The sequence below is a fragment of the Basilea psittacipulmonis DSM 24701 genome (assembly GCF_000743945.1).
Taxonomy (GTDB): Bacteria; Pseudomonadota; Gammaproteobacteria; order Burkholderiales; family Burkholderiaceae_B; genus Basilea; species Basilea psittacipulmonis.
Genome location: NZ_CP009238.1, coordinates 403,368 through 634,053 on the forward strand (window position 1 = coordinate 403,368; position 230,686 = coordinate 634,053).

Genomic DNA, 230,686 nt, shown 5'->3' on the forward strand with positions numbered 1-230,686 from the left:
CGACATTAATCGAGTGTGGGCAAATTGGACGATAAAACAGGCGAGTTGTTTTACCACCAAAAGATATGGGCCTCAAGAATGCGTGCAGGAACCCGCCACAGAAAATGATTTTGCAGGGTTTAATATGGGCTGGCATTCAGGTGACCAGATAGAAAGAATTAGCAGCCATTACCAAAAACTCGAAGCAGAATTAGGTGTGCCAATATGTTTGGTCAAACAGGTGCATGGGCATCATGTCTTTGATGTGGATAAGGAAAAAGGTCAGTTTACGTATGATTGGGCAACAAGGCCAGAAGCCGATGCCATGGTGACAACACGAAAAGACGTGGCATTGGGTATTTTGACAGCGGACTGTTTACCCATTGCATTGGCCAGCCAAGATTGTATCGGTATGGTGCATGCGGGCTGGCGTGGACTAGCGGCGGGAGTGCTGGAAAATACATTGGATTTGATGAAGCAAAAAAGTGCTGATACCTTAATTGATGCTTGGGTGGGGCCCGCTATTTCTCAATCTTGTTTTGAAGTGGGTGAGGATGTTTACGATGCGTTTGTAAAAGAAAACCGCGAATATCACTTATATTTTAAAAAACATCCAGATGTGAAAGACAAGTTTTATGCTGATTTGGTAGGAATAGCGAAACATAAAATATTGACACATGTATCAAGTCGCGTTTTTTTAAGTGATCTGTGTACCTATCAAGATCCTCAATTTTACTCATGGAGACGAGGTCATCCGTGCGGACGTGAATTAACCGTCATTCGATTGGTGTCGTAGATACGTTCGCATCGTGTGGTGGGTGTTTATCGGTGCTTTGCATGATCTGGCATTGAAGATACCTATCAAGATCCTCAATTTTACTCATGGAGACGAGGTCATCCGTGCGGGCTTGAATTAACCGTCATTCGATTGGTGTCGTAGATACGTTCGCATCGTGTGGGGGTGTGTTTATCGGTGCTTTGCATGATCTGGCATTGAAGATACCTATCAAGATCCTCAATTTTACTCATGGAGACGAGGCCATCCGTGCGGACGTGAATTAACCGTCATTCGATTGGTGTCGTAGATACGTTCGCATCGTGTGGTGGGTGTTTATCGGTGCTTTGCATGATTTGGCATTGAAGCATTGGTACGTTCAAAATAAGAAAAGATGGGAACAAGTTTTATTTTTTTATTTAAAAAGTGTTGTTTTATGTATAAAAAACAACAGGCGTTTATTTTTTACGTAACTGATTGAAGTATAAATGTATTTTATTGTTTTGATCGGGGGCGTTTTAAAATTCAAAGTAATAAATGGTATTTTTCTTGTTATTTAAAATAAATGCTTTTACACTTACCCATAGAAGAAATTAAATTTTGAATATAGGTTGAATTCCCGATAAAAATTCTCGGTTTTTTGTGTGAATTCAATGGATTGTAAGTGTCTATATTTTTATGTATGCACCCCAAAACTTGTATCATTTGACAATTCTTCATTAAGTAGATGTCAGGATAGGCATCCAAGAGGAGGGAGCACAGCAATATTACACATATTGGTTGTTCCTGTATAAGTGTATTAATTTGCTGTGATGTAAAAATCACGGACTCTGGAGTAGTAGTTATGAGTATGCGTGTTAGACACATTAAAAAATATCCTAATCGTCGTTTGTACGATCCTACGGTAAAGGGGTATGTAACTTTAGAAGATATTGGTAATACGATCGTAGGCGGGGAAGAAGTCAAGGTAGTTGACGCAAAAACTGGGGAAGATATTACTAAACACATTTTGTTGCAGATCGTCTTGGAGAAAGAGGCGAAAGCAGAAAATCCTGTGTTTAATTTGGGGGTGTTGAAGGATATTATCAATACATACCATACAAGTTATCATGGCACGTTAAGTATTTATTTGGAAAAATGTTTTGCTGCATTTGCAGAATATCAGCGATACATTGCGGAACAAGGACAGTATTTAAATGGTGAGAAAGAGAATTTTGAGCAGTTTCAAATTGCTTCGATGAATTCCGTGATGATTACTTTTTTAGATCACGCTAAAAATCTTTATATGCAGATGCTTAGAGAAGTGAAGCAACAAGCTGAAACAGAAATTGGGGACGGCACTTATTCTCATCAACAATTAAACGGTAAGCAACGTAATGATACCGCTTTACCGCTAGAATAAATGCTTAGGTAAGTAAGGGATATAGGAGAAAGTAGAGGAAATCTACTTGAGGAGAGTAAAAAGTCCGTATCACTATTCATTTATTGCAGATGTGTAGAGAAATGAACGGACACGATCAGAAAGTTGATTCTGGCTTAGGGTCGTAAGACAACTAATCGCTTCATGTTAGTGAGTAATTACCGTAGAGTAACAAAAAGAACACTAACATGAGGCGTTTCTTTTGGTGTTGTTTAAAAGAGATAATTGCTCAAAGGCGAAAAACGTTACTGAAGCGTTAAACAACATCGATCATCACGGTGTGGACGGTGTTATCAAACAAATAAGATTGCCAGTGATGATGATCGAATCGTTTTACTGAAGCGTTAAACAACGTCGATCATCACGGTATGGACGGTGTTATCAAAGAGATAAGATTGTCAGTGATGATGATCGAATCGTTTTACTGATGGGTTAAACAGCTCAATACAATCAAGCAAACAGGTAAAGACGCAAATAATGACAATACAGCCAAAAAGTCGCTAAGGTCAAAGTTCTTAAACATTTCACGGATCTCAGACATCATATACCTCATTTATAAACAGTAAAAAATGTGTTTTTGTATATTTAATACTGTACATTAAAACAGCTGTATAAATCAATAGTATTTTGTACTGTACAAAAAAATAGTGTCTTTTTTGATACAGTTAAAAATAAACAAAGCGACAGGGGTCATAAAATTTTCTTGATTTTTAAGGGTTTTTTGTTTAAAATTTAGCGTTTTATCCTCTGGCAGCTTTCTAGGAAGTTCCTAGGTGCTTTTATATCGGGTTATAAAAGTGACTATTGTTATCGGCTGCGAATGATAAAGGAGTATATAAAATGAATTTAATTGCTCAACTTGAAAAAGAAGAGATCGAACGTTTAACAGGTGGTAAGCCTGTAGTGGACTTTGCTCCAGGTGATACAGTTGTTGTAAACGTAAACGTAGTAGAGGGTAACCGCAAACGTGCTCAGGCTTATGAGGGTGTGGTTATTGCGAAGCGTAATCGTGGTTTAAACTCTTCTTTCATCGTTCGTAAAATTTCATCAGGCGAAGCGGTAGAACGTACATTCCAATTGTACTCACCTACTATTGCTTCTATTGAAGTAAAACGTCGTGGTGATGTACGTCGTGCTAAGTTGTACTACTTACGCAATCGTTCTGGTAAGTCTGCACGTATTAAAGAAAAATTGGTACGTAAAACGACAGCAGAATAAAGAAAATGGCATGGTATTTACCATGCCATATTTATATATCCTTTCTTATTTCTTCATCGAACCCCAGAATCTCTCTTTTTTTCTCTCCTTAAACCTCACATCTCCGCATTTATCTTAAATTCCCGCTTTTTTATACCTCACAACAATCCCACCAACTAAAGTTGGTGGGATTGCTTTTTATAAAGTAATATTTAACGCTGTTAAAATATTTTTCTGCATTTTGGTTAGTGGAGCGGTGGTCGATCTCAGTTTTCCTTTATAGGTGTTAATCTTTTTCAGCTCCTTAATACTTCTTTTCAATCCTATATTTTTAGTTAATTCATGACTCGATAAGCAATGAATCATGTGCATTCTAAGGATTAATGCAATAAACCCTATAAATAACTTACCTTCCACTCTATCGCCTGAGTGAACACGTAATCGACTAAAGTCTAGACCATTTTTTAAATTATCAAACGCTTTTTCGATAAGCCCCTTTTTTCGATACACGTGTAATGCCGTTTCCGCATCCAATGATGGATGATTGGTAATGAGAACAATAAATCCTAATCGACTTATCGCTAGATCAATGGCTTCATTATTGGGCTCATACGCCAGATCGAGGTCTTTAGACTGTGTGACGTTAAATAATGCCGTCAACCCTGGTCTAACGAGTTTCTTGGTTTTTTGTAGTAGCTTTAATTCCTGTTCCTTTCTATCTAGGTCGTTATAAAAACTAACCAGTTGCTGATTGAATAAATCCTGATCCTTAATCACATGAGCTTTTAACTTTAACCCTTGAAGCGTGATATCAAGCGTTTTCGCTCTTTTTTGTGGGTTACTGAGTCTATCGACGTGCTTAAAACCTATGGCGTTACACTTATCGATTAAATCATCATACGTTTTTAAATTCGACGGTAAAAGTGTCAGAAACTCAATGCCTCTACGTTCAAGATCTTTAAATGTCTCGCTTCGATGAAACCCTTGATCCATCACCAAACTGATTTTTTTATCAATAGTATCCTGCATCATTTCAATCGCATAAGGCAGGTAGGTTTTATCATTCAGACTGCCTGAATACCAATCATACAGTAATGGTAAATGAACATTACGATCTAATAAAACAGAGAGATTAATCTGCCTTAACAGCTCCTTATCTCGGTTATACCCCAGTTCTAGCTCATCAATATTCTCACTGTAAGATGAAATGCTGGTCACATCATAAGCGTAAAACGCTGAATTAAAGCATTTAGAGTTTGACCACTTGTTTTTAAACTCCTCAATGTCGACAGGCATAATACCTTCAAAAAATTCACTTAACCTTTGTGAATTTTTTTGAAATCTCTCAGGTATTCTATGGTCTTGTGCCCAGTCCTTAAACCCCTCCATAACATTGCCTTCAGGCACCATATAACCAGCCAGATGACTAATTAATTCGCCCTCGTCTCCAAATATATTTAAAAGAATATCGCTAATCCCAAGTTGACGAAAAATGTTCATATAACAACTCACATATCCCGTCGAATACTCGTTAGATAGTTTGTGTGTCTTAGGCATTGGCTTATCAAAAATAACAAAATAATTTTTATTGGGAATGAGAAACCCTGTTTCCTCATCTAACTTCCCAATCAACGTGTCATTCGTTCTTTTAACTTTTTTATTCTCATCTCGATAACACTTTCCTCGTTTATAGAGGTATATGCCACTTTTCGTTTTTTGCTTTCTTAAACCAACATCAGGTAATGGGTACAGTTGCTTAATCATCTTTATTCTGTATGGTAGATATTGAAGTTACAATTTATTATATATTGTACCATACTAAATAAAATAAATAAAAGATTTTTTGTTAATATTCATAACAAAAAATCTTTTTGATACTGAAGTATGGTATAGAATTACGGGAATTTAAGATTTATCTTAATGATGTTTGAATACACAGTCTGTATGCGTTTCCCAATCGATTGCAACGCTGGTGTGAACGATATGAACTCTTATTTCTCCACCTCAACCTCACATCTCCGCCTTTATCTTAATGATATTTGAATACACAGTCTGTATGCGTTTCCCAATCGATCGCAACGCTGGTGTGAACGATATGAACTCTTATTTTTCCCCCTCAACCTCACATCTGCGCATTTATCTTAATGATGTTTGAATACACAGTCTGTATGCGTTTCCCAATCGATTGCAACGCTGGTGTGAACGATATGGAATTCATGTTCGAGATAGGCTTCTATTTGATGGCATAATTCAGGTAAATGTTCGTACGCTTTGGGTTTTACATGGATAACGGCGATGTTTTTTCCTGATGTAATACTCCAGATATGAATATGGGAGATGTGCTGAAGATTATCAATTTTTTCTAAAAGTTGGGCTTTGACTTCGTCGATATTAAGGTCTTGAGGACTAGCTTCTAACAAGATATGTAAGGTGCTTTTTAATAAGCTATAAGCACTTTTTAGAATCAAAAGTGCCACAAAAATGGACAAAATTGGATCGATGTAGGTCCATCCCGTAAATTGAATAACGATGGCCGCGATCACCGCCGCCACTGAACCTAAAAGATCGCCAATAACGTGTAAAATCGCCCCTTTGATATTGATCTGATCGGTATCTCGTTTGTGCAAGAACCATAATACAAAGATGTTAACCATCATACCCGTGACAGCAATAATCATCATGGTGTGAGTCATGATGTCTTTGGGTGCATAAAAACGCAAAATGGCCTCATAAATAATCCAAATCACGATACCAATTAATGTCAAGGCATTGAGTAAGGCACTAATTACTTCGATTCGCATATACCCAAAGCTATGAGAGGAATTGGCGGGTTGGTTGGCTATTTTGATAGCAAAATAAGCGATTCCCAAGGCAAGTGCATCGGTTAACATATGACCTGCATCGGCTAATAAGGCCAATGAACCAGCGATCATACCGCCTAAAAACTCTACCACCATAAATCCTAAAATAATAAAAAAGGCGATTAAAAGATGCTTGGCATCGCTGTTATGGTGGTGTGAATGATGGTGATGTTCGTGATGATTGTGTTGCATAGGAATGATTAAAAAATAAGCACTATTAAGATTTTAATATAAAGTATAAAGTGCTGCCAAACTGAGCATGAAAAAAAGATAAAAAACTGTTCAATGGATGAATTTATCATTGCAATTTTTGCTTCATGGTGCTATGTTAGGTAAATGTTTCTTGAATCTTAGGAGATATGATGAAAAAGTTTGGATTGATGGCACTGGGAGCGATGTTCACGGTGGTATCTGGATTGGGAGCAACCGCTCAGGCAGGTACATTAGATAATGTTAAGAAACGTGGCGAAGTGGTGTGTGGCACAACGACTGGATTTGCTGGGTTTTCTGGACCTAATTCCAAAGGTGAATGGACAGGTTTAGATATTGATTTATGTAAAGCTATTGCCGCGGCAACATTAGGTGATGCGAATAAATTTAAAGTGGTACCATTGAATTCGCAACAACGTTTCACAGCCTTACAATCAGGTGAAGTTGACGTGTTGACACGTAACACCACGGTGACCCAACAACGTGACACAGGCTTAGGTATTATGTCTGCGGGCATTAATTTCTATGATGGTCAAGGCTTTTTGATTGAAAAGAAATTCAAAGAAGAAAACGATATTCATAGTGCTAAAGACCTAAGTGGTGCAAAAGTTTGTATGCAAAACGGAACGTCTGATGAAAGCAATATGTCGGACTGGGCTAGGGCGAATAACGTGAAATATACGCCTGTTGTATTTGATCAGTTTAGCGATGTTGTTGCAGCATTTGCAAACGGACGATGTGACGTGTTTACAACGGATGCCTCAGGATTAGCGTCTATTCGAGTTTCTCGTATGGCCGATCCATCGATGTATGAGTTGTTGCCTGAAGTGATTTCAAAAGGCCCTTTAGGCCCCTTCGTTCGTCAAGGTGATGATGAGTGGTATAACGTAGTGAAATGGACGTTACAAGCGATGATTAACGCTGAAGAATTGGGATTGACCAGTGAAAATGTGGACACTCAGTTAAATAGTGCTAATCCTGCTATTAAACGTTTTCTTGGCGTAACACCTGGATTGGGTAAGAACCTTAACCTAGACGAAAAATGGGCTTATCACATCATTAAACAAGTAGGAAATTATGGTGAAAGTTTTGACCGTAATGTCGGCAAGAATAGTCCGCTAGGGTTAGAACGTGGACAGAATGCCTTGTATAACAAAGGTGGTTTGATGTACGGATTGCCATTCTAAGCATTCTTTTTTCGACTTCATCACGCTCCCGTTATCTGTATAAACAGAGCGGGAGTTTTTTTCTAACGCAAACCCATAAAAGAAGCGATGATGGGGATGTGGTATGAAAAAAGGCTGTTTTAAAAAAACAAATATTCTGAATAAAATCATGATAGGGTGAAGTTGAAAAAACCGTTATACAGTGGTGAAAGCAGGGGTGTTTTGATCTTAAAAGTGAACGTGTGACAGAACTGCGTTAAAATAAGCCCTTAAATTTTTGAACAAATCTTTATCAATATTGGTTGAAAGTATATGTCTGAACGAAAAGCTGGAGAAGATCAGGTTATTCATACGGTCGTTAGAACACAAGCAAATCCTGACGCAAAGCCTGATGTGACGATGATTAATCGTGAAAAATTAGTATTACCTGAGGGACATAAAAAATTATTATTGCATTCTTGTTGTGCCCCTTGTTCGGGTGAGGTGATGGAAGCGTTATTGGCTTCTGGCATCGACTATACGATTTATTTTTACAATCCCAATATTCATCCAGTGAAAGAATATGAAATTCGTAAAGAAGAGAATGTTCGTTTTGCCCAAAAGCATGGTATCGAGTTTATCGATGCGGATTATGATGTAGATAATTGGATGGAACGCGTTAAAGGTTTGGAAAATGAACCTGAAAGAGGGGAACGTTGTACGGTATGCTTTGATATGCGTTTTGAACGGGCGGCTTTGTATGCACATGAACACGGCTTTGATACTTTGACGAGTTCTTTGGGCATTAGTCGTTGGAAAGATATGAATCAAATCAATGGTTGCGGTCATCGAGCCGCTGCACGTTATCCAGGCTTGGTTTACTGGGATTATAACTGGCGCAAAAAAGGTGGATCGGCCAGAATGATTGAGATTAGTAAACGAGAACATTTTTATCAACAAGAATATTGTGGCTGTGTTTACTCATTAAGAGACACCAATCGTCATCGCCGTTCGCAAGGTCGTGAACGTATTCAAATTGGCGTGAAATTTTATGAATAACGCCGTGAATTGATGTGATTAACCACTCACGCTTATCGACCAAATCCATTACATTACATCGATGGCGTGAGTTTAGCCTCCTTATTCTGGGAGGTTTTTAAACGGTCAAATCCATTACATAACATCGATGGCGTGAGTGTGTTCAAAAAATAAATAGTAACGTTAAGCTATCGAATTAATTTAATCTCTTGTTTTATCGTCTTTTATTGAAAACTAGTTGAATAAGCAATAAATGTCTATGCTATAATAAAAAGCATACTTTCCCCTATATACCCTGCCTCGTTCGAGAGAAACAGGGTTATTTTTTTTGGATAATCTCATTATGACTTCAAGACATCGTTTTGGTATTTTGTTGATTTGTTGTACGGCCTTATTTATGTCAGGTATTGATACATTGGCCGTTAATTTAGCCTTACCTAGTATTCAAACTGAATTAAACGCAAATGTATCCCATCTGCAGTGGGTAGTGGATGCCTACACGTTGACATTGGCTAGTTTGCTGATTTTTTCTGGTTCAATGGCCGACCGTTTGGGTAGAAAATCTGTTTTTTTGGTAGGTTTGATTTTGTTTGGTGTGGGATCATTGTGGTGTTCTTTGGCTCAAAGCATTGAGGGATTGATTATGGCAAGGATTCTTCAAGCGGTAGGCGGTAGTGCCTTAAATCCAGTAGCCATGGCCATTATTTCTAATATTTACACAGATGCTAAAGAACGTGCAAAAGCAATTGGTGTATGGGGAGCGACGATTGGTCTATCTTTTGTGGTGGGGCCAATAGTAGGTGGTTTTCTCGTGCGTTTTTGGGGATGGGAGAGTATCTTCTGGATCAATATTCCTATTGTGCTGTTGGCTATTTTATTAACGATTATTTTTGTGCCTGATTCTAAATCGGATAAAGTGGGGCGTTTTGATTTCTGGGGACAAATGCTCGTCATGATATTTATGGTGAGCTTAATTGCTAGCATTATTGAAGTGACTTCATTAGGATTTGATAGTGTTTGGATTGTAGTAGGGTTTGCTGTCGCGACATTAAGTTTCTTAACCTTATTAGTCGTGGAATTAAAAGTGAGTGATCCTTTGCTCGATCTACGTTTTTTCAAAAGCATACCTTTTTCTAATGCCATGTTGACGGCCGTGGTCGCTTTTGCTTGTATGTCAGGTTTTGGATTTTTAATTACTTTGTATTTGCAAAAAGTTAGAGATTTAAGTCCTCTTCATGCGGCCATGTTGATGATCCCTCAAGCTGTTATGATGTTTGTGGTACCTATCTTTTCGGGCAGAATGGTGGCCAATACAGGACCTAGAAAACCTTTGTTAATATCAGGATTGTTTATGGCGATGGGGTATGCCATGCTTGCTCATATCAGTATGAGTACCCCATTATGGTGGATTGTATTGGCCTTTACATGCTTGGGCGTGGGCAGTGGAGCGGTCAATGCACCGATTACAAATAGTGCTGTCTCTGGTATGCCTCGTTCAAAATCAGGAACAGCAGGGGCTATGGCAGGTGTATCAAGGATGTTTGGTAGTGCTTTAGGCGTTGCTTTGTTTGGTACCTTAACGGAACATGCTGTCGATCCTGCTCATTTTCAAACAGAGTTTCCTCAGGCGATGCACATCAGTTTATATATCATGTTCTTTATCGCCGTGTTTATTGGTGTTTTTGGTTGGATAAGTACCAGTAAGTGGGCTAGCAAAACTGGAGTGGAATATAAATAAAACACTCTCCTTTTGGGTGATCAAAAAGAGAGTGTGTGATGTATTAATGGCTGGAACCCATTGCTCCCAATGTATCCTGATCCACAGTGATGGTCGTATGTAGAATGACATTCATGGCATCTAGAAGTGTGGCTAAAGATAGGCTGGACACAGGTTGTGCTTGGTGAGAAACTTGCTCATGTAGGCAAGGAATATGGATAAATCCTGCTTTTTGAATCTGATAACGATCCACCATATTCATGAGTCCATAAAAGATATGGTTGCATACAAAAGTGCCAGCTGTATAAGATAAAGAGGCGGGAATATTCGCTTGTCGAAGTGCCTGCACGATGGATCGCACAGGCAAACGACTAAAGTAAGCATTGGGGGCATTAGGAATGACAGGCGTACCTATCGCCTGAACGCCCTCATTATCAGGAATACGTGCATCGTTTATATTAATAGCCACCATTTCTGGCGTAATCCCGACTCTTCCAGCCGCTTGCCCAAGACAAATTACGATCTCGGGTTTTAGCGTCTGGATATGGGCTTCTAAGGCTTGGATGCTTTTGTCAAACACACAAGGCAGAATCCGCGTTTGGATGTCATACGCTTGTATTTGCTTTTGTTCGAGATGACGAATGATTTCCTCAGAGGCATTAATGGGGTCGCCTCCAAATTTTTCAAATGCTGTAATCAAAATTGTTTTGGACATAGCATTCTCCATTTTTAGAACGTAAAGGCAAGGAAATACATAAGGAAGATATTAACAATCAGCAAGGGTATGGCCGTTCCGATTTGCATACGAATGACTGAAAATTCACTCGGTAAGTTTAATAATGTAACGGGAACAATATTAAAGTTCGCACCCATTGGCGTGCAAAGCGTGCCACAATAACCACTAAACATGCCGATTGCACAAATGATAGCGGGGTTTGCATTTAAATCACCAATCAAAATAGGAATCCCCACACCTGCCATCATCACTGGAAAAGCGGCAAATGCATTACCCATAATAATGGTAAATAATGCCATTCCTAAACAAAAGATAGCCGAAGCGATGAACGGATGTCCCATATCAATAAAGTTCGTGATAAGGTGAGAGACGGCGTGTCCAACACCTGCATCGCTGAATACACCACCTAATACCGCTAAAAGCTGAGGCAAAATAATCACCCAACCAATAGAATCTAGAATGCGTCTGGATTCATGGATGTATTGGGTGGGTTTTTCTTTTGTAAGAAAATAGGCCACTATCGCTGCGATAATACATGCCAAAGCCAATGATATTAAGGTCGGTGCACTACTAGGTTTACTTTGCATCAGAGGAATACCTGACAAAGTTAAGTGCGAAAAACCGAGTGCCAAAATCAGTGTCACAAAAGGAATGAGTAAAGCAGGAATAAAAATTTTATTAGCAATCGTTTGTGATTTAGCTTCACGTTCTTGTTCGCTTAATTCGTGGTATTTGCCAACGCCCATCAGTTTGCAACCTGCCAAAACGATCATGAAGATCACGATCAATCCAGCATATAAAGAAGGAATGACATCGCCAAAAACATACAACACGGCTAATAATAACCAGAACAAGCCATTCCCCCATTTTTTTGGGTGATGTTTATCTAAAAAGCTAAATAGTGCAATCAGGGCAAGAATGATGCCAGTTAGAATATAAAAATGATCTAATGTTAAAAGTGCATTCATGATGAAGTTCCTTTTTGATTATTTTTGGAGGTTAGCGGATTGAGTGGTTTTCTGACACTCTTTTGCAATCCATTTGTCCATCATGAGACAACGTGTGCCATGGATCAAAAAGGCGGCAATCGCAGTAGGAATACCCCAAAAAGCAATATGCAACGGTAATACGTGAATATTGGCATTTTCAAGAATTGTTTGCATCAGAATAATGGCACCAAAGGCCACAAAAATATCTTCACCAAAAAATAAGCCCACATTATCGGTGGCTGCACTCATAGCACGAATGCGATCACTAACATATTTGGGTGGGGTGCCGTGATGGTTGGTGGTGGCTCCCTCAGCCATGGGGGCAATGATAGGACGCACCATTTGGGGATGTCCGCCTAGCCCCGTTAAACCTAGTGCGGCTGACAGTTCACGTACAGCTAGGTACAATAATAATAGTCGGCCAGTGGTAAAAGACTTTAGCTTGGAAATAAGGTGTTTGGCTCGTTCTTTGAGTCCATTTCTTTCTAAAATTCCAATCACCACAATTGGTAAGACGACAATCATGGTTAAGTTTCTGTTTTTGACAAAATCACTTCCAATTTTGCTGATAGTCGTGCTGAGAATATCCAAAATATGAGCATCTGGAAGATTAATTTTTGCTAATAAGGAGGTTAATAATGCGGCACTGACAACGACCACTGCTGCATTAAATCTTAGGATAAAACCGACGATAATAATGAGGATGCCGATTAATGGAAGATAGTTAATATCAGGCATAAAAATTCCTTGTATATAAAGAGATGATAATTACTATACGCCCCTTACCTAATGAACGCAATAAAACTAGGGTAAGTACTAATGAACTCATTTAATATTTTGTATCTTTCTGCCACCAAGTCAGAATATTTGATACAATAGAAAAGTGGGCCCCTTTGCATGGGTCGGCGGTAAACCTGGTCAGGTCGGGAACGAAGCAGCCATAGCCGTGCAGACTTAGTGACGAAGTAAGGCTCACTTTTTCATATATGCGGTAGGTGATATGACATATTTAGCATTAGCTCGAAAGTGGAGACCAAAAGATTTCTCTAGTTTGGTGGGACAAGAACATGTGGTGCGTGCGTTAACGAACTCTTTAGAGACAGGAAGATTGCACCATGCATGGCTATTTACTGGAACTCGAGGAGTAGGTAAAACAACATTATCCCGCATTTTGGCTAAATCGTTAAATTGCATAAAAGGGGTGACCGCTTCGCCATGTGGGGTGTGTGAAATATGTAAAGAGATCGATGAGGGACGTTTTATCGATTATTTGGAGTTCGATGCAGCGTCTAATCGAGGTGTTTCAGAAGTTGAAGAGATTCTGGAACAAGCACTTTACGCCCCGACCCAAGGCCGATACAAGGTATTGATGATCGACGAGGTTCATATGTTAACGAACCACGCATTTAATGCCATGTTAAAGACATTGGAAGAGCCACCTGAACATGTCAAGTTTATCTTAGCGACTACCGATCCTCAAAAAATCCCTGTTACGGTGTTATCACGTTGTCTCCAATTTAACTTGAAACAAATGCCTGTTGAGGCAATCGTACCGTATTTGCAAAATGTGTTAACCCAAGAGGGGATAACATTTGAATTACCTGCCTTGAGATTACTCGGCAAAGCAGCCGCTGGATCTATGCGTGATGCCTTGTCTTTAACTGATCAAGCGATTGCTTATAGCTCGGGAAATATTACCCAACAATCGATCCAAGAGATGTTTGGATCAATTGATCAAACTTACTTAGCCCAATTTATCAAAGGATTATTAGAACAAGATGCACATCTTTTGATTCAAACAGCCAAAGACCTGTTATTAAGAGGCTTTTCATATGCGAATACGCTAGAAGATTTGGCTGAGTTGTTTTCGCTGATTGCTGTGGAACAACGACTACCAGGTTCCACGTCGGAATCTGAACCTTTGCGTGAGGCGATTATTGAGTTTGCAAAAGTATTCCCTGCAGATGCTTTGCAGTTATGTTATAGCGTGGCACTTCATGGACGTTCAGAGTTAACGATTTCTCCCGATGAGTACGCTGGTTTTGTCATGACCATTTTAAGAATGTTGTCATTGATGGAAAGTGCGAATATCGAAAAAAAAAACATTGATATCCCCAGCCACTCTCTAACGACAAAGGAAAAAGTAGTTTCTGAGCAAGTCGTCACTGCTTCTCCAGCCACTGAACCATCTATGACTTCGCCTGTAACACAGGATGTGCCAGTGACACAGAATGCAGTGTCTAAAGCGACACCATCTGCCTCTCCAGCCACTAAACCATCTGTGACTTCGCCTGTAACACAGGATGTGCCAGTAACACAGAATGCAGCGTCTAAACCGACACCATCTGCCTCTCCCGTCACTGAACCATCTGCGACTTCGGTTGTGACACAGGATGTGCCAGTGACACAGAATGCAGCGTCTAAACCGACACCATCTGCTTCTCCAGCCACTGAACCATCTGCGACTTCGGTTGTGACACAGGATGTGCCAGTGACACAGAATGCAGCGTCTAAACCGACACCATCTGCTTCTCCAGCCACTGAACCATCTGCGACTTCGCCGGTAACACAGGATGTGCCAGTGACTCAAGTGTTGTCGTCAACAGAAGATAATGCGGTATCCTCAGATTCAGAGGGTTTGAATGATGTTTTCATGTCGGCTCCAACTGAAATGCTGGATCAATGGGCTGATTCAGGAGATGCGTTTCAAGATTATCCCGCACAATGGGATAATGAAAGTGCTTATGATGTGGAACAGTCAAATGCTCATGTTCAAGAACAGCTTATTCATATGACCCCTGATTCTTGGGTAAGTATCACACAGTCCTTGCCTAGAAATAGTTTTATATCTGAATTGTTAAGACATTCCGAGTGGGAAAAGTATCAAGACAAAACGATATATATCAAAGCAAATTGGGAAAGCAATCAAGTAAAAGATACACAACAAAAATTATCTACGTTACTGACAGAATATTTTCAAACGCCTTTGAATGTGGTGTTGATACATGCTGAGGTTGAACATACCGCTCATACAAAAAACGTCGCGGCTAGAAAAGCCAAGCAGGAAAAAGCGGTAGAGTGGGCAAAACGTTCACCGATTGTTCGAGAATTAATCGAACAGTTTAATGGAGAGTTAATTGAATCCAGTATTCAAGTAGTAGGTGAATGATGTTTTTTAACGCAGCGATGACCCAAGTCTCATGGTTTGCAAGTCTAAAACGTTCATCAATCTATTCGCTGTGTTTTATGAGACTAATGTTGATAAAATAAACCATATTTTTTTAAGGATAAAAATTATGTTGAAAAATCAAATTGCTGGCTTAATGAAAAAAGCTCAACAAATGCAAGAAGATATGAAAAAAGCACAAGAATCTTTAGCCGAGATTTTGGTGGAAGGACAATCTGGCGGTGGTTTAGTTAAAGTGACGATGACATGTCGCCATGATGTCAAACGTGTAGAGATCGATCCTAGTTTACTTGCAGATGATAAAGATATGTTAGAAGACTTGGTGGCAGCGGCGGTTAATGATGCTGTTAAAAAGGCAGAAAAAACATCGGAAGAAAAGATGGCATCTGTAACCTCTGGCTTTCCTATGCCTCCTGGAATGAAATTTCCTTTCTAATTTTTAAGATAATTGGCATAAAAATGTTAGAAAAAAACACCCCTTTGGAAAAGTTAATTCAAGCATTACAAACCATACCTGGGGTTGGTGAGCGAACGGCACAGCGAATGGCGTATCATTTGTTGTGCCATCGAGATAAAGCAAATAATATTGCACAAGCCCTCCATGTTGCCTCAGAACAGCTGAATCACTGTAAGATGTGTAATAACTTTACACTAGGGGATATTTGTCATACCTGTGCTGACACAAAAAGAGATGCGTCGATATTGTGTATTGTAGAAAATCCATCAGATTTGAATATGATAGAAAATAGTCATGGTTATCATGGGCTGTATTATGTGTTGATGGGGGCAATCCGACCTATTGATGGCATTGGACCAGATGATTTAAATTTTTCAAAACTGATGAAAAGAATCGATCATCCAGAATTAAAAGAAGTAATTGTGGCGACTAATTTCACGCCTGAGGGCCAAACGACAGCACAGCATTTATTTGATATATTAAAAACAAAAGTCGCTAAAGTCTCTCGCATTGCACGCGGGATTCCAATGGGAAGTGAATTAGAGTATCTTGATGCACATACAGTGGCATGGGCATTTTTGGACAGAAAAGACGTTTAATTACTTATCCAATCCCCCGTCCATCCTCCCACAACAGCCGTTATAGGCCAAACGTTAACCGCATTATTTCAAAAACGCTTATAAATCGCTAATGTCTGCCTGTTCAATTATTCAAAACCTGATGATATCGGTCTTTTTTGGGCTAGGGGGTAAAAAAATATTAAATACTTTCTAGACTTGATAATGCGTTTCTTAGTATAATGAATAAGTTTACGTTCAAAATTTGGGAACTAATCATGAGTGTCATGAAATTATCAGAAACACTAGGAATATCGAGCTATCCGAATGCAATATTAGCACTAGCGGATGGCTCTTTGTTTTTTGGGAAGGCGATTGGAGCAAAGGGTAAAGTTGTTGCAGAAATTGTGTTTAATACATCGATGACGGGGTATCAAGAGATTTTGACGGATTCAAGTTATACCGGTCAAATCGTTACCTTGACTTATCCACACATCGGTAATACGGGCATTAACGACGAGGACGTTGAATCTAAACATTTAGCAGCCTCTGGTTTGGTGGTAAGAAACTTGCCGACGATTACCTCGAATTTCCGTTGTACAAAAACCTTATCTCAATACCTTATTGAAAATCGCGTGGTAGCTATCGCTGATATTGACACTCGACGTTTGACACGCATTATTCGAGAAAAAGGCTCCATGGGGGCTTGTATTTTAGTTAGTGATGAACCTGATGCAGCAGAACAGGCATTGACATTGGCCAAGTCGTATCAAGGTATGGTGGGTCAAGATCTGGCCCAAAAAGTCAGCACAGAAACAACGATTGATTGGCGAGAAAGCACTTGGGAACTGAACAAGGGTTATGGTACGTTGACAAACCCTAGCTACCATGTAGTTGCTTATGATTTTGGCGTAAAAAGCAATATTCTAAGACTATTAGTTGAACGTGGCTGTCAAGTGACTTTGGTGCCTGCCAAAACACCTGTAGAAACCGTGTTGGCTATGAATCCCGATGGCGTATTTTTATCAAATGGTCCGGGCGATCCTGAGCCATGTGATTATGCGATTGAAGCAGCCAAAACGCTTATTGCTAAGAAAATTCCTTTGTTTGGGATCTGTTTAGGTCACCAAATTATGGGGCTAGCGGTAGGTGCTAAAACAGTGAAAATGAAAACAGGTCATCATGGTGGTAATCACCCTGTGCAAGAGTTAGCAACAGGTAAGGTATTTATTACCAGCCAAAATCACGGGTTTGCTGTTGATGCAGCAACACTACCGTCAAATGCTAGACAAACACATATTTCTTTATTTGACGGCACACTGCAAGGTTTTGAGTTAACTGACGCTCCAGCTTTTTGTTTTCAAGGGCATCCAGAAGCCAGTCCTGGCCCTCATGAAATAGTGGTGTTATTTGACAAATTCATTGAGTTGATGAAATCGTAGAGAGAAGAATTATGCCTAAACGTACCGACATAAAAAGTATTTTAATTATTGGAGCAGGGCCCATCATTATTGGCCAAGCATGTGAGTTTGATTATTCAGGTGCTCAGGCGTGCAAAGCGTTGAAAGCAGAGGGGTATCGCACGATTCTAGTAAACAGTAATCCTGCGACCATTATGACCGATCCTGACACAGCAGATGTTACTTATGTAGAACCGATTACATGGGAAGCGGTCGCACGTATTATTGAAATTGAAAAGCCTGATGCGATTTTGCCAACTATGGGTGGACAAACAGCATTGAATTGTGCTTTGGAATTGGCTGAACACGGTGTTTTACAAGAATATGGTGTGGAGTTAATCGGTGCGAATGAAGATGCGATCAAAAAAGCAGAAGACCGTCTTGCCTTTAAACAGGCCATGGAAAAGATTGGTCTAGAATCAGCAAAATCAGGTATGGCTCACAGCATGGAAGAAGCATGGGCTGTACAACGTCGAATCGCCCAAGAGATTGGTACATCAGGTTTCCCAGTGGTTATCCGTCCTAGTTTTACATTAGGTGGAACAGGCGGTGGCATTGCTTATAACCCAGAAGAATTTGAGACGATTTGTCGTCGTGGTTTAGAAGCATCGCCTACGAATGAATTATTAATTGAAGAATCTTTGCTAGGTTGGAAAGAGTATGAGATGGAAGTGGTACGTGATAAGGCAGATAACTGCATTATCGTGTGTTCTATCGAAAACTTAGATCCGATGGGCGTGCATACAGGGGATTCTATTACCGTTGCACCTGCTCAGACTTTGACTGATAAAGAATATCAGATTATGCGTGATGCGTCGATTGCCGTACTTCGCGAGATCGGCGTTGATACAGGGGGGTCAAATGTTCAGTTTGCAGTGAATCCTGACAATGGTCGCATGATTGTTATTGAGATGAACCCTCGCGTATCGCGTTCATCAGCATTGGCATCTAAAGCAACAGGATTCCCGATTGCTAAAGTAGCAGCTCGTCTCGCTGTTGGATATACTTTAGATGAGCTACGTAACGAGATTACGGGCGGTGCAACGCCTGCATCTTTTGAGCCAAGTATTGATTATGTGGTCACTAAGATTCCACGTTTTGCGTTTGAAAAATTCCCATCAGCGAATAATCGTTTAACCACGCAAATGAAGTCAGTGGGCGAAGTGATGGCGATTGGTCGCAGTTTCCAAGAGTCATTCCAAAAAGCATTACGTGGTTTGGAAGTAGGTGTGGATGGTTTAAACCAGTTCACGGTTGATCCCGAGACCCTCCAAGAAGAGCTTGCTGAGCCGGGTCCTGAGCGTATTTGGTATGTAGCCGATGCGTTTGCCAAAGGTTATACCGTTGAACAAGTTCACCAACTCACGAAGATTGATGTGTGGTTCTTATCACAAATTAAAGATTTGATCGATATTGAGCTGGCATTAGAACAATGCACTTTGGCTGATTTAGATGAAAAGAATTTAAGACAGCTTAAACGCAAAGGCTTCTCAGATCGTCGTCTGGCGTATTTGTTGGATACCTCAGAAGATCAAATTCGTCGCTTGCGTCACCAGTATGCTGTACGTCCAGTGTATAAGCGTGTAGATACATGTGCGGCCGAGTTTGCGACCTCCACCGCTTATATGTATTCAACATATGGTGAGGAATGTGAGGCAAGACCGAGTACGAAGAAAAAAGTGATGGTCTTAGGTGGTGGCCCGAATCGCATTGGTCAAGGGATTGAGTTTGACTATTGTTGTGTTCATGCGGCGTTGGCATTGCGTGAAGATGGTTATGAAACCATTATGGTGAACTGTAACCCTGAAACCGTTTCAACGGATTTTGATACCTCTGATCGCTTGTACTTTGAGCCATTAACCTTAGAAGATGTATTAGAGATTGTGGCGACAGAAAAACCAGATGGTGTGATTGTTCAATATGGCGGTCAAACACCTTTAAAACTCGCCAAAGCCTTGGAAGCAAATGGTGTGCCGATTATTGGTACCAGCCCAGAATCTATTGATATGGCTGAAGACCGCGAACGCTTCCAAAAATTGCTGAATAAATTAGGTTTGCGTCAGCCTGAAAACCGCACCGCTCGCACTGAAACAGAGGCGATGGCACAAGCAGCTGAAATTGGGTATCCATTAGTGGTTCGTCCAAGCTATGTTTTGGGCGGTCGTGCGATGGAAATTGTCCATGAACAAAAAGATCTTGAACGTTATATGAAAGAAGCGGTGAGAGTATCAAATGACTCTCCTGTATTGCTCGATCATTTCTTAAACAATGCGACCGAGATTGACGTGGATTGTATTTGCGATGGCGACAGAGTGTTTGTTGCTGGTGTGATGGAGCATATTGAACAAGCTGGTATCCATAGTGGAGATTCTGCATGTAGCTTACCGCCTTATTCTTTGAAAAAAGAAGCGATTGATGAAATTAAACGTCAAACCAAAGCCATGGCCAAAGCCTTGAATGTGAAAGGTTTGATGAACGTTCAGTTTGCCCTTCAAGACGATCAGGTTTATGTCTTAGAAGTAAACCCAAGAGCTTCTCGTACGGTGCCTTATGTCTCTAAAGCAACAGGCTTGCAACTCGCAAAAATCGCGGCTCGTGTGATGGCAGGTCAAAAACTAGATGATCTGAATGTGCCAGAAGAAGTGGAAATGCCTTACTACTGTGTAAAAGAGGCAGTTTTCCCATTTGTGAAATTCCCAGGTGTGGATACGATCTTAGGTCCTGAAATGAAATCTACAGGCGAAGTAATGGGCGTGGGTAAATCGTTTTCAGAAGCCTTTGTCAAAGCCCAGATCGCAGCAGGTGAGTATTTACCTAAATCAGGAACAGCCTTTTTAAGTATTCGTGATCAGGATAAAGATCGTGGTGTGGAAATCGCCAGAATACTAAATTCTTTGGGTTATAAACTTGTGGCAACACGAGGTACGGCCGCTCGAATTAGTCAAGCAGGTATTCCTGTTACCATTATCAACAAAGTCACGGAAGGTCGCCCACATGTAGTGGATGCCTTGAAAAATGGCGAAATTGACTTGGTTATTAATACCGTTGAAGAACGTCGCAATGCGATTAGTGACTCACGTTCTATTCGTACACAATCCTTAGCGTCACGTGTCACTTTATATACAACGATTACAGGCGGTCTAGCGGCTGCAAAAGGAATGGTGTACTTGCATGAGGGTCATGGCATTCAAGTGTATCCATTGCAATCGTTGCATGCACAAGTTAGTAAGAAATAAATATTACTGATTCACTTTTTTGTCCTGTTCATGTAATAGGGCATTTTTTATTTCTTTTTGAACAAACAAAGTATGGCTAAGAATCACTGTATAGGCGACTTTCCAATATTTAACTTATCATGGTTAAGATTTTTTAAGATTCAAAATGGTGAGGGTTGACTTATTGTTTAAAATTCAATGTGGAGAAGTAGAACTGAATAGAGGATCAAATCATCTAATGGCTTGCGATAAGAAAATTGTTTTTAAGCGAGATGGTAGTTAGTTTAAAAAAATAGTGTTGAGTGTCATTTATTTTTTGAGATAAAAAGAGCAACCGCCTATAATAAGGTGTGTCGTGTGACAGGAATTTGGATAGGGAAGTAGCATGGATTTTGCAAAAAGAATGCAGGAAATAACATCATTTAGAGCGGTAGATTTGAGTAATTTGGCTCAAGAAAAACGTGCTAAAGGATTCGATGTGATTAGTATGGGAATTGGTGAACCAGATTTTACTGCTCCTCTATCTGTGGTAGAAGCCTTGGATAAGGCTGCACGCGAGGGAAAAAGTGCTTATAGTGAAGCAGCTGGAATTCCAGAACTAAGAGAAGCGATTGCTCAGTACTATAATGAACACTTTCATACTCATATTACATCTAAACAGGTGATCGTTACTAGCGGTGCTTCAGCTGCGTTAGCCATGACCTCTTTATGTTTTATTAATCCAGGTGATGAAATATTAATGCCCGATCCATCCTATCCGCCTAATATGAGTTTTATTCGTTGTGCAGGAGGCATTCCTAAACAGATTCCGACTACGATTGAAGGGCGTTTCCAACTCACAGCTCAAGATATTGAAGCGAATTGGTCTGAACGCACAAGAGGTGTATTACTGGCTTCTCCAGGTAACCCTACTGGAACATCCATTGAATATGAAGAATTAAAACGAATTGTTCAGGTGGTCAAAAAACGAGGTGGATTGCTGATTATGGATGAAATTTACCTCGGTTTGTATTATGCCCAAAAACCAAAATCGGTGTTAAGCATTGATGACGATGTGGTGGTGATTAACAGTTTCTCAAAGTATTTTAATATGACAGGTTGGCGATTAGGTTGGATTGTGTTGCCTGAACAGCATGTTAAAGAGTTTGAGAAATTAAGTAGTAATTTTGCTATCTGTGCATCCAGTTTGGCTCAACGAGCGGCGTTGGCTTGCTTTGAACCTGACACGATCAAAATTTATGAAGACAGAAGATTAAAATTCAAAGAACGTCTGGACTATTTGGTTCCTGCCTTAGAAGCATTAGATATTCATGTACCTGTTGTACCTGATGGGGCTTTTTATATCTATGCGGATGTTAGTCGTTATACAGAAGATAGCTTTAAATTTGCTTACGAATTATTAGATAAAGCGAATATTGTATGGGTGCCAGGATTGGATTTTGGTCCGACATGGGCGAAAAAAATGGTCCGCATTTCCTATGCAACAGCATTAGATCGTTTACAAGAAGCCATGTATCGATTAGAAAAAATTCTATAAACCACGTCTTATTTCGTCCTCAATTTTTATATCATCGTATTCCTGTCCGCTATCACGTGGGCTTTACGCTGTGCTTATCTTACTCTGAATTTTTATATCATCGTATTCCCTAATCTAGGGTTTTCCATAATTACAATTGAAATTACATTGTATAAAAATGAGAATAACGTTTGTTTATCAATGTAAAAAAGGAGATTGGGAAATGAATGTAAATGATGTACAAAATATTATGACAAATCCCAAGTTTCAGGACATGGTTCGAAAAAAAGGTCGCTTATCATGGGGGTTTTCGTTATTTGTGTTTTTAATGTATGTGATTTATATCACTTGTTTAGGGGCCGTTCCTCATTGGTTTGCTGTCCCAATAGCGGAGGGACTTTACACAACATGGGGCATCATAGTGGGTATATTGGTGATCGTTTTATCATTCGTGGTCACCGGTCTTTATGTTTATAAGGCTAACGGCGAGTTTGACAAACTTACAAAAAATGCAATAGATGATGTATTGAAAGGAGAAGGGAAATGAGTAGAATCACGAAATTTTTAGCGATGATTTCTCCTGTCTGTTTGGCATCGGTAGCGTTTGCTGATGCTTTAACGGGTGATGTGGAGAAACAAGCACTCAATATCTCTGCGATCGTGATGTTTTTTATTTTCGTGGCGGCGACATTGGGCGTGACTTACTGGGCCGCTAAACGCGTAAAATCCACGAAAGATTTCTATACGGCAGGGGGCGGTATTTCAGGGTTCCAAAACGGGTTGGCATTAGCTGGAGACTATATGTCTGCCGCATCGTTTTTGGGTATTTCAGCACTAGTCTTTACAAAAGGATACGATGGTCTTATTTATTCAACAGGTTTCTTAGTTGGGTGGCCCATCGTATTGTTTTTAATTGCAGAGCGGTTGAGAAACTTAGGTAAATTCACCTTTGCAGATGTAGTGGCTTATCGTTTGAACCAGAAACCTGTTCGTATCTTCGCTGCAACGGGCACGCTATTGGTTGTCGCCTTGTATTTGATCGCACAGGTAGTCGGTGCTGGAAAATTGATTGAGTTACTGTTTGGATTGAACTATATTTGGGCCGTGATGATTGTAGGTGTCCTAATGGTGCTATACGTACTGTTCGGTGGTATGTTGGCAACGACATGGGTACAGATTATTAAAGCGATTTTGCTACTTTCTGGCGCGACATTTATCGCGGTAGTGGTGCTTAACTCGGTTGGCTTTAGTCCAGAAATGATGTTCAAAAAAGCAGTGGAAATTCATGAATCAGGTAAATCTATCATGGCACCTGGAGGATTAGTGAATAACCCTGTTGACGCGATTTCATTAGGCTTGGCTTTGATGTTTGGTACAGCAGGTTTGCCACATATTTTGATGCGTTTCTTTACAGTACCTGATGCAAAAGAAGCGAGAAAATCGGTATTTTATGCCACAGGGTTTATCGGTTATTTCTACCTATTAACGTTCATCATTGGATTTGGTGCGATTATGTTCCTCACAAAAGACAATCCGCTATTCTTCCATGAAGTCATAAAAGGTGAGAAAACCGTGATTGAAATGATCGGTGGTACGAACATGGCTGCTGTACACTTATCTAAAGCGGTCGGTGGGGATTATTTCTTAGGCTTTATTTCTGCGGTCTCGTTTGCCACCATTTTAGCGGTAGTAGCGGGATTAACGTTATCAGGTGCTTCGGCCATCAGTCATGACTTGTACAATCAGGTTGTTCGTAAAGGTCAAGCAACTTCGCATGAAGAGATGAGAGTATCTAAGATTGCTACGGTTTTACTTGGCGTAGTGGCGATTGTCTTAGGGGTTGCATTTGAAAGCCAAAACGTAGCATTTATGGTGGGTTTAGCCTTTGCATTAGCGGCTTCTGGTAACTTCCCGATACTAATGTTATCGATGTTCTGGAAAGGTTTAACCACGCGTGGTGCGGTATGCGGCGGATTTGCTGGATTGTTAAGTGCAACAGTATTGATTATCTTTGGTCCATCTGTTTGGGTGCAGGTATTAGGTCATGACAGTCCTATATTCCCTTATGGAAACCCAGCACTGTTCACGATTCCATTGGCCTTTATCGTCGCTTATGTGGTGTCTAAACTAGATAACTCTGAGCAAGCTGCAAAAGATAAAGCAGGGTATCTGCCTCAGTACGTTCGTTCAGTGACAGGTATTGGTGCTGCTCAAGCCAGCGATCATTAAACGCTGATATTCTCAACAATCTCCAGTACGATAGCCGTATTGGAGATTTTTTTTAATTATGTTCATGGTTAGAGGTTTTTCACTATATCTAAGGTTTTGCAAGGCAAAAATCTAAGATATTCAGTATCCATCTAAGTATTCGTTATAAGATGCGTGAGTGAAACGGTTCAGTCCTTTTTTATTCATTCTGTTGAAAAAATCTTGTTTGACTGACCATGACAAATAGTGATTTGTTAAGGAATTTAAACTTTTGTAATCTAGGTGTATGAAGTGGGTTGCAGTTTTTTTGGTGTACAATAGACAGCTGTCTGAAAAGGCAATTTCGTGCCTTCTGCAACGACGCTATCCGCTAACCGGTCTAGCCGTAAACGGAAGGTTTCCTGCACTAACATGGGTGAAGCACCCAATTATGGTGAGGCGTATATATGAGTAATTTTGACGAAGGAAAAACAACTTCTTATCTATTTGGCAGTAATGCTCCTTATATCGAGGAACTTTACGAAGCCTATCTTGAAAACCCCAATTCAGTTCCTGAAGTATGGCATAGCTATTTTGAGCGATTGCAACAACAACCTGCAACAGACGGTAAAACAACGACTCGTGACCAAAATCACAGTTCTGTCGTCGCGTCTTTTGCGGAACGTGCAAAACACAACGCATTTGTTCGCCAGTCAGCTGCGCCAAATTTAGAACATGCAAATAAACAGTTACAGGTTCAGTCTATTATTGCTGCATACCGTATTTTAGGCGTTCATCACGCTGTATTAGATCCCCTAAAACGTCGCGAAAGACCTGAAATTCCTGAGCTTAATCCTGCCTTCTATGGATTAACTGAGTCTGATCTTGATCAGGAATATGCTGCTACAAATACTTATTTCACGAAGAAACCAACGATGACACTTCGTGAAATTTTGAATAATTTGCGTAGTACCTATACCCAAAGTATCGGTGCTGAGTTTATGTATGTTTCAAACCAAGAAGCAAAACGCTGGATCCAAGAACGTTTGGAAAGTGCTCATGGTGACTTTGGTTTAACAACTGAACAGAAAAAGAAAATTCTTCAGGATTTAACAGAAGCTGAAGGACTTGAACGTTATTTACATACACGTTATGTGGGTCAAAAACGTTTCTCTTTAGAGGGTGGCGAAAGCTATATCGCTTCATTGAACGAAGTGTTGCAACATGCCTCTGAATTTGGCGTAAAAGAGTCGATTATTGGTATGGCTCACCGTGGTCGTTTGAATACCTTAGTGAATGTGATGGGTAAAATGCCACGTGATTTGTTCGACGAATTTGAAGGTAAACATGCAGCCGATTTGACAGATGGTGATGTGAAGTATCACAACGGTTTCTCAAGTGATCGTTCAATGCGTGGCGGCCCAATGCACTTATCATTGGCCTTTAACCCATCTCACTTAGAAATTGTGAACCCTGTTGTAGAAGGTCGTGCAAGAGCATCTCAAGACCGTTATGGTAGCCAAGCAGAAGTATTGCCTATCTTGGTTCACGGTGATGCGGCCTTTATCGGTCAAGGGGTTGTTCAAGAAACATTGAACTTGGCTCAAACTCGCGGTTATGGTACAGGTGGTACCGTGCATATCGTGATCAATAACCAGATTGGTTTCACAACATCTGATCCACGCGATGCACGTTCTACATTGTATTGTACAGATATCGTGAAAATGATTGAAGCACCTGTGTTCCACGTGAATGCAGATGATCCAGAAGCGGTTATCTTTGTGTCTAAATTGGCCTTAGAATACCGTATGAAGTTTAAACATGATGTGGTGATCGATATTGTTTGCTTCCGTAAATTAGGTCACAACGAACAGGATACACCTGCTTTGACACAGCCTTTGATGTACAAAGCTATTGGAAAACATCCAGGTACACGTCAAGTGTATGCTGATAAATTAGTCGCACAAGGCGTGTTGGCTAAGGATGAACCTGAGAAAATGGTTCAAGCATACCGTGATTTGATGGAAAATGGCCAGCAAACGGTAGAACCTGTGTTGACAGGTCAAAGTAGTGCTCATGCGATTAACTGGGATCAGTATCGCAAAGGTAAATTGACAGATAAAGTTGATACCGCTATTCCTAAAGCGGAATTACAACGTTTATCTGAACGTATTACAACGATTCCAGATACCTTTACACCACATAAATTGGTTGAAAAATTGTTGGCTGATCGTGCAGCGATGGGTCGCGGTGAAATGAACCTTGACTGGGGTATGGGCGAACACTTAGCTTATGCTAGTTTGGTGGCATCTGGTTATGATGTACGTATCACAGGTGAAGATTGCGGTCGCGGTACCTTTACACACCGTCATGCTGTGTTACACGACCAAAATCGTGAACGTTGGGATGATGGCACTTACGTACCTTTACAACACGTTAGCGAAAAACAAGGTAAATTCTTGGTGATCGACTCTGTTCTTTCTGAAGAAGCGGTATTAGGTTTTGAATACGGTTATGCAAGTAATCAGCCTAACACACTAACTATTTGGGAAGCACAGTTTGGTGACTTTGCTAACGGTGCTCAGGTGGTGATCGACCAGTTTATCGCTTCAGGCGAAGCAAAATGGGGTCGTATGTGTGGTTTGACTATGATGCTTCCTCATGGTTATGAAGGTCAAGGTCCAGAACACTCATCAGCACGTATTGAGCGTTATTTACAGTTGTGTGCAGATAATAATATGCAGGTAACTCAACCTACAACTGCGGCTCAGATTTTCCATTTGTTACGTTTACAAATGATTCGTAAATCTCGCAAGCCTTTGATTATCTTTACACCTAAGTCTTTATTACGTAATAAAGATGCGACATCACCTATGTCAGAATTTACATCTGGTGGATTCCAACCGGTCATTCCAGAAGTAGATGCGAACATTAAGGCCAATAAAGTCAAACGTATCCTAGTTTGCTCAGGTAAGGTTTACTATGATTTGGTTAATGGTCGTAAAGAGCGTGAAGCAGATGATGTAGCAATTGTTCGTGTTGAACAGTTATATCCATTTGCTCACAAAGAGTTTAAAGCAGTGATCGATACTTATCCTAATGCAAAAGATATTGTTTGGGTACAAGATGAACCTCAAAACCAAGGTCCATGGTTCTACATCCAACATCATTTGTATGAAAACATGCGTGCAGGCATGAAGTTAGCTTACGCTGGCCGTCCAGCTTCTTCTTCACCTGCAGTAGGCTATCCTGCTAAACACAAAGAGCAACAAGTGGCTTTGGTTGAACAAGCGTTCTCTTCAAAGTTCAAAGGCACTTTTTCTAAGTAATGTAACCTATTTTATGGAATGAAAAATTATGGCTATTATTGATGTATTAGTTCCTCAGTTTTCAGAATCAGTCTCTGAGGGTACGCTATTAGAGTGGAAGAAAAAAGCGGGTGAAGCAGTTTCTGCAGACGAAACACTGATTGAAATTGAAACAGATAAAGTGGTGTTAGAAGTGCCATGTCCATCTGCTGGTGTGTTAAAAGAAATTTTAATCGCTGATGGGGCTACCGTGACATCTGGTCAAGTATTGGCCAAAATCGATACTGATGCTACGGCTGCTGCTACGACCGCTGCACCTGCAAAAGCTCCTGAGGCCGCTCCAGCTCCTGCAGCGACGCCAGCACCAGCTGCTCCAGCTTCTAATAGTGCGGCAGGTATCGCTTCTCCAGCAGCGTCTAAAATCCTTGCAGAAAAAGGTATTGCTGCAAGTGATGTGGCGGGTACAGGTCGTGATGGTCGTGTAACAAAAGCTGATGCGATGGGTGCGAAAGCAACACCTAAAGCAGCTGCACCTGTTGCTGACACATTATCTTTGGACGGTCGCCCAGAACAACGCGTTCCAATGACACGTTTACGTGCTCGTGTGGCTGAACGTCTATTGCAATCTCAACAAGAGAACGCAATTTTGACAACGTTCAACGAAGTAAACATGCAAGCTGTGATGGACTTGCGTGCTAAATACAAAGACAAGTTTGAAAAAGAGCATGGTGTGAAACTAGGCTTTATGTCTTTCTTTGTGAAAGCAGCGGTTCAAGCATTGAAGAAATACCCAGTATTGAATGCTTCTATCGATGGTAAAGATATTATTTATCACGGTTACTTTGATATTGGTATCGCTGTAGGTAGCCCACGTGGTTTGGTCGTACCTATTCTTCGTAATGCTGACCAACTTTCAATGGCTGAAATCGAGTTGAAAATCGCTGAATTCGGTGCAAAAGCTCGTGACGGTAAATTAAGTATCGAAGAATTAACAGGTGGTACTTTCTCTATCTCTAATGGTGGTGTATTTGGTTCAATGCTATCTACACCAATCATTAACCCACCACAATCTGCTATCTTGGGTATCCATGCAACAAAAGAGCGTCCAGTTGTTGAAAACGGTCAAATCGTGATCCGTCCAATTAACTATCTAGCGATGTCTTACGATCACCGTCTAATCGATGGTCGTGAAGCAGTTCTTGGTCTAGTGACAATGAAAGAAGCACTAGAAGATCCTGCTCGTTTATTGTTAGACGCTTAATTTTAATCTAGGGTGCGGGCAAGTCTCGCACCTTTTTTATGGAGATATTTATGTCAGCTTTTGACGTTGTAGTCATCGGTGCGGGTCCTGGCGGTTATATTGCTGCGATTCGTGCTGCTCAATTAGGTAAAAAAGTAGCTTGCGTGGACGCATGGGTGGATGCTAAAGGTAATGCAAAACCTGGTGGTACTTGCACAAACGTAGGTTGTATTCCTTCTAAGGCTTTATTGCAATCATCTGAACATTACGAACAAGCAAAAGAACACTTCGAGGAACATGGTATCGAAGTTGGTAGTGTCAAACTACATTTAGATAAATTAATTGGTCGCAAAAACACGGTAGTTAGCCAGAATAATGAAGGGATTAAATTCTTATTCAAGAAAAATAAAATCACTTTCATTTCTGGAAAAGCTTCTTTTGCAGCTAAAAATGCAGATGGTACTTATGCTATCAATGTTGAAGGCAAAGATGCTCAAAGCCTAACAGCAACTCATGTTATCGTTGCAACAGGTTCTGCACCACGTGCTTTGCCAAACTTACCTTTTGATGAAAAACAAATTCTTTCTAACACAGGTGCATTAGACATCGACAAAGTACCTAAAACATTGGGTGTTATCGGTGCAGGTGTGATTGGTCTAGAGTTAGGTAGTGTATGGCGTCGTTTGGGGGCTCAGGTAACCATTTTAGAAGCGGCTCCTACTTTTTTATTTGCTGCAGATGAAGCAGTGGCTAAAGAAGCTCAGAAATTGCTCACTAAACAAGGTTTAGAAATTGAAGTGGGCGTGAAAATTGGCGAAATTTCTCAAACAGCCAAAGCCGTAACCGTTCCTTATACCACTGCAAAAGGTGAAGAGAAAACGCTAAAAGTAGAAAAATTAATTGTTTCGATTGGTCGTGTTCCTTACACAGATGGCTTAAATGCTGATTCAGTTGGCTTGAAACTAGATGAGCGTGGCTTTATTGTGGTGGACGATGAGTGTCGCACTAATCTTCCAAACGTTTGGGCGGTGGGTGACGTTGTTCGTGGCCCGATGTTGGCTCATAAAGCGGAAGAAGAAGGCGTTGCAGTTGCTGAACGTATCGCTGGTCAACATGGTCATGTGAATTTTGCAACGATTCCTGCGGTTATCTACACGACACCTGAAATGGCATGGGTAGGTCAAACAGAGAAACAATTGAAAGAAGCAGGACGTGCGATTAAAGTCGGTAGCTTCCCATTTATGGCTAATGGACGTGCACGTGCATTAGGTGATACAAGCGGTTTTGTGAAAATCATCGCTGATGCGAATACTGATGAAGTGTTAGGTGTTCATATTATTGGACCTATGGCTTCTGAATTGATTGCTGAGGCGGTTACGATCATGGAGTTCAAAGGTGCTGCTGAAGATATCGCTCGTATCTGCCATGCTCACCCAACACTTTCTGAAGCGGTGAAAGAAGCTGCTTTAGCCGTTGATAAACGTACATTGAATATGTAATCCATATTCCAAATTATCAAATATTTGCCATCTGTTTCAGATGGCAATTTTTTTGATGTTAAAAAGCAACAACCTAATGGATGGGGAATCTAGTTTTATATAAAATATGGGCTTTTTTAAAATTAATATTAATAGTAACTATCCTTTGCGAAAGAAATAAGCCATGAAAAATAAAATTTTGTTTGGGACTATCTTGACTGGTTTGTTGGGGCTGTCCACAACAAAAGCTAATGCTACCTTTCCCCAGAATTATTCTTTGCAACAGCAAATAGATGCTCAGCAACAGCAACGACAACAAGACCAAGAAAAGCGACGACAAGAAGCATTCAGTACGGATCTAGATGTTCGTGTCGAAACATCAGTTCCAACAATTCAAAGCTTTCCGAAAGAATCCTTATGTTTTTCCATAAAAGAAATTTATTTAACGCAGTTTTCACCTGATCGCAAAGAGGTAGATCATTTAAGTAAGACGGATTTAAAAACAGATTTTGATTGGGCTTTAAAGGCTATTTATCGTCCCAAGGATATTCAATTACCGTATTGTTTAGGAGCTCAAGGTATCGGTGAGATGATTAAAAGAGTTCAGAATGCGTTGATTGAAAAAGGGTATGCTACCACTCGAGTATTAGCGATGCCACAGGATTTGCGACAAGGAAGATTAGTATTAACGGTGGTGCCTGGAAAAGTAAGACATATTCTGATGCGAGACCACAGCCATCCATTAAGGACGCATAAAGGAACCGTTTGGTTTGCATTGCCATTAGGATCGGGTGATTTATTAAACATTAGAGAGATAGAACAAGGGCTAGAAAACTTGAAACGTCCTGCTCATGTTCAAGCCAATATTCAAATTGTGCCAGCTCAAGATGAAGATGCGATGCCAGGAGAAAGTGATTTACATATAGACTTTAAGCAAGACTTTCCAATTCGTCTGGGCTTATCGATAGATGATAGTGGTAGTCGTGCGACTGGGCGGTTACAAGCAGGGGCTAATGTTTCTGTAGAAAATCTTTTTTCATTGAATGATGTACTTTACGGTTCATGGACACAAAGTATATCGAGAGATAGTGATGACAAGGGAAAACGAGGTAGCCATAGTGGTGGTGTGTATTATACGATTCCTTGGAAAAACTGGTTATTGCGTTATTCATTTACCGAAAATCATTATTATCAAACGGTTTTCGGTGCCTTTCAAAATTACGAATATTCAGGCAAAAGTCAATATATTAATTTCACACTATCACGATTGTTATATCGAGATAGTACCCGAAAACTGACTGCTGACATGGGTATTTGGTATCGTCAAAGTGCGAATTATATTGATGATAGTGAAATTGAAATTCAACGTCGCCGGATGGCAGGGTGGTCCGCTGGAATGACTTACTACCAGTATTTTGGAAAAAGTACCTTGGAATGGAATGTGAACTATAAACAGGGAACAGGTGCCTTTCATGCTTTGCCAGCTCCTGAAGAGAAGTTTGGCGAAGGAACATCACGTCCTCGAATTATCAGTACGGCTATTAGTTTTAAACAACCTTTTAAGATAGGTGAACAAGGTTGGCAATTTTCTACGAGTTGGCAAGCACAATGGAATAAGACACCTTTGATTTTGCAAGATATGTTTAGTATTGGTGGACGATACAGCGTTAGAGGATTTGATGGCGAGCTTACCTTGATGGGAGAAAGAGGTTGGTTGTGGCGTAATGAATTGAGTTGGAATGTGATGAATAAGGGTCATGAAGTCTATCTAGCTATCGACACGGGTTATGTAAGTGGTGCCTATGCGAAAGAATCTTTTGGTCAACGTTTAACGGGAACTGCTTTGGGCGTTAGAGGTAATCTGTGGGGACTGCAATATGAATATTTTGTGGGAATGCCCTTATATAAACCAAAAGGATTTAGAACGTCGTCTATCACAACAGGGTTTAATTTAAATTATCAGTTTTAAGATTAGGTGAGATCAAATGAATAAACATTTTTACCGCGTTATTTTTAGTAAAACATTACAGCGTTTGGTAGTGGTTTCAGAGATTGTATCCTCAGAAGGTAAGTCTAAAAATGAAATTAATGTCTCGACTGTCCCTACATTAAAATCTTCTGAAAAATCGTTATTTCAAAAATTACCTATTAGCTGGTCGTTGAAACCTTTAAGTGTCGTGGTTTATGCACTGATGGGGGTGATCCAAATCTCACCTGCTCAAAGTATGCAGATTATTGCTGATAAACAAGCTCCCAAACAACAGCAGGCGGTTATTTTAGAAACGGCTAATGGCATTCCACAAGTTAATATTCAAACGCCGAATAGTAAAGGATTATCGCATAATAAATATCAACAATTTGATGTGGATAAGAAAGGAGCGATTCTAAATAATAGTCGTAAGAATGTTCAAACTCAACAAGCAGGCTGGATACAAGCCAATCCTTATTTAGCAGGTGGTGAAGCTAAGGTTATTTTAAATGAAGTGAATTCAAGTCAAGCCAGCCAATTAAAAGGATATATCGAAGTGGCAGGGGCAAAAGCAGATGTGATTATTGCTAACCCCAGCGGTATTCATTGTGAAAGTTGTGGTGTGATTAATGCTGGACGAAGTACCTTAACGACAGGCGAAGTGCAACTTGAAAATGGACAGGTTAAAGGCTATCAAGTACAGAAAGGAACGATTACCGTAGCGGGAAGAGGCTTGGATACAAGCAGTTCAGATTACACCGATATTATCGCCAAAGAAGTTCAAGTAAACGGGAAGATTTGGGCAAACGATCTCAAGGTGACAACGGGGAAAAATAAGGTTTCTGCTCATCATGATTCGATTGAAGTGATCGCAGCAGGTAATGCTCCTGCGATTGAAGGTTATGCTTTGGATGTATCAGAACTAGGTGGTATGTATGCAGGAAGTATCCAATTAGTAGGTACGGAATCAGGCTTGGGCGTGAGAAATGCAGGTCATATCGGTGCATCATCAGGTGATGTGGTCATTGATGTGAATGGTCGTATTGTGAATCAAAACACCATTCAAGCTCAACAAAACATTAAAGGTGTGGCTAAGGGTGAATCAGGTGTTATTGATAATCAAGCCAGTGCCAAAATATTGGCCAATCAAGGAAAGATTCGTTTAGATGCTGAAAAATCATTTAAACAGTCAGGGGTGATAGGGGCCAAAGAAAGTATCAATATTCATGCACAAAGTCTTGATCAAACTCAAGCAGGGGAAATAGAAGGCGGTGAGGTTCGATTAAGCGTCAAAGATAAGCTGACTAACAGAGGGTTAATTAATAGTCAACTTGACGATTCAAACAAAACTGCTAAAACGGTTATTAAAGCATCAGAGATTCAGAATATTGGCACAGGTCGAATTTACGGTGATCATGTAGCGTTGCAAGCCAATACAATTGAGAATATCGATGAACTAACAGAAACATCCACAAGACAAGATCCGATTATCGCGGCGTATCAGCGTTTGGATGTAGCGGCCCCAACGATTGTGAACCAAACTGCTCATTATCTGCCACAACAAAAGAGTGCTTCAACATTATTTAGTGAAAAAGATATTGTCTTTGGACGACAGTTAAATGCAGATGATCAGGCTATTGGACAAGCGGATACCTTATTGAATGATAGCTCAACGATTGAAGCGGCCAATGGCGACATAGTGTTGAATGTTCGCGAAGTTAAAAATTTAAATACGCATTTTAAATCGGAGATAGAAACCATCTCTGATGAAAAGATTAATGAAACCTACATTATTCCACAAGGGTATTTAACTAAAGATAGAATCAATTTTAATTTACTCAAGTGGATCCCATTTAGTCGAGCAGGTAAATTAGCTTATCGTCAGGATGCTACTGAGTCTTTACAGGCGGGTGAAGACATTACGTCAAACACATTATTGCCGATGGCTAATGAATATGTTTGCCAAGATTATGCGGATCCCGCAAGTTGCCAAATTAAACCAGAATCTATTTATGATGCTAATCATCCAGCTTGGGCTTATTTCAATTTAACACCGCCTAGCCAGATGCCTAGCGATCTGCCTAAAATTGAATATCCTGATGAACCTCAACCACCAGTAGCAGTTGTAGAACCAGATGGCAAACGTATTGCTGAAACTCAAGAACAGTATGAAAAACGTTTAGCAGATTACGAACAGGCTAAAAAAGATTATGAAACAGCATTGCTTCGTTATGAGGAGGAAAAACGTACATATCCAGAACGATTAAAAGCCTATCAGCAAGCGATGGTACCTTTTCAAAACTGGCTACAAGAAAACGAACAATCGTTTGAAGCATTAAATCAAAAAATTAATGCACATAACTCACGATTATTGGGCAAAACGTTCAGTCATTTCTGGATTACCAAGTTAAATCAACGAGTCAAACAAGCCAGTGTCGTGAAAACGACTTTACCAGGTCAAATTTTAGCTGGAAAGAATATTGAATTTCATAGTGATCAAGTGCTTAATGATCGTAGTCAAATTATTGCTGGCAATCAGTTGAGCATGACGGGAACCGTGCTGAATCAAGATGAAACGGGATATGATATCGTTACTGAATATGGCACCAAACAATGGACCAACGATCGTTGGAGAGGTGGATTTAAACGTTATTTTCAACGCAGTTGGAGTAGTGTGTATGACTATAATAATTATGTGAATACACCCTATCAGATGGGCGTAGCCGTTAAACAAGAACATACCGCTTATCAAGAAAATGAAGGTACACAGCCAGCGGTTGTTGCCGATCCTAAAGCGATTTCATTACTGCCTAATACGCGTTTTTATCGCCTCAATCCTGATGCAGACAGTCATGTGTTAATTGAGACAGATCCTGCATTTGCTTCACGTGGCCAGTGGCTAAGTAGTGACTATATGTTCACGATGTTACGTAACGAACCTCAACATGTTCATAAACGTTTAGGTGATGGTTTTTATGAGCAACGTTTGGTGCGTGAACAAATTCATCAATTAACAGGGAAAGCATGGCTGGATAACTATGAAAATATGGAAAGCCAATATAAGGCTTTGATGAATAGTGGTATCAGTTTTGCACAGAAATTTCATTTAACCTTAGGGGTTGCATTAAGTCCTGAACAAATTCAACAACTGACGACAGATATTGTTTGGTTAGAAGAGCAAGACATTACTTTGCCAGAAGGTAAGACCGTTACCGTGTTAGTGCCTCGAGTATATGTAGTGCCTAAAGAGGGTGATCTGTCGCCTCAAGGATCATTGCTTTCAGGTAAAGTTGTTGATTTGAATACTCAGTATTTCAATAATAGTGGTGTCGTTTTAGGTGATGAAATGACATCGATTCAATCTGATCATCTTTTGAATGAAGGATTGATAGTAGGGAAAAAGGTCGATATTCGTACACGTGGTGATTTCGATAATATAGGTGGTCGTGTAGAAGCAAACGATGATTTAAGCATTCATGCAGAAGGAAATATCAATCATCGCAGTACCACGGTTGATAGTGATGTTGTCCTGTCTCATTTCAAACGTCAAGAAATGCGTTTAGGTCGAGAAGCTTCTTTTTATGCGAAAGGCAAAGAGGCACGCTTATATATTTCGGCTAATGATTTAAATGTTCAAGCTGCCCAGATTATTAATGCAGGCAGTGGAGAATTACGTCTTGAAGCACAGAATAATTTAAATTTAACGACATTATCAACTCGTTCAAATGAACAAGTTGGAGAGGCTAATCATTATCGTTATGAAAACACAGAAACTGCCATTCGTAGCCAAATTAAAGGGGAAGGAAATACAACATTAATGGCGAAAAATATATTGTCAGAAGGGGCTGACATTAGCAGTCAGTCACGTTTGGCAATGGTGGCAGAAAACGATATTCAGTTAAAAGGTGCCAAAGAACGTAGCTCGTTTGAAGAATTTCATCGTACGAAAAGTGGCAGTATCGCCAAGGTTACTAAAACCCGTTTAGATAAACAACACACAGAAACGACAGTAGGCACTAAATTAAATGCTCAAGAAATTTTGATCAGTTCAGGAAAAGATGTCACGGCTCAAGGCGTGCAAGCGGTTGCTGATCAGGATTTAACCATCCAAGCTGCTCACAATATTGATGTGACGGCAGACACGCAATATTATAAAAACAGTCAGATAGAAACGAAGAAAAAATCAGGGGTGTTTACAGGCGGTGGTGCGGGTATCACTTTTGGTAGCCAAACGGAAAAACATGAGTTAGAAGAAACAGGATGGACGCAGTCGGATGCGAGAAGTTCTGTAGGGTCATTAAATGCAAACGTGGTGATGCAAGCAGGTGGTCATGTCAATGTAAAAGGGGCAGATGTCATTGCTACACAAGCAAATAGCATTGATATAAAAGGTGGTAGCGTTACAGTAGATGCAGGTAAAGACTTAATTGAACGCGACCAAAAGCATGAGTTTAAAAGCTCAGGGTTGACCATAGCCTTTAGCAGTGCGGTGACTGATGCAGCCATGAAAACCGATGCTAGCCTTACCAGAAGTAAGCAAGTGAAAGATAGTCGTTTGCAAGCATTATATGGAATTAAAGCAGCTCAAGAAAGCATTATGCTGGCACAAGAAGTGGCTCAAGTTGCAGAAGCTGTGCAGTCTGGACAGAATGCTGATTTTAAAATTTCGATAAGCATTGGTTCGAGTCAATCCAAGTCTAGTAGCCATTCTACAAAAGTTACCCATCAAGGCAGTTCTTTGAATGCTGGGAAAGTGATGATTGATAGTACGGCAGGTAATATCGATATGATAGGCTCAAAAATTCAAGCCACGCAAGCCCAACTATCATCTGCTGAACATTTAACGATGACGGCGACACAAGATACAGTTAGTCAACGCAGTAAGAATAAAAATAGTGGTTGGAGTTTAGGCGTATTCCTAGGTTCCAGTGGCGGTAGTTATGGATTTGGTATTGAAGGATCGGCTCAAATAGGTAAAGGGCATGAGAATAGTGATTCGATTCATCAAAATAATAACCAAATTCATGCATCCAGTGTGGTGTTAAAAAGTGCTCAAGATACGACGTTAAAAGGTGCTGAAGTAAATGGCGATGCACTTGAAGTCGTTGTTGGTCGCAACCTGTCGATCGAAAGCTTACAAGACGAACAGCATTATGATAGCAAACAAGTACAAGCAGGGGTGAGTGCATCAGTAGCGATTTATGGTAGTGGTTCTAATGCTTCTATCAACGCTAGCATGAATAAAGCAAAAGTTAACTATGCACAGGTAGAAAAACAAAGCGGTTTGTATGCAGGAAAAGAGGGGTTAAACGTTGATGTAAACGGTCATACTCACTTGAAAGGATCGGTGATTGATAGCCAAGCAGAGGCAGACAAAAATAGATTGAAGACGGGCAGTTTAAGTAGTGAGAATATTCACAATTATAGTGAAGCTCGTGTACAGTCTATTAGTGCAGGCTTTTCAACGAGTATGGAACAAAATGCCATGAGTAGCCTGATGCCGATGATGAGTGCTTTAGGTAATATTAATCGTTCCGATAGTGGCACTACTTATAGTGCGATTAGTGATCGTATTCAGATAGTAGCGGACCAAGGCCAAGTGCCGAGTCAATTATTGAGAGACACAACTCATGCGAATCAAAAAGTTCAGCAACAAGATATGCAGGAACTGAAAGAACGTCAGGAAATGGCACAGGTGATTGGTGAGATAGCTAATAATGCTATCACCCTAACCTTAAAATCAAAGATAGATAAAGCGGAAAAAGATAAAAAAGAAGCCGATGCGATATTAGAAAAAGATCCAGATAATTTGCAAGCTTTATTGCAACGTGGACAGGCGGTTGATGTACTTGAGAAATATGGACAAGATAGTACCATACAAACATCGATCCGAGCGGCCACGGTTATTTTACAAGGGTTGGCAACAGGTAGTACCTCACAAGCAGTGGTAGGAGGTTTATCGCCCTTTGCCAATCATATGATTCGAGATGCAACAGAAGATAAAAATAAACAGGTTAATCTGACCCCAAACTTGATTGCTCATGCGGTATTAGGTGCTGTGGAGTCTTATGCCACAGGTAATAACGCCCTAGCAGGTGCAACAGCTGCAGTGACGGCTGAAGTTGTTGCAAAAGTGGTAGTGGAACAAATTTATGAAAAACCTGTTTATCAACTAACTGAGTCGGAAAAAGAAAAAGTCGCGACATTTAGTCAAATGGCTAGTGGCTTAGTAGGCGGTATAGTTGGTGATAGCACAAGTAATGCCATCGTGTCTTCAGAAATCGGTAAACGAGCAGTGGAGAATAATTATCTTTCTGATGCTCAACAAGCACAATATGAAGCCGAACTAAAAAAATGTGAGAATTTCTGGTGTAAATTTAAAACTGAACTATACTGGACTGGTGTGTCAGCGGGACAAAATGCTGCATTTGGTGCAGGAGTGCTTGCGGCTGTTCCAAAGGAACTTGCTGATACGATTAAAGATGTCTTTGAGTTGGTGACCAATCCTAGTCAAGTTTATGATGCATTTCAATTTTTATTCTCTCAAGAAAATATAGCTGCGACATTGATAAATAGTCTTAAACAAGACTTTATTAATCGTATTGAAATCCTGAAAAGTGAATATGAGAAAGCAGGAGCGAAAGGTGCATATAATGCTGGAAAAGAACTAGGTGGAATAATTATAGAGATAGGTTCAGCTATATCTGGTGTGGGAGGTATAACTAAAACTTCAGTAAAAATAATTAGCACAGGTATAAAACAGTCCGTACATCTGGCAGAAAATACAATTAAGGAAGCAAAAAAAATTATTAAGAAGACTAATAATTTAAAAAATGCCACAGAAGAAGTAAAAGATGTTTCTCAAGTAGCAAAAAATGAAGTCAGTATTAAAGCGAAACCAACTGAAAATAAAACAAGTGATCAGAGATTGGAATATGTTTGTAATACAGGTAAAGCGTGTTTTGTCGCAGGTACGTTAGTTGAAACCGTCAATGGGTTAAAACCGATAGAACAGATTGGATATGGGGAATTAGTTTGGTCTAGAGAGGAGTTCGGAGACCAATATGATTACCAACCTGTACTTGCAAATAGTGAAACTGAGAAACAAGAAACGATTGAAGTGATTGTTCAGAATGAACATAAAGTTGTCGAACGTTTTATCACTACTAAAGAACATCCGTTTTTTGTGAATGAAGAGGGTTGGATAAAGGCTTCCTTGTTGGAAAGTGGCATGAAACTGCTTGACCGTCAAGGCAACCCAAGTTTAACAGTAGTTTCACAGAAAGAAACAGGAAAATTAGAAACAGTTTATAACATAAAAGTTGAGCATTTTAGTACCTACCATATTGGCCATTTTGGTGTATGGGTTCATAATGCAGAATGTTGTGATTTCACAAAACGATATGGCGATCCAGAAAAAATATTTAGAGAAGGGGACTGGGTAGATCCAAAAACAAATAGAGTAAGATATCTGAACCCATTTGATGGAGAATACCATGATTTCCCTGATGAAGCTAAATATTCTATTGATCATATTTTACCGAAAAGCGAATTTCTGAAAATTAAAGGGTTTCGTCATCTTCCTGAGGAGGTTCAAGAACGTTTAATGAATAATCCCAATAATTTACAACCTCTACCTAAACATCTTAATTCTTCAAAAGGGAATAAGATTGAAACTGAAACAAGTGGTTGGGAGATGTATGAGAAAGGTAATCTAAAGATTCATCCGAAATATCGAAAATTTTTGAAAGATAGACAGGATGCAGTGAGAAAATTTGTGGAAGATGAAATTGAAAGAATAATAGGTGAATAATGTTTTATACAGAAAAAGACTTATATCAAGAATTTGATCAGGTTTATACAGATTTAAATGACGTGCCATTTGATGCTTTGGCTATCAAGGAAAAAATGAGAGAATTTAATCCTTATTGGTTTTTAAGAAATAGTCAAGGAGATCTATTTGGATATTTAATAGAACCTTTTAAAGAATGGCAACCCAGAACATATGAGTATTTAAGTCAAGGGAAGTTCTTTTACGCGATGAGTAAAAGCGACTATCCAGGAATGGCGGATGATAGTACTAAATTTGGCATTATCGTTAATGATATAGTTTGTTATATTGGATATACCAAATATCCTTACGAAAAACATCAAAAAAGATGTTCTGCCATTCCTTTATCTATTTTGAATTCTTGGTTATATCGTTCAGATGGGTGGCATGTGGCAGAGATGGGGGCATACGATATTTTTAGAAGTGTCTTGCCATCTATTGCAAGTTATCAGATGTCGCCGATATGTTCCGTGATTAAAAAAATAGTAGATAGAAAAGATCGTGTATTACCTGAGTACACGGAGTTTTTAGAAGCGAAATTTAATCATCCGTTTAGACAGAGTTATCATTTAGAAGAGTTTGACGATGATAATAAATATTTTGAATTAAGAAGTTTATTGGATACACGTTCAATAGATGATGGTAGCCAGACAGGGTTTCAGTTATTCGTTTCATCGCATAATCAAGAAAGGAATGTGTATGTTGTTCCACGACTAGATATCATGCAGATGAAGAAATTATCTGATCCTGCTGAAGCAATCGATCGTTATGCCGCTCATCTGTTTTCTAAAGCAGAGGGTGAATTTAATTTCTTAGATTATGCAGAAGATTTTTAATTTATTATCGCCTCAGGTTTTAGAAGCGATAATCGTATAGACGATTAACTTCGATATAGACGTTGTAGCATTGATGAAATTAAAAAAATGATAGGTGAATAATGTTTTACACAGAAAAAGACTTATATCAAGAATTTGATCAGGTTTATACGGATTTAAATGACGTGCCGTTTGATGCTTTAGCGATCAGGGAAGAAAGGAGAGAATTTAATCCTTATTGGTTTTTAAGAGATAGTCAAGGAGATCTATTTGGATACTTAATCGAGCCTTTTAAAGAATGGCAACCCAGAACATATGAGTATTTAAGTCAAGGGAAGTTTTTTTATGCGATGAGTAAAAGTAACTATCCAGGAATAGCGGATGATAGTACTAAATTTGGCATTATCGTTAATGATATAGTTTGTTATATTGGATATACAAAATACCCATATGAAAAATATCAAAAAGACTACTCTACTATTCCTTTATCTATTTTGAATTCTTGGTTATATCGTTCAGATGGGTGGCATGTGGCAGAGATGGGGGCATACGATATTTTTAGAAGTGTCTTGCCATCTATTGCAAGTTATCAGATGTCGCCGATATCTTCTGTCATTAAAAAAATAGTTAAAAAGCGTCGTGTATTACCTGAGTACACGGAGTTTTTAGAAGCGAAATTTAATCATCCGTTTAGACAGAGTTATCATTTAGAAGAGTTTCGAGGTGGCAAGTACTTTGAACTGAGAAGTTTGTTGGATACGCGTTCAACAGATGATGGTGGTCAGACAGGTTTTCAGTTATTCGTTTCATCGCATAATCAAGAAAGGAATGTGTATGTTGTTCCACGACTAGATATCATGCAGATGAAGAAATTAACGGATCCTGCCGAAGCAATCGATCGTTACGCAGCTCATCTGTTTTCTAAAGCAGAGAGTGAATTTAATTTCTTAGATTATGCAGAAGATTTTTAATTTTTTGTGTGCTTAAATGCTAAGTTCATTCCGAATAGATTAAGAAGATTCGATAACAGGCGATGATATATGTCAACAAAACAAAGAACTCAGTATGAAAAATATAAAGTATTTTTGGGCAGTGATGCAGGAAGAAATTATGAGGAAAGTGTAAGGCATTGTCTTGGTCGTTCAAATATGTTGAATATAGATAGTCCTTATCACGAAGAAGTGATATATATGCTGAACATTATTAAAACAGGAGTAAAAAATCCTTTTTTTTACATGGAACAGTTGGGAATTTTATATGAAGCCAGATCATCAATTGATTTGCTATTACATCATGATATTCAATCTTTTAAACAAGATATTTATGTAGGAGGAAAATTAAAAATATTAGGACGCGAAGTTCCATATTGGGGGAATGTTGGGTATAGTACGATGTATGCCCCGATGTTATTATCTGATAACCCAGAATTAAAAAATTTTCTCATTAAGCAAAGAGTAGAGATAACAGGAGATTTTGATTTAGCGGATTATCGTGAATGTGATCCGTATATATATGCCAATCATTTAACGTTATTAGCTTTGTCGGGTGAATGGGAAAAGTTAGAAAAAAGAAGTTTACAATTTTTAGAAGATGACACACGTTCACAAAAAACAAAAAAAATAGAACCGGATTATCGTTTTTTTCTTGCATTGGCACGTCAAGACGTTCAAGGGATGAAGGAAATATTAATGTTAATGATTACAAATAGTTTAAAGCGTGGAAAATGGAGAAATGGGACTAATTTATGGTTTGATTTTTACTTAGCATTTCCTGCATTAACCTACGCAAAAATAGCCATGATCCATGGATATGATTTAGGCATTGATAGTCTGGTGGCACCAAGAGAATTAATAGAGATTAAACCATTAGATCATTATGAAGATCCTTATGATTTTATGAAAGAGTTTGATTATGAACAACCTCAAGAGGTGTGGATAGAAAAGTGGATGGCGAAAAAGGCAGAGGCTTTAGCGAGAAAAGAGGAAGAAGAAAATAGGAAGTTTAAGAATCGTGTAAAACGATTTTTTAAGAATCTACTGTAATTCAGTTAACACGCTATCTGGATTAATGAGTTAAGTAGGGTAATCAATCATGTTTTATACAGAAAAAGACTTATATCAAGAATTTGATCAGGTTTATACAGATTTAAATGACGTGCCATTTGATGCCTTGGCTATCAGCGAAGAAATGAGAGAATTTAATCCTTATTGGTTTTTAAGAGATAGTCAAGGAGATCTATTTGGATACTTAATCGAGCCTTTTAAAGAATGGCAACCCAGAACATATGAGTATTTAAGTCAAGGGAAGTTCTTTTACGCGATGAGTAAAAGCGACTATCCAGGAACAGCGGATGATAGTACTAAATTTGGCATTATCGTTAATGATATAGTTTGTTATATTGGATATACAAAATACCCATATGAAAAATATCAAAAAGACTACTCTACTATTCCTTTATCTATTTTGAATTCTTGGTTATATCGTTCAGATGGGTGGCATGTGGCAGAGATGGGGGCATACGATATTTTTAGAAGTGTCTTGCCATCTATTGCAAGTTATCAGATGTCGCCGATATCTTCTGTCATTAAAAAAATAGTTAAAAAGCGTCGTGTATTACCTGAGTACACGGAGTTTTTAGAAGCGAAATTTAATCATCCGTTTAGACAGAGTTATCATTTAGAAGAGTTTCGAGGTGGCAAGTACTTTGAACTGAGAAGTTTGTTGGATACGCGTTCAACAGATGATGGTGGTCAGACAGGGTTTCAGTTATTCGTTTCATCGCATAATCAAGAAAGGAATGTATATGTTGTTCCACGACTAGATATCATGCAGATGAAGAAATTATCTGATCCTGCCGAAGCAATCGATCGTTACGCAGCTCATCTGTTTTCTAAAGCAGAGAGTGAATTTAATTTCTTAGATTATGCAGAAGATTTTTAATTTACTATCGCCTCAGGTTTTTAGAGGCGATAATCGTATAGATGATTAACTTCGATATAGACGTTACAGCTTTGATGAAATTAAAAAATGATAGGTAAATAATGTTTTACACAGAAAAAGACTTATATCAAGAATTTGATCAGGTTTATACGGATTTAAATGACGTGCCGTTTGATGCTTTGATAATAAAGGGAGAATCAAAAAATTCAGATCCTTATTGGTTTTTGAGAGATAGTCAAGGAGACCTATTTGGATACTTAATCGAGCCTTTTAAAGAATGGCAACCCAAAACATATGAGTATTTAAGTCAAGGGAAGTTTTTTTATGCAGTGAGTAAAACACCATATCCAGCAATAATGGATGATATTACTGAGTTTGGTGTGATAGTAAATGATAGGGTTTGTTACATAGACTACACAAAATATCTGTATGAAAAACATAAAGAGAACTATCGCGTCATCCCTCCATCTATTTTAAACTCTTGGTTATTTCGAGCCAAAGGATGGTACCTAGCGGAACGGGAAACCTTTAGTATTTTTAGAAGTGTCTTGCCATCTGGGGTAAGCTATGATGTGTCACCGATATGTTCCGTGATTAAAAAAATAGTAGATAGAAAAGATCGTGTATTACCTGAGTACACGGAGTTTTTAGAAGCGAAATTTAATCATCCATTTAAACAGAGTTATGAATTAGAAGAGTTTCAGGATGATGATAAATATTTTGAACTGAGAAGTTTGTTGGATACGCGTTCAATAGATGATGATAGCCAGACAGGGTTTCAGTTATTCGTTTCATCGCATAATCAAGAAAGGAATGTATATGTTGTTCCACGATTAGATATCATGCAGATGAAGAAATTATCTGATCCTGCCGAAGCAATCGATCGTTACGCAGCTCATCTGTTTTCTAAAGCAGAGGGTGAATTTAATTTCTTAGATTATGCAGAAGACTTTTAATTTTTTATCGCCTCAGGTTTTTAGAGGCGATAATCGTATAGACGATTAACTTCGATATAAACACATTACAGCTTAGTGAGAGTTTTATTTGAACAAAGAAAAGTCAGAGAATATGCTAAGATAAAAACTTAATAATAAGATGAGGACGCTAATGAACGTTGTTCAGTATTATCAAAAGGCATTAGAGGAAAAGGGGTATATTGCCGATCAAGCACAGGCAGCGGCGATTCAAGAGTTGCAGAGATTTTACGATGAATTATTAATGAGTAAAAAAGCATCATCAGGTGGTTTATTTGGTTTATTTAAATCAAAAGCACCTGATTATGCACCTAAGGGTGTTTATCTTTGGGGTGGGGTAGGTCGCGGTAAAAGTTTTTTGATGGACGCGTTCTATCATACGATTCCATTTGATGCAAAGGTACGGTTGCATTTTCATGAGTTTATGCGAAGTGTCCATGAGCAAATGAAAGCTGCAAAAAATGAGAAAGATCCTTTGATATATGTCGCCAAACAAGTGGCTAAGAAATATCGTTTGATTTGCTTTGATGAGTTTCATGTTTCGGATATTGCCGATGCGATGATTCTTTACCGCCTATTGACGTATTTATATGAAAACGGTGTAGGCTTTGTGATGACCTCTAACTATAAGCCAGATGACTTATATCCAAATGGTCTTCAAAGAGATCGATTTTTAGCGGCGATTGATCTGATTAATGCACGCATGAATGTGTTAAACGTTGATGTGGGTACAGATTACCGTATGGTGACACAAGATCAAGTTAAGCGTTATTTGACACCATTAGGACCTGAAACTGATCGTGAGCTGGAACATATTTTTAAATTACTTTCTCAAGGTAAACATGAAGATCCTCATTTGTTAATTGAAAATCGTGAGTTACCTGCTAAAGCAGTAGGCGGTGGCGTGGCATGGTTTAGTTTTGATGTACTTTGTCAAACAGCCCGTTCACAGAATGATTATTTAAGTTTATCTCAACGCTTTGATACGATTATTTTGTCGAATGTACCGCAATTACATGACGTAGATTTTTCGGCAGCACGTCGGTTTACCTGGTTATTAGACGTGATGTATGATCATTGCATGCAACTGATTATTTCAGCTGCTGTGCCTGCGGAAGAACTTTATACAAGCGGTGCGATGGCAGGGGAATTTGTAAGAACGGTATCCCGTTTAACAGAAATGCAGTCCGTGGAATATACACAACGCACTAAAAGAAATATCGTATCTTTATAAAAAAATCATGCCTTGCTGTTTTATCATCAAGGCATGATATGAACGATAAAATAGCTTCTTATGCTACGCCCGTGGCACGATCTTTTCTGAATTGTGCTTTCCATTCTTCAAAACGATCGTTTTCTAAGGCTTCACGCATTTCTTTCATGATTTGTAAATAAAAAGCCAGATTATGTAAGGTGTTTAAACGAGCACCAGTGATTTCATTCGCTTTTTGTAGATGATGTAAATAAGCACGCGAAAAGTGCTGGCAAGTATGACAATGACAAGTTGGATCAAGCGGTCGAGTGTCATCTTTGTAGCGAGCATTGCGAAGCTTGACATCACCAAAACGTGTAAACAATGTTCCATTTCTAGCATTACGTGAAGGCATCACACAGTCGAACATATCAATCCCTCTGGATACACCATCGACCAAATCTTCAGGTGTACCTACGCCCATTAAGTAACGGGGGGCATTTTCAGGTAGTCGATACGCGATCTGATCAAGAATTCGAATCATGTCTTCTTTGGGTTCGCCTACTGATAATCCACCAATAGCATAGCCATCAAAGCCGATGTTCTTTAATCCTTCAAGAGACTCCATACGTAAGTCTTCATACATACCGCCTTGAACAATACCAAATAGAGCATTGGGATTGTCTAGTGCATCAAACGTATCACGAGAACGCTTTGCCCAACGTAAAGACATTCTCATGGATTGAGCTGCTTGTTCATGGGTAGCTGGCTGTCCATTGATTTCATAAGGTGTACATTCGTCAAACACCATGACGATGTCTGAATTTAGATCCGTTTGAATCCGCATGGATTCTTCGGGTGTTAAAAATAATTTTGCACCATCAATCGGAGAGCTGAACCTCACGCCTTCTTCTTTGATTTTTGAACGAATGGCACTGAGACTAAAAACCTGAAAACCGCCTGAATCCGTTAATATAGGACCATCGTACTGCATAAATCCATGCAATCCACCATGTTTTTTAATCACTTCTGTACCCGGTCTTAACCAAAGATGAAAGGTGTTACCTAAGATAACTTGTGAGCCAATTTCTTTAAGCTCGTGTGGTAGCATCGCTTTTACACTACCATAAGTTCCTACTGGCATAAACATGGGAGTTTGAACGGTGCCATGATTGAGTGTGAGTGAGGCACGTCTAGCTTTTCCCGATGTTTTTAATACCTCAAATTTAAATTTTTTATCCATATCATTCACTTGGGTTCTATAAACATGGCATCGCCATAACTAAAAAAACGATATTGTTTTTCGATCGCATGGGCATAAGCTTGCTTCATGGTATCGATACCCATCAATGCTGAAACGAGCATCAGTAGGGTAGATTGGGGAAGATGGAAATTCGTAATTAAACCATCTATTACTTTAAATTCATATCCAGGTGTAATAAATAAACGAGTGTCATCGCAATGAGCGATAGGACAACGTTTTCCCTCTATCACACCACCTTGTGTGGCAGCACTTTCTAAAGCTCGCACGCTCGTTGTGCCGACTGCAATCACACGCCCACCATTTTGACGGCAGGTCAAAACAGCGTCTTGAGCTTCTTTGCTGACTTCATACCATTCTGAGTGCATAACATGGTCTTTGATGTCATTTACTCTAACAGGTTGGAATGTGCCTGCACCAACATGCAGTGTCACGAAAGTATGTTGAATACCACGCGATGATAAGGCTTGGATCATTTCTGTATCGAAATGCAATCCAGCAGTAGGTGCTGCCACTGCTCCTAGTTTTTGGGCATAGACAGTTTGATAGCGTTGATCATCATGAGCATCAGCTTGATGGGTGATATAAGGAGGTAAAGGCAGATGTCCATATCGATCCAATAGTCCTAAAACTTGGTCGGGAAATTGCAATTCAAATAAACTATCTTGACGACCTAGTACTAAGGCTTTAATTTCTGATTCAAAAATAAGTTGCGTGCCTGTTTTAGGAGCTTTGCTTGCTTTTAAATGGGCTAATACTCTATTTTCTGTAAGAATTCGTTCGACCAAACACTCTACTTTGCCCCCACTTTCTTTTTGACCAAAAAGACGTGCTTTGATGACTTTTGTATTGTTAAATACCAAAAGATCGTGTGGTTTCAACAGTTTTAATAAATCAGAAAACTGCTGATCATGACATTCACGCTTTGAGTCAATCCACAATAGCCGACTGCCTTTACGCTCGCTAGCGGGGTGCTGGGCGATAAGTGCTTCGGGTAGCGGATAGTCAAAGTCACTGAGTTTTAGTTGAGGATTAATTGACATAAATAAAAGTTAAGTATTTGTGTATATAGAATTGTATAATAAATAAGTTTTATAAATGGTCTAAATACAGCAAAGGAGCAAGTTATGGCTGTTTTTGAAATTCGTCATCCCCTTGTACGTCATAAATTAGGTCTGATGCGTAATGTCGCCTTATCTACTAAAGATTTTAGAGAATTAGCACAAGAAGTCGCAACCTTGTTGACTTATGAAGCGACAAAAGATTTACCTTTGGAAACGACCACGATTACAGGCTGGTGTGGTGAAGTAGAAGTAGAAAAAATTGCTGGTAAGAAATTTACAGTTGTCCCTATTTTGCGTGCGGGAATAGGTATGTTAGATGGTGTACTAACTTTAGTACCAGGTGCGAAAGTCTCTGCAGTAGGCATCGCTCGTAATGAAGAGACGCATGAAGCAGATCCTTATTTGAACAAATTGGTAGGAAATCTAGATCAACGTGTTGCGTTGGTCATTGACCCCATGCTAGCAACAGGCGGTAGTATGGTAGCGACTATTGATATGTTGAAAAAAGCAGGTTGTAAAGAGATTAAAGCATTAGTATTGGTCGCAGCTCCAGAGGGGATTAAACGAGTGACTGAGGCTCATCCAGATGTGGCGATTTATACTGCGTCAATTGACCGAGGATTAAATGAAAATGCTTATATCATGCCAGGTCTGGGTGATGCAGGCGATCGAATTTTTGGTACACGTCAAAAAGATGATTAATATTAGATTTTCTTGAGAAAAGATGATGTCCTCGTTTATGCGGGGACATTTTTTTGTTTCAAAAAGACAAGTTTGAAATTTTTAATAGTATGACGGTATATGAGGATTGAGATAGGGTTGAGCGGTCTTACATCAGAATGGTTGAACGTTAATCGTATGATGGGTATATAGGGATTTAGATAAAGATACAGCAAAGAGATAGGCTGTGCTTTTATTCCCAAAGAAAGGGCTTAAATCAAGTATAATATTAGGGTTTTTAATTTTGATATTTTCAGGAGACCTTAGATGGCACTCGTTTCAATGCGTCAGCTACTTGATCATGCAGCTGAATTCGGATATGGTATTCCAGCATTTAATGTTAATAACCTTGAACAAGTTCAAGCAATCATGGAAGCGGCTAAAGAGACAAATAGTCCTGTGATTATGCAGGCTTCTGCGGGTGCAAGAAAGTATGCGGGTGAAACATTTCTTAAATATCTGATTCAAGCAGCTGTTGAAACTTATCCAGAGATTCCGGTTGTGATGCACCAAGACCACGGTCAATCACCTGCAGTTTGCCAAGGTGCAATTAATCTAGGTTTCTCTAGTGTGATGATGGATGGCTCTTTGATGGCAGACGGTAAAACGATTGCTAGTTTTGACTATAATGTCCAAGTCACTAAAGAAGTCGTTGAAATGGCTCACAAACTAGGAATTACGGTTGAGGGCGAACTTGGCTGTTTAGGTTCTTTAGAAACCATGCAAGGTGATAAAGAAGACGGTCATGGTGCTGAGGGTAAATTATCGATTGAACAGCTATTAACCGACCCTGAACAGGCGGCACAGTTTGTTCGTGAAACACAGCTAGATGCGTTGGCGATTGCGGTAGGAACAAGTCACGGTGCTTATAAATTTACTCGTAAACCGACAGGCGATATTTTATCGATTCAACGTGTTAAAGAGATCCATGCCCGTTTGCCTAATACGCATTTAGTGATGCATGGTAGCTCAAGTGTGCCACAAGAATTATTGGCAGAGATTCGCGAGTTTGGTGGTGATATGAAAGAAACTTATGGCGTGCCTGTTGAAGAGCTTCAGGAAGCGATTAAGCATGGTGTGCGTAAGATTAATATTGATACCGATATTCGCTTAGCCATGACAGGTGCCGTACGTCGTTTCTTAGCAGAAAATCCATCAAAGTTTGACCCACGTGAGTTTAATAAACCAGCACGAGAAGCAGCGAAAAAACTATGTATTGCACGTTATGAACAGTTCGGTGCAGCAGGTAATGCTTCTAAGATTAAACCGATAGCTTTACCTGAAATGGCACGTTTATATGCTGAAGGTAAATTAGCACAACAGGTGAAATAATATGGCACTGTTAAAAACATCGATTACTTCTTTACCTTTAGTGGCACGTGGCAAAGTGCGTGATATGTATGCAGTTGGTGATGATAAGTTACTGATTGTTGCTACGGATCGTATTTCAGCGTTTGATGTTATTTTGGACGATCCTATCCCTGGTAAGGGTCAAGTGCTGACTGAATTGACAGAGTTTTGGCTAAAAAAACTTGCTCATATTATTCCGAATCACAGCACGGGCATTAAGCCTGAAGACGTGGTCGCACCTGACGAAGTAGAACAAGTTAAAGGTCGTGCCATGGTGGTTAAACGTCTTAAACCCGTTTTGGTTGAAGCGGTTGCACGAGGTTATATCATCGGTTCAGGTTGGAAAGATTATCAATCAACAGGTCAGGTATGCGGTATTGATTTACCTGCTGGTTTGAAACAAGCTAGTCGTTTGCCTTCGCCTATTTTTACGCCTGCTGCCAAAGCAGAAGTCGGTATGCACGATGAGAATGTTAGCTTTGATCATGTGATTAAAGAAGTCGGCTTAGAGATGGCAAACCGTATTCGAGAAACGACATTAAGACTGTATCAAGAAGCAGCTGATTATGCGGCTTCTAAGGGCATTATTATTGCAGATACGAAGTTTGAATTTGGTTTATGTGAAGAAGGACATCTTCATTTGATGGACGAGGTGTTGACACCCGATTCATCGCGTTTTTGGCCTGCTTCAGATTATCGTGAAGGCATCAGTCCTCCGTCTTTTGATAAACAGTTTGTGAGAGATTGGTTGGAGACTCAGGTTTGGGACAAAACACCACCAGCCCCTCATTTGCCAGCTGATGTGATCGAAAAAACAGCCGCTAAATACCGTGAAGCAGCGGATAAGTTGATAAAGGGTTAAGTATGTCAAAACCAGTTATTGGTGTGATCATGGGATCTTCCAGCGATTGGGAAGTGATGAAAAATGCCACAGCGATTCTTGATGAATTTGGTGTGGCTTATGAAAAACAGGTAATTTCAGCACATCGTATGCCTCATGATATGGCTGAATACGGTAGAACAGCTTATGCACGTGGCATTCGTGCCATTATTGCTGGTGCAGGGGGTGCGGCACATTTACCGGGTATGATGGCTGCTTTGACAGAAGTTCCTGTATTTGGTGTACCAGTACCTTCTCGTTATTTGCGTGGTGAAGATTCATTATTATCGATCGTACAGATGCCTAAAGGCGTTCCTGTCGCGACGTTTGCAATTGGTGAGGCAGGAGCGGCGAATGCTGCTTTACACGCCATCGCTAACTTAGCCACGACGGACACGGTATTACACGAAAAGCTGTTGCAATTCAGAGCAACTCAGACTGAAAAAGCACGTCAAATGACTTTGGATTAAGACATGTCAAAAACGATTTATGAAACCATATTCCCTGGTGAAACGCTTGCGGTTCTGGGAGGCGGTCAGTTAGGGCGTATGTTTACTCAAAGTGCACAAGCGATGGGTTATCGCGTGTTGGTGCTAGATCCTGAAAAAAACTGTCCAACTGCACAGATTACGCCTTTGGTAACCACTGCAGATTATGATGATCCGCTAGCACTTGCTACGATTGGATCTAAGGCAAAAGCGGTAACCACAGAGTTTGAAAATGTGCCTGCCACTAGTTTACAGATATTAAGTAAAACCTGTCAGGTCAGTCCGATGGCAAGTGCTGTTGCTGTTTCTCAAGATCGTATTGCAGAGAAAGCTTTTATTGAAGCGATGGGGGTGCCTGTTGCTCCTTATGCAGCGATTCATGATGAGGGCGAGTTAAAAGAAGCGATTAAAACGAATCCGCAGCTATTACCAGGTATTTTGAAATTGGCTCGAAATGGTTATGATGGCAAAGGTCAAGCTCGTGTTAAAACACTAGAAGAAGCGTTAGAAGCCTTTAAAAACTTCGATTTAGAACCCTGTGTGTTAGAGGCTATGTTGCCACTGGCAAAAGAAATTTCGATGTTGGTGGTACGCGGTTTTGATGGTCAAACGGTCACTTATCCTATTGCAGAAAATGTACATGTTAATGGTATTTTAGCCACCACCTATGTGAATCCCCAAGACAATCAAGAACTATTGGAACCTGCACAAAAAGCCGTTCTTAGTATTGCAGAAGGCTTGAATTATGTCGGTGTATTGTGTGTGGAATTTTTTGTATTAGAAGATGGTCGCCTGATTGCCAATGAAATGGCCCCCAGACCTCACAATAGTGGTCATTATACGCAAAATGCTTGTGTGACTAGTCAATTTGAACAACAGGTTCGTGCGATGACATATATGCCTTTGGGATCGGCAGAATTATTAGCTCCTGCTGTGATGTTGAATATTTTAGGTGATACTTGGTTAGCTTCTGATCATCACCCTAAATGGCAGGAAATTCTAGCGTTACCAGGTGTTAGCCTACATCTTTATGGCAAAGAAGAAGCACGAAAAGGTCGTAAGATGGGACATGTAAATATTGTTGGACAGGATTTTTCACAGGTCAGATTAATTGCCCAGAAAGTGGCTAAAATACTTCATTTGAGTCATATACCTTGATGGAATCACTATGATTATTCACGATATTGATACCGCTGCACAGTTATTAAATCAGGGTCAATTACTGGCATTCCCGACCGAGACGGTATATGGGCTAGGGGCCGATGCTGAAAATGTTGAAGCGGTATCCCAGATATATCGTGCAAAAAATCGTCCAGTGAATCATCCTTTGATTGTACATTTGGCATCAGATACCGATGTGGCTTATTGGGCGGCTACCATACCCTATGAAGCAAGGTGTTTAATCGATGCTTTTTGGCCAGGTCCTTTAACCTTGATTTTGCCTCGTGCTGCTCACATTCCCTCGGCTGTTGCGGGTGGTCAAGATTCAATAGGGTTGCGTTGCCCATCGCACCCCACTGCTCAAAAATTACTAAAAGCTTTTTCTGATTTGCGAATGAATGCAGGTGTGGCCGCTCCTTCTGCTAATAAATTTGGTAAGCTTTCTCCGACAGCTGCTCGTCATGTTATTGAAGAATTTACAGATGATCCTTCTGTCAATATTTTAGTCGGTGAAGAAAGTGAGATTGGTATTGAATCTACGATTCTTGATGTATCTCGTATTACACAAGGTATTGGTGCAACGTTATTACGCCCAGGTCATATTAGTCGTGAGGATATTGCTCAAGTATTAGGTTATTTACCTTTGAGTCCCGATCAGCAAGCACCTCGAGCATCAGGCACCTTAAAAGCACATTATGCACCACGTACACCATTACGTTTATATCAAGCGGGTAAAAGCGATTTAACACAAGCGATTGTTTTAACCCATGTACCACTTGATGGTGTCAATTGTAGTTTGATGCCTAATAATGCGAAAGATTATGCCCATGAGCTGTACGCTCGTTTACACCAGTTAGATAAAGAAGGTTACCATTGTATTTATGTGAATCCTTTGCCACAAGATATGGCATGGGAAGGTGTCAGAGATCGCGTCAATCGTGCATTGGCAGCATTTTAATATCATTTAAAAGAGAGTTATGAGACGTCCTGATTCATCATTGAATTTCTTATCACTATTTGTGAGTACTTTTTTTCTATTTGCTGGCTATGGTTTGTTCCTGAACTCAGCTGGTATTCATTTAAGTGAAATAGGAGCCAGTAGTGTTGTTATTGGTGCTTTAAACGCAAGTTTCTTTGTGGGAGCAACTTTAAGCTCCATTGCGGCTCATCGCATTATCTCCCGTGTTGGACATATTCGCAGCTTCACTGTTTTTGGTGCGGTTTTTGCGGTGGCTGCCTTGGGCCATACCATGGATGACAACTTATGGGTATGGTTTGTATTACGTATTATTTTAGGCTTTTGTTACTTTAGCTTGTTAATGGTGGTGGAAAGCTGGTTTACCGAACGTAGCAGTGCTAAGAAACGTGCCAAAGTATTAGGTATTTATAACTTTGTTTACTATATGTCGGTGACGTTTGGGGTCTTGTTGTTAAGTTTGAATATGTCGAGTGATAATGTCTTGAGTTTATCATCGATATTAGTCATTATGGCCATGGTACCCGTTGCTTTGACACGTACGCCTAGTCCTGAAATTCCCGCTCCTCAAAGAATTAGCATTCCGAAAGTATTTGCGATTACCCCTTTGGCAATATTAGGAAGTTTTATTGCAGGATTCCTTGTCAATGGCTTTTTTACGATGGCTTCTGTTTTCTATCTTATCCAAAAGATGGATATTGCTCAGGTATCAATGGGGCTTAGTTTGGCGATGATTGGCGGATCTTTGGCTCAAGCTCCTGTGGCTTATTACTCAAATGTAGTGGGTCGGCGATATGCTATTTTGACCTGTTCGGCGGTTGCCTTTGTAGTGATTTTGGTGGCTTTATTGTGGATGTTGTCTGGGCATGCGGCGGTTTGGTTGCATTATATTGTTGCCTTTGTGATTGGATTTTCTTTGTTTACGTTGTATGCCTTGTCGCTGGCTAGGGCGAATGACGTTTTGCCGAATAATATGAGTACGGTAGAAGTCAGTCGCAGTATTTTATTTGCCTATGGTATCGGTTCATTAGTGGCACCTTTGGTGATGGGTGCATTGATAGATACCTTACCGACGTATGGTTTTTACATTACTTATGTCGTGTTGACGGCGATATTGGCTAGTGTGGCAGTTGTCCAACGTCACGTTCCTCAAGAATTACGCAGCGTTTATGTGAATGTTGTTGGTAATACCAGTCCTGTGATGGCGGATTTGGATCCACGAAATGAAGATGAAGAAAACATTGTGCCTTTTAATGATCAAGTGGCCCAAGAATATGTTCAAATTTTAGATAAAGATCCTCAAAAAATCGTGGATACCACACAAGAACAAGTGGTCGTTGAAATTATGGATGCACAATCATCTGATGCAGTGGATGCAAGAAAAGAAGCGACTCCTGAACAGACACCATCAGAAAATGGAACAAATGAACAGGGTGAGGTAAACGTGTCTGATGTACCGAAAAAGGCGAATGAACCACAAAAAATGGCTCAAGAAGCGGTAACTGAAACATTATCGAAAAAATAAGTTTTACGTCATCACGCACGATGCTCGCTTAGTGCAGGGGATCCAAAAAAGCAACGGGAATAAAAAGGTTGTTGACCTTGAATAGATAAATGAATATTTTTTCTTATCGTGATTTTGAAATGGTTCTGTCTTGGCTACCATACCTGATGGGGTGGTATGCCGTGACGATCGTGTGTTTTTTGATAGTATTTTTTTGCATAAAAGAAAGGAATCAAGCCTATTACCGCTGGCATCAAACCTTTTTATTTTTGAGCATTTTATTTTTAGGTATTGCCGTTTGCTTGTTTTTAAACGCTTCACAATGGTTTACTGAACCTCAATATGCCTTGGGGGCCAAAACAGAAGAATTTATTTATATACAAAATGGCTTGTTGAAAATCTATGCTGTGTTTGGATTATCGGTTTGGGGAGCGATTTACTTGCCTGTTGGTATATTGGGAGGCCTATTAAAACGGTACAAAATGGCTTTTTTCTGGCAAATCCTTTTTACCCTGTCTTACGTTCTAGTGGCGACGTTGATGCTGTCAATATAAGGATTGTGTAAATATCAAAAAATCATACGCAGGAAATCTAAAAAACTGTCGTGCCAAAACACTCAACATAAATGGTTGTTCTGATTTTTTCTTATCCGCATGATATTAAGTAACGGATCAAAAAGAGTGGATATATCATTCGTTTAAGCTAGCTAAAAAGTATAAAAAAACAGATGATGAGGATGATGAAAGATTGAAAATAAACAACGCTTATCTTTGTAGAATTTTTAAAAACAACAAGAATGATGGATGAGGGGATAAGAGTTATATAAAAGCTGAGCTGAGGCAAACTATAAATCAAAATATGGCTTAAAATATGCCTTAATTTTTTTAAGTAAGCGATAAGGCAAGGAGTCCTTTTATGAAAATTGCGGTTGTTGGTGGTGGTGTTATTGGTGCCTGCACAGCTTGGGCACTTCAAAAAAGAGGTCATGAAGTGACGCTATTTGAAAAAGACGAACCTATCAGCCATACGAGTCGTTCTTCTTCTAAGTTATTGCATGGTGGTTTGCGATATTTAGAAACAGGACAATTTTCATTGGTGAAAAAGGCCTTGCAAGCTCGTCGTTATTGGATTGAAAAGGCTCCTGAAATTTGTCATCCTTTGAAACTTTGGTTCCCTATTTATAAAGGTCAAGGTCGCCCAAAATGGCAAGTTGGCTTGGGATTGAGAATTTATGACTTTTTGGCAAGAGGGTCAGGATTCCCTAAAGCTCAATGGGTTTCAGTCGATGAGATGAAAAAGATTTATCCAAGTTTGAGTACTCAAGGTTTACAAGGTGCTTATGCTTTTTATGATGCTCAAATGGATGATGCTCAGTTAGGTAAGTGGGTGATTGAACAGACTCAATCATTGGGGACGATTATCAAATCTCATCATGAAGTAAAAACGTTGGAAGAATTAAAAGAATTTGATGGTATCGTCAATGCGGCAGGTCCTTGGGTGATGACTTTGCGTTCACAACAACCTGGGGCAGCAGGCCATCAGATTGATTGGGTGCGTGGTAGTCATTTATTAATTAACCAAACATGTCCTCAATCGCTAATGCTTCAAGTACCCAATGAAAAGCGGATTTTCTTTGTTTTGCCTTATCATGATCAAACATTGATCGGTACCACTGAAGTACGTCAAGATCACCCAGAATCCGATCCTCCCTCTGATCAAGAGATCGATTATTTATTGAAAGCCTATAATGCTTATCACAGTAAACCGTTAACGCGTCAGGATATTGCATCGACTTTTTCTGGCGTGCGTCCTTTGTTAAAGACCGCCGATAACCCTAGTAATGCAAAACGTGAATGGGCTTTTGAATCCATTGGTAATGTATTGCATGTTTATGGTGGAAAGTGGACAACGGCCCAAATTCAAGGTGAGATCGCGGCTGATAAAATATTGGCTCAGCTTACTAAATAGCCGTCTTTCAACGATGATGTTTTCAAGGTGAGATCGCGGCTGATAAAATATTGGCCCAGCTTACTAAATAACAGTCTTTCAACGATGATGTTTTCAAGGTACAAAAGAAAATGCATCATCGTTGAAGTAATTATGCCCAGTCCCTTTATTACAAGCTGAAAGCCTGATTATAAATGTGTGACGCTAAGAAGCGATGGTCTAGCAAACAAAGTCATTAAATCGAATGCCTGCTATACCATATGCACCGTGCGATAAGGCTGTTTCAAGTAATTTAAACGACATTCCCCCAATCGCGTAAATAGGCAGGCTGACTTCTTGGCTGAATGTATGTAAAGCTTCCCAACCTAAGGCGGGTTCATGAGCATGACTGGGCGTATCGAGTATATGCCCTAAAACAGCAAAATCAGCTTCTATTTTTTGTGCATAAAGTAAGTCTGCTAAATGATGAGCCGATACACCTACCCAGTAATCCTTATTCAAAGGTCGTTCTTCTAGAAAAATCGCATCACAAGCACGAAGTTGCACACCATCTGCCTGTTGCCACCATGATTTGGGATGACAGCTATTAACCAATAATAATTTTTGGTGTTGATGACAAAACGCTTGAACCTTTGAAAACGCTTGTTCTAACTGTTGTTTGCTATCTTTCCATTTCGGTTCTCTAAACTGGACCATTCCGATTCCTTGTTGGAATAGGCTCTCTAGTTTTTTGAGTTGATTATCTAATTGATCAAAAGATTGGATATCTGTAATCGCGTATTGTCTGGGAAGTTGTAAACATCTTAATATAGGCTCAGAAGCAGGTAATATCTGAGTGAGATTATGTTGATGAGGATCTATCCATTGGAATAACTGGTTTTCTAGACCTTTGATTTCGCCTTGCCATGCCAATACTTGTTCAAAATGTAGTTCAACGGTGTGGGTAGGATATTCAAAGTTCATCACTAACCAAGGATAGGATTGGGTTACATCGATATTAAGTTCTTCCTTTAACTCCCTTGCCAGTGCTTTTGAAACCGTTTCTCCAGCTTCAATTTTGCCCCCTGGGAATTCCCACCAGTCTTCCCAAGATTTTCCTTTGGGACGTTGAGCCATTAAGACCTTAGATTGATCTTTTGAATAAATAATTCCTACTGCTACGTTAAGATGAGGTTTTTGCATAAAAAAACTTCCTTATTTTTGTAGATATTTTGCTGTCCAGTATTTGGCAAAATGACGGGCGATTCGACCTGAACGCGATCCTCTTTGGGTGGCCCATTGTAAGGCTTCTGTATGAGAGGCTGAGATGTGCTGTTCTGGACAGTTGAGCTGACGCAACCAATAATCGACAATATTTAAATATTCATCTTGGGTGAAACTATAAAAAGTCAACCATAAACCAAAGCGTTCAGATAAAGAGACTTTTTCTTCGATCGATTCGCTAGGATGTAAATCGCCATTCACGTAGTGTGAATCCAAGTTATCTTGCATTTTTTCGGGCATGAGATGGCGACGATTGGAGGTGGCGTAAATCAAAATATTTTCTGTGCTGGCCGATACAGAACCGTCCAAAATAGACTTTAATTCTTTGTATCCAGCCTCGCCTTCTTCAAAAGATAAATCATCACAGAAGATAATAAATTTTTCAGGGCGACCAGAGACGAGGGTGATAATTTGATTTAAATCTTTGAGATCGGATTTATCGATTTCAATGAGTCTGAGACCTTTATTGGCATATTTATCCAACATAGCTTTAACCAAAGAACTCTTTCCTGTTCCTCGAGAACCTGTCATTAACACATTATTAGCAGGCAGACCTTGAAGAAATTGATAGGTGTTTTGATCGATAGCTTCTTTTTGTTTGTCAACAAAATGTAAGTCTTCTGGATGAATTAAAGCAAGATGATGGATAGGGGCTAGGTAAGCGGTGTGTCCTTTCTTTTCCCATCGAAATGCTTTGGCATTCCAATCCGTTGGGGTGGGCAAAGGAGGAAGAAAGTGTTCAAGCTGAGAAAGGACGGTAAGTGCTTTATTAATCAATAATTCGATGTTGGATTTTTGCATTTTTTTGCCTTATTGGTTAGCCAAAATAAAATATTTAAGCTATTATAAGCGTTTCCAATACTTAAAATTTGACTTTTTTTATGAGTATTACAACGATTGTTGCACCGATTGAAAATGACATGAAAGCTGTGGATGCAGTGATTCGTGAACGTTTAAATTCTGATGTGGTGATGATTCGCACGATTGGCGAGTACATCATTAGTGCAGGAGGCAAGCGTATGCGACCTGCTCTGGTTTTGATGGTAGCTAATGCTTTGGGATATAGTGGACATTTGCATCATTTGCTGGCGGCGACAGTAGAGTTTATTCATACTTCTACGTTGCTACATGATGATGTGGTGGATGAGTCAGAATTAAGACGAGGCAGAAGTACCGCTAATTCAGTGTTTGGTAATGCGGCCAGTGTATTGGTGGGTGATTATTTATATTCACGATCTTTTGAAATGATGGTGGATGTAAATGAGATGAAAATCATGCAGATCATGTCAAACGCAACGACAGTCATTGCTGAGGGTGAAGTGCTACAGTTGTTGAATGTGCATGATCCCGATATTACCGTAGAACGCTATATGCAGGTAATTCATTATAAAACAGCAAAATTATTTGAAGCATCAGCCCAAGTCGCTGCGGTGATAAGCGGGGCCAATCACGAGGTTGAGCAAGCAGCCGCTGCTTATGGAAGACATATTGGTGCTGCATTCCAATTGATCGATGATGTGTTGGATTATGCAGGAGATGTGGCTGCATTAGGAAAGAATGTCGGTGACGATTTGAGAGAGGGTAAACCTACATTGCCTTTGATTCGGGCGATGCAGGTGGGTTCACCTGAACAAGCAGCGTTGATTCGTTCGGCGATTGAAACAGGTGAGGGTGATTTTGAGGCAGTGGCGAATATCATTCATGATACAGATGCCTTGTCCTATACCCGTGAAATGGCTGTAAAAGAAGCGATGTTAGCCAAAGAAGCTTTGTCGGTGTTCCCCGCATCGAAGTTTAAAGAGAGTATGTTAGCGTTGGCTGACTTTAGTGTGTCTAGAGATCGCTAATATTGTTGATTTTTTTTAATTCTCTGTTTTAATTAACAAATATCCGCCGTGAATGAAGATTCATGGCGGTTTTTTTATACAACTTGGTATTTACCCCAATAGCATGACTGCACAAAATTCACTAAATTTAGAATTGTTTCTTTAATGAAGAGGGTAAAGAAAAATGCGTATTTTAAAAAAATGTTTGGCAAGTTTTCTGTTGTTATGGGCATGTGTGTTGCCATCTCAAGCGAAAACATTACAAATTGGCTTAGATGTTAGTTGTGTACCTTTTATGATCCAAAAAGGCAATACCTTAACGGGTTTTGATGTCGAGATTTGGCGAGCGATTGCTAAAAAATTAGACTTGGAATATAACTTTCAGCCGATGGAATTTAGTGGCGTGATACCAGGATTACAAACACGTAACCTAGATGTGGCCGTGGCATCACTTACCATTAATGAAAAACGCAAAAAAATTGTTGAGTTTTCAGATCCTTATTACGATGCGGGCTTATCAGCTTTAACGAGAATTGAAGATAAGGATAAATATAATTCCCTAGAGGCTCTAAAAGGGGCTAAAATAGCGGTTAAAATTGGTACGTCAGCTGTTGACTTTCTGAAAAAGAATGGGATTACAGAGAATATAACGTACTACCCAAATGATGACAATATGTATTTAGCTTTGAAAACACACAGAGTAAATGCAGTAGTTTATGATACGCCTAATTTGCGTTATTTTGCAAAAGTAGGTGGTGAGGGTAAGGTTGCCGTGGCGACAGATTTAGTTAGCGATGAACAGTATGGCATTGCTTTTCCAAAAGGATCTAAATTAGTCCATGATGTCAATCGTGCCTTAAAAGAAATTCGTGAAGATGGCACTTATGATGCGATTTACGAAGAATGGTTTGGAAGTCCTTCCAAATAGTTGTCAATAATTTTTGGAGAATGAGATGTTGAAAAACAAGATAAAGAAACTTTGCTTGATTGGCGGACTAATGATGTCTTTATTGCCTTTCACACATACTGCTCAAGCAGCTGATAAAGAGTTAATTGTCGCGACTAACTTGGGTTTTGTTCCTTTTGAATTCACGGAAAAAGGCAAATACGTTGGTTTTGACGTGGATTTGATTGATGCGATTGCTCAGAAATTAGGGTTAAAGTACAAATGGCGTACCATGGAGTTTGGTGGTCTAGTATCCGCTTTACAAACAAATAACGTGGATATGGTGATTGCGGGTATGACGATTACGCCAGAACGCCAAGCGGTGGTCGATTTCTCTGATCCATACTATCAAGCAGGTTTGGCGGTGTTGACACGTTTGAAAGATGAACACATTAAAACGACGGCAGATTTGGCTGGCAAACCCGTAGCTGTCCAAACGGGTACAGTTGCCGTGGAATATATGAAAAAAGAAGTGCCAACCGCAAAATTAAACTATTTCCCAGAAGTCAATAATCTTTATTTAGACCTATTGACTGGTCGTTCTGATGCGGTCGTTCATGACAGTCCAAATGTCCAATATTACGCGGCTACCGCAGGTAAAGGAAAAACGCGTGTCACTGGTTTTATTGATACGAATGAATCTTATGGCATCGCTTTTCCAAAAGGGTCTCCTTTAGTGGCTGAAGTAAATAAGGCATTGAAAGAACTAAAAGAAGACGGTACCTACGATAAAATCTACTCAAAATGGTTCGGTAAGATTGAATAATAAGAGGACTTGATGGAATTTGATTTTTTGGCATTAAATGATTATTACCCCTCTTTTTGGGAGGGGGCAAAAGTCACGATACTGATTACAGTATTAGGTCTTGCAGGTGGAATGCTAATTGGTTTTCTATTTGGGACTATTCGAGCAGCGGTTCCTGTTACTTTTTTTCGTATACCTCTTGCAAAAGAGAAAGATGTTCTGACAGGTGCTGTAATGCCAATAATCAGTTGGCTCATCGGAGTATATCTTTGGATTATTCGTGGCACCCCAATCCTTGTGCAGGTATTGTATATTTATTTTGCCGTGCCTATGCTGACGGGTTGGAGTGTCGATCCTTTTACAGCAAGTACCTTAGCATTGATTATCAATGCAAGTTGCTACATTACAGAAACTGTGCGTGGCGGTATTTTATCGGTTTCTCGTGGGCTTTACGAGGCTGGTATGGCCATGGGTTTACCTACTTGGAAAATCTATTGGAAAATCGTCATGCCAGTGGCTTTTCGTCGCATGATACCTTCTTTAGGCAATCAGATTATTATTAGTTTAAAAGATACATCAGTATTCGTGGTAATCGGTTGTGCAGAGTTGGTTCGTCAGGCACAGCTTGCTATGGCTGAAACGTTTAAAGCCGTTGAAATCTGGACAGCCGTTGCACTGATTTATTTAGTCATGGTCACAATTATTGATTTTGGTTTAAAAATTCTAGAAAAAAGGATGCGAATACTATGAACGTGACAAAAATTCTTGATGGTCAGGTCATGGTGCGTTTTGATAATGTTACCAAACAATTTGGTGATCACATCATTTTAGATAAAGTAAGTCTTGATATTAAAAAAGGCGAAGTAGTGGTTATCGTTGGACCGTCAGGTTGTGGTAAATCCACTTTTTTAAGATGTATTAATGCCCTAGAAACGATTCAAGATGGTGATATTAAAGTTGGTGAATTATCAGTAAGAGGACGAGCATCAGAAGTGCGAGAACTGCGTCGTGAAGCAGGTATGGTGTTTCAACAATTTAATTTATTCCCTCAACTGACCGCTTTGGAAAACGTGATGTTTGGTCCGATACAAACACGTGGTAAATCACGAAGTGAAGCTCGTGAAATCGCAGAAGTATTATTAAAGAAAGTGGGCTTGGGTGAAAGAATGAATTATTACCCTAACGAGCTTTCAGGTGGACAGCAACAACGCGTAGCGATTGCACGTTCATTGGCGATTCAGCCTTTACTGATGTTATTTGATGAACCGACTTCTGCTTTAGATCCTGAACTTCGTCATGAAGTATTGGGGGTGATGCAAAATCTCGCACGTGAGGGAATGACCATGGTCGTGGTGACTCACGAGATGGATTTTGCTAAGAAAGTAGGCAGTCGATTATTATTTATTGATAAGGGTAAAATCGTTCATGATGGCCCTCCTCAAGAGTTGTTAAACAATCCCCCAAGTCAGCGTTTACGCGACTTTTTACAACATGTAGGATAAAAAATGCCTGAATATCGTTCTAAGACGTCCACTTCAGGACGCAATATGGCTGGTGCACGTGCATTATGGCGTGCTACTGGCATGAAAGACAGTGATTTTGGAAAACCTATTATCGCTGTCGTCAATTCCTTTACCCAATTTGTCCCAGGTCATGTTCACTTAAAAGACATGGGGCAGTTAGTGGTCAAAGCCATTGAAGCGGCAGGCGGTGTCGCTAAAGAATTTAATACCATTGCGATTGATGATGGTATTGCTATGGGTCACGGTGGTATGTTGTACTCACTGCCTTCACGTGATTTGATTGCCGATTCCGTGGAATACATGGTAAATGCTCATTGTGCCGATGCGATGGTCTGTATTTCTAACTGTGACAAAATTACCCCCGGAATGTTAATGGCCGCTATGCGTCTGAATATTCCTGTGATTTTTGTGTCAGGTGGCCCGATGGAAGCAGGTAAGATTCTGGCATCTGATGGTAAGAAGATTATTGCAAAATTGGATTTGGTCGATGCCATGATTGAAGCGGCTGATCCAAATGTCAGCGATGCACAGATTGCTCAAGTTGAACGTAGTGCCTGTCCGACCTGTGGTTCTTGTTCAGGCATGTTTACGGCCAACTCAATGAACTGTTTGGCGGAAGCCTTAGGTTTGGCTTTGCCTGGAAACGGTACGATTGTAGCCACTCATGCTTCGCGTAGAACCTTATTTGAAGAAGCAGCGAAAAAGATTGTTGAATTGTGTCGCCGTTATTATGAACAAAATGACGAGTCTGTCTTACCTCGTTCATTAGCCCCCAAAGCGGCTTTTGAAAATGCGATGACTTTAGATGTTGCGATGGGTGGTTCGACTAACACGGTATTACACCTGTTGGCGATTGCCCAAGAGGCAGGTGTGGACTTTACGATGAATGATATTGATCGTATTTCTCGCAAAACGCCTTGTTTATCTAAGGTTGCACCAGCAACAAATCAATATCATATTGAAGACGTTCACCGTGCAGGCGGTATCTACGGTATCTTAGCAGAGTTAGATCGTGCAGGTTTATTAAATACCGATGTGCCAAATATTCATGCAGGTACGCTGAAAGCCGCTTTGTCCCAATGGGATATTTGTAGTGCCAATGTCACGCCAGAACTTGAAAAATTCTATCGTGCTGCACCTGGCGGTATCCCTACCCAAACAGCATTTAGCCAAGATAATTATTATCCTACTTTGGATATTGACCGTGAGAATGGCTGTATTCGTGATAAAGCCCATGCTTACTCGCAAGATGGTGGCTTAGCCGTGCTATATGGTAATTTGGCAGAAAATGGTTGTATTGTTAAAACGGCTGGCGTCGATGAAAGTATTTTGCAGTTTACAGGTACAGCTATTGTTTATGAAAGCCAAGAAGACGCTGTAGCAGGTATTTTGGGCGGCGAAGTTAAAGAAGGTCACGTTGTGATTATTCGTTATGAGGGTCCAAAAGGTGGTCCAGGCATGCAAGAAATGTTGTATCCCACTTCTTATCTCAAGTCTATGGGATTGGGGGCCAAAGCAGCTTTGTTGACAGATGGTCGATTCTCGGGTGGATCTTCAGGTTTGGTGTTAGGTCATGCCTCGCCAGAAGCGGCTGAGGGAGGTACCATCGCTTTGGTTGAAAACGGTGATCGTATTGAGATTGATATTCCTAATCGTAAGATTCATTTAGACGTATCCGATGAGGTGATCGCTGAACGCAGACGTTTACAAGATAAACGTGGTGATAAAGCATGGACACCACTGAATCGTGAGCGTTATGTGTCAACTGCTTTAAAAGCTTATGCAGCCATGGCAACTTCTGCGGATAAGGGTGCCGTACGCGACATTTCTTTGTTAAAAAAGTAATATCAATTTAAACATCACGATAATAGGGACTGCATGAACGGCAGTCCTTATTTTCATCTGTATTAACTTGCTTTATTCCACGATGACGTGAGTGGTTGTCTTACGATGATGTTATTGGTGGGACTGGATGAGGTAGTGGTTCGTTATGATGAACGCGATTTGACAGACTGATGCAACGATAGGTGAGGTGAGTGGTTGCCTTATGATGATGTTATGATGAGGTGGATGAGGTAGTGGTTCGTTATGATGAACGCGATTTGACAGACTGATGCAACGATAGGTGAGGTGAGTGGTTGCCTTACGATGATGTTATGGTGGGGTTGGATGAGGTGGTGGTTCGTTATGATGAACGCGGTTTGATAGACTGATGCAACGATAGGTGAGGTGAGTGGTTGCCTTACGATGATGTTATGGTGGGGTTGGATGAGGTAGTGGTTCGTTATGATGAACGCGATTTGACAGACTGATGCAACGATAGGTGAGGTGAGTGGTTGCCTTACGATGATGTTATGGTGGGGTTGGATGAGGTGGTGGTTCGTTATGATGGTGTTGGATTGAATCATATTGGGTGGGTTGGGAATGAATAGTGCATTTTTAAAATCAATTAATTGGCAAACTCAAAAGAAAGGACAAGAGATTTTGAGTCAAAAAGTGCAATCAATGCTTTTTTGTTCAGGTTCCTTGACGGCGATTTTAAAAGAACAGGGGGTGTTGACCGTACAAGTGTTGCATGAATCGATGCAAGATGCTCGCGATATTTTTGATAGAGAAAAAGCATTATTGCCTGAAGACGAGTGTTTTTGGGTAAGAGAAGTATTATTGTCGGTTAATCAAAAAAATGCCGTATTTGCACGTAGTGTCATTCCCCAAAAAATATGCAACACTTTAGAAGTATTGACGAAAATGGGCCAACAACCATTAGGAGAGTTCTTGTTTTCACACCATATCAAACGAGGTGATTTTGAATGGTCGGCCACATCGAATGGGTTAGCGAGACATTCTTTGTTTTATATTGCAGAGTCCGCTTTATTAGTTGGGGAGTGCTTTTTAAACGAATATTGGGATTCTTATTATAAAGCGTGATGCTTGAGGGCGTAGAAGTAGGTGTTTTGGGTGCTGGAATGCATAAAGCGTGTTGTCTGAGATGGATTAATTATTTAGAAAGATAATAATGATGTGTTGGGTGTGAGAAGACTGACGTTCAATGTAGAGGGCGTTGGGAGCCTCTGGTAGTCGTTGCATACGAGTGAAGAAAATAAAAGTTTTGTAGGGGTTAAATAATTAGTGGTAAGAAAGTGACGTTTGGGTTAAGACTAAGTAAAAATTGATATAAAGTCTTGACAGTTCAGATAAAACGATGTTATATTTTACGATTCTTATTAATTTTATGTGAGGTTACCCATATGTATGCGGTCATAAAAACCGGCGGCAAACAGTATCGTGTTGCCCAAGGCGAAAAGATTAAGGTAGAACAGATATCTGCAGACATCGGGCAAGAAATCTCCCTAGACCAGGTTTTATCAGTAGGTGAAGGCGAATCTTTGAAGATTGGTACGCCTTTAGTAGCTGGTGCGGTGGTTAAGGCTAAAGTTCTTGCACACGGTCGTCATGATAAAGTGAAAATTTTTAAGATGCGTCGCCGTAAGCATTATCAGAAACGTCAAGGCCATCGTCAGAATTTCACGCTAATTGAAATCGTTAGTATCGCTGGTTAATTTTTATAGGAGTAAAACATGGCTCAGAAAAAAGGTGGCGGCTCAACGCGAAACGGTCGTGATTCAGAAGCGAAACGCCTAGGTGTAAAAGTTTATGGTGGTCAGACGATTCCTGCTGGTTCTATTATTGTTCGTCAGCGTGGAACTCGTTTTCATCCAGGTCGTAATGTAGGCATGGGTAAAGACCATACTTTGTATGCATTAGTAGATGGTAGCGTCAAGTTCTCAGTTGGCGGTGCACTTAATAAACAGATCGTATCTGTTATCGCTACAGAGTAATATTTAAACCTATCGTAAAAGAAGTCGCCTGGCCAATGCTTGGCGGCTTTTTATTTTGTCTGGTACAAAGCACTGCTTACCTTAATAACATATCCCATCGCCATAATAGCGGTGGTCTAAAAAAAATGAAAAGTCTTAATTGATAATGTTGATAATGTGATGGTCGGTATTAAATTGTCAATGAATGGGTTGTGAATATCAGGTTTAAGATAAAGCGATGAGGTCGATTAAATAAGGCTTTATATCTGTGTGACGAAGACTTGTTTTTTTAAAACTCCAGAAGTATGCATGTTGTAAAAAAAGTAAAAAGTCTTAATTGATAATGTGATGATCGGTATTAAATCGTAAAATAAGTAAGATAGTGTTTTGGGTGTGGTGAGATTTTATTTTTTGATCAAAGGTATCATCACAAAATATAAATGTTTTGCATCATAAGAATAGTTGATTATGAAATTTGTAGATGAAGTCGTCATTGAAGTGAGAGCTGGTAAGGGTGGAAATGGTTCTGCTAGCTTTAGACGTGAAAAATTTATTCCAAAAGGTGGGCCTGATGGCGGTGACGGTGGTCGCGGTGGCAGTATTTATGCGGTAGCTGACCGAAATATCAATACATTGGTTGATTTTCGTTATGCACGCTTGCATCAAGCAAAGAACGGTGAAAACGGACGAGGATCGGATCAATATGGTGCGGCTGCTCCTGATATTACACTAAGAGTGCCAGTCGGGACGATCATTTATGATGATGAGACAGGTGAACAGTTGTACGATCTTGATCGACATGATCAAAAAGTAGTCTTGGCAAAAGGCGGACAAGGTGGTCTAGGTAATATTCATTTTAAGTCTAGTACTAACCGTGCACCTCGTCAGTTTACGTATGGCGAAGAGGGCGAACAGAAAAAGCTAAGACTCGAGCTGAAAGTATTGGCAGATGTAGGTTTGCTAGGCATGCCTAATGCAGGTAAATCAACTTTGATCTCGCATATCTCAAATGCTCGTCCTAAGATTGCAGACTATCCTTTTACGACACTTTATCCGAATTTAGGGGTGGTTAGAACGTCAGCTTCCAAGAGTTTTGTCGTGGCAGATATTCCTGGTCTAGTAGAGGGAGCTTCTGAGGGAGTAGGGTTGGGACACCAGTTTTTACGCCATTTACAGCGTACTCGTGTTCTGTTGCATTTATTAGATGTTTCCTCGGTTGACCCGAGTGTGGATGTTGTGGAGACAGCTACTAATGATGCAAAAGCGATTGTTGAAGAACTGAAACGTTATGATGAAACACTTTATGAAAAACCTAGATGGTTGGTTTTAAATAAAGTGGACATGGTAGAAGATTTTGAAGATCTTAAAAAACGTTTGTGTGAACGGTTAAATTGGAAAGGTCCTGTTTATGCGGTTTCTGCATTGACTGGACAAGGATTAGATAAATTGACGTGGGATCTACAAGAATATTTGGATCAAATGAAAGCCAAGGATATTCAAGAAGCAGAACAAGCAGCCCCTGACTACGAACCCTCTGATCCACGATTTAATCCCAATCGTCATAATATCTAAATCTTTTATATATCCCATGTAAGCTGACCCATCACATCAAACCGATAGGTCAGCATTTTTTTATGAAAAGACTAAGAACGATAGTCTGCGTTGATAGTGACGTATTCGTGTGAAAAGTGGCTTGGAAGCTGACCCATCACATCAAACCGATAGATCAGCATTTTTTTATGAAAAGATTAAGAACGATAGTCTGCGTTGATAGTGACGTACTCGTGTGAAAAGTAGCTTGGAAGCTGACCCATCGCATCAAACCGATAGGTCAGCATTTTTTTATGAAAAGACTAAGAACGATAATCTGCATTGATAGTGACGTACTCGTGTGAAAAGTCACAGGTATAGACTGTTTCAGAACAGGACCCGCGGTTTAATTCCACATGAATGAGAATTTCAGATTCGTTCATCACCGCCTGTCCTTGTGCTTCTGTGTAACTGGCTGCAATGCCACCATGTTCAGAAACCAATACATCGCCTAAAAACAACTTAACTTTTCGTGTATCTAAATCAGGGATACCCGCATAACCAATGGCACAAAGGATTCGACCTAGGTTCGGATCGCTAGCAAATAAGGCGGTTTTAATCAGTGGCGAATGAGCAATGCTATACGCTACTTTTAGTGCCTCTTCGTTGGATTGTGCCTTATCGATTTTAACCGTTACGAATTTAGTAGCACCCTCAGCATCACGCACAATCTTTTGAGACAGTTCCAAAGCCACTTCTGTCAAGGCTTTTAACACATCTTGGTAATAAGGATGATCTTTGGAATCGATGAATAACGGATGTTTGCCAGTGGCTGCGATCACAAAAGAATCGTTAGTAGAGGTGTCACCATCTACGGTAATACGATTAAATGATCGGTTTGCAATCTCTTGAATCATCGAAGTTAGTAACCGCTGATTAATGCCAATATCTGTGGCCATGAAACATAGCATAGTCGCCATATTGGGACGGATCATCCCTGCTCCTTTGCTAATGCCCGTAATGGTAATAGTGTCACAGTCTATCTGAACTTTTCGGGAAGCGACTTTGGGCAAAGTATCCGTAGTCATGATACTGTAGGCGGCAGGGAACCAGTTATTTTCTGATAAATCAGCGATCGCACGTGGAATCGCCTGGATGATTCTATCAGCAGGTAAGGTTTCCATAATAACACCTGTTGAAAAAGGCAATACCGCTTGTTCACTAATATTTAACTGTTCTGACAAGGCATGACAAACTTGCAGACATCGATTGATGCCATCTTCTCCCGTTCCTGCATTGGCATTGCCAGTATTGATGATCAATGCGCGAATGGTGCTTGCTTGCAAATGTTGTTCGCTAATTTGTACAGGTGCTGCACGAAAACGATTGCTAGTGAATACACCTGCCACACTAGTGCCATCACTAAATTTAAAGATGGTTAAATCTTTGTGATTGGTTTTTTTAACCCCTGCTTCGGCGATACCAATTTCTACCCCTTTGACGGGATAGATCTCATGCTCGGCAGGGATGGTAAAATTCACAGCCATTTAAATTCCTTTTAAGTCAATTGAGAAAAAGCGACTTTGGCAATTTCTAATGTTTGATTGATGATATTGTCGTGATGAGCGGCCGAAACAAAACCTGCTTCATAACTAGACGGTGCGAGGTGTACGCCTGCATCTAACATCAAATGGAAGAATTGTTTAAATTGGTCAGCATTGACATCACCTGCTTCTTCAAGTGTCGTAGGCGGTGTCTCTCTAAAATAGATGCCAAACATACCACCGACATAGTCTGCCGAGAAAGCAATTCCCGCTTCTTTTGCCAGTTGCGTTAATCCTTGAGTGAGCATCTCAGCAGTACGACTTAATTGTTCATAAAAACCAGGGCGAGCGATAATTTCTAATGTTTTTAACCCTGCTGCCACCGCTACAGGATTACCTGATAAAGTACCTGCTTGATAAACGGGACCGACGGGTGCAACATACTGCATAATGTCACGGCGACCACCAAATGCACCGACAGGCATACCGCCACCGATAACTTTGGCAAACGTGCTTAAATCAGGCGTGATACCAGTTAAGCCTTGTACCCCTTGTGGACCCGCACGAAAACCAGTCATCACTTCATCAAAAATCAATAAAGCCCCATGTGCTTGGCATTGCTCTTTTAAGGTCTCTAAAAAACCTGGAATAGGCTTAACAAGGTTCATGTTACCTGCGATGGGTTCCACGATCACACAAGCAATCTCTGAACCATACTTAGCAAAAGCGGCCTTGACATCATCGATTTGGTTATAGCTTAATACTAAAGTATGTTGTGCGAACTCAGCGGGTACGCCTGCAGAAGTAGGGTTTCCAAAAGTTAATAAACCCGAACCAGCTTTGACTAACAAACCATCTGAGTGTCCATGATAACAACCCTCAAATTTAATAATCTTGTTACGTCCTGTAAAGCCTCTAGCCAAACGAATTGCACTCATAGTGGCTTCCGTTCCAGAACTGGTTAGACGGACTTCTTCAAGGCTAGGAATGCGTGCGATTAAACACTCGGCTAGTTCAATTTCAGCTTTTGTGGGAGCTCCATATGACAGTCCATTTTCAGCTGCTTTTTGTACCGCTTCCACCACCTCAGGATGAGCGTGGCCCACGATAGCAGGCCCCCAAGAACCTAAATAATCAATGTACTGTTTACCTTCCTCATCCCATAAGTAGGCATCTTTAGCTTTAGCAATAAATCTGGGTGTGCCACCGACTGAACGAAATGCTCTAACAGGTGAATTGACCCCACCTGGAATCGATTGGCAGGCTCGTTCAAAGAGTGCTTGATTAGTTGTCATGTGTTAATTCCTTAAATATTTGTTGAAATTCTTTAGTACGTGCAGAAATCTGTTTGGTGTGGAATAAAGCGGATATGACGGCGATATTGTCAGCCCCCGCTTTAACGACTGAAGCCGCATTGTTGACATCGATGCCTCCAATTCCTACCAAAGATGGGCAAGGTACGTTGTGTGTTTCATAAAAACGTCTTGCTTGGGAAAATAAATCTAGATTGGCATGGACGGCTTGAGGTTTCGTTCTGGAGGGGAATAAAGCACCAAAAGCAATATAGTCCACTTTTGCTTCTAAAGCGATGTTTAATAGTGATAAATCGTTGTAACAAGACATTCCAATCATAAAATCTTTTGGCGCTTTTTGACGAAGAATGTTCGATATTTCAACCACATCACCGTCATCTTTTCCTAGATGTACACCATCAGCCCCGACTTCAATAGCCAGTTGCCAATCATCATTGATAATCAGCTGGGTGCCATATTTATCGCAAATATCTTGGATTTTGGGAATTTGATTTAAAGCATCTTCAAATCGTGTATCTTTGCGTCGCCATTGTAAGACAGGTAAACCAGCTTGGCAGGCGAGGTTCACCATGCGATAGACTTCCTTGATGCTAACATTATCAGGTGTTATGGCATAGAGTCCGGGTTTTAATTTCTGGTTTTTATCATAAGACATATCGATAAATTCACTGTTTTTTGCTTTCATTATTAAAATACCATTAAAATTATAGCCTAATGAATCTGATTAGGAGAACGAAATTGCGTACATGGATGTGTATTATCTGTGGTTGGGTTTATGATGAAGCTTTAGGAGCTCCTGAAGATGGCATCGCACCAGGAACTCGTTGGGAAGATGTGCCCGAGGACTGGACCTGTCCTGAGTGTGGGGCAAGAAAACAAGATTTTGAAATGATGGCGATTTAAACTATTTTGATAAAGGCAAGTATGGTTTTTTCATTAAAAAATTTATCCAGAAATTTTTTAATTGCAACGCATGAAATTAGTGATAGTGTGTTTGCCGATACGATTATTTGGTTATCAGAACATAGCAAAGACGGGGCAAGAGGCTTTATTATGAATATCAATGCACCGTCTCACGTTCGTCATTTGTTGACAGAAAAACTAAAGTTTGAAATGGACCTTCCTGATTCTATGCCTTTGAGTATTGGTGGTCCTGTCGATCCCCAAAACGTGTTTTTGGTGCATTCTCAACCCGAACTGTATAAACAGGCTATTGAAATCGGTGGACATTTGTATATGTCGTTTATGCGTTCGGATATCTATCAGGCGACGTTTATCGAAGATGAAAGCCACTACAAAGGTATTTTCGCAGGTTGCTGTGTATGGTCTCCTGGCCAATTAGAATCAGAGGTGATTAATAATGATTGGCTGTTGAGTGATGTGGACCCGCTGAATGTCTTGAGTGTCCCAGCCAATGAGCGTCATGCTTTTTTGTTGTCTGAACTAAATATTACCATGAAAGATATTATTCCATCAAAAAAACGTACGCGTTTAGATGCTTAATGGATTGCCATGAGTGAAAAAATATATTTATGTTTTGATTATGGATTAAAAAAAGTAGGGGTTGCACTGGGTAATGATATTTCAAAAAGTGCAAGACCGCTGGGCATTATTTATGAGGAAGAAAAAGCCAAACGATTTCAAAAAATTGAATGTTTGATTAAAGAGTGGCAACCCGACGAACTCGTTGTTGGTTTGCCGTTAACCACAGAAGGTGATGAACAAGCATCTTCTAAGCTAAGTAGGCGATTTGCCAATCAGTTACAGGCTCGTTTTCATTTACCAGTGAGTTTGCAAGACGAAAGAGGCACGTCCATGCAAGCTCAAGAGATAGTCAAAAACGAAGATGATGATGCGGTAGCGGCGAGTTTGATTCTTACACGATTTTTAGAAAAAAAATGAAATTAGCAACGCGTTATTTAATGAAAGAAATTTACAAATATGCTTTGGCAGCATTATTAGTGTTGTTGGGTTTATTTACTTTTTTTGCCATGATGGATGATTTAGACCGTATTGGCAAAAACTATACCATTATTAATTTTTTGACGATTCAACTGATCCAATTACCTGTTAGAGCTTATGATTTACTGCCTGTGGCTTTGTTAATTGGTTCGATTATCGCCTTAGCAGGATTAGCTCAGAAAAATGAACTGATTGTTTTTCGTTTATCTGGTATGAGTGTGTGGCGATTTATCTTGATGCTTTGGTTGATTGCGATTCCAGCCATGGTATTTGCTACTTTTTTATCTGAACAAGTCACTCCTTGGGCTGAAGGAAAAACCAGTAGTCTGAATCTAAAGTATTTTGGACAAGCCGAAGGTGGTAAGATGAGAAGTGGGTATTGGTTTAGAGAACCTGCCCAAGATGGTTTGGTTAGAATGATCAATATCGGTGCCATCCAAGAAAATAATGAGATGAGTCATATTCATGTCATTACCTATGATGAAAAAGCAGGCGTTTTTGTGAGTTTGGATAGAGCATCAAAAGGCGTGTTTAAAGATGGGAATATTGAATTAGAAGATGTGACCGAAATCCAAGGTATCCCAGAGTCAGTGTTTCAAAAAAACGAACCGCTTGATCAGCTCACAGGTTCTAAAATCAGTCATCTCGATCGCCTGTCTATTAAAACAAGTTTAAGTACAGAAAGGGTATTGGCCACTGAGATGAAGCCTGAAAGAATGTCCACCATTGATTTAATGGATTATATTGATTATCTGCAAGTCAATCATTTGCAATCCTCACGATATGTGATTGCATTATGGCGCAAAGTGAGTTATCCATTTTCTTTGATTGTCATGATTACCATTGCCGCTCCCGTTGCCTTTGTGCATATTAGAAAAGGAGGGGTAGCCGCTAAAATCTTTATTGGTATCTTATTAGGTGTGGCATTCTTTATGGTGAACCAATTGGCCTTGAATGTGGGTATGTTAAGTAAAATGAGTCCGTGGATACCTGCTGTATTGCCGAATTTATTAGCGTTAGTCGTGGCACTCATGGCGGTGCTTTATACAGAAATAAAACGAACGAATGCTTCTTTGTGGTCTTTGTTTAAAGGGGCATCATAGATGCAGAATGTGATTCCTGATATTTGGGCCATTGGCGATGTTCAAGGTTGTGGCGATACGTTGGTTAAGTTATTGTCACAGCCATTGATCTCGGATGAAAACACGCAGTATTGGTTTGCAGGTGATTTAATTAATCGAGGACCAAAATCTCTTCAAACGCTACGATATATTATGTCGCTCGGTGATAAAGCGGTGTGTGTATTGGGTAATCATGATTTACATCTTTTGGCTGTTTATGCGGGTATTCGTACCATGAACAAAAGCGATACCTTACAAGAGATTTTAGATGCACCAGATGTGGAAGATATTATCGATTGGTTAAGATCAAAACCATTAGCCTACTATAGTTGCGGGCATTTAATGGTTCATGCAGGGGTGATGTCGCGTTGGGATTTAGAGACCACACTTCGTTTGTCAAATGAAGTATCTCAAGCATTACAATCCAAAAAATGGCAAAAATATCTTAAAAAAATGTATGGCAATGAACCGAACCAATGGAAAGAAAGTTTAACAGGTTCTAAGCGATTAAGAGTCATTGTGAATGGATTTACACGCATGCGTATGTGTAATCGCAAAGGTGGTATGGAATTTACATATAAAGATTCCCCTGAAAAAGTAAAAGATGCGTTAATGCCTTGGTTTGATGTGCCAGGTCGTTTAACAGAAAACGAAAGAATTGTATTTGGACATTGGTCAACACTAGGGCTAAAAATAACGAAACATTTATTGGCACTGGATACAGGATGTGTTTGGGGTGGGCAGTTAAGTGCAGTGAGACTCAAAGACAACCGTTTGATTCAAGTGGATTATTGCGGTTAAAACGTTAAATATTAAAAAAGAGGTAGTTGATTTTGGGAATTATTCTGTTTATTTTCAGAGCGATATTGTTGATAGTTCATATTATCTTAGGCTTGATTTTGGCAGGTCTTTTTTATCCTATTCTCAAACAACAATATCGAGACAGCATTACTAATGGTTGGTCCAAAATATTGTTGAAAATCTGTGGCGTGACATTAAGAATCAAAGGCAACCCCGTCAAAGACAATGCCATTATGTGGGTGGGAAACCATGTTTCTTGGATTGATATCTTTGCGTATAACAGCGTTAGAACAACTTATTTTATTGCCAAAAAAGAAATTCAATCATGGCCCATCGTAGGTAAATTAGTCGCGTGGGTGGGAACGGTCTTTATTGATAGAGGCCATCGACAGGCCATCAAACAAGTCAGTTCAGAAATTAATCGTTTGTATGAACAACGTGCGTGTGTGGGTTTATTTCCTGAGGGAACAACAAGTAATGGGTATGGGGTCAAACCATTTTTTTCTAGCCTTTTGGAAGTAAATTTAGTGCATCGTATTCCCTTACAACCCGTCGCGATCATGTTTTACCATCGAGAAAAACGTAGTGATAAATTTGCATTTGTAGGGGAACAAAATCTTGTCCAAAATCTTTATATTTTGTTGAAAACTTGGAATGTGGTGATTGAGTTAGTATTTTTAGAACCGATTGCCGATTTTCCAGAACAGATGACGCGATTAGAACTTGCAGAGATAGTGCGTTATCGTTTAGAAAAAGAAGTCTATGTAGAGGGAGTAAGTCCAGAGACCCATCCACCAAGCGTTGATACACCGCCATCTGCTTAGTGTTGATGTAAAGGAAGATGGGAGAGTAAGCCCAGAGATTTATCCGCCAAGCGTTGATACACCGCCATCTGCTTAGTGTTGATGTAGAGGAAGATGGGAGATTAAGTCCAGAGACCCATCCGCCAAGTGTTGATACACCGCCATCTCTTAGTGTTGATGAGGGGAGATGGGGGGATGTGAATAAGGTGATGTAATAAATAGGAAATAAAAAAGGGTTCGTGAAGAACCCTTTTTTGATAAGTGATTAAGATTTTTTAACTTTTGCGATCTCGTCTTTTGCTTTAGACGTTGTTCTCGCTTTCACTTCTTTAGCTTTGGTAGCAGCTTTCGCTTCTTTTTCACTTACTTTAGATTTTGCTTTGCTCACGCGTTCTTTTGCTTCTTTAGTAGCTTTAGAACGAGCAGTTGATTTAGTTTCTTTAACTTCATCAGCCTTAGCTTTGGCAGAACTTCCAGCTTTGCTCACACGATCTTTTGCATCTGATTCTACGTCTTTAGCTTTAGAACGAGCAGTTGTTTTAACTTCTTTAGCTTCATCAGCTTTAGCTTTGGCAGAACTTCTAGCCTTGCTGACGCGTTCTTCTGCATCTGATTCAATATCTTTAGCTTTAGAACGAGCGGTTGTTTTAGTTTCTTTAACTTCATCAATCTTAGCTTTGGCAGAACTTCTAGCCTTGCTGACGCGTTCTTCTGCATCTGACTCAATATCTTTAGCTTTAGAACGAGCGGTTGTTTTAGTTTCTTTAACTTCATCAATCTTAGCTTTGGCAGAACTTCTAGCTTTGCTGACGCGTTCTTCTGCATCTGACTCAATATCTTTAGCTTTAGAACGAGTAGTAGAAATAGTTTCACGTGCTTTTTCACTGACGGCAGCAGCACCAGCTAAATGTTCACAAGCAACGCCATCGCCATCACGATCTAGGCTTTTGTCATTGTGTTGTTCCATGTATTGTTGAGCTTGGGCTTGAGTAGCAAAGTCAGCACAACGAGCTGCAAAAGCTGTGGTTGATAAGCTCATTAAAAGAATACTAAGTGTTAGTTTTAATTTCATTTAAATAACCTCGTAAGTTCATGACTATTTATAAAGACCAATTCAGCACATAACACTTTTTATTCATTGGCAAAAAAGTTGTGTGCGATTGGTTCAATGCAAACTGCATAGTAAAAATACGGGCCTTATCATACTACTTATCTGGCATGGAAAGTGCATATGTTTCAAAAGCGTAAAACATAATTTATATTGTGTTGCAAAATCGCAAAAATACCCTATTCAGAATGGTGTTTTTTTATGAATATGCAAACCTTTTTTCCAGTACCATGGCGTTGTCGCCGTCGTTACGAATAGCTGAAGGTGTGTGTGAGACTAAGATAATGGTACGGTCTTGGCGTGTTAAAAATTATAGATGAGTGGGTTTTTGAGCGACATGTTCCCATTTTAAAAGATTCAGGATACTGGTTTTGATAGGTCTTTTATCATCCCAGAAAATCAAAGAATTTAATATTTTTTTTACGGCATCGGAAGTAAGGTAAGCGTAGGCTTTTTCTGCTTCTTCTTGTGAATCAAAAGATAAAAAATACACGGTATCATCAAATTGCACTGGTTTTTCTTCAATAGGATGAACCAATCTAAAGGACAAATCTTTATATAAGCTACATATGGCGATTTTCCAGTTTTTAAAAGAATAATCTCCTACGCCGAAAATTGAAAATCGTGAATTATTTTTGTAAATACGGCTAGCTCGTGCATCAAGTTTTTCTGAATGCGATAAAAGGTATTTCCATGCTTTGGGATATTTGTCTTTAATGTACGAGGTGTCCATACCAGTGTTTTTTTGCGTTACGATCACAAATTTATTTCGCCATGCTTTATTAGAACCCACGTCCGATCCTTTCATTAAAGGGTATAACAGTTCAGCTTCTATATCGACAGGTTCATTTAATCCATTAATATAACCGTTTACATCCCGTGTTAATTCCATCACAGCTGACAGATCGTGCTTTATACCAGAACGCCATTTTATGTGGCTGACCCCAAGAAGATTTTTGAATTGTTGGTAGTCGTCTAAATTCGATATATTCAAACCATCACGATATCCAGTTTTTGTGTAATCAAAATCATCGATACCATCATAAATGAAATAGTCATAAGAAGCTGTCCTTGTTGGATCGACAGCTATTACCATTAAGCAAGCATCGACATGAGCATTAAAAATTTTTTTTGCATTGATTTTAAAAAGAGAAGCTTGGACGATAGGGATTTTATTTTCTTTGCTGAATGCAATGATTTTTCTTGCAACAGCTGTTTTTACGAGCATGGCGATGGTTGCTTTCTTATGATCAAGTGCTGATAAGATCTGAGTCAGCATGGATTCTGAAATATCAAAATTAGCCTTTCCAGTTAACGCATCAAGTCCCTTAAATTTTAAAAAATTATTTTTTTGAGGAAGATTTTGACTGCCTAATTTTCCTAATGCGGTATTTGTTACCCATGGTAAATTTCCGAGAATCAGTAGTCTGCCATTCGTACCCGCCATCTTATCATTCCAGTTCATTGAGAAAAAATCAGCAGATTGAGTAGAAATATAGTGGGTATCCGTATTAGATAGTGAGTTGATGAGCTGTTTAAGATAGCTTGGGTTAATATCGGAAGCGAATATTTTTGCAGTAGGAAAAGTTTTTCTGGAAGCCAAGACAAAAGCTCCAATGCCACAAGTAGGTTCAATAATTGAATCCGCTTCAATTCCCATTGTTTTTAGTTTTTCACATACCTGTAAAGCAAAATAATAAGGAGTTTGAAAATCGCCAAACTCTTTTTTATTTAGAATACCTGTCTTCATGAGAATACCTATACTGACTTTAATATGGAATGAATTCCTTTAACTTGTCCCGCCGTTTCTAAGACTCTTGTATACTGCAGTCTCCATTGTAGTGCATTTGAAATGGTAAGGAAACCGAGTATTCACTTATAAAACTGATAAGCTTCATCGATGGAGTTAAAGGTATGAAGAATGCCTTTTTCCAGTACCATGGCGTTGTCGCAGTAGTTACGAATAGCTGAAGGTGTGTGTGAGACTAAGATAATGGCACGGTCTTGGCGTTTTTCAAATAGTTCATATTTACATTTTTCAGAAAAACGTGAGTCACCGACAGCAATAACTTCATCGATTAGATAACAATCGAATTCAATAGAAAGTGATAAAGCAAAGGCAAGTCTGGCTTTCATGCCTGAAGAATAGGTTTTAACGGGTTCGTATAAATAATCGCCTAATTCAGAAAATTCTTCGGTAAATTGTTTTACATAATGCATATCAGCGTTATAGATGCGAGAAACAAATCGTAAATTATCCATTCCTGTTAAGCTACCCTGAAATGCACCACTAAATGCTAAAGGCCATGAGACGCTCATGTTTTGTGTAATCGTGCCACTGGTTGGCGGTTCAACACCACTTAATAAACGAATGAGTGTTGATTTCCCAGCGCCATTGCGACCCAAGATACCGATTTTTTCGCCTTTTTTTAATTCAAAATTAATATCAAGCAAGACATCTTTCCAGCCTTTGCGAGTTAAATATCGTTTGCTAACATGGGACATTTTAATCATTGAGGTTCAACTCCTTTACTAAAATGTTTAACCAATATTAAACCGATAAAAACGAGTATTAAATCCGCTGAAACGAGATACCAAGGATTCTCAAGAGTGATGACGGAATCACCGAAATATCCTTTGCGAAACATTTCAGTGCCATGTATCATGGGAACCCAAAGTAAGTATTCTTGGGCTTGAGAGGGAAGTGAGTTGAGAAAAAAGAATGCACCTGAAAGAGGCATCATTAAAAATGATAACGTTCCCCAAATTTTTCCAAAAGCCTCAAAATACTGTGCGATCGCTGTAATAATCAGTCCTAGTCCAATGGCAAATCCTGACATCAGTCCCCATGCCATGAGCATATAGAACATATCTTGAGGGTATTCAATTAAACCAATCACAATAAAAAAACTCATAATGGCTAATTGAGCGATGGTCGCACCAGCGATTTCTAATATCATTCTTGCTATTATCGTATCTAAGACACGCACATTACGATGGTACAGCAAACTGATATTAGCAGAAATAGAACCGATCGCACGGCTGGACGCATTACGCCACATCATCATAAGTGGGTAACCTGTAATCATAAAAGCAATGATGTTAAGCGAAGAAATTTGATGGGCTCTCAGTGAACCCCATAGCACTGCAATTAATGATGTCATGATAAGTGGTTCAACAAATAACCACATAAATCCAATATTCTTGCGACCGTACCGAGTAATGATTTCACGAATAAGTAGTGCTTTCAATACTCGCCATTGGATAGCGAGAGAATCTTTGAAATGAGTTTGTTGACCGTATTCCATCAGTTTCTATGCTCACGAATACTGGCGATTAACAAACGTATGATGCCATAGATCAATAAACTAAAAAATAAAGTCGCCAAAATATTATAAATACGATAAGGTTCTAACGCTAAATCGGGTTTGCTGGGTTGAGCAATGACTTCTAAATACAGTTGTTTACGATCCGCTTCAATTTTTGCTTGTTGTAGAGAGGCAATTGCGGTTGTTAATTCTTGCTGTGCCAGCGTATTGTTTAATACTAAACGTTGATACTCAGCGGTTTGCGTCGCTAATGAACTTTCATTACCAACAATGAGTTGGAGTTGCTTATCAATTTCTTTCTGAATGCTTTGTTCGCGTATGGTGAGTGTTCGTACTTGTGGGTTATTAGGAGAAATAGACTTGATTTGTGCTAATTGAGATTGTGTGTTAATTAATTCACTTTGCAAGCCAGAGATTAAATTTAAAAGCAATTCGGATTGTGCTTTTACATCTACCACCGCATGTTTGATACGGTATTGTGTGAGCTCTTGGGCGGTTTCATTAACATGTTGTTCAGCATCTTTAACCGTTTTTTCTGCAGATTTAATTGTATCTTGTCTGGCTCTTTCATTCAGACGATTGATTAATTGTTCAGCTTCATCTAGCAATGCCCGATTAATCTTTTGAGCTTCTTCCGCTTTAAAGGCTCTAATTTTTAAGGTAGCAATGCCTGATAATGGGTCTAAATAAATGGATTGGAAATTTAAGAAATATTGATAAAAGGATTCGTCTTCGTGATTCAAACCGAATGAATTAAAACGTTTGAGTAAATCGCCTTGATCTTCATAATAAGATTTAATGGGCAAGAGTTGGACGAGTCTATCCACCGCAGTTCTTGAACGTATAAACTCTTGTACAGTATAGGCATCATCTTGAGATCGTGAGATACCGACATTTTGTAATAAAGCACCAATGCCTGTTAAGGAAGTCTGGTTGCGTGCAGAACGAACTACAAAACTCGATTCAGAAATATAAATGTCTGATGCCCAAAAACTAAAATAAATGAGTGAGAAAAAAGTGGGCACTATCACGATCCAACAGAATAATGGTTTTATTTTTTTTCTTAAAGAAGCGATATCTAACATATTCATCATTTATAAATTATTAACTCCATTTGCCGTACTGATGACAGGTGAAGTTAATGAAAAAATAATTCTCAAGAACTTTTGGAAATCAGCCAATGGTGCGTTTGACACATAAACAATATCTTTATTATGAATAGGGAAACGTTGTAACCAAAATAAAGATTCGGGTGTTAAAAGGTTGATACGATAAACACGTGGAATATCCATGCCAGAAGCGTAGCCACGTTGTTTCCACTCAATCTTTTCTGCTGCACGTAATTCATCAAAAGGAACGTAACGGAAAACAAAAACCCCTCTGGGATCCGATCGAGTATCGATTAATCCGCCCATGCGTCCTATCGCTTCAGCAAGACTTAAACCTTTAGCAGAAAACTTAATTTCACGATTACTGTTTACGGCACCCAATGCCGTAAAACTAAGAGGATTGTTTAAAAGTGATAAGACATCGCCTGAACGCAAAGGAATATTTTCGATGGGATTGGCGGCCAAGGTTTCTAATGAAATGGTTTTGACTTCTTGACCACGCATGAGTTGGACGGAAATGTCCTCTGCATTTTCGCTCACGCCACCAACCGCTGCAACTGCATCTAATACACGCTCTCCATGTGCTGTTAAAGGCATGCGAACACTATTACCTTGACGTAATACCGTGACATTTGCAGAATTATTTTTAAGCAAACGAACCATAACCTGCGGTTGATTAGCGATAGGTTTTAAACGGCGTAAGATTTCTGTTTGGATTTGTTCAGGTGTTTTGCCACTTACTTTAACACTGCCGATAAAAGGAACGGTGATTTTTCCATCGTAAGATACCATTTGCTCGGGTAAAGAGATAAACTGTGCAGTACCTGATCCATTATTTGTTAAGCTCGCACCAAACAAAATAGCAGGCGGTGCTTCCCATACAGAAATGTTTAAAATATCTCCCGCCGCTATCGTTCCTATATAAGGGTGTTTTGCTTCACGAAACTGACTAAAAGATTGACTGCGTTGTTGGTTAAATAGATTCATCACGACCGACGTATTGACTTCAATAATGTCAACCTTATTAGGATAACTCTCGCTTTCTTTGATACTCATGATTTTGCTTTGACTTGGACCTGAACTCGGTAAGGTATGACAAGCCGTAAGCATCACGACGCTGAGTAGTAATAAATATTTTTTCATCGTTTTAAAAAGGTATAACGGTCATCGATTTCAGTATTCTAAAGGATTCATCATGAAATGATAAGGGACTGTTGTATAAACAAAAATAATTCAAAAAAATGAAACAAAAAGCTTGATTTTTTCTTGCGGGGGGGGGTAGAATACTTGGTTGTCTTTTTGTTTTGTGTTTGATATTTACGGTGTCCAATGGGATAAAGACACTATAAATTTTTGTTGTTTAATTAATAAAAATGAAAATCCTTACTATTTTTGGAACTAGGCCAGAAGCTATAAAAATGGCTCCTTTAGTAACTCGATTAAAATCTATCCCAAATGTTGTATCAAAAGTTTGTGTAACTGGTCAGCACAAAGAGATGTTGGAACAAGTTTTATCTTTTTTTGATATACAACCTGAATATAATTTGGGTGTGATGAAAGAATCTCAAACGTTAAATGATGTTACAGCTTTAATTATAGAAAAGTTAAAACCCATTCTGGAAGAATTTCAACCTGATTATATTTTAGTTCATGGCGATACGACGACTACTTTTGCAGCATCATTAGCGGCTTTTTACCAAAAGATTCCAGTTGCTCATGTGGAAGCAGGGTTAAGAACAAATAATATGTATTCCCCTTGGCCTGAAGAAGTTAATAGGTGTCTTACTTCGGTTATTGCGGATCTACATTTTGCCCCAACGGAAACAGCAAAAAATAATTTATTAAAAGAAAATAAAAGAAGTAATAAAGTTTTTGTTACTGGAAATACAGTAGTTGATGCACTCTGGATGGTTTTAGAAAAACTAGAACAACTCGAGATGAAAAATAAAATGGAAGCTATATTTCCTTTTGTAAAGAAAAAGGGTAAAGTCATATTAATTACTGTGCACAGACGAGAAAATCAAGGCTTAAAAATTAAAAATATTGCCTTAGCAATTTTAAAGTTAGCTAAAAAATATCCTTATTTTGAGTTTGTTCTTCCATTGCATTTAAACCCGAATGTTCGACAACCGCTTATAAGTGTGCTTTCATCTCAAGCTAATATTCATTTAATAGAACCTCAAGAGTACATCTCTTTTGTTTACTTGATGTCTTGTTCATATATTATTTTAAGTGATTCTGGTGGCATACAAGAAGAAGCTCCATCATTAGGTAAACCTGTTCTTGTTATGAGAGAAACAACGGAACGCCCAGAGGCTGTGGAAGCCGGTGCAGTTAAACTCGTAGGTTCAGATACTGACTCCATAGTTAATGAATTTTCGAATTTGATTGATTCTCCAGATGTATATAAAAAAATGTCTGAATCTAAAAATCCATATGGAGATGGAACTGCATCATCAAAAATTATTAATTTGTTATTAAGTCAAAAGAAACATTTTTAGGTTTTTGTTTATATGAATAAAACGATTTCTGTTATTGGTCTTGGATATATTGGATTACCAGCCGCATCTATGTTTGCAAGTAAAGGCGTAAAAGTAATAGGTGTAGATATTAACGAACATATTGTAAATACAATAAATCAAGGAAAAATACATATAGTTGAGCCAGGATTGGAAGATTTGGTGAGACAAACGGTATCAAATAAATATTTAAAAGCCACTAATGCACCAGAACCTGCAGATGTTTTTTTAATCGCAGTTCCTACACCCTTTAAAGAAAATCATAAACCTGATCTTAGTTATATTGAGACTGTTACTAAGATGATTGCTCCTGTTCTAAAAAAAGGTAATCTTATTATTTTAGAATCGACATCGCCTGTAGGGACAACAGAAAAAATGATAGATTGGTTATCCGTTCTTCGTCCTGATTTAAAATTTCCTTCTAAAGATAGTGAGAATCATGATATTTTTGTTGCTTATTGTCCAGAACGTGTCTTACCTGGACAGGTTATAAATGAATTAATAAACAATGACCGCATCATTGGAGGAGTTACTGATGAATGTTCAAATAGAGCTATTGAGGTTTATGGTATTTTTGTGAAAGGCGATCTAATAAAAACAAATGTTAGAACAGCTGAGATGAGCAAACTTACTGAAAATGCGTTCCGCGATGTGAACATAGCTTTCGCTAACGAATTGTCTTTAATATCAGATCGCCTTAATATTGATGTGTGGGAATTAATTACTCTTGCAAATCGTCATCCGAGAGTCAATATTCTTGAACCAGGTTGTGGCGTTGGTGGTCATTGTATTGCAGTTGACCCTTGGTTTATGGTTGATAAAACTCCAGACTTGACAAAGATTATACGTACTGCACGTGAAGTAAATGATAGCAAACCAGATTGGGTAATAGAGAAAGTTAAAAAAGCAGTTAATCACGCTGCATTTATAAAAAATAAAAATGTACAACAAGTTAGAATTGTTTGTTATGGATTAACATTCAAGCCAGATATAGATGATTTGCGGGAAAGTCCAGCCTTAGCAATTGTAAATAAATTAATGAATCTGTATCCTAATCAAGTAAAAGCTGTTGAACCAAACTGTCAAAAAGATAACTGCAATGTAATTGTTCCATTGGTAGAGTATCAAGAAAGTATAGATGAAAATATTGATGTTGCAGTATTGTTAGTCAATCACAAAGAATTCATTGAGAATAAACCAAATTTTGCAAATAATGTCATTGTCATTGATACAAAAGGAATTTGGCAAAAATGATAAATATATTGCTTCTGGGGAGTCATGTTACAGAACGTGCATTTGCTATAGATAAAACAAACTTATTTAATTTAACCGGATGTTTTGTTGATACTTCTATTGCAACAATTTTTCACTCGAGTTCAATTGATAATACACATAAAGAACAATTAGAATCTTTTTTTCAAGAAAAAAATACAGATCTTGTATTATTAGAAAAATTTAAAGAATGTTTATCAAATAAGGACTTTGATTATGTCGTTATTGATTTTATTGATAATAGATTTAATATCTTTGAATTTAATGATAAAAGTAAAGTACTTCTTTCCGATGAACGAGATATAGTAAGTTTTATAAAAAGAAATGAAAAAAATGGAAAAATTATTGAAAAATTATCTGATGAATGGTTTGAAGAATGGAAATTAGGATGTATTGAATTTATCAAATTAGTGGCAAAATTTAATGCTTTAGATAAAATTATTCTTAATAAAATATATTGGCCTAGTATTTCTTCTGATAAAAATACTTATGATCATAATTTTGTAGTTAAAGTCAATTCTTTTTTAGATAGACAATATAACTTTTTTGAAGATTTTTTAAAAAAAGAAAACATTATACGGTATCATGATGAGCAGTTTTTAATTGATTCCAAATATACTTCTAATGTAGAACCGTTTTGTTATACTGATGAACTTTATTTATTCTTTTTAACTCAATTAAAAGACAAAAAAAAAGATATTGATTACATTAACATTGATTCTAAGTTAGATAATATTGCAGATCTTATAAAACAACAAAAATATATTTTTGAAAAAGTACAAAAGGATTTTATAAGTTTACAGGTAAATGATTATCAAGAAACCATAAATAAATTAACAAATGAATTAGAAAATAATAAAAAAATTATTGAAAAAAATAAGATAGAATTAAACAAAGTAAATCAACAAATTAATCAAATAAAAAAACAAGTTGAAAATACTATTTCTTTTCAACTTGGATATACTTTGATTCATTCCACTAAATCATTTCAAAATTTTATTTCTTTGCCTAAGAACTTATTTGATATATTTCTATTGGCGAAAAAAAGAAAAAATAAAAACAATAATTCCACTTTAGAAAAAGTTAGTTCGAATAGTTATAATTTTTATCCAAAAATCGATAGCAACTTCAAAAAGAACAATGGATTTAAATTCATCTCTATATTGGACGAAATTTCTTATACTTCGTTTGAAAGTGAATTTAAATTATACCCGCTTAATAAAAAAAATTTCGAGGATCAAATAGAGGGTTCAACCTCATTAGGTTTTTTTATTGAAAGTTGCTGGAAAGGTAATTTCGGTTTATGGGAGTATGCTTTTACTTCTCCAAACTTACAACACCAAAATGCACAGAATTTATTAAAAGCAATAGATAAATGCAAAAAAAGAGATTTTCCAATCGTATTTTGGAATAAAGAAGATCCGATGCATTATGAAAAATTTCTTCCAATAGCATCAAAATGCAATGTGATTTTTACAACAGATGTGAATAAAGTACAGGATTATCAACGTGACGTACCCAATGCAAAAGTAGAAACCCTTTTGTTTGCAGCAAATATTCATATTTGTAACCCAGCTAATCGTTTTAAAATAGAACAAAAAAATATCTGTTTTGCTGGATCTTATTATGGAGAAGGTCATAAAGATCGCAAAAAACAAATGGATGCACTATTGCCGTCCATTATTAAGTTTAAAGGTACAATATATGATAGGATGTCCCAATTAAATAATAAAAGATATGCCTACCCTAAAAAATATCATAAGTTTATTCATTCATCTGTCCCTTTTAAAGAAATTGTAAATATATATAAAAAATTTAAGATTTTTTTAAATGTAAATACTATTACAGATTCTCCAACTATGATGTCAAGACGAGTCTATGAACTTCTTGCTTGTGGTACTCCTGTAATTTCAACGCCTAGCTTAGCCATTGACAAACAATTCAAAGGCATCGTTCAAGTTGCCAAAAATGCAAAAGAGGCTAATAAAATAATTAAACATTTGTTAGAAAATGAATGGGAATGGAGAAAAATTTCTCATCTTGGTTATAGAGAAGTAATGTTAAAACATACTTATGAGCATAGAGCAATGCAAATAGTTAATGCTTTAGGAAAAAATATTCAACAAGAAAAACCGCTTGTGAGTATCGTTATGGCATCTAATCGACCCCATTTTATTTCTAGAATAGTAGAAAATATTACAAGACAAGTTTATTCTAATATTGAAGTTATCATTATTACTCAGAATTATGATGAAGAACACCTTAACGAATTAGACATAAAACTTAATAATGGTCCTAGAAAATTTAGTTCTGTTCACATAATACGTAATGATAGTGATGATACCTTAGGTGCAAGATTAAATCAGGGTATTGTTTTATCTAAAGGTGAATATGTTGCTAAATTTGATGATGATGATTTTTATTTTCCGAATTATTTGGAAGATGCTTTAATTCCATTTAAATTTGGGGACTATGGGATTGTTGGAAAAAGAGAAACTTTTGTTTATTTGGAATCTACGAATTCAACCATTTTACGTTATAAAAATCAATGTCATATGGATAGCGATTTTGTATCTGGTGCAACATTGATATTATCAAAGATTGCATTAGCAAAATTAAAATTTGCTGATCTAAATAAGGGAGAGGACTCTAATATTTTAGAACAGGCCAAAAAGCTTAATATTAAAATTTACGCCTCTGATCCATACAACTATGTTCAATTTAGATCTAAGGATGTAAATAATCACACTTGGCGAGTAGAAGATGAGTTCTTTACCAAAAAAGGCGAATTTGTAGGAAATGGCTTAGCAGAAAATATTACTGTTTTATAAAGGATTATTAATAAATGAGAATAAGTCGCTCATTCACTAATTTTTTGTATATAGAAAAACCAATAATTAATGGAAGTGTCGTAACTTTTAATTGGAAAATTGATTACGATATTAATCCTTCTATTGACAGTATGTATGTAGACTATGATGGGCTGGTTGACCTTGATAATGTTCCAATTGAAGTTCACTATAGCACCATAATTGGATTATTGCTAAATAAATTAAAAGTGGTGGAATACGATACAATAATTGTTACTGCTGATCCTATTCCTGAAAAACTAGTGCGATTTTGGTTGTCTTATCATAATTTGGAAAATGTTTATTTTTCTAATACTAAGGATGTTGACATTTTAAAATGTAATTCAAGTAAAGCAATTGGAAATATGGGGATATTGTATGGTGGTGGTAAAGATTCTTATTATGCATTAGATTTTTTTAGTAAACATCCCAATATCGATAACATAAGTTTAATATCTTTTGTGATTCCCAGTTCTCATGTTAATGAAAAAGAGTTGGAAAAAAGAAGAGACAGCCTTATTTTAGAACAAATCTTGAACCAGTATAATGTGGATGTCATTAAAATAAGGACAAATGCCAGAGAAATTATTAATAATTATCATTTGGAACTTTATTTTGCCCCTTTAGGAGTTTTGGTATGGTTAAATTTGTTTCAATTTATTACTTTTAGTTATGAATACTGCCATTATTTTGTATCTAAAGAAGGAGAAAAACAATTTGGTTTCAAAAGATCTCAACATTCTTACATAGAATATATTAGTAATTTTTATTCTTTATTTTTTGCTCAAAATGAATTAAATATTTTTAATGCCAATCAACACATGACTGAACTATCTAGTTTTGGATACTTAGTAAAAACAAAACCAGATTTTTATAAAACATTAGTAATGTGTGAATCTACAGTCAACCCTAACGAAAAGTGGTGTTGTTCTTGTAGCAAATGTGGAGAATTTGTTCTGTATTCTATGTACTATAATTTGAAACAAAATGATATAGATATGGACTGGTTTTTTAGCGAATCTAAATGGATAAAAAAAATAATAGAAAAAATATCTTTGCAACCGAAAGGTAGCTTTATTCAAGGATCTACATTTTTTCTGCATTTTGATTCTTTTAAATTTATATTGAATTCATTATATGAAAGAAAAGTGTCATTTAAAAGTGAACAGGCACAGATTAATTTTAATTTATTGGTAGATTTTTATCGTGAAGATGCTAATTTATTCCATGAAGATTGTTTTTATTATGATATTTTAAAAAAAATCTATCCATCTTCTCTCTACCAATATTCAATTAAACAATTAAGTCGGATATTGCCATCAAAAATAGCGCCAAAAGAGAAAAAGGCAGGTAACGAGGTAGTATATTTTAATAAGAATGTATTACCAATAATTAAAGAAATAAAAGGTATTATAGACCCAATGTTTTTTTCTCAACGTTTGATTTCTAATAGAATGGGGGTAAATAATCTGCAAAGTTCTCCTCGTAGAATATATGTTGAAAATGTTGATTTTCAGTTAATTAATAGTCTTACTGAAAAAGACATTGCATATACATTAAATAACAAAATGTTAGATTTTTATTTTATAAAGAACCCTCTATTAAAAGGGGACGGTTGCAAGATTATATTAAATATTCCTTCTTATTTGAATTATTCTGTTCTTTGTTTTAAGTTAAATATTCCTTATTGTAGTGAAAAACTAGAAGAAAGATTTGACGTTTATTTGTCAGTAAATGACAAGACTGAGAAAATTAACATGGGAGATAATAAAAATATTCTTTTTAAATATATAAATGTCTCTAATGATAATATTAATATCTCATTAGAAATTAAATCAAATAGAAATTTAGAGCCATGGCAATGGGGAAAAGCCTGTAGGTTAATTTTAAAAGATTTTTTATGGTTTAAAAATTTATCTGTCGCAGAACAATTTGTTAATAGCAAGGTTGTTACTTTGTCATGAATATTTATTTAATTAGTGATGAATTGACTAGCTGTTCACTTTGTTTAGAAAATAATCTTACGGTTAAAGAGTTTTGGTTCATATTACAGAAAAAAAGACCATCAATGCTATTTGTTGAATCTGCTTGGAAAGGTTATAAAAATCGTTGGAAATATAAAATAGCTTCTTACCCTAATCATACAAATGAAAAATTAATACGACTAGTAGAAAAATCAAAAGATAAAGGAATTCCTACTGTTTTTTGGAACAAAGAAGATGGTGTACATTTTGACAGATTCATTGATTCCGCAAAGCATTTTGATCATGTGTTTACGGTTGATGAAAATAGTATTTCAAAATATAAAGCAGTTATGGGAGAAAATGCTTCGATAAACACCTTGATGTTTGCGGTTCAACCTAAAATTCATTCATTTTCAGGATTCAATTTTAAATATAATAGTGCGAATTTTGTTGGTAGTTATAGTCGTCATATTCATGATATTAGAAGAAAATGGCAAAATAGTTTATTTAAGAATGCATTAGAAAGTGGTTTGGGATTAGTTGTATTTGATAGAAATTCAAATAGAAAATCACAAAATTATCGTTATCCGAATATTGATGATATAAAAATTTATCCTGCTATTAGTTATTATGAGACATCATCAATTTATAAAGATTATTTAGTATCTTTAAATGTTAATACTGTAATTGATTCACCTACGATGTTTTCTCGTCGATTGATAGAAATTATGGCCTGTGGTGGTATTGCAGTAACAACTCCATCATTGTCAGTTAATACCTTATTTAATGAATACTGCCATATCGTTCACTCCGAAGAAGAAATGTACGATTTGTTTAACAGATTGAAATATGGTCCGACAAATAGTGATTTAGAACGTGCTCGAAGTGCCGCTGAATATGTTGCTAATAATCATACTTGGAGACATAGATTAAAACAAATAATTGATGTTGTTAAATTGCGGTAGCTCTATGATAAACCAATATGTTATTACGCCCTTGGATGTTGGGTTATGCAAAAATCGGGATTATTTTTCTCTTTTTTTAGATTCTAATATCAATATTGGATTAAATATAAAAAATAAAATTTTACTTGGCTGGGGAAATAAAAAAAGTGGAAAGCGTGCTAGATATTTTGCAAGCTATTATCAACAGTCTTATGCTTTATTAGAAGATGGTTTTTTGCGTTCGTTGGATTTGGGGGTAAACGGTGATCCGCCTTTGTCACTCGTTTATGATGAGGTAGGGATTTATTATGATACGTCTCGTCCATCAAAATTAGAGCAGTTGATTTTAGAGTGTGATGGCCAAGAAGATTTATCAGAGGCACAACGGGCTTTGTCTTTAATACGACGTTATCGTTTATCAAAATACAATCATGCCTTGGATTTTCCTGATGATGCAAAACCCAAGAATCGTCCTGTGGTACTCGTTGTGGATCAAACATTCGGTGATATGGCCGTTCGTTATGGGGGTGCGAGTGCCGAGACATTTGATCAAATGCTTACGGCTGCGATACTTGAAAATCCTCATGCGGATATTTGGTTAAAAGTGCATCCTGATGTATTAAGCGGTAAGAAACGTGGTTATTTTTCTTCTTTACCTCAGCATCCCAATATTACGATCATCAGTGAATCGTATCATCCGATTTCTTTATTAGAAGCGGTAGATAAGGTTTACTGTGTGACATCACAGATGGGTTTTGAAGCTTTGATGTTAGATAAAGAAGTGGTGACATTTGGTGTGCCATGGTATGCGGGATGGGGATTGACAGATGATCGTCATCCTCTTGCCGTTGAGTTGGCTCAATCTCATCGTCGTGCGAAACGTTCGTGCTTACAGTTATTCCATGCGGCGTATATGCAGTATGCTCGTTATTTAAATCCCATTACGCATGAACGAGGCAGTGTTTTTGATGTGATTGATTATTTGCATCAAAAGAAAAGATATAACCAGCGATTAGCAGGTGATGTGTATGCAGTTGGGTTGTCGTTATGGAAAAAAGCCGTTATCCGTCCGTTTTTAAATTTTCCAGCTTGTCGATTGCACTTTGTTTCTTCGTTAAAAAAATTAAGTAAAAAGGTGCTTCCATCGGATGCTAAGCTATTAGTCTGGGGACAAGGTCAGTCTTCATTATTAGACTTTGCTCATGAAAAACATCTGTCTGTTATTCGAATGGAAGATGGCTTTATTCGTTCGGTTGGATTGGGTTCTAATTTGGTGGCGCCTTTATCTTTAGTGATAGATGATAAAGGTATCTACTTTAATGCTCAGTCAACGTCACGGTTGGAGCATATTCTTGAACATACTGTTTTTACGTCAGATGAATTAATCGAGGCAGAAAAAATTCAACAGGCACTGATTGATGCACAGATTGGTAAATATAATGTGGGACAAACAGGTTTCCAGCGTCCAGATACGGATCAAAAAGTGATTTTAGTCACTGGTCAGGTAGAAGATGATGCATCGATTACTTATGGTTCACCAAAAATTAAAACGAATTTAGCTTTGCTTGAAACGGTGAGATCGCTGAATCCACATGATTACGTGATTTATAAACCGCACCCTGATGTACTGAGTGGTAATCGTGTTGGACATATCGAGACTAACGAAGTTTTAAAGTATGCTGATCTTATCGTGTCAGACGTTAATATTTTGGATTGTATTGAACAAGTCGATGAAATCCATACACTGACTTCTTTAGCGGGTTTTGAAGCTTTAATTCGAGGAAAGAAAGTGTGCTGTTATGGCTTGCCGTTTTATGCAGCTTGGGGGTTAACGCATGATTATGTGCTTACTGATGAGATAAAAACTCGACGAAGTAAACGATTGCAATTAAACGAACTCATTGCAGGAACCTTATTACATTATCCTTTGTATTTGGATCCTGTTACACATCAATTTAGTCATGCATCAAAAGTAATCTCGTATTTACGGGCATCTAAAACATCGACAGTCGTCAAAATTCAACGTTTATGGATAACGAAACAAATCAGCAAACTCAAACAAATAACAAAAATGTGGTGGGTAAATAAGAGATATTAAGATGATGCATAATTTAGAAAAATTGCTCGCACAAACGCAGAATGTATTGTTATTGCAAGGTCCCATCGGTCCGTTTTTTAAAGACCTAGCGACTTATTTATCGGCTCAAGGTAAGTCTGTGTTCAAAATTAATTTGAATGCAGGAGATGCCTATTTTTATCACGGTGAACAGGTGTTTGATTATGTGGGTGGTCTTGATGGGTTTGAAGCATTTTTAAACATGTTTATGGAGCAACACCATATTGATAGCGTGATTTGTTTTGGTGATCATCGCCCTTATCATCGTATTGCTAAAACATGGTGTCAACAGTATCAACGCTCTTTTTGGGTGTTTGAAGAGGGTTATTTTAGACCGCATTATGTGACTTTAGAAGAAAATGGTGTGAATGATGATGCCACCACACCTCGTGATTCGGAATTTTTCTTATCACAAGAATTTTCTGAGATGAAAAATCCAGAACCGTTGGCTTCAGGCTTCTTTCCTATGGCAAGATTAGCGATGCAATACTACTGGCACATGAACAAAGGTAAAGAACATTATCCTTATTATCAACATCATCGTGATACGAATTTGTTTGATTATGCGAAACATTGGATGATCTCGGGTGTGAAGCGAATGTGTCACTATATCTCTGAATATCCTATGACTCAGTGGATTAAGCGTGGACGTTTGGGGGATTTTTATATTCTTCCGTTACAAGTGCGTGGTGATAGTCAAGTAAAAATTCACTCGAATTATGATAGTGTGAATGATTTTTTATGCGAAGTGTTAGATTCTTTTGTACACCATGCCCCCCAACACTTAAAACTGATCGTGAAACACCATCCCATGGATAGGGGATTTTGTAGTTATCGCACTATTATTCAAACATATCAGGATCGCTATCCAGAACTCAAAGGTCGCTTATATTATGTTTATGATATTCCCATGCCTGTTTTATTACGACAAGGCAAAGGCATGGTGACCATAAATAGCACGAGTGGTTTATCAGCTTTATTGCATGATATGCCTGTTAAAGTGATGGGACATGCGAATTATGATTTTCAAGGAATCACTGATCAAGGAAGTTTGAATGATTTTTGGAACAATCCAACACCGCCTAATTCAGTGGTTTTTAAAGCATATCGTGACTATCATTTACACACCACTCAATTAAACGGTAGTTTTTATAAGAAAGTGAGCTTGGCCGCTAATAAAAGTGATGAGAATAAATAAGTGACAGCGTCCAAATAAGCTGGGTGTTGACAGAATCCATGATGCGTGGCTGATAAAATCGCTGTGTCACGATCATCTATGAGTTCCCAAATAAGCCCCTAGCAACACGATCATTCATGAGTTCCCAAATAAGACTCTAGCAACACGATCATTCATGAATACCTAAAGATTTATCCTTTTACGACAAAAATTATCAAGAGACCGCCAACGTTCTTTTTACTTGGCCTCATCCATCCATTCTCAATAACTGTTCTAATTCAGCGTAATGGATGCTGGGATGTAGGCCTGTCCAAATAGAAAACGCTTCTAAACCTTGGTAAATCAACATACCTAATCCATCGCTTTTAGGGCAGGAGCATTGATCTAAAAAGGCAGTGCGACCTTCGCGGGTATATAACATATCGTAAGCAAAGCTCGCTTTTTGTAATACTTCTGGATTCAAAGGTAAGGCTTCTTGGCTTAGACTGCTAGAACTGGCGTTGATGATAATATCGCAGGGCGGTGCATCGTTAATAGCACTGAAACTTAATGTGGGCTTTGATGCCCATTTTTCTAAGTGTTGAGAAAAATAGTCAATTAAGCTGGCCGCTTTTGAAACAGTACGATTGGCGATATGAAGATGAGTAATGCCCTCATCTAATAAGCTAGGAATTACGCCTCTTGTGGCGCCACCTGCTCCAATAATAAGAATGCGTTGACCAGATAAGCCCGTTTTTCCGAGTTGACGTTTGATATCATTGACCAACCCCACACCGTCTGTATTGTCGCCGTATAAGGCGTTATCTTGGATAAAAACAGTATTGACGCTTCCTGATAATAAGGCACGATCGGTTAGTTTAGGATTTAAAAATGTATAGACATCTTGTTTAAAGGGCAGGGTAATATTACAGCCTTTGCCACCGTTTTGAAAAAATGCAGTGATGCTCGATTCAATTTCCCCGAGTGCAACAAGTTGTTTTTCATAATGAACATCGATACCAGCAGACTTGGCAAAATACTGATGTAGCAAAGGTGAACGACTGTGTGCGATGGGGTTACCCATAACGGCAAGATGTATCATATTCAATCCTCTTTTAAGTAAAACGCTATGGTTTTTTATAGGTTGTCTTCTTCGTCATCGTTAAACGTTTGTTCATCACTCAAGGTGTTGAGATAACTGGCTTGAATGGACAAGTCAAGAAAATTAATCTCACCTAATGCCACTTGAATGTGTGTTCGTCGTTCTAAATCAGGTAAATCATGCAAGGTCATCTTCAAAGGAATCTCATCTAATCGAACGATATTATCTTTTAAAACCGTGGCCGTCGCTTGGGTGACTTGGTTTTGTTGAATATACTTTAATGCCCTGAAACGTTCAAATTGTCCCTGTGCGACGGCATATAAAGCATAACGTTCATCAAACTCACGAATGATGCCATACAGTTGTTTAGACTGCTGAAACGGTGCGATAAGTCTTGCTGACACCCCATGTTTAATCACACTGATGAGTTGCATTTGGTTAATGAGATCAAGATAACGACGTAATGGGGAGGTACACCAAGCATAATAAGGAACACCAACACCTTCGTGTGGGTTAGCGTAAGTGCTGGTGCGTGTTCGTCCCGCTTCTTGTGAACGATAAATCGCAGGTACATTGGCTTCATGCAATAACTTAGCCCATGTACTGTTTGCCAAAATCATCATTTCCGCCACCATTAAATCAATCGGATCATCGCGCCATCTAGGCGTTAAGATGACGGTACTATCAGGGTTTTCAGGAGATCCGTCTAAACTGAATGTAAATTCTTTTCGATGGTTAAATTCAGGTCGTCCTCTGTAGTCTTCACGTTTCTTTTGAAGATGTTGGGTAAGTTGCCAAATGGGTCTGAACACGTGATCGCAAGGTAAGGATACGTTTGGATCGGCCAATGTCTCACGTGTGTAGGATTGAGCGATAACGTTGGTATGGAAATTCGTTTCAACAAAAACAGTGTCTATCTTAGAAGTAGTCTTTAATATTTCTCCCGTTTCGATATTGGCGGTGACATAAAGCGATACCGCGGGGTTGTGTCTGCCTGCTAATAAGGAAAACGTATCGATCAAATGCTCAGGTTGCATATATACTTTTTCGCCAGGTAGATAAAGTGTGGATTGTCGATCGCGGGCGATTTTATCTAATGGGCTATCAGGTGTGACCGCTAAAGCAGGTGCGGCAATGTGAATGCCAAATTCATAAATATTATTTCCAATGGCTTTAACTGAAAATGCATCATCGATTTCGGTAGTAGCGGGATCGTCAACTGAATAAGCAATTCTGTCAGATGCAGGAAGATCTTCGTATTTGGGAATCTCGATGTCAGGTAATTCTTTGCCTTGAGGAAATAAAGGCAATAGGTATTGGGCCTTGAGTAAGGCAAGTTCATGAGGATAGATATTTAGTCGCATGAGAAAACGGTTTAGTTTTCTGCCTGTTTTCTCAAGTGCTAAATCAAAGGCTTTCCACTCTAAACTATTTTTATCGGGACGATCTAAAAACGTTTCGGCGACTTGACGAATTTCATCAGGCACACGATCATGAATCAGTTCATTCGCCCATGTCTCGATGAGTGCCTGTTGTTGCTGTTTCTTAGCAATCGCCTGTAAAGCCAAATCAATCGTTTCTTTAGTAGCAGGTTTAAAAGAGGTTTTACTGCTCTTATAAAAATAAATAGGATGATTACGTAAGGCCAAAAATATCGCTACTTGATAAAGAATGTTTTGTCCATCTTGTCCGTAATATTCTTGAGCGATGTCTTGGACGGAGAAATCTTCTTTAGGGGCACATTCCCATAAAAACGGAATGTCAATAGCATCGGCAAGTTGTTGGGCCTGTTCAAAAATCTGTTCAGGCATTTGTGGGTGCATGAAAATAATATTGGCACGCTTAATTTTAGCGTCTTTGCCAGAGTCTGTCTTAATCTGTACTTTACTTTCTGTTTCGCTGATTACCGTGCCTAATTTGATTTGGCCACTATCTTCGTATATTACTTGCATGTAAAAAATCCGTTTTGGTATGCTTTTATAATGTCTGCTAAATAATTTGAGTAAGATTCAAAGCGGTGGGTATCATTAGCTTTGATAATGGTGTTTACGCCTTGATTCATCCATAACATTTCTCGCCAATTCAATACCTCATCGCTTTGTCCCACGAATAAAAGATGTTGTTCTGGATGGTGTAAAGTCTTCACAAAAAGCTGTTGTAATTGTATAAGAAAATGAGGTTTGAAAATAAAGTCATCTACGCCATTAAAGGCTTTTTTGTGATGTAATTGGGTGCTTAAATCACGAGTGGCAAAAACACAAGGATTGACAAATACGGCACGACAACCGTGTTCATTCGCTAAATAGCGTGCGTAAAAGCCTCCTAATGAAGAGCCGATTAATAATATATCCGACCAATGCCACTGCTTCTGAGTCACGATTTCTTGGATTTGTGCGATGGCTTGTTGAGGTTCAGCATCTAAGTCAGGGCAGGCAAAAGGAATATGGTGTTCTAAGCAGGCCGTCTGTGTAAGAACCGCTTTTTCAGAAAGATGATTCGAACGAAATCCGTGTAAATAAATAATCGGCATTATGACTGATTCTCAAGTGTCTGTAATAGTTTTTCGTGAAATCCACCAAAGCCTCCATTACTCATGACCAAGATAATGTCTTGTTCTTTTGCGGTACTGGCGACCATCTGAACGAGTTCATCAATATGTTGTGAACAATAAAATGGATGATTAAAATGCTTAAAGACTTCTTGAGGTTCCCATTTTAAGCGGTGTTTGCCTTGTGTTTCATGAAAGCAAAAGACCATATCCGCAGCCTCTAAAGATGAGGGAAGTTTTTCAGCCATTGCCCCGAGTTTCATGGTGTTAGAATGCGGATCAACGACAGCAATAATGCGACGTTCGGGAAACTTTGCTCTGAGGCCATTTAAGGTTGTTTCAATAGCAGTAGGATGGTGGGCAAAATCATCGTAAATATCTATATGACGAATACTGCCTTTTAGTTCCATGCGTCGTTTTATCCCTTGGAACGTGCTTAATGCCTCGATGGCTTGTGCAATATCAATTCCAATGCGATGAGCGGCAATTAGAGCGGCTAAGGCATTGTGCTGGTTATGTTGTCCTTGCAATGACCAGCTAACACGACCTAGTTTTTTATCATGGTGGTAAATATTAAATTCACTACCATCTGGGCTACTGTCACGGATTTGCCAATCACCTGATTCACCAAAAGTTGTTTTATCAGAGTAACAACCTCGCTCAATAACGCGATGTAAGCTAGCACTTTGGCTTGGATAGATAATATATCCCTCTCGTGCGATGGTTCTTACCATATGATGAAACTGAGTTTCGATCGCTTCTAAATTTGGGAAAATATCGGCATGATCATATTCTAGGTTATTCAAAATAACGGTTCGTCCATGATAGTGAATAAATTTAGAACGTTTGTCAAAGAATGCCGTATCGTATTCATCTGCCTCAATCACAAAATAAAGGCTGTCCGTTGATAAACGAGCCGAAATTTTAAAATTTTCAGGAACGCCCCCAATTAAAAAACTAGGCGATCGACCCGCATACTCTAGAATCCAAGCCAGTAATGAACTCGTGGTGGTTTTGCCGTGAGTTCCTGCAACGGTCAGTACATGACGATGACTGAGAATATGCTCACCTAACCACTGAGGGCCAGAGGTGTAAGGTAATTGGCGATCCAGAATTTCTTCCATTAAAGGGTTACCACGTGTGACCGCATTACCGATGATATATAAATCGGGGTTCAAAGATAATTGTTCGATTCCGTAGCCTTGAATAAGCTGAATGCCTTGTTCCTCTAACTGTGTGCTCATGGGAGGATAGACATTTAAATCACATCCGGTCACTTTATGTCCAGCCGCTCGAGCGATAAGAGCAAGTCCGCCCATAAATGTACCGCAAATACCTAAAATATGAATATGCATAAATTTTCTCCTTGAGGTATTTTAAGCATTTCAGCCGTTTAATACCAATTTCTTTTTGAAAAAATTAAAAAAAGCAGGGAAACTCAACATCATCAGAATGAAAAAGAATAAATAATGAGGATGAAAAAATCGGGATTATTTCTGTAACTTGTATCTTTTTTTCTTTAAGTTGCTATTAATTTATCTTAAAATCACTTACAATAAACTTTGATTTTTAATTTGCAAATAGCTTATGAAACGAATTTTGGTACTAAATGGACCGAACCTAAATATGTTAGGCATACGTGAACCTGGTGTTTACGGCTCTAAAACATTAGCCGATATTGAAACTGAGTTGCACGAACAGGCTAAACATTTAGGGGTGGTTTGTGAATGTTACCAAAGTAACCACGAAGGCGATTTGGTCGAACGCATTCATCAAGCGATGGGCAAGATTGACTTTATTATTATCAATGCAGGGGCTTACACTCACACGAGCATTGCTATTCGCGATGCGTTAAGTGCGGTAAATATTCCTTTTATTGAAGTACATCTATCAAATGTACACGCAAGAGAACCTTTTCGTCATCATTCTTATTTGTCCGATAAGGCGGTGGGAGTGATTTGCGGTTTGGGTTCGATGGGATATGTGTCTGCATTGAATTACATAGCGACTGACGCTTAATTTATCGAGAGAGTTCTATTATGGATTTACGAAAACTTAAAACATTAATTGATTTGGTGGCCGATTCTAATATCAGTGAATTAGAAATTAACGAAGGCGAAGATCACAGAGTTCGTATTGTGAAAAACGCACCGGTAACCGTGGCACCTAGCACCACTCAATTCTACCAAGCGCCTGCGACACAAGTGGTATCAGCACCCGCTGCGGCACCTGCTCCAGCAGCAGCACCTGCAGCACCTGAATTAAGTGGACATGTCGTAACGGCTCCTATGGTAGGTACTTTCTATCGTGCTCCTAACCCAACGGCTCCTGCTTTTGTTGAAGTGGGTACCAGTGTTAAAGAGGGGCAGACGCTATGTATCGTTGAAGCCATGAAGTTGATGAATGAGATTGAAGCAGATAAATCAGGCGTGATTAAACAAATTCTTGTTGAAAACGGTGAACCTGTCGAATACGGCCAACCTCTTTTTGTGATTGCATAATATGTTTGAGAAGATTTTAATTGCTAACCGCGGTGAAATTGCGTTGCGTGTCCAACGTGCTTGCCGTGAGTTAGGTATCAAAACAGTCGTCGTGTATTCGGAAGCGGATCGTGATGCGAAGTATGTTCGTTTAGCGGATGAATCGGTATGTATTGGGCCTGCTTCACCACTAAAAAGCTATTTACAGATGCCTGCTATTATCGCTGCGGCAGAAGTTACTGATGCCGAAGCGATCCATCCCGGTTATGGTTTCTTGTCTGAAAACGCAAGTTTTGCAGAACAGGTGGAAAGAAGTGGTTTTACTTTTATTGGCCCACGTGCTGACACAATTCGTATGATGGGTGATAAGGTAAGTGCTAAAAAAGCCATGATTGAAGCGGGTGTTCCTGTAGTACCAGGTTCGGATGGTGCCTTACCGAATGATGACAAAGTCATTCTTGAAACGGCTCGTAAGATTGGTTATCCCGTCATTATTAAAGCTGCCGGCGGTGGCGGTGGACGTGGTATGCGAGTGGTTCATGATGAGGCAAGCTTATTGAAATCAGTGAGTTTGACAAAGTCTGAAGCGGCGGCAGCGTTCAATAATCCTGAAGTTTACATGGAAAAATTCCTCCAAAAACCACGTCACATCGAGATTCAGGTTTTGGGTGATGGTCATGGTCATGCGGTATGGATTGGTGAACGTGATTGCTCAATGCAAAGACGTCACCAGAAAGTGATTGAAGAAGCACCCGCACCAGGTGTTGACAGAGCGTTAATCGCCGAAGTGGGTGAAAGTTGTGTAGAAGCTTGCCGTCGTATGAAATATCGCGGTGCAGGTACCTTTGAATTTTTGTATGAAGATGGTCGTTTCTATTTCATCGAAATGAATACGCGAATTCAGGTAGAACACACAGTTTCAGAGATGATTTCGGGATTGGACTTGGTTCGTCAACAGATTTTGATCGCTGCAGGAGAACCATGGACATTGAAACAAGAAGATATTCAGTTAAATGGTCACGCGATCGAATGTCGTATCAATGCTGAAGATCCTTATACGTTTATTCCATGCCCCGGTTTGATCCAAACATGGCATACCCCAGGTGGTCCAGGTGTACGCATGGATTCTCATGTCTATAATGGATATAAAGTACCTCCTAACTATGATTCGATGATTGGTAAACTCATCACATGGGGTGCCGATCGTGAACAAGCGATTGCTCGTATGCGTACGGCTTTAAGTGAAATGGTGGTGGAGGGAATCAGTACAAATATTCCTTTACATCGAGATATTATGGTAGATGGTCCGTTTAACAAAGGTGATTTTTCGATTCATTATCTCGAGAAAAAACTATCTGAACGTGAGAAGTGATTGATGCGTGAGCTAGTCATTGAATGCCCCTTGAGTGAAGCAGAAGCCTTATCTGATCGTTTGCTTGACTCAGGGGCATTATCTGTTTCTATTGAAGATGCACAGCGAGATTCTGAGTTTGAACAAGCGATGTTTGGTGAACCAGGTATGGAAATTGAAACTCATGCTTGGGAAAAGAATATCGTTGTGTCTTTATGGCCCGATGAGGTCGATGAAAACCAAGTGTTAGAAGCCCTTGAGCTATCTGCATCAGATGTCCAATGGCGTGAAGTACCTGATGAAGACTGGGTGAGGCTAACACAATCCCAATTTGATCCCATTAAGATAGGTGAAAAAATTTGGATTGTACCGAGTTGGCATAGTCTGGATGATGTGCCGTCTGGCAGTCTAACTTTACAACTTGATCCTGGGTTGGCTTTTGGCACAGGTAGTCATCCCACTACGCGTTTATGTGCTAAATGGCTAGAGGCACATTTACAGTCTGGTATGTCGGTATTAGACTATGGTTGTGGTTCTGGGATTTTAGGAATCATCGCTTCTAAGCTGGGTGCCAAAGAAGTTTACGGCACCGATATTGATGAACAAGCCATTACTGCTGCGACCTATAATGCTCAGGTGAATCAAACGCCGATGACACTTTGTTTACCTGATGCGATGCCTGCTGATAAAACATTTGATGTCGTGGTGGCAAATATTCTCTCTAATCCCTTAAAGATGTTGGCTCCTTTGCTGTGCCATCGCGTTGCCAAAGGTGGTTTTTTGATTCTATCTGGGATTTTAGATAGTCAAGAAGCTGAAATTAAGGCATTCTACGCTCCTTGGATAGTCTTGCAATCTTTTGAGGTTCAAGAGGGCTGGGTTTGTTTATATGGTCAAATGATATAAAAAAGTGCTAGGGGTTTTCCCTAGATTTTTTCTTGTTGTTCCCTTTATATCACGAGATGGGTATATGATTTCTCTTGTTATCCTTTTTGCTTTGTAAAGATAACACCTACGAGTTGAAATAATCATCCCCTTATTTTAACGTTGAATAATTTTCAAAAGGAAGATACATGTTTAAGTTTTCACACGCTCAGGAAGCCTTGCGTAATCGTATTACTGAAGCCTATCGTGCAGATGAAGCAAAGGCTGTTCAGTGGTTATTAGCTCAACAACCTTTAAATGAAGACGAAAAAGTAACGATTGCTAAACAAGCAAAAGAATTAATTTTAAAGGTAAGAGAAAATCGCAAAAAAGCGTCAGGTGTTGATGCGTTGATGCACGAATTTACGCTTTCTACTGAAGAGGGAATTGCCTTGATGTGTTTGGCTGAAGCATTGTTGCGTATTCCCGATGTAGAAACGCGTAACAAACTCATTCAAGACAAGATTTCAGGCGGTGATTGGAAAAAACATTTAGGACATAGCCCCTCTTTGTTTGTGAATTCAACGGCTTGGGGATTATTTATTACCGGTAAGTTAACCAGTTCGTTAAGTGAGAACAGTTTAAGCAGTGCTTTAACGCGTGTGGTGGCAAAAGGTGGGCAGCCTTTGATTCGTTTAGCGGTGAATCATGCCATGCGTTTATTAGGTAAACAATTTGTCACAGGTGAGACGATTGAAGAAGCCCTTAAAAACGGGGCGGCCAGAGAGAAAATGGGGTATCGTTTTTCCTTTGATATGTTGGGCGAAGCGGCGATGACTTCAGAAGATGCTCAGCGTTACTATCAAGATTATGTCAAAGCGATTCATGCGATAGGAAAACAATCAGCGGGTAAAGGCGTTTATGATGGCAACGGTATTTCGGTGAAATTATCAGCGATTCATCCTCGTTATAGTCGTGCAAAACATGAACGTGTGATGACTGAGTTGTTGCCACGTTTGAAAGAACTTTTCTTATTGGCAAAACAATACGATATTGGTTTGAATATCGATGCAGAAGAAGCGAATCGTTTGGAATTATCACTTGATTTAATCGAATCATTGATTAAAGATCCAGATTTAAAAGGCTTCAAGGGTATTGGTATCGTGGTGCAGGCCTATCAGAAACGTTGTCCATACGTTATCGATTATTTGGTGGACGTTGCTCGTCGCCATGGTCAAAAACTTATGATCCGTTTAGTTAAAGGTGCTTATTGGGATAGTGAAATTAAATGGTCCCAATTAGAAGGTTTAGAGGGATACCCTGTGTACACTCGAAAAGCACATACAGATGTATCATATTTGGTGTGTGCTAGAAAATTATTAGCCGCTCAAGACGCGGTATTTCCTCAGTTTGCCACACATAACGCTTACACGGCTTGTGCGATTTATCATATGGGCAAAGGATTGGATTTTGAATTCCAATGTTTACACGGAATGGGTGAGACTTTATATGATCAAGTCGTCGGTGAGAAGAATTTAGGTCGCCGTGTACGGGTGTATGCACCAGTAGGAACGCATGAAACCTTGTTGGCTTATTTGGTGAGACGTTTATTGGAAAACGGGGCGAACTCGTCCTTTGTGAACCAATTAGTCGATGAAAAAGTCAGTATTGATGATTTGGTGAAATGTCCTTTGGATGTGGCAGAGACTTACCAAGGAAAAATGCACCAAGCTCTACCTTTGCCAAGAAAATTATACGGATCGGCACGCGATAACTCACTAGGAATTGATTTGAGTAATGAGTTAGCGTTGGCACAGTTAGAACAAGCGATGAATGCCTTTGAACCTCATTATGTAGCCAGTTCATTATTAGCGGTTGCAGATGAACAAGCAAAAACTGTTGAGGTGTTAAATCCAGCTAATCATGATGATAAGGTTGGTCAAGCGACTTTCTCGGATGTAAAAGTGGTTTCTAAAGTGATTGAAGCTGCTATTGCGGGTCAGACGGCATGGGCATCGAAACCCGTAAAAGAACGTGCAGATTGCTTGCGTCGTTTTGCTGATTTAATGGAAGAACACATGCCTTCTTTAATGGCCTTGGCGATTCGTGAGGCTGGAAAAACCTTAACGAACGCGATTGCTGAGATTCGTGAAGCAGTGGATTTTTGCCGTTATTATGCAGATGAAGCAGAACATCATTTACCTGCTGATGCACAAGCTGTCGGGGCGGTGGTGACGATTAGCCCATGGAATTTCCCATTGGCGATTTTTATTGGACAAACCGTTGCTGCGTTAGTGGTTGGTAATAGCGTGGTGGCCAAACCAGCTGAACAAACGAGTTTAATTGCTCATCGTGCGGTCACCTTGTTGCATCAGGCAGGTGTGCCGACGACTGCGTTGCAGTTGATATTAGGGGCAGGTGATGTCGGTGCCGCATTGACATCCGATGCACGTATTGCAGGGGTGATTTTTACAGGATCAACTGAAGTTGCTAAATTAATCAATAAAAACTTAAAAGCTCGCGATGATCAGCCTCTTTTAATTGCTGAAACGGGCGGACAAAATGCCATGATTGTGGACAGTACCGCTTTGCCAGAACAAGTCTGCGTAGATGTATTGAATTCTGCTTTTGATTCGGCAGGTCAACGTTGTTCTGCATTACGTATTTTATGCGTACAAGAAGAAGTAGCAGATCGTACTTTGAAGATGATTAAAGATGCGATGAACGAGCTTAAAGTAGGTAATCCTGTTGATATGGATACGGATATTGGCCCAGTTATTGATGCAGAGGCACAGAAAAACCTTAACGATCATATCCAACATATTTCTAAAGTGGCCAAAAACGTTCATCAAATTAAGATGCAGGATACGCTTGAAAGCAAAGGCACTTACGTGTTGCCAACTTTAATTGAATTAAATAATTTAAATGAGTTGAAAAAAGAAGTGTTTGGTCCCGTCTTGCATGTGATACGTTATCGTAGTGAGGATCTGTTGAATTTAATTGATCAAATTAATGCTAAAGGTTATGCCTTAACACATGGTGTACATAGCCGTATTGATGCAACAGTGGCACAAATTATCGATCGCGTTAACGCGGGTAATATCTATGTGAACCGCAATATCGTAGGGGCTGTGGTAGGCGTGCAACCTTTCGGTGGACATGGTTTATCGGGTACAGGACCTAAAGCAGGCGGTCCATTCTATTTACAACGTTTGATCAATACAAAACAATGGCGTAAACCACTTGTCACGACAGAAGCTGTGTTTGATCAAAAAGCGGCAGATGCTTTGATTCACTCATTAAACCAAAATGCGAATATTCAGAATAAAGCGTATTTGCAAGAGGCGGTTAATCAAGCCAAGGCATACCATCTTCACGGTGCTGTCGCGACATTAAAAGGGCCAACAGGTGAAGAGAATACCTTGCATTGGGAATTACCAAAAGGTATTTGGTTATATGGTGGTGATTTAGAACAGGCTTTAAAAGTCGCTGTACAACTACAGGTGTTAGGGTTTAAGTTCTTTGTGTTACCTGATCATCCTGTTGCCCAGTACTCATCAGTGTTTTCTGGTTTAACGGTTACAGAACATTCGTTGATTTTAAGCAACGTCAGCCACGTTTTATCGCTAGGTAGTTTCCCTAGTGCAGAGCGTTTGCGTCTTGCAGACTCTCAAGGGGCTATCGTACACTTAATTGAAACGCAGCAGGAAGTTGATTATTTGCGTTTGTACCAAGAGGTCAGTGTCAGTATCAATACAACCGCTGCGGGTGGCAATGCAAGCCTCATGGCAATGAGTGAAGCATGATGAAAATTTAATTTAAAAGGAAGAAGGAATCCCCATGTTTAATCCTTTATATATTACATTTGCTGTGTACATTATCCTCGTGTTGGGAATTGGCTTTATCGCTTATTTTTCGACACGTAATTTCGATGATTATATTTTGGGTGGTCGCAGTCTAGGTAGTTTTGTAACCGCGATGTCTGCTGGTGCTTCAGATATGTCTGGCTGGCTTTTAATGGGTTTGCCAGGTGCTATCTATTTATCGGGTCTTAATGAGTCTTGGATTGCGATTGGTTTGTTAGTGGGTGCTTATTTTAACTGGCGACTAGTGTCTGGTCGTTTGCGTATTCATACCGAGTTAAATCATAACGCGTTAACATTACCAGAATATTTTTACCAGCGTTTTGGTGCACGCACACCGATGATCAAAGTCGTCTCAGCTTTGGTGATTTTGGTCTTTTTCACTTTGTATTGTGCATCAGGTATTATCGCGGGTGCTAAGCTATTCCAGTTGTTGTTTGATGTTAGCTATACCCAAGCGATGTGGTTAGGTGCAGGAGCAACGATTATTTATACCTTTATCGGTGGGTTCTTGGCAGTAAGCTGGACAGATACGGTTCAAGCCACCTTGATGTTATTTGCATTGATTCTGACACCGATTATGGTGTATTTAAGCTTGGGTGGTGCCGATCAATTCCAGTCAGCTATGGAACACGCTATTTCTGTTACAACTAAAGATTACAGTAGTTTGTTGGCAGGAACAAGTTTTATTGGCATTATTAGTGCGGCGGCGTGGGGATTAGGTTATTTTGGACAACCTCATATCTTGGCTCGTTTTATGGCAGCAGAAAGCAAAAAATCATTGGTTTCAGCTCGTCGCATTGGTATGACTTGGATGTTCTTGTGCTTAGGTGGTGCGGTTGCGGTAGGTTATTTTGGTATTGCTTATTACTATGATAAACCTGTTAGTTCAGCCGATGCAGAAAAAATCTTTATGTATTTAGCTCGTGATTTGTTTAATCCATGGATTGCGGGTGTGCTGTTATCGGCTATTTTGGCAGCCGTAATGTCAACATTAAGTTGCCAATTATTAGTGTCTTCATCAGCGATTACAGAGGATTTCTATAAAGGCTTCTTAAGACCAAAAGCTTCTCAAAAAGAGTTGGTGTGGATTGGCCGTGCGATGGTATTAGCGGTTGCGGCAATCGCGATTTACATTGCTCGTGATGAAAATAGTAGCGTCTTAAAAGTTGTTTCTTACGCATGGGCTGGTTTTGGAGCTGCATTTGGACCAGTGGTTATTCTATCTGTTTTCTCAAAACGCATTTCATCGGTGGCTGCTGTGGCAGGGATGATTGTCGGTTCTTTAGTGGTTGTGGGTTGGAAATATATTGATTCACCTATTTATGAGATTATCCCTGGCTTTATTGCTTGCTGGATAGTGACTTATGTTTTATCACTTGAATCGCCTGCTTCAAAAGAAGTTCAAGAGAAATTTGAACAAGCCGATAATATCTATCGTTCTGAATAAATCGTTCGATAAGAATGGAGAAATCATGCACCTCAGATTTAAATGGGGTGCTTTTTTTATGCGTCTAGTTATACGTTTAGTATGGGATACACCGAGGGAAATCCCTTTAGAGGCTTGTGTCCCTGAAGTTTTTTATGCCTGCAGTATAAGCTATAACTATTTTCGATTTAATGATGAAGGGCAAAGATCCTATTTGATGTGGAAACGATAGATATTGGGATGATGCTGATAAGTCGTTATAATAAGTAAGATGATTAATGGTCAACGGGAAAACAAAAGAGATGAGCTTACTTTCAGATAAGACATTTAGACTGTATTTTAATTTTTTTATTATTTGTATTTTAGTGAATTTAGTGTCTCGATGGGCCAATGTTTTATTCAGCAATATCGGAATATTTGGACTGGCGTTAAGTTTGCTACTGGCTTCAGGTAATAAATTTTGCTTACGTATTTTGATTCTTCCTGCTATTTTGACGATTATTTTTGGGGCGATTTATGCGACCTATGGGCCTATTTCCTTGGGAATGTACGCCGCTTTTGCTGAAACAAATATCACGGAAGTGTTAGGTTTTTCGAGTACTTTTTCATGGGTGGTGATTCTCCAAACCTTAGCATTTGTGATTGCGTTTGTTTGTTATTACCGTTTAAGCACGCCTGTGATACAAGGCAATACCATGCCAGATGGTTCTAATGCCAAACCATTGAAGATAATTTTATTCTTAGTGTTTTTGGGTTGCGTATATATTTCTTTTCCCATCCAAGCATTGAAGAACTTTGTGAGTACAGGGTTTGAATACCATAAAGTGGTTAAAGAATTATTAGAAGAGTCTAAAAAGCCCAATACATGGGAAGTTACGAAAAATGAATATTACCAAAAGTATAAAAACTATGTATTGGTGATAGGTGAAAGTGCAAGAGCCGATTATTTTTCAGTTTTTGGTTATGATCATGAAACCACGCCGTTTTTAAATCAAGCTAAAGGTATCTTTTTCACAAAAGCCTATTCACCTAGTTATGGCACCGTTTTATCGCTATCCCGAACACTCCAATTACCATTGAAAGACGGTATAGATTTTGACGTTAAAAACAATATTATGAATTTGGCCAATAAGGGTGGTTATGAAACGATTTGGATTACCAATCAAGGTAAATTAGGTACTCATGATACGTCTTCATCTTTTATTGCCAGCAGTGCTAAACACCTTGAATACTTGCATACAGGTAGTTATCAGTCTTTCAATGTAGATGATGACGAATTGTTAGTGAGGTTAGAAAAGTATTTGAAAGAACCTGTAGAGGGTTCGCGTGTGATTGTTTTACATACTTTTGGTTCACATGTCGATCCTTGTCATCGTTTACATGGCTTTGAAAACAACTTTACCGTATTTAAGAAAAAAGAGGCGAATTGTTATCTTGCGACGATCCGAAAAACAGATGAGTTTTTGAGAAAGCTGCAAGAACGAATCAGCAAAGAGGGTAGTTATTCGATTATTTATTTTTCTGATCATGGTATAGAAGTCAATGATGAACGTGTAGGGCCTAGTTCGATGTACATTAGTAGTTATCATGTTCCATTCCTAATCTTGAACAGTGATAGTCGGGAACATGAGATTTATGATAAATACTACAGTAATCTGCATTTTATGTCTTTGTATGCCCAATGGCTAGGTTTAAACACCAATCACACGGATAAGGCTTTTAACCCTCATCATGTTCAAACGATGAAAGAAGTTTCTCCTTTGCTTATTTATTATGAGGGGGAAAATGAAGACGGTAACTACAAAAGAATGGTTTCTCCTTTGTTATTACCCGAAGATAAAAACCTAGAAAGCACATCAGAGAAAAAATAGTGTACTTTAAAGCTTGTGTTTAAGCGGTTCTTGGTAAGTGTAATCGCTGAATCGGATATAAGTGATGGATAAACGGCTGATGCAACACGTGACGGTGGTGGGCGGTTTAATCGATGGGTTTAAAGATCGACTGCTTCATGAAAGCTCGTGTTTAAGCGGTTCTTTCGAGTAAAGATAAATTTAAATATCAGGGAATAAAAGTTCCTTGGCTTTATTGATCACGGACTGAGGCGAAATTTCTTGCATGAGATTGGGGGTGCTGAGTTTTTTTGCCCAGTTTTGAGTAGATGAATGTTTAAACTCTTGGGCCGCATGTTTCTCATACACCGAAATAACATTATCAAGCTGTAAATAAGGTCCTGTGCGAGTAGGGTTATGATAGGCATATAGTCCAATGACGGTTGTGTCTAAAGCATTGGCAATATGTACGGGTCCTGAATCGGGGGCAATGACTAAATCAACTTGAGCGATTAAAGCGGCCAATTCTCTAAGACTGGTTTTGCCTACTAAATTAATCACAGGTACTTGGCATTGTTGTTCGATTTTTTGTGCACACAAACGTTCACGTTCGCTCGGTGAGCCTGCTAATAAAATATGAGCTCCACATTGATGTAACGCTTGGATGGTTGCTGCGTATCCCTCAATGGTCCAATCTTTTTCCGCTTTGCTTGAACAAGGAGAAATTAAGACATTTTTTTTATTGGCCATAAGATAGACTGACATATCTTCTTTCATTTCTTTTGGCAAATAGAAATTCCAATGTGGAGTTTCCATGGGTACGCCTAATAAACGAGCAAATTCGATAAACCCTGATAATACGTGGTTTTCAGACGGACGCTCAATTTTTTTATTGGTAAATAACCATTGGCCCTCTCTGGCTCGTTCTTTGTTAAACCCAATTTTATATTTGGCCTTGATGAATAAGGAAAGTAAAGAAGCACGAAAAGATGATTGCATATTGAGTAGTGCATCAAATCGCTTTCCTTTTAATGCTTGATGCACTTCTTTAAAGGCGTGCAATCCTTTCTTTTTGTCAAATACAACAAAATGGATATTTGGAATGCCTGTTAATAAGCCATATTCTGTTTTTCCGACAACCCAAGTGATTTCTGTTTTAGGAAAATGAGTTTGTATTGCTTGAACGACTGATAAAGCATTACACACATCGCCAACAGCTGAAAGTCTTAATATACAGATAGACTGCGGTTCTTTGTTAAATAAGCTCATAAAAACAGACGTATGAATAAAGTAAATGTGACTATTGTAAAATAAAATATTATTAAACATACATAGGCTGTCTGCACGGACTGAATTTATGAATAACATTCAATTTGAAAATGAAACGTTTTTGCTGAATACTCAAACGCTTGAATATTCCGTACAGCAGATGTTTTGTCTTGATTTTTGGAAAAAAGAAAAAAGAATATTAGGTCATGCGAAAGGTAGAGGCATTACTTGGTTTTTAAAAAGTGCAGATTTATTCGGTGTTGACACGGCTTTAAGACATTATTATCGAGGTGGATTGATCGGAAAATTAAATCGCGATCTGTTTTTGTACACTGATGAGCATAAAACACGAAGTTTTGCAGAATTTAATTTATTAAAACGTCTTCATGAATTAGGATTAGCTGTGCCTAAACCGATAGCAGCACGTATGCAAAAAGTCGGCGGTATTTTCTATCGAGCAGATATTTTGCTTGAAAAGATTGATGGGGCCAGTGATTTAACGGTCTTGTTGAAAACATCTTTACCTGAACTGGTTTGGGAACGTATTGGTCAGGAAATAAAAAAACTGCATCAGGCACAAGTGAATCATCGTGATTTAAATTGTCATAATATTTTGATACAGTCTGGCACAGAGAAAATTTATCTGATTGATTTTGATAAATGTGCCATCGAATCGGGTGAACGATGGAAAGAAGAAAATTTATTGCGACTTAAACGTTCATTTGAAAAAGAAAAACAACGCATGGGCATTGTGTTTGATGATGCTTGTTGGATGTATTTGTTGAAAGGTTATGAACGTGTTTAATCTATAAAACATCGTGGATAGTGATTTTGGGGATGTCTGATACGTCGCGTTTAATGCATCATGGATGAGGTTGTATTAACATATTTTGAAAGTTCTATCATCCACAAAATGATGGTGTGTTATGGATTCTGAACATCTTCAACTGTTCGTATTATGCTTGTTATAAGATTTTTTTGCAGAAAGTTAATATGAAAACAGTTGTGTCAGAATGTACTGGTTAAAAGATTTTTTATGTCATGAAGAAAGTTAAGGTAGTACGGCTATTCATTCACTTTTGAACAGTTATCAGATTCCATTATTTTGTAAGAAAAATTAAACTTCTTTTGACATCGATAATGTGAAGACCTCTTCATTCTGCAAGAAAATTCAGAGGTCTTTTTAAATAAAAGTTTATTTCTTCACTACGGTAATCGTCCATTTCGCAGGATCGATTTGTGCAAAGTCCTTCACTTCATATCCTTCGTCGGCAGCCCATTGTGGAATGCTATCGGTGGCCTGTGTGCAGTCAAACTCAATGATTAACTGATCGCCAGTATTGAGTTGGTTCATCGCGTTTTTTGCTTCGACTAAAGGAAAAGGGCAAACGTTACCGACAGTGTTTAATTTAAGATCCATTTATTTTCTCCTGATTGAGTGTTTAATAACGATTTTTGCTGAGGTCTCACGATAGTGAAATAAGCGGCAATCCATGTTCCTAATGTAAAGAATAGTAATGAAATCCATCCTTGCCAGCTAAATAAGGCGGTTTCGACCATACCATTACCGACTGTACAACCACCTGCTAAACTGGCACCGATTCCCATTAACACACCACCAAATAGGCTACTGATAATGGTTTTAGTATCAGGGACGCGTACTCTAAATTCACCGCTTGCTTTGGCGGCAATAAACGAACCGATAAGAATGCCGATAACAAGCAATACACCCCAGTTGATGTAACGAGTATCAGCGGTGACAAGGTATTGAATAAGGTTTGCAGAAGGTGTGGTAATACCAAGTCCAAAGTTTCTGCCAGATGCGATGCTTAATGGCCAAGCAACGATGGCAATGACACCAATTAAGGTCGCAGTGAAAAAAGGGTGCCAACGTTTTTCAAACAGAAAATGTGCAATCCCTGTTCTTTTAGGTGGCAGTTCAGCGATCTTTGCTTTTGGTTTCGATAGTTCGCGAATAAGTAAATAAGCGACTAAAAGTACAAACAAAGTTAATAATATCCAAGATGAAATGCCTAACGTTTCATAGATAAAGGTGTCGCCTAGTGCAATGGATTTTAGCCCACGATTAGCATCTCCTAAAGGACCTGTTCTCATGATGGCACTAAACAACATGTACATAAATAGGGCGATCCAACTGCCTACTAAGCCTTCACCTGAACGATACCAAGTACCGGTGGCACACCCGCCTGCTAATACAATACCGATACCAAACATTAATCCACCAGCAATTGTGGCAATTAAAGGAATAGGTTCAGCAGGGTTTTGCTTGATAATACCCAAGTTTAAAAGTACGTAAATGCCGACGGATTGAATAGCAATAACCAGTAAGAATGCGATAAACATTCGTGATTTTTTTAGTAAGTATAAATCTCTTAATGCACCCGTTACGCAAAACCTGCCTCTTTGCAAAACGAATCCTAAAATCGCACCACATAGTAATCCAGTTAAGATCATGTTAATAATTCCCACTAAAATAAGAAAAGCATGCTGTGTTAAAAAGTTTTTGGAATGATGATATTAAGAAGAACTTAATAAAATAATTCCTTACCTATAGATATAAACGATGTTGCGATCTTGCTCAAGAGAATTATGCAGTTTTTGGCTGAAAAATTGAAATTTGTAGTAGTTTTAAAACATTGATTATTAATATATTTTTAATAATAGATTAAATGGAAGTATATCTTGTAAATAAAATCATATGCTTATTGATTTAAATAAATCGGTGCTTAATATTTTTTAAATAAATAAAATTCCATTTCTTATTTTTGAATCTTTAAATAAGTGTTTAAAAATCTACTTTCTGACAAAAAACTGACAGTTTTCTATCATTAAGCTGACAAATACATTACAATGTATGAGTTCTGTTTTGATACATTAATGTTTTTTTATGAAACACCTTTATAAACCTCTGAAAATCAGAGAAAAAGAGCTTATTCCTATTGTGCAAGGTGGAATGGGGGTAGGTATATCGGCAAGTAGCTTATCTAGTGCGGTTGCTAGAGAGGGTGGTGTAGGTACCATTGCTAGTATTGATTTGCGTCATTTGCACCCCGATTTATTAGAAGAATCAAAGGTTAATCCCTCAGCTGAAAATTTTTTACGTCTGAATCATATTGCCTTGGATAGAGAGATTAAAACGGCTTTGAAAAACAGCCAAGGCAAAGGCATGATTGCGGTCAACGTGATGAAAGCGGTAAAAGACTTTGAGGGCTTGGTTCGTCAATCTTGTGAATCAGGTGCTGAAGCAATTGTGATGGGGGCAGGGTTGCCTTTAGAACTTCCAGATTTAACGGCTGATTTTCCTCAGGTTTGTTTGTTTCCGATTTTGTCTGAATCTCGTGGTGTTCAAATTGTTTTGAAACGTTGGATGAAAAAGAATAGATTACCCGATGCGATTGTGATTGAACATCCTAATCATGCGGGTGGACACTTGGGGGCGACACAGATTACGGATTTAGGGCATGAACGTTTTAGTTTTCCGCGTGTGGTGGAAGAGGTTCATGAAATCTATAAAAACTTGGGCATTGAAAATGAGCATATTCCACTTATTTTGGCGGGTGGTATGGCTCATCATAAGAAAATCGATACGGCTTTAAATGTTTGGGGAGCCGATGCGGTGCAGATTGGAACGGCCTTTGCGGTAACTCATGAAGGTGATGCACATCCAAACTTTAAGAAAGTCTTGGCGGATGCGGAAGAAGAGGATATTGCTGAATTTATGTCAGTAGCGGGATTGCCTGCCAGAGCGGTAAAAACCTCGTTCTTAGAAAAATATTTGAAAAGTGAGTCTAAGTTACAATCTGTTGCTAAAGCTGATCCAAGAAGATGTACAGAGTCTTTTAACTGCTTGCAAGTCTGTGGTTTGCGAGATGGGATTAGTAAAATAGGCCAATTCTGTATTGATCAAAGACTTAGTGATGCGTTAAAAGGCGATTTGAAAAAAGGTCTATTCTTTAGAGGTAAAGATCCTTTGCCATATGGGCATGAATCTCGAAGTGTCAAAGATACGATTCATTACTTGTTGACAGGGGAATTGGTGCCAGCTGTTTAACCATCAGTTGTTGAGATCGGGAAAGAAGACGTGCCTTAGTGTGCGTCTTTTTTTATGGGTGTTTAAAAAAATGAAAATGTTTTTTTGAGATGCAGGTATGGGCCTGATCTAATCGTTTGGGTAAGAAACACCAAGCTCGGATGTCTGATTTAGGGGATGTCTAAACGAGATGTGCTTAAACTCGTACAGTCTGAGTCGTTGAATAATAAATACCAAGCTCGGATGCTTGATTTAGGGCGTGTCTAAACGAGATATGCTTAAACCCGTACAGTCAGACCCGTTAAATGATAAACACCAAGCTAGGATGTCTGATTTAGGGGATGTCTAAATGAGATGTGCTTAAACTCGTACAGTCTGAGTCGTTGAATAATAAACACCAAGCTCGGATGCTTGATTTAGGGTGTGTCTAAACGAGATGTGCATAAACCCGTACAGTCTGATTCGTTGAATAATAAACACCAAGCTCGGATGTCTGATTTAGGGGATGTCTAAACGTGATAAGCCAGGTAAAGTGGCGAAACTTTGGGTTTGGACGGTGTGAAAGAAATCTTGTATATAAGCCATGTCCGTCATATTTTCACGCGTGGCTGCATATAATTCGCTAGTGAGTCCTTGAGGGGTGATTTTCTTGGCGATTACGTAGCCTCTTTGTAAATAAGGTAACACGGCCCAATAGGGTAGGGTTGCAATGCCTCGTTTGCTGGCGACTAATTGGACAATAGCAATCGTTAGTTCGCTAGTGCGTCGAGCAGGGTTGATATTGGCTGGTTCTAAGACTTTTCTGACGACATCCAACATATCGTCCGAAACGGGGTAAGTAATCAATGTTTCGTTTTTGAAGTCGTTTGCTTCCCAGATTTCTTTTGAAGCTAGAGGGTGGTCTTTGGCACAAATACCGACCATTTCATAGGAAAACAGAGGTTGAAAATTAATGCCAGGAGTGGGTTCTACCTCTGAAACAACGGCCCAATCAGCACGATGTGAAAGTAATAGACCTACTGGATCTGTGTGAAATCCTGAAACAATATCTAATTCAACTAAGGGCCAACTTTGTCTGAATAAATCCATTGCAGGCATTAGCCAATCAAAACAAGTGTGACACTCGATTGCAATCCGTAATTCACCCGCTTCACCCTCTTTAAGGCGTGCGACATCAAGTTCCGCTTCAATGACTTGAGGTAAGATACGGTGTGCAAGTTTGAGTAAACGTGTTCCTGCTGGTGTGAACCGAACAGGTTGTGTTTTACGTTCTAGTAATGGTAAGCTATATAAGTCTTCTAAGCCTTTTATTTGGTGAGACAGTGCGGATTGGGTAACACAGACTCTTTCGGCAGCTAATGATAAACTACCTGTTTCTTCGATGGCTAATAATGTACGCAAATGGCGTAAATCAATATATATGGGCTTCATGAAAATAATTCACTCAAACTATGAAAATAAATAAGTTGAATTCATTCTAAAAGTACTGCATAGTATAACCTATTGTGAGTTTTAAATTGTTTAGCAATATTAATAAAAAAGATAAATGGATATTCTATGGGTTATGCAAAACATATCAATGTATTAAATCAGTCATTGGCAGAGTTAGATGGAAATATCAACGTTTCTTTTGAATTTTTTCCCCCTAAAAATGAAGAAATGGAGCATATTTTGTGGAGTTCGATTAATCGATTGGCTCCTTTAAAACCCAAGTTTGTCTCAGTGACTTATGGTGCTAATTCTGGTGAACGTGAACGTACGCATAGTGTGGTTAAAGCGATTCAACAGAAAACGGGATTGATTGCGGCCCCGCATTTAACCTGTATTGATGCGACTAAGGAAGAGTTGAGTCAAATTGCAAAAGATTATTGGAATAATGGAATTCGTAATATCGTGGCGTTAAGAGGGGATGAGCCAGTAGGGTATGAAAAAAAAGAATTTTATGCCAGTGATTTGGTGAAAATTTTAAAAGATGTTGCTGATTTTGAAATATCGGTGGCGGCTTATCCAGAGGTGCATCCAGAAGCGAAATCGGCACAGGCGGATCTTTGGTATTTAAAACAAAAAGTGGATAACGGTGCTACGCGTGCGATTACCCAATTTTTCTTTGACATCGATACCTATTTGCGTTTTCGTGATCGCTGTGCTGCGATCGGTATTGATGTGGAAATCGTACCAGGTATCTTGCCCGTGACAAACTTTAAACAGTTGTTGAAAATGGCGACTTTAACGAATGTCAAAATCCCCCAATGGCTAAGTAAACGTTATGAGGGGCTTGAAAACGACCCTATTACGCGTAATTTGATTGCAGCGAGTGTGGCGATTGATATGGTGAGAATTTTGTCTAGTGAGGGGGTCAAAGACTTTCACTTTTACACGCTTAATCGTTCAGAATTAACCTATGCGATTTGTCATACTTTAGGGTTGCGAGCAGATACATCGGCTGTTTGATTAGTTTTTCAGAATTTTAAGAAAAGATGCCCATCTAGATAAAGATTTAGGTGGGTGTTTTTTTTTGTCCATAAAATGTTCAAAAGAACGAAGAGAGGGGGGTACATGACGTATGCTGAAATCCTGAATGCTTGGATGGGTGAGGTAATAAAGTGTGTAAGATAGATGGGCAGGATGAGTGCGATGGACGATCGGATCGAGTGGGCGTGAACCACTGGGATGATGGTGACATCAGGATTTAGGTGGTCGATGGGTGATAAAGTGTGTAAGATGGACGATCGGATCGAGTAGGTGGGAGCCGCTGGGATGACGGTGACATCAGGATTTAGGTGTGGGATGGGTGAGGTAATAAAGTGTATAAGATAGATGAGAAAATAAATTCAGGGGAAGTTTTTGGTCAATTTTTGTTATTTTACTGTACAAAAACACAGTAATCAAGAAAAAGAAAAAAACCTTATAAATCAGTATGTTGGTATATATTCACATTGATTTATAAGGTTTTTTATACAGTAGTTTAACCAGTATCTTGGTGCGAGCGGAGAGACTCGAACTCTCACACCTCACGGCGCTGGAACCTAAATCCAGTGCGTCTACCAATTCCGCCACGCTCGCTCGCACATAAGCGATCATTATAAAATTAGTCTTCTTTTTAAGGCAAGTGTTTTTTATACAGTCCGACTTGTTTGTATCATTTTTTATACAAATCGTAATGAAACAGGTAAATTTTCTTGAGGGTAAGCAAAAGGATGGCGTGGAACTTAACGCTCTTTGTCCTTTATTTTGCTGTTTTTTATCTTGCTTACCTTCTTATGAAAAAAATTCAAGTCAAATATGAAAATAAATAAGTTGCATTCATTTTAAAAGTATCAGATAGTATCACTAACGAAATATGAATTGAATTTGTATGCTTTGCCATGCAAAAAATTAATAGGAGTTAAATAATGACAACATTTCATGTCCTCGGGTTCCCAAGAGTTGGTCCTAATCGTGAATTAAAATTTTCACAAGAGCGTTATTGGCGTGGCGAAGTAACAGAAGCTGAATTGCTTGATGTCGCGAAATCTTTAAGAGAAACAAACTGGAAAAATCAAGCTGCTGCCAATGCAGATTATGTGGCGGTGGGTGATTTTACTTTCTATGATCACATTCTAGATTTACAAGTGGCAACGGGAGCGATTCCTGCTCGCTTTGGCTTTGATAGTCAAAACTTGACATTGGCTCAATACTTCCAATTAGCTCGTGGTAATAAAGATCAATTCGCTATCGAAATGACAAAATGGTTCGATACGAACTACCACTATTTGGTTCCAGAGTTTCACAAAAACACCGTATTCAAAGCCAATGCAAAACACTATGTACAACAGTTACAAGAAGCTCAGGCATTAGGTTTGAAAGCGAAACCAACGATTGTAGGCCCTGTTAGCTTCCTGTATTTAGGTAAGGAAAAAGGTCAAGAAGCCTTTAATCGCCTTGATTTATTGCCTAAATTATTACCTGTTTATGTCGAGATTCTAAATGAATTAGTGAAAGCAGGTGCAGAGTGGATTCAGATTGATGAACCAGCATTGGCAGTTGACCTATCTCAGGAATGGGTTGATGCAGTGAAAGCAAGCTATGAAACATTGAGCAAAGCTGTGAATGCTAAATTGTTATTAGCAACATATTTTGGTTCAGTTGCCGATCATGCTGATTTGTTGAAAGCCTTACCAGTAGCAGGTTTGCACATTGATTTGGTACGTGCACCAGAACAATTAGCTGCTTTTGAGAACTACGATAAAGTCTTATCTGCAGGTGTAATTGATGGTCGTAATATTTGGTGTGCTAATTTAAACAAAGTACTAGACACCTTAGAGCCTTTAAAAGCAAAATTGGGCGATCGTTTATGGATTGCGCCAAGTTGTTCTTTATTACACACACCTTATGATTTATCAGTGGAAAAAGAATTAGATGCTGAATTGGCTTCTTGGTTGGCGTTTACGTTGCAAAAAGTACAAGAATTGAATGTTCTAAAAACCGCTTTAAATGAGGGTCGTCCAGCGGTGGCGACTGAATTGAAAGCTAGTGCTGATGCTGCTCAAGCTCGTGCTTCCTCAGCTCGTATTCACCGTGCTGAAGTGGCTAAACGTTTGGCTGAATTACCTGCTAATGCCGATCAACGTCAATCTCCATTTGAGAAACGTATTGAGGCACAGCAAGCATGGTTAAATCTACCATTATTGCCAACGACCACGATTGGTTCATTCCCACAAACTTTGGAAATTCGTCAAGCTCGTGCAGCCTTTAAGAAAGGGGCTTTGAGTCTAGAAGACTACACGGCTGCAATGAAGAAAGAAATTGCTCATGTGGTTAAGGTTCAAGAAGAATTGGATATTGATATTCCTGTTCACGGTGAAGCTGAACGTAACGACATGGTGGAATACTTTGGTGAACTATTAGATGGTTATGCCTTTACGAAGTTTGGCTGGGTACAAAGCTATGGTAGTCGTTGTGTGAAACCACCGATTATTTATGGTGATGTTGTTCGTCCTGAACCGATGACAGTGTCTTGGTCTAGCTATGCTCAAACACTGACTAAACGCCCAATGAAAGGGATGTTGACAGGTCCTGTAACGATGTTGCAATGGTCGTTTGTTCGTAACGATATTCCTCGTAGTGAAGTGTGCAAGCAGATTGGTTTGGCATTGAACGATGAAGTGCGTGACCTTGAAAAAGCAGGTATTAAAGTGATTCAAATCGATGAACCTGCTATTCGCGAGGGCTTGCCTTTGAGACGTGCTGATTGGGATAACTATTTAGCATGGGCAACAGAAGCGTTCCGTTTAACCAGCTATGGTATCGAAGACTCAACACAGATTCACACGCATATGTGTTACTCTGAATTTAACGACATTCTACCTGCTATCGCAGCGATGGATGCGGATGTGATTACGATTGAAACATCACGTTCTGATATGGAATTATTAGATGCTTTCGTGAAGTTTAAATATCCTAATGATATTGGTCCAGGTGTCTATGATATTCATAGTCCACGTGTGCCAACAGAAGCTGAGATCGAGCATCTACTACGTAAAGCATTAGAAGTCATTCCTGCTAAACGTCTGTGGGTGAACCCTGATTGTGGCTTGAAAACACGTGCTTGGCCAGAAACAACTGCCGCACTGAAAGTGATGGTGGATGTAGCGAAGAAATTACGTGCTGAGTTAAACGCGTAATACTTAGTTTTTTCCAACGTAAATCCTTAACTCCCGTCTGTGTGATGCATGATGGGAGTTTTTTTATGGTTGATTAAAAATCCCATTTTAAATCTATCTTGATTTTATAAATACGCTAGTTTTTCAACATTCGATAGTCATTTTATAGCTCATCAAAACCCTTATGTATTGGACGATTGAGCATCCCGTTAATCCCCAACCATCGTTTGTTGATCAGTTGAAGATTACATTAACTCCCAAAACCTCATATATTCATCAGCTAGAAAAACTCATTATTCAGACATGTTTGTTGTCTTTGCTCAATTAATGTTTCACCGCAGAAATATTTTCCTTTTATTGACATTAGCATCTTGATTTTTAGTCAAAAATGGTTTAAAGTGGGAAAAAGTGTAATTATGTGTTAGAAAGTGGGTCAAAAGTGTTTTTTCAAGGAAATAGTGCATTGTCATTAGACGCGAAGGGTAGGATGACTATCCCGACGCGTTATCGTGACTACTTGAAAGACCAAGTGCATGGCGAACTGACTATCACATTGAATTTTGAAGGTGGACTGATGATCTATCCTCGCCCAGAGTGGATTAGAAAATCAGAAATCCTCAAGGAACTACCAGCAAGTAAAACGAACGTACAGCGTATCTTGTTGGGGAGTGCTCGAGACGTAGAGATTGATTCTGCGGGTCGGATTTTAATTGCACCTGAACTACGCTCACAGGTTAATATCGAAAAAGATGTTGTCTTGGTGGGAATGGGTAATCGTTTTGAACTTTGGTCGGCTGAACAGTATGCAGCTCAGTTGGAGCGTGATAAGGCGAGTGTATTAGCACAGGGCCTTGGTGACTTTTCGCTGTAAGAGGCATATATGACAGGCTTTGTGCATAAAACAGTCTTATTAAATGAAACTGTGAATGCTCTAGTTTATCCAGAGTATCATGCGAAGGATAGTGCGATGTGCAACGTGCTACCCGTCGCTAACAAAACGGGAACTTTTGTAGATGGAACCTTTGGTCGAGGAGGGCATAGTAGGGCTTTGCTAAGGCATTTAGCAGCCGATGCTCGTTTGATTGTTTTTGATAAAGATCCAGAAGCGATTCAATCGGCCAATGAATTAGCGCTTGAAGATAAAAGAGTGACCGTGATTCACGATGCGTTTTCCAGTATGCAGGAACATTTGTCTGCGATGGGAATAACGAATATTCAAGGCGTGATGCTTGATTTGGGTATTTCTTCTCCCCAAATTGACGATGCCAGTCGTGGTTTTTCTTTTATGAAAGACGGTCCTTTGGATATGAGAATGGATAGCAGTCGCGGTATGACGGCTGCTCAGTGGCTACATGAAGCTAGTGTAGAAGAAATTAAAGAGGTAATAAAAAATTATGGCGAAGAACGGTATGCTTTCCAGATTGCAAAGACGATTGATCGTCGCAGGCAAGAACAACCCATACGCACTACGCTCGAACTTGCTGAACTCATCTCAAGCTGTGTTAGGACGCGTGAGAAAGGCCAGCACCCTGCCACACGCACCTTTCAAGCTATACGGATTTTCCTTAACGAAGAGTTGCAAGAGCTTTCACGCAGCCTCACGTCAATACTAACCTTATTAGATACTCAGGCGAGAATGGCTATTATTAGCTTTCACTCGCTTGAAGACAGAATGGTGAAACAGTTTATTTCGGCAGCATCTAAACCAGGTGCTGCTTATTCACGTTTACCATTAAGAGAATCTGAAATGCCTCAAGCCACTTTGTTAGATTTAGGCAAAAGAAAGCCAAGTGAGAAAGAAGTAGAAGAAAACCCACGCTCAAGATCGGCTATATTACGCGTTGCTCAAAGAACGGGAGTGACACGATGATTAATGCGATTAAAACGTGTGCCTTATTTTTGTTGCCTGTTTATTTTGTTTATGCTGCTTGTGAATTGGTTTCGATTCGTTATCAGTTACGAAAGTTAAATACCGATATTAGCGTTATTCAGGTTCAACAAGAACGTCTTGAAAGTGAGTGGAAATATTTACAATTAGATCGCTCAAGAATGATGACTGGTGCTAATTTAATTAAAGAAGTGCAGGAAAAATTAAAAATGTATGAACCGAGTGCTTCTGAGGTGCTCTATCTGCCTGATACTTTGATTCAGTAAGGGTTCGATATGTTTAAAAAACTATTCAAATCCAAAAAAACAACAGAAAAGATCAACACTGGAGAGAAGTTACGTGCCATTAAAGAAAAGATCGATAAAGTAAAGTATCGTTCTCAAGAATGTCACCTGATTATGTTAGGTGCGTTCGTTTTGGTCATGATGTATTTTGTGTATATTCAAATATGGCAACGTGATCTGTATGTCAGTCAAGGGAATATTCGTTTTCTTAACACCATTGAAATACCTGCCACCAGAGGAAAAATTATCGATGCTAATGGTGATATTCTGGCCAGTAGTATTCCTGTGGTATCGGTGTGGTCTGATCGCTCGTTAACCATTGGTGCACCTGAAGAGAAATTAAGAGCGTTGGCAAAGATTCTGGATATGAAGTATTCAGAATTACAAACTAAATTATTAGTGAAAAGAAATTTTATTCCTATTAAACGACAGGTTATCTTAGAAAAGAAAGACGAAATCAAAGCGTTAAAAATACCTGGTATTCAGTTTATCAATGAATCTAAGCGTTATTATCCTCAAGCGAATTTATTTGCACATATGGTTGGATTTACCAATATGGAGGGCGTTGGAGCTGAAGGTATTGAGTTGCGTTATGAAAAAGATTTGCAAGGTACGCCAGGTATAAAAACAGTTTTGCGTAACCGAATGGGACAGATTATCGATGATCCGCAGAACTTTGAACCAGAAAAAAATGGTCAAGATATTAAATTAACGGTAGATAGTCGTATTCAATATTTGGTAGCAAATATTTTAAGAGATGCGATTAAAGAATATGATGCGGCCTCAGGCGGTGCGATCGTGATAGATGTAAAAACAGGGCATATTTTGGCGATGGTGAGTTTGCCTGATTACAACCCTAATAATCTCCAAGAACGCAGGGGTTCTAAACTCAGAAATCGAGTGATTACAGATGTTTTTGAACCGGGTTCCATTATCAAACCATTAGTGGCGGCTTTGGCTTTAGATAGTAAAGCGATAACGACGCGTACATTGTTTGATACGGGAAATGGACGTTATGTTTACCAAGGTTCTGTTATTACAGACGTAAGTCGCCATAATGGTGTATTAGATGTCGCAGGTATCATACGACGTTCAAGTAATATCGGCATGACGATGATTTCGGAACGATTGACGGCTGAACAAATGTGGTCTGTGTTTAACGCATTGGGCTTGGGAACAACACCCTCTATTGCTTTTCCAGGTGCGGCATCAGGGATTTTAAGACCGTGGCAAAAATGGCGATTGATTGAAAAAGCCACGATGTCCTATGGTTATGGTTTGTCCGTTTCGCTGTTGCAAATTGCACAAGCTTACACAGCATTGGCAAGAGGTGGCGATATGATTACGGTTGGTTTGGGTCCGAAAGACGACCATCCTAGCACCGTGAAAGTTTTTTCTTCCGAGGTTTCACGTCAGATTATTGATATGATGGCGGCGGCAGTCAGTCATGAGGGTGGAAATAATGTTCAGCAATATTCGCCAAATTATCGTATTGCTGGTAAAAGTGGTACGGCTAGAAAAATTGTCAATAAAGAGTATTCCAAAACAGATTATCGAGCTTCTTTTGTGGCCATTGCACCCGTTCAACATCCTAAAATAGTTGTAGCGGTGACGATAGATAGACCATTGAAGAAAAATTATTATGGAAGTGTCGTATCAGGGCCTGTTGCTGCAAAAATTATCGATGGTACATTACGTTATTTGTCCGTACCACCAGAGCCGCCAGAAGATAAAACCTCAACAGCGACTCAATAATCGCTTAGGAGACAATAATGACTTATGTAAATATGGATAAAACTGTGGTAACAGAAGTGTTGAAATGGTTGAAAGCGTATGCTCAGCCTTTTTGCAGACTTCAAATGGATTCACGAAAAGTACAGGCAGGTGATGTATTTGTTGCCGTAAAAGGAGAAAAAGATAACGGCGCTAAATATTTGAGCCAAGCGATTGAAAAAGGTGCGATAGGTGCGATTGTAGATGATCCTACGATGGCCGTTCCCATTGGTTTTCCCGTGATGATGGTGCTTGATCTGAAAAAACATTTAGGCGAGATCGCTCATCATTGGTATGGCAAACCATCTGATCAATTGAAAGTTATTGCGATTACAGGAACTAACGGAAAAACAAGCACGGTTAACTGGATTGCCCAAATATTAAATCGTGCAGGTATGCCATGTGCTAGTTTAGGTACATTGGGGGCTATCCTGCCAGATGGTCAGAATTTAGAAGCATCTTTAACCACACCTGATGTATTAAGTATTCATTATTTATTATATTTATGTGTGCAACATTCCATACAAGTCGTGGCATTAGAAGCCTCGTCTATTGGACTGGATCAAGGTCGTTTGAATTCTGTTACGATTGATTATGCAGGTTTTACGAATTTGACTTTGGATCATTTGGATTATCACCAAACACTGGAACATTACGCCCAATCCAAAGCATTACTTTTTTCTAGACCTACCTTAAAACGGATGGTCATCAATGCTGATGATCACTTAGGACAGGAGCTGATTGCCGAATATCCTGCTGCGATGTCGTATAGTATTAAACAACAAAAAGCGACCATTCAAGCCTTAGATATCGATGTTAAGCAGGGATCCTATCGCCTTTACTATGAGGGTAGATTTTATGCGATTCAAAATCAATGTTTAGGGTTGCATAATGTTGCCAATCAATTGCTCGTGTTGGGAATATTAACTTCATTTTTGCCGATAGAAAAAATTGTGGCATGCTTAAATGATTTACAGCCGATTGATGGTCGTTTGCAGTTGGTCAGCATAGGTAATGATGACGATCCTTTGGTTTTTGTAGATTATGCTCATACACCAGATGCGTTAGAACGAGCATTAAATTCGCTACGCCCTTTGTGTCAAGGTAAATTGAGGGTGGTGTTTGGTTGTGGTGGAGATAGAGATACGTCTAAACGTCCTATTATGGGCAAGATTGCCAGTGATTTGGCGGATCTTGTTTTTATCACCAGTGATAATCCTCGTACAGAAGAACCAGATAAAATTATTCAAGAGATTCAATCTGATTTATCCGATGTGCAGGTTGAAATAAAACGTGAGGTGGCGATATTACAAGCTATCTTGACTGCTGAAAAAAATGATGTGATCTTGATCGCTGGAAAGGGGCATGAAACCTATCAAGATAGCCAAGGAGTGAAAAAGTTTTTTGATGATCGTTTGTGGTCGGCACTTGGTTTGTATATGCGTCATACCCAAGGGTTTAGTACGGATTCTAGACACGCTAAAACGGATGAGATTTTTATTGCTTTAAAAGGTGAGCGTTTTGATGCACATGATTTTTTGGCTAATACAGCATCATCCGTATGTGTGGTGAATCATTTAACCCCATCTGTTAAAGATAAAAAATTTATTTATGTAGAAGATACCTATGATGCTTTAGCCAGTATGGCCACTGCTTGGCGAAAACAATTTCAAGTTCCTGTGATTGCCGTAACGGGTTCAAATGGTAAAACAACTTGCAAGGAAATGATTGCCAGCATACTTCATCAAGCTTATGGTGATGATTATTTAGCGACAAAAGGAAATTTAAATAATCATATTGGTGTGCCGTTGACCTTGCTTAGTATGCGTGCGTATCATCGTGCAGCCGTGGTGGAAGTAGGGATGAATCATCCAGGCGAAATTTCTTATTTGGCTAAGATAGTGCAACCTACTATCGCTTTGCTCAATAATGCCCAAAGAGAACATCAAGAATTTATGAAAACTGTGGATGCGGTCGCTCGCGAAAACGCTTGCGTCTTTCAATATCTGACTTACCCTAAAATAGCGGTATTCCCTGCTCATGATGTTTATACATCGTTGTGGTGTGAGTTAGCAAAAGATAGTCAAATTCATGTATTCGGCGAGGGTACGGATTATTTTGTTTCAGATATTCAACTTACTGAAAATCGATGTGTGTTGAATGTAAAAGGTCAATCATTTCCCATTACGTTGAATATCGCGGGTCAACATAATATTCATAATGCCTTAGCCAGTGCCACGTGTGCGGATGCTGCGGGTATTGAACCTCGATTGATTGCACAAGGATTGACGGCGTTTTTACCTGTTAAGGGACGATTGCTGGCAAAAGAAATTCGCGGTATGACAGTGATTGATGATACTTATAATGCCAATCCTGATTCGGTAAAAGCTGCTATTGATGTATTGTCCTTATTGCCACATCCTCAAGTATTGGTGCTAGGTGATATGGCTGAGGTGGGTGAGAATGTCATTGACTGTCATCAAGAAGTGGGACAGTACGCGAAGCAAAAGGGTATTGATTATCTCTTGAGTAAAGGTCATTACACACGATATGCCAGTCAAGAAGTTGAGACAGGGCAACATTTTGATGATTTAAAAACATTAGTGGACACGATTGTTTCATTAAAACCAAAAACAGTATTAGTTAAAGGTTCGCGTTCTGCCAAGATGGAAGCAGTGATTGAACTTTTAGAGGAAGAATAAATTATGCTATATGCCTTTTTTGTTTGGTTATCCAAAACATATTCGTTTTTTTCAGTGTTTGATTACATTACGTTAAGAGCGGTGTTAGCATGTGCCACAGCTTTATTGATCGGCTTATTTTTTGGTCCCATGGTGATTGAAAAATTAAAGGCTTTGAAAATTGGACAAGCGGTTAGACAATACGGTTTAGAGACGCATTTGGTAAAAGATGGTACGCCAACAATGGGGGGCGTTTTAATTCTCATTAGTATCGGTATCAGTACCTTGTTATGGGCGGATTTGAGTAATCGTTTTGTGTGGATTATTTTACTTGTTACGTTAGGATATGGTGCGATTGGATGGGTGGATGACTATCGTAAAGTGGTGTATCGCAACCCTGAGGGCATGCGTTCTCGTGAAAAGTTTTTTTGGCAAAGTCTGATTGGTTTTATTGCAGCTATTTATTTGGCTTATGCTTTAGGCACGAATAATTATTCAGCGATGGGCTTCTTTGACTGGATTTTCCAAGGGTTCCCATCTTTGGAAAATGCTGACCGTACGGAATTAATGGTACCGTTTTTTAAACATTTAAGCATTCCTTTGGGAATCATTGGATTTGTATGCCTAACTTGGGCGGTTATTGTGGGCAGTAGCAATGCCGTGAACTTGACAGATGGTTTGGATGGTTTAGCAATTATGCCAACGGTAATGGTGGGCAGTGCATTGGGCATATTTGCTTATGTAGTGGGTCGAATCGATTATTCAAAATATTTATTGTTTCCATATGTGCCAGGGGCGGCCGAGGTATTGGTATTATGTGCTGCCTTAGCAGGAGCAGGTTTAGCATTTCTTTGGTTTAACACGCATCCCGCACAAGTGTTTATGGGCGATGTGGGGGCCTTAGCATTAGGTGGAATGTTAGGCACGATTGCGGTTATTGTTCGTCAAGAAATTGTCTTGTTTATTATGGGTGGCATATTTGTGGCAGAAACGGTTTCAGTTATGCTCCAAGTATCATGGTTCCGTTATACAAAGAAAAAATATGGTGAGGGGCGACGATTGTTTAAGATGGCACCATTACATCATCATTTTGAAAAATCGGGTTGGAAAGAAACTCAGGTAGTGGTGCGTTTTTGGATTATTACTATCATGCTAGTGTTAATTGGATTAGCAACGTTAAAATTGAGATAGATGATGAATACATATAAATTGCCTCAATCCTTGGTTATTTTTGGATTAGGAGATTCGGGTTTAGCGACAGCAAAATGGGCCTTATCTCAAGGTATGTTGGTTAAGGCAATCGATACGCGAGAAGTGCCACCGATGCTTGAAACGTGGCAAGCCTTGCAAGAAAACCATCCGACGATGACGTTACAGCTTCATCAAGAGTTGCCTAAAGAACATGAGTTAGATGGCTTTGAAGCGATTTTTATTAGCCCAGGATTAAGTCCACACCAAGCAAATATTAAAGCGTGGATAGAACTGGCTCGCGAAAAAAATGTCGAGATTTTGAGTGAAGTGAGTCTGTTTGATCGTTTTATAAAAACTCAAGAAAACTATCATCCTTATATCATTGGTATTACAGGTACAAACGGTAAAACAACCGTTACTTGTATGGTACGCGATATGTTAAATGCTTGCGGTATCGATGCCGTCGCAGCAGGCAATATTTCTCCTCCTATCTTGCAAGTATGTGTGGATAGGGCATCAAATCTACCTCAGGCATGGGTTTTGGAATTATCCAGTTTTCAAATGTTTTTTACAGAATCGCTTCGTTTAGACGCAGCGACGGTATTGAACGTGACTCAAGATCACTTGGACTGGCATAAAGACATGGATGAATATTACTCAGAAAAGGCGAAATTGCTTGATATGAGTGAGGTAGTAGTCATCAATCGTGATGATGATCGTATTCGTCACTATTTGAAAAAACCGATTCAACGCGAATTAACATTTGGTATTAGTCAAGCAAAATATATCGGTGATATGGGGCTGATCCATCAAGGTGATATGGATTGGTTAGCAACGGTCGAGGAAACAGATTTTGCTTTGCCTGAAACCACGCCAAAACGCAAAAAACAAACACAACTTATTCCACAAGAGCGACCTGAAGGTAGGGTAGTGGATTTAATGCCTATCGATGCTTTGCATGTAAAAGGTCGTCATAATATTTCTAATGCAATGGCGGCTTTGTTGTTATGTCGTGCGATTGGTTGTGGTTGGGATGGTCTAATTAGAGCGTTAAGTCAGTATCGAGGTCAGCCTCATCGCACTGAGTTTGTGAGAACGATACGAGAGGTTGATTTTATCGATGACAGCAAAGGAACGAATGTTGGATCAACGGTAGCTGCATTAAATGGTTTAATGAAACCGACTGTATTGATTTTAGGTGGGGTGGGCAAAGGCCAAGATTTTACGCCACTTATTGAACCGATTAATCGATATGCACGTTGTGTGATTACCATGGGTGTGGATGCAGCGGTGATTGAACAAGATTTATCTACGATTCACGTACCGATATTAAGAGTTCATTCTTTAAAAGAAGCGGTCCAAACAGCTATGCAACAAGCAAAAGCGGGAGATCAGGTTTTATTATCACCTGCGTGTGCGAGTTTTGATATGTTTAAAGGATATCATCATCGCGGACAATGTTTTGTGGAAGAGGTTCGAGAATTGGCTTTGGATATGGGTGAGGTTGCGTAATGGGCATCTTTAACTCAAAGACGCGTGTTCAGGGCTCATCAGAAACCTTATCTAACGATTCTTTAAAAGAGATTAATCGTAGTGTTCAACATCGTCCGTTTGATTTAGCCTTGTTAACGATTTTAGCGATCATTTTGATTTTCGGTACGGTGATGGTTTATTCATCATCTATTGCCTTACAAGATGGTCGAAAATTCGCCAGTTACGCGGTGAATTACTTTTTTAATCGACATATACTTTTTATTTTTGCAGGATTATTCATGATGGGACTGGTCATGCTAGTTCCAATGGAAAAATGGCAAAAATATGCGAAATTGCTTTATATCGTGGCGGCGATAGGATTGGTGCTGGTTTTTATTCCACATATCGGGCAACAAGTAAACGGTGCTTCGCGATGGATTCGATTCTTTTCGTTTAAATTGCAACCATCGGAATTTATGAAATTTGCAATGATTATTTTTGTCAGTCATCTCACTTATTTAAAAATGAATGATGGCACACTTAATCATTTACGAAAAGGTGTGGGCATTATCGTTTTGTATGTGGGAGCGGCTGCTGGACTTATCATTAGAGAACCAGATTTAGGTACGACGATTGTGATTATATCGATTGTTTTCATTATCTTGGTCGTGGCGAATATCAATAAAATTTATATTATCCTTTTAATGATAGCTGGCTCGATTTTTGTGGTCGTCATGATCTATGCCTATCCTTGGCGTTGGGCGAGGATTCTTGCGTATCGTGATCCCTTTAATCCAGAATATGCTTCATCTACTTCGTATCAGTTATTGCAATCACTTATCGCGATTGGTCGAGGAGGCTGGTTTGGTGAAGGGTTGGGATCAAGCGTAGGTAAATTGCATTATTTGCCAGAAGCTCATACGGACTTTATTATGGCGGTGGTGGCCGAAGAGTTAGGTGTGGTGGGCGTTTTCTTTGTCATGTTGTTATTTATTTTATTACTTCATCGCATGTTTAGAATCGCACGTCGTGCTTTTGATAATGATTTAATTTTTAATGGTCTAGTTGTTCATGGCATTATTGCTTGGATTTTTGTGCAGTTTATCGTTAATCTAGGCGTGGTATCAGGATTGCTTCCGACTAAAGGATTGACCATGCCTTTTATTAGCTATGGTGGCTCATCGATGGTGATGTTATTAATGGCGATGGGTTTGGTGATAAAAGTGGATTGTATTAATCGTGGTTTGACGCGAGCAAGGAAATTATAGGGTAAATATATGGCAAAAATTCTCATCATGGCAGGTGGCACGGGTGGTCATATCATGCCGGGATTAGCGATAGCAAAGGCATTGCGTTCAAAAGGTTGGGAAGTATCGTGGTTAGGTAATCCTGAACGGATGGAAGGCAGTTTAGTACCTGCACATGGATTTGAGATAACGCCGTTTTACTTTAATGGTGTGCGAGGAAAAGGAATCGCGACACTTTTAAAGCTACCTTTTGTTTTGATCGCTGCTTTTATTCGTGCCAGAAAAATATTAAAAACGATTAAGCCTGATGTTGTATTGGGGATGGGAGGCTATATTTCATTTCCTGTCGGTATGATGGCAGGCTGGCAAGGTATTCCTTTATTAATTCATGAACAAAATGCCGTGATGGGAACGGCTAATCGTATATTGGCAAAACGAGCTAAAAAAGTATTGTGTGGCTTTCCATTACCCTTGCCTGAAGCGGTTTATGTGGGTAATCCTGTGCGTGAAGAATTAATGGATGTGGATAGTCCAGAACAACGTTATCAACAGCGTACAGGTAAATTAAACGTTTTAGTGGTGGGAGGCAGTTTAGGGGCATCAGCACTTAATGAAACTGTTCCATTAGCGTTGAAAGACATACCAGAAGCAGAACGTCCCATTGTCATTCATCAAGCAGGTAAACAGCATATTGAACAGCTAAAACAACATTACGAACAAGCAGGTGTCACTGCAGAATGTCTTGCTTTTATTGATGATATGAAAACCGCTTTGTTAAAGGCTGATGTAGTGATTTGTCGAGCAGGAGCGATGAGTTTGGCTGAAATATCATGCGTGGGAGTGGCTTCATTATTGGTGCCTTTGCCTAATGCTATCGATGATCACCAAACTAAAAATGCTCAGTACCTAGTAGATGCTCAAGCAGCTCAAGTGATAGTGCAAAAAGATTTTACCCCCGAGTTTTTATCAAATTGGCTAAAATGTCAAGATAGAGATCAGTTGTGTATGATGGCAAAAAATGCGAGATCAATGTCTCGTCCACGTTCAACAGAAGAGATAGCAGCTATTTGCCAATCAGTTATAAAGGGTTAATGTGTGAAACATAAAATAGGACGTATCCACTTTATTGGTATAGGTGGAGCTGGAATGAGCGGTATCGCTGAGGTATTGTTAAACCTTGGTTACCAAATAACAGGATCGGATGTTCAAGAGACAGTAGTTACTAAACGTTTGGAACAATTAGGTGCCAAAGTGTTTATCGGTCACCATGAACAACAAGTTGTGGGAGCCGATACAGTGGTGATTTCTTCTGCCATTGTGAGTAATAACCCAGAAGTGTTGATGGCAAGAAAAATGGGGTTGCCAGTGGTTCAAAGAGCCACGATGTTAGCAGAATTAATGCGATTTAAACAAGGAATCGCTGTTTCAGGAACTCATGGAAAAACCACTACCACCAGCTTGATTGCGAGTATTTTGGCGGCAGCTGATCTGGATCCTACTTTTGTGATAGGTGGCAAACTGAATTCAGCAGGGGCCAATGCACGTTTAGGTAAAGGTGAGTTTATTGTGGTGGAAGCAGATGAATCAGATGCCTCCTTTTTAAACTTATTGCCTGTGATGTCCGTCATTACTAATATTGACGTGGATCATATGGATACCTATGGACATAATTTAGCGCATTTATTAGATGCATTTATTTCCTTTACTCGCCGATTGCCTTTCTATGGTAGTGTCATTGCGTGTTATGAAGACAAACATGTAAGAGATATATTGCCTTTGATTTCTAGTCCTGTGATTACCTACGGATTTGATGCTCATGCAGATTTTCAAGCCGTGAACGTCAGAGCAGAAGGCACGACAATGAGTTTTGATGTGGTCCGAAAAGAGATTTCGAGTAAACCTGCTAAACCGCCTTTACGCGTCAAACTCAATCTTCCTGGTAAACACAATGTATTAAATGCGATGGCCGCCATCGTGGTGGCAGATGAATTAAAAATTCCTGATGAAGCGATTTTAAAAGCGTTGGAAACTTTTAATGGTGTAGGCAGACGATTTAATGTATTAGGCCAAAAGGTTTACAAACATAAATCATTTACAGTGGTCGATGATTATGGTCATCATCCTACCGAGCTTTCTGCAACGATTGATGCGGCTCGCGGTGCATGGCCAGGACATCGTCTGATAATGGGATTCCAACCACATCGATATACGCGAACAAGAGATTGTTTTGATGATTTTGTGCGTGTATTAGGACGTGCTGATGTCGTTGCATTATGTGATGTTTACGCGGCTGGCGAGAGTATGATACCAGGTGCCAATAGCGAAGCGTTAAAACACGCCCTTGAAAAAGAAGGGGTGACCGTGCTTTATGAAAGTGATGTTCAAAAATTACCTCATCTTATTGCTGAACATGTTGAAGATGGCGATATTGTATTGATGAGTGGTGCAGGGTCTATTTCCAGAATTGCCAATCAGTTTTCGGAGTTAATGAATGGGTGATAAAGTAGTCGTTCTTTATGGCGGTTGGTCTGCAGAACGTGAAGTTTCCTTGATGTCGGGTAAAGGGGTGTATGATGCATTACACTCAAAAGGCGTTGATGTGACGCTGTTTGATCCGAGTAAAGAACCCTTAGAACGTTTGGCACAGTTTGATAAAGCTTTTATCATGCTTCACGGAAGATATGGTGAAGATGGTGTTATACAGGGGCTTTTGGAACTGTTACGTATTCCTTATACGGGATGTGGCGTGATGGCTTCAGCGATCGCCATGGACAAAATCATGACGAAAAAAATCTGGTTAGAGTCAGGGTTACCCACGGCAAAATACATGGAGGTCAATTCGTTATCCGAGCTATATCATGCTATTGAGACATTAGGTTTACCCTTGATGTTAAAGGCTCCTCACGAGGGATCAACCATTGGTCTGGTAAAAATCACTTCGGTGGATCAAGTGGCTACTGCTTACGAAGCTGTCTCAAAATACGATGATACCTTGTTAGCGGAGGCGTTCATATCTGGGCGTGAATTAACCGTTGCAGTGATTGGGAAAGGAAAAGACGCTAAGGCATTGCCTATTGTTGAAATTAAAGCACCTGACGGGAATTATGATTATCAGAACAAGTATTTTTCTGATGAAACTCAGTATGTGTGTCCTGCCCATTTAGATGAGCATTTAACCCAATCCATCCAAGACCTATGTGTGAAAGCTTATAATGCTTTAGGATGTGAGGGATGGGCAAGAGTTGATTTACTGTTAGATAACGATCGTGCCTATCTTTTGGAAATTAATACAGCTCCTGGGATGACGGCTCATTCGTTAGTCCCCATGAGTGCAAAATCAGCAGGCATTGAATATGCTGATTTATGTGTGTTATTGTTAGAAATGGCTTCATGTAAAGTGAATCGTTAATCATCATGAGTATCAATAAGCAAGTTCGAGTGATTAATATGTTGGCAAACCTCTTAACGTTTGTCGCACTGGTACTTGCTGTATTATCGTTAACGTATTGGGTTGTTCATCTGCCTTATTTTGATTTAGAACGTATTTATGTTCAAGAACGACAAGGTGGTCACTTAAAAAATGTTTCACCCAACCTTTTGAATAATGCGTTAATTGCCAAAATATCAGGTAATTTTTTTACGGTTAATTTGGATAGTGTGGCACAACAAGTCAAACAAGTACCTTGGGTCAGAAGCGTTCAGGTACGACGTTTATGGCCAAATGGTTTGGTGCTTTATGTCGAGGAACATGAGCCGTTTGCTTATTGGAATTCGACACAAATGATCGATACGTGGGGAGATGTCTTTACGCCCAGTAATTTCCAAGAAAGTGCCGATATGAATCTTTTGCACTTCCAAGGCCCCGAAAACTCGGCCAAATTAGTCGTAAAAAGATACCAATATTTAGCAAAAATGCTGTCAAAGATTCATTTAAGTGTCGAGAGCATTACATTAAATGATCGATATGCGTGGAATATTCGTCTTGATAACGGCATTACCTTATTGTTAAGTCGTGATGAGGTTGCTGAAAGTTTAGAAGACAATGATACAGATAAGGTGTTTAATGAAAGAATTAGCCGATTTGTAAATGCTTGGAAAGAAATTCAAGCGTTCAATAAAGAGCATTCCATTGCTATAATTGATCTGAGATATAGTAAAGGATTTGCTGTTAAATTAGCCCCAAAATTTAAAGAGTAGATATGAGTTACGATGAGAAAGATTTAATTGTTGCATTGGATATCGGCACGAATAAAGTCGTGGTGATGGTGGCCCAGAGTGGACCTGATGACCAGTTTACCATTCTAGGAAAAGGAATGGCTCATAATACGGGCAGTATCCGTGCAGGGGTTGTCTATAACATTGAAGAGACAATCACTTTGATCCAAAAGGCTATCGATGAAGCACAGCTGATGGCGGCTTGTAAAATTCATGATGTCTATGTATCCATTGGTGGTACACACATTCAGAGTTTTGATTCCAGTGGTGTGGTGGTCATTAAGAACAAAGAAGTGGGTGAAAATGATGTAGAACGTGTTAATGACACGGCCAAAGCAATTAGTGTTGGGGCAGATGATGAAATTGTTCACTCACTTATCCAACAATATATCGTAGATGGTCGAGAGGGTATTCTACATCCAGTGGGTATGTCGGGCATGCGTTTGGAAGCCAGAATGCACATTGTAGTGGGATCTTTTAGCACCATTATGAACGTTCGTAAATGTGTATTGCGTTGCGGCGTGAAGCTGAATCACTACTATTTACAGTCTTTAGCATCAAGTACAGCGGTCCTTACCAAAGACGAAAAAGATCTAGGTGTGGTGATGTTGGATATTGGGGCTGGGACGACAGATATTGCGGTTTATAAAAATGGTTATATTGTGCATACGGGGGTATTAAATATCGCTGGAGACGTGATTACCAATGACATCGCCGCGGTATTGGGGACCACAAAACAAGAAGCTGAAAATATTAAACTAAAATATGGTGCAGCCGTTCCTACACATATCGAAGAAGATGATTTATTTGAATTAAATGCCATTGGCGGTAGTGTTAATTACGAAAAACGTAAAATGCTATCGAAAATCATTGAGGCACGTTTGGATGAGCTGTTTGGATTGGTCCAAAAAGAAATTGGCAAAGAAATTTTGGATAGTGTCTCTAGTTATGTGATTACAGGTGGCACGGCATTGATGCCAGGTATTGTTGAGTTGGCAGAAGATGTGCTATCTAAGCAGGTTCGAGTCGGTGTGCCGCTTTATCAGAATAACTTGGCGGACCTAGTGAATGATCCAAGATATTCTACGGTTATCGGGATGCTTCAAGAGGCACGTACGGATGGATCGAAAGTATTACGTAAAACAAGAAAACAATCTTCCGTAAAATATTGGTGTGGTCGAGTAAAAAGCTGGCTTTTAAGTTAAAAATAAGCGATAATATATACTAGGTGAGTAAAAACCGCACATTTTTGCTCACTATTTGCAAATAGACAAGCACGAGTCTATGCGTTTTTCTGGGAAACACATCGCGGAGAGCGCACAAATAACACACGAGATGTACGCTGGTGTGGTATTTGTGACACTTTCCAAAACGATCATTTACTGTTTTGGGTAGGAGTCCAGAATGCTTAATTACGAAGACAAGGTGGAGTTGCGTCTAGAAGATAGTGAGCAATGTCCTGATAATTTTGTATTAGAAACTTACGATTTAGAAGATAATTCTAAACAGCTTCATTCATCTATTCCTGATATTACGTTAATCGATGATTTTGATTCATCAGCTATCACTGATTTTGAATTGGTGGAAGAAGATGATCAGATCGTGAATATTAAGGTTATTGGTGTAGGTGGTGCAGGTGGTAACGCTGTTAGACACATGATTGACAAGGGTTTAACAGGTGTTGAGTTTATTTGCATTAATACTGACCAACAAGCATTAAGTAGAACGAAAGCGAATAAAACCATTGGTATCGGTCTGAAAGGACGTGGTGCTGGTGGTAATCCAGAAACGGGTCGTTCTGCAGTTGAAAATAAAGCAGAAGACATTAAAGAAGTTCTAAAAGATGCGGATATGGTATTTATCGCAGCAGGTATGGGCGGCGGTACAGGTACGGGTGCGGCTCCTTACATTGCACAGCTTGCAAAAGAACAAGGTATTTTAACGGTAGCGATTGTAACGAAACCTTTTGAATATGAGGGTAATCGTGTTGCGATCGCCGAAAAAGGTATCCAAGAGTTACGTAAGCACGTGGATGCCGTCATTGTTGTCCTAAACGAGAAGTTTTTAGAAGTGATGGGCGACGATGCAAGTCTCACTGCTTGCTTGGCGGCGGCAGATGATGTGTTATATAACGCTTGCACAGGTATTGTTAGAATCATTACTGAGCCAGGTGTGATTAATACAGACTTTGAAGACGTTTACTCTGTTTTACATGAATCAGGTCAGGCTATTTTTGGCGTGGCTGAAGCTTCTGGTCCAAATCGTGCCAAAGAAGTTTTAGACAAGGCGATTTCATGTCCTTTGGTTGAAGGTAATAGCATCGAAGGTGCATCAGGTATTTTGGTGTATGTTGAGTCTAGTAACGATTTGAAAGCTTCAGAGTACTCATTTATCAACAAGAGTGTTTATCAGTTCACTAAGGGTAGTTCTGCGAAAGTGTTCATTGGTAATTCTATTAATGAATCGCTAAAAGACACGATTCGTTTAACTGTGGTGGCAACTGGTCTTGAACAAGATAAAGCGACGTTGAAATTAGTGGAAGAAGAACAAACCTTACGTACGGGTACGGATGATGCGATTGTCTTCCATACGGCTGAAACACCGAGAGTCATTTCGTTTGGTCGTGGTGAGATGAGAGAGTCAGGAAGTGCTTCAACGGCCGACCTGTCTGTGCCAGCATTCTTACGAAGAAATGCCGATTAATATCATTTGAAAAGAGGCATAAAATTTTATGTCTCTTTTTTATCTGATTGGTCAGATAGTTTGTTATAATAATCGTCTGTTGTATTGAAAGGTTTTTTCATAGGAAAATATAGTGTTAAAACAAAGAACAATTAAAACAAGTATTAGTAGCACGGGTATTAGTTTGCACAAAGGTCATCGTGTACAGATTACCTTTCGTCCTGCAGCAGAAAATACAGGCATTGTGTTTCATCGTATCGATACCCCGCAAGTACTAGATTTCCCAGCCTTAGCCGATAAAGTAGGCGATACACGGATGGCATCTGTTTTACAGAACGGTCAGTATAAAGTGTCAACAGTAGAACATTTGATGTCTGCGATTGCTGGCTTGGGTATTGATAATCTTCACATCGATTTAGATGCTGAAGAAGTGCCTATTATGGACGGTAGTGCAGGCACTTTTGTTTTCTTACTAAAGTCTGCTGGCATTGAGGAACAACAAGCTCCTAAACGCTTTATCAGAGTGAAAAAACACATCAAAGTAGAAGATGGAGATAAGTGGGCGAGTCTTGAACCGCATAATGGCTTTAGTTTATCTTTTGGAATTGATTTTCGTCATCCCGCCATTAGTGCGACGGCAAATTATGCGACGGTAGATTTCTCAAAACAATCTTATTCTAAAGACATCGCTAGAGCTCGTACCTTTGGCTTTGCCCAAGAAGTCGAAATGATGCGTAGTATGGGGCTTGCACGTGGCGGTAGTTTAGAAAATGCGATTGTATTAGACGAATATCGTATTTTGAACGCGGATGGCTTGCGTTACGAGGATGAATTCGTTAAACACAAAATTTTAGATGCAATCGGTGATTTGTACTTGTTAGGAAAACCGTTGCTGGCCAGTTATCAGGCTTATAAGTCAGGACATGCCTTGAATAATATGCTGTGTCGTGCGTTGATGGCTGATGAGACAGCTTATGATATTGTTTCTTTTGAAAAGGAAGAAGATATCGAGGAAGGCTTGATAAGCATGGATTGGAAAGTTGCCTGAAAAGTGCAAAGAATAGAAATGAGCGAACTGTTGATTTTCAATAGTTCGCTTTTTTTATGGTTTATTTCTAACCGTGATAAGCTTCAAAAGTACAAGTGTGTGTCGATTAGCAAGTCTATACGAAACTAGAAGTTTGGTGTGTGAGAAAAGTGGAAGGTGATAGGGTAATTGTTGCGTGGTTCAGTGCGTGAATGTGTGGGAAATGTAGGATTCTTGGGAGTGATGAGAGGTTAATTGTTACGAGCTTCAGGACGGTGAGTGTGTGGGAAACGTCAGATTCGTGATTGTGATAGGGTAATCGTTGAGTGGTTCGAGACGTTGAATGTGAGGGAAATGTAGGGTTCATGGGAGTGATGGGAGGTTAATTGTTACGAGCTTCTGGATGGTGAGTGTGTGTGAAATGTAGGATTTGTGGGGGCGATGAGGGTAATCGTTGCGTAGTTCAAGATGGCGAATGTGTGAGGGAAATGTCAGATTCGTGATTGTGATAGGTTAATCGTTACGTGGTTCTGGACGATGAGTGTGTGTGAAATGTAGGATTCGTGGGGGTGTAAAGCGTAAGATGGATGGGGAGAAAAATAGTCTGAAACTTTTTTTTGCTCATTAAGAATTTTTTAATATTTATTTGTTCTAATACTCATTACAAAGCGATGCTTTGTTCCTTTTTGAAAATATGATGGAGTTATTAATATGAAAAAACTTTCAATTTTAACCGCTTTAGTATTAGCGACAGCCGCTGTGAATGCACACGCACAAGAAACGTTTGGTGATGTACCCACCACAAAAACACATAAAAGTGCCAAACATCATCAAAAACATCAAGGTGGTTTTGTAGATCCTAAAGCCCCAATTAACAAGGTATCTGAATCGTCTCAATGGCAAGACGACCAAAGAATCGTGTTAGTCGGTCATATCGTTAAACAAGTGAATAAAGAAGACTATATTTTCCGTGATGACAGTGGTGAACTTCAAGTGGAAATTGAAAGAAAAGCTTGGAAAGGTACACAAGTAACCCCAGAGGATAAGGTAAAATTATTCGCTAAGGTAGATAAATCGGATAAGAAATTTGAAGTAGAAGTCAAACGTGTGGTGAAAGAAAAATAAACCCCAAGAACAAAAAAAGCGGCTGAATTAAGTCGCTTTTTGTTTATTTAAGGATGATAATATGCGTGTCTTATTGGTCGAGGATGATCAGTTAATCGCCAATGGTATTAAAGTTGGTTTACAAGCCTCTGGTTTTTTGGTGGATAGTTTTGAGGATGGTCAAAGTGCTGTTCATGCTATAGAAGCGGCTGCGTATGATGCGGTGGTACTGGATTTGACGCTACCGAAACTTGATGGTTTGGAGGTATTAAAGATATGGCGACAACGAAAAATAAAGACACCTGTATTAATTTTAACCGCCAGAGATGCGTTGGATGAAAGAGTTCAAGGCTTGCAATTAGGTGCAGATGATTATTTGTGCAAACCATTTGAATTATTGGAGTTAACAGCCAGACTTCAAGCATTGATAAGAAGAAGCCATGGTTATGTGGATTCGGTATTGAGTCATCAAGACGTGGTCATGAATATGGCCACACGCACGGTTACGCTAAAAGGTGAGCCTTTAAATTTAACATCCAAAGAATATCATTTATTGTCACTTTTTCTTTTGAACCCTGAAAGCGTGTTGACACGTGAATTCATCGAAGAGAAGTTATATAGTTGGGATGATGAAGTCAGTAGCAACGCTTTGGAAGTGTACATCCATCATTTGAGAAAGAAATTAGGTAATACATTCATTAAAACTGTGCATGGTGTGGGATATACATTGGGCAAAGCGTGATGGATGTGAGTATTAGGGTTGAAGCGGTGTGTAGTGGATGTTGGGCAAAGCGAGATGGATGTGAGCGTTAGGATTAGAGCGGTGTGCAGTGGATGTTGGGTAAAGCGTGATGGATGTGAGCGTTAGGATTGAAGCGGTGTGTGGTGGATGTTGAGCAAAGCGTGATGGATGTGAGTGTTAGGATTAGAGCGGTGTGTAGTGGATGTTGAGCAAGGCGTGATGGATGTGAGCGTTAGGATTAGAGCGGTGTGTGGGGGTGAATGAATATGAAAATTAGAAGTTTACGTTTAAGGTTAATCATCGCTTTGAGTTTATTGTCCTTGATATTTTGGACGATTTCGGGTGTATTGGTATGGTTACGTGCCAGTGAAGAAGTCAATGAGCTATTCGATGCACAACAAATTCTTTTTGCACAAAGATTAGCCAGTTCAAACCTGCATGAACTGTTAAATGCTTCTGAACCGAGAAAAAGACTGATACAAAGACAGAAAAGAAAATACAGAAAAATTAATATTGAAGATGATGCCTTGGCATTTGCCGTGTTTTCAAGGGATGGTAATTTATTGTTAAGCGATGGTCGTAATGGCGATGATTTTTATTTTGTGAACAAAAGAGGTTTTTCGATTGATCGCATCAAGGATGACGATGAGAAATGGCGTATCTTTTGGTTACCATCTGCTAATGGAAAATTAATGATTGCAGTGGGGCAGGAAGTTGATTATCGTCAGTCATTGATACGAAAAATTGTTTTTGCTCAGTTGTGGGTATGGTTGCTGGCATTGCCTTTATTGTTGATTTTGATTACTTGGGTCATCCATCAAGAGCTAAAATCCTTGCGAAAGGTGGGGCGGGCATTGTCTGAACGTAAACCAGAGGATCAAAGCAAATTAAAAACGAATGATGTGCCAAGTGAAGTGTTGCCTTTGGTCGATAGTTTAAATAATTTTTTTGAACGTACGAGTCGCCAATTATTGAGAGAAAGGCGATTTACATCTGATGCAGCTCATGAATTAAGAAGCCCTTTGACCGCATTAAGTGTGCAAGTACAAGTTGCTCAAATGTCGGGACAAAATCCAAGTGTTCGTGAACAAGCTTTGCAAAATTTGACGTTAGGGATTCATCGAGCCAGTCAGTTAATCGACCAATTATTAGTGCTATCGCGACTGGATTCGGTCAAAGAATTAGAGGAAATTGAGCATATTGCATGGGAAAAACTTATTCGTTCTTTAATAGGAGAAATGTACGCTCAAGCACAGAAATCGCAGATTGAGTTGCGATATATTGAACAGGGTCGTCCCGACAATGTGAACGGTCAAAGTATGCTACTTTCCTTGATGTTGAGAAATTTAATCGATAATGCCATTAAATACTCAAAACCATCTAGTGTGGTTGAACTTGTTTTGAATCGTGATTCCTTAGTTGTGAGGGATAATGGCGGTGGATTGCCACTTCATGAATTTGACAAGCTCGGTCAACGATTCTATCGTGCTGCAGGTCAAAATGAGAAAGGTAGTGGATTGGGATTGTCGATTGTGAAGCGTATTGCTGAGTTACATCATTTTAATGTGGCCTTTCACCCTGTTTTTCAAGGACAAGATATTATCGGATTTGAAGCAGAAATACGATTTGCCTAGGTTTTTTTAATTCTCGCCAAACGCATCATGATATCGTTTAAAAGCTAGATTTTTCCAGTGTTTTGAGGATATTGATTGTATCTGCTTCGTGTTATGAAATAGTGGAATGAGTAGGTTTTTTCAATGTTCCAGTGATGTTTGATGAGATAAACGTGTTGACCTATCTCCTTTTGGGTAGGAGATAGGAATGAGAACATTAAGAACGTTTCTGGAATAAAGTCATGCAATCGTTTTCGGTAAAATGGTATTTAGCACCACAAAAATGGCAGTTAACATTGATTTCGCCACCTTGTTCCTGAAGTGTTTCTTTGACTTCTTCTTGGCCCAAAGACAATAACATACCCTCTACGCGTTCTCTAGAACAACTGCAATGAAAGACGACAGGCTGTTCTTCGAATTTAATCAAATTATCTTCCCAATACAAACGGTGAATGAATTCATCCGTATTCAACATAAGTAATTCGGCCGATTGGATGGTTTGGGCAATGGCACAGGCATGATTCCATGTCTCTTCAATTTCTTGTGCAGAAATGTTTTCTGAAGTGGGCAATTTTTGAAGTAGAAAACCTGCGGCACGGTCTGAATCTGCACTTAACCATAAACGGGTATCTAACTGTTCGGATTGCTTCATATAACCCTCGAGCATTTGGGCAATATTATCACCTGTGATAGGGACAATGCCTTGGTATAGCTGGGTATTTTCTTGCATCAGAATAATGGCAAATCGGCCTTTTCCGTGAGCATTCGCCAGTTCAGAAAATGAATGAGGTAGGGGCTGATCGTCTTCTTTTAGTTTGACACTGGTGCGGATCTTGAGATCATGCGTACACTCAACCACGAGTAATTCTAAGGGCCCATCTCCTTGGATTTGCATCAAAAGAGAACCCGAGAATTTAAGGTTTCCAGCCAGTAAGACGGCTGCGGCGGTCAACTCTCCCAGAATTTCAATGATAAAAGGAGGGTAATGGTGGTGTTTTTGGGATGCTTCCCAAGATGCTTGAAGTGCTGTATGTTCAATACGAACAGAACGGTTTTCAAATAAATATTTGCTTAGTGTATCAGCCATAATTAATCTAAACGTTTAAGATGATGTTTGTAGGTTTGGGCCTGTTCGACATAATGACGAGTATTTGCGTGCATCGCTTCAATATCTTGAGGGGTAAGAGTTCGAACGACTTTGGCAATACCAATGACAAGGCTATTATCCGGTATTTCCTTACCCTCAGGGATAATGGCACCCGCACCGATTAAGCAATTCTTGCCAATTTTCGCATGGTTTAAGATAATCGCTGACATACCAATTAAGGAACCATCGCCGATATGACAGCCGTGAAGCATAGCTTGATGGCCAACAGTCACGTTTTCGCCAATGAACAAAGGAACCCCCGCATCCACGTGCAAAACACTGGATTCCTGAATATTAGAACCTGCACCGACATAAATAGGTGCGTTGTCACCACGGATACTTACATGCGACCATACGGATGTGTTTTTCTCTAACGTCACGTCACCAATGACGGTTGCATTTTCAAAAACATATGCAGAAGCATCGATTTTGGGTTGTTTGCCTAAAATTTCATAGATAGCCATATTAAATTGTCCAATAAAAAGATAATGACTTCATTATGAAGACTCAGGATAAACAATACAATAGGTATTTACGATATTTTCCAAAGTCGGCCATATTCATCAAATTTTGCTTTGATGCCAAGATTAATGCTTTCGGCATCCACATAATCGTGACGATGACGTTGTTTGTCTTTCCAATACATTTTAGAAATGATGGGGTCAGGGTAATCGTGTTTGTCGTTTAAGAAAATATGGAGATCACCAACTTCACCGTTTGCCACTTCCTTACCTTTTGCGTTGAAAATAGCGAGTTTATGCCCTGGATAAGGCATCCCCAACGAACGTACATCAGCTTGAGGCCATTTGATATTCGCATCGCCTGCAATATAAAACGCTTTAGGATGAGAGAAAAAGGTATTGATAGTAGTGTGAAGATTCGCTTCAATCCAGTCTTTGGTGTCTTGTGAAAGATCAGAAGACTCACACGCAATATTACGAATATTAATGTCGTAGTCTGAAATTTGTTCAGACGTAATGTTTTCTTTGATTCTATCTAGTTCTTTGGCAGTGATTAAAATATTCGTGACTTGGTAATGCTGCAATAGATTAAATAGACGAGGCATCGTTCGACCTGAAGGACAGCCTACTATGGTGTTGCCAAAGTATAAAACAGGCAATAAAGCATGGATAATACCTTTTGGAGTATCAAATCCATAGTTACTCCAGAAAATATCACCTGTTTGGGGGTACCAATTTTGTGAGCAGACAAAACCTGGCAAAGTGCCGATGAGACAGCTATGAGTAAAGATTTCTGATTCCAAGGAATTCGGATCGTCTGAATACATCAAAATAGCGGGTGTACTGGCACTGGTTTGGGTAAAGAGAGGGTGAGTATCTTGTCTAGCCAATAAGGTTCGCCACTGGATAAGACGTTCATCTTCTGTATGGATGCCAATAATCTGTTTGACTGTTGACGCATTATCAATCGCCCCCATGACATTGCTGATAGTCGTATGATCAATGACGGCAACTTTAGCTTGGGTATCGATAAATCTGGCTTGGTATTGTGCTGAAGTGAGGTTAGCAGGAAGTGGAACCGCCAAAGCACCTACTGTTAGGGCCGCTAATACACAGACAGCGGCTTCAGCACTGTGTTGGGTAATAATCAAAATACGGTCTTGAGGACGCACGCCCATTCTCAAAAAGCCACGAGCCAGTTTCGTCACCGTATCGGCAAGTTTTTTATAACTGTATTCAGTTAACTGACCTACCTGATCTTCAAAGAAGATAGCAGCACGTCTTGCTTCATGTGGATTTGCCGCCCATCGGTGACAACACATCTCCGCAATATTTAAATTATGAGGAATCAACCACTCAAATTCATTATAAAGTGATTGGTATTGACTATAATCTTTCGTACTCATGACACTTTTACCCTGTAAAGATAGGGGGTATTCTAACATTTAAAGAGGTTACTGCCAATAAGTAAATCTAAGCGATAGTAACATTTGTTTTAAATATCATCTATTTTGTTGATACTAAAGCTGTTTTGCTGATGATTTCGTGAAGCATGAGGCGTTTTTTGTTGAAAAAACTAGGCAAAAAATTACTCAAAGGCGATAGGACAAAGAAAATGTACAAACGCTTATCTTCGCATGCTTGACTGATAGCATACATCAAGCCACAAAACAACAAAGGCAATACCCAACTTAATACATATCGCAGGATAAGCTGTAAACCATTGGGGTGGTTCGTGTTAAATGAAATGAGTTTGATATGCCACGTTTTCATGGCTAAGGTTTGTCCACCTTTTCGCCAACAGATAAAAAAGTACATGCCATAGGCCAAAAATAATACGCTGGACGTTAACGTATGCGGTAATTCCCCTGTTTTTTTGATGATTTCAAGCAGTAGGACGACGATTAAGCTAAGTGCCAATAAAATAACGTATTCGTAAATCATGGACGCTAGTACACGTTTTTTGGGTGCTAGGATGTAATTATTCATGCTTACCTTCTACCATATCAAAACTAAACAAACGACAATCTAACGCACCGTTATGAATGGGGATACGACGTTTAGGACGTAATCTTAATTTGCTGGGTAAATCTAAGTCGCTACTGATAATATGGATGTGCCAATCTGTATATTGTTTTTTCAATAAACTAGACCAAGACCGCCAAAGCTGACTATCATCGACTTCTAAACGTTGTCCATAAGGAGGGTTGGTGACGATCCATCCCTTTTCAGATGTTGGCAATGGGCTGTTTAGTGCGTCTTGCACCGAAAATTGGATGGTGTGTGGAGATAGTCTGGCACGATCCTGATTTTCTAAAGCCGCTTGGATGATATGAGGATTAATATCAGAACCAAATAAAGGTACGTCTAAAGGTGTGGTGATTTGGGCACTGCCTTCTTCCAAAATATATTCCCATAAACCTTTATCAAAATGTCGATAACGTGAAAATCCAAACATTCTTAATAAACCGGGAGGGACATTTTGAGCCATATACACAGCTTCTATCAGTAGGGTGGCACTTCCGCAAAATGGGTCAAATAATGGAGATTGTTTATCCCAACCAGAAAGTACTAATAAAGCCGCTGCTAGATTTTCTCTCAAAGGTGCTTCACCTTTATCAAGACGCCAACCTCTTTTAAATAACGATTCTCCAGAGGTATCTAGGTATAAAGTAGCTTGATGTTCTTGGAGAAATAATTGTACCTTTGCATCAGGTCTGACGGTATCAATATTTGGGCGGCTACCTTCTTTGTCACGTAATCGGTCACAAATAGCATCTTTGACTTTGAGATTGCAAAACTGCAAACTTTTCATGGGGCTGGAAATCGCTGAAGTATCGATTCGTAATGTATGTTCTGGACCAAACCAATTTTCCCATGGTGTTTGATAAGCAAACTCGTAAAGCTCGGTTTCATCATAAACAGTCGCTTGGCCGACTTCAAGAAGAATACGTGTGGCCAAACGTGAATGTAAGTTTGCACGCATCATATCAGCCATATCGCCCGAGAAATAACAACCAGATTTTCCTTTTCTGACCTGCTTAAATCCTAATGTATCGAGTTCATTAGCCAAAATTTCCTCGATGCCTTTTGGACAAGTGGCAAACAAATTAAAATCATGATTTTTTTTCTGAGCATTAACGGTTTGGGGCTTGTTTGCCTGAGAAGAGACGGATTTTTCCTGTGAATGATGTTTGGTTACACGGTGTCTGTCTTTAAAATCACCTTGGTATTGGTGACGACCACGAATACGTTTAAAGTCGCTAGGTTCTTTTTTGTAAATTATCGGCTTGTCGCTATGTTCGTGGGTAAGCACTGAAGATGAAGAAGATAGCTGTTTGGATTCATTTAGCTTTCTTTGAGCAACAGCACGAGCTCTACCTCCTACAGCTTTATTAGGTGTATTGGGTGTACGACGTGATGAGGTAGGTAAGCGAAGTTTGGTCATAATGGATTAAATAGGTTTAAAGACGACTAATATGACGATAATGATTAGTAAAATAACGGGTATTTCGTTAAATACGCGGTAATAAATATGTGATTTTTGGTTTTCACGACGTTTGAACCGATGAAGAATCACGGCACAATAGATATGGTAAGCAAATAAAATCAACACAAAGAATAATTTAATGTGTAACCACAACATCCCTTGGCCGATATGGTATTGGACCATCATCCAGATACCACAGACAATAGCGATCGTTGCCAGTTTATTACCAAATCGTAATAATCGATGTGCCATGCCCACTAATGTATCATAGGTTTCTTGAGAAGCGGTATGCTGAATTTGGGCAAGATTAACATAAATTCTAGGAAGATAAAAAAGCATGGCAAACCATGAGGTCACAAAAATAATATGAATGGTTTTAAGGGTGAGAAAAAACATAATATTGTCCTATTATTGACTTAGTTTAATAATTAATTTATTTAGTTCCATCCAAGGGTTATTCAAACGATTTTTAACGTGAGTGCCTTTGATGATGAGTTCAATATCCATGACATGATTTAGACTGATCATCGTGGCACGAAAAGACAACCGTTGCATCATGTGTGACAAAGCGGTTTGTGAAGCACCGAATAAACGAAGTCGTTTAAAGGTATCGTTTAAATTCTCACGATTTTGTTGGGCGATGTGTAGGGCATGTAAATCGCGAATCATTTTACCTAGTAAGCCTAAAATGCTCATGGGTTCTTCGCCCTCAGACGCTAATCCTAATAGAATTTTGCTGGCTCTTTTGGGATTTCTTTGATGGATGGCATCAATGAGATCAAATACATTGTATCGAGCCACGTCTAATACCGCGTTTTGGATTTGTTCTATCGTTAGTGGACCAGCAGGATAGAGGTAAGAAAGTTTTAGAATCTCTTGGGCTGCCGCAAAAGAGTTGCCCTCTAGGTGATCACTTAACCATTCCAAGGCCTCATGTGACGTGCTTAAACCGTATTCACTGAGTTTTTGCTCCAACCATGAGGGGAATGTGTTTCTGGTTAAGACGGGAATTTTGAGACAAACTGCGTAGGTTTGACATTTTTTTACCCATTCTGTTTTACTCGTCGCGTAGTCTAATTTGGGAAAAACCAAAATAATGCAAATATCACGCAGTTGCTCATGTTCAATCGATTTGCAAATTCTATCAATCCCGCTAATTCCCGATTTACCTGGTTTTCCGCCGGGAACATGAATCTCAATAACTTTCTTCTCACCAAACAAAGAAATATTATCAATATGCTCCCAAATATCTTGCCATGAACTATTGCCTGAAAATGTAAAGCTATGTCTCTCCGTAAACCCTAATTGTTTCGCCTTTTGTTTGATAATGTCTTGGGCTTCTGTGCGTAGATAAAGGTCATCACTTTCAATCATGTAAAGAGGTGCGATTGATGGATGTTTATCTTGCTTGAGTTGTGATAACGTGAGACTGTTCATTTTGGTTTAGAAAGCGATAAAAATTTTGAACTGACTTCTTCTGAAATCACGCGTTTGGTAATTTCAGTGATAATGGGGGTTTCCATATCATCATAAGTTTGGGATAGTTCAGTGTTTTTTACACTCTCTTGATTTTCATTGTATGAGAAATACTGTTCCTTGATAATTCTGGTGGGCGGAATCAAAGCAACATCATAAGGTCCAATCAAGGTGTAGCGATAATCTAGGTTGAGTAAGTATTCTTCAGCATAACCGTTGGCATTAATCGCTGTTTCTAGTTTGCTACGCGTGTTGCTTAACTGGATTAGTTGAACCTGTGCGTCGTCTTTATTATTGACAAATCGTAAGTTCGGGGCATTGGCCTTTAATTCACTGATAAGTTTGGCTCCAAAATCGCTGTTATGATCGATGTTGGTGTAAATGGTTGTAAAAGGTGTGTTGACGGGCTGTTGAAGTTTAAATCCACAACCCGCGAGAATAAGAGAAATACAAGTGAATGCGATAAATTTTAAAAACTTCATCTTATTTCCATCCATCATTAGGAAGAAATCCCAAGCAAAATACCTTACTTAGGATTTCATTATAGTGAATTTAGCCCACAATATTCACTAATTTACCAGGTACGACGATGACTCGTTTGACTGGACGACCTTCCAGATGTCGCTCAACTTGAGGATGCTGTAAGGCTGTTTGTTCAATCAATTCTTTGTTAGCATCGTTAGCAACGGTAATGGAACCTCTTAACTTACCATTGATTTGTAGCATAAGTTCAATTTCATCAACGATCAGTGCTGTTTCATCGACTTGAGGCCATGGTGCATCCAATAAATCACCGTATAACTTGTCGTAAGCCAGTTCTTGCCAGAGTTTCCAAGTAATATGTGGCACAACAGGATAAAGAACACGCAATAAAATCCCCATCACTTCTTTGAGCGCGGCCAAAGCAGTAGGATTATCATCAAAATGCGTTTGATCAATGGCGTTTAACAGCTTCATGCCTGCTGATACAATCGTATTGTATTGAAGTCGTTCATAGTCGTAATTAGCTTGTTTTAATACGCTATGGGCGGTTAAACGAAGTTCTTTGATTGTTTTTGAAGCCTGACTAAAGTCTTGGGTGTCTTGAGCCGCAAGAATGAGATTTTTCTTACTCATGCAAAGGCTCCATAAACGACGCAAGAAACGAGCAGATCCTTCTACACCAGAAGTTGACCATTCTAAGGTTTGCTCAGGTGGGCTAGTGAAAATAACAAACAATCGGGCCGTATCCGCACCTAATTCATCGATTAAGGCTTGAGGATCAATACCGTTGTTTTTAGATTTGGACATGGTGCCGACACCACCGTATTCAATCGCTTCGCCTGTTTTAATGTGGGTGGCGCCAATGATATTACCTTTGGCATCTAAACGATTTTCAACTTCGTGAGGCCAGAAATACTCGATGCCACCTAGTTCGGTTCGTTTGTAGTAAATATGGTTCAGTACCATACCTTGGCATAATAATTTTTTGAATGGCTCGCCAAATTTGATTAAACCCAGATCACGCATCACTTTTGTCCAAAAACGAGCGTATAACAAGTGCATGACGGCATGCTCGATACCGCCGATGTATTGATCCATGGGCATCCAGTAGTCGTTGCGTTCATCGATCATTTTGTCTTTGTTATTCGCAGACGCATAACGCATAAAATACCATGAAGAGTCCACGAAAGTATCCATCGTGTCTGTTTCACGGCGTGCAGGCTTGCCACATTTTGGACATTGGCATTTTAAGAAATTTTCATCTTTGTTTAATGGGTTGCCTGTTCCATCTGGAATAAGATGTTCTGGTAGTACCACAGGTAGATCTTTCTCAGGCACTGGAACGGGGCCACAATCCTCGCAATGAATGATAGGAATAGGTGTACCCCAGTAACGTTGACGACTAATCCCCCAGTCGCGTAAACGGAAGGTTGTTTGTTTTTCACCTAAGCCTAAATTCGCTAATTTTTCAGCGATTTTATCAATGGCAGTTGAAAAATCTAACCCCGTGAATTCGCCTGAATGGATGAGCTTACCGTCTTTTGAGGCATACCATTCTTGCCAAGCATCAGTAGAGAAAGTTTCTGATTCGACTTGAACGACTTGTTTGATGGGTAAATCGTATTTTTTAGCAAAACCAAAATCTCGTTCATCATGAGCAGGAACCGCCATTACCGCCCCATCTCCATAACTCATCAATACATAATTTCCAACCCAAACAGGGATAGACTCTTGAGTTAATGGATGTGTGACGGTTAAACCAGTGGGCATGCCTACTTTTTCTTTTGTGGCCAATTCAGCTTCAGTGGTACCGCCTAACTTGCATTCATCGATAAATGCTTGTAGTTCAGGGTTGTTTTGGGCTGCAAAAGTAGCTAAAGGGTGTTCAGGTGCGACGGTACAAAATGTCACGCCCATAATCGTGTCTGCACGGGTGGTGAATACGTATAATTTGCCGTCTTGGATGAGTTGTCCGTTACTATCTTTGATCTGATGAGTAAAGGCAAAACGAACCCCTTGGCTTTTACCAATCCAGTTTTCTTGCATCAGACGCAAACGATCGGGCCAGCCAGGTAAATGATGTTTTACCTGATCGAGTAATTCTTCTGCATAATCAGTGATACGCAAGTAATAGCCAGGAATTTCGCGTTTTTCGATTAAGGCACCTGAACGCCATCCGCGTCCATCGATGACCTGTTCATTCGCAAGAACGGTTTTATCAACAGGATCCCAATTGACGACTTGAGTTTTACGATAGGCAATGCCTTTTTCTAGCATTTTTAAGAAAAGCCACTGGTTCCATTTGTAATACTCAGGATCGCAAGCACACATTTCGCGAGACCAATCGATAGCTAATCCCATTGCTTTGAGCTGAGACTTCATGTATGCGATGTTTTCATAGGTCCATTTTGCAGGTGGAATACCTGATTTAATCGCAGCATTTTCTGCAGGCATTCCAAAGGCATCCCAGCCCATCGGCATTAGCACGTTGTAACCTTTCATACGCATGTGACGCGTCATCATGTCATTAATTGTGTAATTTCTGACGTGTCCCATATGTAATTTGCCACTTGGGTAGGGCAACATAGAACAGGCGTAAAATTTTGGTTTTTCTGTTCCGTCAGCGTTTTTATCGTGTTCTTTAACGAGATAAGCCTGCGTTTTTTCCCAATGTTCTTGTGCTTGTTTTTCAATAATATTAGGATGATATTGCTGTTCTTGCATTTTGATAAAAAAGAAAAAGTTAAGATAACTTATCATTATAGCCTATAAATGGATGGCTTCGCAGGGCCATGATGGGCAGGTGAGGTGAATCATGTTTTTAAAATCAAAGACAGGTGAGTAGGGGGTAGGCTAGAGTTTGGTAGGGTTTAACAGAAGGTGTGCTTTTCCTTTGTGAAGATTGAAGTAGGGGGGGACGCTAGAGTTTGCTCGGGTTTTAACTCGTAAAAATGCGGTCATTTGTTTTTTGTCAAGAAAATAAAGGGTAAAGTTAGGTAAAATTTAAAGGATATTCTGTGATAAATGATGCTCGGGCACCGTGGCAGGTGGGCGATACCGAGGTCATTATGTTAGGATAAATGCTTTGAAAATTTAGATATTCAGATTATCTATTTTGTAATCTAGTAAAGATTGATGATGAGAATTGAATAAACCGTTATACAATCTTTTTCAGTTAAAAAATGATAGTGCTGAACCATGATAAGAGGTGATGATGTCCCAAAAACCGGTATCCATTTTCACTGCTCCCAGTAATTTGCCAGATGAGGAAAAAAGAGCAAGAAAACACATGTTGGCTAGGTTAGCGATTGCTTGGCTGGCGATGATGCAAACGATGATGTTTGCTTTTCCGGGGTATATTCGAACGCCTGATCATATTAATGAAACAGGTCATATGTTGGATAATGCCATTATTATCATGAACTGGCTGAGTTTTGTACTGACCATTCCCGTGATTATGTATTGTGCTTGGCCGATTTGGCGTGGGGTGATGGCCAGTAGTTGCAATCGTTCCTCATTGAGCATTAATATGAACTGGCCGATTGCCTTGGGTATTGTGGTGTCATTTATCCCCAGTGCGATTAATACTTGGCGTGAATCGGGAGAGGTTTACTTTGAGTCGGTTTGTATGTTTGTCGCATTTCTATTGACAGCTCGATATTTGGAGTTTTGTGCAGAACAGTCAGCTCGTTTTTTGCCAAATGGCATGCCTAAAATTTTTCTAGAACGTAAAGACATTATTGCAAGACGATCTGATAATATCGCTTTTTTCTTTGTGTTGGTCCAAATTATCTTAGCAGTAGGGTCGGCAGTGGTTTGGTTAAATATCGATGAATACCACGCTTTGCCTGTGATGGTTGCTTTATTTGTGATGAGTTGCCCTTGTGCTTTGTCTATTTCGGTGCCAACTGCCTTTGCAGCGGCCCGTGCCGTCATTCTAAATGATTTTAATATGAGCCAAGAGCGTCAAAAAGAAGTTATTGAGGGGGCTGAACGCTGTGCCAATCAGAATCTTTATGGTTCGTTAATCTGGCATATTGCCATGACTCCTTTGGCGATGATTGGTATCGTACAACCTTGGGTCGCAGCCGTGGTGATGTTGGTATCTTCGCTTTTGGTTACCTTTAATGCGTGGCTGTTCTATAGACGTTACAACCGTTTTGTTAAAACAGAGATGGTGACCATTAATTAAGTATGATCAATGAGTTGTTAAAATGGATCTTACCTTTTTTCTATTGTTATTAGTTTCTTTTTTGTTTATTTGTGCCTGTGGTGGTATTTTGTTTTGGGCTATTTTTTCAGGTCAGTATGATAACTCCGAAAAAAATGCTAACTCCGTGTTTTTAGATGACGATAGTACCAGCGATATCGCCAAAAAATAATCCTTAATCAAGACGGTTGAAGTAAAAGATTATGCCAAGAGAGGGAATTGTTAATGGACTACCCAGTTAGCGGTATCGAGTATTAATTATTTTTGAGTAACCCTCAGTACGCCTTTTGACCGAATCATTATCGTTATCTTGAGCATTTAAAACCTGTCAAAGCGAGAAAAAAATCGCTCTAAAAAGAGATAATTTGTTACATTTTAAAAAATTTATAATAAAATCAATCTGTTGCGTTCATTTTAAATAAGAGTAAAATTGCAACAAAATGTAGCACTTTGGATGTATCTTTGATTTTAATCAAATGTTGAACGATACAAGAAAAATATAATAAAGGGTGAAAGTTCTAACTTTAATTATGGCTTTTCAAAAGGGATAAAACTATGTCAACTCAAAACGTTGCAACAGCGGAAACCTTCAACTACAGGGTTGTACGCCAGTTTGCATTTATGACCGTTATTTGGGGCATTATCGGTATGGGTGTCGGTGTTCTCATCGCTGCTCAGCTGATTTGGCCAGACTTAAACTTGCCCGAATATTTTACTTTTGGTCGTTTACGTCCAGTACACACCAATATGGTAATTTTTGGGTTCGGTGGCTGTGCATTGTTTGCTACATCTTACTATGTAGTACAACGTACCTGTCATACTCGCTTGTTTGGAGGCATCTTAGCCGAAATTACATTCTGGGGCTGGCAGATTGGCTTAACCGGTATTTTGGTAACTCTTCCATTGGGTATCACCTCTGGTAAAGAGTACGCTGAGTCCGAGTGGTTACTGGATATCGCAATTACTGTAGTTTGGGTAATTTACGCGATCGTATTCTTTGGCACTTTGGCTATTCGTAAAGTTAAGCACATCTATGTGTCTAACTGGTTCTATGGTGCATTTATTCTTACGATTGCAATCCTTCACTTGGGTAACAACGCTGAGTTGCCATGGTCATTGCTTAAATCTTACTCTGCTTATGCAGGTGTACAGGATGCGATGGTTCAATGGTGGTATGGCCACAATGCAGTAGGATTCTTCTTGACTACTTCATTCTTGGGTATGATGTACTACTTCGTACCTAAACAATCTGGTCGTCCTATCTTCTCATATCGTTTGTCTATTGTGCATTTCTGGGCGTTAGCGTTCACTTATATGTGGGCGGGTCCTCACCACTTATTGCACACTTCATTGCCTGATTGGACACAAAGCTTAGGGATGACATTCTCTCTAATCTTATTGGCTCCATCATGGGGTGGTATGGTTAACGGTATTTTGACCCTTTCTGGTGCATGGTATAAACTTCGCACAGATCCTATCTTGAAATTCTTGGTTGTTGCATTATCGTTCTACGGTATGGCAACATTCGAAGGCTCAATGATGTCTATCCGTACAGTAAACGCATTGTCTCACTACACTGAATGGACAATTGCTCACGTACACTCTGGTTCATTGGGTTGGGTAGCGATGATTTCGTTTGGTTCTCTATACTACATGATTCCACGTCTATGGGGTCGTGATAGCATGTTTAGCAAACGTTTAGTAGAAATTCATTTCTGGGTAGCTACGATTGGTGTGGTTCTTTACATCGCATCAATGTGGGTTGCTGGTGTAATGGAAGGTCTAATGTGGCGTGCTATTGATAACGACGGTAACTTAACTTACCAGTTTATCCAGGCTGTGACTGCAAAACACGTTCTTTACATCATTCGTTTCCTAGGTGGTGCTTGCTTCTTAGGTGGTGTGATCATCATGTTGGTTAACGTTATTGCAACAATTCGTAGTGGTAAAGCTGTGAACCCAGACGTTCCAGCTCCCGTAGCTGATAAAGTTGCCGCATAAGGAGAAAGTAAATGTCTAAAGATAATCGTTTCTTTTCTCATGGCACTATTGAGAAACACGTTGGATGGTTAATCATCTGCACAATCATTACCGTTGCGTTTGCCGGCTTAGTGCAGATTGTGCCATTGTTCTTCCAACACTACACTACAGAACCAGCTCCAGGTGTAAAACCTGATACACCATTACAACTGATTGGTCGTGATGTGTATATCGCTGAAGGTTGTGTAGGTTGCCATAGCCAACAGGTTCGTACTTTATACTCTGAAGTATTGCGTTACGGTCCTTATTCTGTAGCAGGTGAGTCTGTTTATGAACACCCATTCTTGTGGGGTTCAAAACGTACTGGTCCTGATTTGGCTCGTTTAGGTGGTCGTTATTCAGACGATTGGCACCGTTCACATCTACGTAATCCACGTAGTATGGTGTTAGGTTCTGTGATGCCATCTTATCCACATCTACAGAATAAAGATATTAGTAATTATGACGTTCAAGCTCGTATGAAAGCATTGCGTATTCTAGGTGTTCCATACACTGATGAACAAATTGCTAATGCTCCAAATGAGCTAAAAGGTAAAACTGAAGAAGATGCACTGGTTGCATACTTGCAGAACCTTGGCGTCGGTTATGTTAACGCATTAAATGCTCCACAAGAAGGTAAGTAATAATGGAAAACGGCGTGTTTGGTATTGATTGGGGATTACTAAACGGTATCTCGATTGTATTAAGTCTTTTGGTGTTTTTTGGTATTGTTGCGTTTGCATGGTCTAAAGGACGCAGTAAAGACATCGAGCGCGCCAGCCAGTTACCTTTCGATCTGCCAGATGAGGCAGAAACTCAACATAAAGGGGTTAAAGAATGAGTGAGTTTGTAAGTGCAGGATGGAGTTATTGGGTAGCCATCGTCTCCATTCTTGGTATTGTATTCTGCTTGTGGTTGCTATGGACCCAACGCAGTTTCCTGAAAGATAAAACTCTAGAAGTATCTGATACTGGTCACGAGTGGGACGGTATCAAGGAGTTAAACAGTCCTGTACCACGTTGGTGGACTCTAATGTATCTAGGTTTGTGTGTGATTGGTGTTATCATCATCGTACTATACCCAGCATTAGGTTCTGACAAAGGTTTACGTAACTGGACATCGTTTGGTGAAGTAGAACAAGAGAAAGCTGAATACGAACAACGTATTGCTAAAGTTTATCAGCAGTTTGATGGTAAATCTCTTGATGAGATCGTTAGAGATCCTGCAGCCCAACGTATTGGTGAGCGTTTGTTCTTGAACAACTGTTCTCAGTGCCATGGTTCTGATGCAAAAGGTTCTCCTAACTTCCCGAACCTTACTGATAACGACTGGTTATGGGGTGGTTCTCCAGAGACTATCCTTAATACGATTACAAATGGCCGTCATGGTATCATGGCTCCATTGAAAGCCGTATTCTCGAAAGCAGAAGCTGAACAAGTGGCTGACTATGTTCGTTCACTTTCAGGTCTTCCTGTAGCAGACAAAGCAAACATCCCATTAGGTGAAGCTAACTTCAAGAAAGTATGTGCAGCTTGCCACGGTATGGATGCTAAAGGCAACCAATTACTTGGTGCACCTAACTTAACAGATGGTGTTTGGTTAAATAGTCCAAAACGTGAAACTATTGTTCACACTATCTTAGATGGTCGTCAAGGTGTGATGCCTGCATGGAAATCTCGTTTCACTAAAGAACAGATAGAAATGTTGACTGCTTATGTTTGGGGTCTATCCAACTCAAGCAATTAGTAGTAAAATAGCACCTAAGCCACTTTTATAGTGGCTTAGGTTTTTTTACAAATGGAGAATTCATATGTCAGAAGAAAAAAAATCCAATCACGAAAATATTCCTGACTGGGAACCACCTCCACTCGATCCTGCCAACTTATCAGAAGAAGAAAAACAAGAAATCTATGATTTTGTAAGAGGCAGAATTTATGCGAAGTCTGTGAAAGGACATTTTCACACTTGGCGTGTTATTTTTGTATATTTCACACAAATAATATTTTTTGGTCTCCCTTGGTTAGAATGGAATGATAGACAAGCATTTTTGCTTGATTTAGGTTCGCGAAAATTTTATATCTTTGGTTTGGTGTTATGGCCCCAAGATATATTCTATATGGCACTGATTTTGATTATTTCAGCCTATGGTCTATTTTTGTTTACCGCACTGATGGGACGATTATTCTGTGGTTACGCCTGTCCTCAGACCGTTTACACAGAAATCTTTATGTGGATAGAACGACAAATTGAAGGTGATCGTTCTGCACGTATGCGTTTAGATCAGTCTCCATGGAATTTCAATAAAATCTTCCGCAAAGGTCTAAAACACGCCTGTTATATCATTTTTGCATTAGCAGCCGGATTCACTTTGGTAGGTTATTTTGTGCCGATTCGTGGATTAGGACATGAATTGCTATCAGGATCGTTCTCTCCTTGGGAGTGGTTCTGGTTCTTGTTCTACGCATTTATGATGTGGGGACATGCAGGTATTTTGCGTGAAGCCGTCTGTAAGTATATGTGTCCCTATGCTCGTTTCCAAAGCGTGATGGTGGACTCTGACACGATGGTCGTGACTTATGATCGTCCAAGAGGTGAGCCTAGAGGTGGACGTTCACGTAAGGTGAATCCTGCTGAAGCGGGTTTGGGCGATTGTATTGACTGTAAGATTTGTGTGAATGTCTGTCCGACAGGTATCGATATTCGTAAGGGTCTCCAATACATGTGTATTGGTTGTGGTGCCTGTATTGATGGCTGTAACGAAGTCATGGACAAAATGGGTTACAAACGTGGCTTGATTCGTTATACTTCGGAAAATGCCATGATTAAAGGCCTTAGCCGTAAACAAGCTATTAAAGACTTGTTTAAAATTCGCACCTGTGTGTATTTGGCACTCTTGCTAATTTTAGTGACTGGTTTGATTGTTTCCTTGGCTACACGCAGTACCTTGAGACTTGATGTTTACAAGGATAGAGGTGTATTGGGCCGTTTAGGACCTAATGAAACCGCTGAAAACGTGTATCGTATTCAAATTATCAATATGACAGAAGAACCTAGAACCTTTACATTATCGACACAAAGTGACGATGTTAAAGACTCTACTATCCAGTTATCTCAAAAAGAGGGTGGTAGAAGTGTTCAAGTGGATTCTTTTGGTAGTGTTTGGGTACCTGTTACGGTTCGTGCACCGTTGTCGGATAATAAACAAGGTAATCACAATATCTACATTAAAGCTGAAAGTGATGAGGCAGGTAAAACACCGCTTAGCACAGAAGTAGAAACCGTTTTCTTTGTACCTGATTTGTAGGAGTGAGTCTGATGAAAGCCGATAAAGTTCAACCTTGGTATCGTGAACCATGGCCTTGGATATTAATTTCAATTCCATTTGCAGGTATTGTCGGTTGTATTATTACCATCTATTTGGCCTTTAACGATAATCCAGATAGCTCGGTGATTTTAGAGTACAAAAAAACTGGTTTGGTAATTGAGCGTGTAGGTGATGGTGGGGCAACTGTTCCACTACCTAAACCTAAAGAGTATTAATACGATACAAGACAAAATGACTCTCAGAATATTGGGAGTCATTTTTTTTGCCTATCACCATCTCGCCCGTGTTTACAAAGGGTGGTGAGTGTTCACGTGGTGTTATTTGCCTAACACCATCTCGCCCGTGTTTACAAGGGGAGGTGGGTGTTCACGTGGTGTTATTTGCCTATCACCATCTCGCCCGTGTTTACAAGGGGTGGTGGGTGTTCACGTGATGTTATTTGCCTAACACCATCTCACCTGTGTTCACAAGGGGTGGTGGGTGTTTACGTGATGTTTAAGTCTATGAGTGATTAATGATGAGATGAACGCTTTGTTTCGTGTTAAGCGTACTCAGTATCTCTTTTGATACTTAAATTTAGATGTCGGTGTTACACGATAAGGGTGGCAAAATCGGCACGTAACGAATATCAATATATTAAGGATGGGTTCGTTTAGGCATGGTAATGATGTGTTCTTGATTAACTATTTTTCGTAATAAAGATACATCGTTTATTTTGACCAGTTTCTTTTCGACAGAAATAACGCCGTCTTTAGACATTTTTGACATTAAACGACTAACTGTCTCTAACGTTAATCCCAAATAGTTTCCAATATCAAAACGTGTCATTCTAAGTAAAAACTCATGTTCTGAATAGCCCAAATTGCTCAATCGTTCTGACATGGTTAATAAAAAAGTCGCGACTCTTTGTTCTGAGGTTAATGTCGCCAATGAAAGGGTCATATTGTAAACACGATCGATTTCTTGAGACATTAGACGGTAGAATTGTTTTTGTAACTCGGGAATGGTTCTGCTTAATGATTCCATTTCATCAAATGAAATCACACACACTTCAGTATCTTCTAAAGCAATGGCATTAGTGTGTTGTCGTTTGTCCCAAACACCGTCTAATCCTACGAATTCGCCTGGAAGAAAAAAGCCTGTGATTTGCATCTGTCCGCTTGCATTTTCTAAAACGGCTTTTAATGAGCCAGAACGAATGCTATAGATGGCTTTAACGGGGTCGCCTGCTTTAAAAAGATTTTCCCCTTTGGGAATACGGATACGTTCTTTGACGAGATCGGCTAGTTTTTCGGCATTTTCTCGATTTAAGCCTTTTGGAATACAAATATGTCCTAATAAACAGTGTGAACAATTTTGTGCTTCTGCTTGTTCGGAGAGAAAAACGTGCTTCATCATATGTCAAATCTACCTAAACAGTCATGATATGGTTGACTGCATGATCCGATTGCAGTCAAAGTGAAAACATTTTACTTGATTTAAATCAAAAAATCATTTTTTAAATACCCTGTTACAAATAATCTTGAACGAGCTTGGTAAATAGGAATTATTATTATCTAAATAAAAATATGGTCCGTCCCCTTGAAAATAAAAAATTTGGACTCACATAATGTTTAACAGAAATTCTTTTTTATATTTTTTATTATGCGTATCGATAAATTAACAACACAATTTCAACAAGCATTGGCTGATTCACAGTCTATTGCTTCACGTCATGATAATCCTTATATTGAGCCAGTGCATGTATTGATGGCTTTGTTATCCAATGCCGATAATGGGTGTGCAAGTTTGCTGGCTCGTGCGGGTGTGGCGACATCACGTATTTTGCCTGCCATTGATAAAGCGATCAAAGAATTGCCTACCTTAGAGGGCGGTGCTCAGAACTTACAGATTAGTCGAGAGTTAAATCAGTTGCTTTTGCAAACAGATAAAGAAGCGGCTAAACGCGGCGATCAGTTTATTGCTTCTGAACTTTTCTTATTGGCACTTTGTGGTGATAAAGGTGTGGCAGGTCGTATCCTGAAAGAAGCAGGGTTACAGAAAAAACCTTTGGAAGCCGCGATTGAAGCGGTAAGAGGGGGTGCTTCAGTGGACTCTCAAGATGGAGAATCTAACCGTCAGGCGTTGAAAAAATATACGATTGATCTAACAGAACGTGCTCGTTTGGGTAAGTTGGATCCTGTGATTGGTCGTGATGATGAAATTCGTCGTGCCATTCAGATCTTACAGCGTCGCACTAAAAATAACCCAGTGTTGATTGGTGAGCCAGGTGTGGGTAAAACAGCCATTGTTGAGGGGCTTGCACAACGGATTGTGAATAATGAAGTTCCTGAAACTTTACGTGGTAAGCGTGTATTAAGCTTAGATTTAGCAGGGTTGCTAGCTGGAGCGAAGTATCGTGGTGATTTTGAGGAACGTTTAAAATCTGTCCTAAAAGAGCTTGCCCAAGATGAGGGTCAAAGCATTGTCTTTATCGATGAAATTCATACGATGGTGGGTGCAGGCAAATCCGAAGGAGCAATGGATGCAGGTAATATGCTGAAACCCGCATTATCACGTGGTGAATTACATTGTATCGGTGCAACGACTTTAGATGAATATCGTCAATATATCGAAAAAGATGCGGCATTAGAGCGTCGTTTTCAAAAGGTTATTGTCGATGAACCTGATGTAGAATCAACCATTGCGATTTTGCGTGGTTTGCAAGAACGTTACGAAATTCATCATGGTGTTGACATTACCGATCCTGCGATTGTGGCAGCAGCAGAGCTATCCAATCGTTATATTACCGATCGGTTCTTACCAGATAAAGCTATCGACTTGATTGATGAGGCCGCAGCACGTATTCGTATGGAAATTGACTCTAAACCAGAGGTCATGGATAAACTTGATCGTCGGATTATTCAGTTGAAAATCGAACGTGAAGCGTTGCGTAAAGAAACGGATGATGCGTCAAAACATCGTTTACAGTTACTCGAAGATGAGTTGTTGAAATTACAGCGTGAGTATGATGATTATGAGCAGGTTTGGAAAAGTGAAAAAGCCGCTGTTCAAGGTGCTCAATCCGTACGTGCTGAGATAGAAAAACTTAAAGCTGAGATGGCTGAGTTTCAACGTAAAGGTCAATATGATAAATTAGCGGAACTTCAGTACAGTAAATTACCTGAGCTTGAAAAACGCTTAGAAGATGCAGAAAGCAGTGAAAAAGCGGAAAAAGAACATCCCAAATTACTGCGTACTCAAGTGGGTGCAGAAGAAATTGCTGAAGTGGTTTCTCGTGCAACAGGTATTCCTGTATCGAAGATGATGCAGGGCGAACGCTCAAAATTATTGAGTATGGAAAAACATTTGCATGAACGTGTTGTCGGTCAAGATGAGGCGGTACGTTTGGTTTCTGATGCGATTCGTCGTTCTCGTGCAGGTTTATCTGATCCTTCTCGTCCTTACGGTTCTTTCTTATTCCTAGGACCAACAGGTGTGGGTAAAACAGAGTTGACTAAAGCATTGGCAAACTTCTTATTTGACTCAGAAGATCATTTGATACGTATCGATATGAGTGAGTTTATGGAAAAACATTCAGTTGCTCGCTTAATTGGTGCACCTCCTGGATATGTGGGTTATGAAGAGGGTGGTTATTTAACTGAAGCTGTGCGTCGTAAACCTTATAGCGTCATCTTATTAGATGAAGTAGAAAAAGCTCATCCTGATGTATTTAATATTTTGCTTCAGGTCTTAGATGATGGTCGCTTGACTGATGGACAAGGTCGTACGGTAGATTTTCGTAATACCGTCATTGTGATGACTTCTAACTTGGGTTCTCAGCATATTCAACAAATGGCAGGGCAGCCTTATGAAGAGGTTAAAGCGGTGATTTGGGAAGACCTAAAACAGTCATTCCGTCCAGAGTTTTTAAACCGTATTGATGAAGTAGTGGTGTTCCACAGCCTAGACGATAAGCATATTGCGGATATTGCTCGCATTCAACTTCAAGGGTTATCAAAACGAGTCAAAGAACGTGATATGAAACTTGAGGTTAGTGAAGCGGCACTAGCACAATTAGCAAAAAATGGCTTTGATCCATTATTTGGTGCACGTCCTTTGAAACGAGCTATCCAACAAGATATTGAGAATCCATTGGCTCGTGATATGTTGGAAGGCAAGTTTGAAGCCAAGGATACTATCCAAGTAGATTATCAAGATGGTAATTTTGTGTTTACCAAAAAAGCATAAATGGCTTAGTATCGTTTGATAAAGAATCGGCTCCTATAAAACGGGAGTCGATTTTTTTGAGCTTGTGATTTGTGGTATGCTGTTTGATTCAGATAATCAAAATATTGATAAAAGGTTGTTGATATAGGGTTATCCTATCTGTGCGAATCATGGGTTTCATGATAGTGTTGTGCAGATGAAAGCAATGTGTGAATGTATGCGAGTTTTTGATGAACGCATTGAGTTTGTCTGCGAGTTGATATAAAAGCGATATTTGAGGAGTGCGAAAATGAAAGCGATTGTTATGGAAACAACAGGAACGCCAGAGGTGTTGAAAATAGGTCAGATCGATAAACCGATTCCAAAGAAAAACGAAGTGTTGATTCAGGTAGTGGCTTGTGGTGTCAATCGTCCCGATGTATTGCAAAGAGCAGGAAGTTATCCGCCTCCGAAAGATGCTTCACCTATTTTGGGTTTGGAGGTATCAGGTGTGATTGTAGAGGGAGATTTGTCAGGAACAGATTTTAAATATGGTGATAAAGTATTTGCTTTAGTACCAGGAGGTGGATATGCTGAATACTGCACGGTACCTGCTTCACATTGTTTGCCTGTCCCTGAAAATTTATCCATGATTGAGGCCAGTGCGATTGCAGAAACTGCTTATACTGTTTGGTCAAATGTATTTGATATTGGGCATTTGAGCAAAGGTGAGACATTATTGGTGCATGGTGGGGCTAGTGGTATTGGCACAATGGCCATTCAAATAGCGGTAGCTTTAGGTTATAAGGTGTTGACAACGGTGGGAAGCCAAGAAAAATTAGAAGCAGTTGAGCGTTTGGGGGCGATTGGGATTAACTATAAGACAGATGATTTTGTGGCATTTGTAAAAGAACAGGGTGGTGCAGATGTGATTTTGGATATGGTGTGTGGCGATTATATCGAACGTAATACGCAATGTGCCAATATGGACGCTAGAATCGTGATTATTGCCCAATTAGGCGGACAACAATCAACGGTGAATATGGCAAGGGTGATGATGAAACGATTAACGATTACAGGATCTACGCTACGTCCCAGAACACATGAATACAAAGCTTATTTAACGCAGCAGGTTAAGACACATGTATTGCCTTTGATTGAAAAAGGGTTGGTAAAACCTATCGTTCATCAGGTTTACCCACTCGAACAAGCTAGCCAAGCTCATCGAGATTTGGAAGCATCGTCTGTCATTGGAAAAATTGTGTTGACGCTTTAATTCATGGTAAAATATTCCGTTTTGTTGTAATAGGCAATCAGCATGTCAGTAAACCGTCGTCTTATTATGGCGAACTGGAAGATGCACGGGGATTTTCAAAGTAATAAAGCTTTACTTGAAGGTATTTCTCAGCGTTTAACCCAATGCCCAGAAGAGAATGTAGATATTGCTCTTTGTGTGCCTTTTCCTTATTTGCATCAAGTCCAAGAATTGTTACAAGGAACAAATATTTCTTGGGGTTCTCAGGATGTCAGTGCATATGACAAGGGAGCGTACACAGGTCAAGTATCGGCTCATATGTTAAAAGAATTTGGGTGTTCTTGGTCTTTGGTCGGTCATTCAGAACGAAGACAGTACCAAGGCGAAACGAATGAAGAAGTGGCCCATAAAGCATTGCGAGCGATCGAGTGTGGTATTACACCCGTTGTTTGCATTGGTGAAACAGAGAAAGATTACAAGGATAATCTCACGCTGAAAACAATAAAATCGCAACTTGATCCGATTTTGAACTTAGGTGAAGACTTGGTCAATAAGATGGTTTTTGCCTATGAGCCTGTTTGGGCTATCGGTACAGGGTTAAGTGCGACACCAGAACAGGCCCAAATTGTTCATGAACATATTCGTGAATGGGTGGGTCAAAATAGAATTATATATGGCGGAAGTGTTAAACCGAGTAATGCAGCGAATCTATTTAAAATGAAAGATATTGATGGTGTGTTAGTCGGTGGTGCTTCTTTATTTGTTGAGGATTTTTTAGGCATTGTTCGTGCCTAATTCTTGGAGTATTAAATGAGTGCGTTAACCTCTTTAGAATCTTGGATTGCTGTATTGCAAGTATTGGCTGCAGTGGCGGTGATTGTATTGGTGTTGTTGCAACAAGGCAAAGGTGCGGATATGGGTGCCAGCTTTGGTAGCGGATCGGCAGGTAGTATCTTTGGTGCAGCTGGGGCAGCAAACTTTTTTTCACGAATGACAAAATGGGCTGCTATTGTATTTTTTGCTTGCACTTTGTTGTTGGCTTACATTAACGGTCAAGGCTTGACGAACAATGCTTCAACAACTACCGATACAGGGGTTATGCAAGGATATGTGGCTCCTAAAGCTGAAAGCACAGAAGTGCCAGTCGCACCTGTTAATAACGATGCAGCTAATACTCAAGTACCTGCACCTGTTGATAACAATGCGACCAACACTCAAGCACCAGCAACAAAATAATTATCTAGCTTGTCATAGAAGCTGATTTTAGTTTACAATACAGCTTCTTTTTTTGCTCACGTGGTGGAATTGGTAGACACGCTATCTTGAGGGGGTAGTGTCGAAAGACGTACGAGTTCAAGTCTCGTCGTGAGCACCACAAAATACCCAATGCCTGTGTTTATAAACAGTTGATTTTTAATCAATTCTTTGAAAACACAGGTTTTTTTATTTTCGAAAAAAGCCTTGATTTACTGTATTTTTATCCAGTAAAATGAAAATAGATTAAAAAAATGTGACACTTTTGTGACAGGTTTGTGACACTTTTGTGACAGGTCTTTCATGATTGTTAGTAGCGAGGTAGTCATGGCAGTAATTCAACAAACAAAATACGGAACTTGGCGGGTCAGGGGTAGAATTAATCATCAATGGCACTCCAAAACTTTTCCTACCAAAAGAGAATGTAAAGAGTGGTGGGACGCTTTGGAAGATAAACTAAAAGGCGTTACCAATTTAACCGATTCTAGAAAAACTTTCTTGGACGCTTTGATGAGGTATGCAGAAGAGGTAACCCCTACTAAGTCTGCGTGCCGAAGTGAATCATCAAACCGTCCGTAACACTAATAGTACCACCTTACGATCTACGGAGTCCGTGCGAGCAAGTTCGCGAAATTAAAACAGAATGGGATTACCTTGTACGTGGATATACAGAATTGCTAGGACAGTATTCAAGATGTAGTTCAAAATATGATGCACTGTTAAATTTTATAGAAAAATAACTATACGTTTTATGCAATTAACTACAATGATAAAAGAGGTCACAAAACTGCCATAAAAACGCCAGAGCTCGTTTAAATGCTTAATGTTTTGGACCCTATCAATACATTGGAAGACTTTCTGTTATTTTTTCTTTTGCATCATTATTGCAGTAACAATGCCTGCTAATCCTACGCCTCCCATTAATATAGCAGCTGCCATAGTATCTCCATGTGAAGCAATAATAAGAGAGAGTATGAAAAAAATAATAACAATGGACAAGGCAAACCATTGTCCTCTTTTCTGTATCTTTAGTCCTTCTTTATTTAGTTCATAAGCAAAGTTTTGTTCTTTCTCTTTTAAAGAAAGGGATTTCTCTGCCATACTCATAATTCTGTTTGCACCATCAGGTATATACTGATTGTATAAATTAATATCTTCGGGTGACGGAAGAGGTCCCGAATGTATTTTCATTTGTTGATAGACAATATGTTGTATTTCTTCGTTATTTAGAATAGAGGGGTCAGTCCTAATTGCATTTACTATTTCTTGAGTTTTTTCATTAGGATATTGAGTATTGTTAGAATTTTTATGGCTATTTTGTGTCATTTTTTATCTCTTTAGTAGATACTTCTTTAAGTATATTTGCAACATCGTGCCATGCGTCATGCATGTAGCCATATTCATTATCTGAATTTATTGGATAGAAATTCGTTGTAGGAAATACGGTAAGAACAGAACTCAACCCTACAAGGAAGTTATGCATTTTGAAAGAATGTGTATTAAATGCTCTAGTAGCATTCTTTTCCATTTTTCGACTCCTTATTGCATATTAGCCCACGTAAAAGGAACGCACATTATAGCTAATTTATTACTAGTGTTTGTTAATTTTATAATAGGTTAATATAACGTGAGTTCCTCTTGTTGTAACTTTATCATACTAACCTGTTAATTTCAAAAAGCAAGAGCTCACTAACTATTTTTCGGTAAAAACATAGAAATACCAGCCGCTACGATGACGCAAATCACGCCGATATACTCAAAAACAAAATGCTGGGTCTAATTTTTTCTTTGAAAAAGATAGCACCGACTATCGCCACCATCAAGGGTTCTAGACCGATAACGGTTGCAGCACTGCTAGCTGATGTTAGGCTGAGTCCTAAAAATTGGAGTAAGAAAGTGGCAGGGTAGGTTAAAAAGCCGAGTAGGGCAATTTTCCAGATAATGGATGTATCAATATTGGTTTTTGTTGCCAGTAACGAAGAGAGATGGGCAACATGATCGAACTCGCAATGATTAAACGAAATAACACGACCAAAGCAGGATCTGCCATCGTATAAGCGAATTTTCCTGCAATAAATGAAGTTCCCCAGAAAAACGCTGCAATTAATAGATACAACATATTAACTCTTATGTAAAAGTGGAAAAAATGGGGAATGTTTGTCAGAAATTGACGAGATGAATTTAAGTGGTCGGGACAGTAAGATTCGAACTTACGACCCTCTGGTCCCAAACCAGATGCGCTACCAGACTGCGCTATGCCCCGACAAAGAATCATCATTATAGAATTATTTTTTTTTAATGTAAATACTTTGATGAGGGTTTTCGTCTGTTCTGATTAAAATGTTGTGAATATGCGACATTACTTGGGTAAAAAATCGTAAAGACCATTTTCGTCTATCAATCCAAAATGAGTATCCATCATGTTCAGGATGCGTCCAATATCTTCATTCTGAGTTTAGTCAAAATCTCAATTCTGAGCGTCACTTATCAATCTAGGTAAATATCCGAAATATGGCATTATCCCTTAAATACCATTGTCTAATGTTGTCTGAACTCAAATCGTTTAATGCAGATCCCAACATAAACGTGCAAGCTTCCTCATCAAGGTTAACGCATATCCTCGTTAAAACGTCTAATTTTGCTTTCCCCATGCATCTAACATCACTCGAATAAGTCACCCCAGACCGTCTCAAAAAGCCCGTCACTACTGTGAATGATGACAAAGTCTTATTTCCCCATGCATCAAACATCACTCGAATAAGTCACCCCAGACCGTCTCAGAAAGCCCGTCACTACTGTGAATGAGAACGAATGTCCAATAGCACCAAAACCGCTCCATCGCCGCCCATATGATTAGGGGCTGTGCAATAAGCGTTTACGGCATCGATTTGTTTGAGCCATGAACGGACATGAGGTTTTAAAACAGCATTTTCTTTGGATCCATGCCCTTGTCCGTGGATGATATTGATACAAGGCACTTTGTAGTGAATGGCATTTTTTAGAAAATCGTTTAAACGTTGCCAAGCCTCTTGGGTAGTGTTTCCATGTAAGTCAAGTGTAGCGGTGACGGGCCAAGTACCTGTTTTTAGTTTTTTCAATAAATCAATGTGATCTTTGTTTTTAACGTAAGAATCTTGATCGCTATACTCTTGGTGAGTGTGTTTTTTTAGTCGTGCTTGGGGTTCAAAAGCATCGCCTTGTGCGTGTTGTCGTTTTATTTGATAAAACAACTCGTTTTTTTCGATAACTTCATCGGCGTGATGTTCATAACGATTAGGGTTTTTGATGGCTTTGACCCCTTTCATATTGGCACGAAACAAGTTAATGTCTTCTTGTTTTAATCGAGCTTGTTGAGGATGAGAGGGCGTTGTTTTGGAAGCCTTTTCAGCAACGATTTTTTGTTGCTGAGTAAAGGCTTTTTGTAGTTTTTTAAGATCAGATAGTTGATGACTTTTGATCTTATTCATATTTTTGTTCCTCAAGCCATCTTTGGGCATCAAGTGCTGCCATACATCCTGTTGCGGCACTGGTGATGGCTTGACGATAGATGGCATCTTGAACGTCACCCGCCGCAAAAACGCCAGGAACAGAGGTCATTGTGGCAAAGTGAGGGTGTAAACGTGTGCGAATATAACCATGTTCTGTTTCGATTTGGTCTTTGAATATATCCGTGTTGGGGTGGTGTCCAATAGCAATGAAAGCTCCCTCTACAGGAATCTCTTCTGTTTGTTGGGTTTGGGTATTGATGATACGAACAGCGTTAACACCGCGGTCATCGCCTAAAATTTCATCGACTTCGCAGAATAGTTTTAGTTCAATTTTGCCTGTGCGAACGACTTCCATAAGCTGGTCAATCATAATGGCTTCAGCACGGAATTGGTCGCGACGATGTACTAAGGTTACTTTTGAGCAAATATTAGCAAGGTACAAAGCCTCTTCAATGGCAGTATTACCGCCCCCAACCACTAAGACGGGTTTATCACGATAAAAGAAACCATCGCAGGTGGCACAAGCCGATACGCCTTTGCCTTTGAACGCATCTTCAGAGGGTAAGCCAAGATATTTTGCCGAAGCCCCTGTTGAGATAATTAAGCTGTCACACGTGTATTCTTTTCCAAGCATGGAAAACAGGCGAAAAGGATACGAAGATAAATCAACGCGTTCGATTTGGTCAAGCACGATTTCAGTTTTAAAACGTTCGGCATGTTTTAAAAATCTTTGCATTAATTCAGGGCCTTGTACACCAGCAAAGTCAGCGGGCCAATTATCAACTTCAGTTGTTGTCATCAGTTGCCCACCTTGTTCCATACCAGTAATCATAAGGGGAGAAAGATTGGCTCTGGCAGCGTACACTGCGGCGGTGTATCCAGCAGGGCCGGAACCTAGGATTAGAACTTTAGCGTGTTGTTTCATACTGTATAAATATCCAATGTTTTTATGATATGTAATAAGAAAACTGTTAAAATAGTGTCATTTTAATGGATTTTATGATGGCTCGTCTATGTGGATGGGTGGCATTTTATAGATAAAAGATATATGGCAAAATCTCAAAAAGATAATCTTTTGGTAAAAAGAGGCGTTTCAAGAAATAAACTAAATAGCGAATCAGGCATTTGGCTTGACTTGTTTAATGGGGTAGCACGCATTTTAAGCGAGTTAAGATGGGTGATTTACGCCATGATGGCCATTGCTTTGATTTTGATGTTATTCAGTTATAGTCCAGAAGATCCTGGTTTTGTACAAACATCTTCGACTCAGGTTGTTCATAATATGCTCGGGGTGTTTGGTGCTTATGTGGCACAGGGACTCTTGTATTTAATGGGATTTAGCTCTTGGTTGTTGGTGGTATTGCTGATTCGTCGTATGTTTGTGGGATATAAACGTTTGATGAAAAAGCTAAGTAGTGATACGGAAGAGGGAAGTGATACCGTTCCTCATCGTATTTACTGGGAGCAGGGGCTAGGATATGTCTTATTGTTTTTGTCTGTGCTAGGATTTGAGTCGGTTCATAATTCTACTTATGCGAATGATTATCCCTTGGGTGCAGGTGGCTTGCTAGGCTATTTTTGGGGTAATTTTGCATTGGAGTATATTGGATCCATGGGTTCCTTAGCCTTGTTTTCAGCTCTTTTTGTGATTGGCAGTGGCTTGTTTTTTAATTTTTCATGGTTAAATGTTTGTGAAAAAATCGGTTCTTGGGTCTCTAAAGGCGTGGCACGTATTCGCCGTAGCCAAACCGAGAAAAAAGACTTGAAAATTGGTGAAGCGGCACTGTTAGAGCGTCAAGGAACGATGGATCAAAAAGAACATCATTTAAGTTTTGAAGAACGAGCTGAAGAAGTCCCTGAGGTTCAGGCACCTACTGTTGAGCTAGTGAATGACACGATTGAAGAAGCAGCTGTTGTGAAAAAAGTGGCAGAACCACCTGTCGTGAAAATTACACATGCTAGCACTACCGTGAAACAATCTAAAAGTGTGCCGACCGATGTATTTCAGCCTACTTTATTTCCGACTGAGGTGTCGCAAGGCAGTAAGCCTACTTTGGACTTGTTAGACCCACCTAGTCATCAAGTTGAAGTGGTCAGTACAGAGACGATTGAATATACTTCAAGATTGATTGAGAAAAAACTTAGCGATTTTAATATTAATGTTAAAGTTGTTTCCGCTTATGCTGGCCCTGTGATTACACGTTATGAAATTGAACCTGCTACAGGTGTGAAAGGCAGTCAAATCGTTAATTTGGCAACAGATTTGGCTCGTTCTTTGTCTTTGGTTAGAATTCGTGTGATTGAAACGATTCCAGGCAAGAATTTAATGGGCTTAGAACTGCCTAATCCTAAACGTCAGGTGGTGCATTTGTCTGAAATTATCGCCTCAAAAGCCTTTGCTGATTCTAATGATCCTTTGACTGTGGCTTTAGGAAAAGATATTGCAGGGGCACCTGTAGTAGGAAATTTGGCCAAAATGCCTCATTTATTGGTGGCTGGTACCACTGGTTCTGGAAAATCGGTAGGTATTAATGCCATGATTTTGTCCTTATTGTACAAGTCACATCCAGATGAAGTGAAGCTGATTTTGATTGACCCTAAAATGCTGGAAATGGCGATTTATGAGGGTATTCCGCATTTAATTGCCCCTGTCGTTACTGAAATGAGTAAGGCAGGTAATGCGTTGAATTGGTGCGTAGCCGAGATGGATAAACGCTATAAGTTGCTCAGTAAACTTGGGGTAAGAAATATCGCAGCATTTAACCAGAAAGTTAAAGATGCAAATAAAAAAGGAACGCCTATTGCGCATCCGTTTAGTTTGACACCAGAGTCACCAGAACCTTTACAACCTTTGCCATATATCGTCATTATTATCGATGAGTTGGCGGATTTGATGATGGTGGTGGGTAAGAAGATTGAAGAGTTAATTGCTCGACTTGCTCAAAAAGCCCGTGCAGCAGGGATTCATTTGATTTTAGCCACACAGCGTCCCTCAGTCGATGTGATTACAGGCTTGATTAAAGCTAACGTTCCTACTCGTATTGCTTTTCAGGTATCTTCTAAAATTGACTCTCGCACGATTTTGGATCAGATGGGAGCAGAGACATTGCTGGGTTTAGGTGATATGCTGTATCTAAAACCGGGAACAGGGGTGCCAGAACGAGTTCATGGTGCATTTGTCAGTGATGATGAGGTTCAACGTGTCGTCGATTTTCTGAAAGAAAGCTACGGTGAAGCTCAGTACGTGGATGGGGTATTGGATGGACCTGCCAGTGGTGAGGGTATGCCTGGCTTTGTTGATGAGGATGGAGAGTCCGATCCTTTATATGATCAGGCGGTTGCCATTGTCTTAAAATCACGTCGTGCATCGATTTCTTATGTTCAAAGAAATCTGAAAATAGGTTATAACCGAGCGGCTCGCCTGCTTGAACAAATGGAACAAGCGGGAATTGTGTCAGCGATGCAATCAAATGGCAGTCGCGAAATTTTAGTCTCAGAAGGATCTATGGATCATGAAGATTAAGAGTTTAGTGATAGGGTTAAGCGTCTGGTTCTCACTTGCTCATGCTAGTGCATTAGATCAGCTAAATTATTTTATTACGCATGTTCCCAAAGCAAGTGGCATGTTTGTTCAGAAAAATGATCAGGGTGAAAGCGAGGGGAGCTTTAGTTTTTTTCGTCCAGGTCGATTTTCTTGGTTGATTAAAACACCTTTTGAACAAAGAATTACGGCAGATGGAAAATACATCTATCAGTATGATGTAGAGTTAGCCCAAACGATAAAACGTTCTTTGAAAGAGGCGATTGGTAGCTCGCCAGCGGCGATTTTATTTGGAAACAATAAAATCGAAGATTATTTTACAGTGAGTTTATTGCCCACTGAAAACGGCGTGCAATGGCTAAGAGCTGTTCCCAAGGATGCTAATGCGGGCTTTAATTATATGGATATTGGCTTTGCTGATAATCGACCTGTAAAGATTATTGTGCAGGATATTTTCGATCACTTCACTGAAATTACGTTTAACCAGATGGATACGCAAGCCAAGATTTCAGCTTCCAGCTTTAAATTTGTTGTTCCCAAAGGTGTAGAAGTAGTGGATATGCCATGATGATGGATGAATTGTTTGAAACGCCTGAGGATGCGGTACCTGAGTCTGATAAACGAGGTGCAGCCCAATCAAGCAATAAAATGAAGTCACATAAAACGCTTGAGCCGATTTCCCAACCTTTGGCAGAGTTGTTAAGACCTCAATCTTTAGATGAAGTAATTGGCCAAAAACATCTATTAGGCGAGGGTATGCCATTGAGATTGGCTTTTGAAGCCCATAAACCCCATTCGATGATTTTTTGGGGGCCACCAGGAGTGGGTAAAACAACTTTGGCTCGATTGACAGCAAAGGCCTTTGAGGGAGAATTTATCGCTTTGTCAGCGGTATTCTCAGGGGTAAAAGATATTCGTCAAGCCATGCAACAGGCATCAGAATATTTGGAAAAAGGCCAAAAAACTATTTTATTTATTGACGAGATTCACCGCTTTAATAAATCGCAACAAGATGCTTTATTGCCTTTTGTGGAAAGTGGCTTGGTAACTTTTATTGGTGCAACAACGGAAAATCCGTCTTTTGAAGTAAATTCTGCCCTGCTGTCTCGATCGCAAGTGTATGTGTTACAGGCTTTGTCAGATGATGATTTAAAGGCATTGATTCACCGAGCAAAAGAAAAGTCCTTGGTGAGTTTGCAGTTAGATGAAGAGGCGGTGAATGCGTTAATCGGTTTGGCTGATGGTGATGCAAGACGGCTGTTGAATTTATTAGAACAGCTTGATATGGCGGCTCGGACGGAACATTTATCGACGGTAGGTGCTGATTTTGTTTATCAAATAGCAGGTACGACATTAAGACGGTTTGATAAAGGGGGCGATCAGTTTTATGATCAAATATCCGCTTTGCACAAATCGGTTCGAGGTTCTCACCCTGATGCGGCCTTGTATTGGCTGTGTCGAATGCTGGATGCGGGAGCCGACCCCAAGTATTTATCACGTCGGATTATTAGAATGGCTTGGGAAGATATTGGCTTGGCGGACCCTAAGGCCGTACAAATTGCCAATGATGCAGCCAGTACGTACGAGCGTTTAGGCAGTCCTGAGGGTGAGTTAGCTTTGGCTGAAGCGGTGATTTATTTGTCCGTAGCACCCAAGAGTAATGCGGCTTATATGGCTTATAATCAGGCTCGTGCCTTTGTTAAGAAAGATGCGTCTCGTGCAGTTCCTTTGCATTTACGTAACGCACCGACCACATTAATGAAAGATTTAGGCTATGGACGAACTTATCGTTATGCACATGATGAGCCCAATGCCTATGCCGCGGGAGAGCAGTATTTTCCTGATGATTTGCCTGAACCAAAATGGTATCAGCCAGTGGCACGAGGATTAGAAATTAAAATCGCCGAAAAATTACGTTTTTTAAAAACACTGGACGAAGAATATGCCAAAAAACAGCCTCCTCAGTGATATGGTTGTTTTAGCATGAGGTGGTTTTTGGTGAGACGAGAACGAGCGTGCTAACGAATACGTCAAAAAAACAGTCTCCTCAGTGATATGGCTGTTTTAGCATGAGCTGGTTTTTGGTGGGAGGAGGTAAAAAATCATGTTTGTATGTGATAAATTCACGATGAAATGTCTGTAAAACTATTCACTTTAGCTTGTTTATTGGGATATGTTTGTGCATTGTTAAGTAGTGAGTCAGTGATATAAATCAGATAAAGGACTAAAAAGCGAGGCTATGTTGCATGTTCGATAGCGTAATAGGCATGAATTATAAAGTTGGACAAAAATATATAACAAAAATGTTACATTTTTAAAAAATCTTGTTCTATAGCGGTAAAAAGTTTATATCTACATGAAATAATTAAATAAATTTAATATTTGACTGTGATTAATATTAAATAAATGTCGTAAAAATGTAACAAATATGTAACAAAAACCCTACTATCTTTACAAAATATTTCATAAATGTTTCATTCGTAAAAATAAGCATAGCATTCTGAAAAATTACTCGTTATACTGTCATTGTTGTTAGCGAAAAATGTTGAGGGACATGATTCGCATCGTTTAATTTGTTTATATTGGAGTTTAATTATGTTAACAAAAGCTTATATTGCATTAACTGAAGGTCTTCGTTCTTTCCGTAAAAACACAGAAGGTGTAACAGCGATCGAATACGGTCTAATCGCAGTAGCGGTTGCAGTACTTATCGTTGCTGTATTCTACAACAAAGATGGCTTTATCGTTAAATTACAAAGCAAATTTGGTGATTTGACTAATAATATTAATAACGCTAGCACTGCTGTTAAAGGTAGCTAATCTTTGTGGTTTAACGAAGGTGTAGAGAGGGGGTGCATGCCCCCCTTTTTTTGTTAAAGTGTTACAAGGAATATCAAAATCTTTCTTTTGTTAGAAAAATACCACACTTTGAGTAGGGTGATTTGAAAAAAGCATGAAACTGCTTGTTTTTAAATGTTAAATTACCATTAGAAATGTTTTTCTGTGAAGAAAGATAAAAAGAATAAATTAACGGTGAACAGCTTGCTTACAGTGTTTCATGTTTCGTTTTAAGTTTTTCACAAATGTTACAAAAGTGATTTTTATGTCCGATGGATATTGTGTAAATAAATGATTAAAGAATAAAATAAAGGGGAGTAGTATGATTAGGGCAGTGGACATTATTTTATCGCAGTGTTTTTTTTCACTTGACCTGCAGTTACCCTTGTTCTTGAAGTCTAAGAAAGCGGTTACAACGATTGAGTATGGCTTGATCGCGATGGTGGTGACTGTTTTAGTGGTGTTTGTGTTTTACGGTAGTGATAGTTTTATTCACCAAGTGGCAGATAAATTTGAAATGCTTTCGTCGCATATCTCCAGTGCAATTCAAGAAAGTGGAAAATCGTAACGATAAGATAGTTTTTGGTAAACCAGTATGATGGCATCTCCAGCAAGTTATTTGGCGATAGTAATATTCGCTGTGTTAGTTTATGTGTCAGTGACGGATTGTCGATCCCGCACGATTAAGAATGAAGCCGTTCTGGTCTTATTGCCTTTACAGTTAGCATTTGCTTATTTATTGTTTAATGAGATTTATTTTATTCCGGCCATCGTTACCTTAGTGGTCGGTTTTTTGTTGTTTATGTTGAGGGTGATAGGTGCTGGCGATGTAAAGTTGTTAAGTGTGTTAATGCTCGCGGTGCCTGCTGACCAAGTGATTGAACTGTTTCTTTATATTACGGTTTTTGGATTGGTGGAAATTATTATTGGTTTGATCTTTTTTCGTCATGCGTTTAAGACGCGTGGCGTGCCTTATGGTGTAGCCATTTCGTTGGGATACACACTGCTTAGCTTGATGAATTTGGTGCCTCAAGTTAAACTATAGGTATAAAGGAATAACGATAAAATATTAGGAAATAAGATGAATTATAGAACCTTGTTTGTCATTTCATTTGTGATTTTGGCAGTGGCTGTTGCAGGTCTTTTGCTGATGCCGAGCTTTGGCGATGATTCTTCGTCTGAAACAGTCTCCCAAGACTCAAAGCCTGTCGTTGAAGAAAAAGTAACAAGCTCCTCTGAGAGTCGCGAAACCGTTCCTATTAAACGAGTGATAGCGAACTACAATTTGTTCCAAGGCGATATTATCCAGCCAGATGATTTTAGAATCGAAGAAGCTGATGTAGATAAAGACAGTCCTGAAATTCAGGATGATATTAGTGCGGTATTGTCTCAGGCACCGAATGGTAGTATCCAAGGGTTTTTAGTGACGACAAATATCGATGGCGGTACGGTTGTGCCTGTAGATGCTTTGATATCACCCGATGATCCTAATTTTTTAAGAAAAACAATTGATAAGACAAAAGAAGTTGCTTATCAGTTTTGTGTGCCTCCACAGGAAAGTTTTGTGTTGGATACGTTGGATAATGGCTCAAAGGTTGATGTTTACGTCACCGCAGGCATGAATCCTGATAGCCAGCCTTTTTTCCATAAGGTGTTAGGCGGTATCGATGTATTGAGAATAAACTATACCCAAGCAGAAAATGAAGAAACAAAAGAACAACCTGCTTGTGTAGCGACTGTGCGTTTGCGTATGACACCGAAACAAATTCGTGATTTGTATGTAACGCCAGGATCGAAAGTATTATTACCATTTGATGAACAAATTCCAGCAGTCAATCGTGGCAGAGCGGTGCGTGCGTTACGCGGAGGTTAAGATGTTTTTAAGCAATCGTTTTTTGAAAGTATTTAGTGTCGTTACGTTGGCCACGGTAGCAAGTGTTGTTCAAGCCGCTGCTTATCGTTTGGAGATGGGTGGCAGTCATGTTGTTAACACAAATAAAGATATTGATACTGTGTTTGTATCGAATTCTACGATTGCCGACTATGAAGTGGTGGGTGATCGTAAATTAGTCGTTTATGCGAAGGCTGAGGGTACCTCTCAGGTGACCACCATCGGTGCAGACGGAGAAGTGATTACAGATGACCAGTTTATTGTGGTGGGTAATGCGTTGGGGTATTTAAGTGATACGAATCGTCAAATTCGAGCAAGATTCCCTAATACCAGCCTAGTCGTTCGTAAAATTGGCCAAGCTTACATTATCGAGGGTAAAGCAAAGACTTGGGCTGAAAGTAAACAGGTCGAACATATTGTGGGTGAAGCATTGGGTTTAGAGTCGGAAGTTATTCAAAAAGGCTTTGAAACTGATTTGCCTAATAGCGGTTCAGGAAGATTTTTAGATGAATATCGTTACAAAGGTTTGATTAATAACGCCATTGTTGATGAACCCTCACAGATTAATGTGAAGATGACGATTGTTGATGTCAGTAAAAAGTTTAAGGATCAGTTGGGTATTGACTGGTTTGCTAGAGATGGTAGCTTGAATCGCGGTATTGGCTTTGGTGCGAATATGTCAGGTTCTGGTACGAATTTTTCAGGTAGTATTACCCCAGGCTCCTATGGCTTAGGTCTCTTTAATTCTAAACATATCAGTGCTTTCTTTAATGCCTTAAATGATGATACCAAAGGTCGCATTTTGTCAGAACCTAATATTTCCGTATTATCAGGTGAAACGGCAGAGATTTTAATCGGGGGTGAATATCCTTATACCACCGCTTCTAGTACCTCAGGTGTCGCCAATACCACTGAATATAAAGAATACGGGATTAAATTGAAAATTGGTGCAAAGATTGATAGTCACGATAAGATTCGTCTAATGATGTACCAAGATGTTAGTGAAATTCAGGTGGAGCCATCTTTGAATTCGAGTGGCGACTCTATCGCTCGTTTGGTAACCAATCGTTCTCGTTCAACCATTGAGTTGAAAGATGGTGAGAGTTTTGTGATCGGTGGACTTTACTCTAAGAAAGATTCAGAAAGTTTAAAGAAATTCCCATTATTAGGTGATTTGCCGATTATTGGTGCTTTCTTTAGAAGTGCTTCAACACATACTGAAGATCGCGAATTGATTATTGTGGCAACGGTGAATTTAGTTAGACCTACCGTGTCTCCAGAACAGTACTATCCTGAGTATGACGATCGTTCTATTTATGAGGTGTTTTTTAATACGACACCGATTAAAAATAGTGTGTGGCGCAGTAGAGCAACCAAGTTCATACAAAAAGGTGGTTTTATTCAGTAATACACCGCCAGTGTTATCTGGACAGATGGGTTAGGTTAATCTAAATTAGAGAGAAATTTTTAGGTCGAAAGGCTGTTTAAAAAAAGGATGAATATGCTTTTACTTGACAGGGAAAATTTAGATAAAAAGACACTGGAAAGTGTACGCAAGATTGTCATTATTTCGCCACAGACGGAACTTAGTTCGCAAGTAGCAGGATTGTTGCGTACACATGGTTTCGAAAATTTAGAAATCAAAAATGAGGGCTTGGATACCATTCGCAGTTTATCACTGCAAGCCGATGAAGTCTTGGGGGTGATTGTCGATATTGGTCAAGTAAATGATGTCAATGAAATTTTTCAGATACTTCAAGGCCTTGTTCCACAGAAAGTCTGGTGTTGTTTGTTAGGGGAAAGCGATTCCATCAGCTTGGCTCAGTCTTTCCTCCAAGAAAACATTCTGTACTTTCATTCGGCCACACAGCTTCAGTTACTGGTTCAACGCATCGTTGCAGGTATTGATATTCCACGTAGTCGCCAAACAGTCGGTATTTGTGTATTGGGATGTAAGGGTGGTTTGGGTGCCACGATGATTGCTTCACGCATTGCTGATTTTGTAAGTAATGATAAGAAAGTGCCTGTTTTGTTGGCTCAGGGTGCCAATGGTTCGCAAGACTTAGATATTTGTTTTGATAAAAAATTAGGTCGAGATGTGGTGGATTATGATGCCAATCTACATCTTTACAAAGGCGATCCCCAAAAACTATCTGAAAAAACGATTTCTATTTATAACTTTGTGGTGTATGACCAGCCTATCCATAATCTTGAGAAAGAAGAGTATGCGTCTATCTTGTCTCATGCCCAGAATTTTGTGTTAGTGGTGGATAGAAGAGTGCCATCTTTACGTGTCGCACGACAGTTTTTAGAAGAAGCTCAGCGTTTAAGCACGTCAACGGGTAAACCGATACGTACATTTGTGTGTGTTTCTGATAATACCCCTGATAAGCCAAAATTTATGGCAAAAGCGGATGTGGAACATTTGATTCGCACTAATGTTGATGCAGTCATTCCATATATTCGTGGTTCTAGTAAGAACAAAGTCTTGGATGTCAAATTAGGCAGACAGGGTGAAAAAGCAATGGATGATTTGGTGTTGAATGTATTGGGTATGGTTTCTCGTCGCACCAAGAACAATAGCACCAAGAAAAATTTCTTAGACAATATTGTGGCCTATTTGTTGAAGAAGTAATACAAAATGGGATAAGTTATGTTGACCAAAGAGCAACGCATATTCTTTAGAAATGAATTGCTAAGTAATTTAGATATTGATCGTCTTGATGATCTAAGTAGCGATAGAGAACGGATGATTAATGAATTACTGCAAGAAGTCTATCGAATTGCAGGAAGAAGTAACCAGCATTTAACGAGCGTGGATGCTAACCAATTAGCGAATGATACGGCTGATGAGATTGGCGGTTATGGACCACTACGTGAGTTAATGGAAGACGATACGGTCAATGATATTCTTGTCAATGGTCCAGATGATGTGTGGGTTGAGCGTGCTGGCTTACTCCAAAAAACAGATAAAAATTTTGTAAGTAATGAACAATTAACCGATATTGCTAAAAGAATGGTCAGTAGTGTGGGTCGTCGCATTGATAATGCCATGCCTTTGTGTGACTCACGTTTGCCAGACGGTAGTCGTTTGAATGTCGTGATTCCACCTATTGCGATTGATGGTACGTCGATTTCTATCCGTAAATTTAGTAAGAATAAGAAGACATTAGAAGAATTGGTGAATTTTGGCTCAATGACGCTTGAAATGGCCAACTTTTTGATTATTGCATCGCGATGCCGAGTGAATATTATTGTTTCAGGTGGAACGGGTTCAGGTAAAACAACTTTGTTAAACGCTTTATCTTCTTATATTTCACCAACCGAACGGGTCATTACTTTAGAGGATACGGCAGAATTACGTTTGGATCAGCCTCACGTTGTCCGTTTGGAAACCCGTAATGCTGGGGTAGAAGGAACAGGCGAAGTTTCGATGCAGGCATTGGTGATTAATGCGTTACGGATGCGTCCTGAAAGGATTATTATCGGTGAGTGTCGTGGTCCAGAAGCCTTCCAAATGCTACAGGCAATGAACACAGGACACGATGGTTCTATGTCCACTTTGCACGCCAATAGTCCTCGTGATGCCATCAGTCGTTTAGAGTCGATGGTCATGATGGCTAATGCTAACTTACCGATGGAAGCGATTCGTCGTAATATTTCTTCGGCGGTAAATATTATCGTTCAAGCATCTCGTTTAAACGATGGCTCACGTAAAGTCACCAATATTACTGAAGTGATGGGGATGGAGTCAGGTAACGTGATCTTACAAGATATTTTTACTTTCCAAGCCAGTAAATATCGAGATGAAAAAGGTAAGATCGTTGGTGAATTTATTAATCATGGTTTGATTACACGTTCAGCTGTTTGGCAAAATGCCCAAGTATTCAAGCTTAGCGATGAGATCAAAAGCATTTTTAGAAGTGTGGAGGAAGAATGATATTAGAGCTTCTTTATTACTTCGTTTTTGTTTTTGGTTTGTTGCTCTTGTCCTATACAACCGTCACTTGGGTCAGAATACGAGCATTGGTAAACTCAGGCAGTCACTCGTTGCGTGCCCAACGTATCCAGATTTCCAAAGAAAAATTTAAAAATACGATACGGCTGTGGTTTTACTATTACTGTTATGGTAATCCGAAAAATTATCCCAAAAGCGTATTGATTTCAGTGATTGCGTTTTTGGGGCTATACATTCTGAATTACTTTTATGTTCATTTGACCAATATCACATTTGTGTTATTGTTCTTACTGGCATTTGTTATTGTGGTTTGGAAATTAGGAAAGCGTCGCAACAAAAAAATATTTGAACAAAGTTTCCCTGAAATCTTGCAGGTCTTGAATTCAGCATCCAGTGCTGGGGTGGGGCTTTTACAGGCGTTGGAACGTTGTGGTAAAGATATTGATGGCCCTGTTGGACAAGAATTTAAAAGTATTTATCGTCGCTTATCTATTGGTGAAGACCCCATTTCAGTGTTTGAAGACAGTTACACACGCTATCCTTATAAAGAATATTATTTCTTTATCATGATTATTCGTTTGAATTTATCTCGTGGCGGTCAAATTCGTGAAGTTATTTCACGTTTAGGTAGGGCTGTTGCCAATTCTAAGAAAAATGAACAGAAAAAACGTGCGATGACAGCAGAAGCAAGGATGTCTGCGATGATTGTCGCCTGTTTCCCGATTGGATTTTTCTTGTTTATGCAAGTGACGATGCCTGAAAACTTCGAGTTTGTGATGTATAACCCCAGCGGACGAATTATCCTTTATTACGTATTTGGTAGCGTCAGTTTGGGGATGGGTATTATTTGGTGGTTAATGAAAAAGGCAACTTAATATGTGGTTCATGTCTCCTATTATGACATTTTTTGTCGTTTTTGCCTTAGTCATTGTCGGTATCGTGATACTGGTGGTGGCCATTTTATCCAAAAAGAAAATTGACTATCTTGCTCAGATAGTTGATGGCTTGCATCCATCTGAGAAAAAAGATGCCGAGATTAAACAAAACAAATCTAAACAGCAGTTAGAAGTTGAGTTATTGATGGTCAGCAATAGTAACTTCTTGCGATTTTTGTCATTACTTGATAAAAATATGAAAATTAAATATCTGACCGTTTTGTTTTTGAGTAGTTTGTACTATCTCTTTAACAGGGATATGGATTTACAAGGCTTTGCGTTGACCTTTGGGGTCTTTATGATCATTATTATCGTGTTACCTGGTATTTTGACAGGCATGGTTTTAAAGAGCAAAGTGAAAAAAATCATGGAAGACCTGCCTAATTTTGTCGATTTAGTCGCGGTTTGTTTGCAGGTTGGTTTGGGATTAGAGGGTGCTTTAAAACAAGTAGCATTTGACTTTAAAGTACTGAATCCTGATCTTTCTTTTATTATGATGAGAATCTTGCGTAAGGCCGAAATTGCGGGCATGGAAGTGTCACTACAAGATTTGGTGGTATCATTACCTACTAGTGAAATTCGTATGTTTTGTACGGTCATGCAGCAGAGTTTAAGCTTTGGTTCATCTATTTATGAACAGCTAATTCAGTTGTCAGCGGATATTCGCGAGATGCAATTGTTAAAAATTGAGGAAAAAATGGGAACGTTGGCGGCGAAAATGAGTGTGCCACTTATTTTGCTCATTATGTTTCCGATTATCATTTTAATTTTGGCACCAGGTATGATGAGGGTATTTCCAAGTGTATTCTAAGTCTATTTTCAGAACGCTATCGATAGTAGGTTTTTCTATTTTGTTGGGTGCTTGTTCAACAAGTAAATTTGGCCTAGATCCTAAGGTTAACGCATCTTCGCAAGCGATATTTATTGACCAAGAAAAATTATTCCAGTCAACTAATAACTGGCGCAATTTGATTGGTTTATATCGCGATGCTTTAAAAAGACATGAAGATTCTGATATTCGTTTGAAACTATCAGAAGCGTACTATATCGTAGGTGATTACAAGGCTTCGATGGTTTATTTGACACCATTACTGAATACAAGCTCGGTTAGCCCAAGAATTCAGCTATTGCAGATTAGAAATTTGGTTAAATTAGCACGCTATGAGGAAGCTTACCAAGAGGCCGTTAGCTTTATTCAGAAAAATCCCGATAGTGCAGAAGCCTATAATCTAAAAGGGATTGCTGCCGCTTACCAAAAAAACTTTTCAGGAGCCAGTAGTGATATTAAGACGGCTCGTCGTTTGTTCTTAAATGATATTGTGGCTGCGAATAATTTAGCCATGATTGAAATTTTGCAAGGAAATTATAAAGGTGCAGTAGATTTGCTTTTGCCTCATTACTCCAATGGCAATCGTGATGATAGAGTGATTCATAACTTGGTGTATGCTTTGGTAAAAAGTGGCGAAATCAAGAGTGCTAAACGCATTATTGAGGCTGAAAACTTTGCTAGTGACGAAGATGATATTAATGAGTTAGTCCATGCACTTCGCATGACGGTGCCTAAGGAAGCTAAACCTGTACGCACCACGCAAACGCCTTTGTTAGCACCTGCCAAAAAGGCTAGTAGCCCTAAGAAAACTAAGAAAAGAACGAAGTAGTTTTTAGAATCGAGAGGTGTTAACAAAAATGATGGACGCGATGATTCGATTATTAAAATGGTTTAGACAATCAACGGTTGGTGCAACGACGGTTGAGTTTGCTTTGTCAATTATCATTTTTTTGTTGACACTGGGTGTATTACTTGAGTTTTGTCGAATTGCTATTTTAGGTGGGTGTTTTGATTGGGCGGTTAGCGTAGCATCCAAACAGATTAAAAACGAATCTCAGATAGTAAATTTGAACGATTACAAGAATAAGTTTAAGGACCATGCTAATCGTAATATCCAATCTACTGGGGTATGCGATTTTGTGAGTAATAACGATATTGAGGCAGATATTTGGTTCTTTAAGAATATTGAGGATTTAAAGCAATACACGGAAAGTGGAAGAGGGGCTAATGTGGACGATATTAGTTTTCCTATCGCGATGTATATGATTAAATATCCTTATAAGGCCTTATTCTTTTTTGCCCCATCTTTTATGACAGATGGTGTGTTTGAACGTCGAATATTGAATATTCAAGAGATGAGTAGAGGGGCAAATTAATGAACACGATAAAAAAATTTTGGCGTACCCAAAGAGCTTCTGTCAGTATAGAATTTGTGCTGATTATTTTTATACTGTGTTTGTTAATTGGTTTTGTATTGGATTTAGTTCTATTACGTTCCACAGAAGGAAAGTTGGATCGCGTCTCTTACTCTGTATTAAATTTGATCAAAGAAAGAACCGCGTTTTACGGCTCTGAACAAAGTGCCAGCCAAGCCACTTTAGAAAAAGATGTCCAAACGATTAAACCGATTGCGGCCTATCTATTATATGGCAATGCTCAAGCACCTATAGATATGTATGTTGAGGTGGTTTCTTTCAAAACACCTGATGAAACGGCTGTTAAAACACGTCGTCCTGTTATTGATGTCTATTCAAAAATAGGTAATAGCGAATGTGTTCCTGCCGTTCCTTTAGATCAATTATTAAAAGAAAAACAAATCGCCGTATATTCTGAAAAAAATAGGTTCTTACCTTTGTATCAAGTAACGGTGTGTGCTAAGCAATCAAGCGTCTTTAAAGGACTGATTGTGGCTTCCCAAAACAAATATGCGTTTGGGTTACGCTCAAGCTCTATTGGGGCCATTCGTTAAATTTGAATTCATACCGCTACTCATTTCACGCCGTTTAAGTCTAAAATCGTGTGGGTAGCGGGATAATCTGCTTATTTTATTTAAAAGGAAGATGATGTCATTTTTCGTAAGTTTATTATTGTTTGTTTGTAAAGTAGTGGTCGTTTTTTTAGCCATTTTCTTGGTGTTGATCATGATTGCCTCTTTGAAAAAACAAAAACGTCAACAAAAAACACCTAGCATATTTCAGTTGCGTTCTTTGAATGAATACTATGAGGATATGGTTAACCAGTTTGATACCTTATTAGACAAAAAGGAATTAAAACAACTGGAAAAAACTAAGAAAAAAGAAGAGAAAGCAAAGAAAAAATCTGAAAAAGAAGAACCGCTTAAAAAGCCATATTTGTATGTTTTAGATTTTGATGGTGATGTTCAGGCTAGCTCCATGGAGGATGTTAGGGATCAAATTTCAGCTTTGATTCAAATTGCCAAGCCTGAAGATGAGGTATTACTGCGGTTAAACAGCCCTGGTGGTTATGTTCATTCATATGGTTTTGCTTCCTCACAGCTGATGCGATTTAAAGAACATGGTATTAAATTAACGGTTGTGGTGGATATGGTAGCGGCCAGTGGTGGTTATATGATGGCATGCGTGGCGGACCAATTAATTGCAGCCCCTTTTGCGATTATCGGATCAGTGGGCGTGTATGCTGGGATTCCGAATATTAATGAATTGTTGGAAAAGAATCATGTTCATTATGAAATGCATACAGCGGGTAAATTCAAACGCACATTAACCGTAATGGGTAAAAATACCGATGAGGGACGTGCTCAGTTCCAAAAAGAATTGACAGAAACTCATGAGTTGTTTAAACAACATATTCAACAAATGCGTCCTCAATTAGATGTTGAGAGCATTGCTACAGGTGAAACCTGGTATGGACAAGTGGCCTTAGAAAAAGGTTTGGTGGATAAGTTGGGAACCAGTGATGATTACATCATGGCACATTTGAAAACTCATAAGATTGTTCAATTAGAAAAAGAAGAACCGATGACGATATGGGACAAACTTAAACATCAAGTATCGGCAACCTTGCAAGCCCCGTTTTTACCGTTTAAAAATTATATTCGTTAAATCATTTATAAACGCTTCGTTTTTTTACCCAATCAGCTTCTTTATCGGAGCTGATTTTTTTATGTAAGAGAAAATATACGAGGTCGCCCAAAGACAAGGTTTTAAGCGGGTTTTGAGAAGGTGGTGAGAGATGAAAGATGAGCGAGTAAGGGGATGGATGAGTGTGAAGTTGTTTAAGAAATATATGAGGTCGCCAAAAGACAAGGTTTTAAGCGGGTTTTGGGAAGGTGTGTGAGATTGGATGTGAGATGAAAGATGAGTATGTAAGGGGGTGGATGAGTGTGATAATTGTTTAAGAAAATATACGAGGTCGCCCAAAGACAAGGTTTTAAGCGAGTTTTGAGAAGGTGGGTGTGAGTGGATGTGAGATGAAAGACGAGCGTGTAAGGGGTGGATGAGTAGGTATTTACTTTAAAAAATACAGTTTGCTTAAATCCTTTTGATGGAGAAAATAGAAAAAACGTATATAATTAAATCAATCATATAAGAATAATAAAACGTATTTGATTCTGTTTATACATACACAAATGGGGTAATATGTTGGGACTAGGACATGAAGAACTTCTGAATCCAAAAGGTTTAGATGATAATTCCTCACATTGGAAATATGCAGTTAGAATTGCGAACGTGATTTCAGAACGATCTGATTCCAAAGGGGTAGTCGTTGCTTTAAATGGGGGTTGGGGAAACGGTAAAACCACGATTCTCAATTACATCGATAAGCTAATTTGCGAAAAAAACGATCATGTTATTCGTGTTCACTTTAATGCTTGGGTGTATGGCACTGAAGAAGAGTTAATGAGAACTTTTTTTGAAAAATCAGCCCAACACATTGATAAAAACTTACCGAAATATGATAAATCTATATACGATTTGATTTATTCCAGTGTGAGCGATTTATTGCCTCAGATGGGGATAAAAAGCTCGGGGGTATTTGTGTCCGAATATATTGGACGCATTATGCAGTCGGGTGTGAGTCACGAGTTAGTGGCACGTTTGAAAAAATCGAATAAGAGAATTTTATTTTTGATCGATAACGTGGACCGCTGCTCTCCTAAAGTTCTCCAACTCATTTTTAGATTGGTGAATTTATCTTCAGAAGTAGATTACACAACGTTCTTGCTTGCATACGATAAAAGTGTGGTTATCCAATTACTACAAGAATTATACGGTTCACATTCTGAAAAATCGGCAGAAGCGTTTATTGAGAAAACCGTGCAAGTGCCATTGGAATTGCCTTTGATCGACCAAAGTTTTCTTTGGAGATTTTATTTTAAAGAGATTGAAGATGCATTGGCTATTTCCAATATGACTTTGACAAATGAACAAACCAGCCAATTCACACGTTTGTTTATCAATGCGTTCAGTGGCATGCAGATTTCTCCTCGAGATGCAAAAGTATATGGAAATGTGTTGTTGTTCTCGTTGCCCATTTTAAAGGGAGAGGTCAATCCTGTTGATTTGATGCTAGTAGAGGGGCTGCGAGTTTTCTCACCCAAGATATACAAAATTTTAAGACAAAACAAAAATACGCTGATTTCTAAACCTACTGAAACAATGAGTTTGTTTAGAGATAGTGAAAATGTGTTTGATAAAGAAGAGTTGAAAAAGCTGGTGGATTTGATTTTTGAAGAGAACCCCCAGATGAGTCGTTCAGGCTTGACTTATTTGTTGGAAAGATTGTTCCCTGTGGTCAAAACACTCAGTTATGATTATCGTATCAAAGACCGTGATTTACTAAGATGGGAAGAAGAAAAACGCGTTTGTTCTCGTTTCTATTTTTCACGTTATTTTAATTACACGATTTTGGATGATGATATTTCGTCTGGCGAAGTTCGCGAATTAATTCATTTCTTCTCACGTTGGGATATTACGAGCACGCCAGAGAACAATCCTTTTGGCACATTTATTAAACGTGAGCATTTGCCAGTGGTGATACGAAAATTGCGTAACCGTGCTAATGAAATGGGGCAAAAAGAGTCACTGGCATTGATTGTGGCGTTAAGTCAAAAAGGGCAGATATTTACGGATGACAATATCTCGGAAAGTATGTTTAGCCTACGCACACAAGTGGCTATGTTAATTGGTGACCTTATTAAGAATATTCCTGAATTTGAGCGGATGGCCGTTATCAAAGATGTTTATATGCGTTCTAATAGTGCAGGATTTATCATTAACTTATTTTATTGGTTACCGTTGAAAAATGATACGCCAGGCCATCCAGGTTTCTCTGAAGAAGATATTGAGACATTAGGGAAGTATTTGGGACAACGATTGTCAATGCTACTTTTAGAGACCATCATCAATAAACAAGAAATAGAAGAGTTGGTGAATATTTTTATTAAGTACTTTGGTCGTGAAGAAACGAGTTCTAAATTAAAAAGATGGATTGAACGTCAACCAGAAGTCTTGCCTTATATCATTCGTTACTTTGTACCTAGTCGGTATAGTAAACAAGATATGCGTAAAGGCGATTTAAGCTTAACTTGTTACGAGCATTTAGTGGAACACATCGATGTAGAAGTGTTGTGGCAGTCTTTGACGACATTTTATCCGCAGTATGCTTGCAAACCAGAATCGTTTCCTTTGCAAAAAATTGATGGACCAGAAAACGTGGATATTTTCATGCGACAGTTTTCATGGTTTTATCAACAATAAATCATACACAACACCCCATCTAGTGAGCAGACGGGGTGTTTTTTTACTAGTGTTTAAGCGGTTTTGGGAGATGATGATTGACACCGTGCTGATTAAGACAGCTTGGTTTATCGTTAAATGTGTGAAGTGTTGAATTAGAATGATTGATATGAGAACACCCCATCGATGATATGACGGGGTGTTTTTTTACTAGTTTTTAAGCGGTTTTGGAAGTGGAAGTGTTTCTTAAAAATAAGTACAGCACTGGAATTAAATAGGCAATCCAGAAAAAGAAATCGCTAAAAGTAGGATGTTCGGTATATCCAAAAAATCCGTGCATAATCGTTCCAATTGTGCTGGATTCTCGCATAAATCCAGACCAGTCGGCAATTTGAGTTTGTCCGATATTCCACCAACCTGCATTGTGAAAATTACGGAAAGCAACAGCTAACAATCCCGCCGCCACAATAATAAGGAATACGCCAGTCCAACGGAAAAATTTTGCCAAATTAATACGCACGCCACCTTCATAAATTAGCCAACCTACAATGGCCGCTACCATTAAACCTAGCACACCGCCTGATATGACTTCCCAAGAACGAATGTTTTGTGCAGCAGCTAAGATGAAAAAGACTGTTTCTGTGCCTTCGCGTACAACAGCCAAAAATGCCATACCACATAAAGCCCAGCTTGCGTGGGTTTCGTCATGTCCATGAATAGCCGCATTGACCGAATTCTCTAGATTTTTTTTCATATGACGAGCGGCTTTTTTCATCCAAAGAATCATATAAGTGAGCATGGCAACCGCAAATAAAGCAATACATCCCGATATGATGCCTTGTTGTTTTTGAGGAAATTCACCGATAATGTAATGAATAAGAAAACCTGCAACCGCACATAAAACACCTGCAGAAATTACGCCTAACCACATTTTGGGCAAATAACGTTCTAAATGACTTTGTTTTAAGAAGGTAGCAACAATTCCAACGATTAACGCGGCTTCCATACCTTCACGCAATAAAATAAAGAAAATGACTAGCATCTACTACTCCAATCGTTTCTCAGAATGAAAATCATTTTTAATGATGGCATATTATATATCGTTATTCTTTTTTTGCAGAAGCACAATAAACAAAATAACTACTTGTGTAAAAAAAACGGATAGATGATAAGTTCAAAAAAAATAAGTTGCTAGGAGTGTGATGGGTAAAATTTATAGAGGGGGGTGATGGGTAAAAAAGGGGGTATGCGGATTAAGGTTTAGGCGAGTGTTGAGTAAGAACAATACCTGCTTGCCGAATGAGGAAACACGGATAGATGATAAGTTCAAAAGAAGTAAATTGCTAGGAGTGTGATGAATAAAATTTATAGAGGGGGTGATGGGTAAAAAAGGGGGTATGCGGATTGAGGTTTTATCGGTGTTGGGAGAAGTGAAGTTTTTGTTTTCTTTGATGGATGCACGATGAAAGGGATAAGTTTATAATGTCAAGATTGTTTGTTGTTAAGTGCTGGAGTTTAGAATGATTAAAGTAGGTGTGGTGGGTGCAACAGGTTATACAGGTGTTGAGCTATTAAGAATATTATCTCAACATCCTGAGGCAGAGATTAAGGCGGTGACATCGCGAAGTGAAGAGGGCATGTTAGTGTCTGATATGTTCCCCAATTTGAGGAAAAATCTTGATTTGAAATTTACCACGCCTGAACATGCGAATTTAGAAGACTGCGATGTGGTGTTTTTTGCAACCCCTCATGGTGTGGCTATGTCACAAGCCGCTTCATTATTAAAAGCAGGTGTAAAGATAATTGATTTGGCAGCTGATTTTAGACTTCAAGATACGGATGCTTTTAAAAAATGGTATCAGCAGGATCATGTTTGTCCCGATATTTTAAAAAATGAATCGGTTTATGGTTTGGTGGAGAAAAATCGAGAACGTATTAAACAGAAAAAAGTGATTGGAAATCCGGGGTGTTATCCTACTACGGTGATACTAGGATTGATGCCTTTGTTGGAGCAATCATGGATAGAAACGCAGGGAATTATCGCGGATTGTAAGTCAGGTGTTTCAGGGGCAGGTAGAAAAGCCTCAGTAGGTACATTGTTAGCCGAAGCATCAGATAATTTCAAAGCTTATGCCGTATCAGGACACCGCCATCATCCAGAAATTGTTGAGCAGTTAAACGAAATTGCAGGAGAATCGGTTGGGTTAACCTTTATTCCTCATTTAGTCCCTATGATTAGAGGGATGTTTTCAACACTGTATGTGCGGTTGAAAGCGGGACATACATTGGAAGAAGTGCATCAAATGTATCAACAACGTTATCAACATGAGACATTTATCGATGTATTACCTTTGGGAGCTTTGCCTGAAACAAGATGGGTGCGAGCGTCAAATATGTTGCGTATTGGTATGTATATTGCACCTCATGACCCGCAACAGCTAATTCTTTTAGTGGTACAAGATAATTTGCTCAAAGGTGCAGCAGGGCAAGCGGTTCAGAATATGAACGTTATGTTTGGATTAAAAGAAGACACTGGACTGGGTCAAATGGCTATTTTGCCTTGATTTTTTTGTTAATTGAATCGGTGAGTTTATTCATTTAATCATCATGTAGTGAAGATGGCCACCGTCATACGATGAAAATAGGCGATTTACGGATTAATCGCTGAGTTTGTACGTAGTTAGGTGTATTAGCTGAAATGCGTTGGTTTCATGAAAGCGTCTAGATAGGCAACCGCGATACGTGGTGAATCATCGCAACCATGTAGTGAAGATGCTATAGCCACACGATGAAAATAGGCGATTTACGGATTAATCGCTGAGTTGGTCATTGATGAGGTGTATTAGCTGAAATGCGTTGGTTTGTTCACGTAATTATAGAAATATGATTGAAGTGATTTTGTGTTAAAATATTGGGCGTTTATTCCCCTTTTTCCTAAGTTTAGGAGTAAAAAATGTCAGTAGTACAAGAATCAAATTTACAAGAAGTTCCTCCCAGTATTGTGTTTACAGAGGCAGCAGCCGAGAAAGTTCGCGACTTGTTGATCGATGAGGGTAATCCTGATTTACGTTTACGTGTATTCGTGCAAGGTGGCGGATGTTCGGGTTTCCAATACGGTTTTACATTTGATGAAACTGTGAACGAAGACGATACAAAGATTGAAAAAAATGGTGTTGAGTTATTAGTTGACCCAATGAGTTTTCAATATTTAGTCGGTGCTGAAATCGATTATAAAGAGGACATTGAGGGTTCTCAGTTTGTTATTCGTAACCCTAATGCAAGCACGACATGCGGATGCGGAAGTTCTTTTAGTGTTTAATTGAATAACGGTATTGATAAAGGCAGTGCATCGGCACTGCTTTTTTCTTGTCAAAATCTCAGAAATACACTATAGTGCTACAGAAAACGTGTTTATAAACCTGACGGTGTAAATCTGTCAACACAAAGGTTCCACAGAAAACGTGGTTATGAATCGGATAGTGTAAGCTAGTTAACACAAAGGTTCCACAGAAAACGTGGTTGTGAGTCGCATAGTGTAAGTTAGTCAACACAAAGGTTCCACAGAAAACGTGGTTGTGAATCGGATAGTGTAAGCTAGTCAACACAAAGGTTCTACAGAAAACGCGGTTGTGAATCGGATAGTGTAAGCTAGTCAACACAAAGGTTCCACAGAAAACGCGGTTGTGAATCGGATAGTGTAAGCTAGTCAACACAAAGGTTTTACAGAAAACGTGTTTACAAACCTGACGCGGTGAACTCGTAAATACAAGGGTTTTACTAAAAAATACAAGGGTTTTACTAAAATATCGCTATCAATATAATGATGTCATGAGGCCAAAGGTTGGGCAAATATATCTCAAAGGAAGATGAGTCATGAATAAGCAGGCTTACTACATGGGGATGATGAGTGGTACGAGTACTGACGGTATTGATGGGGTGCTGGTTAGTATATCGGGAAAATACGATCAGGATCTCAAGCTAAAGTGTTTGGCTCATGAATATGTGAAGATTGACGATGAATGGCGTGATATTTTGTTGTCCTTGAATGTTAGCGGTGATAATGAATTAGAAAAAGCGGCTTTGGCGAGCATTCATTTGGGCAAACTTCATGTAGCTTTGATAAATCGATTGTTAGAAAAATCATCCTTAACTCCATCATCCATTACGGCGGTGGGCGTGCATGGACAAACCGTAAGACATCGCCCCGATTTGGGTTACACCATTCAGTTAAATGCACCAGCCTATATCGCCCAACACAGCGGTATTAACGTGGTAGCTGATTTTCGCAGTGCCGATGTTGCCTTACAAGGCCAAGGTGCTCCTTTTGCTCCTTTGTTCCATCATATGATTTTTTCGGGAAGTAACGAAGAATCAGAAATGGTCTTGAATTTGGGAGGCATCGCTAATGTTTCAGTTTATCCACGTGGCATGGCTCAAAAAGACTGTTATGGCTATGATACAGGCCCTGCTAATATGCTTTTAGATGCTTGGATTCAAAAGGTATTAGCTCAGCCCTATGATGAAGCGGGACAATGGGGATCAAAAGGACAGGTAAATGACGCATTACTGAACTTTTTGTATCAAAGAGAACCTTGGTTTGAGTTGACTGCACCAAAATCGACAGGCCGCGATCAGTTTAATTTAGCTTGGTTAGAACAAGCGTTGGTGGACTTTTCAGAAGAAGTGGCGGATGTGGATGTTATGGCTACGTTGTATGGATTAACCGCTTATTCCATCATGCGATCGCTTCAATATCAAGGCATACAAAAAGGGCGTTTATTGATTTGTGGCGGTGGTGCAAAAAATCCTTTATTGGTCCAATACATTAAGCAATACAGTGAAAAACTATCTTTGCAGTTATCGATTCAAACATCGGATGAAATAGGAATCCCTTCCCATGTGATTGAAGCGGCAGGATTTGCTTATTTGGCTTATTTGCATATGGAGAAAATACCTGTTGACACAAGAAAATTAACAGGTGCTTTGCATCCTTATATTTTAGGAGCCTTCTATCCAGGATTTTTGTGATAGTATAGAGAACATATTTTATTTTTATCGATGAAAAAAATGTCAAATACTCAAGAAATAGAACTTACACCTCAAGTGAACAAAGCATTAGCCATTATTAAACGTGGTTGCGATGAATTATTAGTTGAATCAGAATTTATCAAAAAACTGATAAAAAGTGAGCAAACAGGTGTGCCATTGAAAATTAAATTGGGCTTGGATCCCACTGCACCCGATATTCACTTAGGTCACACGGTCGTATTGAATAAAATGCGTCAGTTGCAGGATTTGGGACACGAAGTCATCTTCTTGATTGGTGATTTTACAGCCATGATTGGCGATCCTAGCGGTCGAAATGTGACACGTCCTCCGCTTACGGCAGAACAAGTCAAAGAAAATGCAAAGACTTATTATGAACAGGCTAGCAAAATTCTAGATCCTAAACGCACGACCATTCGTTATAACTCAGAATGGTGTGATGAATTGGGTACACGTGGTCTAATTCAGCTAGCGTCGCGTTACACCGTGGCACGTATGATAGAACGTGATGATTTTACGAAACGTTTTAAATCCAACACGCCTATTTCGGTTCATGAGTTTTTATATCCTTTGCTTCAAGGTTATGATTCTGTCGTGTTAAAGGCCGATCTTGAGCTAGGAGGTACCGATCAGAAGTTTAATTTATTGGTGGGTCGTGAATTACAAAAAGAATACGGATTAGAACCTCAGTGTGTTTTGACGATGCCTTTGTTAGTGGGATTGGACGGTGTTGAGAAAATGTCCAAATCTAAAAATAACTACATTGGGATCGATGAAAGTCCAGATGATATGTTTGGCAAAATCATGTCGATTTCAGATGAATTGATGTGGCGTTATTATGAGCTGTTGTCATTTAGAAGCGATGAAGAAATCGCTACCTTTAAACAAGACGTTCAGGCTGGACGTAATCCTCGAGACATTAAAGTCTTATTAGCTCGTGAAATTATTGCCCGTTTTCATAGTGAACAAGCGGCACAGCAAGCCCAAGAGAATTTTGAAGCTCGTTTTAGAGATGGTGCTATTCCAGATGAGATGCCAGAATTTTCTTTTGATCAAGGATTATCGGTATTGAAATTACTGCGTGAAACAGGCTTATGTGCATCAGGTTCAGAAGCGTCTCGACAAGTAGAACAAGGTGGTGTGCGGGTCGATAGCGAGAAAGTATCTGATAAAAATCTAGTGTTGGATTCGGGAACGTATGTTATTCAGGTAGGAAAACGTAAATTTGCCCGCGTCACATTAAAGTAATAGGGGAGACCAAGATGAAATTAAGTAGTCAAGCGATTCAAGATGGAAAAAGAATTGATCCTGTCTATGCGTTTTGTCGTTTAGAACAGACAGAAATGACGTTGTCCGACAATATTAGTCCAGACTTGAGTTGGTCAGACGTTCCTGCGGGTACACTGTCTTTTGCTGTGGTGGTGCATGATCCTGATGCGCCTAGCGTGGCAGATGATGTGAATCAAACAGACAAGGTGATTCCAGAGGATTTTCCACGAGCTGATTTTTACCATTTATTGATATGGGATATACCAAAAGAAGTCACAGAATTACCCAAAGGTGCATTATCTAATGGTATCGTGAATCGAGGAAAATCTGATGACTACTTAAAACAAGGTTCTTCAACGGATTTGCAGGGTGCCAAATTAGGCGTGAATGACTATACGGCGTGGTTTAAAGGTGATGAATCGATGCAGGGAAATTATTTTTCTTACGATGGTCCTTGTCCGCCGTTTAATGATGAACGTGTACATCGTTATTATTTTACGGTTTATGCGTTAAGTGTAGAGACTTTGAATTTAACTGAAAAAGCGGTGACTGGGCCACAGCTTTTATCAGCCATAAAACCATATGTATTAGGCCAGGCTACCTTAGTAGGCACCTATACATTAAATGCCCGATTAGCTTAACTTTAAAGGAGTAGGTATGTTTGACAATACAAGTTTGGCGGATTTTGATCCTGATTTATTTCAGGCTATTGAGAATGAACGTAAGCGACAAGAAGAACATTTGGAATTGATTGCTTCGGAAAACTACACCAGTCCTCGTGTGATGCAAGCACAAGGAACGATTTTGACGAACAAATATGCGGAAGGATACCCTGGAAAACGCTATTATGGTGGCTGTGAGCATATTGATGTGGTGGAACAGTTAGCCATCGATCGTTTGAAGAAAATTTTCGGTGCAGAAGCAGCAAACGTACAGCCTAACTCAGGTTCTCAAGCAAACCAAGCAGTATATTTAGCGGTATTGAAACCGGGCGATACGGCTTTGGGACTTGATTTGGGACATGGTGGTCATTTGACACATGGTGCTAAAGTAAGTTCTTCAGGAAAGTTATATAACTTTATTTCTTACGGTTTAAATGAGAAAGAAGAATTAGATTATGAACAGGTTGAGCGTTTGACCAAAGAACACCATCCAAAACTAATTGTGGCAGGTGCTTCGTCTTATTCTTTGCGTATTGATTTTGAACGTTTGGCACGCATTGCACATGAAAACGGTGCTTTGTTAATGGTTGATATTGCTCACTATGCAGGCTTGGTAGCAGGTGGCCAATACCCTAACCCAGTTCCTCATGCGGATTTTGTGACTTCAACGACTCATAAATCTTTGCGTGGTCCTCGTGGTGGGGTCATTATGATGAAAGCCGAATATGAAAAAATCATCAATTCAGCGGTATTCCCTGGCTTGCAAGGTGGTCCTTTAGAACATGTGATCGCGGCCAAAGCGGTAGCATTCAAAGAAGCGTTATCACCTGAGTTTAAAGAATATGCTGCCCAAGTGATCAAGAATGCACAGGTGATGTGTGAAACATTGATTAAACGTGGCTTTAGAGTGATTTCTGGTCGCACTGAATCGCATATGATGTTAATTGATTTAAGAAACAAAAACATCACAGGTAAAGATGCTGAAGCGGTATTAGGTCAGGCTAATATTACGATTAACAAAAACGCTATTCCAAACGACCCCGCTAGTCCGTTTGTTACCAGCGGTATTCGTTTAGGAACGAGTGCGATTACCACACGTGGGTTTAAAGAAGCTGAGGCTGAATTAACCGCGAATCTTGTGGCGGATGTGATTGAGAACCCTCATGATCCTGCAACGATTGAAGCGGTGAAAAATAAGGTATTAGAACTAACAAAACGTTTACCTGTTTACAGTAAATAAGCTTCATCGTTCAATTCCCTTAATTTGATTAACGACAAAATAGCAAGCAGACCTTGATGTTTGTTTGCTATTTTTTTTGTTCAAAAAATACGGCCATGAATAAGCGTTTAAGAAATGGTATGAGAACACCCACATCTTGTTAATTGTTGTAACAACTAGGGCGAATCGTTGACAAAGATTTAGTGAGGGCAAAACAGAGTCTGGATCATGAGCAAAATCATGGTAATGAATCAGACAGAAAGTTAGGGCAAGAGTGAAGTAGAGTCTGGATCATGAACAAAATCGTGGTAATAAGCTTGACAAGGATTTAGGGCAAGAGCGAAGTAGGGCAAACATAGCGTGGGTAGAACGCTAGGAATGAGATCAGACGTGTTTTTTGATTAGCAATATCTGCTTTGGTTAAAGCAAGAAAACAGTGGCTAAACCTAGGAATAATAAGAATCCTAAAGCATCGGTGCCAAAAGTCAGTAATACAGAGGAGCCAATGGCAGGGTCTTTTCCAAAATGAAAACGAATAAGAGGAATTAAAATACCCAGAATACACCCCAACAGCATATTGCCAATCAAAGCAACGGCCATAACCAAGCCAATGTTCAGTTCTCCCGAGAATATCCATGCAAAAACCGTTGCGATGCTGCCGCCGATAAGTCCCACGATTAAGGTTACTTTGATTTCACGAGCTAGCATACGAAAAACGGTGGATTTTGAAATACTATGATCATCGGCAATCGCACGGATAACAAGGGCCATCGTTTGGTTGCCAGAATTTCCACCAATTCCTGCCACAATGGACATGAGAAAGGCCAATATGACGATTTGATTAACGGTGCTTTCAAACTGTGCCGCTACAATAGATGCACAAGAAGCGGTCAGTAAATTAAATAATAGCCAAGGGGAACGCTTTTTTATCCCGTGAATAACAGGTGCATAAATGTCTTCATTGGTTAAACCTGCACGAGATAAACTTTCTTCATCAGAATCCTCACGAATCACATCGACGACTTCTGCCACGGTAATGCGTCCAATTAATCGATTTTGTTTATCGACAACAGGGGCGGAAATAAAGTCATAACGTTCAAAAGCAGAGGCGGCATCGGCATCTTTATCATTTGGATTAAACGCCAAAAAGTCTTTGTGCATCACATCGTGAACGATAACCTCTGGCATATTCGTCAGTAATTGAGCAATACTGAGTGTGCCTTGTAAACGTTCGTCACGATCCACGACAAAGATTTTATCAGTATGATCAGGCAGTTCAGGTAAACGTCTGAGGTAACGCAATACAACTTCTAGACTAACATCCTCACGAACCCTTACCATATCAAAGTCCATCATGGCTCCTACGCTGCCTTCTGCGTAACCCATAGCGGCCAATAATTGGCTTCTTTGTTTTTCGGTTAAGCCACGTTGAACCTCCGCGACAACGTCATCGGGCAGGTCGTGAACAATATCAGCTAATTCGTCAGCATCAAGATTGTGAGCGGTCTCAATCAAGTCAGTGCGACTCATATTTGAGATCAGTTCTTCCCTTAACCAATCATCGACTTCGAGTAATACATCCCCTGTGATCTCAGGATCAATCAAACGCCAAAGTGTTTCACGATTTGAGGCAGATTGGTTTTGAAGGATTTCTGCAATATCGGCAGGATGGGTGTCGTTAATGACATCTTTTAAGGTGTCAAGATAATGCGTGGGTTCATCAAGTTGTGGTTCGTGGGTTTCTTCACACAGATCATCGTGTTTATTGAGCAAATATTCAACGCGTTCAATAAGCAAATGCAGATCTTCACTGTCGAGGCAACGTTCGCGATCGATATGAATCTTCTTGTCGTGGATATTTAACTCAATAGCCATAATCGTTTTTAAATATGAAAGTCTTGATGAAGATGTGGCGTTAGCATCGCTTTGAATTCATCGAAAATAAAGGCATTGGATGCAATGACATATCCTTTTTCAGGCCATGATTGATGTCCTAATAAATCTTCGGCTATCCCGCCAGCCTCACGAACTAATAACGTTCCTGCTGCAACATCCCAAGGTGCTAAAGCCATTTCCCAATAAGCATCATAGCGTCCACAGGCGACCCAAGCCAGATCCAAAGCGGCTGATCCTAAACGACGAACGCCTCTTGTTTTATGAATGGCATCATTTAACATGGGCATGTATTGTTCTTCAAAAGAGAAATCTCTAAAGGGCATGCCTGTTCCCACAATGGAATCAGCCAAGATACGTGCATCGCTACACTGGATATTGTGTCCGTTTAACTGGGTGCCACCCATATAACTAGCGGTGAACATTTCTTCACGACAAGGATCATAGACAACAGAAACGACAGGTGTTGCTTTTTGGATAGGTGGCATATCAGCAAATAATTTTGTGCCAGGATGAGCGATAAGCCCTAAAGACACTGCGTATTGGGGAATGGCGTGAAGATAGTTGGTAGTGCCATCTAATGGGTCGATATACCAAGTAGCAGGGCCTACGAATTTAGAAGAGCCTGATTCTTCAGCAATAATGCTAAATTCGGGTGTCTCACTACTTAAAATAGCAATAATCTCGGCTTCGGCTTCTCGGTCAGCCTGAGAAACTAGGTCATTTTGAGACTTTTTGTCGATAATCAGTTGTTGTCGATCATTAGCATAAGCTTGTAGAATTGTGGCAGCGGCTTTCGCTGCTTTGATGCCAGCATTTAAAGCTCTGCTAAAATTAAAGGATGAAGTCATTGAAGTGATCCCATTTATTAATAAATTTGATTTGAATTATAACCTGTAACAGGACAACGATATGATTAATCCCGTGAATTCGTCGTACCAAAGCATCAAGTCTCAAGATGACAAAAAAATAGTAGTAGTGGGAGGTGGCTTAGCTGGGGCCAGTATTGCTCGTTCGATTGCAGAACGAGGACAAAAGGTCTTGGTCATCGATCCACTTTATATATTGGGTGCTTCAGTGGCTCAAACAGGTCATTTGGCAGCGGCGATGACACCATTGATCGCAGCGGGAACTGATCAACGTGCAGCGATTAACCAATTTGCATTTGAGTTCACTTACAAAAAATGGCAGGAATGGTTAAGTTCAGACACGGTGAATGCTTGCGGTACCTTAAAACGAGCATTAGAGACGGGGAGCCAAAAAAACTTATTAAAAGCGGCACATAAGCTTCAAGATCCAAATATTGAGATAGTATCAGCAGAAAACGCAAGTCAGATCGCAAAGATAAAAATTGATGAAAGCTGTGTTTGGTTCAAAAAAGCCTGTTTAGTGAAGCTAGATCAGTTAGTATCAGAACTTATCGAACATCCAGCTATTGAAAGGTTATGCACTAAAGTGAATCGTATTGAACGGTCTGCCGATAAATGGATATTGAAACTAGATGAAGATTGGCAATCAGATAATGAAACGGTATGGTCTGAAATAAACGCGGATGTTGTAGTGTTAGCGAATTCTATTGGTGTCAAAACATTATTAATGGACAGTGGTTTGCTAAACGAAAAAGACTACCCTAAATTAAGTCAATTACATGCTTTGGGAGGCCAAGTCTTTTTTGTGGAACAGTCCGATTATGCAGGACCTGAGTGTATCGTTTCTGGATCGGGCTATGTATTGCCTGCTGTTGATGGAAAAGTAGTGTTGGGTAGTTCGTATCAACATGATGAAGTTGAACCTACGGTGACACTGGCTGAACAAAAACGTATCTTAGCAAAGATGCCTAATGAGGTACAAGAAAAAATAACGTTTCATGTACTGGATCCTAATATTGAAACGCCACGTTCGGCTTGGTCGGGTACCAGACCTGTTGTTCCAGGTAGAACACCTGTGATTGGCGAATTGCCGACCGCAAAAGGTATATATCTTGCCACGGCCTATGCCTCACATGGGTTGAGCTGGTCTGGATTAGGAGCTGAGATTATCGCAGGGATGATATTTGGAGAAGCATTACCCTTAGAGGAAGAAGCACTAAAGTTTCTCGCAGTAAGATAATGTATTGGTCGGGACGGCGTGATTCGAACACGCGACCCCTTGCACCCCATGCAAGTGCGCTACCAGGCTGCGCTACGCCCCGACAAAAAAACATATTCTATCAGTTTTTCTTCTTACTCGCAATGATTTAATCAAGATAATATATTCAAGACAAAGTGTTACAATGCTTCTTTTTCTTGAGGTACATCATGATTTGGACAGAAATGGAATCATTTTTAGTATCCTGTGGTGGTATATTTTTAGCGGAATTAGGGGATAAAACACAACTATTGTGTTTATTATTGGCGGTTAAATTTAAAAGAACTTGGCCAATTATTTTAGGCATTACGTTTGCAACCTTAGTAAATCATGGATTAGCTGGATGGGTGGGGCATTTGTTGTCACAGTACATTCATCAAGATATTTTGGCATGGATAGTGGGCTTAGGCTTTATCGCGATGGGGATTTGGATGCTGATCCCTGATAAAGAGCCTGATACTGAACTGGATACGCACGTCTCCACTAAAAGTTTTTTCAAAATATTTGTCACCGCAGCGTTTGTGTTTTTTATGGCTGAGATGGGCGACAAAACACAGCTGGCAACAGTGGCCATGGCAGCACGTTATGACTCGGTCTTATTAGTGGTGATGGGAACAACATTAGGAATGCTTTTGGCTGATATTCCTGCCGTTTTTGTGGGACAAAAATTGGCCCATATTTTACCCATGAAACTGATTCATTTTATTGCTGCCTTGCTTTTTATTGCACTCGGTATCGCAAGCTTGTTTTTTGTTTAAGTCGTGATATAAAAAGCGTTGAAAATAGGCCTTTTTAAAGCTGTTTGGCATGATGTTAAAATGGCGTGAGTATCAAAAAATATCGAATGGATGATAAGATGAGCGTAGAAACATTAACGATTAGACAACCAGATGATTGGCATTTGCATTTAAGAGATGAAGAGGCTTTACGAGCGGTATTGCCAGATACGGTGCGTCAGTTTAGACGAGCCATCATCATGCCAAATTTAAAACCTCCTGTTACAACGACTGAACAAGCGGTTTCTTATCATCAGCGTATTGCATCCGTTTTGGCAGACACATGTCCTAACCAGCCATTTGAAGCATTGATGACCTTATATTTAACGGATAATACGGAACCGTATGAAATTATCAAAGCGGTTGATAGTGGTTTGATTTACGCATTAAAGCTGTATCCAGCTGGTGCTACCACTAATTCTGATGCGGGCGTAACGAACTTAAAACTTTGTTATCCGACGTTGGAAAAAATGCAAGAACTGGGATTGCCATTGTTGATTCATGGTGAAGTAACGGATCCTAATGTCGATATTTTTGATCGAGAAACTGTTTTTATCGACCGCGTCTTAATTCCTTTAAGAAAGGATTTTCCTGAGTTAAAAATTGTGTTTGAACATATTACCACTAAACAAGCGGTTGATTATGTGATGGCAACGGATGAATACGTGGCTGCAACGATTACGGCCCATCATCTTTTATACGATCGTAATGCGATTTTCAAAGGCGGTATTCGTCCTCATTATTACTGTTTGCCTGTTTTAAAACGATCGGTGCATCGAGAAGCTTTATTACAAGCCGCTACTAGTGACAGTCCCAAGTTTTTCTTGGGTACGGATAGTGCTCCTCATGCTAGCGTCTTGAAAGAGAATGCCACAGGTTGTGCGGGTTGTTATACTGGCTTACATGCGATGGAGCTTTATGCGACGGCTTTTGAACAAGCGGGTAAACTCGATAAGTTAGAAGCCTTTGCGAGTGTGAATGGCCCTAAATTTTATGGTCTTGCATTAAATGAAGGGACGTTAACCCTCAAGAAAACACCGTTTCATATTCCTGAATCTTTAGAATATGTTCATGGAAGTCAGTTAATTCCTTTGGCGGCAGGTGAAACCTTGGCTTGGAGCGTTCAGTATGAAAACGAATGATGTTGACCAAGAGGTTTGCACGCAAGTCGAACAGTATTTTGAACAAAAATTATTGCACCGCGATCGCATTCCACAACGGGTGTTGGACTATAATCTGACACAAGCCATTCCACGCATTGCCATTACAGCTACGCAAGGGAAATTTTTGCAGTTATTAGTGAAAATGATTCGTGCAAAAAGAATCCTAGAAATCGGTACGCTCGGCGGATACAGTGCGACGTGGATGGCCTTAGGATTACCTCAAGATGGTCGTTTGATTACCTTGGATTTTGATCCGAAATGCGTTGATATTGCCAAAGAAAGCTTTCGTATCGCTTCCTTAGAATCTAAGGTTGAAGTGCGTCAAGGCCAAGCAGATGCTTTGATGCAGGCTATGATTGATCAAAAAGAACCTGCTTTTGATTTAATCTTTATTGATGCGGATAAAGAAAATAATCCCACTTACTTAAAATTAGCTTTGTCCCTATCTCATTCTGGGACGGTGATTGTTGCAGATAATGTGGTGAGAAAAGGAAAAATTATTCGATCCGATTATAAAGGGAACAATATCCGAGGATTGCGTCAGTTTTTTGATGATATTGAACTCAATGAAAGGCTAGAGGGTACGGCGTTACAAACGATGGTACCGAGAGGCTGGGATGGTATTGGCATATTTTTAGTGAAATAGACCACCCTAGCGTGACGCTATCGAAGATTTATTCACTCACGTTATAGATGAGGCCTGTTTGGACCTTATCGATAAGACTTAAATTCAAGCGAAAAAGAATCCTTGAAAGTATGCCAAAGCAGATGTAATGGCGTTTTTGCTTTAAGTTTGGATAAAGCATTTTGTCGGTATCGTTCCACCGTTCGATGTGAAATACCTAATGAATGAGCCACTTCCTGATTCTTTTTTCCTTGAATCATCAGAATGCAAACATCTCTTTCTCTTGAGGTCAGCTTTCTCCAATGGGGATGATAGGTCGATAGTAAATGAATAATATTTTGCATGGTACGCTCCAAACAAACATAATTTTTTACTATGCACATAATGCAAATAAATACCTATATGTAAATTATTTTAAATTAAAAATTAAATCTTGAAAAAATAAAAGAGATTTTTTGTAAAAATTAATGCATTAATAAATAGTTAGATGTTTATTTAGTGAGGTATTTTCTTTAAAGAAATTGACCTAGGAATCACTATTGGCTAGATAAAAAATAAGGTAAGTATTGGGCAAAAAAGTCAGTAACGATTATTAAATGTTTTTGTTGAAATGAGGGATTGAGAAAGGGACGGATAAGCAACGAAAGCCTTTAACGGTTTAGATAAGAGAAGAGGGGGAGCTGTAAATGAATATAAAAAGGTAGGATAAAAAGGTCATAATGATATTTATTTCCTTGGCTTAAATCGGCATAATATCGGTTAAGTTTTGATTTATTTAGGTATGAAATAGAGATGATAAACGAATAAGATGACTGACTCAGATAATGGAGGGTAAAAGATGAAACCGTATATTCAAAAAGTCCAAGAAGAATGTCTTATCAGAGAATTGCACTGGCTACTGACACAGGGATATAGTAAAGAAGATATTTGTAGTATTTTGAATATTAGCCATCAGCATTTAGAACACTACTTAATTTTATTGATCAAACATCGTATTTTAAATATAAACGCTGACACCCAAAGCACATGGACTTTGGGTGAACCGAAACCCAAGTATCTGAGTTAACTGCTTGTTTTCTGGATATCTAAATGAATGCCCAGATCTTTCCACGCTTTAGATTCTAGTTCTAGACTATAACGTGTTAAAGCATGATCGGATAACCATTTTTTACTGGCACGAATCGTCCAGTCTGAATGATTAACTGACACTTCGATAGTTTGTTGAATGGGACGACGTTTTCTCATTAAGAGAGTGGCTAACCGTAAACAAAAGATGGTTAACAAAATGTTTTCTTTGTTACCTGAAAGAGAAATATCTTTTAGTTTGGAAAGACTGCCTTGGTGGCCCAAAACAATGAGTGATAAGAGTTGTTGATCACTTTTTGAGAACCCTGGCATATCGGCATTTTCAATGATATAAGCAGAGTGTCGATGGTAGGAACTTTGAGAAATACTAATGCCGATTTCGTGTAACTGAGCGGCCCAAGAAAGCATTTGTCGAAGTTCTTTTTTGCTTTCATCATGGTGGAATATTTGATCAAAAAAATACTCGGCAAGTGATTTAACGCGTTGTGCTTGATGTTGGGAGACATGGTAACGCTGCATAAATTGTAAGACGGATTCGTTACGCTTATCAACGGCTGTTTTACGACCGATTAGGTCATAAAGAACACCTACGCGTAATGCTCCTTCGCCTTGGTTCATCCGTTCGATTTTTAAGGCTTTAAAAATTGCCATCATAATGGCCAAACCAGCAGGCAAGACTTCTTGACGACTATCTTTCAAACCCGATAAATCTGTTACTCGAGCCACGCCATGTTTAAGAATGATTTTTTTGAGTTTTTCCATTCCCTCTAAAGTAATGCCTTGATCGGAAAAACCACATTCTTGTAGGACGGCAACAAGGGCTTTTGCGGTTCCAGATGAGCCATATACTTCATCCCACATTATTTTTCGATAAGGTTTGATAATGCTTTCTAATTCTTTAGAGGCGGCCAATTCGGCTTGTTTAAATTTGGTTTCATCGGCCTGTCCTCCTGGAAAAAATCGCTGAGTATAGCTGACACATCCCATATGCAGCGATTTTACGATAAGCGGATCCAGTCCTTTTCCAATAATGAATTCTGTGGAACCGCCTCCGATATCAATCACTAAACGTTTATTGTCAGAGGGGGGTAATTCATGAACGACACCTGAGAAAATTAATCGAGCTTCTTCTTGACCTGAAATGACCTCGATGGGATAACCTAATGCGGCTTCGGCTCGAGGTAAAAAATCGTTGACATTTTTGGCGACACGAAAAGTATTGGTGGCAACGGCACGTACGCGATCGGCAGGAAATCCCTCAATACGGTCACCAAATAGTTTTAATACATTGATGGCACGTTCGATAGCTTCTTCGCTAAGATAATTATGTTCATCTAAACCTGAAGCAAGGCGGACGGTTTCTTTTAGACGATCATTTGAATAAATTTGTGAGATACCATCTCTTTGTTCAATCGTACCAATGGATAAACGAAAACTATTGGACCCTAAATCGATGGCGGCCAGTTGGTTGTCTATACTCATATTCATCAATGTTCACTTGTTTTATACTATGATAATTGTAACAAAGCCAAACTAGAAAGGGAGCAAAACTTGTCCAATCAAAAATTTGATGTATTGATTATCGGAGCAGGCGCGGCAGGGATGATGTGTGCGTCGCGTTGCCAAAATAAAAAGGTTTTGTTGGTGGATCACGCATCCGTTGTCGGTGAAAAAATACGTATTAGTGGTGGTGGACGTTGCAATTTTACGAATCTGCATGCTTCGTATGAACGTTATGTTTCTAAAAACCCTCATTTTGCACGTTCTGCACTGGCTTTGTTCCAAGCAAAAGATATGGTGAATTTATTAGATCAATACGGGATTGGGTGGCATGAAAAGCATTTAGGTCAGCTGTTTTGCGATGAATCGGCCGTTCATTTGGTGGAGATGCTTAAACAAGAATGTCAACGAAATCATGTTAAATGGTCCTTATCTACTACGGTTCATGATGTGCTTCCTTTACCCAAAGGCTTTAGGGTAAAAACGAGTCAAGGTGATGTGGATGCTGATAATGTGGTGATTGCCACAGGAGGTATGGCTGCTCCAGCGGTAGGGGCGACAGATTGGGGGATTAAAATCGCTAAACAATTTGGTTTAAAAATTGTAGAGACTAAGCCTGCTTTGGTTCCTTTGATTTTTCATGCCGATGATTGGCAAGGTTTTTCGAGCTTATCGGGTATTTCTTTGCCTGTGACGATTACAACTGGCCAACAAAGTTTTGAGGAGGATTTATTATTTACACACAAAGGACTGTCGGGACCTGCGATTTTGCAAATATCTTCTTATTGGAATGGTCGAGATAGTCTCATTATCAATTTATTGCCCGACACGGATTTGGAGGCTGTCTTATTATCAGCTCAGTCTAGCAAACTTTTACTAGGTAATGTTTTATCGGGATTATTACCTAAGCGTTTAGTACAACAGTTTTTGACACATTTTCATTATCAGGATGACCAAAAAATAGCCACCTTGTCAAAACAAAGTTTAAAAGCGATGGCCCGAGTTTTTCAGTCTTGGGAAATTACTCCAAAAGGTACAGCAGGCTATAAAAAGGCCGAAGCGATGAGTGGCGGTGTCAGCACAGATGAATTATCTCAAAAAACGATGGAATCTAAAAAAGTGCCAGGACTTTATTTTATTGGTGAAGTGGTTGATATAACAGGATGGTTAGGAGGCTATAACTTCCAATGGGCTTGGTCTAGTGCAGTGGCGTGTGCGACTCATTTGTCCACAAAATAAGTATTGATCGGATGAATGTGGTGGCTTTGATAACGTTAGGTGGGTGGACAGTCAGTTAGATATTGTATTGTCACGAAGATGTCACATTTCGTTTTTATAATGAATAAGATATCAAATAAAGAGGAGATGGATGGTGAAAAAATTTTTGTTACGTATCTTGCTAATTGGACTTCATGCCGTTTCTAGCATGGCATTAGCCTCTCAATTAACAGGTGCGGGGGCTTCTTTTCCTTTTCCTATTTATGCAAAATGGGCAAAAGCCTATGCGGATGAAACAGGGGTGATGGTTAATTATCAGTCCATTGGTTCAGGAGGCGGTCAACAACAGATCATCGCAGGCACAGTAGATTTTGGTGCTTCAGACGATCCTATGAATATTCAAGATATTGAAAAACATCATCTGTTTCAGTTTCCTGCTGTTATCGGTGGAATTGTGCCTGTTGTGAATATAGAGGGGATTCAAGCAGGAGACTTGGTCTTATCGGGGCAGGTTTTGGCTGATATTTTTGAAGGCAAAATAAAAAAATGGGATGATCCTGCTATTGTCGCTTTAAACCCTGATCTGGCATTACCGCATCGTACGATTATTGTCGTACATCGTTCGGATGGTTCAGGTACAACCTTTAATTTTACAGATTATTTGGCTCGTGTATCCGCATCGTGGGCAAAAAATGTCGGTGTGGGTAAGGCCGTAAAATGGCCAGTCGGACAAGCTGGTAAGGGTAATGAGGGTGTTTCCGCATATGTTCGCCAAATTAAAAATTCAATTGGTTATGTTGAGTATGCTTACGCAAAACAGAATCGTTTGGCATGGACGAAGATGAAAAATAAATCTGGTTCGGTGGTAGCACCCACAGTGGATAGTTTTTCAGCGGCAGCCACTCATGTGGATTGGTTGGCTTCGCCTGCGATGGGGGCGATATTAAACGATCCAGTAGGACAGGATGCTTGGCCGATGTCAGCAGCGACGTTTGTATTAATTTCAAAAAAACGGACAGACCGTAGTCAAGATGTTTTAACATTTTATAATTGGGCTTGGACAAAAGGTAAAGAACAAGCGATAGCTTTAGATTATGTTCCCTTACCTGATTCACTGATAGATTTGATTCACACACAATGGAAAAACCAACAGACTCAGTAACTACATCCACACCAGCATCTTCTGAACAGAACGTGTTGGGTTCATCGAAACATCGTCGTTCTTTGAATATTGGCGATTCGATTTTCGGTGGACTGGTGCATTTTTTTGCCATATTCGTCTTTTTGCTACTTCTGGCGATTTTTATCTTTTTGATTTACGGTTCGTGGGATACGATATCCAAATATCATTTTAGTTTTATTTGGACGGATAACTGGGATCCTGTTAATGGTGAATATGGGGCATTGGTGCCGATTATTGGAACGCTGTTGACCTCTTTTATTGCATTGATTATTGCGGTACCTGTGTCATTTGGGATCGCTTTATTTTTAACAGAATTAGCACCCGTTTGGTTACGTCGTCCTGTCGGTACCTTGATTGAAATGTTGGCCGCCATCCCCTCTATTATTTATGGTATGTGGGGATTTTTTGTTTTTGTACCTATTTTTCAAGCTTATATTCAAGAACCGCTTGTGGACTGGTGTGAGGGGATTCCTATTCTTGAACATTTATTCGCAGGTCCACCTATGGGGATTGGGATTTTTACGGCAGGTTTTATCTTGTCGATTATGATTATTCCTTTTATTGCTTCTGTGATGCGTGATGTGTTTGAGGTGGTACCCAATATGCTAAAAGAGTCGGCTTATGGACTAGGTTGTACGACTTGGGAAGTGATGTGGAAAGTGGTATTGCCTTTTACGCGAACAGGTGTGGTAGGGGCAATTATGCTGGGTTTAGGGCGTGCTTTGGGCGAAACCATGGCCGTGACGTTTGTGATTGGTAACGCTTTTAATTTACCCAACAGCATTTTTTCATCTTCAAACTCTATCGCTTCAGCGATTGCGAATGAATTTAATGAGGCCAATGGACTACAAAAATCAGCTTTATTAGAACTAGGGTTGATTTTATTATTGATTACTTCGGTGGTGTTGGCGTGTTCGAGATTATTGCTTCGTCACATGGCCACCAAAGAGGGTAAATAATGATGTCAAATATGAAAAACATGATTTATATCCGTCGTCGTTGGACAAATATCTTTATGTTAGCCTTGTCTTATATGACGGTGTTAACGGGCTTGTTTTGGCTGGCTTGGATTTTATGGACCTTAATTTCTCGAGGATATGATTCTTTGAGCTTATCGTTGTTTACACAAGTCACACCCGCTCCAGGTGAGGCTGGTGGCTTGTTAAACGCGATTCTGGGTTCTTTGTTGATGTCATTAGTGGCGACTTTGATCGGTACGCCGATCGGTATTTTGGCAGGTACCTATTTGTCAGAATATAGCAAAGGCAGTAAGTTAGGAGCTTGCATTCGTTTTATGAATGATGTGTTGTTGTCCTCGCCCTCAATTGTCATTGGCTTATTTATTTATATTGTTTACGTGACAACGGTGGGGCATTATTCAGGATGGGCAGGTGCTTTTGCCTTGGCGATTATTGTTATCCCTGTCGTGGTGCGAACTACAGACAATATGCTTGCTTTGATTCCTAATCATTTAAGAGAAGCAGCATATGCTTTAGGTTGTCCTAAATGGCGATTGATTGTCAGAATTTGTTATCGGTCTGTAAAGGCAGGAATTTTAACAGGCGTATTATTGGCTATAGCTCGTATTATGGGCGAAACGGCCCCTTTGCTATTTACCGCCTTATCCAACCAATTTATGAGTTTAGACATGAATGCACCGATGGCGAGCTTGCCAGTCGTGATTTACAGCTATGCGGCCAGTCCTTTTGATGATTGGAATAAATTAGCATGGGCTGGAGCTGTGCTTATTGCCTTATTTGTGTTGTTACTGAATATTATTGCTCGTGTATTTTTTAAAGGGAAATAGGAAGTTATATGACCGCTACCGTAAGAATACCTGATGAAGATGTCAAAATTGAACTGAGAAATTTACAGTTTTATTATGGGCAGTTTCATGCTATTAAAAACGTGAATTTACAACTACCACGAAATAAAGTCACTGCTTTTATCGGTCCTTCAGGTTGTGGTAAATCTACTTTATTACGAACCTTAAATCGCATGTATGAACTTTATCCTGGACAACGTGCAGAGGGCGAAATTTTATTAGATGGTGAAAATTTATTAACCACCAATCAGGATATTTCTTTGATTCGTGCCAAAGTATGTATGGTTTTTCAGCGCCCAACTCCTTTTCCCATGAGCATTTACGATAATATTGCTTTCGGGGTAAGACTCTATGAAAAACTATCAAAAGCTGAGATGGACGAGCGTGTTGAGTGGGCATTGACAAAAGCGGCGTTATGGAATGATGTCAAAGATAAATTAAAGCAAAATGGCAATAGTCTATCAGGCGGACAGCAACAGCGTTTATGTATTGCTCGTGGTATTGCGATTCGTCCTGAGGTCTTGTTGCTGGATGAGCCGTGTTCAGCATTGGATCCGATTTCCACCTCAAAAATTGAAGACTTGATTCAAGAGCTTAAAGGAGATTATACCGTTGCTATCGTGACACACAATATGCAACAAGCGGCACGTTGTTCGGATTACACCGCTTATATGTATCTAGGCGAGTTAATTGAATTTGGTGAGACAGAAAAGATTTTTGTTAAACCTAAACGCAAAGAAACGGAAGACTATATTACTGGCCGTTTTGGTTAACCTTGAATAATGCTTGTTTAATTGCTCTGAAAAAAAGATATTTTTTAGTTAATAAGGTATCAGAATAAAAATTTATACTAGGATATTTTTCTGCATGAATTAACTTTTATTGTCTTTTTTGGCCTATAGTGAATGCTCCGATGAAATTTGATTAGGAGATTACAATGAATGTCAATCAGGCACAAAAATTACTGTCAAAATATGAGAAATGGCACTCACTTACCCCAAGAGAGCAAGAAGTAGGGCAGTTGATTGCATTGGGAGAAAGTAATAAAACGATCGCGTTTGCGTTAGGTATTTCGCAAAGAACGGTAGAAAGCCATCGTTCCCGATTATTTTTTAAATTAGGTGTTCGCAATTCCACTCACTTAGTATGGGATATGTTAAGTCATTCGGGCAAGTTACCCTCTTAAATACTGCTTATCCCAATAAATAGCTTGAATGATGGTGACTACTCATCAGACATCGCGAAAACGAGTGGTGGTGGGGATTTTGGGTGTTTTAAAGATCTTTATGTAAACGTTATATGATTCATGACTACTCATCAGACATCGCGAAAACGAGTGGTGATGGGGATTTTGGGTGTTTTAAAATCGCTTGTTGGTAGGTATTGGGGAGTTGATGAATGAAATAATCGTGATGGATGGGTTAAAGAATGGAAAACTCTTTTGCTAGTATGCTTAAAGTACTAGCATTTTTTTATAAAAAAGCCCGCATAGATAGCGAGCTTATTTGAGTTAGCATGCGATGAAATTTGTTTGAACTGATGCATCATCAGTCGTTTTCAACCATGCGGTGATGGTGGAAAAAAAACGCAGGTGACTTAATGTGAATGAACTTTAACACCGTCTTTTAGTTTGTAATGTTTATCACAATAAGGACAGGTCACTTCGCCAGTATCGGTAATATCTAAATAAACGCGAGGATGTAAGTTCCATGCTGGAGTATCTTTAGGTGGGCAACTTAAAGGCAAATCGTTTGCATCTACTTCAATAATTTTATCGTCTTTCATTTTTAAACTCCGACCAATGATGGGTATATATTGTACAATGGTTCTTTATCGATTTATTCAAATTACACTATATGCCTAGCATATCTAGCACAGAAACATTTTCAGCCTTTAATCTACATCCTCTAATTTTAAAAGCGATTGAGGCGTACACACATCCCACTCCGATTCAACAACAGGCAATTCCTATTATTCTAAAAGGTTTAGATGTGATGGGAGCGGCACAAACTGGAACGGGTAAAACGGCGGCCTTTGCTTTGCCTTTATTAGAACGATTGATGCCTTTTGCTAATTCTAGTACTTCACCAGCAAAACATCCTGTAAGAGCTTTGATTTTAACTCCGACACGAGAGTTGGCAGAACAAGTTTACGAAAACATCAAAGAATACAGTCGTTATTGTGCTTTGCGTGCTGTGGTCGTGTATGGCGGGGTTGATATTAAGCAGCAAAAAATCGAGTTGCAAAAAGGGTGTGAAGTCGTGATTGCGACACCTGGACGTTTGATCGATTTATTGTCACAAAATGTTTTACAACTTTCTCAGCTTGATATTTTAGTGTTGGATGAAGCAGACAGAATGTTAGATATGGGCTTTGCACCAGATCTAGAAAAAATTCAAACATACTTGCCCGATCAGCGACAAGGCTTGTTATTTTCGGCTACGTTTAGTCCTGAAATCCGAAAATTAGCACGTCGTTTTTTAAATCAACCTGTGGAAATTAATGTTGCTCCTCAAAATGCAACCTCAGAAAACATCGAACAGATAGCCTACAACGTGCCTCAAGAATTAAAGGATGCGGCGGTTCATTATTTGATTTGTTCGCGTGATTTAAAACAGGTCATCATCTTTTTAAACCGCAAAACCAGTGTCGATAGTTTGGTTAGAAAACTAAAGCAGGAAGGGATTTCATGTGAAGCGATTCATGGTGATAAAAGTCAATTAGAACGCACAAAGACATTGGATGGATTTAAAACGGGTGATATTCAAGTACTTGTAGCCACGGATGTAGCAGCTAGAGGACTGGATGTGGCTAAGCTACCTGCCGTGATTAATGTTGATTTGCCTTTGAATCCAGAAGATTATGTTCATCGTATTGGTAGAACAGGACGAGCTGGTGAAAAAGGTATTGCTATATCATTAGTTGATGAAGCTGATAAAACCTCACTTTCAGAGGTGTGTCGGGTGATTGGTAAAGAGATACCGTTGACACAGTTAACGATTCCCTCTGTCTTTTTTTATCGCGGTGCTGCTCGTCAACAACCGATTGATGACTTCTATTACCGTCCTTATCAGGCGAGTGAAAGCCCGAAAGAAACACCCGCTAAACCCATCTCTAAACTTAATAAAAAAGATACGAAGCAAATGTTTTTGCCTGTGTTATTAGGCGGCAAAGGGTTAAGCCGTAAAGCCTAACCTTTTTCAATTAGTGAGATATGCCTAGCTCTTTTAAGAAAGCGATGGCTTCTTCATTTTTTTGATCAGCAGCGAGCCGAGCATATTTGATAGCAATCTTATCGTTTTGAGCCACGCCACGACCCTCATGGTAGATTTTGGCTAAACGAAATTGTGAAGATCCTGATCCTTGATCGGCAGCAAGGTGGTAGTATTTCGCTGCTTTTTGTAAATCTTGTGTCACGCCTTTTCCATTCTCAAACATACTGGCGACATTGTGTAGGCCGACTTTATTACCACGATCGGCCGCTTCTTTCCAATATTGAAAGGCTTTTTCAAAATCTTTAGGAACTCCTTCACCATTATGATACATATATCCAAGATTGATATGAGCGGGTAAGTACTCTTGTTCAGCTGCCAAGTGATAGTAAAAAAGAGCTTTCTCAAAATCTTGAGACACACCTCGTCCTACTGAGTATAGTCTTCCCAAACCAAATTGAGCTTCTGCCACACCTTGATCGGCTGCAAGTGTGAAATAACTTACTGCTTTGTCAAGATTAATGGGCATACCATAGCCGTTATAATGCTTGTAACCGAGTTCAAGTTGTGCTTCTGGATGTCCTAAATCGGCGGCAATTTCATAATGTTGGATGGCCTCTTTAATATCAGCAGTGACACCTTCTCCGAATTCATAAGCGGTGCCTAATCTAAAATGTGCATCGGCAGAACCTTGCTCGGCCGCAACACGGAAATATTCAACGGCTTTTTGGTCATCGATCTCAACACCACTGCCTGACTGGTGCATAATGCCTAAACTTAATATGGCGGCGGTCACGCCTTGATCAGCTGCTAATTTAAAATAATGTAAGGCTTTTTCATAATCAACATGACCCGCCGTCCCATTCCCGTACATAGCTGCTAGATTTGATTGAGCACTGGCATTACCTTGGTCGGCTGCAATTTGAAAATGACGTAAGGCCAGCTCAGGATTTTTCCCAATGATGTCAGAATAAGTGTACATTAGCCCTATATTTAAATGTGCATTTGCTGAGCCTTTATCTGCAGCCTGCTGAAAGTAGTGTAGTGCCTTCTTCTCATCTTTTTCCACGCCATAACCTTTGCTATGCATCCATGCCAAATTGCATAGTGCATCAGGATATCCTTGGTCGGCTGAGCGTTGAAAATAGGTTATAGCTTTCTGATAATCCTGAGAAACGATCGTGGCTTCCACATAAGTACAAGCCAATAAAAACTGTCCTTTCGCTGAGCCTTCGTCCGCAGCAAGCTGATAATAATGTAGTGCTTTTTGAGGATCGGGATCAATACCAAGACCTTGTTCATACATTAAACCTAAAAACGTTTTGGCTTCGGTATGCCCTAAATCGGCAGCGAGTTTAAAGTGCTGCTGGGCCTCTTTGTAGTTTTCTTGATTAAGATATTCGGTCCCACGATCGTAAAGATCATTTGCTGCTTGTTCATTTGCAGTGGAAGTTGTTTTGCTTGCTTCTTTAATCGATTCAGACTGCCTATTTGTTTGTTCTTGGGTGGCTGGTGAACTTTTTTGATCGATATTTTTATTTGATGATTGGGATCCAAATAATTGTTTGAAGAACTTTAAAAACATACATATTTCCTTTGTTTTTATGATTTGGTCTATTTTTTATCATGTGGTATAGCCAAAAAAGCATTTTTTCGATATGATTTCATTTGAAGCATTTTATATCAAAAGATAAGCTTAATGTTTAGTAATGAACAATATTTTTTAGATAGGAGTCAAAATGTTAGATTGGAAAGGCTATAAAACAAAATTGACGAAACGTTTAGGAATTTTTGCTCGTTTATCTCCCGATACGATGAAAGGTTACCAAACTTTATCACAAGCGAATGCTGATGGCGTGTTGGATACCAAAACGCGCGAATTGATTGCTTTAGCCTGTGCGGTGACAACACGTTGTGATGGGTGTATTGATGTGCATACACAAGCAGCTATTCAGGCAGGATGTAGTGAAGAAGAAATTGCAGCAGCTTTAGGTGTTGCGGTTGCCATGAATGCAGGAGCCGCCATGGTGTACTCTGCACGTGTGATGGATGCTTATGCACAGCTCAAACCATCTGATCAAACTGAGGTGTAAAGATGAAAGCATGGTTGTTTAGTGGCTTGTTATTGATGGCAGCTCCAGCTTGGTCAAAGACGATATGGATTGATGTGCGTACGGCACAAGAATATCAAACTGGACATATTGTGAATGCAGCCAACATGCCTTATCAAGATATTGTGACATTAGCTCAAGAAGCGGGTTTGGATAAGGCTGATCGAATTTTGTTGTATTGTCGTAGTGGTCGCCGTTCAGAGCTGGCCCAAATCGCTTTACAACAAGCAGGTTACACGCACGTGCAGAATTTAGGCGGTTTTCAAGATTTAGTGAAAACAGGTGCTGTCAAAGTTGAGTAATAGGGCGATTTGAACTAGTGATAATAAGAAGATACGGTAATAAGTATCTTCTTTTATGATTCAACCATTTTTTTGCTTTCAGCTAACCACTCAAAAACCTCTTCATCGCTGAGCTGATCATCTAATGTTAGACTGACCCAATGTTTTTTGTTCATGTGATAACTGGGGTAAACGCCCGCTTGTTTAAAGCATTTTGGAATTAAATCGGGATTGACTTTTACATTCAACACATCCACTTTTTGTGAACGATCGTGGATAGGCGTTGCTTTGGCGGTAAAGTCCAGTTGTTCATAAGTAATTGTCATCAGCAAGCCGTACCATTTTTGATTCACAGGCGAACGAAAAGCGACAAATTCAGGATACTTTTTAAAAGGGTGATCGGGAGCGGGAAGTTTAGCGGTAATACGCTGTGACTGTAAGGAAGTGCCGTATTGCTCGGTAAAACAGTGTTCTGCTATTTTTTTCAAAATCTCACTATAGGCTTGGCGAATCTCTGCAACAAAGGCCCCGACTTGCTGAGGTAAACGAAAATTAATGTATTCCGTTTGCATCTCGGTATCCCATACTTTCCCTGTTAAAACGCCGTTGGGATCGATTTGAATAATCGCTTCGAACGGATGCTTCATCAACTGTTCACGATACTCATAGATTCCTTGATGCAACTTAAATCCAAAAGGAATCAAACTTTGCCAATTAACGCGTTTGTGCGTGAAAAATTCCTGTTCAAATGTTTGCATAATCGTTCTCGATATTATGGGTATCCCCATTTTATTACTAATTTGTAATTTCATGTGCATGATAAATGATATGAGAAAATGGTGTTTGACAGGGTTTCTGGAGAGGATAGAGTGACGTTTTAGAGCGTTTGGATGAGGCGTACAGATTAGGGAGTGTTGTTAGAAGTAGGGATGTGCTACAAAAACATTATCGACGATTAAAAGAAGCATTGCCAGAAGAGGGATCAATACGATGTTTGGAAGTAACTGAAAAACAATACGCTCAAATGCAGTGTTTATTAGGTGAAGTGCCCGTTAAAGAAGAAAAAATCAATGCTAAACAACTTTTGGTGTTTTGAGGGATGAATCGTTTGAGAAGATGGGGGTTTTAGGTGATTTGGATAGTTGATGATATGAGGGTGCATGCTAGGATTTTTTTAGGGGACGAGGGAAGATGAAAAATAGGTTGATAGAGAATGTTATGCAGACGAGTTTGCTAAAACGGTAATCATTTTCTGTATTCATGTTTAAATGAGTAAGTATTCAAAGCGTTGAATGATAAAATGGAAAGTTTTATCTTTATCTACACTAGATACGGATGCATCTTATAAAAAGAGTGGATTTTAATGCCAACACGTTTATTTATATGTCATACCCCGCTGCAAGCACTTATTGCAAAGCATTTGATTGAAGCCAATCCTCATTATGAGACAGATCTATTAATGTTTTGTTATCCACTGGCAAATCGTACAAAATTCCAAGAATATTTTGATAAGTTGAAACCTTTGTGTCGGCAGCATCATTTCTTTGTTACGCCTAATAAAGAGCTGAAGCCGAGTCGATATTTATCAAGTGTACTTAAAAATTTCCGTTCTCGATACGATGTGGTATTAGTGGCTAGCATTGACAATATTCATGTTCAGTATCCACTGAGTAAAATTAAGTTTAAACGTTTAGAGACGTTCGATGATGGTACGATTAATTTAGTTTCAAAAAGCTGTTTTTATGAACCTAAATTATTGATAAATAGTTTGAGAAATTTGCGTCAAGGTGTTCGTTATCAAACTCAGGATCTGCGTAACTTATCTCAATGTCATCATACATTGTTTCCAGATTTGCCCAATATTACGCCACGAACTCAGGCTATCGAGTTATGGCCAACTTCAGAAGAAAGTCAGTCAGATCAAAGTGAGCGATCCGCAGTGACTAAATCATTGTTTTTGGGACAGCCTATTTTCAAAAACAATACACTTGATTTGCGTTTAGCGGAATTTGTGATGAATAGTTTAAAAATAAATCATTATTTTCCGCATCATTCTTTGTTACTACCCCCCCCATATCATTGAAAAATATAGATATTATTCAAACACCTTTGATATTTGAAGATTGGTTGTTGCAAGAACTTAAAACTAATCCGACTACTCAATACGAGATTTTTACGTTTACTAGTACCGCCGCGATTAATGTACATCGTTTTCCTCATACTAAAATCTACAGCCTTCAACTGAACCACTCCCTATTTCGAGAGCCAATGTATGAGGAACTTTATCGACTTTTAAAACAACTGAATATTCCGATACAAATGCTGGATGTGCCCGGTGACTTAATGCCATCGTGAACGATGGACAAAAGTGTATCTGCCTTGTTGCTATTGAAGAGGGTGGGTTACTGCCTCTTATGTTTGTATGAAAAGTGCTGTGACTTAAATGATTTTTTGTCTCATTGAAATGTCTTCTTTTTTATAAGAATGGTTTTTGTTTTTAAAGAGTGCGAGGTTTTATATTGGGTCAATGATGAGGCTATTGAGAACTTAGGAAGTAAAATTAATACACAAATGTTGCTTTTTATTACTGAATGGATGTAAAAATTGTTGAAAAATATAAAAAAAATAATAGTCGCTTGCTATTCTTTGTTAAATAGGGAACAATAGAGTTTTTTTATCATTTGACACTATTTATTCATATCTTTATTGTCCTAATAATCATCACTAACAATAAATCTAATATTATCAAATAGTGTATTCAAGGAAAGACATGACATCATTTGAAAGCATGGGGCTGCCAGAAGCCTTATTAAATAATTTAAAACACATAAAATTTACTCAGCCAACTCCTATTCAAGCACAAGCTATTCCCTTGGTATTGGCAGGGCATGACGTACTCGGTTCGGCACAAACAGGAACAGGAAAAACAGGTGCTTTTGGTATTCCTTTGGTTAGTTATGTCATGAAACGACCAACAGGAACGGCATTGGTTCTAACACCCACTCGCGAATTGGCTTTGCAAGTTCATGATGAGTTAAAAAAGTTTTTGGGTAAAAAAATTAAGATCGCGACCGCATTATTAATCGGTGGAGAATCGATGCCCAAACAGATTTCGCAGTTAAAACGGCAAGCCAGAGTTATTGTGGGTACGCCTGGACGTGTCAATGATCACATTAAACGCGGTAGTTTGAAGTTGTTTGATACACAATATTTGGTGTTAGATGAAACAGACAGAATGCTGGATATGGGCTTTGTTCCTCAGATTGATGAGATTATTCAACACTTGCCTAAACATCAAACTTTATTGTTTTCAGCGACATTTCCTAAATCGATTTTGGAATTATCAAAAAAATATTTAAACCAACCAAAAGAAATTGCCGTCGATCCAGTCTCCTCCGTGGCAAAGAAAATTGAACAAGAAAATCGTTTCATCAGTAGTGGTGCAAAATTTGACACGTTGTTGGATGAGTTGGCCAATCGTGAGGGGAGTATGATCATTTTTACACGTACGAAAAACGGGGCGGATAGAATGGCTCAACGTCTTTTTAGAGAGGGTTATAAGGCGTTTGCATTACATGGTGATTTGCCTCAAAGTAAACGACAACGTGTGGTGGAAAACTATCGTAAAGGAAAATTTCCGATTTTGGTGGCTACTGATATTGCTGCAAGAGGATTGGATATTTCTCATGTCAATCACGTGATTAACTATGATTTACCGCAATGTCCAGAAGACTATGTGCATCGTATTGGACGTACGGCAAGGGCTGGAGCTAATGGTTTTGCACTGAATTTGATTACACCTACGGATGAAAAGAAATGGGCGATGATTGAGCGTTTGCTTAATCCTGAACAGCACTCAAAATCCATTAAAACATCCAAAGGCCGACATGCAGGTACACAGCCTAAAGAAAACGCAAGAAAAAATAAAACTGATGTGAAGAAAAAAACATCGAAAACGGTTGAGAAAGCCACTAAGACTCACGATGCTGCGGTTGCTAAAGTGAAGCAGGGTTTTGAGTTGAAAACGGTTGAGAAAGCTGCTAAGACTCACGATGCCGCGGTCGCTAAAGTGAAGCAGGGCTTTGAGTTGAAAACGGTTAAAACAAGCAAAAAGAATATTAAAGCTGTTAAAACCGAGCATTCAAAAACATCTCATAAAAAATTAGAGGGTGTCAAAGCAAAAAATAAACGCGTTTCTACTCTCAAAGAGGTAAACACAACCGCCAAAGTGCTTAAAACACAGGATAAGAAAACGAAAAAAATAAATAAAAATACCTTACCTGCTTTGTTTCAATATCGCACAAGTGAGGTTGAAGATGTCAGTACTTCTACAGTGTCTAGAAAACGTCAGCATAAAGGTTTTGATTTTGATGTCGATGCATTGCCTCCAAAACGATCGTCAAAAGTTAAAGAAAATGCACTATTGCTGATGCAGAAACGTTCAAAGAAAAAAAGAAAGTGAACGATTTAATAAGAATGAAATGAGTGGTTTTTACAACACTCTAGCCTTAAAAAAGCAGTAGGTGTTGACAAGTGCTTAATAAAGGTTCATAATAACAGTCTTTAAGCGATTGGGCTGGTAGCTCAGTTGGTAGAGCAGCGGACTTTTAATCCGTTGGTCCCGGGTTCGAGTCCCGGCCAGCCCACCACAATATTTTAGAACCCTGTATTTTTAAACAGCTATAAATTTAATAAGTGTTTGAAAATACAGGTTTTTTCATCCCCCCCCCCCAAAAAAAACTTGATTTGCTGTTTTTTTATCCAGTAAAATCGTATTTTTTAAAAAAAAGTTTTCACGAAGTTTTCACGAAATTCCGCTGTCACAAAAAATTAGGATATTATTTTCTTCCTTTTTAGATGGTTGTGTGTAACTTGGTAAGTTTTGTATTCTTTAAGTTCTGGAATTAATTGACCCGTCCACAAAAGCTCTCGATTAAATCCATGATCGTTTAACTTTTTAATGGACTTTCCTCCTGTTGATATAAATTTATTTTTAAATTCTGATAAAGAGACTGCTCCAAATACGTCACATAATTTTTGAGCAGACTTAATATGACGGCAACATCTAATCAGTTCTTCTTCGAAATTTTCAGTCTGTTGCATTAAACCTGCAAGTAGCTTCATCTCTTTGAGTAACTGCAGGTTTTTACACATTGTTTCTATTTTTCGTGGATCCAATGAATCTACATCAAATACGACAAATGTGTTACTTTTGTTGTATTTGGCTATATGTTTTTTCAGATTTTCTTGCCATAAATTTAATATGACAATTTTGCCAGGTACTTCTAGTATTTCTGATAAAAATACTTCTTCAGTTTCTCCCTCAACGATAAATAATTGTTTACGATGGCGACTCATTAATACCTCACTATCTAACTTAAATTCCCGTAATTCTATACCATACTTCAGTATCAAAAAGATTTTTTGTTATGAATATTAACAAAAAATCTTTTATTTTTTTTATTTAGTATGGTACAATATATAATAAATTGTAACTTCAATATCTACCATACAGAATAAAGATGATTAAGCAACTGTACCCATTACCTGATGTTGGTTTAAGAAAGCAAAAAACGAAAAGTGGCATATACCTCTATAAACGAGGAAAGTGTTATCGAGATGAGAATAAAAAAGTTAAAAGAACGAATGACACGTTGATTGGGAAGTTAGATGAGGAAACAGGGTTTCTCATTCCCAATAAAAATTATTTTGTTATTTTTGATAAGCCAATGCCTAAGACACACAAACTATCTAACGAGTATTCGACGGGATATGTGAGTTGTTATATGAACATTTTTCGTCAACTTGGGATTAGCGATATTCTTTTAAATATATTTGGAGACGAGGCCGAATTAATTAGTCATCTGGCTGGTTATATGGTGCCTGAAGGCAATGTTATGGAGGGGTTTAAGGACTGGGCACAAGACCATAGAATACCTGAGAGATTTCAAAAAAATTCACAAAGGTTAAGTGAATTTTTTGAAGGTATTATGCCTGTCGACATTGAGGAGTTTAAAAACAAGTGGTCAAACTCTAAATGTTTTAATTCAGCGTTTTACGCTTATGATGTGACCAGCATTTCATCTTACAGTGAGAATATTGATGAGCTAGAACTGGGGTATAACCGAGATAAGGAGCTGTTAAGGCAGATTAATCTCTCTGTTTTATTAGATCGTAATGTTCATTTACCATTACTGTATGATTGGTATTCAGGCAGTCTGAATGATAAAACCTACCTGCCTTATGCGATTGAAATGATGCAGGATACTATTGATAAAAAAATCAGTTTGGTGATGGATCAAGGGTTTCATCGAAGCGAGACATTTAAAGATCTTGAACGTAGAGGCATTGAGTTTCTGACACTTTTACCGTCGAATTTAAAAACGTATGATGATTTAATCGATAAGTGTAACGCCATAGGTTTTAAGCACGTCGATAGACTCAGTAACCCACAAAAAAGAGCGAAAACGCTTGATATCACGCTTCAAGGGTTAAAGTTAAAAGCTCATGTGATTAAGGATCAGGATTTATTCAATCAGCAACTGGTTAGTTTTTATAACGACCTAGATAGAAAGGAACAGGAATTAAAGCTACTACAAAAAACCAAGAAACTCGTTAGACCAGGATTGACGGCATTATTTAACGTCACACAGTCTAAAGACCTCGATCTGGCGTATGAGCCCAATAATGAAGCCATTGATCTAGCGATAAGTCGATTAGGATTTATTGTTCTCATTACCAATCATCCATCATTGGATGCGGAAACGGCATTACACGTGTATCGAAAAAAGGGGCTTATCGAAAAAGCGTTTGATAATTTAAAAAATGGTCTAGACTTTAGTCGATTACGTGTTCACTCAGGCGATAGAGTGGAAGGTAAGTTATTTATAGGGTTTATTGCATTAATCCTTAGAATGCACATGATTCATTGCTTATCGAGTCATGAATTAACTAAAAATATAGGATTGAAAAGAAGTATTAAGGAGCTGAAAAAGATTAACACCTATAAAGGAAAACTGAGATCGACCACCGCTCCACTAACCAAAATGCAGAAAAATATTTTAACAGCGTTAAATATTACTTTATAAAAAGCAATCCCACCAACTTTAGTTGGTGGGATTGTTGTGAGGTATAAAAAAGCGGGAATTTAAGATCTAATAATCAAGTAATTTATCAATACCTGTGGTTTTGGGGAGTGTATGAAAAACGTTATTTTTTACATAATTTATTAATTGGCGATCATTTCTTTTAAATAAATGCTCGGGTTGAATAAAATGAGTTTTCCCATCTCTTTTCTTTGCTAGAAACGCATAGGTATGAGTAGGATAGGCCATTTCTAAAATATCATGATTATGGGTGGTGTAGAAAAATTGAGCAAATCTTGGTAATTTTTGTACGATTAAATTAACAACGGCAATTTCTAATTCTGTGTGTGAAAATGCCATAGATTCATCAAGATAATATGTTAAAGAAATCGTGTTATTCTTTGATTGGATGTAGTCACGGTCTGAAAAAACACGAGATACAAAGTTTGCGACATGGATGGCTTCATAGGTTCCTTTGGATAAACGTTCCATGCTACCATTCGTCATTTCTCCAGCTATATCTAGAATCACTTGATGAGAATTAGAAAATTTAATCAAAAATCCTGTCGGTTCCTTATCCTTTCCTTGTTTGGTAAAGATTTCTGTCACCTCTTCAATAGATGAATCAAATGTAGTGAGAATATTCTGTAATACATTAATTTTTATATCAGATTTTTGAATCTCTTGCTTGTTGATGGTATGGGATAAATAATACCTCCAACCAAAAAGGGCGGTGTCTGATTTATTTTGATTCCAAATTTCTATTACTTTGGAAAGGTATGTTATATCGTCTTGTTGAGGGTTTGCCTCAATGTAGATTTTGTTTTGCTTGCTGGATACATCTGTACTGTCTATACTTAACAATTTTTTGCGAGAAGCTTGAGCGGTAGCATTTTTAGGTATTAATATCGCACGATATTTAATTAACAATGCTTTAGAAGTGTTCTCTGGCAACAATATTATTTCGAGCAAATGCAATTTATTATCTATAGGTGTTACGTATTCTAACTGTACACTAGCCTTTTTTGAAGCGTCTGAGACGATTTTCTTTAAGTACGTTGCCATGGGTTCTATTTCATGAGAAACCACAAAGTGCTGAACGCTGTGCATAAGACGACCCAAGTTTGTTTTTCCCGTGGCATTTGCACCAGACAAAATGCACACTCGTTTAAAACGGAATTTTGGGCGTTCTTCTAAATATTCTGCATCGATGATTGAACGCTTGGGTTCACGCTGAATTGTTAAATCTAATTCAGCATTGTCAAAACTATACAGATTATCCGCAAAAAATTTAGTGATTAACATAAATAAGTTACCATTTTGGTATATTAATTAATTTAATTGTACAAAAGATTTTTATTAAAATAAAGAAAAATAATTAATCATATTTATATTGTTTGTTTATTGATGTTAAAGATAATATCTACTACAAAGTACTAAATTTTTAAAGCACGAATAATTTTTAAAATCGTTTTAAATCGTGATTGAATAATGCTGGAAAAGCTCTGATAAAGCCCCTCGTGTTTAAGTCCGCTTTCTTGAGATAAATGGCGATGCTGGATGTTTAGCTATTTGACCTAAAACATACATGAATGCTTAGACTGATCTGTTTTCAAGCATATTTGAAAGATATGTTGAAGTATGATCAGAGTTGCTTGGATAGGCAGATGAATCAAATCGATGAAGTGTTTTTTTTAATTCTCAACATCTTGTTGTTTATTGACTATCATTGTTTCCGATCCTCTATTCACCTAATGCATGCTGAATGGCTTCTTGAGTCGCTCTGGCGGCTTTTGAGGCAGCTTCTTGCCAATCGGCTTGAGAACTGGCGTAAATAATTGCTCGAGAAGAATTAATTAACATACCTTGATTTTGTTTGTTTTTGCCCGCTGAAACAGTCGCTTGCAAATCGCCACCTTGAGCACCAATTCCCGGAATAAGTAGGGGGAGTTGGTCGCCTACTTGTTCTCTGACTTGAGCGATTTCATTGGGGAATGTTGCACCGACGACTAATCCACATTGTCCAGTCGTATTCCATTTTTGAGCGACTAGTTCAGCGACATAGAGGTACAAAGGTATTTGTTTTTGAGTGTTGGGGTGGGTGATGGTTAAAAATTGAAGATCAGATCCGCCTTGATTAGAGGTTCGGCATAGTATGATGACACCGCGATCAGCCCATTGTAAATAAGGTTCCACTGAATCAAAACCCATATAGGGGTTAACGGTAACGCTGTGTGCTAAATACCGATCAAAGGCTTCAGTTGCGTATTGCTTGGCGGTGCTACCGATGTCACCACGTTTGGCATCTAGGATGATTGGAATGTGCGGATAGTAGTTTCGGATGTAGTCGCATATCTGAACCAATGTGTTTTCTTCGCCCAAAGATGAAAAATAGGCGACTTGTGGTTTGAATGCACAAACATAATCAGCCGTTGCGTCGATAATACCTTTGCAGAAATCTTTGAGATTGACGTTTTGAGGCATACGTTGTGGATCGGGATCCAGCCCTACAACTAATTGTGATGTTTTCCAGTTGTGTTGTAAATAATCCGTAAACTTCATAGTCGTCCTCGTTATCAATCGCCTCATATTATAGCGTTGATAAGTCAGCAAAGCCATGAGATTAAGTCTAGAAGTTGAAAAAGAAACGGGTTAAAAAGAGACGGGGCATGTTCTTTGATAGTGACTAGATGATTAGAAAATAAGAAAAAAAAGAAAAAATGTAAAAAATATATTTTTTGCTCTTGAATTTTATAAAATAACCCCTATCTTATAGGATAACTGTGCGGATAACCGCTTTTTTTATTTATTTGATTTCTCAAAATAGGAGTTTATTCATGGCATTGCGTCCTTTGCAAGACAGAGTAATCATTAAGCGTTTAGATAATGAAACAAAAACGGCTTCTGGTATCGTGATTCCAGATAGTGCAGCAGAAAAACCTGATCAAGGTGAAGTATTAGCTGTTGGTCCTGGTAAAACCGTTGACGGTAAAGTGGTACCTGTTGCTTTGAAAGTAGGCGATAAAGTGTTATTTGGTAAATACGCTGGTCAAAGCGTTAAAGTAGATGGTCAAGAATTGCTAGTAATTCGTGAAGAAGAAATCTTGGCTGTAGTGGAATAATTATTTTATCAATCAGTATTGTAAAGAATTTAAAGGAAGACTAAGATGGCTGCAAAGCAAGTATTATTTGGTGATGATGCTCGTGTACGTATCGTACGTGGCGTAAATATTTTGGCAAATGCTGTAAAAACGACATTAGGTCCTAAAGGTCGTAACGTTGTATTAGATCGTTCTTTTGGTGCTCCAACGGTAACAAAAGACGGTGTATCAGTAGCTAAAGAAATTGAACTAAAAGACAAGTTTGAGAATATTGGTGCTCAGTTAGTTAAAGAAGTGGCTTCTAAAACTAATGACAATGCAGGTGATGGTACAACAACGGCAACGGTATTGGCTCAGTCAGTGGTTGAAGAAGGTTTGAAATACGTTGCAGCGGGTATCAATCCAATGGATTTGAAACGCGGTATCGATAAAGCGGTTGCTGCGATTATCGAAGAGCTTCACAAACAGTCTAAACCATGTGCCACTACTAAAGAGATCGCTCAAGTAGGTTCTATCTCTGCAAACAGCGACACTTCTGTAGGTGAAATTATTGCTGCGGCAATGGAAAAAGTGGGCAAAGAAGGTGTGATTACTGTTGAAGACGGTAAGTCATTAGAAAACGAATTAGACGTGGTTGAAGGTATGCAGTTTGACCGTGGCTATTTGTCACCTTACTTTATCAATAACCAAGAAAAACAAATCGCTGCATTGGAAGATCCATTTGTCCTAATTTATGACAAGAAAATCAGCAATATCCGTGATTTGTTGCCAGTGTTAGAACAAGTTGCTAAATCTTCTCGTCCATTGATGATTATCGCTGAAGACGTAGAAGGCGAAGCGTTGGCAACACTTGTGATCAACAATATGCGTGGTATTTTGAAAACAACGGCGGTAAAAGCACCTGGTTTTGGTGATCGTCGTAAAGCAATGCTTGAAGATATCGCGATTCTAACAGGCGGTACAGTGATTTCTGAAGAAACAGGTATGTCTTTGGAAAAAGCAACTTTAGAACACTTGGGTCAAGCAAAACGTATTGAAGTGGCGAAAGAAAATACAACGATTATTGATGGTGCTGGTGATTCAGCAGCTATTGAGGGTCGTGTAGCTCAAATCCGTGCTCAGATCGAAACGTCAACTTCTGATTACGATCGTGAAAAACTTCAAGAACGTGTTGCTAAGTTGGCAGGCGGTGTAGCAGTTATTCGTGTAGGTGCGGCAACCGAAGTTGAAATGAAAGAGAAGAAAGCACGTGTAGAAGATGCACTTCATGCAACTCGTGCTGCAGTTGAAGAAGGTATCGTTCCTGGCGGTGGCGTTGCATTGATTCGTGCAAAAGCTGCAGTAGGCGGTTTGAAAGGTGCGAATGCTGATCAAGACGCAGGTATCCAGTTAATTCTTCGTGCGGTTGAAGCTCCATTGCGTACAATCGTTGCAAACGCTGGTGATGAGCCAAGCGTAGTGGTTAACAAAGTAGCAGAAGGTAAAGGTAACTTTGGTTACAACGCTGCAACAGGTGAGTACGGTGATTTGGTAGAACAAGGTGTACTTGATCCAACTAAAGTAACTCGTACGGCATTACAAAACGCTGCTTCTGTTGCGAGCTTGTTATTGACAACTGAAGCTGCTGTATGCGAATTACCAGAAGAAAAACCAGCAATGCCTGCTGCACCTGATATGGGTGGTATGGGCATGGGCGGCTTCTAATTTCGCTCATCAGAATTTTAAGCTTTTTGCTAAAAGTTCATTTGATAAAGAACTGGGGTCTTGTACCCCAGTTTTTTTATTTGTATCTCCTTATTGTTCTCATACTTACTCACATCCACAGAATAACAGACACACGATGGTTACTCTTGCTGGCCTCTGATTTTAAGCGTGATGGGAACGACATTTGTTTTAACGTTATTTCATGTTGTTGGATAGTGAAGATCAAGTCGTGAAGCCTGTTTTACTCACATCCACAGAATAACAGACACACGATGGTTACTCTTGTTAGCCTCTGATTTTAAGCGTGATGGGAACGATATTTGCTTTAACGTTATGTTCATGTTGTTGGGTAGTGAAGATCAAGTTGTGAAGCCTGTTTTAAATAAATGATTAATAGATAAATGAGTGATAGGTAGATTTTTCTTGGTTTGTACGGTTGCAAAGGTTAAAATAAGGGGGTTAAAACCGTTTAAGTAAGAGGTCGAATATGCCATCATTTGATGTGGTTAGCGAAGCTGATTTAGTAGAAGTAAATAATGCCATCGATCAGGCAAATAAAGAAATTAAAAATCGTTTTGATTTTAAAGGATCGGATTCGAGAATTGAGCATAAAGAGCGTGAGATGCAAATTTATGCTGAAGATGATTTTAAATTACAACAAGTTCAGGATATATTGATTTCAAAGTTGGCGAAACGAGGCGTTGACTTGCGTTTCTTGGTTTATGGCACAAAGGAAAAAATTTCTGGGGACAAAATTAAACAAAACGCAAAAATTTCTCAAGGCATCGAAAAAGAAGCGGCTAAGAAAATCATTAAACAAATAAAAGATACCAAACTTAAAGTTCAAGCATCGATTAATGGCGATAGTATTAGAGTAACGGGACCTAAGCGTGATACGTTGCAAGAAGTGATTGCCTTTTTGAAAAAAGAGGTAAAAGACATTGCTTTGAACTTTACGAATTTTAGAGATTAAGATGAACGAGTGCCATCCACTGAAACGATTACAAGATGCAATGCGTCAACATCATATTGACGTTTATTTGGTGTACCATTGTGACCCTCATATTTCTGAGTATATTCCTGATTATTGGAAAGTCAGAGAATGGTTAAGTGGATTTAGTGGTTCAGCAGGTAATTTATTAGTCACTCAAACAGATGCGTATTTATGGACTGATAGTCGCTATTGGGTTCAAGCCGAGAAAGAGTTAATGGTGTCAGGGGCCCATTTAATGAAAGCGGGGCAAAAACAGACACCGAGTATGAGTGCTTGGATCGCTGAACATGTTCCTGCCGGTGCCACGATTGCTTATGATCCGCGTTGCGTGACGGTGAATCAGTTTATTGCTTTGCAACAATCATTACCTGGTTATGAATTTAAAGATGAACGTGAGTTGATTTCATGGCTTTGGAAAGACCGTCCAGCACAGGTTTTTAACCCT

Annotated in this window: 200 protein-coding genes, 5 tRNA genes and 1 other RNA gene (2 of these 206 only partly in view); 148 read left to right on the forward strand and 58 right to left on the reverse strand. The window is 39.2% G+C overall.

What is annotated here, in order from left to right; translation table 11 throughout:
- Positions 1 to 775, forward strand: partial view of a peptidoglycan editing factor PgeF gene (gene pgeF / locus IX83_RS01785; protein ID WP_051919055.1) — the 3' portion only. It extends 5 nt beyond the left edge of the window; the window shows 775 of its 780 coding nt (coding positions 6-780); the start codon falls outside the window, past its left edge; the stop codon is at positions 773 to 775.
- Between the two features lie 823 nt (positions 776 to 1,598).
- Complete coding sequence (locus IX83_RS01790; protein WP_077315905.1) at positions 1,599 to 2,156, forward strand: polyhydroxyalkanoate synthesis repressor PhaR; 558 nt, start codon at positions 1,599 to 1,601, stop codon at positions 2,154 to 2,156.
- A gap of 439 nt (positions 2,157 to 2,595) precedes the next feature.
- Here IX83_RS01790 and IX83_RS09110 read toward each other — a convergent pair whose 3' ends face one another.
- Entirely contained in the window at positions 2,596 to 2,718 is a 123-nt protein-coding gene (locus IX83_RS09110) for a hypothetical protein (protein WP_269077394.1), read from the reverse strand.
- Positions 2,719 to 3,014: 296 nt separating this feature from the next.
- Here IX83_RS09110 and rplS point away from each other — a divergent pair, with 296 nt between their 5' ends.
- Entirely contained in the window at positions 3,015 to 3,392 is a 378-nt protein-coding gene (gene rplS / locus IX83_RS01795; protein WP_038498508.1) for a 50S ribosomal protein L19, read from the forward strand.
- Positions 3,393 to 3,569: 177 nt separating this feature from the next.
- On the opposite strand, the gene IX83_RS01800 is transcribed toward rplS, so the two are convergent.
- Both IX83_RS01800 and IX83_RS01805 read right to left on the reverse strand, forming a co-directional pair.
- Positions 3,570 to 5,135 (reverse strand): IS1634 family transposase, encoded by a 1,566-nt coding sequence (locus tag IX83_RS01800; protein ID WP_038498512.1) that lies wholly within the window; start codon positions 5,133 to 5,135, stop codon positions 3,570 to 3,572.
- Positions 5,136 to 5,512: 377 nt separating this feature from the next.
- Positions 5,513 to 6,424, reverse strand: coding sequence for a cation diffusion facilitator family transporter (locus tag IX83_RS01805; RefSeq protein WP_038498515.1), 912 nt, complete (start codon positions 6,422 to 6,424; stop codon positions 5,513 to 5,515).
- 170 nt (positions 6,425 to 6,594) lie between these two features.
- Between IX83_RS01805 and IX83_RS01810 the strand changes: the two genes are divergently transcribed.
- The 3 genes from IX83_RS01810 (at position 6,595) to IX83_RS01820 (ending at position 10,363) form a co-directional block, all read left to right on the forward strand.
- On the forward strand, positions 6,595 to 7,629 hold the full coding sequence (locus tag IX83_RS01810; protein WP_038498518.1) for an amino acid ABC transporter substrate-binding protein: 1,035 nt from the start codon (positions 6,595 to 6,597) through the stop codon (positions 7,627 to 7,629).
- Between the two features lie 378 nt (positions 7,630 to 8,007).
- The gene (locus tag IX83_RS01815) at positions 8,008 to 8,646 is read left to right on the forward strand and encodes an epoxyqueuosine reductase QueH (RefSeq protein WP_392387054.1); all 639 of its coding nucleotides are present in this window, start codon (positions 8,008 to 8,010) and stop codon (positions 8,644 to 8,646) included.
- Positions 8,647 to 8,968: 322 nt separating this feature from the next.
- Entirely contained in the window at positions 8,969 to 10,363 is a 1,395-nt protein-coding gene (locus IX83_RS01820; protein WP_038498521.1) for an MFS transporter, read from the forward strand.
- Between the two features lie 43 nt (positions 10,364 to 10,406).
- Here the strand turns inward: IX83_RS01820 and pcp are convergent, their stop codons facing one another.
- The 3 genes from pcp to IX83_RS01835 are packed head-to-tail and all read right to left on the reverse strand — an operon-like array spanning position 10,407 to position 12,805.
- Positions 10,407 to 11,057, reverse strand: coding sequence for a pyroglutamyl-peptidase I (pcp, locus tag IX83_RS01825; protein ID WP_038498524.1), 651 nt, complete (start codon positions 11,055 to 11,057; stop codon positions 10,407 to 10,409).
- Between the two features lie 14 nt (positions 11,058 to 11,071).
- Entirely contained in the window at positions 11,072 to 12,046 is a 975-nt protein-coding gene (locus tag IX83_RS01830; protein WP_038498527.1) for a DUF979 domain-containing protein, read from the reverse strand.
- 18 nt (positions 12,047 to 12,064) lie between these two features.
- The gene (locus tag IX83_RS01835) at positions 12,065 to 12,805 is read right to left on the reverse strand and encodes a DUF969 domain-containing protein (protein WP_038498530.1); all 741 of its coding nucleotides are present in this window, start codon (positions 12,803 to 12,805) and stop codon (positions 12,065 to 12,067) included.
- 144 nt (positions 12,806 to 12,949) lie between these two features.
- On the opposite strand from IX83_RS01835, the gene ffs reads away from it, so the two are divergent.
- The 20 genes from ffs (at position 12,950) to zapE (ending at position 46,435) form a co-directional block, all read left to right on the forward strand.
- Positions 12,950 to 13,047: signal recognition particle sRNA small type (ffs, locus tag IX83_RS08770), an RNA gene on the forward strand.
- 20 nt (positions 13,048 to 13,067) lie between these two features.
- Positions 13,068 to 15,236 (forward strand): DNA polymerase III subunit gamma/tau, encoded by a 2,169-nt coding sequence (gene dnaX / locus IX83_RS01840; RefSeq protein WP_038498533.1) that lies wholly within the window; start codon positions 13,068 to 13,070, stop codon positions 15,234 to 15,236.
- A gap of 127 nt (positions 15,237 to 15,363) precedes the next feature.
- Positions 15,364 to 15,690: a YbaB/EbfC family nucleoid-associated protein gene (locus tag IX83_RS01845; protein ID WP_038498535.1), complete on the forward strand. Its 327-nt coding sequence runs from the start codon at positions 15,364 to 15,366 to the stop codon at positions 15,688 to 15,690.
- A 23-nt stretch (positions 15,691 to 15,713) separates the two neighbouring features.
- Complete coding sequence (gene recR, locus IX83_RS01850; protein WP_038498538.1) at positions 15,714 to 16,310, forward strand: recombination mediator RecR; 597 nt, start codon at positions 15,714 to 15,716, stop codon at positions 16,308 to 16,310.
- A gap of 245 nt (positions 16,311 to 16,555) precedes the next feature.
- The gene (carA, locus tag IX83_RS01855) at positions 16,556 to 17,710 is read left to right on the forward strand and encodes a glutamine-hydrolyzing carbamoyl-phosphate synthase small subunit (protein ID WP_038501401.1); all 1,155 of its coding nucleotides are present in this window, start codon (positions 16,556 to 16,558) and stop codon (positions 17,708 to 17,710) included.
- A gap of 11 nt (positions 17,711 to 17,721) precedes the next feature.
- Positions 17,722 to 20,964, forward strand: coding sequence for a carbamoyl-phosphate synthase large subunit (gene carB, locus IX83_RS01860; protein ID WP_038498541.1), 3,243 nt, complete (start codon positions 17,722 to 17,724; stop codon positions 20,962 to 20,964).
- Positions 20,965 to 21,328: 364 nt separating this feature from the next.
- Positions 21,329 to 22,480 carry a pyridoxal phosphate-dependent aminotransferase gene (locus IX83_RS01865; protein ID WP_038498544.1) on the forward strand — a complete coding sequence of 384 codons (1,152 nt, stop codon included), beginning with the start codon at positions 21,329 to 21,331 and terminating at the stop codon, positions 22,478 to 22,480.
- A gap of 202 nt (positions 22,481 to 22,682) precedes the next feature.
- Entirely contained in the window at positions 22,683 to 23,006 is a 324-nt protein-coding gene (locus IX83_RS01870; protein ID WP_038498547.1) for a DUF485 domain-containing protein, read from the forward strand.
- On the forward strand, positions 23,003 to 24,688 hold the full coding sequence (locus tag IX83_RS01875) for a cation acetate symporter (RefSeq protein ID WP_051919060.1): 1,686 nt from the start codon (positions 23,003 to 23,005) through the stop codon (positions 24,686 to 24,688). The genes IX83_RS01870 and IX83_RS01875 overlap by 4 nt, the downstream gene beginning before the upstream one ends.
- 425 nt (positions 24,689 to 25,113) lie before the next feature.
- Complete coding sequence (locus tag IX83_RS01880; protein WP_038498549.1) at positions 25,114 to 27,975, forward strand: 2-oxoglutarate dehydrogenase E1 component; 2,862 nt, start codon at positions 25,114 to 25,116, stop codon at positions 27,973 to 27,975.
- A gap of 28 nt (positions 27,976 to 28,003) precedes the next feature.
- The gene (gene odhB, locus IX83_RS01885; RefSeq protein ID WP_038498552.1) at positions 28,004 to 29,215 is read left to right on the forward strand and encodes a 2-oxoglutarate dehydrogenase complex dihydrolipoyllysine-residue succinyltransferase; all 1,212 of its coding nucleotides are present in this window, start codon (positions 28,004 to 28,006) and stop codon (positions 29,213 to 29,215) included.
- A 50-nt stretch (positions 29,216 to 29,265) separates the two neighbouring features.
- Positions 29,266 to 30,693 (forward strand): dihydrolipoyl dehydrogenase, encoded by a 1,428-nt coding sequence (lpdA, locus tag IX83_RS01890; RefSeq protein WP_038498555.1) that lies wholly within the window; start codon positions 29,266 to 29,268, stop codon positions 30,691 to 30,693.
- 163 nt (positions 30,694 to 30,856) lie between these two features.
- The gene (locus IX83_RS01895; protein WP_038498558.1) at positions 30,857 to 32,641 is read left to right on the forward strand and encodes a ShlB/FhaC/HecB family hemolysin secretion/activation protein; all 1,785 of its coding nucleotides are present in this window, start codon (positions 30,857 to 30,859) and stop codon (positions 32,639 to 32,641) included.
- A 16-nt stretch (positions 32,642 to 32,657) separates the two neighbouring features.
- Entirely contained in the window at positions 32,658 to 40,454 is a 7,797-nt protein-coding gene (locus IX83_RS01900; RefSeq protein WP_038498561.1) for a two-partner secretion domain-containing protein, read from the forward strand.
- Complete coding sequence (locus IX83_RS01905) at positions 40,454 to 41,308, forward strand: hypothetical protein (protein WP_201770245.1); 855 nt, start codon at positions 40,454 to 40,456, stop codon at positions 41,306 to 41,308. The genes IX83_RS01900 and IX83_RS01905 overlap by 1 nt, the downstream gene beginning before the upstream one ends.
- Before the next feature lie 101 nt (positions 41,309 to 41,409).
- Positions 41,410 to 42,258 (forward strand): hypothetical protein, encoded by an 849-nt coding sequence (locus tag IX83_RS01910; protein WP_201770246.1) that lies wholly within the window; start codon positions 41,410 to 41,412, stop codon positions 42,256 to 42,258.
- A 69-nt stretch (positions 42,259 to 42,327) separates the two neighbouring features.
- The gene (locus tag IX83_RS01915) at positions 42,328 to 43,329 is read left to right on the forward strand and encodes an Imm49 family immunity protein (protein ID WP_051919065.1); all 1,002 of its coding nucleotides are present in this window, start codon (positions 42,328 to 42,330) and stop codon (positions 43,327 to 43,329) included.
- Positions 43,330 to 43,378: 49 nt separating this feature from the next.
- Positions 43,379 to 44,227 carry a hypothetical protein gene (locus IX83_RS01920; RefSeq protein WP_201770247.1) on the forward strand — a complete coding sequence of 283 codons (849 nt, stop codon included), beginning with the start codon at positions 43,379 to 43,381 and terminating at the stop codon, positions 44,225 to 44,227.
- A 101-nt stretch (positions 44,228 to 44,328) separates the two neighbouring features.
- Positions 44,329 to 45,183 (forward strand): hypothetical protein, encoded by an 855-nt coding sequence (locus IX83_RS01925; protein WP_201770248.1) that lies wholly within the window; start codon positions 44,329 to 44,331, stop codon positions 45,181 to 45,183.
- Positions 45,184 to 45,334: 151 nt separating this feature from the next.
- On the forward strand, positions 45,335 to 46,435 hold the full coding sequence (gene zapE, locus IX83_RS01930) for a cell division protein ZapE (RefSeq protein WP_038498576.1): 1,101 nt from the start codon (positions 45,335 to 45,337) through the stop codon (positions 46,433 to 46,435).
- Positions 46,436 to 46,493: 58 nt separating this feature from the next.
- Here zapE and tgt read toward each other — a convergent pair whose 3' ends face one another.
- Positions 46,494 to 47,636, reverse strand: coding sequence for a tRNA guanosine(34) transglycosylase Tgt (gene tgt / locus IX83_RS01935; protein ID WP_038498579.1), 1,143 nt, complete (start codon positions 47,634 to 47,636; stop codon positions 46,494 to 46,496).
- A 5-nt stretch (positions 47,637 to 47,641) separates the two neighbouring features.
- Positions 47,642 to 48,691, reverse strand: a complete 1,050-nt coding sequence (queA, locus tag IX83_RS01940; RefSeq protein ID WP_162273000.1) for a tRNA preQ1(34) S-adenosylmethionine ribosyltransferase-isomerase QueA — start codon at positions 48,689 to 48,691, stop codon at positions 47,642 to 47,644.
- A gap of 90 nt (positions 48,692 to 48,781) precedes the next feature.
- Between queA and upp the strand changes: the two genes are divergently transcribed.
- From upp to IX83_RS01985, 9 genes are all read left to right on the forward strand, one after another.
- Complete coding sequence (upp, locus tag IX83_RS01945; RefSeq protein ID WP_038498585.1) at positions 48,782 to 49,420, forward strand: uracil phosphoribosyltransferase; 639 nt, start codon at positions 48,782 to 48,784, stop codon at positions 49,418 to 49,420.
- Positions 49,421 to 49,705: 285 nt separating this feature from the next.
- Positions 49,706 to 50,770 carry a class II fructose-bisphosphate aldolase gene (fba, locus tag IX83_RS01950; RefSeq protein WP_038498588.1) on the forward strand — a complete coding sequence of 355 codons (1,065 nt, stop codon included), beginning with the start codon at positions 49,706 to 49,708 and terminating at the stop codon, positions 50,768 to 50,770.
- Between the two features lies 1 nt (position 50,771).
- Complete coding sequence (locus IX83_RS01955; RefSeq protein WP_038498591.1) at positions 50,772 to 51,650, forward strand: phosphoribosylaminoimidazolesuccinocarboxamide synthase; 879 nt, start codon at positions 50,772 to 50,774, stop codon at positions 51,648 to 51,650.
- A 2-nt stretch (positions 51,651 to 51,652) separates the two neighbouring features.
- Positions 51,653 to 52,138, forward strand: a complete 486-nt coding sequence (gene purE, locus IX83_RS01960) for a 5-(carboxyamino)imidazole ribonucleotide mutase (protein ID WP_038498594.1) — start codon at positions 51,653 to 51,655, stop codon at positions 52,136 to 52,138.
- A gap of 3 nt (positions 52,139 to 52,141) precedes the next feature.
- Positions 52,142 to 53,314, forward strand: coding sequence for a 5-(carboxyamino)imidazole ribonucleotide synthase (locus IX83_RS01965; RefSeq protein ID WP_038498597.1), 1,173 nt, complete (start codon positions 52,142 to 52,144; stop codon positions 53,312 to 53,314).
- A gap of 10 nt (positions 53,315 to 53,324) precedes the next feature.
- Positions 53,325 to 54,275, forward strand: a complete 951-nt coding sequence (locus IX83_RS01970; RefSeq protein ID WP_038498601.1) for an L-threonylcarbamoyladenylate synthase — start codon at positions 53,325 to 53,327, stop codon at positions 54,273 to 54,275.
- Positions 54,276 to 54,294: 19 nt separating this feature from the next.
- Entirely contained in the window at positions 54,295 to 55,818 is a 1,524-nt protein-coding gene (locus tag IX83_RS01975) for an MFS transporter (RefSeq protein WP_077315816.1), read from the forward strand.
- A gap of 89 nt (positions 55,819 to 55,907) precedes the next feature.
- The gene (locus IX83_RS01980) at positions 55,908 to 56,351 is read left to right on the forward strand and encodes a hypothetical protein (RefSeq protein WP_038498604.1); all 444 of its coding nucleotides are present in this window, start codon (positions 55,908 to 55,910) and stop codon (positions 56,349 to 56,351) included.
- A 361-nt stretch (positions 56,352 to 56,712) separates the two neighbouring features.
- A complete protein-coding gene (locus IX83_RS01985) occupies positions 56,713 to 57,765 on the forward strand; it encodes a glycerol-3-phosphate dehydrogenase/oxidase (protein ID WP_038498607.1) in 1,053 nt (350 codons plus the stop codon).
- Between the two features lie 198 nt (positions 57,766 to 57,963).
- Here IX83_RS01985 and IX83_RS01990 read toward each other — a convergent pair whose 3' ends face one another.
- Both IX83_RS01990 and IX83_RS01995 read right to left on the reverse strand, forming a co-directional pair.
- Positions 57,964 to 58,926, reverse strand: a complete 963-nt coding sequence (locus IX83_RS01990) for a Nudix family hydrolase (protein ID WP_038498611.1) — start codon at positions 58,924 to 58,926, stop codon at positions 57,964 to 57,966.
- A gap of 12 nt (positions 58,927 to 58,938) precedes the next feature.
- A complete protein-coding gene (locus IX83_RS01995; RefSeq protein WP_038498614.1) occupies positions 58,939 to 59,808 on the reverse strand; it encodes an ATP-binding protein in 870 nt (289 codons plus the stop codon).
- An 80-nt stretch (positions 59,809 to 59,888) separates the two neighbouring features.
- Here IX83_RS01995 and ispB point away from each other — a divergent pair, with 80 nt between their 5' ends.
- The 10 genes from ispB (at position 59,889) to obgE (ending at position 69,437) form a co-directional block, all read left to right on the forward strand.
- Positions 59,889 to 60,854, forward strand: coding sequence for an octaprenyl diphosphate synthase (ispB, locus tag IX83_RS02000; protein WP_038498617.1), 966 nt, complete (start codon positions 59,889 to 59,891; stop codon positions 60,852 to 60,854).
- A 163-nt stretch (positions 60,855 to 61,017) separates the two neighbouring features.
- Positions 61,018 to 61,761: a transporter substrate-binding domain-containing protein gene (locus tag IX83_RS02005; RefSeq protein WP_051919069.1), complete on the forward strand. Its 744-nt coding sequence runs from the start codon at positions 61,018 to 61,020 to the stop codon at positions 61,759 to 61,761.
- 25 nt (positions 61,762 to 61,786) lie between these two features.
- Positions 61,787 to 62,545: a glutamine ABC transporter substrate-binding protein GlnH gene (gene glnH, locus IX83_RS02010; protein WP_038498620.1), complete on the forward strand. Its 759-nt coding sequence runs from the start codon at positions 61,787 to 61,789 to the stop codon at positions 62,543 to 62,545.
- A gap of 12 nt (positions 62,546 to 62,557) precedes the next feature.
- Entirely contained in the window at positions 62,558 to 63,274 is a 717-nt protein-coding gene (locus tag IX83_RS02015; protein ID WP_038498623.1) for an ABC transporter permease subunit, read from the forward strand.
- Between the two features lie 29 nt (positions 63,275 to 63,303).
- The gene (glnQ, locus tag IX83_RS02020; RefSeq protein ID WP_038501406.1) at positions 63,304 to 64,026 is read left to right on the forward strand and encodes a glutamine ABC transporter ATP-binding protein GlnQ; all 723 of its coding nucleotides are present in this window, start codon (positions 63,304 to 63,306) and stop codon (positions 64,024 to 64,026) included.
- A 3-nt stretch (positions 64,027 to 64,029) separates the two neighbouring features.
- Complete coding sequence (ilvD, locus tag IX83_RS02025; RefSeq protein WP_038498626.1) at positions 64,030 to 65,892, forward strand: dihydroxy-acid dehydratase; 1,863 nt, start codon at positions 64,030 to 64,032, stop codon at positions 65,890 to 65,892.
- A gap of 579 nt (positions 65,893 to 66,471) precedes the next feature.
- Positions 66,472 to 66,975, forward strand: coding sequence for a chorismate--pyruvate lyase family protein (locus IX83_RS08515; RefSeq protein WP_051919072.1), 504 nt, complete (start codon positions 66,472 to 66,474; stop codon positions 66,973 to 66,975).
- A 320-nt stretch (positions 66,976 to 67,295) separates the two neighbouring features.
- Positions 67,296 to 67,607 carry a 50S ribosomal protein L21 gene (rplU, locus tag IX83_RS02035; protein WP_038498629.1) on the forward strand — a complete coding sequence of 104 codons (312 nt, stop codon included), beginning with the start codon at positions 67,296 to 67,298 and terminating at the stop codon, positions 67,605 to 67,607.
- An 18-nt stretch (positions 67,608 to 67,625) separates the two neighbouring features.
- The gene (rpmA, locus tag IX83_RS02040) at positions 67,626 to 67,886 is read left to right on the forward strand and encodes a 50S ribosomal protein L27 (protein ID WP_038498631.1); all 261 of its coding nucleotides are present in this window, start codon (positions 67,626 to 67,628) and stop codon (positions 67,884 to 67,886) included.
- Positions 67,887 to 68,333: 447 nt separating this feature from the next.
- Positions 68,334 to 69,437: a GTPase ObgE gene (gene obgE / locus IX83_RS02045; protein WP_038498634.1), complete on the forward strand. Its 1,104-nt coding sequence runs from the start codon at positions 68,334 to 68,336 to the stop codon at positions 69,435 to 69,437.
- A gap of 281 nt (positions 69,438 to 69,718) precedes the next feature.
- Here the strand turns inward: obgE and argJ are convergent, their stop codons facing one another.
- Genes argJ through thiE form a run of 3 tightly spaced genes read right to left on the reverse strand, consistent with a single transcriptional unit; the run spans position 69,719 to position 72,937 of the window.
- The gene (gene argJ, locus IX83_RS02050; RefSeq protein ID WP_038498637.1) at positions 69,719 to 70,942 is read right to left on the reverse strand and encodes a bifunctional glutamate N-acetyltransferase/amino-acid acetyltransferase ArgJ; all 1,224 of its coding nucleotides are present in this window, start codon (positions 70,940 to 70,942) and stop codon (positions 69,719 to 69,721) included.
- A gap of 11 nt (positions 70,943 to 70,953) precedes the next feature.
- Entirely contained in the window at positions 70,954 to 72,234 is a 1,281-nt protein-coding gene (gene hemL, locus IX83_RS02055; protein ID WP_038498640.1) for a glutamate-1-semialdehyde 2,1-aminomutase, read from the reverse strand.
- Positions 72,224 to 72,937: a thiamine phosphate synthase gene (gene thiE / locus IX83_RS02060; RefSeq protein WP_051919074.1), complete on the reverse strand. Its 714-nt coding sequence runs from the start codon at positions 72,935 to 72,937 to the stop codon at positions 72,224 to 72,226. Before thiE ends, hemL begins: the two co-directional genes overlap by 11 nt.
- Positions 72,938 to 72,966: 29 nt before the next feature.
- On the opposite strand from thiE, the gene IX83_RS02065 reads away from it, so the two are divergent.
- Genes IX83_RS02065 through IX83_RS02090 form a run of 6 tightly spaced genes read left to right on the forward strand, consistent with a single transcriptional unit; the run spans position 72,967 to position 76,960 of the window.
- Positions 72,967 to 73,155: a rubredoxin gene (locus tag IX83_RS02065; protein WP_077315837.1), complete on the forward strand. Its 189-nt coding sequence runs from the start codon at positions 72,967 to 72,969 to the stop codon at positions 73,153 to 73,155.
- Positions 73,156 to 73,176: 21 nt separating this feature from the next.
- Entirely contained in the window at positions 73,177 to 73,755 is a 579-nt protein-coding gene (locus IX83_RS02070; protein ID WP_038498646.1) for a YqgE/AlgH family protein, read from the forward strand.
- A 9-nt stretch (positions 73,756 to 73,764) separates the two neighbouring features.
- On the forward strand, positions 73,765 to 74,154 hold the full coding sequence (gene ruvX / locus IX83_RS02075) for a Holliday junction resolvase RuvX (RefSeq protein WP_038498650.1): 390 nt from the start codon (positions 73,765 to 73,767) through the stop codon (positions 74,152 to 74,154).
- Positions 74,151 to 75,317: an LPS export ABC transporter permease LptG gene (gene lptG, locus IX83_RS02080; protein WP_038498653.1), complete on the forward strand. Its 1,167-nt coding sequence runs from the start codon at positions 74,151 to 74,153 to the stop codon at positions 75,315 to 75,317. Before ruvX ends, lptG begins: the two co-directional genes overlap by 4 nt.
- Entirely contained in the window at positions 75,318 to 76,136 is an 819-nt protein-coding gene (locus IX83_RS02085; RefSeq protein ID WP_038498655.1) for a symmetrical bis(5'-nucleosyl)-tetraphosphatase, read from the forward strand.
- Between the two features lie 32 nt (positions 76,137 to 76,168).
- On the forward strand, positions 76,169 to 76,960 hold the full coding sequence (locus IX83_RS02090) for a lysophospholipid acyltransferase family protein (protein WP_143244784.1): 792 nt from the start codon (positions 76,169 to 76,171) through the stop codon (positions 76,958 to 76,960).
- 244 nt (positions 76,961 to 77,204) lie between these two features.
- On the opposite strand, the gene IX83_RS02095 is transcribed toward IX83_RS02090, so the two are convergent.
- The 6 genes from IX83_RS02095 to IX83_RS02120 form a co-directional block, all read right to left on the reverse strand.
- Positions 77,205 to 78,011 (reverse strand): excalibur calcium-binding domain-containing protein, encoded by an 807-nt coding sequence (locus tag IX83_RS02095; protein WP_081888797.1) that lies wholly within the window; start codon positions 78,009 to 78,011, stop codon positions 77,205 to 77,207.
- A 346-nt stretch (positions 78,012 to 78,357) separates the two neighbouring features.
- Positions 78,358 to 79,797, reverse strand: coding sequence for an SAM-dependent methyltransferase (locus IX83_RS02100; protein ID WP_038498661.1), 1,440 nt, complete (start codon positions 79,795 to 79,797; stop codon positions 78,358 to 78,360).
- A gap of 122 nt (positions 79,798 to 79,919) precedes the next feature.
- Complete coding sequence (locus IX83_RS02105; RefSeq protein ID WP_038498664.1) at positions 79,920 to 80,561, reverse strand: ABC transporter ATP-binding protein; 642 nt, start codon at positions 80,559 to 80,561, stop codon at positions 79,920 to 79,922.
- On the reverse strand, positions 80,558 to 81,355 hold the full coding sequence (locus tag IX83_RS02110) for an ABC transporter permease (protein ID WP_038498667.1): 798 nt from the start codon (positions 81,353 to 81,355) through the stop codon (positions 80,558 to 80,560). The genes IX83_RS02105 and IX83_RS02110 overlap by 4 nt, the downstream gene beginning before the upstream one ends.
- Entirely contained in the window at positions 81,355 to 82,470 is a 1,116-nt protein-coding gene (locus IX83_RS02115) for a capsule biosynthesis protein (RefSeq protein ID WP_143244831.1), read from the reverse strand. Before IX83_RS02115 ends, IX83_RS02110 begins: the two co-directional genes overlap by 1 nt.
- The gene (locus IX83_RS02120; protein ID WP_038498670.1) at positions 82,471 to 83,628 is read right to left on the reverse strand and encodes a polysaccharide biosynthesis/export family protein; all 1,158 of its coding nucleotides are present in this window, start codon (positions 83,626 to 83,628) and stop codon (positions 82,471 to 82,473) included.
- A 230-nt stretch (positions 83,629 to 83,858) separates the two neighbouring features.
- Between IX83_RS02120 and wecB the strand changes: the two genes are divergently transcribed.
- The 7 genes from wecB to IX83_RS02155 are packed head-to-tail and all read left to right on the forward strand — an operon-like array spanning position 83,859 to position 95,347.
- Positions 83,859 to 84,986: a non-hydrolyzing UDP-N-acetylglucosamine 2-epimerase gene (gene wecB / locus IX83_RS02125; RefSeq protein WP_038498673.1), complete on the forward strand. Its 1,128-nt coding sequence runs from the start codon at positions 83,859 to 83,861 to the stop codon at positions 84,984 to 84,986.
- Positions 84,987 to 84,998: 12 nt separating this feature from the next.
- Positions 84,999 to 86,258 (forward strand): UDP-N-acetyl-D-mannosamine dehydrogenase, encoded by a 1,260-nt coding sequence (gene wecC, locus IX83_RS02130; protein ID WP_038498676.1) that lies wholly within the window; start codon positions 84,999 to 85,001, stop codon positions 86,256 to 86,258.
- Positions 86,255 to 89,107, forward strand: a complete 2,853-nt coding sequence (locus tag IX83_RS02135) for a DUF6270 domain-containing protein (RefSeq protein WP_201788266.1) — start codon at positions 86,255 to 86,257, stop codon at positions 89,105 to 89,107. The genes wecC and IX83_RS02135 overlap by 4 nt, the downstream gene beginning before the upstream one ends.
- 14 nt (positions 89,108 to 89,121) lie before the next feature.
- On the forward strand, positions 89,122 to 91,089 hold the full coding sequence (locus IX83_RS02140; RefSeq protein ID WP_038498679.1) for a hypothetical protein: 1,968 nt from the start codon (positions 89,122 to 89,124) through the stop codon (positions 91,087 to 91,089).
- A complete protein-coding gene (locus IX83_RS02145) occupies positions 91,086 to 92,054 on the forward strand; it encodes a CgeB family protein (RefSeq protein WP_038498682.1) in 969 nt (322 codons plus the stop codon). The genes IX83_RS02140 and IX83_RS02145 overlap by 4 nt, the downstream gene beginning before the upstream one ends.
- Positions 92,055 to 92,058: 4 nt before the next feature.
- The gene (locus IX83_RS02150; RefSeq protein ID WP_077315921.1) at positions 92,059 to 94,131 is read left to right on the forward strand and encodes a capsular polysaccharide biosynthesis protein; all 2,073 of its coding nucleotides are present in this window, start codon (positions 92,059 to 92,061) and stop codon (positions 94,129 to 94,131) included.
- 1 nt (position 94,132) lies between these two features.
- A complete protein-coding gene (locus IX83_RS02155) occupies positions 94,133 to 95,347 on the forward strand; it encodes a capsule biosynthesis protein (protein WP_038498685.1) in 1,215 nt (404 codons plus the stop codon).
- A 226-nt stretch (positions 95,348 to 95,573) separates the two neighbouring features.
- On the opposite strand, the gene aroE is transcribed toward IX83_RS02155, so the two are convergent.
- Genes aroE through mpl form a run of 4 tightly spaced genes read right to left on the reverse strand, consistent with a single transcriptional unit; the run spans position 95,574 to position 100,310 of the window.
- Positions 95,574 to 96,407 carry a shikimate dehydrogenase gene (aroE, locus tag IX83_RS02160; protein WP_038498688.1) on the reverse strand — a complete coding sequence of 278 codons (834 nt, stop codon included), beginning with the start codon at positions 96,405 to 96,407 and terminating at the stop codon, positions 95,574 to 95,576.
- A gap of 35 nt (positions 96,408 to 96,442) precedes the next feature.
- Positions 96,443 to 98,359, reverse strand: a complete 1,917-nt coding sequence (locus IX83_RS02165; protein ID WP_051919084.1) for a ribonuclease catalytic domain-containing protein — start codon at positions 98,357 to 98,359, stop codon at positions 96,443 to 96,445.
- A complete protein-coding gene (locus IX83_RS02170) occupies positions 98,350 to 98,937 on the reverse strand; it encodes a YqiA/YcfP family alpha/beta fold hydrolase (RefSeq protein WP_051919085.1) in 588 nt (195 codons plus the stop codon). Before IX83_RS02170 ends, IX83_RS02165 begins: the two co-directional genes overlap by 10 nt.
- Positions 98,937 to 100,310: a UDP-N-acetylmuramate:L-alanyl-gamma-D-glutamyl-meso-diaminopimelate ligase gene (gene mpl, locus IX83_RS02175; protein ID WP_038498691.1), complete on the reverse strand. Its 1,374-nt coding sequence runs from the start codon at positions 100,308 to 100,310 to the stop codon at positions 98,937 to 98,939. The genes IX83_RS02170 and mpl overlap by 1 nt, the downstream gene beginning before the upstream one ends.
- Before the next feature lie 232 nt (positions 100,311 to 100,542).
- Here mpl and aroQ point away from each other — a divergent pair, with 232 nt between their 5' ends.
- The 7 genes from aroQ (at position 100,543) to IX83_RS02215 (ending at position 110,813) form a co-directional block, all read left to right on the forward strand.
- Positions 100,543 to 100,974, forward strand: coding sequence for a type II 3-dehydroquinate dehydratase (aroQ, locus tag IX83_RS02180; protein ID WP_038498694.1), 432 nt, complete (start codon positions 100,543 to 100,545; stop codon positions 100,972 to 100,974).
- 20 nt (positions 100,975 to 100,994) lie between these two features.
- Positions 100,995 to 101,456: an acetyl-CoA carboxylase biotin carboxyl carrier protein gene (accB, locus tag IX83_RS02185; protein WP_038498697.1), complete on the forward strand. Its 462-nt coding sequence runs from the start codon at positions 100,995 to 100,997 to the stop codon at positions 101,454 to 101,456.
- Between the two features lies 1 nt (position 101,457).
- A complete protein-coding gene (gene accC / locus IX83_RS02190) occupies positions 101,458 to 102,807 on the forward strand; it encodes an acetyl-CoA carboxylase biotin carboxylase subunit (RefSeq protein ID WP_038498701.1) in 1,350 nt (449 codons plus the stop codon).
- Between the two features lie 3 nt (positions 102,808 to 102,810).
- Positions 102,811 to 103,692 carry a 50S ribosomal protein L11 methyltransferase gene (gene prmA, locus IX83_RS02195; protein ID WP_038498704.1) on the forward strand — a complete coding sequence of 294 codons (882 nt, stop codon included), beginning with the start codon at positions 102,811 to 102,813 and terminating at the stop codon, positions 103,690 to 103,692.
- Between the two features lie 167 nt (positions 103,693 to 103,859).
- Entirely contained in the window at positions 103,860 to 107,456 is a 3,597-nt protein-coding gene (gene putA / locus IX83_RS02200; protein WP_038498707.1) for a bifunctional proline dehydrogenase/L-glutamate gamma-semialdehyde dehydrogenase PutA, read from the forward strand.
- A 34-nt stretch (positions 107,457 to 107,490) separates the two neighbouring features.
- The gene (gene putP / locus IX83_RS02205; RefSeq protein ID WP_038498710.1) at positions 107,491 to 108,963 is read left to right on the forward strand and encodes a sodium/proline symporter PutP; all 1,473 of its coding nucleotides are present in this window, start codon (positions 107,491 to 107,493) and stop codon (positions 108,961 to 108,963) included.
- Between the two features lie 257 nt (positions 108,964 to 109,220).
- Positions 109,221 to 110,813 (forward strand): phosphoethanolamine transferase, encoded by a 1,593-nt coding sequence (locus IX83_RS02215; RefSeq protein WP_038498715.1) that lies wholly within the window; start codon positions 109,221 to 109,223, stop codon positions 110,811 to 110,813.
- 180 nt (positions 110,814 to 110,993) lie between these two features.
- Here IX83_RS02215 and IX83_RS02220 read toward each other — a convergent pair whose 3' ends face one another.
- A complete protein-coding gene (locus IX83_RS02220) occupies positions 110,994 to 112,100 on the reverse strand; it encodes a glycosyltransferase family 9 protein (protein WP_201770250.1) in 1,107 nt (368 codons plus the stop codon).
- A gap of 28 nt (positions 112,101 to 112,128) precedes the next feature.
- Here IX83_RS02220 and IX83_RS02225 point away from each other — a divergent pair, with 28 nt between their 5' ends.
- Positions 112,129 to 112,845 (forward strand): 3-deoxy-D-manno-octulosonic acid kinase, encoded by a 717-nt coding sequence (locus IX83_RS02225; RefSeq protein WP_038498718.1) that lies wholly within the window; start codon positions 112,129 to 112,131, stop codon positions 112,843 to 112,845.
- Between the two features lie 390 nt (positions 112,846 to 113,235).
- Here IX83_RS02225 and IX83_RS02230 read toward each other — a convergent pair whose 3' ends face one another.
- Both IX83_RS02230 and IX83_RS02235 read right to left on the reverse strand, forming a co-directional pair.
- Complete coding sequence (locus IX83_RS02230; RefSeq protein ID WP_038498721.1) at positions 113,236 to 113,460, reverse strand: sulfurtransferase TusA family protein; 225 nt, start codon at positions 113,458 to 113,460, stop codon at positions 113,236 to 113,238.
- Positions 113,445 to 114,515, reverse strand: a complete 1,071-nt coding sequence (locus tag IX83_RS02235; protein ID WP_051919088.1) for a YeeE/YedE family protein — start codon at positions 114,513 to 114,515, stop codon at positions 113,445 to 113,447. Before IX83_RS02235 ends, IX83_RS02230 begins: the two co-directional genes overlap by 16 nt.
- Positions 114,516 to 114,948: 433 nt before the next feature.
- On the opposite strand from IX83_RS02235, the gene IX83_RS02240 reads away from it, so the two are divergent.
- The gene (locus IX83_RS02240; protein WP_038498724.1) at positions 114,949 to 116,112 is read left to right on the forward strand and encodes an NAD(P)H-dependent flavin oxidoreductase; all 1,164 of its coding nucleotides are present in this window, start codon (positions 114,949 to 114,951) and stop codon (positions 116,110 to 116,112) included.
- Between the two features lie 477 nt (positions 116,113 to 116,589).
- Here IX83_RS02240 and IX83_RS02245 read toward each other — a convergent pair whose 3' ends face one another.
- Entirely contained in the window at positions 116,590 to 117,522 is a 933-nt protein-coding gene (locus tag IX83_RS02245; protein ID WP_038498727.1) for a LysR family transcriptional regulator, read from the reverse strand.
- Positions 117,523 to 117,648: 126 nt separating this feature from the next.
- Between IX83_RS02245 and metF the strand changes: the two genes are divergently transcribed.
- Positions 117,649 to 118,542, forward strand: a complete 894-nt coding sequence (gene metF, locus IX83_RS02250) for a methylenetetrahydrofolate reductase (protein ID WP_038498730.1) — start codon at positions 117,649 to 117,651, stop codon at positions 118,540 to 118,542.
- 527 nt (positions 118,543 to 119,069) lie between these two features.
- On the opposite strand, the gene IX83_RS02255 is transcribed toward metF, so the two are convergent.
- A tRNA-Leu gene (locus IX83_RS02255) sits at positions 119,070 to 119,154 on the reverse strand.
- Positions 119,155 to 119,483: 329 nt separating this feature from the next.
- On the opposite strand from IX83_RS02255, the gene metE reads away from it, so the two are divergent.
- The 20 genes from metE (at position 119,484) to qseC (ending at position 143,674) form a co-directional block, all read left to right on the forward strand.
- The gene (gene metE, locus IX83_RS02260) at positions 119,484 to 121,754 is read left to right on the forward strand and encodes a 5-methyltetrahydropteroyltriglutamate--homocysteine S-methyltransferase (RefSeq protein ID WP_038498733.1); all 2,271 of its coding nucleotides are present in this window, start codon (positions 119,484 to 119,486) and stop codon (positions 121,752 to 121,754) included.
- Between the two features lie 163 nt (positions 121,755 to 121,917).
- A complete protein-coding gene (locus IX83_RS09015; protein WP_158074725.1) occupies positions 121,918 to 122,061 on the forward strand; it encodes a hypothetical protein in 144 nt (47 codons plus the stop codon).
- A 159-nt stretch (positions 122,062 to 122,220) separates the two neighbouring features.
- Positions 122,221 to 122,604 carry a division/cell wall cluster transcriptional repressor MraZ gene (locus IX83_RS02265; RefSeq protein ID WP_236620616.1) on the forward strand — a complete coding sequence of 128 codons (384 nt, stop codon included), beginning with the start codon at positions 122,221 to 122,223 and terminating at the stop codon, positions 122,602 to 122,604.
- A 9-nt stretch (positions 122,605 to 122,613) separates the two neighbouring features.
- Positions 122,614 to 123,603, forward strand: coding sequence for a 16S rRNA (cytosine(1402)-N(4))-methyltransferase RsmH (rsmH, locus tag IX83_RS02270; protein ID WP_038498739.1), 990 nt, complete (start codon positions 122,614 to 122,616; stop codon positions 123,601 to 123,603).
- Positions 123,600 to 123,887 carry a cell division protein FtsL gene (gene ftsL, locus IX83_RS02275; protein WP_038498742.1) on the forward strand — a complete coding sequence of 96 codons (288 nt, stop codon included), beginning with the start codon at positions 123,600 to 123,602 and terminating at the stop codon, positions 123,885 to 123,887. Before rsmH ends, ftsL begins: the two co-directional genes overlap by 4 nt.
- Before the next feature lie 9 nt (positions 123,888 to 123,896).
- Positions 123,897 to 125,660, forward strand: a complete 1,764-nt coding sequence (locus tag IX83_RS02280) for a peptidoglycan D,D-transpeptidase FtsI family protein (RefSeq protein WP_143244846.1) — start codon at positions 123,897 to 123,899, stop codon at positions 125,658 to 125,660.
- A 17-nt stretch (positions 125,661 to 125,677) separates the two neighbouring features.
- Positions 125,678 to 128,380 (forward strand): UDP-N-acetylmuramoyl-L-alanyl-D-glutamate--2,6-diaminopimelate ligase, encoded by a 2,703-nt coding sequence (locus IX83_RS02285; RefSeq protein WP_038498745.1) that lies wholly within the window; start codon positions 125,678 to 125,680, stop codon positions 128,378 to 128,380.
- Positions 128,381 to 128,383: 3 nt separating this feature from the next.
- Positions 128,384 to 129,550, forward strand: coding sequence for a phospho-N-acetylmuramoyl-pentapeptide-transferase (gene mraY, locus IX83_RS02290; protein ID WP_038498748.1), 1,167 nt, complete (start codon positions 128,384 to 128,386; stop codon positions 129,548 to 129,550).
- Complete coding sequence (gene murD, locus IX83_RS02295) at positions 129,551 to 131,062, forward strand: UDP-N-acetylmuramoyl-L-alanine--D-glutamate ligase (protein ID WP_051919090.1); 1,512 nt, start codon at positions 129,551 to 129,553, stop codon at positions 131,060 to 131,062.
- Entirely contained in the window at positions 131,062 to 132,291 is a 1,230-nt protein-coding gene (ftsW, locus tag IX83_RS02300) for a putative lipid II flippase FtsW (RefSeq protein WP_077315946.1), read from the forward strand. Before murD ends, ftsW begins: the two co-directional genes overlap by 1 nt.
- A 9-nt stretch (positions 132,292 to 132,300) precedes the next feature.
- The gene (gene murG, locus IX83_RS02305) at positions 132,301 to 133,362 is read left to right on the forward strand and encodes an undecaprenyldiphospho-muramoylpentapeptide beta-N-acetylglucosaminyltransferase (protein WP_038498750.1); all 1,062 of its coding nucleotides are present in this window, start codon (positions 132,301 to 132,303) and stop codon (positions 133,360 to 133,362) included.
- A gap of 3 nt (positions 133,363 to 133,365) precedes the next feature.
- A complete protein-coding gene (murC, locus tag IX83_RS02310; protein ID WP_038498753.1) occupies positions 133,366 to 134,769 on the forward strand; it encodes a UDP-N-acetylmuramate--L-alanine ligase in 1,404 nt (467 codons plus the stop codon).
- Positions 134,762 to 135,679, forward strand: a complete 918-nt coding sequence (locus tag IX83_RS02315) for a D-alanine--D-alanine ligase (RefSeq protein ID WP_038498755.1) — start codon at positions 134,762 to 134,764, stop codon at positions 135,677 to 135,679. Before murC ends, IX83_RS02315 begins: the two co-directional genes overlap by 8 nt.
- A 5-nt stretch (positions 135,680 to 135,684) precedes the next feature.
- Positions 135,685 to 136,467 carry a cell division protein FtsQ/DivIB gene (locus tag IX83_RS02320; RefSeq protein ID WP_038498758.1) on the forward strand — a complete coding sequence of 261 codons (783 nt, stop codon included), beginning with the start codon at positions 135,685 to 135,687 and terminating at the stop codon, positions 136,465 to 136,467.
- A gap of 2 nt (positions 136,468 to 136,469) precedes the next feature.
- The gene (gene ftsA / locus IX83_RS02325; protein ID WP_038498762.1) at positions 136,470 to 137,690 is read left to right on the forward strand and encodes a cell division protein FtsA; all 1,221 of its coding nucleotides are present in this window, start codon (positions 136,470 to 136,472) and stop codon (positions 137,688 to 137,690) included.
- A gap of 199 nt (positions 137,691 to 137,889) precedes the next feature.
- Complete coding sequence (gene ftsZ, locus IX83_RS02330; RefSeq protein WP_051919096.1) at positions 137,890 to 139,188, forward strand: cell division protein FtsZ; 1,299 nt, start codon at positions 137,890 to 137,892, stop codon at positions 139,186 to 139,188.
- A gap of 112 nt (positions 139,189 to 139,300) precedes the next feature.
- Complete coding sequence (gene lpxC / locus IX83_RS02335; protein WP_038498765.1) at positions 139,301 to 140,215, forward strand: UDP-3-O-acyl-N-acetylglucosamine deacetylase; 915 nt, start codon at positions 139,301 to 139,303, stop codon at positions 140,213 to 140,215.
- Between the two features lie 690 nt (positions 140,216 to 140,905).
- On the forward strand, positions 140,906 to 141,319 hold the full coding sequence (locus tag IX83_RS02340) for a YgiW/YdeI family stress tolerance OB fold protein (RefSeq protein ID WP_038498768.1): 414 nt from the start codon (positions 140,906 to 140,908) through the stop codon (positions 141,317 to 141,319).
- Positions 141,320 to 141,380: 61 nt separating this feature from the next.
- Positions 141,381 to 142,040, forward strand: a complete 660-nt coding sequence (locus IX83_RS02345) for a response regulator (RefSeq protein WP_038498771.1) — start codon at positions 141,381 to 141,383, stop codon at positions 142,038 to 142,040.
- A 266-nt stretch (positions 142,041 to 142,306) separates the two neighbouring features.
- Positions 142,307 to 143,674: a quorum sensing histidine kinase QseC gene (gene qseC, locus IX83_RS02350; protein ID WP_051919098.1), complete on the forward strand. Its 1,368-nt coding sequence runs from the start codon at positions 142,307 to 142,309 to the stop codon at positions 143,672 to 143,674.
- Between the two features lie 196 nt (positions 143,675 to 143,870).
- Here the strand turns inward: qseC and hslO are convergent, their stop codons facing one another.
- From hslO to leuS, 9 genes are all read right to left on the reverse strand, one after another.
- The gene (gene hslO, locus IX83_RS02355) at positions 143,871 to 144,740 is read right to left on the reverse strand and encodes an Hsp33 family molecular chaperone HslO (protein ID WP_038498777.1); all 870 of its coding nucleotides are present in this window, start codon (positions 144,738 to 144,740) and stop codon (positions 143,871 to 143,873) included.
- 2 nt (positions 144,741 to 144,742) lie between these two features.
- Positions 144,743 to 145,264 (reverse strand): gamma carbonic anhydrase family protein, encoded by a 522-nt coding sequence (locus IX83_RS02360; protein ID WP_038498780.1) that lies wholly within the window; start codon positions 145,262 to 145,264, stop codon positions 144,743 to 144,745.
- Between the two features lie 68 nt (positions 145,265 to 145,332).
- On the reverse strand, positions 145,333 to 146,667 hold the full coding sequence (locus IX83_RS02365) for an AMP-binding protein (RefSeq protein WP_038498783.1): 1,335 nt from the start codon (positions 146,665 to 146,667) through the stop codon (positions 145,333 to 145,335).
- A 100-nt stretch (positions 146,668 to 146,767) separates the two neighbouring features.
- Positions 146,768 to 147,250: an RDD family protein gene (locus IX83_RS02370; protein ID WP_051919100.1), complete on the reverse strand. Its 483-nt coding sequence runs from the start codon at positions 147,248 to 147,250 to the stop codon at positions 146,768 to 146,770.
- Entirely contained in the window at positions 147,243 to 148,709 is a 1,467-nt protein-coding gene (locus tag IX83_RS02375) for a THUMP domain-containing class I SAM-dependent RNA methyltransferase (protein ID WP_051919102.1), read from the reverse strand. Before IX83_RS02375 ends, IX83_RS02370 begins: the two co-directional genes overlap by 8 nt.
- 6 nt (positions 148,710 to 148,715) lie before the next feature.
- Positions 148,716 to 149,147, reverse strand: a complete 432-nt coding sequence (locus tag IX83_RS08950) for a CopD family protein (RefSeq protein WP_038498786.1) — start codon at positions 149,145 to 149,147, stop codon at positions 148,716 to 148,718.
- A gap of 12 nt (positions 149,148 to 149,159) precedes the next feature.
- Positions 149,160 to 150,188, reverse strand: coding sequence for a DNA polymerase III subunit delta (holA, locus tag IX83_RS02385; RefSeq protein ID WP_038498789.1), 1,029 nt, complete (start codon positions 150,186 to 150,188; stop codon positions 149,160 to 149,162).
- On the reverse strand, positions 150,185 to 150,709 hold the full coding sequence (locus tag IX83_RS02390) for an LPS-assembly lipoprotein LptE (protein WP_038498792.1): 525 nt from the start codon (positions 150,707 to 150,709) through the stop codon (positions 150,185 to 150,187). Before IX83_RS02390 ends, holA begins: the two co-directional genes overlap by 4 nt.
- Before the next feature lie 70 nt (positions 150,710 to 150,779).
- Positions 150,780 to 153,434: a leucine--tRNA ligase gene (gene leuS, locus IX83_RS02395; RefSeq protein WP_038498795.1), complete on the reverse strand. Its 2,655-nt coding sequence runs from the start codon at positions 153,432 to 153,434 to the stop codon at positions 150,780 to 150,782.
- Between the two features lie 487 nt (positions 153,435 to 153,921).
- Here leuS and IX83_RS02400 point away from each other — a divergent pair, with 487 nt between their 5' ends.
- The 8 genes from IX83_RS02400 (at position 153,922) to IX83_RS02430 (ending at position 160,479) form a co-directional block, all read left to right on the forward strand.
- A complete protein-coding gene (locus IX83_RS02400; protein WP_038498798.1) occupies positions 153,922 to 154,902 on the forward strand; it encodes a P-type ATPase in 981 nt (326 codons plus the stop codon).
- Between the two features lie 22 nt (positions 154,903 to 154,924).
- The gene (gene ccoS, locus IX83_RS08780; protein ID WP_077315893.1) at positions 154,925 to 155,092 is read left to right on the forward strand and encodes a cbb3-type cytochrome oxidase assembly protein CcoS; all 168 of its coding nucleotides are present in this window, start codon (positions 154,925 to 154,927) and stop codon (positions 155,090 to 155,092) included.
- A 383-nt stretch (positions 155,093 to 155,475) separates the two neighbouring features.
- Positions 155,476 to 156,921, forward strand: a complete 1,446-nt coding sequence (gene ccoN, locus IX83_RS02405) for a cytochrome-c oxidase, cbb3-type subunit I (protein ID WP_038498801.1) — start codon at positions 155,476 to 155,478, stop codon at positions 156,919 to 156,921.
- Between the two features lie 11 nt (positions 156,922 to 156,932).
- Complete coding sequence (ccoO, locus tag IX83_RS02410) at positions 156,933 to 157,583, forward strand: cytochrome-c oxidase, cbb3-type subunit II (protein WP_038498804.1); 651 nt, start codon at positions 156,933 to 156,935, stop codon at positions 157,581 to 157,583.
- A 2-nt stretch (positions 157,584 to 157,585) separates the two neighbouring features.
- Positions 157,586 to 157,780: a cbb3-type cytochrome oxidase subunit 3 gene (locus IX83_RS02415; protein WP_038498807.1), complete on the forward strand. Its 195-nt coding sequence runs from the start codon at positions 157,586 to 157,588 to the stop codon at positions 157,778 to 157,780.
- Positions 157,777 to 158,685 (forward strand): cytochrome-c oxidase, cbb3-type subunit III, encoded by a 909-nt coding sequence (gene ccoP / locus IX83_RS02420; RefSeq protein ID WP_038498810.1) that lies wholly within the window; start codon positions 157,777 to 157,779, stop codon positions 158,683 to 158,685. The genes IX83_RS02415 and ccoP overlap by 4 nt, the downstream gene beginning before the upstream one ends.
- Before the next feature lie 64 nt (positions 158,686 to 158,749).
- Positions 158,750 to 160,243, forward strand: a complete 1,494-nt coding sequence (gene ccoG, locus IX83_RS02425; protein ID WP_038498813.1) for a cytochrome c oxidase accessory protein CcoG — start codon at positions 158,750 to 158,752, stop codon at positions 160,241 to 160,243.
- 11 nt (positions 160,244 to 160,254) lie between these two features.
- On the forward strand, positions 160,255 to 160,479 hold the full coding sequence (locus IX83_RS02430) for a FixH family protein (protein WP_038498816.1): 225 nt from the start codon (positions 160,255 to 160,257) through the stop codon (positions 160,477 to 160,479).
- A gap of 421 nt (positions 160,480 to 160,900) precedes the next feature.
- Here IX83_RS02430 and fnr read toward each other — a convergent pair whose 3' ends face one another.
- Positions 160,901 to 161,662, reverse strand: a complete 762-nt coding sequence (fnr, locus tag IX83_RS02435; RefSeq protein ID WP_038498819.1) for a fumarate/nitrate reduction transcriptional regulator Fnr — start codon at positions 161,660 to 161,662, stop codon at positions 160,901 to 160,903.
- 246 nt (positions 161,663 to 161,908) lie between these two features.
- Between fnr and clpB the strand changes: the two genes are divergently transcribed.
- The 5 genes from clpB (at position 161,909) to IX83_RS02460 (ending at position 167,082) form a co-directional block, all read left to right on the forward strand.
- Complete coding sequence (clpB, locus tag IX83_RS02440; RefSeq protein ID WP_038498822.1) at positions 161,909 to 164,494, forward strand: ATP-dependent chaperone ClpB; 2,586 nt, start codon at positions 161,909 to 161,911, stop codon at positions 164,492 to 164,494.
- A gap of 268 nt (positions 164,495 to 164,762) precedes the next feature.
- A complete protein-coding gene (locus IX83_RS02445) occupies positions 164,763 to 165,728 on the forward strand; it encodes an NAD(P)H-quinone oxidoreductase (protein ID WP_038498825.1) in 966 nt (321 codons plus the stop codon).
- A 42-nt stretch (positions 165,729 to 165,770) separates the two neighbouring features.
- A complete protein-coding gene (gene tpiA / locus IX83_RS02450) occupies positions 165,771 to 166,502 on the forward strand; it encodes a triose-phosphate isomerase (protein WP_038498828.1) in 732 nt (243 codons plus the stop codon).
- Positions 166,503 to 166,517: 15 nt separating this feature from the next.
- A complete protein-coding gene (secG, locus tag IX83_RS02455) occupies positions 166,518 to 166,943 on the forward strand; it encodes a preprotein translocase subunit SecG (RefSeq protein ID WP_038498831.1) in 426 nt (141 codons plus the stop codon).
- 54 nt (positions 166,944 to 166,997) lie between these two features.
- Positions 166,998 to 167,082, forward strand: a tRNA-Leu gene (locus IX83_RS02460).
- 740 nt (positions 167,083 to 167,822) lie between these two features.
- Here IX83_RS02460 and IX83_RS02470 read toward each other — a convergent pair.
- The 7 genes from IX83_RS02470 to trxB form a co-directional block, all read right to left on the reverse strand.
- Positions 167,823 to 168,287 (reverse strand): DUF2335 domain-containing protein, encoded by a 465-nt coding sequence (locus tag IX83_RS02470; protein WP_051919107.1) that lies wholly within the window; start codon positions 168,285 to 168,287, stop codon positions 167,823 to 167,825.
- Complete coding sequence (locus IX83_RS02475) at positions 168,274 to 168,489, reverse strand: hypothetical protein (protein ID WP_038498837.1); 216 nt, start codon at positions 168,487 to 168,489, stop codon at positions 168,274 to 168,276. The genes IX83_RS02470 and IX83_RS02475 overlap by 14 nt, the downstream gene beginning before the upstream one ends.
- Before the next feature lie 214 nt (positions 168,490 to 168,703).
- Positions 168,704 to 168,934, reverse strand: a complete 231-nt coding sequence (locus IX83_RS09160) for an EamA family transporter (protein WP_392387055.1) — start codon at positions 168,932 to 168,934, stop codon at positions 168,704 to 168,706.
- Positions 168,871 to 169,080 carry an EamA family transporter gene (locus tag IX83_RS09070; protein WP_051919110.1) on the reverse strand — a complete coding sequence of 70 codons (210 nt, stop codon included), beginning with the start codon at positions 169,078 to 169,080 and terminating at the stop codon, positions 168,871 to 168,873. The genes IX83_RS09160 and IX83_RS09070 overlap by 64 nt, the downstream gene beginning before the upstream one ends.
- 67 nt (positions 169,081 to 169,147) lie before the next feature.
- Positions 169,148 to 169,224, reverse strand: a tRNA-Pro gene (locus IX83_RS02485).
- A gap of 529 nt (positions 169,225 to 169,753) precedes the next feature.
- Complete coding sequence (locus tag IX83_RS08525) at positions 169,754 to 170,428, reverse strand: Smr/MutS family protein (protein ID WP_051919112.1); 675 nt, start codon at positions 170,426 to 170,428, stop codon at positions 169,754 to 169,756.
- Complete coding sequence (gene trxB / locus IX83_RS02495) at positions 170,421 to 171,374, reverse strand: thioredoxin-disulfide reductase (RefSeq protein WP_038498840.1); 954 nt, start codon at positions 171,372 to 171,374, stop codon at positions 170,421 to 170,423. Before trxB ends, IX83_RS08525 begins: the two co-directional genes overlap by 8 nt.
- A 123-nt stretch (positions 171,375 to 171,497) precedes the next feature.
- Here trxB and IX83_RS02500 point away from each other — a divergent pair, with 123 nt between their 5' ends.
- The 17 genes from IX83_RS02500 (at position 171,498) to IX83_RS02580 (ending at position 190,182) form a co-directional block, all read left to right on the forward strand.
- Positions 171,498 to 173,972: a DNA translocase FtsK gene (locus tag IX83_RS02500; protein WP_077315954.1), complete on the forward strand. Its 2,475-nt coding sequence runs from the start codon at positions 171,498 to 171,500 to the stop codon at positions 173,970 to 173,972.
- A complete protein-coding gene (locus IX83_RS02505; protein WP_038498843.1) occupies positions 173,962 to 174,558 on the forward strand; it encodes a LolA family protein in 597 nt (198 codons plus the stop codon). Before IX83_RS02500 ends, IX83_RS02505 begins: the two co-directional genes overlap by 11 nt.
- 80 nt (positions 174,559 to 174,638) lie before the next feature.
- Positions 174,639 to 175,958 (forward strand): replication-associated recombination protein A, encoded by a 1,320-nt coding sequence (locus IX83_RS02510; protein WP_038501426.1) that lies wholly within the window; start codon positions 174,639 to 174,641, stop codon positions 175,956 to 175,958.
- Positions 175,959 to 176,585: 627 nt separating this feature from the next.
- Complete coding sequence (locus tag IX83_RS02515; protein ID WP_038498845.1) at positions 176,586 to 176,810, forward strand: Flp family type IVb pilin; 225 nt, start codon at positions 176,586 to 176,588, stop codon at positions 176,808 to 176,810.
- Between the two features lie 340 nt (positions 176,811 to 177,150).
- Positions 177,151 to 177,396, forward strand: a complete 246-nt coding sequence (locus IX83_RS02520) for a Flp family type IVb pilin (protein WP_038498848.1) — start codon at positions 177,151 to 177,153, stop codon at positions 177,394 to 177,396.
- Between the two features lie 27 nt (positions 177,397 to 177,423).
- Entirely contained in the window at positions 177,424 to 177,873 is a 450-nt protein-coding gene (locus tag IX83_RS02525; RefSeq protein ID WP_201770251.1) for an A24 family peptidase, read from the forward strand.
- A gap of 36 nt (positions 177,874 to 177,909) precedes the next feature.
- Positions 177,910 to 178,701 (forward strand): RcpC/CpaB family pilus assembly protein, encoded by a 792-nt coding sequence (locus tag IX83_RS02530; protein WP_038498851.1) that lies wholly within the window; start codon positions 177,910 to 177,912, stop codon positions 178,699 to 178,701.
- A 1-nt stretch (position 178,702) separates the two neighbouring features.
- On the forward strand, positions 178,703 to 180,127 hold the full coding sequence (locus IX83_RS02535) for a type II and III secretion system protein family protein (RefSeq protein ID WP_038498853.1): 1,425 nt from the start codon (positions 178,703 to 178,705) through the stop codon (positions 180,125 to 180,127).
- Between the two features lie 93 nt (positions 180,128 to 180,220).
- A complete protein-coding gene (locus IX83_RS02540) occupies positions 180,221 to 181,354 on the forward strand; it encodes a pilus assembly protein (protein WP_038498855.1) in 1,134 nt (377 codons plus the stop codon).
- An 18-nt stretch (positions 181,355 to 181,372) separates the two neighbouring features.
- Positions 181,373 to 182,659 (forward strand): CpaF family protein, encoded by a 1,287-nt coding sequence (locus IX83_RS02545; protein WP_038498858.1) that lies wholly within the window; start codon positions 181,373 to 181,375, stop codon positions 182,657 to 182,659.
- Positions 182,656 to 183,552, forward strand: a complete 897-nt coding sequence (locus IX83_RS02550; RefSeq protein WP_038498861.1) for a type II secretion system F family protein — start codon at positions 182,656 to 182,658, stop codon at positions 183,550 to 183,552. Before IX83_RS02545 ends, IX83_RS02550 begins: the two co-directional genes overlap by 4 nt.
- A 10-nt stretch (positions 183,553 to 183,562) precedes the next feature.
- Positions 183,563 to 184,423, forward strand: coding sequence for a type II secretion system F family protein (locus IX83_RS02555; RefSeq protein WP_201770252.1), 861 nt, complete (start codon positions 183,563 to 183,565; stop codon positions 184,421 to 184,423).
- A complete protein-coding gene (locus IX83_RS02560) occupies positions 184,413 to 185,270 on the forward strand; it encodes a tetratricopeptide repeat protein (RefSeq protein WP_051919114.1) in 858 nt (285 codons plus the stop codon). Before IX83_RS02555 ends, IX83_RS02560 begins: the two co-directional genes overlap by 11 nt.
- A 40-nt stretch (positions 185,271 to 185,310) precedes the next feature.
- Complete coding sequence (locus IX83_RS02565) at positions 185,311 to 185,817, forward strand: TadE/TadG family type IV pilus assembly protein (protein ID WP_038498864.1); 507 nt, start codon at positions 185,311 to 185,313, stop codon at positions 185,815 to 185,817.
- Complete coding sequence (gene tadF, locus IX83_RS02570; RefSeq protein ID WP_038498867.1) at positions 185,817 to 186,410, forward strand: tight adherence pilus pseudopilin TadF; 594 nt, start codon at positions 185,817 to 185,819, stop codon at positions 186,408 to 186,410. Before IX83_RS02565 ends, tadF begins: the two co-directional genes overlap by 1 nt.
- Before the next feature lie 91 nt (positions 186,411 to 186,501).
- Complete coding sequence (sohB, locus tag IX83_RS02575; RefSeq protein ID WP_051919116.1) at positions 186,502 to 187,524, forward strand: protease SohB; 1,023 nt, start codon at positions 186,502 to 186,504, stop codon at positions 187,522 to 187,524.
- Between the two features lie 537 nt (positions 187,525 to 188,061).
- Positions 188,062 to 190,182: a KAP family P-loop NTPase fold protein gene (locus IX83_RS02580; protein ID WP_038498873.1), complete on the forward strand. Its 2,121-nt coding sequence runs from the start codon at positions 188,062 to 188,064 to the stop codon at positions 190,180 to 190,182.
- 196 nt (positions 190,183 to 190,378) lie between these two features.
- Here IX83_RS02580 and efeU read toward each other — a convergent pair whose 3' ends face one another.
- Positions 190,379 to 191,203, reverse strand: a complete 825-nt coding sequence (efeU, locus tag IX83_RS02585; protein ID WP_038498876.1) for an iron uptake transporter permease EfeU — start codon at positions 191,201 to 191,203, stop codon at positions 190,379 to 190,381.
- A 478-nt stretch (positions 191,204 to 191,681) separates the two neighbouring features.
- On the opposite strand from efeU, the gene argC reads away from it, so the two are divergent.
- From argC to glyA, 6 genes are all read left to right on the forward strand, one after another.
- A complete protein-coding gene (gene argC / locus IX83_RS02590) occupies positions 191,682 to 192,725 on the forward strand; it encodes an N-acetyl-gamma-glutamyl-phosphate reductase (RefSeq protein ID WP_038498879.1) in 1,044 nt (347 codons plus the stop codon).
- A 389-nt stretch (positions 192,726 to 193,114) separates the two neighbouring features.
- Positions 193,115 to 193,480: an iron-sulfur cluster insertion protein ErpA gene (gene erpA, locus IX83_RS02595; RefSeq protein WP_038498882.1), complete on the forward strand. Its 366-nt coding sequence runs from the start codon at positions 193,115 to 193,117 to the stop codon at positions 193,478 to 193,480.
- A 554-nt stretch (positions 193,481 to 194,034) separates the two neighbouring features.
- A complete protein-coding gene (locus IX83_RS02600; RefSeq protein WP_038498885.1) occupies positions 194,035 to 195,189 on the forward strand; it encodes an anhydro-N-acetylmuramic acid kinase in 1,155 nt (384 codons plus the stop codon).
- Between the two features lie 39 nt (positions 195,190 to 195,228).
- On the forward strand, positions 195,229 to 196,455 hold the full coding sequence (tyrS, locus tag IX83_RS02605; RefSeq protein ID WP_038501430.1) for a tyrosine--tRNA ligase: 1,227 nt from the start codon (positions 195,229 to 195,231) through the stop codon (positions 196,453 to 196,455).
- A 14-nt stretch (positions 196,456 to 196,469) separates the two neighbouring features.
- Positions 196,470 to 197,117, forward strand: coding sequence for a YbhB/YbcL family Raf kinase inhibitor-like protein (locus IX83_RS02610; RefSeq protein ID WP_038498888.1), 648 nt, complete (start codon positions 196,470 to 196,472; stop codon positions 197,115 to 197,117).
- 16 nt (positions 197,118 to 197,133) lie between these two features.
- Entirely contained in the window at positions 197,134 to 198,378 is a 1,245-nt protein-coding gene (gene glyA, locus IX83_RS02615; RefSeq protein WP_038498891.1) for a serine hydroxymethyltransferase, read from the forward strand.
- 399 nt (positions 198,379 to 198,777) lie between these two features.
- Here glyA and mgtE read toward each other — a convergent pair whose 3' ends face one another.
- Entirely contained in the window at positions 198,778 to 200,232 is a 1,455-nt protein-coding gene (gene mgtE / locus IX83_RS02620; RefSeq protein ID WP_051919121.1) for a magnesium transporter, read from the reverse strand.
- Between the two features lie 8 nt (positions 200,233 to 200,240).
- Positions 200,241 to 201,101, reverse strand: a complete 861-nt coding sequence (locus tag IX83_RS02625; protein ID WP_038498894.1) for an inositol monophosphatase family protein — start codon at positions 201,099 to 201,101, stop codon at positions 200,241 to 200,243.
- A gap of 61 nt (positions 201,102 to 201,162) precedes the next feature.
- On the opposite strand from IX83_RS02625, the gene IX83_RS02630 reads away from it, so the two are divergent.
- Positions 201,163 to 202,359, forward strand: a complete 1,197-nt coding sequence (locus tag IX83_RS02630; RefSeq protein WP_038498897.1) for an FAD-dependent oxidoreductase — start codon at positions 201,163 to 201,165, stop codon at positions 202,357 to 202,359.
- A 5-nt stretch (positions 202,360 to 202,364) separates the two neighbouring features.
- On the opposite strand, the gene IX83_RS02635 is transcribed toward IX83_RS02630, so the two are convergent.
- Positions 202,365 to 202,441 (reverse strand) — tRNA-Pro (locus IX83_RS02635).
- A gap of 121 nt (positions 202,442 to 202,562) precedes the next feature.
- Here IX83_RS02635 and IX83_RS02640 point away from each other — a divergent pair.
- From IX83_RS02640 to IX83_RS02650, 3 genes are all read left to right on the forward strand, one after another.
- The gene (locus IX83_RS02640; RefSeq protein WP_051919641.1) at positions 202,563 to 203,135 is read left to right on the forward strand and encodes a TMEM165/GDT1 family protein; all 573 of its coding nucleotides are present in this window, start codon (positions 202,563 to 202,565) and stop codon (positions 203,133 to 203,135) included.
- Positions 203,136 to 203,233: 98 nt separating this feature from the next.
- Positions 203,234 to 204,295, forward strand: a complete 1,062-nt coding sequence (pyrC, locus tag IX83_RS02645; RefSeq protein WP_038498903.1) for a dihydroorotase — start codon at positions 203,234 to 203,236, stop codon at positions 204,293 to 204,295.
- On the forward strand, positions 204,282 to 204,962 hold the full coding sequence (locus IX83_RS02650; protein ID WP_038498907.1) for an O-methyltransferase: 681 nt from the start codon (positions 204,282 to 204,284) through the stop codon (positions 204,960 to 204,962). The genes pyrC and IX83_RS02650 overlap by 14 nt, the downstream gene beginning before the upstream one ends.
- Before the next feature lie 65 nt (positions 204,963 to 205,027).
- Here the strand turns inward: IX83_RS02650 and IX83_RS02655 are convergent, their stop codons facing one another.
- On the reverse strand, positions 205,028 to 205,285 hold the full coding sequence (locus IX83_RS02655) for a LuxR C-terminal-related transcriptional regulator (protein ID WP_038498910.1): 258 nt from the start codon (positions 205,283 to 205,285) through the stop codon (positions 205,028 to 205,030).
- 494 nt (positions 205,286 to 205,779) lie between these two features.
- On the opposite strand from IX83_RS02655, the gene IX83_RS02660 reads away from it, so the two are divergent.
- A complete protein-coding gene (locus IX83_RS02660; RefSeq protein WP_038498913.1) occupies positions 205,780 to 206,007 on the forward strand; it encodes a hypothetical protein in 228 nt (75 codons plus the stop codon).
- On the opposite strand, the gene ppx is transcribed toward IX83_RS02660, so the two are convergent.
- Positions 206,004 to 207,503, reverse strand: coding sequence for an exopolyphosphatase (gene ppx / locus IX83_RS02665; RefSeq protein WP_143244806.1), 1,500 nt, complete (start codon positions 207,501 to 207,503; stop codon positions 206,004 to 206,006). The genes IX83_RS02660 and ppx overlap by 4 nt on opposite strands.
- Before the next feature lie 75 nt (positions 207,504 to 207,578).
- Between ppx and IX83_RS02670 the strand changes: the two genes are divergently transcribed.
- From IX83_RS02670 to IX83_RS02695, 6 genes are all read left to right on the forward strand, one after another.
- Positions 207,579 to 208,766 carry a BaiN/RdsA family NAD(P)/FAD-dependent oxidoreductase gene (locus tag IX83_RS02670; protein ID WP_038498919.1) on the forward strand — a complete coding sequence of 396 codons (1,188 nt, stop codon included), beginning with the start codon at positions 207,579 to 207,581 and terminating at the stop codon, positions 208,764 to 208,766.
- Between the two features lie 130 nt (positions 208,767 to 208,896).
- Entirely contained in the window at positions 208,897 to 209,907 is a 1,011-nt protein-coding gene (pstS, locus tag IX83_RS02675; RefSeq protein WP_038498922.1) for a phosphate ABC transporter substrate-binding protein PstS, read from the forward strand.
- Positions 209,883 to 210,887 (forward strand): phosphate ABC transporter permease subunit PstC, encoded by a 1,005-nt coding sequence (gene pstC, locus IX83_RS02680; protein ID WP_038498924.1) that lies wholly within the window; start codon positions 209,883 to 209,885, stop codon positions 210,885 to 210,887. Before pstS ends, pstC begins: the two co-directional genes overlap by 25 nt.
- An 11-nt stretch (positions 210,888 to 210,898) precedes the next feature.
- Positions 210,899 to 211,735, forward strand: a complete 837-nt coding sequence (pstA, locus tag IX83_RS02685; protein ID WP_038501432.1) for a phosphate ABC transporter permease PstA — start codon at positions 210,899 to 210,901, stop codon at positions 211,733 to 211,735.
- 8 nt (positions 211,736 to 211,743) lie between these two features.
- A complete protein-coding gene (gene pstB / locus IX83_RS02690; protein WP_038498927.1) occupies positions 211,744 to 212,526 on the forward strand; it encodes a phosphate ABC transporter ATP-binding protein PstB in 783 nt (260 codons plus the stop codon).
- A gap of 164 nt (positions 212,527 to 212,690) precedes the next feature.
- On the forward strand, positions 212,691 to 212,939 hold the full coding sequence (locus tag IX83_RS02695; protein WP_051919123.1) for a response regulator transcription factor: 249 nt from the start codon (positions 212,691 to 212,693) through the stop codon (positions 212,937 to 212,939).
- Positions 212,940 to 213,349: 410 nt separating this feature from the next.
- Here the strand turns inward: IX83_RS02695 and IX83_RS02700 are convergent, their stop codons facing one another.
- Positions 213,350 to 213,538, reverse strand: a complete 189-nt coding sequence (locus IX83_RS02700; protein ID WP_038498930.1) for a zinc-finger domain-containing protein — start codon at positions 213,536 to 213,538, stop codon at positions 213,350 to 213,352.
- A gap of 71 nt (positions 213,539 to 213,609) precedes the next feature.
- On the opposite strand from IX83_RS02700, the gene IX83_RS02705 reads away from it, so the two are divergent.
- Positions 213,610 to 214,947, forward strand: coding sequence for a DEAD/DEAH box helicase (locus IX83_RS02705; protein ID WP_038498933.1), 1,338 nt, complete (start codon positions 213,610 to 213,612; stop codon positions 214,945 to 214,947).
- A gap of 10 nt (positions 214,948 to 214,957) precedes the next feature.
- On the opposite strand, the gene IX83_RS02710 is transcribed toward IX83_RS02705, so the two are convergent.
- On the reverse strand, positions 214,958 to 216,550 hold the full coding sequence (locus tag IX83_RS02710; protein WP_051919126.1) for an SEL1-like repeat protein: 1,593 nt from the start codon (positions 216,548 to 216,550) through the stop codon (positions 214,958 to 214,960).
- A 154-nt stretch (positions 216,551 to 216,704) separates the two neighbouring features.
- On the opposite strand from IX83_RS02710, the gene IX83_RS02715 reads away from it, so the two are divergent.
- Together IX83_RS02715 and IX83_RS02720 are read left to right on the forward strand one after the other, a co-directional pair.
- Positions 216,705 to 217,058, forward strand: a complete 354-nt coding sequence (locus tag IX83_RS02715) for a carboxymuconolactone decarboxylase family protein (protein ID WP_038498936.1) — start codon at positions 216,705 to 216,707, stop codon at positions 217,056 to 217,058.
- Positions 217,059 to 217,060: 2 nt separating this feature from the next.
- A complete protein-coding gene (locus IX83_RS02720) occupies positions 217,061 to 217,378 on the forward strand; it encodes a rhodanese-like domain-containing protein (RefSeq protein ID WP_051919127.1) in 318 nt (105 codons plus the stop codon).
- A 53-nt stretch (positions 217,379 to 217,431) separates the two neighbouring features.
- Here IX83_RS02720 and IX83_RS02725 read toward each other — a convergent pair whose 3' ends face one another.
- On the reverse strand, positions 217,432 to 218,115 hold the full coding sequence (locus IX83_RS02725; protein ID WP_051919128.1) for an MmcQ/YjbR family DNA-binding protein: 684 nt from the start codon (positions 218,113 to 218,115) through the stop codon (positions 217,432 to 217,434).
- A 128-nt stretch (positions 218,116 to 218,243) separates the two neighbouring features.
- On the opposite strand from IX83_RS02725, the gene cas2 reads away from it, so the two are divergent.
- From cas2 to IX83_RS02745, 5 genes are all read left to right on the forward strand, one after another.
- Positions 218,244 to 218,453, forward strand: a complete 210-nt coding sequence (cas2, locus tag IX83_RS08790) for a CRISPR-associated endonuclease Cas2 (RefSeq protein WP_077315879.1) — start codon at positions 218,244 to 218,246, stop codon at positions 218,451 to 218,453.
- 267 nt (positions 218,454 to 218,720) lie between these two features.
- Positions 218,721 to 219,440 (forward strand): glycosyltransferase family 52, encoded by a 720-nt coding sequence (locus IX83_RS09075; protein WP_038498939.1) that lies wholly within the window; start codon positions 218,721 to 218,723, stop codon positions 219,438 to 219,440.
- Entirely contained in the window at positions 219,437 to 219,712 is a 276-nt protein-coding gene (locus IX83_RS09165; RefSeq protein ID WP_158074707.1) for a glycosyltransferase family 52, read from the forward strand. The genes IX83_RS09075 and IX83_RS09165 overlap by 4 nt, the downstream gene beginning before the upstream one ends.
- 415 nt (positions 219,713 to 220,127) lie before the next feature.
- Positions 220,128 to 221,819 carry a DEAD/DEAH box helicase gene (locus IX83_RS08530; protein ID WP_051919133.1) on the forward strand — a complete coding sequence of 564 codons (1,692 nt, stop codon included), beginning with the start codon at positions 220,128 to 220,130 and terminating at the stop codon, positions 221,817 to 221,819.
- Positions 221,820 to 221,930: 111 nt separating this feature from the next.
- Positions 221,931 to 222,006: transfer RNA gene (locus IX83_RS02745), tRNA-Lys, on the forward strand.
- A gap of 181 nt (positions 222,007 to 222,187) precedes the next feature.
- Here IX83_RS02745 and IX83_RS02750 read toward each other — a convergent pair.
- Positions 222,188 to 222,715: a hypothetical protein gene (locus IX83_RS02750; protein WP_038498941.1), complete on the reverse strand. Its 528-nt coding sequence runs from the start codon at positions 222,713 to 222,715 to the stop codon at positions 222,188 to 222,190.
- A 164-nt stretch (positions 222,716 to 222,879) separates the two neighbouring features.
- Between IX83_RS02750 and IX83_RS02755 the strand changes: the two genes are divergently transcribed.
- Positions 222,880 to 224,445, forward strand: a complete 1,566-nt coding sequence (locus tag IX83_RS02755; RefSeq protein WP_038498944.1) for an IS1634 family transposase — start codon at positions 222,880 to 222,882, stop codon at positions 224,443 to 224,445.
- A 66-nt stretch (positions 224,446 to 224,511) separates the two neighbouring features.
- On the opposite strand, the gene IX83_RS02760 is transcribed toward IX83_RS02755, so the two are convergent.
- The 3 genes from IX83_RS02760 to pyrF all read right to left on the reverse strand — a co-directional run bounded on the left by IX83_RS02760 (position 224,512) and on the right by pyrF (position 227,004).
- Positions 224,512 to 225,747: an AAA family ATPase gene (locus tag IX83_RS02760; protein ID WP_038498947.1), complete on the reverse strand. Its 1,236-nt coding sequence runs from the start codon at positions 225,745 to 225,747 to the stop codon at positions 224,512 to 224,514.
- 131 nt (positions 225,748 to 225,878) lie between these two features.
- Positions 225,879 to 226,004, reverse strand: a complete 126-nt coding sequence (locus tag IX83_RS09170) for a helix-turn-helix domain-containing protein (RefSeq protein WP_392387056.1) — start codon at positions 226,002 to 226,004, stop codon at positions 225,879 to 225,881.
- Between the two features lie 181 nt (positions 226,005 to 226,185).
- Positions 226,186 to 227,004, reverse strand: coding sequence for an orotidine-5'-phosphate decarboxylase (pyrF, locus tag IX83_RS02765; RefSeq protein WP_038498950.1), 819 nt, complete (start codon positions 227,002 to 227,004; stop codon positions 226,186 to 226,188).
- Between the two features lie 275 nt (positions 227,005 to 227,279).
- On the opposite strand from pyrF, the gene IX83_RS02770 reads away from it, so the two are divergent.
- The 4 genes from IX83_RS02770 to IX83_RS02785 all read left to right on the forward strand — a co-directional run.
- Positions 227,280 to 227,564, forward strand: a complete 285-nt coding sequence (locus tag IX83_RS02770; protein WP_038498953.1) for a co-chaperone GroES — start codon at positions 227,280 to 227,282, stop codon at positions 227,562 to 227,564.
- 45 nt (positions 227,565 to 227,609) lie between these two features.
- The gene (gene groL, locus IX83_RS02775; protein WP_038498956.1) at positions 227,610 to 229,247 is read left to right on the forward strand and encodes a chaperonin GroEL; all 1,638 of its coding nucleotides are present in this window, start codon (positions 227,610 to 227,612) and stop codon (positions 229,245 to 229,247) included.
- Positions 229,248 to 229,734: 487 nt separating this feature from the next.
- Positions 229,735 to 230,220, forward strand: coding sequence for a YajQ family cyclic di-GMP-binding protein (locus tag IX83_RS02780; RefSeq protein WP_038498959.1), 486 nt, complete (start codon positions 229,735 to 229,737; stop codon positions 230,218 to 230,220).
- Position 230,221: 1 nt separating this feature from the next.
- A protein-coding gene (locus IX83_RS02785) for an aminopeptidase P family protein (RefSeq protein ID WP_038498962.1) crosses the window boundary here: on the forward strand, positions 230,222 to 230,686 show its 5' end (the start). The gene runs 1,323 nt beyond the window's last position; only the first 465 of its 1,788 coding nucleotides appear in the window; it begins with the start codon at positions 230,222 to 230,224; its stop codon lies off the right edge, out of view.

Bases quoted from the DNA above. Each gene is read 5' to 3' on its own strand.
- IX83_RS01790 (WP_077315905.1), top strand. From the start codon at position 1,599: ATGAGTATGCGTGTTAGACACATTAAAAAATATCCTAATCGTCGTTTG.
- IX83_RS09110 (WP_269077394.1), bottom strand. From the start codon at position 2,718: ATGATGTCTGAGATCCGTGAAATGTTTAAGAACTTTGACCTTAGCGAC.
- rplS (WP_038498508.1), top strand. From the start codon at position 3,015: ATGAATTTAATTGCTCAACTTGAAAAAGAAGAGATCGAACGTTTAACA.
- IX83_RS01800 (WP_038498512.1), bottom strand. From the start codon at position 5,135: ATGATTAAGCAACTGTACCCATTACCTGATGTTGGTTTAAGAAAGCAA.
- IX83_RS01805 (WP_038498515.1), bottom strand. From the start codon at position 6,424: ATGCAACACAATCATCACGAACATCACCATCATTCACACCACCATAAC.
- IX83_RS01810 (WP_038498518.1), top strand. From the start codon at position 6,595: ATGAAAAAGTTTGGATTGATGGCACTGGGAGCGATGTTCACGGTGGTA.
- IX83_RS01815 (WP_392387054.1), top strand. From the start codon at position 8,008: ATGATTAATCGTGAAAAATTAGTATTACCTGAGGGACATAAAAAATTA.
- IX83_RS01820 (WP_038498521.1), top strand. From the start codon at position 8,969: ATGACTTCAAGACATCGTTTTGGTATTTTGTTGATTTGTTGTACGGCC.
- pcp (WP_038498524.1), bottom strand. From the start codon at position 11,057: ATGTCCAAAACAATTTTGATTACAGCATTTGAAAAATTTGGAGGCGAC.
- IX83_RS01830 (WP_038498527.1), bottom strand. From the start codon at position 12,046: ATGAATGCACTTTTAACATTAGATCATTTTTATATTCTAACTGGCATC.
- IX83_RS01835 (WP_038498530.1), bottom strand. From the start codon at position 12,805: ATGCCTGATATTAACTATCTTCCATTAATCGGCATCCTCATTATTATC.
- dnaX (WP_038498533.1), top strand. From the start codon at position 13,068: ATGACATATTTAGCATTAGCTCGAAAGTGGAGACCAAAAGATTTCTCT.
- IX83_RS01845 (WP_038498535.1), top strand. From the start codon at position 15,364: ATGTTGAAAAATCAAATTGCTGGCTTAATGAAAAAAGCTCAACAAATG.
- recR (WP_038498538.1), top strand. From the start codon at position 15,714: ATGTTAGAAAAAAACACCCCTTTGGAAAAGTTAATTCAAGCATTACAA.
- carA (WP_038501401.1), top strand. From the start codon at position 16,556: ATGAAATTATCAGAAACACTAGGAATATCGAGCTATCCGAATGCAATA.
- carB (WP_038498541.1), top strand. From the start codon at position 17,722: ATGCCTAAACGTACCGACATAAAAAGTATTTTAATTATTGGAGCAGGG.
- IX83_RS01865 (WP_038498544.1), top strand. From the start codon at position 21,329: ATGGATTTTGCAAAAAGAATGCAGGAAATAACATCATTTAGAGCGGTA.
- IX83_RS01870 (WP_038498547.1), top strand. From the start codon at position 22,683: ATGAATGTAAATGATGTACAAAATATTATGACAAATCCCAAGTTTCAG.
- IX83_RS01875 (WP_051919060.1), top strand. From the start codon at position 23,003: ATGAGTAGAATCACGAAATTTTTAGCGATGATTTCTCCTGTCTGTTTG.
- IX83_RS01880 (WP_038498549.1), top strand. From the start codon at position 25,114: ATGAGTAATTTTGACGAAGGAAAAACAACTTCTTATCTATTTGGCAGT.
- odhB (WP_038498552.1), top strand. From the start codon at position 28,004: ATGGCTATTATTGATGTATTAGTTCCTCAGTTTTCAGAATCAGTCTCT.
- lpdA (WP_038498555.1), top strand. From the start codon at position 29,266: ATGTCAGCTTTTGACGTTGTAGTCATCGGTGCGGGTCCTGGCGGTTAT.
- IX83_RS01895 (WP_038498558.1), top strand. From the start codon at position 30,857: ATGAAAAATAAAATTTTGTTTGGGACTATCTTGACTGGTTTGTTGGGG.
- IX83_RS01900 (WP_038498561.1), top strand. From the start codon at position 32,658: ATGAATAAACATTTTTACCGCGTTATTTTTAGTAAAACATTACAGCGT.
- IX83_RS01905 (WP_201770245.1), top strand. From the start codon at position 40,454: ATGTTTTATACAGAAAAAGACTTATATCAAGAATTTGATCAGGTTTAT.
- IX83_RS01910 (WP_201770246.1), top strand. From the start codon at position 41,410: ATGTTTTACACAGAAAAAGACTTATATCAAGAATTTGATCAGGTTTAT.
- IX83_RS01915 (WP_051919065.1), top strand. From the start codon at position 42,328: ATGTCAACAAAACAAAGAACTCAGTATGAAAAATATAAAGTATTTTTG.
- IX83_RS01920 (WP_201770247.1), top strand. From the start codon at position 43,379: ATGTTTTATACAGAAAAAGACTTATATCAAGAATTTGATCAGGTTTAT.
- IX83_RS01925 (WP_201770248.1), top strand. From the start codon at position 44,329: ATGTTTTACACAGAAAAAGACTTATATCAAGAATTTGATCAGGTTTAT.
- zapE (WP_038498576.1), top strand. From the start codon at position 45,335: ATGAACGTTGTTCAGTATTATCAAAAGGCATTAGAGGAAAAGGGGTAT.
- tgt (WP_038498579.1), bottom strand. From the start codon at position 47,636: ATGGATAAAAAATTTAAATTTGAGGTATTAAAAACATCGGGAAAAGCT.
- upp (WP_038498585.1), top strand. From the start codon at position 48,782: ATGGCTGTTTTTGAAATTCGTCATCCCCTTGTACGTCATAAATTAGGT.
- fba (WP_038498588.1), top strand. From the start codon at position 49,706: ATGGCACTCGTTTCAATGCGTCAGCTACTTGATCATGCAGCTGAATTC.
- IX83_RS01955 (WP_038498591.1), top strand. From the start codon at position 50,772: ATGGCACTGTTAAAAACATCGATTACTTCTTTACCTTTAGTGGCACGT.
- purE (WP_038498594.1), top strand. From the start codon at position 51,653: ATGTCAAAACCAGTTATTGGTGTGATCATGGGATCTTCCAGCGATTGG.
- IX83_RS01965 (WP_038498597.1), top strand. From the start codon at position 52,142: ATGTCAAAAACGATTTATGAAACCATATTCCCTGGTGAAACGCTTGCG.
- IX83_RS01970 (WP_038498601.1), top strand. From the start codon at position 53,325: ATGATTATTCACGATATTGATACCGCTGCACAGTTATTAAATCAGGGT.
- IX83_RS01975 (WP_077315816.1), top strand. From the start codon at position 54,295: ATGAGACGTCCTGATTCATCATTGAATTTCTTATCACTATTTGTGAGT.
- IX83_RS01980 (WP_038498604.1), top strand. From the start codon at position 55,908: ATGAATATTTTTTCTTATCGTGATTTTGAAATGGTTCTGTCTTGGCTA.
- IX83_RS01985 (WP_038498607.1), top strand. From the start codon at position 56,713: ATGAAAATTGCGGTTGTTGGTGGTGGTGTTATTGGTGCCTGCACAGCT.
- IX83_RS01990 (WP_038498611.1), bottom strand. From the start codon at position 58,926: ATGCAAAAACCTCATCTTAACGTAGCAGTAGGAATTATTTATTCAAAA.
- IX83_RS01995 (WP_038498614.1), bottom strand. From the start codon at position 59,808: ATGCAAAAATCCAACATCGAATTATTGATTAATAAAGCACTTACCGTC.
- ispB (WP_038498617.1), top strand. From the start codon at position 59,889: ATGAGTATTACAACGATTGTTGCACCGATTGAAAATGACATGAAAGCT.
- IX83_RS02005 (WP_051919069.1), top strand. From the start codon at position 61,018: ATGCGTATTTTAAAAAAATGTTTGGCAAGTTTTCTGTTGTTATGGGCA.
- glnH (WP_038498620.1), top strand. From the start codon at position 61,787: ATGTTGAAAAACAAGATAAAGAAACTTTGCTTGATTGGCGGACTAATG.
- IX83_RS02015 (WP_038498623.1), top strand. From the start codon at position 62,558: ATGGAATTTGATTTTTTGGCATTAAATGATTATTACCCCTCTTTTTGG.
- glnQ (WP_038501406.1), top strand. From the start codon at position 63,304: ATGGTGCGTTTTGATAATGTTACCAAACAATTTGGTGATCACATCATT.
- ilvD (WP_038498626.1), top strand. From the start codon at position 64,030: ATGCCTGAATATCGTTCTAAGACGTCCACTTCAGGACGCAATATGGCT.
- IX83_RS08515 (WP_051919072.1), top strand. From the start codon at position 66,472: ATGAATAGTGCATTTTTAAAATCAATTAATTGGCAAACTCAAAAGAAA.
- rplU (WP_038498629.1), top strand. From the start codon at position 67,296: ATGTATGCGGTCATAAAAACCGGCGGCAAACAGTATCGTGTTGCCCAA.
- rpmA (WP_038498631.1), top strand. From the start codon at position 67,626: ATGGCTCAGAAAAAAGGTGGCGGCTCAACGCGAAACGGTCGTGATTCA.
- obgE (WP_038498634.1), top strand. From the start codon at position 68,334: ATGAAATTTGTAGATGAAGTCGTCATTGAAGTGAGAGCTGGTAAGGGT.
- argJ (WP_038498637.1), bottom strand. From the start codon at position 70,942: ATGGCTGTGAATTTTACCATCCCTGCCGAGCATGAGATCTATCCCGTC.
- hemL (WP_038498640.1), bottom strand. From the start codon at position 72,234: ATGACAACTAATCAAGCACTCTTTGAACGAGCCTGCCAATCGATTCCA.
- thiE (WP_051919074.1), bottom strand. From the start codon at position 72,937: ATGAAAGCAAAAAACAGTGAATTTATCGATATGTCTTATGATAAAAAC.
- IX83_RS02065 (WP_077315837.1), top strand. From the start codon at position 72,967: ATGAATCTGATTAGGAGAACGAAATTGCGTACATGGATGTGTATTATC.
- IX83_RS02070 (WP_038498646.1), top strand. From the start codon at position 73,177: ATGGTTTTTTCATTAAAAAATTTATCCAGAAATTTTTTAATTGCAACG.
- ruvX (WP_038498650.1), top strand. From the start codon at position 73,765: ATGAGTGAAAAAATATATTTATGTTTTGATTATGGATTAAAAAAAGTA.
- lptG (WP_038498653.1), top strand. From the start codon at position 74,151: ATGAAATTAGCAACGCGTTATTTAATGAAAGAAATTTACAAATATGCT.
- IX83_RS02085 (WP_038498655.1), top strand. From the start codon at position 75,318: ATGCAGAATGTGATTCCTGATATTTGGGCCATTGGCGATGTTCAAGGT.
- IX83_RS02095 (WP_081888797.1), bottom strand. From the start codon at position 78,011: ATGAAATTAAAACTAACACTTAGTATTCTTTTAATGAGCTTATCAACC.
- IX83_RS02100 (WP_038498661.1), bottom strand. From the start codon at position 79,797: ATGAAGACAGGTATTCTAAATAAAAAAGAGTTTGGCGATTTTCAAACT.
- IX83_RS02105 (WP_038498664.1), bottom strand. From the start codon at position 80,561: ATGATTAAAATGTCCCATGTTAGCAAACGATATTTAACTCGCAAAGGC.
- IX83_RS02110 (WP_038498667.1), bottom strand. From the start codon at position 81,355: ATGGAATACGGTCAACAAACTCATTTCAAAGATTCTCTCGCTATCCAA.
- IX83_RS02115 (WP_143244831.1), bottom strand. From the start codon at position 82,470: ATGATGAATATGTTAGATATCGCTTCTTTAAGAAAAAAAATAAAACCA.
- IX83_RS02120 (WP_038498670.1), bottom strand. From the start codon at position 83,628: ATGAAAAAATATTTATTACTACTCAGCGTCGTGATGCTTACGGCTTGT.
- wecB (WP_038498673.1), top strand. From the start codon at position 83,859: ATGAAAATCCTTACTATTTTTGGAACTAGGCCAGAAGCTATAAAAATG.
- wecC (WP_038498676.1), top strand. From the start codon at position 84,999: ATGAATAAAACGATTTCTGTTATTGGTCTTGGATATATTGGATTACCA.
- IX83_RS02135 (WP_201788266.1), top strand. From the start codon at position 86,255: ATGATAAATATATTGCTTCTGGGGAGTCATGTTACAGAACGTGCATTT.
- IX83_RS02140 (WP_038498679.1), top strand. From the start codon at position 89,122: ATGAGAATAAGTCGCTCATTCACTAATTTTTTGTATATAGAAAAACCA.
- IX83_RS02145 (WP_038498682.1), top strand. From the start codon at position 91,086: ATGAATATTTATTTAATTAGTGATGAATTGACTAGCTGTTCACTTTGT.
- IX83_RS02150 (WP_077315921.1), top strand. From the start codon at position 92,059: ATGATAAACCAATATGTTATTACGCCCTTGGATGTTGGGTTATGCAAA.
- IX83_RS02155 (WP_038498685.1), top strand. From the start codon at position 94,133: ATGATGCATAATTTAGAAAAATTGCTCGCACAAACGCAGAATGTATTG.
- aroE (WP_038498688.1), bottom strand. From the start codon at position 96,407: ATGATACATCTTGCCGTTATGGGTAACCCCATCGCACACAGTCGTTCA.
- IX83_RS02165 (WP_051919084.1), bottom strand. From the start codon at position 98,359: ATGCAAGTAATATACGAAGATAGTGGCCAAATCAAATTAGGCACGGTA.
- IX83_RS02170 (WP_051919085.1), bottom strand. From the start codon at position 98,937: ATGCCGATTATTTATTTACACGGATTTCGTTCGAATCATCTTTCTGAA.
- mpl (WP_038498691.1), bottom strand. From the start codon at position 100,310: ATGCATATTCATATTTTAGGTATTTGCGGTACATTTATGGGCGGACTT.
- aroQ (WP_038498694.1), top strand. From the start codon at position 100,543: ATGAAACGAATTTTGGTACTAAATGGACCGAACCTAAATATGTTAGGC.
- accB (WP_038498697.1), top strand. From the start codon at position 100,995: ATGGATTTACGAAAACTTAAAACATTAATTGATTTGGTGGCCGATTCT.
- accC (WP_038498701.1), top strand. From the start codon at position 101,458: ATGTTTGAGAAGATTTTAATTGCTAACCGCGGTGAAATTGCGTTGCGT.
- prmA (WP_038498704.1), top strand. From the start codon at position 102,811: ATGCGTGAGCTAGTCATTGAATGCCCCTTGAGTGAAGCAGAAGCCTTA.
- putA (WP_038498707.1), top strand. From the start codon at position 103,860: ATGTTTAAGTTTTCACACGCTCAGGAAGCCTTGCGTAATCGTATTACT.
- putP (WP_038498710.1), top strand. From the start codon at position 107,491: ATGTTTAATCCTTTATATATTACATTTGCTGTGTACATTATCCTCGTG.
- IX83_RS02215 (WP_038498715.1), top strand. From the start codon at position 109,221: ATGGTCAACGGGAAAACAAAAGAGATGAGCTTACTTTCAGATAAGACA.
- IX83_RS02220 (WP_201770250.1), bottom strand. From the start codon at position 112,100: ATGTTTAATAATATTTTATTTTACAATAGTCACATTTACTTTATTCAT.
- IX83_RS02225 (WP_038498718.1), top strand. From the start codon at position 112,129: ATGAATAACATTCAATTTGAAAATGAAACGTTTTTGCTGAATACTCAA.
- IX83_RS02230 (WP_038498721.1), bottom strand. From the start codon at position 113,460: ATGGATCTTAAATTAAACACTGTCGGTAACGTTTGCCCTTTTCCTTTA.
- IX83_RS02235 (WP_051919088.1), bottom strand. From the start codon at position 114,515: ATGATCTTAACTGGATTACTATGTGGTGCGATTTTAGGATTCGTTTTG.
- IX83_RS02240 (WP_038498724.1), top strand. From the start codon at position 114,949: ATGAAACACCTTTATAAACCTCTGAAAATCAGAGAAAAAGAGCTTATT.
- IX83_RS02245 (WP_038498727.1), bottom strand. From the start codon at position 117,522: ATGAAGCCCATATATATTGATTTACGCCATTTGCGTACATTATTAGCC.
- metF (WP_038498730.1), top strand. From the start codon at position 117,649: ATGGGTTATGCAAAACATATCAATGTATTAAATCAGTCATTGGCAGAG.
- metE (WP_038498733.1), top strand. From the start codon at position 119,484: ATGACAACATTTCATGTCCTCGGGTTCCCAAGAGTTGGTCCTAATCGT.
- IX83_RS09015 (WP_158074725.1), top strand. From the start codon at position 121,918: ATGTATTGGACGATTGAGCATCCCGTTAATCCCCAACCATCGTTTGTT.
- IX83_RS02265 (WP_236620616.1), top strand. From the start codon at position 122,221: ATGACTATCCCGACGCGTTATCGTGACTACTTGAAAGACCAAGTGCAT.
- rsmH (WP_038498739.1), top strand. From the start codon at position 122,614: ATGACAGGCTTTGTGCATAAAACAGTCTTATTAAATGAAACTGTGAAT.
- ftsL (WP_038498742.1), top strand. From the start codon at position 123,600: ATGATTAATGCGATTAAAACGTGTGCCTTATTTTTGTTGCCTGTTTAT.
- IX83_RS02280 (WP_143244846.1), top strand. From the start codon at position 123,897: ATGTTTAAAAAACTATTCAAATCCAAAAAAACAACAGAAAAGATCAAC.
- IX83_RS02285 (WP_038498745.1), top strand. From the start codon at position 125,678: ATGACTTATGTAAATATGGATAAAACTGTGGTAACAGAAGTGTTGAAA.
- mraY (WP_038498748.1), top strand. From the start codon at position 128,384: ATGCTATATGCCTTTTTTGTTTGGTTATCCAAAACATATTCGTTTTTT.
- murD (WP_051919090.1), top strand. From the start codon at position 129,551: ATGATGAATACATATAAATTGCCTCAATCCTTGGTTATTTTTGGATTA.
- ftsW (WP_077315946.1), top strand. From the start codon at position 131,062: ATGGGCATCTTTAACTCAAAGACGCGTGTTCAGGGCTCATCAGAAACC.
- murG (WP_038498750.1), top strand. From the start codon at position 132,301: ATGGCAAAAATTCTCATCATGGCAGGTGGCACGGGTGGTCATATCATG.
- IX83_RS02315 (WP_038498755.1), top strand. From the start codon at position 134,762: ATGGGTGATAAAGTAGTCGTTCTTTATGGCGGTTGGTCTGCAGAACGT.
- IX83_RS02320 (WP_038498758.1), top strand. From the start codon at position 135,685: ATGAGTATCAATAAGCAAGTTCGAGTGATTAATATGTTGGCAAACCTC.
- ftsA (WP_038498762.1), top strand. From the start codon at position 136,470: ATGAGTTACGATGAGAAAGATTTAATTGTTGCATTGGATATCGGCACG.
- ftsZ (WP_051919096.1), top strand. From the start codon at position 137,890: ATGCTTAATTACGAAGACAAGGTGGAGTTGCGTCTAGAAGATAGTGAG.
- IX83_RS02340 (WP_038498768.1), top strand. From the start codon at position 140,906: ATGAAAAAACTTTCAATTTTAACCGCTTTAGTATTAGCGACAGCCGCT.
- IX83_RS02345 (WP_038498771.1), top strand. From the start codon at position 141,381: ATGCGTGTCTTATTGGTCGAGGATGATCAGTTAATCGCCAATGGTATT.
- qseC (WP_051919098.1), top strand. From the start codon at position 142,307: ATGAAAATTAGAAGTTTACGTTTAAGGTTAATCATCGCTTTGAGTTTA.
- hslO (WP_038498777.1), bottom strand. From the start codon at position 144,740: ATGGCTGATACACTAAGCAAATATTTATTTGAAAACCGTTCTGTTCGT.
- IX83_RS02360 (WP_038498780.1), bottom strand. From the start codon at position 145,264: ATGGCTATCTATGAAATTTTAGGCAAACAACCCAAAATCGATGCTTCT.
- IX83_RS02365 (WP_038498783.1), bottom strand. From the start codon at position 146,667: ATGAGTACGAAAGATTATAGTCAATACCAATCACTTTATAATGAATTT.
- IX83_RS02370 (WP_051919100.1), bottom strand. From the start codon at position 147,250: ATGAATAATTACATCCTAGCACCCAAAAAACGTGTACTAGCGTCCATG.
- IX83_RS02375 (WP_051919102.1), bottom strand. From the start codon at position 148,709: ATGACCAAACTTCGCTTACCTACCTCATCACGTCGTACACCCAATACA.
- IX83_RS08950 (WP_038498786.1), bottom strand. From the start codon at position 149,147: ATGTTTTTTCTCACCCTTAAAACCATTCATATTATTTTTGTGACCTCA.
- holA (WP_038498789.1), bottom strand. From the start codon at position 150,188: ATGAACAGTCTCACGTTATCACAACTCAAGCAAGATAAACATCCATCA.
- IX83_RS02390 (WP_038498792.1), bottom strand. From the start codon at position 150,709: ATGAAGTTTTTAAAATTTATCGCATTCACTTGTATTTCTCTTATTCTC.
- leuS (WP_038498795.1), bottom strand. From the start codon at position 153,434: ATGCAAGAACAGCAATATCATCCTAATATTATTGAAAAACAAGCACAA.
- IX83_RS02400 (WP_038498798.1), top strand. From the start codon at position 153,922: ATGATGTCCCAAAAACCGGTATCCATTTTCACTGCTCCCAGTAATTTG.
- ccoS (WP_077315893.1), top strand. From the start codon at position 154,925: ATGGATCTTACCTTTTTTCTATTGTTATTAGTTTCTTTTTTGTTTATT.
- ccoN (WP_038498801.1), top strand. From the start codon at position 155,476: ATGTCAACTCAAAACGTTGCAACAGCGGAAACCTTCAACTACAGGGTT.
- ccoO (WP_038498804.1), top strand. From the start codon at position 156,933: ATGTCTAAAGATAATCGTTTCTTTTCTCATGGCACTATTGAGAAACAC.
- IX83_RS02415 (WP_038498807.1), top strand. From the start codon at position 157,586: ATGGAAAACGGCGTGTTTGGTATTGATTGGGGATTACTAAACGGTATC.
- ccoP (WP_038498810.1), top strand. From the start codon at position 157,777: ATGAGTGAGTTTGTAAGTGCAGGATGGAGTTATTGGGTAGCCATCGTC.
- ccoG (WP_038498813.1), top strand. From the start codon at position 158,750: ATGTCAGAAGAAAAAAAATCCAATCACGAAAATATTCCTGACTGGGAA.
- IX83_RS02430 (WP_038498816.1), top strand. From the start codon at position 160,255: ATGAAAGCCGATAAAGTTCAACCTTGGTATCGTGAACCATGGCCTTGG.
- fnr (WP_038498819.1), bottom strand. From the start codon at position 161,662: ATGATGAAGCACGTTTTTCTCTCCGAACAAGCAGAAGCACAAAATTGT.
- clpB (WP_038498822.1), top strand. From the start codon at position 161,909: ATGCGTATCGATAAATTAACAACACAATTTCAACAAGCATTGGCTGAT.
- IX83_RS02445 (WP_038498825.1), top strand. From the start codon at position 164,763: ATGAAAGCGATTGTTATGGAAACAACAGGAACGCCAGAGGTGTTGAAA.
- tpiA (WP_038498828.1), top strand. From the start codon at position 165,771: ATGTCAGTAAACCGTCGTCTTATTATGGCGAACTGGAAGATGCACGGG.
- secG (WP_038498831.1), top strand. From the start codon at position 166,518: ATGAGTGCGTTAACCTCTTTAGAATCTTGGATTGCTGTATTGCAAGTA.
- IX83_RS02470 (WP_051919107.1), bottom strand. From the start codon at position 168,287: ATGACACAAAATAGCCATAAAAATTCTAACAATACTCAATATCCTAAT.
- IX83_RS02475 (WP_038498837.1), bottom strand. From the start codon at position 168,489: ATGGAAAAGAATGCTACTAGAGCATTTAATACACATTCTTTCAAAATG.
- IX83_RS09070 (WP_051919110.1), bottom strand. From the start codon at position 169,080: ATGTTGTATCTATTAATTGCAGCGTTTTTCTGGGGAACTTCATTTATT.
- IX83_RS08525 (WP_051919112.1), bottom strand. From the start codon at position 170,428: ATGAATAAGATCAAAAGTCATCAACTATCTGATCTTAAAAAACTACAA.
- trxB (WP_038498840.1), bottom strand. From the start codon at position 171,374: ATGAAACAACACGCTAAAGTTCTAATCCTAGGTTCCGGCCCTGCTGGA.
- IX83_RS02500 (WP_077315954.1), top strand. From the start codon at position 171,498: ATGGCAAAATCTCAAAAAGATAATCTTTTGGTAAAAAGAGGCGTTTCA.
- IX83_RS02505 (WP_038498843.1), top strand. From the start codon at position 173,962: ATGAAGATTAAGAGTTTAGTGATAGGGTTAAGCGTCTGGTTCTCACTT.
- IX83_RS02510 (WP_038501426.1), top strand. From the start codon at position 174,639: ATGAAGTCACATAAAACGCTTGAGCCGATTTCCCAACCTTTGGCAGAG.
- IX83_RS02515 (WP_038498845.1), top strand. From the start codon at position 176,586: ATGTTAACAAAAGCTTATATTGCATTAACTGAAGGTCTTCGTTCTTTC.
- IX83_RS02520 (WP_038498848.1), top strand. From the start codon at position 177,151: ATGATTAGGGCAGTGGACATTATTTTATCGCAGTGTTTTTTTTCACTT.
- IX83_RS02525 (WP_201770251.1), top strand. From the start codon at position 177,424: ATGATGGCATCTCCAGCAAGTTATTTGGCGATAGTAATATTCGCTGTG.
- IX83_RS02530 (WP_038498851.1), top strand. From the start codon at position 177,910: ATGAATTATAGAACCTTGTTTGTCATTTCATTTGTGATTTTGGCAGTG.
- IX83_RS02535 (WP_038498853.1), top strand. From the start codon at position 178,703: ATGTTTTTAAGCAATCGTTTTTTGAAAGTATTTAGTGTCGTTACGTTG.
- IX83_RS02540 (WP_038498855.1), top strand. From the start codon at position 180,221: ATGCTTTTACTTGACAGGGAAAATTTAGATAAAAAGACACTGGAAAGT.
- IX83_RS02545 (WP_038498858.1), top strand. From the start codon at position 181,373: ATGTTGACCAAAGAGCAACGCATATTCTTTAGAAATGAATTGCTAAGT.
- IX83_RS02550 (WP_038498861.1), top strand. From the start codon at position 182,656: ATGATATTAGAGCTTCTTTATTACTTCGTTTTTGTTTTTGGTTTGTTG.
- IX83_RS02555 (WP_201770252.1), top strand. From the start codon at position 183,563: ATGTCTCCTATTATGACATTTTTTGTCGTTTTTGCCTTAGTCATTGTC.
- IX83_RS02565 (WP_038498864.1), top strand. From the start codon at position 185,311: ATGATTCGATTATTAAAATGGTTTAGACAATCAACGGTTGGTGCAACG.
- tadF (WP_038498867.1), top strand. From the start codon at position 185,817: ATGAACACGATAAAAAAATTTTGGCGTACCCAAAGAGCTTCTGTCAGT.
- sohB (WP_051919116.1), top strand. From the start codon at position 186,502: ATGATGTCATTTTTCGTAAGTTTATTATTGTTTGTTTGTAAAGTAGTG.
- IX83_RS02580 (WP_038498873.1), top strand. From the start codon at position 188,062: ATGTTGGGACTAGGACATGAAGAACTTCTGAATCCAAAAGGTTTAGAT.
- efeU (WP_038498876.1), bottom strand. From the start codon at position 191,203: ATGCTAGTCATTTTCTTTATTTTATTGCGTGAAGGTATGGAAGCCGCG.
- argC (WP_038498879.1), top strand. From the start codon at position 191,682: ATGATTAAAGTAGGTGTGGTGGGTGCAACAGGTTATACAGGTGTTGAG.
- erpA (WP_038498882.1), top strand. From the start codon at position 193,115: ATGTCAGTAGTACAAGAATCAAATTTACAAGAAGTTCCTCCCAGTATT.
- IX83_RS02600 (WP_038498885.1), top strand. From the start codon at position 194,035: ATGAATAAGCAGGCTTACTACATGGGGATGATGAGTGGTACGAGTACT.
- tyrS (WP_038501430.1), top strand. From the start codon at position 195,229: ATGTCAAATACTCAAGAAATAGAACTTACACCTCAAGTGAACAAAGCA.
- IX83_RS02610 (WP_038498888.1), top strand. From the start codon at position 196,470: ATGAAATTAAGTAGTCAAGCGATTCAAGATGGAAAAAGAATTGATCCT.
- glyA (WP_038498891.1), top strand. From the start codon at position 197,134: ATGTTTGACAATACAAGTTTGGCGGATTTTGATCCTGATTTATTTCAG.
- mgtE (WP_051919121.1), bottom strand. From the start codon at position 200,232: ATGGCTATTGAGTTAAATATCCACGACAAGAAGATTCATATCGATCGC.
- IX83_RS02625 (WP_038498894.1), bottom strand. From the start codon at position 201,101: ATGACTTCATCCTTTAATTTTAGCAGAGCTTTAAATGCTGGCATCAAA.
- IX83_RS02630 (WP_038498897.1), top strand. From the start codon at position 201,163: ATGATTAATCCCGTGAATTCGTCGTACCAAAGCATCAAGTCTCAAGAT.
- IX83_RS02640 (WP_051919641.1), top strand. From the start codon at position 202,563: ATGGAATCATTTTTAGTATCCTGTGGTGGTATATTTTTAGCGGAATTA.
- pyrC (WP_038498903.1), top strand. From the start codon at position 203,234: ATGAGCGTAGAAACATTAACGATTAGACAACCAGATGATTGGCATTTG.
- IX83_RS02650 (WP_038498907.1), top strand. From the start codon at position 204,282: ATGAAAACGAATGATGTTGACCAAGAGGTTTGCACGCAAGTCGAACAG.
- IX83_RS02655 (WP_038498910.1), bottom strand. From the start codon at position 205,285: ATGCAAAATATTATTCATTTACTATCGACCTATCATCCCCATTGGAGA.
- IX83_RS02660 (WP_038498913.1), top strand. From the start codon at position 205,780: ATGAAACCGTATATTCAAAAAGTCCAAGAAGAATGTCTTATCAGAGAA.
- pstS (WP_038498922.1), top strand. From the start codon at position 208,897: ATGGTGAAAAAATTTTTGTTACGTATCTTGCTAATTGGACTTCATGCC.
- pstC (WP_038498924.1), top strand. From the start codon at position 209,883: ATGGAAAAACCAACAGACTCAGTAACTACATCCACACCAGCATCTTCT.
- pstA (WP_038501432.1), top strand. From the start codon at position 210,899: ATGAAAAACATGATTTATATCCGTCGTCGTTGGACAAATATCTTTATG.
- pstB (WP_038498927.1), top strand. From the start codon at position 211,744: ATGACCGCTACCGTAAGAATACCTGATGAAGATGTCAAAATTGAACTG.
- IX83_RS02695 (WP_051919123.1), top strand. From the start codon at position 212,691: ATGAATGTCAATCAGGCACAAAAATTACTGTCAAAATATGAGAAATGG.
- IX83_RS02700 (WP_038498930.1), bottom strand. From the start codon at position 213,538: ATGAAAGACGATAAAATTATTGAAGTAGATGCAAACGATTTGCCTTTA.
- IX83_RS02705 (WP_038498933.1), top strand. From the start codon at position 213,610: ATGCCTAGCATATCTAGCACAGAAACATTTTCAGCCTTTAATCTACAT.
- IX83_RS02710 (WP_051919126.1), bottom strand. From the start codon at position 216,550: ATGTTTTTAAAGTTCTTCAAACAATTATTTGGATCCCAATCATCAAAT.
- IX83_RS02715 (WP_038498936.1), top strand. From the start codon at position 216,705: ATGTTAGATTGGAAAGGCTATAAAACAAAATTGACGAAACGTTTAGGA.
- IX83_RS02720 (WP_051919127.1), top strand. From the start codon at position 217,061: ATGAAAGCATGGTTGTTTAGTGGCTTGTTATTGATGGCAGCTCCAGCT.
- IX83_RS02725 (WP_051919128.1), bottom strand. From the start codon at position 218,115: ATGCAAACATTTGAACAGGAATTTTTCACGCACAAACGCGTTAATTGG.
- IX83_RS09075 (WP_038498939.1), top strand. From the start codon at position 218,721: ATGCCAACACGTTTATTTATATGTCATACCCCGCTGCAAGCACTTATT.
- IX83_RS08530 (WP_051919133.1), top strand. From the start codon at position 220,128: ATGACATCATTTGAAAGCATGGGGCTGCCAGAAGCCTTATTAAATAAT.
- IX83_RS02750 (WP_038498941.1), bottom strand. From the start codon at position 222,715: ATGAGTCGCCATCGTAAACAATTATTTATCGTTGAGGGAGAAACTGAA.
- IX83_RS02755 (WP_038498944.1), top strand. From the start codon at position 222,880: ATGATTAAGCAACTGTACCCATTACCTGATGTTGGTTTAAGAAAGCAA.
- IX83_RS02760 (WP_038498947.1), bottom strand. From the start codon at position 225,747: ATGTTAATCACTAAATTTTTTGCGGATAATCTGTATAGTTTTGACAAT.
- pyrF (WP_038498950.1), bottom strand. From the start codon at position 227,004: ATGAAGTTTACGGATTATTTACAACACAACTGGAAAACATCACAATTA.
- IX83_RS02770 (WP_038498953.1), top strand. From the start codon at position 227,280: ATGGCATTGCGTCCTTTGCAAGACAGAGTAATCATTAAGCGTTTAGAT.
- groL (WP_038498956.1), top strand. From the start codon at position 227,610: ATGGCTGCAAAGCAAGTATTATTTGGTGATGATGCTCGTGTACGTATC.
- IX83_RS02780 (WP_038498959.1), top strand. From the start codon at position 229,735: ATGCCATCATTTGATGTGGTTAGCGAAGCTGATTTAGTAGAAGTAAAT.